We start from the raw sequence: 229538 nt of genomic DNA, 5'->3' as shown, positions 1-229538 counted from the left end.
TGACCGCCCGCAGCGGTTGCGGCCCGGGTGCCTCCCGGACCGTGAGCGACGGGTCGTCGTCCAGCAGGGTGCCGGTGCCCACCAGGACGGTGTCGGCCTCGGCGCGCAGGCGGTGCACGTCGCGGCGGGCGGCGGCCGAGGTGATCCAGCGCGAGGTGCCGTCGGCGGCGGCGGTGCGGCCGTCCAGCGTCGTGGCGACCTTCCACGTGACGAACGGCCGCCCGAGCGAGACCGCCGCGGACCAGGCGTGGTTCAGTGCCCGCGCCGCGTCGGCCCGGACCTCTCCGACGACGGTGACCCCGGCCGCGCGCAGGGCCTCTGCTCCCCCGGCGGCCTGGGGGTTGGGGTCGGGCTGGGCGAACACGACGCGCGACACGCCGGCGTCGCGCAGCGCGTCGGTGCACGGGCCGGTGCGGCCGGTGTGCGCGCAGGGTTCGAGGGTGACGACAGCGGTGGCGCCGCGCAGCGCAGCCGGGCCGTGGGCGTGCCGGGCGTTGGTCAACGCCACCGCCTCGGCGTGCGGCGTGCCGGCGCCCCGGTGGAATCCCTCGGCCAGGGTGGCGCCGTCGGCGTCGAGCAGCACGCACCCGACGCGCGGGTTGGGCCCGAGGTCGAGTCCCGGTGTCGCGGCGAGGGTCAGCGCGCGTTCCAGCGCGGCCTGCTCGGCCGGTGTCACCGTGGGACCCGCCGTGGCGGTGGTCATGTCCTGCCCCTGTCGTCCGGTCGCGGACTCCGGGGCTCGGCGGCGTCGTCACCCGCCGAGGTGCACGGGGGGTCGGAACGCCCCGGCGGGGCGTGGACGTCCACGCCCTCGGCGAGCGAACGGGTGCCGTCGCGTGCGTCTTCCCATCCGGACTTTGACCGTCGGTCCAGGAGTTCCACCTGGTCAACCGGTCACTGGCTGTGACCGGGTCGCGGACTGTTACCGCCGGTTCGGAGTTTCACCGACCCCAGAGCACGCGAGCTGTTGCTCGTTCACCTGCGAGACTACCGCACCCGACCGGCACGCCGGTGGGGCGTGGGTCACACCGGCGCTCAGTGCCGACGGGTGCCGATCAGTGCTGTTCAGCGCCGGCGGCGCTTCTCGCGCACCCGGACGCTGATCCGGATCGGCGAGCCCTCGAACCCGAATTCCTCGCGCAGCCGGCGCTCGATGAACCGGCGGTAGCCGGCCTCGATGAACCCCGTGGCGAAGATGACGAAGCGCGGCGGGCGCGTCGAGGCCTGCGTGGCGAACAGGATGCGCGGCTGCTTGCCGCCGCGCACCGGGTGCGGGTGGGCGGAGACCAGCTCGCCGAGGAACCCGTTCAGGCGCCCGGTGGGGATGCGCGTGTCCCAGGAGGCCAGCGACGTCTCCAGCGCCCGGACCAGCCGGTCGGTGTGCCAGCCGGTGCGTGCCGAGACGTTGATCCGGGGCGCCCAGGTGACCTGGACGAGCTCCTTGTCGATCTCGCGCTCGAGGAAGTGCCGGCGGTCGTCGTCCATCAGGTCCCACTTGTTGTAGGCGATGACGAGGGCCCGGCCGGCGTCGACGGTCTGGGAGATGACCCGCAGGTCCTGCTCGGTCAGCGGTGTCGAGGAGTCGACGAGCACGACGGCGATCTCGGCCTTCTCGATGGCGGCCTGCGTGCGCAGCGAGGCGTAGAAGTCCGCGCCCCGGGTCTGGTGCACCCGGCGGCGGATGCCGGCGGTGTCGACGAACCAGTACGGGATCCCCTTGATCTCCACGAGCTCGTCGACCGGGTCGCGGGTCGTCCCCGCCGTGGAGTCGACCACGACGCGCTCGGCGCCCGCCAGCTTGTTCAGCAGGGAGGACTTGCCGACGTTGGGACGTCCCACGAGCGCGACGCGACGCGGGCCCTCGGGCCGCAGCTCGCCGCGCGCCGACTCGTCCGGCAGCACCTCGAGCACGGCGTCGAGCATGTCGCCCAGGCCGCGCCCGTGCAGCGCAGAGACGGGCATCGGCTCGCCCAGGCCCAGCGCCCACAGCGCGGCGGCGTCCGCCTCGCCGGAGGGGCCGTCGACCTTGTTGGCGCACAGGATCACCGGCTTGCCCGAGCGGCGCAGCAGCTCGACGACGCGCTCGTCGGTGGCCGTGGCACCCACCTGGGCGTCCACGACGAACACGACGGCGTCGGCGAGGTCGATCGCGACCTCGGCCTGCTCGGCGACCTTGGACTCCATGCCCGCGACGTCGACCTCCCAGCCGCCGGTGTCGACGAGCGTGAAGTCGGTGCCCGACCACTCGGCCGCGTAGGTCACCCGGTCGCGGGTGACGCCGGGGGTGTCCTCGACGACGGCCTCGCGCCGTCCGAGGATGCGGTTGACGAGGGTCGACTTGCCGACGTTGGGCCGGCCGACGACCGCGAGCACCGGCAGCGGGGCCTCGGCCGGGGCGGCGTCGAGGTCCTCCCAACCGGTGTCGAGCAGCTCGCGGTCGGTCTCGTCGAGCTCGAACTCCTCGAGGCCGGCGCGCAGTGCGCGCTCGCGGGCCTCGTCGTCGGCGAACTCGGTGACGACGGGACCGAGGTCCTCGGCCGGGACCTCGGCGGTGTCGACAGGGTCGGCGGGCAGGGGCTCGGGACCGTCGGCGGGTGTGGTCATGCCTGCCATTGTCCCAGGCGATCGACGACGGAGAGGACCGCCGCGACGGTCTGGTCCAGATCCAGCTCGCTGGAGTCGACGGTCACCACGCCGTCCGCCGCGGTGAGGAACTGGCTGACGGTCGAGTCGTCCCGGTCCCGGCGCAGCACCTGGTCGCGGGTGGCGTCCACGGCGGCGGCGTCCGCCGCACCGTGCACCTCCAGCGACCGGCGGCGCAGGCGCGCCTCCTCGCTGGCGGTCAGCAGGACGCGGGCGTCGGCGTCGGGGGCGACGACCGTGGTGATGTCGCGGCCCTCGGCGACGATGCCACGGCCGCCGGAGAACCCGTCGGTGTTCTCGGTGTCGATGACGGCGCGCTGGCGGCGCTTCATCTCGGCGCGGACCTCGAGGTTGGTCGCGACCTGCGACACCGCCGAGGAGACTTCGGTGGTGCGGATCGCCGCGGCGACGTCGTCGCCGTCGAGCACCACGCCGGGCGCGGCGGGGTCGACGCCCATCTCCAGGGGCATCTCCCGCACGGACCGCGCGACCGCGTCGGCGTCGTCCAGGGCGACGTCGGTGCGCACGCACCACAGCGTGGCGGCCCGGTACATCGCACCGGTGTCGAGGTAGGCCAGGCCGAGACGGCCGGCGACGGCCTTCGAGACGCTGGACTTGCCGGACCCGGACGGGCCGTCGACGGCAATGGTGACCACAGGTTCTTCGCTCTCTGTCGGGGACGGGAGGGGACGTGGGGGGCCGACGGACTCAGAGGTCCACGGCGCGCATCAGCGTGCCGAGCTCGGTGCGGCCGAGCACGCGGGTGCGGCCGACCTTCAGGTCGCCGAGGGTGACGGGCCCGACGCGGGTGCGCACCAGTCGCGTGACCGGGAAGCCGATCGCGTCGAACATCCGCCGCACGATGCGGTTGCGGCCCTCGTGCAGGACCACCTCGATCATCGTCCGGCCGGGCACGGCGTCGACGACGTGGACCTTGTCCATGCGGGCGGGGCCGTCGTCGAGCTCGACGCCGGCCAGCAGCTCCTTGGCGTGGCGCGGGTAGAACTCGCCGCCCTCGACCGTCACCAGGTAGGTCTTCGGGATCTCGTAGCGCGGGTGCGACAGCCGGTTGCCGAGCTCGCCGTCGTTGGTCAGCAGCAGCAGGCCCTCGGAGTCGGCGTCCAGGCGTCCGACGTGGAACAGGCGCTCCGGGCGGTCCTGCACCAGCTCGGCGATCGTGGGACGACCCTCGGGATCGCTCATCGCCGAGAGCATCCCGAGCGGCTTGTTCACCGCGACGGTGATCTTCGAGTCGTCGAGCTGGACGCGCAGCCCGTCGACGTGGACGACGGCGGTGGCCGGGTCGACCCGCACGCCGAGCTCGACCACGACCTGGCCGTCGACCTCCACCCGGCCGTCGGCGATCAGCGCCTCGCAGGCGCGCCGCGAGCCGAGCCCGGCCTGGGCGAGCACCTTCTGCAGGCGCACGCCGTCGGGGACGTGGACGTCGACGGTCGGGGACGCGGGGGCCTGGCGGCGCGAGGAGCGGCGGCTCCCGCCGCGGCGTGAGGTGGGCATGGACCCCATTGTCGCAGGACCGCGGCGCGACGCCGACCTCAGTCGACGCCGAGGTCCTCCAGCCCGCCGAGCGCCTCCACGCCGGGCAGGTGCGGGGCCAGCGGCGGCAGCTCGTCCAGCGACGACCAGCCCATCCGGTCCAGGAACTCCCCGGTGGTGCCGAACAGCACCGCGCCCGTGGACGGGTCCTGGCCGACCTCGGCCACCAGGTTGCGGGCCAGCAGGGTGCGCACGACCCCGTCGACGTTGACCCCGCGCACGGCCGAGACCTGCCCGCGGGTGACGGGCTGGCGGTAGGCGACGACCGCGAGGGTCTCCAGGGCGGCCTGGCTGAGGCGGGACGACTGGCCCTCCAGCACGAAGCGGGCCACCACGTCGGTCAGGTCCCGGTGGGAGTAGAAGCGCCACCCCTCGGCGCCGCGCCGCAGCTCGAACCCGCGCGGCCGGGCGCCGTCGGCCCCCTGGTACTCCTGCGCCAGGTCGGTCAGCGCCGCGTGCACCTCGGCGGTGGGGCGTGCCACGGCCGCGGCGAACCGTTCGGCCGGGACGGGGGACTCGGCGACCATGAGGATCGCCTCCAGCGCGGCGGGCAGGCCGCCGGGCAGGTCGTCGACGTCGACCTGGTCGGGGCTGTCCCCCGACGCCGGTCCGGCGACGTCCTGCGGCGCCGGGACGCTCTGCGTCGACTCGGTCATGCGGCTCCCTCCTGGGCGCCGTCGAACTCCTCGACGTCGCCCACGTCGTCGTCGGTCCCGCCCGTCCAGCGCACGGTCAGCTCGCCGAGGGCCGCCGCCTGGTCGAAGGCGACCTGCCCGCTGCGGAACAGCTCCAGCAGCGCCAGGAACCGCGCGACGACCACGAGCCGCTCCGCACCGGCGGTCAGGGCGCGGAAGGTCGCGGCGTGCTCGCGGCGCAGTTGGTCGGCCACGATCAGCGCCTCCTCGCGCACGCTCACGGCGGCGCCGTGCAGGTGGCTCAGCCCCACCACGGGCGGCGGCTTCGGCTCCAGCGCGCGGGCGGCCAGCTCGGCCAGGCGCTCGCCGTCCAGGGTCCACACGAGCTCGGGGAGCATCGCGGTCAGGTGCTCCTCCAGCGGCACCGACCGCGGCACCCGCCGTCCGGCGTCGGCGAGCCGGTCGGCGAACACCGCCGAGATCTCCTTGTAGGCGCGGTACTGCAGCAGTCGCGCGAACAGCAGGTCGCGCGCCTCGAGGAGCTCGAGGTCGTCGGCGTCCTCCTCGGCCGTGCCGGGCAGCAGCCGCGCCGCCTTGAGGTCGAGCAGCGTGGCGGCCACGACGAGGAACTCGCTCGCCGCGCCCAGGTCCCACGAGGGGTGCTCCTCGCCGCGGTCGGCGGCCTCGAGCGCGGCGGACTCGGCGGCGCGCAGGTGTGCGACGAAGTCGTCGGTCACCTCTGCCAGGGCCACCTCGGTCAGGTCCAGCTCCCGGGCGTTGATCAGCGACAGCAGCAGGTCGAACGGTCCGTCGAAGTTGTCGAGGTGGACCTCGAACGCCCCGGCGCGGGCCCGCCCCGCCGCAGCCTCCGCCGGGGCCCGCTCAGGTGGCGCTGCCACGGGCGACGAGCTCACGCGCCAGCTGCCGGTAGGCCGCCGCACCCGCGTGCGACGGGGCGTGGGAGGTGATCGGCTCGGCCGCGACCGAGGCGTCGGGGAACTTGACGGTCCGGCCGATGACGGTGTGCAGCAGCGTGTCGCCGAAGGCCTCGTGGACGCGTTGGACCACCTCGCGCGAGTGCAGGGTGCGCGAGTCGTACATGGTCGCCAGGATGCCGTCCACGGCCAGGTCGGGGTTGAGCCGGTCGCGCACCTTGTCGATGGTCTCCACGAGCAGGGCGACGCCGCGCAGGGCGAAGAACTCGCACTCCAGCGGGATGAGGACGCCGTCCGCGGCGGTCAGCGCGTTGACGGTGAGCAGGCCGAGCGACGGCTGGCAGTCGATGAGCACGACGTCGTAGGTGTCCAGCGCCGGGCGCAAAGCGCGCGACAGCACGGACTCGCGGGCGACCTCGCCCACGAGCTGCACCTCGGCGGCCGAGAGGTCGATGTTCGCCGGGACGACGTCGAGCCCCGCGATCGCGGTGGGGCGCACCACGTCGTCGAGGGTGACGTCACGCTCCATGACGAGGTTGTAGACGCTCAGCTCGAGGTCGTGCGGGCTCACGCCGACGCCGACGGAGGCCGCGCCCTGCGGGTCGAAGTCGACCAGCAGCACCTTGCGGCCGTACTCGGCGAGGGTCGCCCCGAGGTTGATGGTCGTCGTGGTCTTGCCCACCCCGCCCTTCTGGTTGCACATCGCCACGATGCGCGCGGGTCCGTGGGAGGAACGCGGTGCGGGCGGGGGGAACTCGGGCAGCGGCCGTCCCACCACGTCCGTGGCCGGGCCGTCCTGGTTCGCCTCCGCGCCCGGGACCCCGGGCAAGGTGTTCTCGGCGGTCGCCGGCTGCGTCATCGTGTCACTCCCCCGGGTGCCTCGGTCACGCTGTCACGCTACACCGCGCCACCCGTCGCGACCGGTCGTCGCCTCGGCGCGCCGCCGCGTCAGGACAGGGCCCGGGGGTGCGCGGCGGCGTAGACCTCCCGCAGCGCCTCCGGGGTGACCATCGTGTAGATCTGCGTCGTGGTGACCGAGGCGTGGCCCAGCAGCTCCTGGACGACCCGCACGTCCGCTCCCCCGGCCAGCAGGTGGGTGGCGAAGGAGTGGCGCAGCGTGTGCGGCGAGACGTGCTCGGCCAGCCCGGCGCGGTCCGCCGCGCGCTGCAGCACGGCCCAGGCGCTCTGGCGCGAGAGCCGGTCGCCACGGGAGTTGAGGAACAGCGCCGGGGTGCTGCGCCCGTGGGCGCTCCCGGCCGTGGCCAGGACCGGCCGGGCCCGGACGAGGTAGGCGTCCACCGCGTCACGTGCGTAGGACCCGACGGGGACCACTCGCTCCTTGCCGCCCTTGCCGAACAACCGCACGACGGCCTCGGTGCCGACGTCGTCGACGTCGAGCCCGACCACCTCGCTGATGCGGCCCCCGGTGGAGTAGAGCAGCTCGAGCAGAGCGCGGTCGCGCAGGCCGGGCGCGCCCTCGACGGCGGACGCCGCGGCGAGGAGGCGGGCCACGGCGTCGACGCTCAGGGCGTGCGGCAGCCGGCGGGTCTGGGTGGGTGCGGTGACCTCGACCGTGGGGTCGTCGGGGGCGTCGCCCTCGGCCTGGGCGAACCGGTGCCAGCCCCGCAGGGCCGCCAGGGCACGGGCCGTCGAGGCGGGCGAGAGCGCCCGGCCGCCGTCGTCCCCCTCGCGCACCGCGTCCAGGTACGCCTCGACGTCGGGCTCGGTGACCTGTGCCAGGCCCGACCGGCCGAGACCGTCGAGGAAGGCGGCGTAGCGGGTCAGGTCCCGGCGGTAGGCCTGCACGGTGTTGCCTGACAGCCCCCGCTCGACCCGGAGGTGGGCGAGGTAGTCGCGCAGCGCCGAGTCCAGCGCGTCGGGCAGGTCGGCGGGGGCGACGGTCATCCGGCCATCATGCCGCCTCGGACGTCAGAAGGGCAGGAAGACGTCCACGGCGACGGCGACGAACAGCAGGGTGAGGTAGGTGATGGAGGCGTGGAAGACCTTCATCGCGCCGGGGCCCTTGCGGGCGCGACCCTGCGCCTTGCGCAGCATGGAGACCGTCAGCCACAGGAACCAGCCGCCCAGGCCGGCCGCCACCGCCGTGTAGACCCAGGTCATCCCGGCCAGCGGGACGAGCGCCAGGGAGCACGCGATCATCGCGATCGTGTGGCCCAGCATCTCGGCGGCCACGCGGCGGTCCGTGGCGACCACGGGCAGCATCGGCACGCCGGCGGTGGCGTAGTCCTTCTTGAACTTCACCGACAGCGGCCAGTAGTGCGGGGGCGTCCAGAAGAAGATGACGCCGAACAGGGCGAGCGCCGCCCAGCTCAGGCTCTCGGTCACGGCCGCCCAGCCGATGAAGACCGGCATGCAGCCGGCGATGCCGCCCCACACGATGTTCTGCGGGGTCCGGCGCTTGAGGATCATCGTGTAGCCCACGACGTAGATCGCGATCGCCCCGAACGTCAGCCACGCGGCCGGGACGTTGACCAGCCAGGCGAACCACACCAGCGCCACCACGCCGAGCGCCGTGGCGAAGACGAGCGCGTTGCGGGGCCGGATCTCCCCCGTGACGAGCGGACGCCGCTTGGTGCGGTTCATCATCTCGTCGATGTCGCGGTCGAGGTAGCAGTTGAAGGCGTTGGCCGAGCCCGCCGCGAGCGCCCCGCCGATCAGCGTGGCCACGACGAGCCAGAGGTCGGGCAGGCCGCCCTCGGCGAGGATCATCGTGGGCACCGTGGTCACGAGCAGCAGCTCGATGATGCGGGGCTTGGTCAGGGCCACGTACGCGCCCACGCGGTCGCGCCAGCCGGTCGAGCGCCGCGCGGCCGACCCGTGCACGGCAGCGCGTGTCGGGGTCGACGAGGAGTCCGTCGGTCGGCTGATGGTGCTCACGCGCGCAGGGTTCCGTTCGCGAAGGTGGTCCGGGCGGGTCCCATGCTACGCGCCGCCGGGGCGTCCGGTGCGCCCGCCGTGCCCGCCGTCACCTGTGAGATTCCTCCGCCCGCGGGGCGAGGCCCGTGCGTGACGCTCACATGGTGGGACATTCTGAGACGGTGAGCGCGGCCCGCGGCACCGCCCGCTAGTGTGGAGGAGCACAACGCAGGGCATCGGTGCCGTCGTGCGCACCGGATCGACCGCTGCGCACGGCGCCAGGACCTCGCCTCCCCCGAGAGAGCGGGACCGCCGCGCCCGGCACCGGTACAGCAGCAGAGCAACCCGGGGCAGCGCCTCGGGCAGGAAAGAGGCATTCGTGAACGCGTTCGATCCCGCACCGGCACCGCTCGAGTGGAACGACCTGGACGAGCGGGCGGTCAAGTCCATCAAGGCGCTCGCCGCCGACGCCGTGGAGAAGTGCGGCAGCGGTCACCCGGGCACGGCGATCTCCCTCGCCCCGGCCGCCTACCTGCTCTTCCAGAAGACGATGCGGCACGACCCCTCCGACCCGACCTGGGTCGGTCGCGACCGGTTCGTGCTCTCGGCCGGGCACTCGTCCCTGACGCTGTACCTGCAGCTCTTCCTGGCCGGCTACGGCATGGAGATGGACGACCTGGCCGCGCTGCGCACCTTCAACTCCCAGACGCCGGGCCACCCGGAGTACGGCCACACGCCCGGAGTCGAGATCACCACCGGCCCCCTCGGCCAGGGGCTGGCCTCCGCCGTCGGCATGGCCTACGCCTCGCGCCGCGAGCGGGCGCTGCTCGACCCCGACGCCGCGGCCGGCACCTCGCCGTTCGACCACCACGTGTACGTCATCGCCTCCGACGGCGACCTGCAGGAGGGCGTGACCTCCGAGGCCTCGTCGCTGGCCGGCACTCAGCAGCTCGGCAACCTCGTCGTGATCTGGGACGACAACAAGATCTCGATCGAGGACGACACCGAGATCGCCTTCACCGAGGACGTCCTGGCCCGGTACGAGGCCTACGGCTGGCACACCCAGCGGGTCGACTGGACCAACGGCGGCACGGGCTACGCCGAGGACACCGACGCGCTCGCCACCGCGCTGGACGCCGCGAAGAACGAGACGGGCAAGCCGTCGATCATCGCGCTGCGCACGATCATCGGCTGGCCGTCGCCGACCAAGCAGAACACCGGCGGCATCCACGGCTCGGCGCTCGGCGCCGACGAGGTCGCCGGGCTCAAGACGACCCTGGGTCTCGACCCCGAGGCCACGTTCACCATCGACGACGACGTCCTCAAGCACACGCGGTCGGTCGCCGAGCGCCACGGCTCCGAGCGCGACGCCTGGGACACCGCCTTCGAGGCGTGGAAGACCGCCAACCCGGACGGCGCCGCGCTGCTCGAGCGGCTCGGCGCGCGCGAGCTGCCCGCCGGCTGGACCGAGTCGCTGCCCGTCTTCGAGGCCTCCGAGAAGGGCGTCGCCACCCGCGCCGCCTCGGGCAAGGTGCTCTCGGCGCTGGCCGACGTGCTGCCCGAGCTGTGGGGCGGCTCGGCCGACCTCGCCGGGTCGAACAACACCACGATGGACGGCGAGCCGTCCTTCATCCCGTTCGAGCACGCCACGAAGAAGTTCCCGGGCAACCCGCAGGGCCGCACGCTGCACTTCGGCATCCGCGAGCACGCGATGGGCTCGATCCTCAACGGCATCGTGCTGCACGGCCTCACCCGCCCCTACGGCGGCACCTTCCTGCAGTTCTCGGACTACATGCGTGCCTCGGTGCGCCTGGCCGCGCTCATGGAGATCCCCACCACCTTCGTGTGGACCCACGACTCCATCGGTCTGGGCGAGGACGGCCCGACCCACCAGCCGGTCGAGCACCTCGCCGCGCTGCGCGCGATCCCCGGTCTCGACGTCGTCCGTCCGGCGGACGCCAACGAGACCGCATGGGCCTGGCGCGGCATCATCGAGAACACCTCGAACCCCGCCGGCCTGGTGCTGACCCGCCAGGGGGTGCCCACCTACCCCCGCGGCGAGGACGGCTTCGCGCCGGCCGAGGGCACCCTGCGGGGCGCCTACACCCTGCTCGACACGGAGGGCACCCCGGACGTCATCCTGGTCGGCACCGGTTCCGAGGTGCAGCTCGCCGTCGAGGCGCGCGAGCAGCTCGCGGCCGACGGCATCGCCGCCCGCGTGGTGTCCATGCCCAGCCGCGAGTGGTTCGACCGCCAGGACGCCGAGTACCGCGAGTCGGTGCTGCCCGCCGGGGTCAAGGCCCGCGTGTCGGTCGAGGCCGGCATCGCGCTGAGCTGGCGCGACGTCGTCGGCGACGCCGGCCGCTCGGTCTCGCTCGAGCACTACGGCGCCTCGGCCGACTACAAGACGCTGTACCGCGAGTTCGGCATCACCGCCGACGCCGTGGCCACGGCGGCCCGCGAGTCGCTCGCCACCGTCCGCGGCGAGTGACGTCCACGACGGCGGGGGTCGGCGCGCGCCGGCCCCCGCCGTCGTCCACGATGAGACCTGCGAACGCGCACCGACGAGGTAGGAGACCGACGTGACCGAGACGAACCGCCCCACCGCACAGCTGTCAGCCGCCGGTGTGTCCATCTGGCTCGACGACCTCTCCCGGGAGCGGCTCGACACCGGCAACCTCGCCGGTCTGGTGGACTCCCACGACGTGGTCGGCGTGACCACCAACCCCACGATCTTCGCCGGCGCCCTGGCCGGCGGCGACGCCTACGACTCCGCGCTGGCCGACCTCGCCGGCACCGACGTCGAGGCCGCCGTCGAGCGCATCACCACCGACGACGTGCGCGCCGCGGCCGACGTGCTGCGTGGCGTCCACGACCGCACGGACACCGTCGACGGCCGGGTCTCGATCGAGGTCGACCCGCGGCTGGCCCGCGACACCGAGGCGACGGTCGCCACCGCCCGGCGGCTGTGGAGCACCGTGGACCGCCCCAACGTCATGATCAAGATCCCCGCCACCGTCGAGGGTCTGCCGGCGATCACCGAGACCCTCGCCGCCGGGATCAGCGTCAACGTCACGCTCATCTTCTCCATCGAGCGCTACCGCGCCGTCATGGAGGCGTTCCTCGCCGGTCTCGAGCAGGCCCGTGCCAACGGTCACGACCTGTCCGTGATCGGGTCGGTCGCGTCGTTCTTCGTCTCGCGCGTCGACGCCGCCGTCGACCCCGCGCTGGCCGAGGTCGGCACCGACGAGGCGTCCGCGCTGCAGGGCACCGCCGCGATCGCCAACGCTCGCCTCGCCTACGCCGCCTACCAGGACGTCTTCGAGGCCGACGCGACGGGACGCTGGGCCGCGCTGCGCGAGGCCGGGGCGCACCCGCAGCGTCCGCTGTGGGCCTCGACCGGCGTGAAGAACCCCGACTACCCCGACACGCTCTACGTCACCGAGCTCGTCGCCCCCGGGGTCGTGAACACGATGCCGCAGGCCACGCTCGACGCGGTCGCCGACCACGGCGAGATCCCCGCCGACACCGTGACCGGCACCGCCGACAGCGCCGCGGCCACGATCGCCGCCATCGAGGCCCAGGGGATCTCGATGGCCGAGGTGACCGCGCAGCTCGAGGCCGAGGGCGTGAGCAAGTTCGAGAAGAGCTGGGACGAGCTGCTCACCACCACCAAGACCGGGCTCGACGCCGCGGGCGCCTGACCTGCCGCGCCCCCGCACCGCACCACCGCCCACGAGAGAGACGGGACACCGTGAGACCCGCCAAGATCACCGCTGAGCAGAATCCGCTGCGCGATCCGCTCGACCTGAGACTCCCCCGGATCGCCGGCCCGTGCGGCCTGGTGATCTTCGGGGTCACCGGCGACCTGTCGCGCAAGAAGCTCATGCCGGCCGTGTACGACCTGGCCAACCGCGGCCTGCTGCCGCCCGGGTTCGCGCTCACGGGCTTCGCCCGGCGCGACTGGGAGGACGAGGACTTCGCCCAGGTGGTGCACGACGCCGTCAAGGAGCACGCCCGCACGCCGTTCCGAGAGGCGACCTGGAAGCAGCTCGCCGAGGGCATCCGCTTCGTCCAGGGCAGCTTCGACGACCCGGACGCGTTCGAGGAGCTGCGCCGCACCGTCGAGACCCTCGACGCCGAGCGCGGCACCGGCGGCAACCACGCGTTCTACCTGTCGGTGCCGCCCAGCGCCTTCCCGCTCGTGTGCGAGCAGCTGTCCCGCTCCGGGCTGTCGGAGTCCGCCGAGGACGCGTGGCGCCGGGTGGTCATCGAGAAGCCGTTCGGCCACGACCTGACCTCGGCCCAGGAGCTGGACGCCGTCGTGTCCCAGGTCTTCGAGCCGGAGTCGGTGTTCCGGATCGACCACTACCTCGGCAAGGAGACGGTCCAGAACATCCTGGCCCTGCGGTTCGCCAACCAGCTCTTCGAGCCGCTGTGGAACTCCAACTACGTCGACCACGTGCAGATCACGATGGCCGAGGACATCGGCATCGGCGGCCGGGCCGGCTACTACGACGGCGTCGGTGCGGCGCGGGACGTCATCCAGAACCACCTGCTGCAGCTCCTGGCCCTCGTGGCCATGGAGGAGCCGGTGAACTTCGACGCCGACGCGCTGCGCGCCGAGAAGATCAAGGCCCTGTCCTCCGTCCGGCTGCCGCGGGACCTGTCCCGGCACACCGCCCGCGGGCAGTACGCCTCGGCCTGGCAGGGCGGGGAGAAGGTCCCCGGGTTCCTCGAGGAGGAGGGGTTCAACCCCGAGTCCACGACCGAGACCTACGCCGCCGTCCGGATGGACATCGACAACCGGCGCTGGGCCGGCGTGCCGTTCTACCTGCGCACCGGCAAGCGCCTCGGGCGCCGCGTCACCGAGGTGGCCGTGGTGTTCAAGAAGGCTCCGCACCTGCCCTTCGAGTCCTCCCTGACCTCCGACCTGGGCTCCAACGCGCTGGTCATCCGCGTCCAGCCCGACGAGGGCGTGACGCTCCGCTTCGGCGCCAAGGTGCCCGGCACGGCCATGGAGGTCCGCGACGTCACGATGGACTTCGGGTACGGGCACTCCTTCACGGAGTCCTCCCCCGAGGCCTACGAACGCCTCATCCTCGACGTGCTGCTGGGCGACCCGCCGCTGTTCCCGACCCGCGAGGAGGTCGAGCTCTCCTGGAAGATCCTCGACCCGGTGATCGCGCACTGGGCCGGCAAGGGCAAGCCGGACACCTACCCGGCCGGGTCCTGGGGACCGCAGTCGGCCGACGCCATGATGGCCCGCGACGGCCGCACCTGGCGTCGACCCTGACCCGCCGGCCGCACCAAGGAGTGAACTGATGATCATCGACATGCCGGACACCAGCACCAACGCGGTCGGCAAGCGGCTCGACAGCCTGCGCGACGAGGGCGGCGCCGTGGCGCTCGGACGCGTCCTGACCCTCGTCGTCGTGGCCGGCGAGGACGACATCGAGGCGGCCGTCGACGCGGCCAACGAGGCCAGCCACGAGCACCCGTGCCGCGTCGTCGTGGTGGCGCCGCTGGCCGGCGGGGCCACCGACGGCCGGGTCGACGCCGAGATCCGGGTCGGCGGCGACGCCGGCGCCTCGGAGGTCGTCGTCCTGCGCTGCTCCGACCCGCTGCGCGAGCACCCCGACACCCTCGTGATGCCGCTGCTGCTCCCCGACGCCCCGATCGTGGTGTGGTGGCCCGCGGGCGGACCCGACGACCCGACGGGGAACCCGCTGGGCGCCATGGCCCAACGTCGCATCACCGACACCACCCGGGCGCACGACCCGGTCGACATGCTCGGCCGGCTGGCGGAGGCGTTCACGGAGGGCGACACCGACCTGGCGTGGGCCCGGGTCACGCTGTGGCGCGGACTCATCGCCGCCGCCGTGGACCAGCCCCCGTACGAACCGGTCACGGCCGTGCGTGTCGAGGGCGAGCACCAGCACACCTCGCTCGACCTGCTCGCGTCCTGGCTCGGTGCCAAGCTGCGCTGCCCCGCGCGCGTGGTCCGCACCGAGGACGCGGACGCCATCACGCGGGTGGTCCTGGAGCGCAAGAGCGGCCCCATCGTCCTGGACCGCCCGGACGGACGGGTCGTCACCATCACGCAGCCGGGCAAGCCGGACCGACGCGTCTCGCTGCCGATCCGTGCGCTGTCCGAGGCCCTCATCGAGGAGCTGCGTCGTCTCGACCCGGACGAGGTCTACGGGCAGGTGTTGCGAGCGCTGGAGCGCGTCGAGACAGTGGAGTCGGCATCATGAGCACCCGTCTCGTCGTCGTCCACCCCGACGCCGCCGTCCTCGCCGAGGCCGCCGCGGCGCGGCTGCTCACGCGCCTGCTCGACGTGCAGTCCGTGCGCAGCCCCGCCCACGTCGTGCTGACGGGCGGCACGGTCGGCATCAGGACCCTCGCCGCAGCGGCCGCCAGCCCGCTGCGGTCGGCCGTCGACTGGTCCGGCGTCCACCTGTGGTGGGGGGACGAGCGGTTCCTGCCCGCCGGCGACCCCGACCGCAACGAGACGCAGGCGCGCGAGGCGCTCCTCGACGACCTCGTGGCGACCGGCGCCCTGCCCGAGGTGAACATCCACCGGATGCCGGCGCGCGGGGACGCCCCGTCCGAGGCGGCCACGCCCGAGGAGGCCGCGGCCGCGTACGCCGACGAGCTCGCGCAGCACTCCGAGGTCGGCACGACGCCGCACTTCGACGTGCTGCTGCTGGGCATGGGGCCCGACGGCCACGTGGCCTCCCTGTTCCCCGAGCACCACGCCCTCGAGGCGCCCGGGTACACGGTGGGCGTGCACGGCTCGCCCAAGCCGCCCCCGGAGCGGGTCTCGCTGACGTTCGCCGCGATCGGGCGGGCCGACGAGGTCTGGGTCGTGGCGGCCGGCGGCGAGAAGGCGGAGCAGGCCGCGGCCGCGCTGGCCGACGGCCCCGTGACGCAGGTGCCCGCCGTGCGTGCCGTGGGTCGTCACCGCACGCTGTGGCTGGTGGACGCCGCGGCGGCCTCCGCACGCGACTGACCGGGTCGCCGGCCGGGGCCGACCGACGACCCGCGAGGTTCGTCGGTCCCGGCCCCGGCCGCGGTCCCGGGGGGCGGGAGCGTTCTCAGCCGCGTGCCGGGGCGACACCCCGGCGACGCGCCTGCAGGGTGTCCAGAGCCTCCTGGAGCAGCGCGGCGCCGTCCTCGTCGGACCGACGCTCCTTCACGTACGCCAGGTGGGTCTTGTAGGGCTCGTTGCGCAGCGGGGCCGGCGGGTTCGCCGGGTCCTGCCCGGCGGGGAAGCCGCACCGGGGGCAGTCCCACTGCTCCGGGGGTTCGATCTCGTCGACCGCCGCGAAGCTCGGTCGTGTCTCGTGCCCGTTGAGGCACCAGTACGAGACCTGGTTCCGGGGCGCGGGCACGCCGCGCTCCTGCTCTCCCATCGGTCCTGCACCGACCCGCGAGCCGCGGATGGCGTGTCCGGCAGATGCCACGTGTCGTCCTCACCTTCGAGTCTGCGGGGTGTGTCCCCCGCGGACGATCCTCGTGCCCGGCGGTACCCCCGTACCACCGCCCGGCGCCGCTCCCCCGGCGGTTCGTGCCGTCAGCTCACGCGCGTGGCGACCCCGAGCAGGACCACGACGACCGACCACACGACGGCGATGCCGACGGTGATGCGGTTCAGGTTGCGCTCCGCGACGCCGGAGCTCCCCGCCGCGCTGGAGATCCCTCCGCCGAACATGTCGGACAGTCCCCCGCCCTTCCCCTTGTGCATGAGGATGAGCAGGATCAGGAAGGCGCTGGTGAGCACCAGCAGCACGTTCAGGAAGATCGTCAACGCTGCGAACATCGTGTCCTCGGCTCTCGGCCGCCTCACGGCGGGCTGTCGGTGCCGGGATTGCCCGGCGCGGTCAAGACTAGGTGACGAACGCCTCCCGTGGCGAACCCCGGTCTTGACCGGGGTTCGCCACGGGAGGCGCCGCTGACGCGGGGCGTCGGCCCCGCACCGGATCAGGAGACGTGCGACTGGTAGCGCGCGATCTTGGCGAACTCCTCGGCGTCGAGGCTCGCGCCGCCGACGAGGGCGCCGTCGACGTCCGTCTGCGCCATGATCTGCGCGACGTTCCCCGACTTCACCGAGCCGCCGTAGAGCACGCGCACGCCGACGGCGAGCTCGGCGTCGTACAGCTCGGCGAGGCGGCCGCGGATCGCCCCGCAGACCTCCTGGGCGTCCTCCGGGGTCGCGACCTTGCCGGTCCCGATCGCCCAGACGGGCTCGTAGGCGATGACGACGGTCTTCGCCTGCTCGGCCGGGACGCCCTCGAGGGCCGCGTCGACCTGCGCCAGGGTGTAGGACACCTGGTCGCCCGCCTCGCGCACGTCGAGGCCCTCGCCGACGCACAGCACCGGCGTGATCTGCTGGGCGAAGGCCGCCTTGACCTTCGCGTTGATCAGCGCGTCGTCCTCGCCGTGGTGCTCGCGGCGCTCGGAGTGGCCGACGGCGACGTAGGTGCACCCGAGGCGCGCGAGCATCGGGGCCGAGACGTCGCCGGTGTACGCGCCCTTCTCGTGCGGGGAGAGGTCCTGGGCGCCGTAGCGGATGTCGAGCTTGTCGGCGTCGACCAGGGTCTGCACCGACCGCAGGTCCGTGAACGGTGCGAGGACCGCCACCTCCACCGCGGAGTAGTCGTGCCCGGCGTCCTTGAGGGTCCAGGCGAGCTTCTGGACCGCGGCGATCGCCTCGGCGTGGTCCAGGTTCATCTTCCAGTTGCCCGCCATCAGCGGCGTGCGGTTCGTGGCCACAGTCGTGTCCTTCTGTCGTTCGGTGGGGTGGGTCAGTCGGCCAGCACGGTCAGGCCGGGCAGCTGCTTGCCCTCGAGCAGCTCGAGGCTCGCGCCGCCGCCCGTGGAGATGTGGCTGAAGCCCGCCTCGTCGAAGCCGAGCTTGCGCACGGCGGCCGCCGAGTCGCCGCCGCCGACGATCGAGAAGGCGCCGGCCGCGGTGGCGTCGACGATGCCCTGGGCCACGGCCCGGGTGCCACCGGCGAACGCCGCGAACTCGAAGACTCCCATGGGGCCGTTCCAGGCGATCGTGCGGGCGTCGGCGAGCTTGGCCGCGAACAGCGCGCCGGAGTCCGGGCCGATGTCCAGGCCCATCTTGCCGTCGGGGATCGCGTCGGCGGCGACCGTCTCGTGGGGGGCGTCGGCCGCGAAGGATTCGGCCGCCACGATGTCGGTGGGCAGCACGATCTCGACACCGTTGGCCTCGGCCTGCGCGAGGTACTCCTTGACCGTGTCGATCTGGTCCTCCTCCAGCAGCGAGGAGCCGACCGCGTGGCCCTTGGCCGCCAGGAAGGTGAACACCATCCCGCCGCCGATGAGGAGCCGGTCCGCCTTGGTCAGGAGGTTGGCGATGACGCCGAGCTTGTCGGACACCTTCGAGCCGCCGAGCACGACGGCGTAGGGGCGCTCCGGGTCGGTCGTGGCGCGGGACAGCGACTCCACCTCGGCGAGGACGAGCTCACCGGCACCGGCGGGCAGCCGCTCGGCGATGTCGTAGACGGACGCCTGCTTGCGGTGCACGACGCCGAAGCCGTCGGACACGAACGCGTCGCCCAGCTCGGCCAACTCACCGGCGAGCTCGGCCCGCTCGGCGTCGACCTTGGAGGTCTCGCGCGGGTCGAAGCGGACGTTCTCCAGCAGGGCCACCTGGCCGTCGGCCAGACCCGCGACGGCGGCGCGGGCGGACTCGCCGACGAGGTCCTGCGCGAGCGCGACGTCCTGGCCGAGGAGCTCGCCCAGGCGGGCGGCGACCGGGGCGAGGGAGAACGCCGGGTCGGGCGTGCCCTTGGGCCGGCCCAGGTGCGCCATCACCACGACGCGGGCGCCGGCGTCGACCAGACGCGTGAGCGTCGGGAGCGCGGCGCGGATGCGGCCGTCGTCGGTGATGGTCGTGCCGTCGAGCGGCACGTTGAAGTCGGAACGGACCAGGACGCGCCGGCCGCGCAGGTCGCCGAGCGAATCGATCGTCTTCATGAGCTCACCTCGTGAGAAGTTCTGGGGGTCGGACGGGTGGTGACACGACGACGTCCGCGGGTGCGCAGACCTGCTCGTCCTCGGGACGGGCGGGCCGCGCGCCCGCGGACGTCGTGGTCACCTCGGGGCGGTCGGGCTCGTCAGAGCTTCTCGCCGACGAGCTCGGTCAGCGAGACGAGCGAGTTGGAGTAGCCCCACTCGTTGTCGTACCAGGAGACGACCTTGACCTGGTTGCCGATCACCTTGGTGAGCTTGGCGTCGAAGATGCTCTGGTGCGGGTCCGTCACGATGTCCGAGGAGACGATGTCGTCCTCGACGTAGGACAGCACGCCCTTGAGCGGGCCCTCGGCGGCAGCCTTGACCGCGGCGTTGACCTCCTCGACCGAGACCTCCTTGGGGGACTCGAAGGTCAGGTCGGTCGCCGAACCGGTGATCGTGGGCACGCGCAGCGCGTAGCCGTCCAGCTTGCCCTTGAGCTCCGGCAGGACCAGGGCGACGGCCTTGGCGGCGCCGGTCGTGGTCGGCACGATGTTCTGGGCCGCGGCGCGGGCGCGACGCAGGTCCTTGTGCGGGCCGTCCTGGATGTTCTGGTCACCCGTGTAGGCGTGGATCGTGGTCATCAGACCACGCTCGATGCCGATCGCGTCGTTGAGGGCCTTGGCCAGCGGCGCGAGGCAGTTCGTGGTGCACGAGGCGTTGGAGATCACGTGGTGCGCGGCCGGGTCGTACTGGTCGCTGTTGACGCCCATGACGAAGGTCGCGTCCTCGTTCTTCGCCGGGGCGGAGATGATGACCTTCTTCGCGCCGGCGTCGATGTGCGCCTTGGCCTTGGTCGCGTCGGTGAAGAAGCCGGTGGACTCGATCACGATGTCCGCACCCAGCTCGCCCCAGGGGAGGTTGGCCGGGTCGCGCTCGGCGAGAGCGCGGATCTTGGCGCCGTCGACGATGATGTTGTCGTCGTCGAACTCGACGGTCTTGCCGAACCGGCCCAGCACGGTGTCGTACTTGAGCAGGTGGGCGAGCGTCTTGTTGTCGGTGAGGTCGTTGACGCCCACGACCTCGATGTCCGCACCGGACTCGACCAGAGCCCGGTAGTAGTTCCGTCCGATGCGGCCGAAGCCGTTGATACCGACGCGGATGGTCACGTTAGCCCTCCTCAGGGCGCGCCGGATCTGGACCGGCGCACACGGTAGATGCCAATCACTGGCGCGCACACAGCGCGCTGATGAGTTCGGCGCCACCCCGGGGGTCCCGCGACGAGCCGTCCCGGGAGCCGTAGTCCAGGGTCACACCGTCGTCACCTGACGGCTCCGAGCCTATACCCATCCGTTGCCCGACGCCGACCTCAGTGCACGGTGAGACAGGTGGGCCGACCACCGGCGAGGTCACAGGTCGAGCAGGTCGGCGCTCAGCCCGGCCTCCGTGTCGGGGATCCCGAGCTCCATGGCGCGCTTGTCCGCCGTGGACAGCAGCCGGCGGATACGGCCGGCGACCGCGTCCTTCGACAGCTGCGGCTCGGCGAGGCGCCCGAGCTCCTCCAACGAGGCCTGCTTGTGCGCGAGTCGCAGCTCGCCCGCCTCGCGCAGGTGGTCCGGCACCTCGTCCCCGAGGATCTCGAAGGCGCGCTCCACCCGGGCCCCGGCCGCGACGGCCGCGCGTGCCGAGCGTCGCAGGTTCGCGTCGTCGAAGTTGGCCAGCCGGTTCGCCGTGCCGCGGACCTCGCGGCGGGCGCGGCGGTCCTCCCAGGTCTGCCGGGTCGCCGTGGCGCCCATCCGGCGCAGCATCTCCCCGATGGCCTCACCGTCGCGCACGACGACGCGGTCGATCCCGCGGACCTCGCGCGACTTGGCCTGGACGCCCAGGCGCCGCGCGGCGCCCACCAGGGCGAGCGCGGACTCCGGGCCCGGACACGTGATCTCCAGGGCCATCGAGCGCCCCGGTTCGGTCAGCGAGCCGTGCGCGAGGAAGGCGCCCCGCCAGACGGCCTCGGCCTCGTCGGCGCCGCTCGAGACGACCTCGGGGGCCAGACCACGCACCGGCCGCCCACGACCGTCCAGCAGGCCCGTCTGACGGGCCAGCGACTCCCCGTCGCGCACCACGCGGACGACGAACCGGTCGTTCTTGCGCAGGCCGCCCGCCTTGACCACGATGAGCTCGCTCTGGTGCCCGTACAGGTCGGCGATCGCGCGGCGCAGCCGCGCCGCCACCGCGTCGCCGTCGAGCTCGGCCTCGATGACCACCCGCCCGGAGATGATGTGCAACCCTCCGGAGAAGCGCAGCATCGCCGACACCTCGGCCTTCCGGCACGACGTGCGCGTCACCTGGTATCGAGCCAGCTCGTCCTTCACCTCTGCCGTGAGCGCCATGGCGTCATCCTGCCACGCCCTCGAAGACATCGTGATAGGCCGCCGCCAGGCGCAACGGGTCGTGCCGCGGGGTGCCGTCACCCCGTCGGACCTGCCGCAACACCAGCCGGGCACCGAGCTCGGCGGCGGCGCGCTCCAGCGCGTCGCGGTCGTCCACCGTCGAGGGATCGGCGAGCACGGCGTCGACCCGCAGCCCCGGGGCGTGCTTGCGCAGCGCCTCGAGGTGCTGCGGCGCCGACAGCCCGTGGGTCTCGCCACGCTCGGCGCTGAGGTTCAGCGTCACGCAGCGTCGCGCCGCCGTCGAGTGCAGCGCCGCCGCCAGCTCCGGCACGAGCAGGTGCACCAGCACCGACGAGTACCAGGAGCCCGGGCCCATGACGACCCAGTCGGCCTCCTGCACCGCGCGGACCGCCTCCGGGCACGCCGGCGGGTCCGCCGGCACCAGCCGGAGCTGCTCGACCAGCCCGTCGGTGACGGCGACCTTGCTCTGCCCGACCACCGTGGAGCACCGGCCGTGCGAGGAGACGTCGGCCTCGACGACGAGCGGGACCGACGCCATGGGCAGCACCCGGCCGCGGGCGCCGAGCAGCCGGCCCACCCAGTCGAGCCCCGCCACGGTGTCCCCCAGGCGTTCCCAGAGCGAGACGATGAGCAGGTTGCCCATGGCGTGCCCGTCGAGCTCGCCGCCGGACGCGAACCGGTGCTGGAGCAGCCCGCTCCACGTGCGGCCCCAGTCGGAGTCGTCGCAGAGGGCGGCGAGCGCCATCCGCAGGTCGCCCGGCGGCACCACGCCCAGCTCCTCGCGCAACCGGCCCGAGGACCCGCCGTCGTCGGCCACCGTGACCACCGCCGTCAGCCGGTCGGAGAGCAGTCGCAGCGCTCCCAGCGTCGCGGACAGCCCGTGGCCGCCGCCGAGCGCCGTCACGGCGGGGCCGACGTCGGACGGTCCGTCCCGGTCGGACGACGGCGTCCGACCCCGTGTCGTCGCGGACAGGGTCTACTCCTTCCCGAGGTCACGTGCCGTGACCGTCACCCGCTGGCCGTCCTGGCGCAGCCGGTCGGCGATCTCGCCCGCGATGGCCACGGACCGGTGCTTGCCGCCGGTGCAGCCCACGGCGATCGTGACGTAGCGCTTCTCCTCCGCGAGGTAGCCGGCCAGCACCGGCTCGAGGGCCGCGACGTAGCGGTCGACGAACTCCCTCGCCCCGGGCCGGGCCAGCACGTACTGGCGCACGGCCTCGTCCTGGCCGGTCAGGTGCCGCAGCTCGGTGATCCAGTAGGGGTTCGCCAGGAACCGCACGTCGGCGACGTGGTCCGCGTCCAGCGGCAGCCCGTACTTGAATCCGAACGCCACGACGTTCACGCGCAGGGAGTCGGCAGCGCCCGCCGCGACCGCGTCCCGGACCTCCTTGGCGAGGTCGTGGACGGACATCTCGGAGGTGTCCAGCACGACGTCGGCGCGCTCGGCCAGCGAGGCGAGCATGCGCCGCTCGGCCTCGATGCCGTCCAGGATCCGCCCGTCGCCCTGCAGGGGGTGCGGCCGCCGCACGCTCTCGTAGCGGCGGACCAGGACGTCGTCGCGGGCGTCGAGGAACAGGATGCGGTGGGTGACGCCGCTGTCGTCGAGGTGCTGCAGCGCCTGCGCCAGCTCGCCGAAGTACTCCCGGCCACGCACGTCGACGACGACCGCCAGCCGCTCCACGGAGGACCCGGCCTTCGTCATCAGGTCGACCAGCGGCACGATCATCATCGGTGGCAGGTTGTCCACCACGAACCAGTCCAGGTCCTCCAGGACGCCGGCGGCACGGGTGCGCCCCGCTCCGGACATGCCCGTGATGATGAGCACCTCGGGGTCGGAACGGTCAGGGGCGGGGGTGGCGGCCTCGATCTCGGGGATGCCCTGCGGGACGGTGATGGGCGACGGTTCGCTCATGGACACAGCATGCCAGTCATGACGCGGCCCCGGCGCCCGGAGCCTCGGCCTCGGCCGGCGTGGCGGCGGAGGCGGTCGCGCCCGCCAGGGCGTCCACCACGGCCTGCGCGGTGGCCGGGCCCATGCCCTTGACCCGTGCGACCTCGTCCACGGTGGCGGCGCGCAGGCGCTTGACCGAGCCGAAGGCGTCCAGCAGCGCGCGCTGCCGGGCCGGCCCCAGGCCCGGCACCTCGTCGAGCACCGAGGACACCATGCCCTTGCTGCGCCGCTTGCGGTGCTGGGCGATCGCGAACCGGTGGGCCTCGTCGCGCACACGCTGCAGCAGGTAGAGCCCCTGGGAGGCCCGCTCGAGGATGACCGGGTAGTCGTCGTGGGGCACCCAGACCTCCTCCAGGCGCTTGGCCAGCCCGCACAGGGCGACGTCGGTCACGCCCAGCTCCTCCAGCGCGCGTGCCGCCGCGGCCACCTGCGGCGGGCCCCCGTCGACCACGACGAGGTTCGGCGGGTAGGCGAACCGCCGCCGCTCCTCCGGCTCGGTCTCGGCGCCCACGGGGCCCGAGCCGTCCACCTCGCCCGAGGCGTGCCGGTCGGAGAGGTAGCGCTTGAACCGGCGGGTGATGACCTCGTGCATCGCCGCGGTGTCGTCCGCCGCGCCGTCGCCGGCCGGGCCCCGGACGGAGAAGGTGCGGTACTCGCTCTTGCGCGGCAGGCCGTCCTCGAAGACGACCATGGAGGCCGACTGGTAGCTGCCCTGGGTGTGCGAGACGTCGTAGCACTCGATGCGCAGCGGCGCCTCGTCGAGCCCGAGGGCGTCCTGGAGCTCGGCGAGCGCCTGGCTGCGGGTGGTCAGGTCGCCGGCGCGGCGGGTCCGGTGCAGCGCCAGCGCCTGCTCGGCGTTCGTGCGGACCGTCTCGGCGAGCTCGCGCTTGTCCCCGCGCTGCGGGACCCGGACGTCCACCCTGGCGCCCCGCAGCCCGGACAGCCAGGTCGTCACCTCCGCCAGGTCCGGCGGCAGGACGGGCACGAGCACCTCGCGCGGCACGGCGTCCCGGGTGGCCGCCCGGGACTGCTCGGGCGCCAGCGTGGGGTCCTGGACCTCGTCGACCGCGCCGTAGACCTGCTGGAGCAGGTGCTCGACCAGCTCCGCGTCGGTGACGTCCTCGACCTTCTCCACGACCCAGCCGCGCTGGCCGCGGATCCGGCCCCCGCGGACGTGGAACACCTGGACCGCGGCCTCCAGCTCGTCGCCGACCAGCGCGAAGACGTCCGCGTCGGTGGCGTCCGAGAGGACGACGGCGTTCTTCTCGGTCACGCGACGCAGCGCCGCGAGGTCGTCGCGCAGCTGGGCGGCGCGCTCGTACTCCATCGCGGCCGCGGCGTCGGTCATCTCCTTCTCCAGCCGCCGGACGAACCGCCCGGTGTCACCGGCCATGAAGTCGCACAGGTCGCTCGCCAGGTCGCGGTGCTCCTCGGGGCTGACGCGGCCCACGCACGGCGCCGAGCACTTGTCGATGTACCCGAGCAGGCAGGGCCGGCCGGACTGCTGGGCCCGCCGGTACACGCCCGCGGAGCAGGTCCGCACGGGGAAGACGCGCAGCAGCAGGTCGAGGGTCTCCCGGATCGCCCAGGCGTGCCCGTACGGGCCGAAGTACCGCGTGCCGCGCCGCTTGGTCCCCCGCATCACCTGCGCCCGGGGGATCTCCTCCCCCATGGTCACGGCGAGGTAGGGGTAGGACTTGTCGTCGCGGTACTTGACGTTGAACCGCGGGTCGTACTCCTTGATCCACGAGTACTCGAGGGCGAGGGCCTCGACCTCGGTGCCGACGACGGTCCACTCGACCGAGGCCGCCGTCGTGACCATCCGCTGGGTGCGGTGGTGCAGGTTCGCGACGTCCTGGAAGTAGTTCGACAGCCGCTGGCGCAGGTTCTTCGCCTTGCCGACGTAGATCACGCGCCCGTGCGGGTCGCGGAACCGGTACACCCCGGGGGACGTCGGGATCTCGCCCGCGCGAGGGCGGTAGGTCGCTGGGTCGGCCATGCGCCCAGGGTAGGTCAGGCCACCGACGTGCCGGTCAGGCCGCCTCGTCGGCCACGTGCAGCGGCGCCGGCTCGACGAGCACGGGGAAGTTCACGCTGCGCGAGAGGAAGCACAGGGCGTGCGCCCGCTCGTGCAGCTCGGCCACGACCTCCTCGGTGGCCTGCTCCCCCGGCGCGACCAGGAGGCGCGGGTGCAGCGTGACGTCGCTGAACTGCCCCTCGCCCCGCGACTCGACGCGCATCGTGCCCGTCGCGGCGTCGCGGTAGGAGTGCACCACCAGGCCGCGCTCAGCGGCCAGGTGCAGGAACCACAGCATGTGGCACTGGGACAGGCTCGCCACGAACAGGTCCTCGGGGCTGTAGCGCTCCGGGTCCCCGCGGAACGACGGGTCGGCCGTGCCGGCCAGCACCGGACGGCCGGGCACGACGACGTCGTGGTCGCGGGTGTAGGCGGTGTACGACGTCGTCGCCCCGGCGGCGCTGCCGGGTTCGACGCCGGTGACGGGCCAGCGGACGGTCACGGAGTACTCGTGGTGGGCTCCCATGGCCACACCGTAGGACCTCAGGCGGCGTCGTGCTTGGTGGCCCGTGCCTTGGCCGTCTTGCGCCGCCGGGCGGGCGCGGCCGCCGCCGCGGGGGCCGCGACCTGCGGCTCGACCGGGACGTCGGCGTGCGGCGCCAGCGTCTCGGCGAGGAAGCGGCCGGTGTGGCTCTCGGGCACGGCCGCGACCTGCTCGGGGGTTCCCTGGGCCACGACGACCCCGCCGCCGGAACCGCCCTCGGGTCCCATGTCGATGATCCAGTCGGCGCTCTTGACCACGTCCAGGTTGTGCTCGATGACGAGCACGGTGTTGCCCTTGTCGACGAGGGACTGCAGCACCGACAGCAACCGGCGGATGTCCTCGAAGTGCAGGCCCGTGGTGGGTTCGTCGAGCACGTACACGGTGCGGCCCGTCGACCGCTTCTGCAGCTCGCTGGCGAGCTTGACGCGCTGCGCCTCGCCGCCGGACAGCGTGGGGGCCGGCTGTCCCAGACGCACGTAGCCGAGGCCGACCTCCACCAGCGTGGTCAGGTGCCGCGAGATCGCCGGGAACGCGGAGAAGAACTCGGCGGCCTCCTCGATCGGCATGTCGAGGACGTCGGCGACCGTCCGGCCCTTGAAGTGCACCTCGAGGGTCTCGCGGTTGTACCGCGCCCCGTGGCAGACCTCGCAGGGCACGTAGACGTCCGGCAGGAAGTTCATCTCGATCTTCAGCGTGCCGTCACCGGAGCAGGCCTCGCACCGTCCGCCCTTGACGTTGAAGGAGAACCGGCCGGGTCCGTACCCGCGGACCTTCGCCTCCTCGGTCTCGGCGAAGATCTTGCGGATCCGGTCCCACACGCCGGTGTAGGTGGCCGGGTTCGACCGCGGCGTCCGGCCGATCGGCCCCTGGTCGACGTGCACGACCTTGTCGAGGTGGTCGGTGCCGGTCACGCGCGTGTGCCGGCCGGCCACCTGGCGCGCGCCGTTGAGCTCGTTGGCGAGCACGGTGTGCAGGATCGAGTTGACCAGCGTGGACTTGCCCGAGCCCGACACCCCCGTGATGGCGGTGAACACACCGAGGGGGAACGACACGTCGATGTCGCGCAGGTTGTTCTCGCGGGCTCCGACGACGGTGAGCTCCCGCTGCGGGTCGACCCCGCGCCGGGTGGCCGGCAGCGCGATGCTGCGCCGCCCGGACAGGTAGGCGCCGGTCATCGACGCCTCGGTCTCGAGCAGGCCGGCGTAGTCGCCGGAGTGCACGACCTGCCCGCCGTGCTCGCCCGCACCCGGTCCGACGTCGACGATCCAGTCCGCGGACCGGATCGTGTCCTCGTCGTGCTCGACCACGATGAGGGTGTTGCCGAGGTCGCGCAGCCGGCTCAGGGTGTCGATGAGTCGACGGTTGTCCCGCTGGTGCAGACCGATGCTCGGCTCGTCCAGCACGTACAGCACACCGACCAGGCCGGACCCGATCTGGGTCGCCAGGCGGATACGCTGTGCCTCCCCGCCGGACAGCGTGCCCGCCGCCCGCTCGAGCGTGAGGTAGTGCAGGCCGACGTCCAGCAGGAAGCCGAGCCGCGCGTGGATCTCCTTGAGCACCTCGCCCGCGATCGCGCGCTCCCGCTCGCCCAGGTCCAGGGCGTCCAGGTACTCCTTGGCCTCGGCGATGGGCAGCCGGCACACGTCCCAGATCGACTTCGACCCGACCCGGACGGCCAGCACCTCGGGCTTGAGACGGGCACCCTGGCACACCGGGCACGGCACCTGGCGCATGAAGGCCTCGTAACGCTCCTTCGACCAGTCGGACTCGGTCTCGGAGTGCCGGCGCTCGATGAAGGTCACGGCCCCCTCGAAGCCGGTCGAGTACTGGCGCTCACGCCCCCACCGGTTGCGGTAGCGCACGTGCACCTTGTGGTTCCGGCCGTGCAGGACGGCGGTCCGCGCACGCTGCGGCAGCGCACGCCACGGCACGTCGAGGGAGAAGGTCATCTCGTCGGCGAGCGCCGTCAGGACCCGCTCGAAGTACTCCGACGACGTCTGCGCCCAGGGCACGATCGCGCCCTCGCGCAGCGTCTTCTCCGGGTCCGGCACGACGAGCTCGGGGTCGACCTCGAGGCGGAACCCGATGCCCGTGCACTCCGGGCAGGCGCCGTAGGGCGCGTTGAAGGAGAAGGTCCGGGGCTCGATCTCGTCCAGGCTGAGCGGGTGGTCGTTCGGGCAGGCGCGCTTCTCGGAGTACTTGCGGACCCGGTCGAGGTCGTCCACGTCGGCGTCCACGAGCTCGATCATCACGAGCCCGCCGGCCAGCCCGAGGGCGGTCTCGACCGAGTCGGTCAGCCGGCGCTGGACGCCGTCGCGGGCCACCAGCCGGTCGACGACGACCTCGATGTCGTGCTTGAGGTTCTTCTCCAGCGTCGGCGGCGTGCTGAGCTGGGCCACCTCGCCGTCGACCCGGGCGCGGGCGAAACCCTGGGTCTGCAGCTCGCCGAACAGCTCGGTGTACTCCCCCTTGCGCCCCCGGACCACGGGGGCGAGGACCTGGTAGCGGGTCCCCTCGGGCAGCTCGAGGATCTTGTCGACGATCTGCTGCGGCGTCTGGGCCTGGATCGGCTCGTCGCAGACGGGGCAGTGCTGCGTCCCCGCCCGGGCGAAGAGCAGCCGCAGGTAGTCGTACACCTCGGTGATCGTGCCGACCGTCGAGCGCGGGTTGCGGTTCGTCGACTTCTGGTCGATCGAGACCGCCGGGCTCAGTCCTTCGATGAAGTCGACGTCCGGCTTGTCCATCTGCCCCAGGAACTGCCGGGCGTAGGCCGAGAGCGACTCGACGTAGCGGCGCTGCCCCTCGGCGAAGATCGTGTCGAAGGCCAGCGAGGACTTCCCCGAGCCGCTCAGACCGGTGAACACGATGAGACGGTCGCGCGGCAGGTCGAGGTCGACGTTGCGCAGGTTGTGCTCGCGGGCACCGGAGACGACGAGGCGATTGCTCACCGCAGCATCCTACGGCCGACGGCTGACATTCGTACAGGTGTTCCATGTCACCGCAGGCCCCGGCGCCGTCGCGGACGCGGACGCGGACGCGGCTCAGTAGGCGCCGGAGGACGCGTTCACGACGAGCTGGACCACCACGACGGCGATGCCGAGGCCCCCCAGCACCGCACCGACCAGCCGGGGGTAGGCGCCCCGCGGGTCCCCGTCCGTCTCGGCGCGACGCCCCTGCCTCCAGGCCACCGACGCCGGCACCAGGACGAGCACGATCGTCAGCAGCGCACCCACGAGGTCGGCGGTCAGCGACCGCTCGTCGCCGACCGTCGACCCCGCGAGCACTCCCTCGAGCACGTACGACAGGACGAGGCCGAGCAGGAAGCCCACGAGGACGAGCGCGGCGGCGACCCACGCCCCGACGGTCCGGGAGCTGGTCGGCTGTCTGCTGTGGGTCACGGCACGGTCCCTTCGGCCTCGGCCGCCCCGACGGCAGCACCTGGACCGGATGCTAGGGCGTCGCGGACGACCGCGCCCGACGCCGCGCCGCCGTGCTTGGATGGCGTCATGGCCACCTTCGTCGTGACGTACACCTACTCCCCCGACGCCGAACGGCTCGACGCCGTCCGGCCCGAGCACCGCGCGTTCCTCGGCGCGCTGCACGAGGAGGGGTCGGTCGTCGTCTCCGGGCCCCTGCCGCCGACGGGGCAGGCTGCGGCGGGCGCCCTGATCGTGCTCGAGGCCGAGGACGAGACCGCGGCGCTGGCGCTGCTCGACGACGACCCGTTCCGCCGCGAGGAGCTCGTCGTCGAGGCGACCGTGCGCCGCTGGGTCCCCGTCATCGGGTCCCTCGCCGGCTGACCCCCGTCAGTCGCGGTCCACCGTCAGTCGCGGTCGGCGTCCTCGCGGTCGGCGACCGCCCGGCCGCGGCGGGTCCGCAGCAGGCTGGCCGCCGTCGCGATGCCCAGCGCACCGACGATGACGACCAGCGAGAGCCAGATGGGCACCTCCGGCGCCCACGGGACGGACTCCCCGCCGTTGACGAACGGCAGCGTGTTGGCGTGCAGCGCCTCCAGCACGAGCTTGACGCCGATGAAGCCGAGGATGACCGCGAGCGCGACCGGCAGGTAGACCAGCCGGTCCAGCAGCCCGCCGAGCAGGAAGTACAGCTGGCGCAGCCCCATCAGCGCGAACAGGTTCGTGGCGAACACGATGAAGGGGTCCTGGGTCAGGCCGAAGATGGCGGGGATGGAGTCGAAGGCGAACAGCAGGTCGGTGGTCCCGATGGCCACGAACACCACGAGCATCGGGGTCCAGACCCGCCGGCCGTCGACGACGGTGCGCACCCTGGCGCCGTCGTACCCGGGGCTCAGCGGCAGCACGCGGCGCAGCGCGCGGATCACGGCGTTCTCCCGGAACTCCTCGTCGTCGTCCCCGCCGACGGCGAGCTTGACGGCGGTGTACACCAGGAACGCGCCGAACAGGTAGAACAGCCACGTGAACTGCTCGAGCAGGGCTGCCCCGGCGAGGATGAACGCCCCGCGCAGGACCAGGGCGATGATGATGCCCACCATCAGCACCCGCTGCTGGTGCTCCCGCGGCACGGCGAACCGCGACATGATGAGCACGAACACGAAGAGGTTGTCGACGCTCAGGGAGTACTCGGTGACCCAACCGGCGTAGAACTCCCCCGCGGGCTGCGAGCCGCCGACGGCCCACACGACGAGCCCGTAGAGCGCGGCGAGGCCGACGTAGAACGCCACCCAGGTCGCGGACTCCCGCATCGAGGGCACGTGCGGCCGGCGGCCGACCACGACCAGGTCGGTGACGAGGACCGCGACTATCAGGGCGAGGGACGCGGCCTCGAACCAGACCGGGAGCTCGTGGGTCACGCGTCACCCGAGGACGACACGCCGACGCGTTCCTCCCGCCGGCTCTTCATCAGCGACGCCACGGTGGTGACCGCCAGGACCACCACGATGAACGACAGCGAGACGCTGGTGGGGATCTCGGGGACGACCTCGATGTGCTCCCCGCCGTTGACGAACGGCAGCTCGTTGGTGTGCAGCGCGTGGATCACGAGCTTGACGCCGATGAACCCGAGGATCGCCGCGAGCCCGTAGTTGAGGTACACGAGGCGGTCCAGCAGGCCGTCGACGAGGAAGTAGAGCTGGCGCAGACCGAGCAGCGAGAAGGCGTTGGCCGCGAAGACGAGGTAGGTCTCCTGGGTGAGCCCGAAGATGGCCGGGATCGAGTCGACGGCGAACAGCAGGTCGGCGCTGCCGATGGCGATCATGACGATGAGCATCGGCGTCACGTACCGCTTGCCGTCGACCTTCGTGAACATGTGGTGCTCGACGTAGTCGTCGGTCGTCGGCAGGATCCGGCGGGTCAGCCGCAGCACGGCGTTCTCGGTGTACTCCTCGTCGTGGTCGGTCCCGGCACGGGCCTGGGCGATCGCCGTCCAGATGAGGAACGCCCCGAAGAGGTAGAAGATCCAGGCGAAGTTCGCGATGAGCGCGGCGCCCGCCAGGATGAAGATCGTGCGCAGCACCAGGGCGATGGTGATGCCGATGAGCAGGACGCGCTGCTGGTGCTGGCGCGGGACGCGGAAGCTGGTCATGATCAGCACGAACACGAACAGGTTGTCCACGCTGAGCGACTTCTCGGTGATGTAGCCGGCGAAGTACTCGCCGCCGTAGGTGGGTCCCCACCCGGCGAGCACGACGAGGCCGAACACGAGCGCCACGGCGACGTAGGCGATCGACCACCAGGCCGACTCCTTCAGGGTCGGCGCGTGCGGCGTGCGCACGTGCCCGACGTAGTCGACGGCGAGCATCGCCAGGATGATCCCGACGGTGACGATCCAGACCCAGGGGGCGACATCCATGCGTGGTTCCTCCGGTACGCAGCACTGTGACCGAAGGTCTCTTCCGCCACGCACCGCCACGCGCACCCGCAGGTGGCGCGGGCTGGTGGTTGCGAGACCGGTGGCGCCGGGCCGACGTCCGCGCCGGCCGTGATGACGACGTCACCGCTCGGGAATACTCCCCTTCAACGAGGTGCCAGCATACGGCACGACGTCGGGACGACCACTCGGCCGTCCGCGGTCAGCCGGTGGCCTCGCGCATCTGCCGCAGCTCCTTCTTGAGCCCGCCGATCTCGTCCCGCAGGCGCGCCGCCACCTCGAACTGCAGCTCGGCCGCGGCCGTGTGCATCTGGTCGCTGAGCTCCTGGATGAGCTCCGCCAGCTCGGTCGCGGCGAGACCGGCGAGCCGGTTGCCGGACGTCGCGCCCTCCTTGGGCGCACCGGGCACCGGCGCACCCCCGCGGCCGCCGCGGTCCGGCGCCTTGCGGTAGCCGCCGGCGAGCAGCTCGGCGGTGTCGATGTCCTCCCGGGCGAGCATGTCGGTGACGTCGGCGATCTTCTTGCGCAGCGGCTGGGGGTCGATCCCGTGCTCGGCGTTGTAGGCGAGCTGCTTCTCCCGGCGCCGGTCGGTCTCGTCCAGCGCGAACTGCATCGCGGGGGTGACCTTGTCGGCGTACATGTGGACCTGACCGGTGACGTTGCGGGCCGCGCGACCGATCGTCTGGATCAGGGAGCGCTCGGAGCGCAGGAAGCCCTCCTTGTCCGCGTCGAGGATCGCGACCAACGACACCTCGGGCAGGTCGAGACCCTCGCGCAGCAGGTTGATGCCGACCAGCACGTCGTACTCCCCGAGCCGCAGCTCGCGCAGCAGCTCCACCCGGCGCAGCGTGTCCACCTCGGAGTGCAGGTAGCGCACCCGCACGTCCTTGCCGAGCAGGTAGTCGGTCAGGTCCTCGGCCATCTTCTTCGTCAGCGTCGTCACCAGGACGCGCTCGTTGCGGTCCACGCGGTCGCGGATCTCGCCGAGGAGGTCGTCGATCTGCCCGGTGGTCGGCTTGACGTGGACCTCCGGGTCGACCAGCCCCGTGGGACGGATGATCTGCTCGACCACGCCGTCGGACATGGACAGCTCGTAGTCGCCCGGGGTCGCGGAGAGGTACACGGTCTGACCGATCCGCTCGACGAACTCCTCCCAGCGCAGCGGCCGGTTGTCCGTCGCGCTGGGCAGCCGGAACCCGTGGTCGACCAGGGACCGCTTGCGCGACATGTCGCCCTCGAACATCGCGCCGATCTGCGGGACCGTCACGTGGGACTCGTCGATGACGAGCAGGAAGTCCTCGGGGAAGTAGTCGAGCAGGGTGTTGGGGGGCGAGCCCGCCTCGCGGCCGTCGATGTGCCGCGAGTAGTTCTCGATGCCGTTGCAGGTCCCGATGGAGCGCATCATCTCGATGTCGTACGTGGTGCGCATGCGCAGCCGCTGCGCCTCGAGCAGCTTGTTCTGCTTCTCCAGGTCGGCCAGCCGTGCCTCGAGCTCGGCCTCGATGCTCGACACCGCCCGCTCCATCCGCTCGGGGCCGGCGACGTAGTGGGTCGCGGGGAACAGGTAGATGCTCTGCTCGGTGCGCACGACCTCCCCCGTCAGGGGGTGCAGCGTCTGGATCGTCTCGATCTCGTCGCCGAACATCTCGATGCGTACCGCGAGCTCCTCGTACACCGGGATGATCTCGACCGTGTCGCCGCGGACCCGGAAGGTCCCGCGCGTGAACGACATGTCGTTGCGCGTGTACTGCATCTGGACGAACTGGCGCAGCAGGTCGTCGCGCTCGACGACGTCGCCGACGGAGAGGCGCACCATCCGGTCGACGTACTCCTGCGGGGTGCCCAGGCCGTAGATGCACGACACCGACGCCACCACGACCGTGTCGCGCCGCGTCAGCAGCGACGACGTCGCCGAGTGCCGCAGCCGCTCCACCTCGTCGTTGATCGAGGAGTCCTTCTCGATGTAGGTGTCCGTCTGCGCGATGTACGCCTCGGGCTGGTAGTAGTCGTAGTACGAGACGAAGTACTCGACGGCGTTGTGCGGCAGCAGCTCGCGGAACTCCGTGGCGAGCTGGGCGGCGAGGGTCTTGTTCGGCGCCATGATGAGCGTCGGGCGCTGCAGCTTCTCGATGAGCCAGGCCGTCGTGGCGCTCTTGCCGGTGCCGGTGGCGCCGAGCAGCACGGCGTCCTTCTCCCCCGCCTGGATGCGCTCGGCGAGCTCGGCGATGGCGGTGGGCTGGTCGCCGCTGGGCTGGTACTCCGAGACCACCTCGAACGGGGCCACGGTCCGCTGCAGGTCGGTCACGGGTCGCATGCCACCACGGTACGTCCCGCGACCGACATCGACGGGCCCCGCGGTCCCAGCGGGAGCGGTCAGTGCTCGGCGCCGGCGGCGATCCGCGGCTCGGACAGCTCGCCCCGCACCGCCGCCGTCGCCGTGAGCACCACCGCCCTCAGGCCGCGGGCCGAGGACGCCGCGTCGAGCTGCGCGGCGCGCGGGACGTGCACGAACCCGGAACGCACGGCGGGCCGGCCCGCCAGGGCGTGCTGCAGGGCGTAGAAGGTGGCGTTGCACACGTACGTGCCCGCCGTGTTGCTGACGGTCGCGGGCACGCCGTCGGACCGCACCGCGCTCCACGCGGCCTTGAGGGGCAAGGTCGAGAAGTAGGCGGCCGGGCCGTCGCCGACGACCGCCTCGTCGACCGGCTGCGCCCCGGCGTTGTCGGGGATGCGCGCGTCGGCGACGTTGACGGCGACGCGCTCGAGCCGCACCGACTCGGTCCCGCCCGCCAGGCCGGTGGCCACCACGACGTCCGGAGCGTGGCGTCGGACCAGCCGGAGCAGCTCGGCGGGCCCCGCGGCGAACGTCACCGGCAGCGGCGCGACGACGAGCTCGGCGCCGTCGCGCGCCGCACGCCAGTCGGCGGCCAGCGCCGTGGTGGCCTGCCACGACTCGTTGACCGTGTCACCGCCGAACGGTTCGAACCCCGTCACCAGCACCCGCACTAGCACACCTCCGATCCCGGGCACCCTACCGGCAGCCACCGGGACTCAGTGCTCGAGCTCCTCGGCGTCGAGCTCCTCGGCCACCTCCTGGCGGACCCGGGCCCACAGCTCGTCGACCTGGCGGCGCAGGTCGTCCGGCGTCCCCGTGCCGTCCAGCAGCACGTCCGCCAGCTCGCGGCGCTCGGCGTCGCTCGCCTGCGCCGCGACGCGGTCGCGGGCCTCGCCCTCGTCGAGCCCGCGCGTCGCCATCAGGCGGTCCACCCGCTGCTGCGCCGGGGCGTCGACCACGGCGAGCAGGTGGAAGTGGTCCGCCTGCCCCGTCTCGACCAGCAGGGGGATGTCGTGCACGACGACGGCCCGCGGGTCCGCCGCACCGGCGGCGGCCTCGCGCTCCGCGGCCAGCCGTCGGACCTCCGGGTGGACGATCTCCTCCAGGCGGCGGCGCGCGTCGTCGTCACCGAAGACCCGGCGTCCGAGCGCGGGCCGGTCGAGCGATCCGTCGTCGGACAGCACCCCCGGTCCGAAGGCGTCGACGACCTCGGTCAGACCGACGGACCCGGGCGCGACGGCGTCCCGGGCCAGCAGGTCGTGGTCGATGACGACCGCCCCGAGGTCCGCCAGCCGCTGCGCCGCGACGGACTTGCCGGCCGCGATCCCGCCCGTGAGCCCCATGCGAAACATGGGCACCATCCTGCCCGGCCCGTAGGCTTCCCGCCATGAGTGCGAGCGGACCCGGGCCCGGCCCGGCGCGACCGACCGGCGGACCCGGCGGCGGACCCATGCGGTCCTTCCTCCAGGACCGGTCGGTCACCGACCGGCGGCTGTCGCGGTCGACGCTGCGCCGCATCCTCGCGTTCGCGCGGCCCTACCGCCGCCACCTGGCCGGTCTGGTCGGCCTCCTGACCCTCAGCGCCGCCGCCGGCGCGGTCACACCGCTGCTGTTCCGCCGCATCATCGACGACGGGATCGCCGGCGGCGACCGCGAGCTCGTCGTCGGCCTCGCCGCGGCCGCGGTCGGGCTCGCCCTCGCCGGCGCCGGGCTCTCCCTCGCCGAGCGCTGGGTGGCCGCCCTGGTCGGCGAAGGTCTCATCGTCGACCTGCGCACCGCCGTCTTCGACCACGTCCAGCGCATGCCGCTGGCGTTCTTCGCCCGCGCCCGCACCGGCGCTCTCGTGCAGCGCCTCAACGGCGACGTCCTCGGGGCGCAGCAGGCGTTCACCGCGACCCTGCAGTCGGTCGTCTCGAACGGTCTGACGGTCGTGTTCACGCTCGCGGCCATGCTGGTGATGTCGTGGCAGCTCACGCTGCTCTCCCTGCTGCTGGTCCCCGCCTTCGTCCTGCCCGCCCGTTGGTTCGGACGCCGGCTGGCGGCGCTGACCCGGACCACCTACGACCTCAACGCCGACGTCGGACAGACGATGAACGAGCGGTTCAACGTCGCCGGTGCCCAGCTCGCCAAGGTCTTCGGCGCTCCGGACCGCGAGTCCGCGGCCTACGCCGACCAGGTCCGTCTGCTGCGCGACGTCGGGGTCCGCCGCGCGGTGTACGCCACGTGGTTCCGGGTGGGCCTGACGACGCTGGCCTCCGTCGCGATCGCCCTGACCTACGGTGTCGGCGGGCTGCAGGCCCTCACCGGGCAGATCACCGTCGGCACGCTCGTGGCGCTCACCGCCTACCTCGGGCGGCTGTACGCACCCCTGGCGGCCCTGTCGAACGTCCAGGTCGACGTCATGACCGCGCTGGTCAGCTTCGAGCGGGTCCTGGAGGTGCTCGACCTCCGGCCGGCGCTGACCGAGGCCCCGGACGCCGACGACCTGCGCGACGCGGTCCGCCGCGAGGGCGCCGGGATCGAGCTGGACCACGTGACGTTCCGCTACCCCCGGTCCGACGAGGTCTCGCTGGCCTCGCTGGAGTCCGTCGCCGCGGCCCGCAAGGACCCCGACCGGGACACCCTGCGCGACGTCTCCTTCGTCGTCCCCGCGGGCGCCATGGTCGCCCTCGTCGGGCCCTCCGGCGCCGGGAAGACGACGCTCTCCCACCTGGTCAGCCGGCTGTACGACCCGACGGCCGGGACCGTCCGGGTCGCCGGCACCGATCTGCGCCGGGCGTCCTTCGCCTCCCTGCGTGCCACGGTCGGCGTGGTCTCCCAGGACGCCCACCTGTTCCACGACACCGTGGCCGCCAACCTGCGGTACGCCCGGCCCGACGCCACGGACGACGATCTCGAGCAGGCGCTGCACGCCGCGCACCTGTGGCCCGTCGTGGCGCAGATGCCCGACGGCCTCGACACGGTCGTCGGCGACCGCGGCTACCGGCTGTCGGGCGGCGAGCGGCAACGGCTCGCGATCGCGCGCGTGCTGCTCAAGGGGCCCGACGTCATCGTGCTGGACGAGGCCACGGCGCACCTGGACTCGGAGTCGGAGGCCGCCGTCCAGGCGGCTCTCGACGTGGCGCTGCAGGGGCGCACGGCACTCGTGATCGCCCACCGCCTGTCGACGGTGCGCCACGCCGACCGGATCGTCGTGCTCGACGACGGACGCGTCGTCGAGCAGGGCACGCACCTCGACCTGCTCGCCGCCGGCGGGCACTACGCCGAGGTGTACCGGGCGCAGTTCGCGGACCACGAGCGGGCCTGACCGTCGCCTGGACAGCTGTGGGCATGAAATCTGCAGGGGGAAGGGTCTTCCCACTGCAGATTTCATGCCCACAACCTTCGTGCCCCGAACGCGACGACGGCCCGCCGCCCCGGACAGGGGCGACGGGCCGTCGATCAGGCCAGGCGGGTCCGAGGACCCACCGGGAGCCGGATCAGTTGCCGGTCAGCTTCTCGCGCAGAGCAGCCAGGGCCTCGTCGGACGCCAGCGTGCCGCCGGTGTCCTCCTGCGGGGCCGGGGCCGCCGAGGAGTAGGACGAGGACGCGGACGCGCCGCCGGTGCTGCTGGAGACGACGTCGCCGGCCGCGGCCTCGGCGTCGGCCGAGAGCGCCGCACGGACCTGCTCGCGGTGCGACTCCCAGCGCGAGTGCGCCTTGGCGTACTCGGCCTCCCAGGCCTCGCGCTGGGTCTCGAAGCCCTCGAGCCACTCGTTGGTCTCCGGGTCGAAGCCCTCCGGGTACTTGTACTCGCCGTTCTCGTCGTACTCGGCGGCCATGCCGTAGAGCGCCGGGTCGAAGTCCTCGGACTCCGGGTCCATGCCCTCGTTGGCCTGCTTGAGCGACAGCGAGATGCGGCGACGCTCGAGGTCGATGTCGATGACCTTGACGAAGACCTCGGCACCCACCTGGACGACCTGCTCGGGCAGCTCGACGTGGCGGACCGCCAGCTCGGAGATGTGCACCAGGCCCTCGATGCCGTCCTCGACGCGGACGAACGCACCGAACGGCACCAGCTTGGTGACCTTGCCCGGCACGACCTGGCCGATGGCGTGGGTGCGGGCGAAGGTCTGCCACGGGTCCTCCTGCGTCGCCTTCAGCGACAGGGAGACACGCTCGCGGTCGAAGTCGACGTCGAGCACCTCGACCGTGACCTCCTGGCCGACCTCGACGACCTCGGACGGGTGGTCGATGTGCTTCCAGGACAGCTCGGAGACGTGCACGAGGCCGTCGACCCCACCGAGGTCGACGAACGCACCGAAGTTGACGATCGAGGAGACGACACCCGGGCGCACCTGGCCCTTCTGCAGCGTCTGCAGGAAGGTGGAGCGAACCTCGGACTGCGTCTGCTCGAGCCAGGCGCGGCGGGACAGGACCACGTTGTTGCGGTTCTTGTCCAGCTCGATGATCTTGGCCTCGATCTCGCGGCCGACGTACGGCGCGAGGTCGCGGACGCGACGCATCTCGACGAGGGAGGCCGGCAGGAAGCCACGCAGGCCGATGTCGAGGATGAGACCACCCTTGACGACCTCGATGACGGTACCGGTGACGACGCCGTCGTCCTCCTTGATCTGCTCGATCGTGCCCCAGGCGCGCTCGTACTGGGCGCGCTTCTTGGACAGGATCAGACGGCCTTCCTTGTCCTCCTTCTGGAGGACGAGGGCCTCGACGGCGTCGCCGACGGCGACGACCTCGCCCGGGTCCACGTCGTGCTTGATGGACAGCTCACGAGACGGGATCACGCCCTCCGTCTTGTAGCCGATGTCGAGGAGGACCTCGTCGCGGTCGACCTTGACGATCGTGCCTTCGACGATGTCACCATCGTTGAAGTACTTGATGGTGGAGTCGACGGCGGCAAGGAAGTCCTCTTCGGTGCCGATGTCGTTGACGGCGACCTGCGGGGCGGACTTCGTGGTGGAGATGGTCATTGAGTGGTAGCTCCGATGCGGACAGGGCGTAGTACGGACATGGTCGTGGTGCAGACCCTCCCGGCGACGGCGACCCGATCACGACGTCCGGCGACGCACGTCCGACGGCGAGGCCGGATCATCGGGGATGACGCACGCGCACAGGCGCACTGCACCGCCCACAATCCTATCGGGGTGACCTGAGAGGGTCAACGCCGCTGCCCCGACCTTCACCCGAGAGCCTGGTCACCCGGTCACCCGGTCACCCGGTGCCCCGGAGCCGGTCCCGCTCACGCGAGCGCGCGGGCGACCTCCAGCATCTCGGCCGGCACCTGCTTGACCTTGCCCGCGATGTCCGTCAGCGGGACCAGGACCACGTCGTCGCCGCGCAGGGCCGTCATGACACCCGACTCCCCCGCCGAGACCGCGTCGATCGCCGCGACCCCGAGCCGGGACCCGAGGATCCGGTCGGCCGGCGTCGGCGTCCCGCCGCGCTGGACGTGGCCCAGGATCGTCACACGGGTGTCGAACCCGGTGCGGGAGGCGATCTCGGCGCCGAGGCGCTCGCTGATCGCGCCCGCCACGATCTCCCCGAACGGGCCGAGCTGCGTCTCGTACTGCATCGACGAGCCCTCCAGCGGCACCGCGCCCTCGGCGACCACGATGATGGAGAAGCTCGCGTGGGCCCGGTGGCGGTGCTGCAGGAAGCGGACGACCCGGTCGATGTCGAACGGCTCCTCCGGGGCGAGCACCAGCTCGGCGCCTCCGGCGATGCCGGCCGTCGTCGCGATCCACCCGGCGTGCCGGCCCATGACCTCGACGATCATCACCCGGTTGTGGCTCTCCGCCGTCGTGTGGATCCGGTCGACGGCCTCGGTGGCGATGTTGACGGCCGTGTCGAAACCGATGGAGCGGTCCGTGCCCCAGACGTCGTTGTCGATCGTCTTGGGCACGGCGACGATGCGGACGCCGGACTCGGCGACCTTGCTCGCCGCGTGGAGCGTGCCGTCGCCGCCGATGCAGATCAGCGCCTCGATCCGCTCCTCCTCGAGGGTGGCGCGCACGGCGTCCAGCCCCCCGTCGTCGGCGTGCGGGTGGTAGCGGGCGGTGCCGAGCAGCGTGCCGCCCGTCGGGAGCACGTTGCGGATGTGGGACCGGGTCAGGGGCATCACGTCGCCGTCGGCCAGCCCGCGCCACCCGTGGCGGAAACCGACGATGGTGTGCCCGTGCTCGCCTTCTCCCCGCTTGACCACGGCCCTGATCGCCGCGTTGAGCCCGGGGACGTCCCCGCCTCCGGTCAGCAGTCCTACGCGCACGGTGTTCTCCTCCGGTTCGCTGGGGACGGGCACCCCGAGGCTATCGGCTCCGTGTGTCGTCCAGGTGACAGGTGACAGGATGTGGGACGTGAGCGATCCATGGTTCGGATACCGCACCACCGACGACGACGGCACCGCCGCGCGGCGGTGGTGGGACGCGCACGCCGAGGAGTACCTCGACGACCACGGCGACTTCCTCGGCGACGCCGGCTTCCGCTGGGGGCCGGAGGGGCTGACCGAGGCCGAGGCCGGGCTCCTGGGGCCCCCGCAGGGCGCCCGGGTGCTGGAGGTCGGCGCGGGGGCCGCCCACTGCTCGCGCTGGCTCGCCGCCCGCGGCGCGGACGTCGTGGCGACCGACGTGGCCCCCGCGATGCTGGACGCCGCGGCGGAGATCTCCCGGCGGTCGGGCACGCCGGTGCCGCTGGTGGAGGCCGACGCCCGTGACCTGCCGTTCGCCGACGGCTCGTTCGACGTCGTCTTCACCTCGTTCGGCGCGATCCCCTTCGTCCCGGACGCCCACCGCGTGCACGCCGAGGCCGCGCGGGTGCTGCACGACGGCGGTCGCTGGGTCTTCTCCGTCACGCACCCGGTGCGCTGGGCCTTCCCCGACGACCCGACGCTCGCCGGGCTGACCGCCCACCGGTCCTACTTCGACCGCCGCCCCTCCGTCGAGGCCGAGGGCGGTCACGTGGTCTACGCCGAGTACCACCGCACCCTGGGCGACCACGTCCGCGACGTCGCGGCGGCCGGGCTGCGGCTGCGCGACGTCGTCGAGCCCGAGTGGCCGGCCTGGAACGCCCAGACGTGGGGCGGCTGGGGTCCCGAGCGCGGGCACTACCTGCCCGGCACCGCCGTCTTCGTCGCCACGAAGGACTGACGACCGGGCCGGTACCCGCGCCCGCGCCGGGCCGAGCCGCTCAGTGGGCTGCGTCGTGCCAGGTCTGACCGGCGCCCACCGAGACGTCCAGGGGCACGTCGAGCTCGACCGCGCCGCCCATCTGCCGGCGCAGCACGTCCTCCACGACCTCCCGCTCCCCCGCGGCGACCTCGACCACGAGCTCGTCGTGGACCTGCAGCAGCAGCCGCGAGCGCAGCTCCTTCTCGTCGAGCTCGCGCTGCACGCCCAGCATCGCCAGCTTGATGATGTCGGCGGCGCTGCCCTGGATCGGGGCGTTCAGCGCCATCCGCTCGGCCATCTGACGGCGCTGACGGTTGTCGCTGGTCAGGTCCGGCAGGTAGCGCCGGCGCCCGAGGAGGGTCGCCGTGTACCCGGTCGCGCGCGCCTCCTCGACGACCCCGGTCAGGTAGTCGCGCACGCCCCCGAACCGCGTGAAGTAGTCGTCCATGAGGGCCTGCGCCTCACCGGTGGGGATGGTGAGCTGCTGGGACAGCCCGAAGGCGCTGAGCCCGTAGGCGAGCCCGTAGCTCATCGCCTTGACCTTGGCGCGCATCTCGGGGGTCACCGCCGCCGGCTCGACGTCGAACACGCGCGACCCGACGTAGCGGTGCAGGTCCTCGCCGGAGCGGAACGCCTCGATGAGCCCGGCGTCGCCCGACAGGTGCGCCATGATCCGCATCTCGATCTGGCTGTAGTCCGCCGTGACGAGCTCGGCGTACCCCTCCCCGACCGTGAACGCGCGCCGGATGCGCCGACCGGCCTCGGTGCGGATCGGGATGTTCTGCAGGTTCGGGTCGGTCGAGCTGAGGCGTCCGGTGGCCGCGATCGTCTGCTGGAACGTGGTGCGGATCCGGCCGTCCGGGTGCACCGCCTTGAGGAGCCCCTCGACGGTCGTGCGCAGCTTGGCCGCGTCCCGGTGTGCCAGCAGGTGGGCCAGGAAGGGGTGCTCGGTCTTGACGAACAGGTCCTGCAGCGAGGCGGCGTCCGTCGTGTACCCGGTCTTGATCTTCTTCGTCTTCGGCATGCCGAGCTGGTCGAAGAGGACCTCCTGCAGCTGCTTCGGGCTGCCCAGGTTCACCTCGCGGCCGATGACGTCGTAGGCCTCGGCGGCCGAGGTCCCCACACGCTGGGCGAAGTGCTGCTCCAGCTCGGTGAGGAACGTCGTGTCGGCCGCGATGCCGGTGGCCTCCATGCGGGCCAGCACCCCGGACAGCGGGAGCTCGACGTCGTCGAGCAGCCCGCGCGCGCCCCGGTCCACGAGTCGCTCGCCGAGCGCCGCGGCCAGGTCCACCACGGCCACGGCACGGCCCGCCGCGTCGGCGCCGGGGGGCCCCGCCTCCAGCGCGAGGTCCAGCGCGCCCTGGGCGCCGCCGTCCTCGACGGTCAGCTCGCGTCCCAGGTGCCGGACCACGAGGTCGCCGAGGTCGTAGCCACGCTGGTCGGGGTAGCACAGGTACGCCGCGAGCTCGGTGTCCACCTGGACACCGACGAGGTCCGCCCCCCGCGCGGACAGCATGTGCCAGGCCGCCTTGGCCCCGTGCACGGCCTTCGGCGCCCGGGGGTCGGACAGCCAGTCGCGCAGGGCCCGCTCGTCGGCGTCGTCGACGTCGGCGAGGTCGACGACGACGGCGTCGGCCCGACCCCCGTCGCTCGCGGTGGCCAGGGCCACCTGCCACGCGTCGCCGGCACCCGGGCACCGCACCCCGGTGACGTCGACGCCCACGAGAGCGCCCGCCCGGGCGGTCAACCAGTCCGCGAGGGGGCCGTCGTGCCGGTCGACCTCGAGGGACGCCGTCGGCGCGACCGTGGCGTCGCCGCCGGCGGGGTCGACCGCCAGGAGGCGGTCGCGCAGCGCGCCGAACTCGAGGGTGTCGGCCACCCGGTGGACCGCCTCGCGGTCGAAGCCGGCCACCGCGAGGTCGTCGATCCCCAGCGGGAGGTCCACGTCGGTCAGCAGCGCGTTGAGCTCGCGGTTCAGCCGGACCTGCTCGACGTGCTCGCGCAGGGCCTCGCCCCGCTTGCCGCCGACCTCGTCGCGGCGCTCCAGCAGGGAGTCGAGGTCGCCGAACTGGGTGATCCACTTGGCCGCGACCCCGGGACCGACGCCGGGGATGCCCGGCAGGTTGTCGCTCGTCTCGCCGACGAGCGCCGCCAGGTCGGGGTAGCGCGCGGGCGGCACCTTGTACTTGGCCTCGACCGCCTCCGGCGTCATCCGCGTGAGCTCCGAGACGCCCTTCTTCGGGTACAGCACGGTGACGTCGTCGGTCACGAGCTGCAGGGCGTCGCGGTCGCCCGAGCAGACGAGCACCTCCAGGCCCGCCTCGGTCCCCCGCCGCGCCAGCGTCGCCAGGATGTCGTCCGCCTCGATGCCCGCGCGCTGCAGCACCGGCACGCGCAGGGACTCCAGCACCTCGTGGATCAGCGGCACCTGGCCGCGGAACACTTCGGGCGTGGCCTCGCGCTGCGCCTTGTACTCCGCGAACCGCTCCGTGCGGAAGGTCACGCGACCGGCGTCGAAGGCCACGGCCACGTGCGTCGGCTCCTCGTCGCGCAGCAGGTTGGTGAGCATCGAGGTGAAGCCGTACACGGCGTTGGTGACCTGCCCGCTGGTGGTGGCCAGGTTGTCCGGCAGGGCGTAGAAGGCCCGGTAGGCCATCGAGTGCCCGTCGACGAGCAGGAGGCGGGGGCGGCCGGCGGTTCGCGCTGAGGTCGTCACGGGTGCCAATCTATCTGCCATGTCTGACAGAGATTCCTTCCCCCAGGACGTGGACGCCTGGCGGGAGGCTGCCGCGGGGACCCTCCTGGAGCGCACCGGCATCGACCTGGTGGAGGTGAGTGCCGACGGGGCCCGGGCGAGCATGCCCGTGGCGGGCAACACCCAGCCCGCCGGCCTGCTGCACGGCGGCGCGACGGCGACGCTGGCCGAGACGCTCGGCTCGGTGGCCGCGCAGGTGCACGCCGGACCGGGACGGGCGGCGGTCGGCACCGAGCTCAGCGTCACCCACCATCGCGGCGTGCGCTCGGGGTCGGTGCACGGCGTGGCGACGGCGGTGCACCGGGGCAGGTCGACGGCCTGCTACGAGATCGAGGTCGTGGACGACGACGGACGTCGCGTCGCCAGCGCCCGGCTGACGTGCCTCGTGCTGGACACCTGAGTCAGGACACGTGCGAGGTCGGCTCCGCCGGGGAGCCGTCGGGCGTCTCGTGCTCGGCGGTGCGCTGCTCCTGGAACGCCCGCAGGTCGACCGGGCCCGTCGGCAGGCCCGCCTCCCGCGCCCGGCGGCGGCGCGCCACGAGGTCCTCGATCGCCGCGCGCGTCTGGTCCCGCCGACGGCGACCGCCGTCGCGCCGCCGGACCACGGTCGGGCCGCCGCCCGGCTCCTGGGCGAGCCAGCGCTCGAGCACGGAGACCGGGACCACCCGGTGGCCGGCCGCGGGCGCGAAGCCGACGCGCGCGAGGAAGCGCTGCATCTCGCGGGCGCCCGGCGCCGGGGCGCAGTAGACGGACTCCGCGCCGTGGACGACCGCCGTCCGCAGCGCGGCCGCGAGCAGGGCACGGCCGACGCCCTGGCGCCGTGCCTGGGGTGCGACGAGGATCGCGTCGACGTACAGGCTCGGCGTGGTCGAGTACAGCTGCGGCGCGAGCGGGCGCGCGAGGAGGAAGCCGACGACGCCGTGCTCCGAACGGGCGACGAGCACCTCGCCCCCGGCCGCGACGAAGACGCTCAGGTGCTCGCGGACGCGCGCCGGCTCGGCCGTCGCGCCGTTCGCCCCCTCGGGCCCGAGCGCGGCGGACATGTCCGCCACGGCCCACAGGTCGTCCTCGTCGGCGGTGCGGACCTCGACCGCTGCACGCATCGACGCTCCCTCCCGACAGCGGATCCCTCGTCCGAGAGATCACGGAAAGATAACAACTCCCCGGCGACGATAGTCGTCACCGGGGAGTTGCACAAACGTGGGTCAGGACGCGCCGACCTGGTCGATCACGGCGTCCGCGACCTCGCGCATGGTCAGACGACGGTCCATCGACGTCTTCTGGATCCAGCGGAACGACTCCGGCTCGCTGAGACCCATCTTCGTCATGAGCAGGCCCTTCGCCCGGTCGACGCGCTTGCGGGTCTCGAAGCGGTCCTGGAGGTCGGCGACCTCGGACTCCAGGGCGCCGATCTGCTGGTAGCGGGAGATGGCGATCTCCACCGCGGGCAGCAGGTCCGCCGGTGTGAACGGCTTCACGACGTAGGCCATCGCGCCGGCGTCGCGCGCCCGCTCGACGAGCTCGGTCTGGGAGAAGGCCGTGAGCAGCACGACCGGGGCGGCGTGGGCCTTGCCGATCCGCTCCGCCGCGGAGATGCCGTCCAGCTCGGGCATCTTGACGTCCATCACGACGACGTCCGGCTTGAGCTCGGTCGCGAGGTTCACGGCGGTCTCGCCGTCGCCGGCCTCACCGACGACGTCGAAGCCCGCCTCGCGGAGCGTCTCGACGACGTCCATGCGAATCAGGGCCTCGTCCTCGGCCACCACCGCCCGGCGGGCAGGCTTGCCCGCCGCAGGCGCCGGCTCCGGCGACTCGGCGGACTCCTGGTCGATCATCGGGGGCAGGTCGAGCGGCAGCTTCTCGTCGGTCACAGGAGACATCGTAATCCCCCGGACCGCAGGTCGTGCACCCCGGGCGCTCCGGGCGTGGTGTGACCGTGCGCACGCCTCGGCGGCGGCGAGACCGGATTGGGCGCCCGCACGACCGTGTGGTTCGATGGTGCGCAGCCTCAGCGCCCCGGTAGCCCAACCGGCAGAGGCGTTCGGCTCAAACCCGATCCAGTGTGGGTTCGAATCCCACCCGGGGCACCAGACGACGAGGGGCCCGGACCGCCGCAGCGGTCCGGGCCCCTCGTCGTCTCACCCGCCGGGGCGGGGAGGTGTCACTCGGCGATCGCGTGGGCGTCGGTGTGACTGCCCACCTTGTGCACGAGGATCGAGTTCGTCGTGCCGGGGACGCCCACCGGCGCACCCGAGACGATGACGACCCGGTCGCCGACCTCGGCGAGGCCGTTGGCCTGCAGCGTCTGGTCGACCTGACCGACCATCGCGTCGACCGAACCGACCTTCGGCACCTGGTAGCTGACGGTGCCCCAGGTCAGGGCCAGCACGTTGCGGACCGACTCCTCCGGGGTGAAGGCCAGCAGCGGGATGCCCGAGCGCAGGCGCGACATGCGCTTGGCCGAGTCGCCCGACTGGGTGAAGGTGACCAGGTACTTGGCCTCCAGCGAGTTGGCGATCTCCGCGGCGGCCCGCGTGATGATCCCCCCGCGGGTGTGCGGCGTCGAACCCAGCGGCGCGATGCGCTCGCGGCCGGCACCCTCGGTGGCCTCGATGATCGAGGCCATCGTCTCCACCGTGAGGATCGGGTAGTCGCCGACGGACGTCTCGCCGGAGAGCATGACCGCGTCGGCACCGTCGAGGACGGCGTTGGCGCAGTCCGAGGCCTCGGCACGGGTCGGGCGCGGGCTGGTGGTCATCGACTCCAGCACCTGGGTGGCCACGATCACCGGCTTGGCGTTGCGACGGGCCATCTCCACGATGCGCTTCTGCACCAGCGGGACCTGCTCGAGCGGCATCTCGACCGCGAGGTCGCCGCGGGCCACCATGAAGCCGTCGAACGCCGCGACGACCTCCTCGAGGTTGTCGACGGCCTGCGGCTTCTCGATCTTGGCGATGACCGGGACGACCCGGCCCTCCTCGTCCATGATCTTGCGGACGTCGTCGTAGTCGGCGGCGTTGCGCACGAAGGACAGCGCGATGAGGTCGGCGCCCATGCGCAGCGCCCAGCGCAGGTCGTCGGTGTCCTTCTCGCTCAGCGCGGGGACCGAGACGGCCACGCCGGGCAGGTTGAGGCCCTTGTTGTTGGAGACCGGACCCGGGACCTCGACGGTGGTGACGACGCGCGGCCCCTCGACGGCGGTGACCCGCACCCGGACCTTGCCGTCGTCGATCAGGATCGGGTCGCCGACGCGAGCGTCCTGCGGGAGGCCCTCGTGGGTCGTCGAGACGAGCTCGCGGGTCCCCACGACGTCCTCGGTCGTGATCGTGAGGGTGTCACCCTCGTTGAGGAAGTGCTTCTCGTCGCCGTCGAACCGCCCCAGGCGGATCTTCGGGCCCTGCAGGTCGACGAGGACGGCGACGTTGCGTCCCGCCTCCTTCGCCGCCGTGCGCACCCCGTGGTAGACGGTCTCGTGCTCCGACTGCTCCCCGTGGCTCCGGTTGATCCGGGCCACGTCCATACCTGCGTCGACCAGCTCCCGGAGCTTCTCCGGGGACGCCGTCGCGGGTCCGATGGTGCACACGATCTTCGCTCTGCGCATGTCTCCAGCCTCATCGTCGTACCGCCCCTGGACTTCCGGGGCGCGCTCGGACGCCACGGCGGCGCCCGGGTCCGTTGTCATCCTCTCAGGGCGACGGTGCGGGGGCCCACCGGGGCCGGCAGCTCCGTGGTCCCCTGCAGGTAGGCGTCGGCCGCGGCGGCCGCGGCGCGGCCCTCGGCGATCGCCCACACGATCAGCGACTGCCCGCGGCCGGCGTCGCCGGCCACGAACACGCCCGGCAGCGACGACGCGTAGTCGTCCTGCCGCTGCACCAGACCGCGCGAGGTCGTCTCGACGCCGGTCTGGTCCACCAGTTCCGTGATCTCCGGCCCGGTGAAGCCCATCGCGATGAGCACCAGGTCGGCCGGGATCTCGTGCTCCGTCCCCGCCTTGGGCACGCGCCGACCGTCCTCGAGGTACTCCGTCTCGGCGACCGTCAGGGCACGCACGGCGCCCTGCTCGTCGCTCAGGAACTCCACCGTCGAGGCGAGGAACGAGCGCTCCCCACCCTCCTCGTGCGAGCTCGAGACCTCGAACAGGATCGGGTCCGTGGGCCAGGGCTGGTGCGCCGGACGCTCCGTCGGCGGCTTCTTGCCGATCGCGAGCGTCGTCACGCTCGCGGCGCCCTGGCGCAGCGAGGTGCCGACGCAGTCCGACCCGGTGTCGCCACCGCCGATGACGATGACGTGCTTGCCCTCGGCCGTCGGCGCGCCCTCGACCGCGCCGCCGGCCACCGCCTTGTTCGACGGCGTGAGGAAGTCCATCGCGAACTCGACGCCGGCCAGGTCGCGGCCCGGGATCGACAGGTCGCGCGGGACCGTGGCCCCGGTGGCCACCACGACGGAGTCGAAGCGGCGGCGCAGCGCGTCCCACGTCACGTCCCGGCCGATCTCCACGCCGGCGCGGAACCGCGTGCCCTCGGCCTCCATCTGGGCCATCCGGCGGTCGATGTGGTGCTTCTCGAGCTTGAAGTCCGGGATGCCGTAGCGCAGCAGACCGCCGATGGCGTCGTCGCGCTCGTACACGACGACGGTGTGGCCCGCACGCGTGAGCTGCTGGGCGGCGGCGAGGCCGGCCGGACCGGACCCGACCACGGCGACGGTCTTGCCCGTCAGCCGCTGCGGGACCTGCGGGACGACCAGACCGCGCTCGAACGCCTCGTCGATGATCGAGACCTCGATGTTCTTGATCGTCACCGCGGGCTGGTTGATGCCCAGCACGCAGCTCGTCTCGCACGGCGCGGGGCACACCCGGCCGGTGAACTCGGGGAAGTTGTTCGTCGCGTGCAGCCGCTCGATCGCGTCGGCCCACTGGCCGGTGCGCACGAGGTCGTTCCACTCCGGGATGAGGTTGCCCAGCGGGCACCCCTGGTGGCAGAACGGGATGCCGCAGTCCATGCAGCGTCCGGCCTGCTCCTTGAGGAACGGCTGACCGTCCTCACGGATCGCGTACGTGTCCTTCCAGTCCCGCAGGCGGACCTCGACGGGCCTGCTCGGCGGGAGCTCGCGCTCCCGGACCTTGAGGAATCCACGGGGATCAGCCACGAGCCACCTCCATGATGCGCTCCCACAGCGTCGGGTCGAAGTCGTCGCCCTCGCCGAGCGGCGTGCCCGCCGACTCGGCCTCGGCCAGCGCGACGCGCACGTTGGCCCATCCGGGCGGGAGGACGCGCGAGAACCGGGCCCGCGTGCCCTCGTCGGCCAGCAGCTCGGCCGCCACCGGCGAACCGGTCTCGTCCAGGTGCCGCTGCAGCAGCGCGGACACCCGCTCCCAGTCCTCGTCCGAGAGCGCGCCGACGACGAGCTCGCCGGACGCCACGGCGGCGGCGTTCATCGCCGCGTCGCGCAGGTCGAGCACGTAGGCGATGCCGCCGGACATGCCGGCGCCGAAGTTGCGTCCGGTCGGACCCAGGACGAGGACCTCGCCGCCGGTCATGTACTCGCAGCCGTGGTCGCCCACGCCCTCGACGACGAGGGTCGCCCCCGAGTTGCGCACGCCGAAGCGCTCCCCCACGCGACCGCGCAGGAAGATCTCGCCCCGGGTGGCGCCGTAGCCGATGACGTTGCCGGCGATGACGTTCGCCGCGCCCTCGAGCACCGCGGCCTTGTCCGGACGGACGACCAGCCGGCCGCCGGAGAGGCCCTTGCCGACGTAGTCGTTCGCGTCCCCGTACAAGCGCAGCGTGACACCGTGCGGCACGAACGCGCCGAACGACTGCCCCGCGGACCCGGTGAGGGTCACGTCGACGGTGCCGTCGGGCAGGCCGTCGCCGCGGTACCGCTTGGTCACCTCGTGACCGAGCATGGTGCCGACCGTCCGGTTGACGTTGCGCACGGGCAGCTCGATCCGCACGGGCCGGCCGTCCTCGAGGGCGGGCCGGGCCTGGGCGATGAGCTGCTGGTCGAGCGCCTTGTCCAGGCCGTGGTCCTGGTCGTGCGTGCGGTGCAGCGACGACCCCTCCACGGGCTCGACCCGCTCCAGCACCGGGGCCAGGTTGAGGCCCTGGGCCTTCCAGTGGTCGACGACGCGGCGCGTGTCCAGGCGCTGGACCTGGCCCACGGCCTCCTCGACGGAGCGGAAGCCGAGCGCCGCCAGGTGCTCGCGCACCTCCTCGGCGATGTACTCGAAGAAGTTCACGACGAACTCCGGCTTGCCGGTGAACCGGCGGCGCAGCTCGGGGTTCTGCGTGGCCACGCCCACCGGGCAGGTGTCCAGGTGGCAGACCCGCATCATGATGCAGCCCGAGACGACCATCGGCGCGGTGGCGAAACCGAACTCCTCGGCACCGAGCAGCGCGGCCACGACGACGTCGCGCCCGGTCTTCATCTGCCCGTCGACCTGGACCGTGATGCGGTCGCGCAGGTTGTTGAGCACCAGGGTCTGCTGCGTCTCGGCCAGGCCGATCTCCCACGGCGTGCCCGCGTGCTTCAGCGAGGTCAGCGGGCTCGCGCCCGTGCCGCCGTCGTGCCCGGAGATGAGCACGACGTCCGCGTGCGCCTTGGACACGCCCGTGGCCACGGTGCCGACGCCGAACTCGGAGACGAGCTTGACGTGCACCCGGGCGCTCGGGTTCGCGTTCTTGGCGTCGTGGATGAGCTGCGCGAGGTCCTCGATCGAGTAGATGTCGTGGTGCGGCGGCGGCGAGATCAGCCCGACGCCCGGCGTCGAGTGACGCGTCTTGGCCACCCACGGGTAGACCTTGGGTCCGGGCAGCTGGCCGCCCTCGCCGGGCTTGGCGCCCTGGGCGAGCTTGAGCTGGATGTCGTCGGCCTGCGTGAGGTACTCGCTGGTGACGCCGAACCGGCCCGAGGCGATCTGCTTGACGCGCGAGCGGCGCTCGGGGTCGTAGAGACGCTCGGTGTCCTCGCCGCCCTCGCCGGAGTTCGACCGTCCGCCGAGCTGGTTCATCGCGATGGCGAGCGTCTCGTGCATCTCCTGGCTGATGGCCCCGTAGGACATCGCGCCGGTGTTGAAGCGCTTGACGATCTCGCTGACCGGCTCGACCTCGTCGATCGGCACGGGCTCGCGGTCGCCGGTGAACTCCAGCAGGCCGCGCAGCGTCATGAGCCGCTCGGACTGCTCGTCCACCCGCTGGGTGTACTGGCGGAAGATGTCCATGCGGCCCGAGCGCGTCGCGTGCTGCAGCCGGAACACGGTCTCCGGGTCGAAGAGGTGCTCCTCGCCGTCCCGGCGCCACTGGTACTCGCCACCGGTGGTCAGGCGCTCGTGCGGCGTGTGGTTGCCGGAGGCCGGGTAGGCCTCGGCGTGCCGCGCGGCGGTCTCGGCGGCGATCACGTCCAGGCCGATGCCGGCCAGGCGGCTCGTGGTGCCCGTGAAGTAGTCGTCGACCAGCTCGTGGGACAGACCGACGGCCTCGAAGACCTGGGCGCCCCGGTAGGACATGATCGTGGAGATGCCCATCTTGGACATCACCTTGAGCACGCCCTTGCCCAGCGCCGTGATGAGGTTCTTCACCGCGGCCTCGGGGGTGACCTGGAGGTACCCGCGCCGGGCGAGGTCCTCGACGGTCTCCATCGCCAGGTACGGGTTGACGGCCGCCGCGCCGTAGCCGATCAGCAGCGCGACGTGGTGGACCTCGCGCACGTCTCCGGCCTCGACCACCAGCGAGATCTGCGTGCGGGTGTGCCGGCGCAGCAGGTGGTGGTGCACGGCCGAGGTCAGCAGCAGCGACGGGATCGGGGCGCGCTCGGCGTCCGAGTCCCGGTCCGACAGCACGATGTGCGTCGCCCCGGCCTCGATCTCCGCGTCGACCTGGGCGAAGATCTCCTCCAGCCGGGCCTGCAGAGCACGTCCGCCGCCCGAGACGTCGTAGAGACCGCGCACGATGACGGCGCGGAACTCGCCCTCCAGCCGCTGGTCGCGCTCGATGCGCACGATCTTGGCCAGCTCGTCGTTGTCCAGCACCGGGAACGGCAGCTCGAGCTTGCGGGCGTGCTGCGGCGTCGCCTCCAGCAGGTTCGGCTCCGGGCCGATGGCGCTGCCGATCGAGGTGACCAGCTGCTCGCGGATCGAGTCCAGCGGCGGGTTGGTCACCTGGGCGAACATCTGGGTGAAGTAGTCGAACAGCAGCCGCGGCCGGTTCGACAGCACGGCCACCGGGGTGTCCGAGCCCATCGCGCCGAGCGGCTCCGCCGAGGTGTTGGCCATCGGCGTCAGGATGATCTTCAGCTCTTCGGAGGTGTAGCCGAACGCCCGCTGGCGCCGCTGCACCGACGCCGGCGAGTGGGCGACGTGCTCACGCTCCGGCAGCGAGTCCAGCGAGATCGAGTTCTGCTCGACCCACTCGCCGTACGGGCGCTGGGACGCGAGCTGGGACTTGACCTCGTCGTCCTCGACGATGCGCCCCTGCGCGGTGTCGACCAGGAACATCCGGCCGGGCTCGAGGCGGCCCTTGCGCACCACCGTGGCCGGGTCGAGGTCGAGCACGCCCGCCTCGGAGCCCAGCACGACGAGCCCGTCCTCGGTGACCCAGAACCGGCCCGGACGCAGACCGTTGCGGTCCAGGACGGCACCGATCAGCGTGCCGTCGGTGAAGGTCAGGCAGGCCGGGCCGTCCCACGGCTCGATGAGGTTCGCGTGGTACTGGTAGAAGGCGCGCCGCGCGGGGTCCATCTCGTCGTGGTTCTCCCACGCCTCGGGGACCATCATCAGCACCGAGTGCGGCAGCGAGCGGCCCGAGAGGTGGAGCAGCTCGAGGACCTCGTCGAAGCTCGCGGAGTCGCTGGACCCCGGGCTGCACACGGGCAGCAGGGGGCCCAGGTCGCCCAGCGCCTCGCTCGCCAGCTTGCCCTCGCGGGCCGCCATCCAGTTGCGGTTGCCGCGCACGGTGTTGATCTCGCCGTTGTGGGCGATGAGGCGGAACGGCTGGGCCAGGGGCCACGACGGGAACGTGTTCGTCGAGAACCGGGAGTGGACCAGCGCGATCTCCGAGGCGTACCGCGGGTCGGACAGGTCCGGGAAGAACGGCTCGAGCTGGGCCGTGGTCAGCATGCCCTTGTAGGTCAGCGTGCGGGCCGACAGCGAGGCGAGGAAGAGCTCCAGCTCGTTCTCCGCCCGCTTGCGCAGCCGGTAGGCGCGACGGTCGAGCTCGATGCCCGCCAGCTCGCGCTGCGGGTCGGCGACCACGACCTGGCGGAACGTCGGCATCGAGGCCCGGGCGGTCGGACCCACCAGGTCGACCGTCACCGGGACGTCGCGCCAGGCGAGGACGTCGAGCTTCTCCTCGGCGGCGATCGTCTCGAACCGCCGGGCGAGCTTGTCCGCGTCCTCGAGCTCCTGCGGCAGGAACGCCATGCCGATGGCGTACTGGCCCGCCGGCGGGAGCTCGGCGTCCACCACGTCGCGCAGGAAGGCGTCGGGGATCTGGGTCAGGATGCCCGCTCCGTCACCGCTGTCCTCCTCGGCACCCACCGCTCCGCGGTGGTCGAGGTTGAGCAGGGCGGTGAGGCCGGCGTCGACGATGTCGCGCCCGGGGGTCCCTCGCAGTGTCGCGACGAACGCGACGCCACAGGCGTCGTGCTCGCTCGCGGGGTCGTAGAGGCCCTGCGCCTCGGGTGGCGCGACCCAGTGCTGCGGCGTGGTCATCAACACCGTCCTCCTGTGCACCCGCACGCGGGCGCGTCTCTTCCATGGGTGGTGCGGGACGTCGTCGGCCCGTCGGGACTGTCGAGCGAGCCGGCCGGGGTGGTTCCCCCGCCGGCACCGCTCTAGGAGCGCGAGGCCGGGTCCTGGTCGGTCCCGGCCGACGACGCGTCCTGGTCGGTCGTGGCTCTCGTGTCGGTGACCTCCTCGCCGGGGCCGGAGTCGGCCGTCCCCGCGGGAGCGTCGTCGGTCTCGGTCTGTGCATCGGTGACCTGCCGCGTGTCGTCCGCACGACCCGGCAGTGCGACACCGTCCTCGCGACCGGGACGCAGCCGACCGATGACGACGAACGCGACGAGGGCACCCAGGCCGACGACGATCGACGTCCACACGTTCAGCCGCAGCCCGAGCACCATCTCAGCGGTGTCGATGCGGAGCATCTCGATCCACACCCTACCGAGGGTGTAGACCGCGACGTAGGCCCAGAATACCCTCCCATGACCGAGCCTGTACCGGCGATCGAGCCAGATCAGAAGGGCGGCAGCCGCGAGGTTCCACAGCATCTCGTACAGGAACGTGGGGTGGAACAGCGTGCCCTCGGCGTACTGCACGCCCGTGGCCGGGTCGATCGGCAGGTAGGCGGGGTCGATCGCCAGCCCCCACGGCAGGTCCGTCGGGGCGCCGAAGAGCTCCTGGTTGAACCAGTTGCCGAGCCGTCCGATGGCCTGGGCGACGAGCAGGCCCGGGGCCAGCGCGTCGGCGAAGCTGCTCAGGCGCACCCCCTGGCGGCGACAGCCGATCCAGGCGCCCACGGCTCCGAGCGCGACCGCTCCCCAGATGCCCAGTCCGCCCTGCCAGATGTACAGCGCCGAGACGGGGTCGCCGTTCTCGCCCCAGTAGGGGTCCGGCGTGGAGATCACGTGGTAGATCCGCCCGCCGACGATGCCGAAGGGGACGGCCCAGAACGCGATCTCGAGGACGTCGTCGGGGTCGCCGCCGCGGTCCTTCCAGCGGCGCATCGTCATCCAGACGGCGACGACGATGCCGGCGAGGATCGCCAGGGCGTAGGCGCGCAGCGGGACGGGACCGAGGTACCAGGTGTGCTCGGGCGGGCTGGGGATCAGCGTCACGAGACGGTCCGCGCTCATGCGTCACCCCCGGCGACGCCGGTGCGGGCGCGCGCGACGCCGGCGGCCAGCTCGCGCGTGACCTCGCCGAGCGCCTCGAGACGCTCCGGCCAGGGCTCCTCGCCCAGCAGCGTGCGCACGAACGCCGAGCCGACGATCACGCCGTCGGCGAAGCGGCCGACCTCGGCGGCCTGCTCCCCCGTCGAGACGCCGAGGCCGACGCACACGTGCGAGGCCCCGGCCGCCCGGGTGTCGGCGACGAGCTGCTCGGCGCGGTCGCCCACCGAGGCACGGGTGCCGGTGACGCCCATCGTCGAGGCGGCGTAGACGAAGCCGCGCGAGGCCTGCGCGGTCAGGCGCAGCCGCTCGGGCGTCGAGCTCGGCGCGACGAGGTAGACCTTGTCCAGCCCGTGCTCGTCGGCGGCGGCGTTCCAGTCGTCCGCCTCGTCCGGGATGAGGTCGGGCGTGATCATGCCCGCTCCGCCCGCGGCCGCGAGGTCCCGGGCGAAGGCGGCCACGCCGTAGCGCAGCACGGGGTTGTAGTACGACATGACCAGCGCCGGGACCTCGCCGCCGGACCGCTCGGCCACGGCCTCGACCACGCGCAGCACGTCGCGCACGCGCGCGCCGCCGGCCAGCGCCGCCTCGGCGGCCTGCTGGATGACGGGACCGTCCATGACCGGGTCCGAGTAGGGCACGCCGATCTCGACGACATCCACGCCGGCGTCGACCATCGTCGTCATGGCCTGCACCGACCGCTCCACGTCCGGGTAGCCCACGGGCAGGTAGCCCACGAGCGCGGGCCGGCCCTGCGCGCGCAGCGCGTCCAGGCGCGTCGCCGTCGGCGACGTCGTCACCGTCCGGGTCACTGGTCTCCCTCCGTCGCGGGCTCCTCGTGCAGCAGCCCGAACCAGCGTGCCGCCGTGGCCACGTCCTTGTCCCCGCGTCCGGAGAGGTTGACCAGGAGCACCTGGTCGCGCTGCCCGGCGTCGGCCAGCCGGCGGCCGACGCGCAGCACGCCCGCCAGGGCGTGCGCGGACTCGATGGCGGGGATGATGCCCTCGGTCCGGCACAGCAGCCGGAAGGCCTCCATCGCCTCCGCGTCCGTCACCGGCTCGTAGGTGGCGCGGCCGATGTCGTGCAGCCACGAGTGGGCCGGGCCCACGCTCGGGTAGTCCAGCCCCGCGGACACCGAGTGGCTGGGGCGGGTCTGGCCGTCGTCGTCCTGCAGCAGGTAGGACCGTGCCCCGTGCAGCACGCCGGGGGCGCCGCCGGAGAACCGCGCGGCGTGGCGGCCGGACTCGATGCCCTCGCCGCCGGCCTCGAAGCCGTACAGGTCGACGCCGTCGTCGTCGAGGAAGGCGTTGAAGATGCCGAGCGCGTTGGACCCGCCGCCGACGCACGCCGCGACGGCGTCCGGCAGGCGACCCACGCGCTCGAGCATCTGCTCGCGGGCCTCGGCGCCGATGATCCGGTGGAACTCGCGCACCATCTCGGGGAACGGGTGCGGGCCGGTGACGGTGCCGAGCAGGTAGTGCGTGGACTCGACGTTGGTGACCCAGTCGCGCAGCGCCTCGTTGATGGCGTCCTTGAGCGTCCGGGTCCCCAGGGTCACCGGGACGACGGTGGCCCCGAGCAGCTCCATGCGCGCCACGTTCAGCGCCTGGCGGCGGGTGTCCTCCTCGCCCATGTAGACGACGCACTCCAGGCCCATGAGGGCCGCGGCGGTCGCGGTGGCCACCCCGTGCTGGCCGGCGCCGGTCTCCGCGATGACGCGCGACTTGCCCATGCGCTTGACCAGCAGGGCCTGGCCCAGCACGTTGTTGATCTTGTGCGAGCCGGTGTGGTTCAGGTCCTCGCGCTTGAGGAAGATGCGCACCGCGTCGCCGCCGGCGTGCTCGGCGAACCGCGGCACCTCGGTCAGGGGCGAGGGGCGGCCCGTGTACTCCCGGTGCAGACGGCTCAGGTCGGCGGCGAACGCCGGGTCCTGCTGGGCCTTGCGGAACTCGGCCTCGAGCTCGTCGAGGGCGGCGATCAGCGCCTCGGGGACGTACCGGCCGCCGAACTGGCCGAAGTACGGCCCGTGGACGTCGGCGAGGCGGCCGGCGTCCTGGTCGGCCAGGGTCTCGGTCAGCGCGTCGCGCACGGGCTGGTGGGGCTGCTCGGGCACAGGCGCTCCTTCTTCACGAACGGGGACGGGTGGGATGTCGAGGGCCGGGCGGGCGCCGGTCAGGGCTGCACGGCCGGCCGGACCGACCAGAGCGAGGGGTGCTGACCGGCCGCGACCAGGTCGGCCACCGAGCGACGCGGCTCGCCGTCGGTCACGAGCGCCTCGCCGACCAGGACCGCGTGGGCCCCGGACCGCGCGTACTCCATCACGTCGTGCGGACCGCGGACGCCGGACTCGGCGACGCGGACGACGTCGTCGGGGATGAGGGGGGCGAGCTGGGCGAAGGTGTCGCGCCGCACCTCGAGGGTCTTCAGGTCGCGGGCGTTGATCCCCACCACGCGGGCGCCGGCGTCGAGCGCCCGGTGCACCTCGTCGGCGGTGTGCGCCTCCACCAGGGCCGTCATGCCCAGGGAGTGCACCCGCTCGACGAGCGAGGTCAGCACCGTCTGCTCCAGCGCGGCGACGATGAGCAGCACCAGGTCGGCGCCGTGCGCGCGCGCCTCCCAGACCTGGTAGGGGGTCACGACGAAGTCCTTGCGCAGCACGGGGACGTCGACGGTCGCGCGGACGGCGTCGAGGTCGGCCAGGCTGCCGCCGAAGCGACGCTGCTCGGTCAGCACCGAGATGACGCTGGCGCCGCCGGCGGCGTACTCCCCGGCGAGGGCGGCGGGATCGCTGATCGGGGCGAGGTCCCCCTTGGACGGACTGGACCGCTTGACCTCGGCGATCACCGCGACGCGGTCCTCGGACCGCAGCATGTCGCAGCACTCCAGGGCCCCGGGAACCCGCGCAGCACGCTGCTTGAGCTCCTCGAGCGAGGTCCGTGCCTGACGCTCGGCGAGGTCCTCCCGGACCCCGGCGACGATGTCCTCCAGGACTGTCATGCTCTCCCCTCCCCCGGACGTGTTCCTGCCATGGTAGGCCGGTCACGCAGCGGGACGGACCACCGACCGGTGGGCGAGACGCCCCGGCGGCATCCTGACGCCGCTCGCGACCGGCACGGACGGCACATCGTTATGTCTCCGTGACGCGGCGCGCGGGGCGCGTCCCTCCGCCGTCCGCCCGCCGTCCCCCCGTCACGACGACGGCGCCCCGACCCGTCGTGGGTCGGGGCGCCGTCGGGGGCGTGGGCAGCGGGCGTCAGTGCCCGGCCCGGTCCTGCCGCGCGGGCATGCCGGGCCGCGGCTGGCCATAGCCCATGTTGCGCATGACGAGGCCGACGACGCAGGAGACCACCACGACGGCGAGCCCGGCCCAGAAGAGCGCGAAGGGCACGCCCGGCAGGCAGCCGAGCGAGGCGAGGAGCGCACCCAGGATGACGCCGGTCATCGCGGTCCACGCCGCCAGCGTGTGGCCGTGGTTGGTGGGCGGGACCGCTTCCGGCAGGTACGTCGGCTCGGCGGTGCTGTGGTCGGTCATGGGTGCAGTAGGCCTTTCGTCACGAAGTTCAGGGCTCAGACTACCGGTCCGACGACGGATCGGTGCCGCGGGAGAGGGCGTCCCAGTCGGCCTGCGGGTCGGCCTCGTCCGCGCCGGCCGCGGCCTGCCCGGAACCGTCGACCGGGCCGTCGACCGGCCCGGCGGCCGGCACCCGCTCGTGCCGTCCGCCGGTGGCGCTCCACCTCCCGGCGCCGAGCGTGGCGAGGACGGCGACGACGACGATCGCGGCGCCGGTGACCAGGGCCAGCCACGGCCACGGCGTCAGGTCCACGGGGGCGGTCAGCTCGGTCACGCCGGCGGCGTCCGCGGCGGCGGCGACCGCCGGACCGGCCGGGTCGCGCAGCACGGCGACGGTGCCGGCCACGACGGCCAGCCCGGCGAGCCCGGCCACGACCAGGGCCAGCCGCCGGGCGACCCGGCCGGCGAGCGTCGTGGCCAGCGCGCACGCCAGGGTCACGAACGCCGCGGCGCTGACCACGGGGGCGGCCGACGTGCCCGCGACCTCGACCGCGACCTCCGGCTCCAGGGCCGTGGCCACCGTGGTGCGCAGCCAGACCGGTGCCGAGACGCCGAAGGTCGCCCCGCCCAGCGCGAGCAGCAGCACCACGGCGCGCGAGCGCGTGCGGATCACGACGCCCGCCCCGTGCCGAGGTCGGCGAACCGCGCCGCGAGCTGCACCGCACGGACGGCGGCGGCGGCCTTGTTCCGCGACTCGGCGTACTCCAGGGCCGGGACCGAGTCGGCCACGATGCCGCCGCCGGCCTGGACCGAGGCCCGACCCTCGCGCAGGAACGCCGTCCGGATGGCGATGGCCATGTCCATGTTGCCGCCGAAGTCGAGGTAGCCGCAGGTCCCGCCGTAGATGCCGCGCGAGGCGGGCTCCAGCTCGTCGATCAGGGCGATCGCCCGGGGCTTCGGGGCGCCGGAGAGCGTCCCGGCCGGGAACGTCGCCCGGAACGTCTCCAGCGCGGTGGCACCCGGACGCAGCCGGCCCACGACGGTCGAGCACAGGTGCATGATGTGGCTGAACCGGCGCGTGACCATGAACTCGACGACCTCGACGGTGGTGGGCTCGCACACCTTGACCAGGTCGTTGCGGGACAGGTCGACGAGCATGAGGTGCTCGGCCCGCTCCTTCGGGTCGGCGATGAGCTCCTCGGCCAGCGCCACGTCCTCCTCGACGGTCGCGCCGCGCGGCCGCGACCCGGCGATTGGGTACGTCGTGACGTGCCCGGCGTCGACCTTGACCAGGGTCTCGGGGCTGGAGCCCACGACGGCGAAGTCCCGCTCGCGGTGGTCGCGCAGTTGGAAGTAGTACATGTACGGGCTCGGGTTGATCGTCCGCAGCGCCCGGTAGACGTCCAGCGGCTCGGCCGGGCAGTCGAGGTCGAGCCGCTGCGAGAGCACGACCTGGAAGACCTCGCCCTCGCGGATCGCCTCCTTGCCGGCCCGGACCGCGTCCTCGAAGTCGTCGCGGGTCGAGCGGAACTCCAGCCCGGGCTCCGCGGCGGTCGGGTCGACGACGGTGCGCACCGGCGTGGTCGGCGCCGCGAGACCCGCGGCCAGCCGGTCCAGCCGGGCCACCGCGTCCGCGTGGGCCTCGTCGACCCGCTCGTCGGTGTCGTCGGCGTTGATCGCGTTCGCGATGAGCCACACCGACCCGGAGTGGTGGTCGAACGCGACGAGGTCGGTGGCCAGCGACAGCGCGACCTCGGGCACGTCCAGCTCGTCGGGAGCCTCGGCCGGCAGCGTCGGCTCCCAGTGCCGGACGACGTCCCAGCCCATCGCCCCGACGAAGCCGCCGGTCAGCGGGGGCAGCCCGTCGATCGGCTCGGTGCGCAACGCCTGCAGGGCGGCCTCGAGCACGTCGAGCACGTCGCCCTCGGCCGGGATGCCGGCAGGCACGTCGCCCCGCCAGACGGCGCGGCCGCCGTCGGACAGCAACGTCGCCCGGGAGTCCACGCCGACGAACGACCACCGCGCCCAGGCGCCGCCGGAGTCGGCCGACTCCAGCACGAAGGTGCCGGGGCGTCCCTGCGCGAGCGTGCGGTACAGCCCGACCGGGGTGACGTCGTCGGCCAGGACGCGGCGCACCACGGGGATGACCCGCCGGTCGCGCGCCAGCTCGCGGAAGGTGCCCAGTCCCGGCCACGTGGCGCCCCAGGTGAGCTCGTCGGCCGTCGGTGCGACGGCAGGAGCCTGGGCGGAGGTCGAGGCAGGAGTGGTCACCGGTTCTCCTCGGCGGTCTCGTCGGGGCGGCGGCCGACGACGGCGCTGAGCTCGCCGCCGGCCTCGAAGCAGGTGCGCGTGCCCGTGTGGCAGGCGGCGCCCACCTGGTCCACGCGCACGAGCAGGGCGTCGCCGTCGCAGTCGAGGGCGACGGACCGGACGTACTGGCGGTGTCCGGAGGTGTCCCCCTTGCGCCAGTACTCGCCGCGGGACCGGCTCCAGAACGTCACCCGTCCCGTCGTCAGCGTGCGGCCCAGGGCCTCGTCGTCCATCCAGCCGAGCATCAGCACCTCGCCGGAGTCGTGCTGCTGCACGATCGCGGCGACGAGGCCCTGCTCGTCACGCTTGAGGCGGGCGGCCACGGCCGGGTCGAGGGAGTTCTGGTTCTGCACGCCAGCATCCTTTCACGTCGCGGGCGCCGGACGGGGCCGCGTCTCAGCGGGTCTGGGCCACCCACGAGGCGTGCATGCGGGCGTACACGCCGCCGGCCGCCGCCAGCTCCTCGTGCGGCCCGACCTCGACGACGTGCCCGTCGTCGACGACCACGACGAGGTCGCTCGCCTCGGCGGTGGACAGCCGGTGGGCGATGGTGATCGTCGAGCGTCCGGAGGTGAGCGCGTCCAGCGCCCGCGCGATGCGCACCTCGGTGGCCGGGTCGACCGCCGAGGTCGCCTCGTCCAGCACGAGCAGGTCGGGGGCGGCCAGGTGGGCGCGCGCGACCGCGACGAGCTGCCGCTCGCCCGCGGACAGCGCCTCGCCGCGCTGGCCGACGTCGGTGTCCAGCCCGGCCGCCAGCCCCTCGACCCAGTCCGTCAGCCCGAGGGCCTCGAAGGCCGCGGCCACCCGGGCACGGACCTCGGGGTCGTCGGGCACGGCACCGGGCAGCCCGTAGGCGGCGTTGGTCAGCACCGTGCCGTCGAAGAGGAAGCCCTCCTGCGGCACCAGGACCACGCGCTCGCGCAGACGGGCCAGCGGGATCTGCCGCAGGTCGACGCCGTCGAGCTCCACACGACCCTCGGTGGGGTCCATGAGTCGCGTGACGAGCTTGGCGATCGTCGTCTTGCCCGACCCCGTCTGGCCGACGACGGCGACCTTGCGGCGGGCGGGCAGCTCGAGGTCGACGCCGTGCAGGACCTCCGGCCCCTCGGGGTAGGCGTAGCGCACCCCGCGCAGCGCGACGTGCGCGTCCCCGCGGGGGGACTCGACGCCGTCCTCGCCCGCGTCGACGACGTCCAGCGGCGTCTCGACGACCGCCAGCACGCGCCGCCATCCCGCCACGGCGTTCTGCAGCTCGTTGAGGATCTCCGTGGCCATCTGGACCGGACCGGTGAAGAGCTGGACCAGGAACAGGAACGCGACGAGCTGCCCGGCCGTGAGCCCTCCCCCGATGCCGAGGTAGGAGCCCACCACCACCACGACGGCCAGGACCAGGTTGGCCATGAACGTCCCGGAGGAGAACACGCTCGCCACCAGCAGCAGCGCACGGCCCTGGGTCCGCCGGGCCGCCTCGATCGCCGTGTCGATGCGCCGGCCGGTGCGGTCCTCGACGCCGTACGAACGCACGGTCTCGGCGCCCACGACGGCCTCCGAGACGGCACCGAGCATCGCGCCGACCTTCTCGCGCGAGCGCCCGAAGGCCCGGCCGACCGACCGCTGGGCGTAGCGCAGGACGATGAACAGCGGCACGAAGCACAGCCAGACCACGACGGTCAGGGCCGGCGAGTACACGGCCATGAGGACGGTGGCCACGGCGATCTGCAGGCTGGAGACCAGCAGCATGATCCCGCCCCACTGCACGAAGTGGGAGATCTGGTCGACGTCGGTCGTCACGCGCGAGACCAGGGCGCCGCGCCGTTCGGAGCCCTGGGACAGGGTGGACAGGTCGTGCACGTGGCGGAACGCCCGCACGCGCAGCGTGGCCAGACCGGCCTCGGTGGTGCGGAAGAGACGGACGTTGACGACGGCGGTGCACAGCCCGGCGACGACGATCGCCCCGGCGGCGAGCAGGGTCAGCGTCAGGACGCGCGAGGCGTCCGGGCCGCCGGCGGCGAGGATGCCGTCGTCGACCGTGCGCTGGACCGCCAGGGGCACCACGACCCGGCCGGCGGCCGCCAGGACGGCCAGCGCCAGCGTGATCCACAGCCCCTGGACGATCTGCGGCGAGATCTCCAGACCGCGTCGCAGGGTGGCGAGCACCCCCAGGTCGCTGGCGGACGCGATGCGCGAGTCGCTCATCGGACCTCCTCCGTCTCGGTCTCCCAGGGTTCGCGGGCGTCCTCGCCGGCGGCCCGCTCGTCGGCGAGCTCGCGCTCGCGGCGCGCCGTCTCGACCTCGTAGGCGGTGGCGAGCTCGCGGTAGCCCGGGTCGCGGGCGAGCAGCTCGTCGTGGGTGCCGACGTCGACGACGCGTCCGGCGTCGAGGTGCACGACGACGTCGGCCATCGTCACCGAGGACATCCGGTAGGCCACCATGACGACGGTGGTGGCGCGGCGGCCGTCGGCCGTGGTGGTCGCCAGCCCCGTGAGGATCTCCTGCTCGACGCGGGGGTCGACGGCGCTGGTGGCGTCGTCGAGGACGAGCAGCCGGGGACGCCGCACGAGCGCGCGGGCGATGGCCAGGCGTTGGCGCTGCCCGCCGGAGAGGTTCGCGCCGCGCTCGCCGAGACGGGCGTCCAGACCGTCGGGCAGGGCGCGCACGACGTCGTCGACGCGGGCCAGCGCGAGGGCCTCCCAGACGGCGGCGTCGATCTGGGGCGAGACGTCGTCCGCCAGGGTCACGTTGGCGCGCACGGTGTCCTCGAAGACGAAGGTCTGCTGCCCGACCAGGGACACCTGCGCCGGGATCTGTCCGTCGCCGAGACGCCGGACGTCGGTGCCGTCCAGGAGCACGGTGCCGCGCGTGGGGTCGCTGAGGCGGCTCAGCAGCGAGACCAGCGTGGTCTTGCCCGCGCCGGTGGCCCCGACCACGGCGACGGTCGTGCCGGACGGCACGTCCAGGTCGACGCCGTCGAGCAGGCGCGCGGTGCGCCCGGCGGCCGGCACGTCCACGCCGACGCCCTCGAGCCGGACGGCCAGCCCCGCCTCCCCGGGCGGCATCGGCTCGTCCCCGGGGACGAGCTCGCCGCGCGCGTCCAGGACACGGGTGATGCGCTCGTGGCCGACCAGGGCGCGCGGCAGCTCGCCGAGCACCCAGCCGAAGGCGCGCACCGGGACCGCCATCAGGGTGAGCAGGTACGCGGCCGTGACGACGTCGCCGACGTCGACCGCGCCGGCCGCGGCGCGGGCGGCGCCGACGCCGAGGACGAGCAGCGTGCCGAGGTTGGGCAGCAGCTCGATGACGGGGTCGAACACCGCGCGCACCTGCCCGACACGCACGTTGGCGGCGCGCAGGTCGTCGGTCGCGCGGCCGAACCGCTCCTCCTCGCGGTCCGCGGTGCCGAGGGACTTGACCAGCAGGGCGGCCTCGAAGGACTCGTGCGCGACGTCGGCGACCTCGGCGCGCAGCTGCTGCGCGCGGGTCGCGGCGGGCGCCATGTGCCGCTGGAAGACGAGGTTGGCCACGATGGCGGCGGGGATGACGAGCAGGGCCGACAGTGCGAGCCAGGGGTCGATGGCGAAGAGCATCACCGTGGCGACGCCGATCATCACCACGACGCCGAGGGCGAACGGCAGCGGGTTGAAGACGCCGGTGGCGGCCTCCACGTCGGCGCTGGCGTTGGACAGCAGCTGACCCGCCGGGTGCGAGCGATGCCAGGACATCGGCAGGCGCAGGTACTGGCGGGTGACGCCGCGGCGGTGCTGCGCTTGCAGCCCGACGTTGCCCCAGCCGGCCCAGATGCGCCGTCCGGCCACCGACAGCGCGAGCGTCAGGGCGACCAGGGCGAGCACTCCCCCGGCGAGCCAGATGTCCGCCCGGGCGGTCTCGTCACCCGACAGCGCGGGCACGACCACCGCGTCGGTCGCCCAGCCGACGGCTCGACTGACCGCCACGGTCGCGGCACCGAACACGGCCGAGGCCGCCACCGCGGCCCCGAACAGCCGCGGCTCGGCACGCAGGCCCCGCCACAGCAGCGCGGCGCTGCGGCGCAGGCGCGACCCGGTGAGGGTCGCCGGACGGGCAGTTTCGGGCACGGAAGGACCTCGCAGTCGTCTCGGGGATCGGACAGATCCTAGCGCGCCCCGGGCAACGGCCCGCGGCCCCCGTCGTCCGGCGCCTCGCCGACGGGCCGGTCCCGGTGGCTCAGCGCACCTCGACGCCGGCGGCGCGCATCGCGTCCTTGACCTCGCCGATGGTCAACGTGGAGAAGTGGAACACGCTGGCCGCCAGGACGGCGTCCGCCCCGGCGCGCGCCGCGGCGACGAAGTCCTCGGGGGTGCCCGCCCCGCCCGAGGCGACCAGCGGGACGTGGACGCGTTCGCGCACGGCGCGGAGCATCTCCAGGTCGAACCCGCCGGTGGTGCCGTCGGCGTCCATCGAGTTCAGCAGGATCTCGCCGGCACCGAGCCCGGCGGCGCGCTCCGCCCACTCCACGGCGTCGATGCCGGTCCCCCGGCGGCCGCCGTGCGTGGTGACCTCGTACCCCGAGGGCGTCGTGGTGTCCCCCGTGACGCGACGGGCGTCGACCGAGAGCGTGAGGACCTGGTTGCCGAACCGGTCGGCGATCTCCGCGATGAGCTCGGGACGCGCGATCGCCGCGGTGTTGACCCCGACCTTGTCGGCACCGGCCCGCAGCAGCCGGTCCACGTCGTCGGTCGAGCGCACGCCGCCGCCCACGGTGAGGGGCACGAAGACCTGCTCCGCCGTGCGGCGCACGACGTCGACCATCGTCTCCCGGCCGCCCGAGGAGGCCGAGACGTCGAGGAACGTCACCTCGTCGGCGCCCTCGTGGTCGTACCGGTCGGCGAGCTCGACCGGGTCGCCGGCGTCGCGCAGGTTGGCGAAGTTGACGCCCTTGACGACACGTCCGGCGTCGACGTCGAGGCACGGGATCACCCGAACGGCCACGGTCATGCGGTTCTCATCCTTCGGTCGTGCTGGGTGGCGGGTCCTGGTCGGCCGCCTCGTCGGAGTCCTGCTCGCCGCCCTCCGGCGCCGGGGCGTCCTGCGTGACCTGGAACCGGGCGTCGAGGATGTCGATGACGTAGACGAGGGTCTCGTCGGCCAGCTCGCTCCCGGTCCCACCGTAGCCCAGGTGCGGGGGCACCACGAGCATCACCTGGGACCCGACGGACTGCTCGAGCAGCCCCTGGTCCCACCCCTCGATCAGCCGGCCGATGCCGATCGTCGCCGACTGCGGGGCCACGCCGGGCTCCCAGCTGGTGTCGACGACACGCCCGTCGCTCCACCGCACGGCCACGTAGCGGGCCGTGACCACCTGGCCGACCTCCACCTGGGGGCCGCCGCCGCGGATCAGCGGCTGGACGACGAGCTGACCGGGCGGGTCGCCGTCGCCGACGAGCACCGTCGGGCTGCCGTCCGGGTCCCGGACCACGGTCGGCAGTCCCTCGACCGGTTCGACCACGTCACCCGTGGCCCGCGTGGGCAGCACGTCCACGACCAGCACGACGGGCACGTCGCCGTCCTGCTCGACGACCAGGACCCGCGCGCCCACCCGCTTGCCGCGCAGCGAGTCGTAGACGTTCTGGCCCAGCGAGTCGGCGTCGAACGTGTACCAGGCGGGTGCGTCGAGATAGGTCGAGGAGATGACGCTGCCGTCCCGGCCGTCCTCGGCGTACATGTGCAGCAGCACCTGCTGGCCGGGTTCGAGCGGGTCACCGGTCCCGGGCCACAGGGTGCGGGAGCCGGACTGCACGACCTGGTACGGCTGCGGGTACTGCAGCGCCGGCGGCTCGCCCTGGGGTCCGCTGACCTGGACCGGGGTCTGGGAGGGCACCTGGGTCGGTGCGACCCGCTCCCACACGGGCGTCGAGCACCCGGTCAGTGTCAGCAGCACCGCCAGGACGGCGACGAGCAGACGGGGACGGCGGGGTGGCACCGGCACAGTGTGCCACGACGGCCCCGGCGTCCCGGAAACGGTCCCGGGCACCCGGGGCCGGCGGACGTCACATGGACTCGATGAGCCGTTCGACGCGCTCGTCGACGTTGCGGAACGGGTCCTTGCACAGCACCGTGCGCTGGGCCTGGTCGTTGAGCTTCAGGTGCACCCAGTCGACCGTGTAGTCGCGCCGGGCGTCCTGGGCCGCCCGCACGAAGTCGCCGCGCAGCTTGGCACGCGTCGTCTGGGGCGGGATCGCCGTGGACTCGAACACCTCGAGGTCCGTCACGACCCGTTCCACCATCCCTCGCGCCGCGAGGAGGTTGTACAGGCCCTCGGTGCGCGAGATGTCGTGGTAGGCCAGGTCCAGGCGGGCGATGCGAGGGTCCTCCAGCGACAGGTCGTGCTTGGCCCGGTACCGCTCGATGATGCGCCACTTGATGACCCAGTCCAGCTCGCGGTCGACGAGGGACAGGTCGCCGGACTCCAGGGCGCGCAGGCCCCGCTCCCACAGGTCGAGCGTCTGCTTGACCTGCGGGGTCGGGTCCAGGTGGGCGTCGACGTGCTCGCGCACCCGCTGGTAGTACTCGCCCTGGACGTCGACCGCCGTCGCGGAGCGCCCGTTGGCGAGCTGGACGGCGTGCTTGCCGGAGGAGTCGTGGCTGATCTCCCGGATGGCCCGGATCGGGTTCTCCAGGGTCAGGTCACGGACGGGCACCCCCGCCTCGACCAGGCGCAGCACCAGGTCCGTGGCCCCGACCTTGAGCAGGGTCGTCGTCTCCGACATCGAGGAGTCGCCGACGATGACGTGCAGGCGCCGGTAGTGCTCGGCGTCGGCGTGCGGCTCGTCGCGGGTGTTGATGATCGGCCGCGAGCGCGTCGTGGCGCTGGAGACCGCCTCCCAGATGTGGTCGGCGCGCTGGGACAGGCAGTAGGTCGCCCCGCGGGGGGTGGCCAGCACCTTGCCCGCGCCGGTCAGCACCTGCCGGGTGATGAGGAACGGGACCAGGACGTCGCTGAGACGGGAGAAGTCGCCCTGCCGCCGCACGAGGTAGTTCTCGTGGCAGCCGTAGGAGTTGCCCGCCGAGTCCGTGTTGTTCTTGAACAGGTGGACCTTGCCGGGCAGGCCCTCGTGCTCCAGCCGCTGCTGCGCGTCCGCCACCAGACCCTCGAGGATGCGCTCGCCGCCGCGGTCGTAGGCCACGAGCTGGCGGACGTCGTCGCACTCGGCGGTCGCGTACTCGGGGTGCGAGCCGACGTCGAGGTAGAGCCGCGAGCCGTTGCGCAGGAAGACGTTCGAGGACCGGCCCCAGGCCACGACCTTGCGGAACAGGTAGCGCGCGACCTCGTCGGCGCTCAGCCCCCGCCCGTCGTCGGCCGCGCACGTCACGCCGTACTCGGTCTCCAGCCCGAAGATCCTCCGGTCCATCGCAGCCCCCTCAGTCGTCTCCGTGCAGCAGGCGCGCCAACGCGTCGCCCTGCCACCGGCGGAAGGCCCGCCGCGCGCGGCGGCGGTCCAGCACCGCCACCTCCAGCCCCGCGGCGGAGATCTCCCGCTCCTGCCCCTCACCGGCGACCGAGCCGTCGGTGTTCACCGCACCCAGCGTCCGCACCGCCAGCCGCAGCACGCCGGCCAGGTCCATGCCCGGCTCCCAGCCGTCACGCACCCGCGAGGTGAGCTGGTCCGCCTGCCCGCCCATCACGACGAACCCGTGCTCGTCGGCGACCGAGCCGTCGTAGGACAGCCGGTACAGCTGGTCGTCGTCCTGCGTGGCACCGACCTCGGCGACCACCAGCTCGACCTCGAGCGGCTTGGACTCGGTGGTGAACACCGTGCCCAGCGTCTGGGCGTAGGCGTTCGCGAGGCCCCGGGCCGTCACGTCGGTGCGGTCGTAGGAGTACCCGCGCAGGTCCGCGTACCGCACCCCCGCCACGCGGAGGTTCTCGAACTCGTTGTACTTTCCCACGGCGGCGAAGGCGATGCGGTCGTAGATCTCGGAGATCTTGTGCAGCGCGCGCGAGGGGTTCTCCGTCGCGAACGCGATCCCGTCGTCGTAGGCCAGCACGACGACGGAGCGCCCGCGGCCGATCCCCTTGCGCGCGAAGTCCGCCCGGTCCTTCATCAGCTGCTCGGGCGAGACGTAGAACGGCATGTTCACGCGCGTGCACCTCCCTCGCGCCGCTCGGCGACGATCTGTTCGACGACGTCCGCCAGGGCGTCGTCGGCCACCCGCCGGTAGCCGTCCGCGGTGACCGTGGCCACCACCGGCCAGATGCGCCGGACCGTGTCGGGCCCGCCGGTCGCGCTGTCGTCGTCCGCGGCGTCGTAGAGCGCCTCGACGGCGACCGCCACGGCGGCGTCGGCGTCGAGGCCGTGGCGCCACCGCTTCTTCAGCGACCCGCGGGCGAACACCGAGCCGGATCCCACCGAGTGGTGGTCGTGCTCCTCGTAGCGTCCGCCGGTGACGTCGTAGCTGAACAGGCGTCCGCCGGACCGGTCGAGGTCGAACCCGCCGAACAGGGGCACGACGGCCAGTCCCTGCAGGGCCAGGGGCAGGTTGCCGCGGATGATCGCGGCCAGCCGGTTGGCCTTGCCGTCCAGCGAGAGCTGGGAGCCCTCGATCTTCTCGTAGTGCTCGAGCTCGAGCTGGAACAGCCGCACGAGCTCCAGGGCGATGCCCGCCGAGCCCGCGATGCCGACCGCGGAGTAGTCGTCCGCGGCGAAGACCTTCTCGATCTCGCGGCTGGCGATGAGGTTGCCCATGGTCGCGCGTCGGTCGCCGGCCATGACCACGCCGCGGCCGCTCTCGTCGTCACCGAAGGTGAGCGCGACGATCGTGGTCGCGTGCGGGGCCAGCTCCGCGGCGGTGCCCGTCGTCCCCGCCGGCCGGTTGCCCGGCAGCAGGTCCGGGGCGTGCTCGCCCAGGAAGTCGACGAACGAGCTGGATCCCGGCCGCAGGAAGGCGTCCGGCAGCCGACCGGAGGACTCAGCGGATGGGGAGGTCACTCACTGCCCGCCCTTCTGCACGAACCCCCGGACGAACGACTCCGCGTTCGACTCCAGGACCTCGTCGATCTCCTCGAGCAGCGAGTCGACCTCCGCGTCGCGGTCGGCGGCCTGCGGAGCCGGAGCCGGCGCCTCCGCGTCGTCGTCGGGCGTGCGGTCGTCGTTCTGCGGGTTGATCCGTTCCTGACCGGCCATGGTCCGCCTCCTTCGCGTTCCCTGCGGGTGGTGGCAAGCCTATGTCGTCCTGGCCGTGGTGCGCGCAGGACTCACGCATCTCCTCGCAACCCCGTCAGCAGGGCCGTCGCGTCCGGGCTCGCGTCCAGCAGCCGGCCGATGTGCTGCGCGGTGCCGCGCAGCGGGTCCGGCATCGGCACCCGCTGCAGGGACGCGGCGCCGGCGACGTCGAAGATCACCGAGTCCCAGCTCGCCGCCGAGACCTCGTCGGCGTAGCGCTCCATCACCTCGCCGCGGAACCACGCCCGCGTGTCGGTCGGCGGGTGGTGCACCGCGCGGGCGACGTCCTCCTCGGTGGTGATCCGGTCGACGGCGTCGGAGGACAGCAGCCGGTGGTAGATCCCGCGCTCGGGTCGCACGTCCGACCACTGCAGGTCCAGCGCACCCAGGCGCGGGTGGTCCCAGTCCAGCCCGTCGCGCGTGCGCAGCCGCTCCAGCAGGCGCAGCTTGGCCACCCACTCGACGTCCCGGGCACAGCTCATCGGGTCGGCGCCCAGGCGGTCCAACACGCCGCGCCACCGCGTCACGACCGCGTCGGACTCCTCGTCCGAGCCCAGGGCCGCGAGCGCCCGTTCGACGAGGTCGACGCAGCGGCGCTGGATCTCCAGGGCGGTGGCCGTCGTGCCGTCGGCCAGGTCCAGCTCGGCGGTCAGGTCCAGGTCGCGCGAGACCCGCCGGACCGCCGGGACCGGGTCGGCCAGCCGCAGCCGCGACAGCTCGGCCCGGGCGGGGACCCCGACCGCGGCGAGGTCGTCGAGGTGCTCGAGCACCCACAGCACCAGCGACGTCGTGCCGAGCTTGAGGTAGGTGGCGACCTCGAGGTGGTTGGCGTCGCCGAGGATGAGGTGCAGGCGCCGCCAGCGCGTGCGGTCGGCGTGCGGCTCGTCGCGGGTGTTGACGATCGGGCGGCGCAGCGTGGTCTCCAGGCCGATCTCGGCCTCGATGTAGTCCGCCCGCTGGGAGAGCTGGAACCCCGGCTCGTCGCCCGTCTGCCCGAGGCCGACACGACCCGAGCCGGTGAAGACCTGCCGGGTGACCAGGAACGCGGTGACGAGCTCTGCCAGGGTGGCGAACGGCAGGTCGCGGTCGACCAGGTAGTTCTCGTGGGTGCCGTAGCTGGCGCCCTTGCCGTCCACGTTGTTCTTGTACAGGACGATCTCGGTGCCCGGCACCTGCGCGAGGTGCCGGCTCGCCGCCAGCATGACCCGCTCGCCGGCCACGTCCCACACCACGGCGTCACGGGGGTTCGTGACCTCCGGCGAGGAGTACTCGGGGTGGGCGTGGTCCACGTACAGGCGGGCCCCGTTGGTGAGGATGCAGTTGGCGGCGCTCGGGTCGTCGTAGTCCTCGGTCTCGGGACGCTCGAGCGACTCGGGCGTCGCGGGGACCTCGGCGGCGCCGGTGGGTGCGGCGCCCACCTGGGCGCTGGCCGGTCCGGACGGCGCGGGCTGGGACGGGTCGTCCGTGAGCAACGAGGGGTGCGCGGCGGCGCGGTCGAGGTGGAACCCGCGCGCGTCGGCCAGCGGGTCCTCGTCGTCGTAGTCCCATCGCGCCGGCGGGTGGCCGGGGCGTCCGTCCTGGACGAGCGCCCGGTAGGTGGTCACGACCTGGGAGCTCATCAGCATCGGGTTCGCCATCGGGCGGCCCGGGGACAGCACCCCGTACTCGGTCTCGATACCCATCACGCGTCGCACGGTCACACGCCCACCCTATGCGGCTCGCCGTCCGCGCCGCGCCGCTAGGATCGTCCGCATGGCGGACTGGTTCTCGACAGCCGTGCGTGGCCAGGACTGCGCCGAGGCAGCGCTCCGGGTCGACTGGGGGTCGACGCCGCTGGGGGACCCTGCCGGCTGGCCCCTCGGGCTGCGCAGCGCCGTCGAGCTGTGCTTCAGCACGCGGTTCGCCGTCCTGGTGACGTGGGGGCCCGAGCTGACGATGATCTACAACGACGGCTACCGCGACATGCTCGGCAGCGACCTGCACCCGCGCGCGATGGGCGCCGCGGCCCCCGTGCTCTGGGGCCAGATCTGGGACGACGTCGGCCCTCTGTTCGACGAGGTGATGCGCTCGGGCCTGCCCACGTGGGATGTCGACATGCCCCTGATGATGAACCGGTCCGGCTTCCTCGAGGAGACCCGGTTCACCTTCTCCTACAGTCCGCTGCGCGACGACGACGGCGTCGTCCGCGGCGTCATGGACATCGCCACGGAGACGACCGACCAGGTCGTCGACCGGCGTCGGATGTCCACGCTGAGCCGCCTCTCCACGGCGCTGCACGGCCATCGCAGCGACCCGTCGACGGTGGCTCGCGTGGCCACGGAGGTGCTCCTCGAGGCCGAGGACGTCACCGAGGTCGACGTCTCGTTCGACGTCCCGGTCGGCACCGTGGACCGCGGCGCCGCCGACGACCAGGTCGACGGCGCCGGGTCGCCGCAGCCGTCGCCGGGGGCGCAGCCGGTGTGGCACGGTCCCCTGCTCGTCGCCCCGCTGGCCCCGCACCCGGACCGTGCCGCGCTCGGGAGCATCACCCTGCGGGGCACCGACCGCCGTCCGCTGGACGAGACCCAGCGCGCCTTCCTCCTGCTCCTGGCCACCACGGTCTCGAACGCCGTCGCGGAGGCGGACGAGCACCGCCGCCGGGTGACGCACCTGCGCAGCGTGAGCGACACGCTGCAGCGCGCCATGGTGCCGGACACTCCCTCCTCGCCCCGCTGGCAGGTGCGCTACCGCCCCGCCGACGACAACCTGAGCGTGGGCGGGGACTGGTTCGACGTGATCGAGCTGTCCGGCGGACGGTTCGGTCTCGTGGTGGGCGACTGCGTCGGGCACGGCATCGGTGCCGCCGCGTCCATGGGGCGTCTCAGCAGCGCCGGACGCGCCGTGCTGCTCGCCGGGTCCGGCCCGGCGCACACCCTGTCGATGCTCGACGACTTCGCCCGCACCGTGCCCGGAGCGGAGAACGCGACGGTCTTCTGCGGGATCGTCGATCCGCAGGCCATGACCCTGACCTACTCCAGCGCCGGGCACCCGCCCGGTCTCCTGCTGGCCGCCGACGGTTCCACGACGTGGCTCGCCGAGGCCCGCAGCGTCCCCCTGACGCTCCCGCACCGCGGGCGGACCGAGCACGAGACGACGCTGACCCCCGGCGACCTCGTCCTGCTCTACACCGACGGGCTCGTCGAGCGTCGCGACACGCGGCTGCGCACCGGCCTGGAACGGCTCGCGACCGTGGCCGGGGCGGCGCGCGCCGAGACGTCGCTGGACGCCCTGCCCGAGCGGCTCATGGACGACATGCTGGCCGACGGCGCCCGGGACGACGTCGCGCTCGTGGTGTACCGCGCCGGCTGAGGGCCGCGGCCACACCGCACGTCCCCGGCTACAGGTACTGACCCGTGGAGTTCACGGTGTCGATCGTGCGCGGGGTGTTGTTCTCGCCCTTCTTCTGCACGATGGTGCGGATGAACACGATGCGCTCACCCTTCTTGCCGCTGATGCGCGCCCAGTCGTCGGGGTTGGTCGTGTTCGGCAGGTCCTCGTTCTCCTGGAACTCGTCGACGCAGGCCGACAGCAGGTGCTCCACCCGGATCCCCCGGTGGCCGGAGGCCAGGAAGTCCTTGATCGCCGACTTCTTGGCGCGGTCGACGACGTTCTCGATCATCGCCCCGGAGTTGAAGTCCTTGAAGTACAGGGTCTCCTTGTCACCGCTGGCGTAGGTGACCTCGAGGAACTGGTTGTCCTCGTCCTCGGCGTACATGCGCTCCACCACGGAGCGGATCATCGCCTCGACGGCCGCCTGCCGGTTGCCGCCGTGCTCGGCGAGGTCGTCGGCGTTGATGGGCAGGTCGGCCGTGAGGTACTTGCCGAAGATCTCCGTGGCGCCCTCGGCGTCCGGGCGCTCGATCTTGATCTTCACGTCGAGCCGGCCGGGACGCAGGATCGCCGGGTCGATCATGTCCTCGCGGTTGGAGGCGCCGATGACGATCACGTTGTCCAGCCGCTCGACGCCGTCGATCTCGGCGAGCAGCTGCGGCACGATCGTGGTCTCCACGTCCGAGGACAGGCCGGTCCCCCGGGTGCGGAACAGCGACTCCATCTCGTCGAAGAACACCACCACGGGCATGCCCTGGCCGGCCTTCTCCCGGGCCCGGGCGAAGATGAGCCGGATGTGCCGCTCGGTCTCGCCGACGTACTTGTTCAGCAGCTCGGGACCCTTGACGTTGAGGAAGAAGCTCTTCGCGTTCGGGTCGCCGCCGCGCTTCTCCGCGACCATCCGGGCCAGCGAGGAGGCGACCGCCTTGGCGATGAGCGTCTTGCCGCAGCCGGGCGGGCCGTAGAGCAGCACGCCCTTGGGCGGGCGCAGCCCGTGCTCGCGGAACAGGTCCGGGTGGGAGAACGGCAGCTCGACGGCGTCGCGGATCGCCTCGATCTGCGTGCCCAGACCGCCGATGTCCTCGTAGGCGATGTCGGGCACCTCCTCCAGGACGAGCTCCTCGACCTCGGACTTGGGCACGACCTCGAAGACGAACCCGCTGCGCACGTCGACGGTCAGCGCGTCCCCGACGCGCAGCCGGTCGGCCGCGACGGAGCCGGCGAGCCGGACGACGCGCTCCTCGTCGGCGCGCCCGACCACGAGCACGCGGTCCTCGTCGAGCACCTCCTTGACCGTGACCAGCTCGCCCGTGCGCTCGTAGCCACCCGCGCCGACGACGGTCATGGCCTCGTTGAGCTTGACCTCCTGCCCCGGGGCGAGGTCGGACAGCTGGAGCTGGGGACTGGCCTGGACGTGCATCTTGCGGCCCTGGGAGACCACGTCCACCGACCCGTCGCCGTGGTCGGACAGGAAGGTGGCGTACGTCCCGGGCGGCTTGGCCAGGTCGTCGATCTGCTTCTTCAGCTCGACGATCTGCTCCCGGGCGGCGCGCAACGCCTCGGCGAGCCGCTCGTTCTTCGCCGCGAGCAGCGCCAGCTGGGCGTCGCGTCCGGACGGCGTCGGCGCGTCCGAGTGGTCCGGGCGAACAGGGTGGTCGGTCATCACGTCCCCTCTCGTGCGGCCCGGGCGGCCTCCCCCCGTCCGAGGGGATTTCTCCCGAGAGACAGCACCCTACGGGTCAACGCCGACATCCTGTGGCTCATTTCACGCTGCGGCGCCCACGTTCACACGATGACGACCGAACTGTGACTCCGCCGCAATCTGGCCGGAACATCAGGCCTCCTGCTCGGGCTCCTGACCGACCTGACGGCGCACGCGACGGATCTTCTTGTCCGAGACCGCCTTCTCGCCGAGCTCCTCCTCGCTCCACCGGCCGGCGCCCCACTGCTCCTCGTCGCCCGGGCGCGAGCCCTTGGCCGGGCGCCGCTTGCGCAGCGGCGGGGTGACGCCGTCGGCCAGGCGGCGGGCGGTCAGCAGGAAGCCGGTGTGCCCGACCATGCGGTGCTGCGGCCGGACGGCCAGCCCCTCGAGGTGCCAGCCGCGCACCATCGACTCCCACGCGGACGGTTCGGCGAACCGGCCGTCGGCACGCAGCGTCTCGGCCGTCCGGGACAGCTGGGTCGCCGTCGCGACGTAGCAGACGAGCACCCCGCCGGGGATGAGCACCTGCGCGACGGCGTCGACGTTCTCCCACGGAGCGAGCATGTCCAGCACGACGCGGTCCACCGAACCGGGCTCGACGACGTCGGCGGCCCGGTCGGCCAGGTCGCCGGTGTGCAGGTGCCAGGCCGGGTGGGGGCCGCCGAAGAACGTCTCGACGTTGCCGCGCGCGATCGCGGCGAAGTCCTCGCGACGCTCGATCGAGTGCAGCTCGCCCGCGTCGCCGACGGCGCGCAGCAGGGACATGGTCAGCGCGCCGGAGCCGACACCGGCCTCCAGGACGCGGGCCCCGGGGAAGATGTCGGCCATCTGGACGATCTGGCCCGCGTCCTTGGGGTAGACGACGGCGGCACCGCGCGGCATGGACAGCACGAAGTCGCTCAGCAGCGGCCGCAGGGCGAGGTACTCGATCCCGGCGGTGTTGGTGACCACCCACCCCTCGGGGCGACCGATGAGGTCCTCGTGACGGAAGTAGCCCTTGTGCGTGTGGAAGGTGGCGTTCTCGGCGAGCGTGATCGTGTGCATCCGACCCTTGGGGTCGGTGAGCTGGACCTTGTCGCCGACGCGGAACGGACCGCGGCGGATGTCGGCACCGGTGGCGGAGGAGGAAGTCACGCCGATCGAGTCTACCGGCGGCCCGCCGGACGCACGGCCGCCGCGACCCGGGCGACGTCCAGCACCCCGGTGACCCGGCCACGGTCGGCCACCGGCAGCACGCGCGCGCCGCCGGCGACACGGGCCAGGTGGTCGAGCAGCTCGGGTCCGGACTCGTCGACGTCCACGGTCGACCCCGCGGGGAAGGGCACCAGGGCCGACTCGGCCGGCGTCGCGGCGGCCTGGTCCGCCGGCACGGCGGCCGCGGCCTGCGGGTCGACCCAGCCGGCCGGCTCGCCCCGGTGGTCGAGGACGACGACGGCGACCTCGCCGTGCCTGCGCGCCGCCCGGCCGGCGTCGGCCACCGTCGCCCCGGCCGGGACGACGACGGCGGAGGTCACCAGCGACCGCACGTCGAGGCGGTCGAGCTGCTCGCGCCGGCGCCCCACCCGCATGGCCTCGCTCGCCCCGGACCACAGGAACGCGCCGATCAGCGCGGCCCACATCACGGTGAAGAGGTCGGGGCTGCGTCCGGTCGCCAGGGGCCAGACCAGCGCCCACAGCACGACGGCCGCACCGACCGCCCGGCCGACCCAGCCGGCCGCCAGCGTGCCGCGCGTGCGCGAGCCCGTCGCGGCCCAGACGCCCGCCTCGAGGACCTGGCCGCCGTCGAGCGGGAGACCCGGCAGCAGGTTGAAGGCACCGACGAACGCGTTCGAGAACGCGCCGGCGTAGAGCAGCAGCGCGGGCACCGACGCCGAGGTCTGGGCGGAGAACAGCAGCCAGAAGCCGGCGGCGAGCGCCAGGTTCGTCAGCGGGCCGACGACGGCGATCAGCGCGCTGTCGCGCGGGTGCCGGACCGTTCCGGAGTAGGCGGTGTGTCCGCCCCACAGCGTCAGGGCGAGCTCGTCGACGCGTTGTCCGCGGGCGCGCGCCACCAGGGCGTGGGCCACCTCGTGGCAGAACACCGACGCGAACAGCAGCAGCACGAACGCGAAGGAGACGACCAGCACCCCCACCAGCTCCATGCGGGGGGCGAAAGCACGCACCGTCGGGGCGAACAGCGCGGTCAGGACGACGGCGGCGAGGAGCCACGACGGGGTCACCAGGACGGGGGCGCCGGCGACACGGCCGATGCGCCACCCGGAGGAGCGTTGAGTCACCGCTCCAGGCTATCCGGCCCGGCCGCCGGGACCCGCGCGTGGGTCGACGGCCGTGTGGGCGGCCCGCCGTAGGGTGGCCCGCATGACGACGACGGCCGACCCCGCCACCGGATCACCGGACCGCACCGCGTCGAGCCCCGACGCGGCGGGGACCCGACCGTCACGTCCCCCGGCGCTGTCGCCGTCGCGCGCCAACGACTTCATGCAGTGCCCGCTGCTGTTCCGCTTCCGGGCGGTCGACCGCCTGCCCGAGCCGCCGTCGTCCGCCGCCGCACGCGGCACGCTCGTGCACGCCGTCCTCGAACGGCTCTACGACGCCCCGCTGGGCGAACGCACTCCCGAGGCGGCGCGCGGCCTGCTGCCCGGCGAGTGGGAGCGTCTGGTGGAGGTCGAGCCCCGCTACGCCGAGCTGTTCACCGCCGGCGGGGACGCCGAGGGGCAGCCCCTGGAGACCTGGCTGGACGGCGCGGGCAAGCTGCTGGGCACGTACTTCACGCTGGAGGACCCGAACCGCCTGCAGCCCGAGGCCCGCGAGCTGGCCGTGGAGAGCCAGCTCGAGGACGGGCCGCTGCTGCGCGGCATCGTGGACCGGCTCGACGTGGCGCCCGACGGCGCGGTCCGGGTCGTCGACTACAAGTCCGGACGCTCGCCCCGGCCCGGGTTCGAGGCCTCGGCCCTGTTCCAGATGCGCTTCTACGGGCTCGTCGTCTGGCGCGAGCGCGGCGTGCTGCCGACGATGCTCCAGCTCGTCTACCTCGGCGACGGGCAGGTCCTGCGGGCCGAGCCCCGCGAGCGGGAGCTGGAGGTCACCGAGGCGAAGGTGCGCGGCCTGTGGGACGCCATCACCACGGCGGCGCGCCGGGGCGAGTTCGTCCCGAAGCAGAGCAAGCTGTGCGGATGGTGCGCCCACCAGGCGCTCTGTCCCGCGTTCGGCGGCACTCCCCCGCCGATCCCCGCCGACGCGCTGCGCCGACGTCTGGGCGTGGAGGTCTAGCGCGACGAGGCCGCGACCGGCCGCAGGTCGAGCACCTCGCCGGCGGCGAGGCGCCGCACCGTGGTCAGGTCGACGTCGGCCAGGCTCGCCGCCCGGCTCAGACCGGGACGCGACGGGACGGGCACGACGGCCTCCACCCCGAGGGTGCGGGCACCGGCGGCCAGCGCGGAGGCGATCCCGGTCGGCGAGTCCTCGATGGCCACGCAGTCCTCGACGGGCACGCCCAGCCGCTCGGCCGCCACCAGGTACGGCTCCGGGTGGGGCTTGCCGTGGGTGACCTGGTCACCGGTCACCAGGGTGCTGAACGCCCCGGGCACGTGCGCGGTCACGGCCTCGGCCAGCACCGTGTAGCTCATCGTCACCAGGGCGCAGGGCACCCCGGCGTCCCCGAGCGCGGCGAGCAGCTCCCGGGCGCCCGGGCGCCACGGCACGGAGTCGGCTACCTGCTCGCGGACCCGGGCCAGGAGGTGGTCGACGATCGCGTCGACGCTCAGGTCGACACCGGCGTCGCGCAGGATGCCCGCGGAGACGGTCAGGGGGTTGCCGACCAGCTCGAGCGCCTGCTCGTGCGACCAGCTGCCGCCGTGGGCGGCCACCAGCTCGTGCTCGGCACGGATCCAGTAGGGCTCGGTGTCGACGAGGGTGCCGTCCATGTCCCACAGGACGGCGGCGGGCAGCGCGGCGGGTTCGTCAGGACGCATCGCCACATCGTACGAGGGCCGCACCCGGCGGCCGGTGTCGGCGAGGACGGTTCCCGCCGGGCCTGTATAGGCTGACCAGATGACCACCGAGCAGCCGGTCGGCCGTCACGCCGCACGTCAGACCGTCATGATCGCGGCCTTCGAGGGGTGGAACGACGCGGGCAGCGCCGCGACGGACGCCCTCGAGCACCTCGCCGACGTGTGGGGAGCGTCACTGCACCGCGAGCTCGATCCGGAGGGGTATCACGACTTCCAGGTCAACCGACCGATGATCGGCTCCGGTCCGGAGGGCCGACGCATCATCGCCTGGCCCACCACGACCGTCTCGGTCGCGGAGCTGCCGGACCGCCGCGTCGTGCTCGTGCACGGCATCGAGCCGTCCTTCCGCTGGAAGTCGTTCTGCCGCGAGCTGCTGGACATCGCCGCCGAGCTGGACGTGCGCACCGTCGTGACCCTCGGCGCGCTGCTGGCCGACGTGCCGCACACCCGCCCGATCCCGCTGACCGCGACGACGGAGAGCCCCGGCCTGCAGGCCGTCCTGGACGTCGAGCCGAGCACGTACGAGGGACCGACCGGCATCGTCGGAGTGCTGCAGCACGAGGCCGCCGCACGCGAGTTCCAGGCCGTGTCGCTGTGGGCGGCGGTGCCGCACTACGTGGCCAACCCGCCCTCGCCCAAGGCGACCCTCGCCATCCTGACCCGGGTCGAGGACCTGGTGGGCACGTCCGTCGACATGGGGGACCTGCCCGAGGACGCCGAGGCGTGGCAGCAGGGAGTCGACGAGCTGGCCGGCGAGGACGCGGAGATCTCCGAGTACGTCGCCCAGCTCGAGGAGGCCAAGGACACCGCGGACCTGCCGGAGGCGTCCGGCGAGGCGATCGCGCAGGAGTTCGAGCGCTACCTGCGCCGCCGGGACCTCGGTCCGGGCCGCGGGGGCCACGGGACCCCCGGCGGCCCGGACAAGGGCTAGGGCTACAGCCGCACGCCGAGCAGGGCGTTGACGGCGCGGGCCACGACGCCGGGGGCACCCTCGGTGTCCTCGGCGGTGTCCCGTCCGGGCTCCAGGGCGCGGTCGGCCCAGGCGTCCACGGCCGCGAGCGCCCGCGGGGCGTCGAGGTCGTCGGCGAGCGCGGCGCGCAGCTCGGCCAGCGTGTCCTGCCAGGCCGGTCCCCCGTTGCCCGAGACGGCCTCCCGCCACCGCTCGAGGCGCGCCTGGGCGGTGGTGAGCAGGTCGTGGGTCCACTCCCACTCGGTGCGGTAGTGCTGCGACAGGATGCCGAGGCGCACCGCCATCGGGTCGACGCCGTCGCGGCGCAGCGCGGAGACGAGCACGAGGTTGCCCCGCGACTTGCTCATCTTGTGGCCCTCGTAGGCGATGAGGCCGGCGTGGGCGTGCGCGCCGGGCGCGGACCCGGCACCGGCGAGCATCCGCCCGTGCGAGACGGACATCTCGTGGTGCGGGAAGACGAGGTCCGAGCCGCCGCCCTGGACGTCGAAGGGCAGACCGATCCCGTCCCGGGCGATGACCGTGCACTCCACGTGCCACCCGGGGCGGCCGGTGCCGAGCGGGCCACCGTCCCAGGTGGGCTCGCCGGGGCGCTCGCGGCGCCACAGCAGCGGGTCCAGCGGGTTCTTCTTGCCCTCCCGGTCGGGGTCTCCCCCGCGCTCGGCGAACAGCTCGGCCATGGTGGCCTCGTCGAAGCCGGAGACCGCGCCGAAGTCGGGGTCGGCCGTCAGGTCGGCGTAGACGTCGCCCAGACAGGGGTCGTCGCCGCCGGCACCGGGTTCCATCGGGACCCGGTAGGCGGTGCCGTCGTCGAGCATCCGGGCGACCGCCTCGGCGATGGGACCGACGTACTCGGCCACACCCGTCCACGGGTCCGGCGGGACGACGCCGAGCGCCGTCATGTCCTCGCGGAACAGCGCCACCTGGTCCGCGGCGAGGTCGCGCCAGTCGACGCCGGTGGCGGCGGCGCGCTCGAGCAGCGGGTCGTCGACGTCGGTGACGTTCGAGGCGTACGTGACCTGCTTGCCGGCGTCGATCCAGGCGCGGTGCAGCAGGTCGAAGGCGACGTAGGTCGCGGCGTGCCCGAGGTGGGTCGCGTCGTAGGGCGTGATCCCGCAGACGTAGCTGCGCGCCGTCGGACCCGGAGCCGCCTCGACGAGGTGTCCGGTGGTCGTGTCGTGGATCCGCACCACGGGACGGTGACCGTCGGTGGGAGCAGGCAGCTCGGGGATCTGGGGGGTGGGCCAGGGTCGCACGGCCCCCAGAGTACCGGCGTCAGGCCGTGGTCCCGGCCGGATCGGCCTCCAGCACCCCCGTGAGAAGCAGCACGACGACGAGCGCCGCCAGGCCGTACCGGTAGTACACGAAGGGCTTGTAGGAGTAGGTCGAGACGATCTTCAGGAAGCCGATGAGCACGACGTAGCCGAGCGCGAAGGCCACGACGGTCGCGATCAGCGTGGGCCACCATCCCGCGGACCCGGGCGCCGGGTCGCCCCCGGCGGCCTTGGCGAGCTGGTAGAAGCCCGAGCCCAGCACGGCCGGGATCGCCAGGAGGAACGAGTAGTCGGCCGCGGCGCGCCGGGTGAAGCCCATCGCGAGACCGGCCGTGATCGTGCCGCCGGACCGGGACACGCCGGGGATGAGCGCCAGGGCCTGCGCGAGCCCGTACCCGATCGCGCGCTTCGGGGTCAGGTCCTCCACGGACCGGGTGCGCCGCCCGTACCGGTCGGCCAGGTCGAGCAGCACGCCGAAGATCACCAGCGTGGCGACGGTGATCCACAGGTTGCGCAGCGTCGTCTCGATCGCCTCGTCGAAGAGCACGCCCAGCACGACGATCGGCACCGAGCCCAGCGTGATGTACCAGGCCATGCGGGCGTCGGCGTCGTGGGCGCCGAACCGGTCGCGCCACGTGGTGCCGTGGTCGCCGCGCAACGAGGTCCACCACCCGACGCAGATGTCCCGGATCTTGCGGCGGTAGTAGAGCAGGACGGCGACCTCCGTGCCGATCTGGGTCACCGCGGTGAACAGCGCGCCGGGGTCGGCACCGCCGATCAGCTCGCCGACGATCCTCAGCTGTGCGCTCGAGGAGACCGGCAGGAACTCGGTGAAACCCTGGACCAGACCGAGGATGATCGCTTCCCACGCACTCACGAGCGGTCACACTACCCGTCCGGGAGCCCGTTCCCGGGCAGCGTCGCGGTCGGGCCCGGCGCGGTTCCCGGAACCGGACGACCGGCCCCGGTAGGGTCGCGGCCATGGAACGACGCCAGGTGGGGGGCTCGGGGCTGCACGTCTCGGCGCTGGGGCTGGGCACCATGTCGTGGGGCCGCGACACCGACGCGGACGACGCCGCGCAGATCCTGCGGGCCTTCCTCGACGGCGGCGGGTCGTTCGTCGACACCGCGGCCTCCTACGGGGACGGCGACGCCGAGCGGATGCTGGGTGCGCTCCTGGACGGCTCCGTCGCCCGCGACGACGTGGTGCTCGCCACCAAGGCCGGGGTGCGGCACGGGCCCCGGGGCACGCACCGGGACGCCTCGCGCGGCGGGCTGCTCGGCGAGCTGGACGCCTCCCTGCGACGGCTGGGCACCGACCACGTCGACCTGTTCCTCGTGGCCTGCCCCGACCCCGTCACGCCGCTGGAGGAGACCGTCTCGGCGCTGCGGCTGGCCGTGTCCTCCGGGCGGGCCCGCTACGTGGGGCTGTCGAACTTCCCGGCCTGGGCCTCGGCGCGCGCCGCGACGCTGCTGGAGGCCGGTGACGGGATCGGGCTCGCCGCCCTGGAGCTGGAGTACTCGCTGCTGCAGCGCGGGCTGGAGCGGGAGGTCGCCCCGGCGGCCTCGGCGCTCGGCCTCGGTCTGCTCGCCTGGTCCCCGCTGGGTCGTGGTGTGCTGACGGGCAAGTACCGGCGCAGCGTGCCGGCGGACTCGCGGGCCGCCTCGGACCGGCTGGCCGGGTTCGTCGAGACGTACGTCGAGGACGCCGGGGCGGCGGCGGTCGTGGAGGCCGTGGCCACGGCCGCGGACGGCCTGGGCCGGGCCCCGCTGGAGGTGGCGCTGGCCTGGCTGCTCGCCCGTGACGCGGTGGCCTCCGCCGTCGTCGGCGCCCGTACCCCGGCCCACCTGCGCGGGGCGACGGCGGCGCTGGACCTCGCGCTGCCCGCCGAGGTGCACGCGGCGCTCGACGACGTCTCCGGGCTGCCGCTGGGCTACCCCGAGCGGGCGTAGCCGCCCGTCTCAGCGCGCGCTGGCGTCGTCGTCCTCGTCGTAGTCGTCGTCCTCGTCGTCGTCATCGTCGTCGTCGAGGTAGAACGGCGTCACCTCGCTGTAGGCCTGGGCCAGGGCGTCCTCGTACACCTCGAAGGCGTCGGCGAGCACCTCGTAGGCGTCGTCCACGGCAGGGTCCTCGTCGCTCCGGCGGGACGACACCGCGTGGAAGTGCCCCTCGAGGGCGGCGACGAATCGGTCCAGCGCGGCACGCGGGTCAGCGGTCATGCTCCGACCGTAGCGCCCCGCACGGCAGAATGGGCACACGAGAACGACGGACGGCCTGATCGGGAGGCGACGGATGGCTTCGAGCTGGCGCACGCACGGGCAGTACGAGTACCGGGTGGTCACGATCGACCGGGGCACGTCCGTCCCGGACGCCCGGAGACAGCTCACCGAGGAGGCCGAGTACGGGCGCTGGGAGCTCGCCCGGACGCGTCTCTACATGGGCGGCGAACGCCGGGTGTGGTTGCGGCGCAAGATCATCAAGGCGACCTCCACGCTCTGAGATGGACGCCTTCCGCAAGTCCCGGCACGGCTCGCCGCCCGGGGTCTTCGCCACCGAGGCGGCGGGCCTGCGCTGGCTCGCCGTCGACGGCGGGCCGCGGGTGGCCGCGGTGCTGGACGTCGGCCCCGGGCACCTCGACCTGGAACGACTCGGGGCCGCCCGGCCGACCGCCTCCGCGGCCCGGTCGTTCGGCCGCGCGCTGGCCCGGCTGCACGACGCCGGAGCGCCCGCCTTCGGCGTCCTGCCCCCGGACGCCGGGCACGGCTGGTTCGGGCCGCTGGACGACCCGCTGGACATGCCGGCCGGCGCGTTCGAGGACTGGCCCTCCTTCTACGCCGAGGCACGGCTGCGGCCGGTCGTCGCCCAGGGCCGCGAGCGCGGGGTGCTCGACCGCCGGGACGCCGCGGCGATGGAGGCGGTGTGCGGGGCGCTGCCCGACCTCGCCGGTCCGCCGGACTCCCCCGCCCGGCTGCACGGCGACCTGTGGTCGGGCAACCTGCTGTGGACCGCTTCGGACGACGGCGGCACCGAGGCGGCGCTCATCGATCCCGCCGCCCACGGCGGCCACCGGGAGACGGACCTGGCGATGCTGACGCTGTTCGGTGCGCCGCACCTGGACGAGATCCTCGCCGGCTACGACGAGACCCACCCGCTCGCCGCCGGGTGGCAGCAGCGCGTCGAGCTGCACCAGCTCTACCCGCTGGCCGTGCACGCGGTGCTGTTCGGCGGCGGGTACGTCGACGGGACCCGGCGGTCGATGGCCGCGCTGGGCGGCTGAGACCGTGCCGGTCACCAGCGCCGGGCTGCTGTTCTACCGGCCGGGCACGGACGGGCCGACCGTGCTGCTGGCGCACATGGGCGGCCCGTTCTGGGCCCGGCGCGAGACCGGTGCCTGGACCGTGGTCAAGGGCGAGGTCGGCGACGGCGAGGACGCCCACGCCGCCGCCGTGCGCGAGGCCGGCGAGGAGCTGGGGCTGACGATCCCGGACCCCGTCGTGCCCGACGTCGACCTCGGGGAGATCCGGCAGCGCTCCGGCAAGCGGGTGCGGGCCTGGGGCCGCTGCTGGCCGGAGCCAGGACCGGACCTGTCGGCCGTGCGCAGCAACACGGTGCGGGTGGAGTGGCCACCCCGCTCCGGTCGCCACCTCGAGGTCCCCGAGATCGACCGCGCCGCCTGGTTCACACCCGACGAGGCTCGTCGCCTCCTGGTCCGCGGCCAGGACGCGCTGGTCGACCGGCTGGAGGCGGCGCTCAGCAGCTAGTGAGGAGCCGGTCCAGCACGCGGGTGCCGAACTTCAGGGCGTCGACCGGGACGCGCTCGTCGACGCCGTGGAACATGCCGGCGAAGTCCAGCTCGGCGGGCAGGCGCAGCGGCGCGAAGCCGTAGCCGGTGATGCCGAGCCGTGCGAGCGACTTGTTGTCGGTGCCGCCGGACAGCGTGTACGGCAGCACGGCCGAGCCCGGGTCCTCGGCGTGCAGGGAGTCCACCATCGCGTCGACCAGTCCCCCGCTGAACGGCACCTCGAGGGAGCGGTCGGCGTGCAGCCTCTCGATGCGCACGTGCGGTCCGGCCAGCTCGCGCAGCACCCCCATGGCCTCGGCCTCGTGGCCGGGCACGGTGCGCATGTCCAGGGCGGCGGTCGCCGTGCCCGGGATGACGTTCGCCTTGTACCCGGCGTCGAGCTGGGTCGGGTTGGTGGTGTGCCGCACGGTGGCGCCCACGAACTTCGCGGCGGGGCCGAGCGCGTCCACCAGGGCGTCGACCTGGTCCGGGTCGGCGCCGCCCTCGGGGTCGAAGGGCAGTCCGGTCAGGTCCGCCACGCCTCGCAGCAGCCGCTCGACGGTCGGGGTCAGGGTGTAGGGCCAGGCGTGCTTGCCGATCCGGGCGACGGCCGCCGCGAGCTCGGTCACGGCGTTCTCGTGGTTGACCTGCGAGCCGTGCCCGGCGCGGCCGTCGGCGACCAGGCGCAGCCAGGCCAGCCCCTTCTCGGCGGTCTGGACCAGGTAGGTGCGCCGGCCGTCGACGTCCACGGAGAAGCCGCCGACCTCGCTGATGGCCTCGGACGCGCCCTCGAACAGCTCGGGGTGGTTCTCGACCAGCCAGCGGGCACCGAGCACCCCGCCGGCCTCCTCGTCGGCGAACATGCCGATGACGACGTCGCGGGCGGGGCGGCGGCCCTCGCGCACCATCTGGCGCACGACCGACAGGATCATGGCGTCCATGTCCTTCATGTCGACGGCGCCGCGGCCCCACAGCAGGCCGTCGATCTCCTCGCCCGCGAACGGGTCGACCGACCAGTCGGCGGCCTGGGCGGGCACGACGTCGGTGTGCCCGTGCAGCACCAGCGCGTCCCGGGTCGGGTCGCTGCCCTCGAAGCGGGCCACCACCGACGTCCGTCCCGGGCGGGACTCGAACAGCTGCGGCTCGAGCCCGACGTCGGCCAGCAGCCCGGCGACGTACTCGGCGGCCTTGCGCTCGCCCGGGCCCTGGTTCTCGCCGTAGTTGGAGGTGTCGATGCGCAGGAGGTCCTGGCAGATCCCCACGACCTCGTCGGCGGCGGTGGGCTGGTGAGGGGCGGTACCGGGTGCGTTCACGAGGACACCGTACCCACCGCCAGCCGACCGTCCGGACGCAGCTCGACGTGGGCGTCGAGGCCGAGACGCTCCAGGAACGCCCGGTCGTGGCTGACCACCAGCAGCGCGCCCCGGTAGGACGACAGCGCCTCGACGAGGCGGTCGACGCTGGCCAGGTCCAGGTTGTTCGTCGGCTCGTCGAGCATCAGCAGCTGGGCGGGCGGCTCGGCGAGCAGCAACCGGGCCAGGTGCACCCGGAACAGCTCCCCGCCGGACAGCGTGGCCACCGGCCGGTCGACCTGGGCGCCGCGCACGAGGAAGCGGGCCAGCCGGCCGCGCAGGTCGCCCGGGGCGACGCCGGGTGCCCCGGCGCGGACGGCGTCCAGGACGGTGGCGCGGGGGTCCAGGACGTCGAGGCGCTGCGGCAGGTAGCCCACCCGGTCGGTGCACAGCCGGCCCGCGGGCGACGGCCCCGCGAGCAGCCGCTCCAGCAGCGTCGTCTTGCCGACGCCGTTCGGTCCGGTCAGGGCGACCCGCTCCGGCCCGGCGAGGACCACGTCGCGGCCGTCGGCCGAACCCAGCACGGCGATCCGCCGGGACGCGGGGACGTCGGGGTCCGGCAGGTCGACCGTGATGCGGTCGTCGTCCCGGACCGCGCTCCGGGCGGTCTCGACGGCGGCGCGCGCCGTGCTCTCCGCGGCCTCGGCCGCCCCGCGCCGCGCACCCTGCGACTTCTCCGCGCTGTTGCGCCGGTCGTTGATCGCCGCCTTGACGAACTTCGCGTTGGCCGCGTCCTTGCGCCCCTGGCGCTGGGAGTGCGCGACCCGTTCGGCGATCTTGATCCGTTCGCGGCGTTCGCGGCGCCAGGTCTGCTCGGCGTCGCGCACCGACCGCACCGCGGCCTCCTGCTGCACGGCGAGGTGCTGCTCGTACGCGCTGTACGGCCCGCCGAACGTCGTCAGCGACCCGGCCCGCAGCTCGGCGGTGGCGTCCACGAGCTCGAGCAGCGCGCGGTCGTGGGAGACCACCACCAGGGCGCCGCGCCAGGTGCGCACGAGCTCGGCGAGCCGTTCCCGCGCATCGGCGTCGAGGTTGTTGGTCGGCTCGTCCAGCAGCGCCACGTCCGGCCCGCGCAGCCGCAGCCCCGTGACGGCGGTCAGCACGGCCTCGCCGCCGGACAGCGTGCCGACGGTACGGTCCAGCGCGCCGCCGGTGTGCGGCAGGTCGACGGCCGCGAGCGCCGCCACCGCCCGCTCCTCGACGTCCCAGGCCTCGCCGACGGCGTCGAAGAGCTCGGGGCGCACGTCGCCGTCGGTGATGGCGCGCACGGCGTCGACGGCGGTACGGACGCCGAGCAGGTCGGCGACCGTGGCGCGGGTGTCGAGGGTGAGGCGCTGCGGCACGGAGCCGGCGGTGCCGGCCACGGAGACGCTGCCGCGGGTCGGCGTCAGCCCGCCGGCGATCAGCCGCAGCAGGGTGGACTTGCCGGTGCCGTTGTCGCCGACGAGGCCGGTGCGGCCGCGCGGGAACGTGCCGGTGACGGCGTCGAGCGCGGTCGCGCCGTCGGGCCAGGTGAAGGTGAGGTCCTGCAGGACCACGGCGGGGCTGGGGGCGGGTGCAGGCATGGGTGGCTCCCGGGGGACGTGGCGGTCCGCGCCGACGTCCCGTGCCCGCCGGGAGGTGCACCGGTCCGGGTGCGGGCGGGCAGGGGTCAGCGCGAGGTCGTCGGACCGTGCGCCGGGTCGGTCACCTGCTCGCCTTCCGTCCGTCCCCTCTCACACGCGGCCTGCCCGCGGGGACTCCCGAGCAGGGTGGCACGCCGTCGCGCCGTGCCGCCACGGTTTTTCGTCCCCGTCATCCGCGCACGGTCAGCCACTGCTCGAACGCCTCGCGGCTGGTGTACCGCGGGGTGTAGCCGAGCTCGGTGCGCAGCCGGGTGTTGTCGAGCACCGGGCGGTAGCGCAGGAACCCGACCCGTTCGGGGCCGTGCACGGTCAGGCGCAGCGCCCGGCCGACGCGCAGCGCCCCGGCGAGCAGCGGTGCGGGCAGGTCGAGGGTGCGCTTGCCGAGCCGGTCGGCGATGTCGGCGACGGTCATGCGTCCGTCGCCGCAGACGTTGAACGCCCCCGTCGCGGTCCCTGTGGCCCCGGCGACGATCGCGCCGGTGACGTCGCCGACCCAGGCGAACACGAACGGGCCCTCGGAGCCGCGCACGCGGACCAGCCGCGGCGCGTCCCACAGGGCGGTGATCTGGTTCGCCACGCCCGGGCCGAGGATCGTGCCGATCCGCAGGATCACCTGCTCGAGGTCGGGATGGTCGCGGCGGTGGTCGGCGAGCATCTCCTCCACGAGCCGCTTGTGCCGGGAGTAGGTGAACTCCTCGTTGCCGCGCACCGGGTCGGTCTCGCGCAGCGGCACCGGGTTGTCGGCGTGGTAGCCGTAGGCGGCGCCCGAGGACGAGATCACCACGCGCCGCACTCCCCCGGCGACGCACGCCTGCAGCACGTGGCGGGTGCCGTCGACGTCCACGCGCCGCTCGGTGTCCTCGTCCAGCGTGCCGGGGTTCACGATCGCGGCGAGGTGCACCACGGTGTCGACCCGGTGCTCGACGACCGCGTCCCGCACGGCGTCGGCGTCCGTGACGTCGAGCGTGACGGCGGTGACGCCGTCGGGCAGCGTCGCCGGTGCGCGCAGGTCCGCCGAGACGACGTGCGCGACGTCGTCCCGGTCCGCGAGCGCCGCGACGGTGTGCGACCCGAGGAACCCCGAGCCGCCCGTGACCAGCACGCGCCTCATGCCGACACCTCCTGCGTCTGGCGGGCGCGGGTGCGCCGCGCCCAGAGGGTCGCCAGCGTCAGGCCGGCGATGATGTCCCAGATGCCCCACCAGCCGGCCACGACCGCCATCCCGCCGATGCCGTCGAAGAACGTCATCACCAGGCCGAGCCCGAGGGCGGCGTTGCGGATGCCGACCTCGAACGTCACGGCCTTGCGCTCGCGGGTGTCCAGCCGTCCGGCGCGGGCGGCGGCGTAGCCGAGGGCCAGCGCGACGGCGTCGTGCAGGAACACGGCGACCAGCACCACGCCGACCCAGGCGACGAAGACGGCGAAGTTGCCGGCCAGGGCCGCCACGACGAAGCCGATCAGCGCCAGGATGCTCACGACGTGGACGGGGCGGTGGGCCTTCGCGGCGACGGCGGGCCAGCGGGTGCGCACCAGCAGGCCGAGCGCGAAGGGCACGCCGATGATGAGCACGATGTCGAGCATCATCTCCAGCGGGTCGAGGCTGACCTCGGCCAGGATCTCGCGGCCGGTGGGGTGCAGGCTGCCCCACAGCGCGATGTTCAGCGGCATCGCCACCAGGTACAACGCGTTGCCGACGGCCGTCAGGGACACCGACAGCGCCACGTTGCCGCCGGAGCGGTAGGTGAGGATCTGCGAGACGTTCCCCGGCGGGCAGCACGCGACGAGGATCATGCCCATCGCGATGGACGCCTGGACGCCGAGGACGAGCGTCAGCACGAACGTGACCGCGGGCAGCAGCACGATCTGGGCCACCAGGGCGAGCACCGCCGCGCGCGGCGCCCGGCGCAGCACGCGGAAGTCGGCCGGCGAGGTGTCCAGGGCGATGCCGAGCATGATCAGGGCCAGCACCACGCTGAGCGCGACCATCGACCCCGGCGAGAAGTTCACGACGACGTCGTCGATGTTCATCGCTCGCTCCGGTTCGTCGTCGGGGCGACGAGCTCGTCCGCGAGCCGGCGCACGGTACGGCGGTAGGCGTCCTTGTTGACGTAGTAGCTCATCCGCTCCAGGCCGAGGTAGCGGTAGCCCCCGGTCAGGTCGGGCCATCGCTCGCCGACCCGGCGCTGGAACGCCGCGACCCGGTCGCGGGCGGCGGCGTCGCCGTCGGCGCTGGCGGCGTCGGCGGCGAGGTACCGCGCGACGAGCTCGGCCTGCTCGGCACGGCCCTGCCAGCCGATCCCGGAGGCCTCGAGCATGCCGACGACGAAGAGCCCGTTGAACGACGGCGGGACGATGTTGCAGAACAGCTCGGGCGCGGTGCCGGAGCCGGGGCCGTCCCAGGAGAGGTGCTTGGGGTCGACGAACGGGTAGTCCAGCTTGTACCCGGTGGCGAGCAGCACGAGGTCGTACTCCCCGCTGGTGCCGTCCACGAAGTGCACGGTGCGGCCGGCGAACCGCTCGATGTCGCGGCGCACGCGCAGGTCGCCCTGACCGGCGTGCTGCAGCACGAGGGAGTTCACCACGGGGTGGGACTCGTAGATCTTGTGGTCGGGCGCCGGGAAGCCGAACCGCTGCGGGTCGCCGTTGAGCAGCGTCAGCACGCGGGAGTCGACGGCCTGCTTGATCCGTGCCGGCAGCGGGCGGCCCTGGTTGAGCGTGTCCGTGGGGCGACCGAGCAGGTACCGCGGCACGAACCAGTACCCGCGCCGCACCGACAGGTCGACGGACGCGGCCCGGTGCACGGCGTCGATGGCGACGTCGCAGCCCGAGTTGCCGCCGCCGACCACGAGGACCCGCTTGCCGGCGAACACGTCGGACCGCTTGTACTCGGACGAGTGCAGCAGCTCGCCGGTGAACTCGCCGGCGAAGGTCGGCACGTTCGGTTCGGCCAGGGTGCCGTTCGCGACGACGACGTGGCTGAAGCGCTCGCGGTGCGTGGCGCCGTCGGGCCCGGTGGAGCACACGTCCCAGCCGGCGCGGCCGGTCGGGTCGCCGTCGCCGGGCTCGACGGCGGTGACCCGGGTGCCGAACCGGTAGTGGCGGCGCAGGTCGAAGGCGTCGGCGTACTGGTGGAAGTAGCGCAGCAGCTCACGGTGGCTCGGGTAATCGACCTGCGTCGACATCGGCAGCTCGGTGAACTCGGTCGTCGTGCGCGAGGAGATCAGGTGGGCCGACTCGTAGACCGTCGAGCGCGGGTTGTCGATGTCCCACAGCCCTCCCACGTCGTCGTGGGCCTCGAAGCCGGTCAGCGGCACCCCGTGCCGGTCCAGGGCCCGGGCGGTGGCCAGGCCGGACGGTCCGGCTCCGATGACCGCGACTCGCCGTTGCAGCGTCATTGCGTCAGCACTCCTCCTGCTTTGCCGCGCCGTGGTGTGTCGCGACATCGCAGGAGTGTACGACCCGCGCGCGGGCGCCTTGCCCAGGAGGTGCTCAGGATTCGTTCAGGAAGCAGCGGAATCGTAAGGCCAGGGTTCGTTCGGCTCCCGCGGGTCGCCCGGCAGCAGCGCCCCGATCCAGTCGTCGCGCAGCTCGCCCCGCTGCACGCCGTGGCGCCGCATCGTGCCCTCGAACCGGAAGCCGAGCTTCCACGCGACCCGGCGCGAGGGCCAGTTGCCCACGAAGGCGAGCCACTGCAGGCGCTGCAGCCCCAGCCCCTCCGCGTCGAGCGCCCAGTCGGCGACCAGGCGACCCGCGGCCGTCGTCAGGCCGCGGCCCCGCGCATCCGGCGCGGTCCAGTACCCCAGCTCACCCGTCAGCGGTGTCCCGTCCGGGTGCCGCGCGGTGACGGTGACGCCCATCATGCCCAGCACCGGGCCGTCGGCCCGGCCGGGCGCGCGCACCGCCCAGGTGAAGTCCTTGTCCTGCGCCCAGCCCTGGGCCACGTATCCCCGCACGAATCCCTCGGCGTCCTCGCGCGAGTAGGGCGACGGCACGGTCGTCCAGGACGCGATCTGCTCATCGGTGCACACCGCGGCGATCCGGTCGACGTCGGCGTCCGTCGGGACGGAGAGCAGGACCTCGGGGCTGCGCAGGACGAAGGGCTCCATGGCGGGATCCTGCCACGGGCGACGGGCCAGGTCAGGCCCTTTCCGCGCCGTCCGCCCCGGGGGCGGTGCCGGCGCTGTCGTCGTCGGCCGGGTCCGGGGTGGCCAGCGCCCCGGACGGGACGGGGACGGGTCTGTCGCCGCGCAGGGTGGAGAACACGGTCCAGGCCACGGCCACGAGCGGGACGGCCACCACCGCACCCAGGAGACCGGCCAGCACGGTGCCCGCCAGCACGACCACGGCGACCACGACCGGGTGCAGGGACACCTGCTTGCCCATGATGAGCGGCTGCAGCACGTGCCCCTCGAGCTGGCCGATGGCGGCGATGCCGAGGGTGACGATGAGGGCGGTGATGAAGCCCTCCGCCGCGAGGGCGACGACGGCGGCGATGATCATCGCCAGCGGCGCGCCGATGAGCGGGATGAAGGCGCCGATGAACACCAGGACCGCCAGCGGCGCCGCGAGCGGCACGCCGAGGATCATCAGCAGCACGAAGGCCAGGATCCCGTCGATGAAGGCGATGATGACGGTGCCGCGGGCGAAGCCGGAGAAGGTGTACCACCCGGCCCCGGCGGCCTCCACCCAGCGGGTGCGGTGCGCGGAGGGCACCTGGTGCAGGAACCAGTGCCACATGCGGTCGCCCGAGTGCACGAAGAAGACGGTGAGGAAGATCGCGAGCGCCGCGACCATGAAGCCCTCGATGACGGACCCGGCGCTCTCGGCCGCCTGACCGACGAGGTTCTCGGCGTTGTCCGCGACCCACTGCTGACCGGAGTCCAGCCACTCCTGGAGCTGGCCCGCGCTGATCGACAGGCCGAAGAGCCCCGTCTCCAGGAAGTCGAGGATCTGCTGCACGCCGGTCTCGAACTGTCCGCCGAGCTCGGTCCACTGCCCGGCGACGGACGCCACGACGTAGGCCATCAGCCCGCCGAAGAGGACGACGCCGGTCAGCAGCGCGAGCGTCGTGGCCAGCGCGCGGGGCATCACCCGGTCGTACAGGTCCGCCAGCGGCCGGAAGACCGAGGTGAGCACCAGCGCCAGGAAGATCGCGAAGAAGACGAACTGCACCTGGGCGGTGGCGTACACGACCAGCGACACCGCCACGACCAGGGCGACCAGCCGCCACGACCACCCGGCCGCGCTGCGCAGCCACTGCGGGACGTTCTCCCTCGCCTCGGCCACGACGCTCCTTCCACCTGGGTCGTGACCAGTCTGCTGCGCCGTCGGGCTCAGTGCACGGAGAACCCGCCGTCGACGTGGATCGACTGGCCGGTCACGGGGGGCTCACGCCAGGAGCGAACCAACCGGCACCCGACCGGACCACGACGTCACCCCGAGAACGTCGAAGGCCCCCGGTCGTGGAACCGGGGGCCTTCGACGTCGCTGTCTCAAACGAGTGTCCGGAGGGGGACTTGAAACCCACTTCGACGTAGCCTTGACCAGCCGGAACAGTCGCTGACCTGCACGGAACCGGTAGCCGAAGCCCCTTATTGGGCTCTCAATGGTCTGCAACTGTTCCCGGCGGGAACACGTGCGTCGGAAAGCTCGCCGACGCACGTCCGGGACGAGGCAATACACTCGCGACTCAGCCCTCTTATCGGGCTCTTCGCAGTTGAGGGGGGTCACGGGGTGAGTCCGCCGGCGACGAGGAGCATGCGGAGGCGGTAGTTGTCGCGGTTGCGGAAGCCGCGGGCGATGCGGCGTGCGAGCTCGATGAGGCCGTTCACTGCTTCGGTGCCGCCGTTCGAGGAGCGGTCGGTGGTGAATTAGGCCAGGAACGCGGTGCGCCACTTGCGCAGGGTGCGGCCGAGGCGGGCGATCTCGGGGATCGGGCACGACGGCAGGGAGGCCAGGACGCGTTCGGCCAGACGTCGCCCTTGGGTCAGGTCCTTGAGGCGGTAGGCGGTGCGGATCTGCTGGGCGGCCTGCCAGGCGACGAGGACTTCGTCGTGGGCGTCGTCGGCAGCGATCGCACGGTTCAGTCTGTTGACCTGCCGTTCGGTGAGTCGTTCCGGGGCGGCGCGCAGGATGTTGCGGATCCCGTAGAGCGGGTCGCCGGCCCGGCCGCGGTGGCCGAGGGTGGCCTGCTGGACTCGGCGGCGGACCTCGTCGATGGCCTGGCCGGCGAGCTTGACCACGTGGAACGCGTCCAGCACCGCGACGGCGTCGTCGAGCTGGTCGTCGATCGCGTTCTTGTAGCCGTGGAACGGGTCGAGCGTCGCGATCTGGACCCGGTCACGGAAGTCCTTGCCGCGGGCGTCCAGCCAGGCCCGGTAGACGGTGCCGGAGCGGCCGGGCACCAGGTCCAGCAGCCGGGCGCGGGTGCGGCCCCGGTCGTCGCGGGTCAGGTCGACCATCCCGGTCAGCTCCTTGGGACCTCGCTGCCTCGGGCTGACGTGGTGCCACACGTGCTCGTCCACTCCCAGGGTGGTGACACCGTCGAACCGGGACTCGTCGCCGGCAGCATCGACGAGCACGGCAAGGACCGCGGTCCACACCGTCGCCCACGAGACGCCGAGCTGACGTGCCAGGCCCGCGACCGAGGCGTTCTCGGCCCGCAGCTGGGCGATCGCCCAGGCGATCGCCCGACCGGTCAGAACGGCCCGCGGTGCGGCGACCCCTGGGCTCTGCTCGGTGAACGAGACGACCTCACAGCCCGGGTCCGGGCAGACCCAGCGCCGCTTGCGCCACCGCAGCCGGACCGGGCGGCCGAACGCCGGGACATCGACCAGCTCGACCACCCGGCGCCCCTTGGAGGCGGCGACCACTCCGCACGCCGGGCAGCCCATCACCGCGGGCGCCGACTCGACCGCCACGACGAGCCCGTCGTCGTCACGGTCGACGTCGATCACGTGCAACGACTCGAGCCCCACCAGGAGATCGCAGCGCACGCAATACGGATCAGCAGATGCCGGATCAGGGCAGGACGACCGACAGGCCGTAGGCTCGGACACGTCGAGGCCTCTCTGGAACAGGATGCTTGGTCGCTCCCGATCCTGGAGGCCTCGACCCTTACCCAGCCATCACCACCGGCGCCCGGCGTGTCACCGAGGCACCCCCCTCATCCGCGAAGAGCCTCTTATCGACTGGTACCGCCGTTGACACCATCGTCTCCTGACGAAGCACGACAATCGGCTGGCCCGAATTGAACAATTATGCGATAGTGGGCCCCAAGTGTAGCCGCTACACGAGAAGCGCCAAATGCAGGCTTTCCGATAGTGTTAGGCGAACGAATAGCCTGACTGCCCTCATGATCCGAGGAGCAAGAACTAGCCAGAGAAACTCGCGACAGCGAGACCACAAGCCACTATGCCTGGAAACGCCACAAAAAGAGCGCTCACCTCGACCAGAGACAGTCTACGAATTTGCTTTTGGGCACTATTTTGCCCATTGGTGGCGCCCCCGAGCTGACCAAGTTGTACGTTAAGATCCCGGACGACGAGGTCGACTCTTGACTCGCGACTCAGCATCGACGAGGTGTTCGCACGCTGAACCGCCCACAGTCTGATGGCTCTTCCGCCAACGAGGACTACCTCCACTCGATCAGAGGCCACAAACTTGTCGACAGCCTCCCATGGAATGTTGTAGTCATAGATCAGGTTGCGCGAGTATAATTCCGTCGCCCTCGCTTCAATTCTCCCGCCGCCAAGGAGCACGTAAAACCACCAAGTCGCCCAAAACACGGCAGCAAAGATCCATCGATCTAGGCTTCCATCTAGCGCAATCACCAGGAATGTAAGCCCCCCGAAGAGCACCACAAAGAACCTACACCAGAAGCGCCCCGCACGCGAGATGCGATAGACTCTCCGTCGATCCGCCATTCAACATCCTTCTCTTTACATAATGAGTCAGGAGTGCGGCACGCTTACCCTCCGTAGGCCATAAAGGAATCTCGCACCGTAACTGCCGACATCCCCAAACCTGTAAGCCCAGTGGCTGCGTTGACGGCCCGCCATCGTCGCTCGCGACCACCTGCGTGGTGGCATGCGGACGAGCCTGACCCGCACCCGGCTGACTGTACGTCGAGACCACGTCCCCGCCCTGTGGCGCAACCTCAGCGTCACGGCCGGGATCGTACACCGAGTCGAGATCCTAAAATTTCGTTGGTTCGCTCCTCCTTTCCTGGCGGCACCAGGATTCTAGGACCATTCAGGCGAAACGATGCCGACTTCGACTCGATCCGAATTTGAGAATGCGTAGCCCAGCGAGACCACTCAGGGAACCGATCTCCGCCCGAAACATACAATGCGATCAGTTCACTGCATGGAATACTCAGTTCACTCCGCGGCCATCGCGATATGAACACACTGCCGCCACGTTGAACAACTCGCGTTGTACCGGCCACCGCAATCCAGATCATTGCTCGAACACACGAGAGCAAGAGTCCAACCATGAACACAAACAGTGCGGCAAGAACTGCTTCGCGCCCATCGCCAACGACGACGATGAATGCCGCGATACTGGTAGAAACCAAGAATCCAGCGAGAACCGGGCGGAACGCTACTCTCTTCTCGGAGCGAACGATCAGGGACACCCCGGCACTCCTAAACAAAGGACGAGATCACGACGGCTAGGGCGCCAGCCAGAATTGCTGCGACGCCTCCTACCTGCCAACAATCCACCACCCTAGAATGATGCACGCAAGGGAAAGGTAGCGCACAAGTTCGCGCCCGCGACGAGGGTTAATAGCCAAATGCGCAGCACCGAGGCCCTCCTCGTACTCCCGATCGTGCTTTACATCCGAAACATACAAGCTCCACCATGCCACTGAGCCTGCTCCTACAAGGAAGATACCCATTGGTGTCACCTAATTCGAACGGTCCTCCAGAACGCTTTCCGACCAGAAATTGCCGGGCCGCAACCGAAGCTTCTATAACAGGGCGCAGTACCCGATCACCGTCGTAGTGTAAGCCTCGCCGTCCTCGAACCGCACCGACGACGTCAACTGCCCCTTGGCCACCGTGTCGTAGGACCACTGCGCACGCAACACACCACTCGGACTGTCATCGCGCAACGCCGTCCGACGCCCCAGCCGGTCATAGGTGTACGCCACCGTCTGACCGCGCGCATCGGTAGACGTGACCACGTTACCCAGACTGCCATACCCGACTTCTGCCATGTTGATGGGGTCGGTCGTGGTGTAGGGCTGTGACCTGGGCGGATGCGTGGTGCTCGGCGTCGGAGGGGACACCACGGGGCACCATAGGCTGGTGGGATGGCTCATCCACGGGTGCTGAAGCGGGCGAACGGGACCCGTCAGGTGCAGATCTCGTGGGGCAAGGTCGGCGGCAAGCGGAAGATCGAGTACGTCGGTTCGGGGCGCACGGACGAGGAGGTCGAGCTGCTCCTGGTCGAGGCGCGTGAACGCATCAACGCCGGCCAGGGCGCTCTCGAGCTCGGGCTGAGCGAGGAGCGCCGGGCGGGTGAGCCGTTGGAGGAGGTCGGCTCGCAGATGCAGGTGCTGTGGGACGCGCTCGATACGGCGTTCCGGGCGCTCGGGTTCGACGAGGCCGCCGACGACGACGTGTTCCGTGACCTTGTCCTGGCGCGGATCATCGAGCCGACGTCCAAGCGGGCCGCGATCGAGCGGGTGCTGCCCGAGATCGGCGTGCCGCATGCCTCGCATCGGACCGTGGCCAGGCGCCTGCGCCTGTACTCCGCCGAGGGGTTCCGCGACTCGCTCGCCGCGGCGTGCGCGCGGGCCGCACGGTTGGGGCCGGCGAGCTTGGTCATGTTCGACGTCACGAACCTGTGGTTCGAGACCGGCACCGAGGACGAGTTCCGCATCCCGGGGTTCTCCAAGGAACGCAGGGTCGAGCCGCTGATCCAGATCGGGCTGTTGACCGACGGGGTCTGCCCCCGGTTTGGTTGACGATCGGGGTGAATCGCCCTGGGTCTGATGGAGGTGGTGTGTCCCGCGTTCGGTGGAGTCGGATTACTGGATTCTTGTGCCACCTGACCCTGTAGGAGGGGCCTCGTGGGACGTCGTGGGTACCCGCCGGAGTTCCGGCGCAAGGTGTTGGACCTGCTCGAGTCGGGCCGCAAGGTCGCGGACGTGGCACGCGATCTGGAGATCAGCGAGCAGACGATCTATGTCTGGCGGCGCCAGGACCGCATCGACAAGGGCCTCGAGCCGGGCCTGACCAGTACGGAGAAGGCCGAGTTGACCGCGGCCAGGAAGCGGATCGCCGAACTGGAGACCGAGCTGGCGATCCACCGGCGTGCGAGCGAGCTGCTGGGCAAGGTGGTGCCCCCAAAAGGCGGTTCGAGGCAATCGCGGTGATGGCCGGCGAGGGGCTGCCGGTCCAGCCCGCGGCGCGGGTGCTGCGCTGCTCGGAGTCCGGCTACTACGCCTCGCGGGTCCGGGCACCTTCGGCCCGCCACATGCGGCACGCCCTGCTGACCGAGACCATCCGCACCATCCACACCGCGTCTCGGGGCGTCTACGGCGCCCGGCGGGTGCATGCCGAGCTGACCAAGGGCCACGGCGTCCAGGTGTGGCACGGCACCGTGGAGATGCTCATGGCGCGTGCTGGCCTCAAGGGCGTCGGTGGGCGACCGAAGTGGCGTCGCGCCCGCCCGGACCTGATCTCGAGCGACCTCGTCGATCGGCAGTTCGCCCGCGATGGCGTGAACGAGCTGTGGGTCACCGACGCCCGCCGTGCACCCGACCCGGGAGGGCAAGGTGTACTGCACCGTCGTGCTCGACGTGTGCTCCCGGCGGGTAGTCGGGTGGTCGATCGATTCCTCGCCCACCGCGGCCCTGGTAACCAACGCACTCGGCATGGCCATCGAGAACCGCCGGCCACCGGCCGGGACGATCATCCACTCCGATCACGGAGTCCAGTTCGGATCCTGGGCCTTCACCACCCGGGCCAAGGAGTCCGGCCTGGTGCCCTCGATGGGATCAATCGGCGACTGCTACGACAACGCCGTCATCGAGAGCTTCTGGTCCCGCATGCAGGTCGAGCTCCTGGACCGACGTCGATGGCGCACCCGCCTGGAACTGGCGAACGCGATCTTCGAGTACCTCGAGATCTTCCACAACCGCCAACGTCGGCACTCCGCCCTCGGCTGGCTGACACCCGTAGAGTTCGAGAACACAGCAACGATCACCGTGGCCTAGATTCCAGCAACCCGACTCCACGGAAGCCGGGGCACACCACGAGCCTCCAACAAACCCAGGGCGATTCAGGACGGGCTCCGTTCACCGTCTGGTCATGTCATGGATCGTCCCGGTGCTGCAGCACCGTGGTCTCGGAGCCGACGAGCGTCGCCGGATCCGGCTTGGTCGAGCCAGGTCCACCTGCAAAGTCACCTGGCTGGGCGGGCGTCCTGGAACGCCCCCCTCAAGGGCGACGGCCCGCCTTGACCCCATCACGCCGTCGGGCCACGTCCCCTCAGGCCACACAGCCTGACGACGGCGTGGACCGATCGCGGTCATCGCCGGCACGGAAGGAAGCGGGGTCGGGGTCCTCGTCGTCATGCTCGCAGTGGTGCTGGACGGCGCGGATTTCTCGACAGGGCCTGCCGCCTCGTAGCCGTTGCCCACCAGCATTCGACTCAGCCGCCCTCGCGGATCCTGGTACCGCCCGTCGACAGGAACGAGTTCGTCAGGCTTCGTCGCCGCTCCCAGGCGCTGCAGATGGTCGCGGCGCATCGGGCTGCAGAAGTCTGCTCCTCAATGACCGTGCAGAGCACATGAGGGCGCCCCGAAGACCGCGTGCTCACCGATGCTGAAGCCGGCTGCGAGCATCAGCTCCAACGAGATCCGACCCTCGGGGCACCAGTCCCCCTCCGGACACCACTCCAACCAGCAGGAACGCCGCCCGCCGGGGTCACGGCGAAAACCCATGGGAACGCCCACGGGAACGAACAACGTGCCCCGCGGGAACACCTCGGGACATCTCCGACCCGGTGTGCGAACGGCCAAGCGGTCAGAACGTGTGTCCGCTGGGAGGGTCTCTTCGCAGGCCAGAACGTCGAAGGCCCCCGGTCGTGGAACCGGGGGCCTTCGACGTCGCTGTCTCAAACGAGTGTCCGGAGGGGGACTTGAAAGGCTCAACGCAGACGAGGGTGTAGCGGTAGTTGGCTGAGCTGGCCGGGGGATGGGTCGAGGTCCCCCAGGATGGAAGTTCTCACACTGCCCATCCGGAAGACCTCGACGTGCCTGACGCTACCTTCGATCCTCCTGATCTGACGCCCTTCGCGCGGCTGGACGAGCTCGGCCTCGTCGTGGTCGGACAGCGACTGGAGCCGGGCCGGGCGGTGCTGGAGTGCCGCGTCGTCGCGCGCGATGACGACGCGTTCTGCCGAGGGTGCGGCGCCGAGGGCACGCCGCGAGGGACCGTGATCCGGTGGCTGGCGCACGAGCCGTTCGGGTGGCGGCCGACGACTCTGCTGGTCCGGGTGCGTCGCTACCGCTGCGAGGGCTGCCGGCGGGTGTGGCGCCAGGACACCACGGCGGCTGCGGAGCCGCGGGCGAAGCTCTCGCGCGCAGCGGTGCGCTGGGCGCTGGTCGGCCTGGTCGTTCAGCACCTGACAGTGGCGCGGGTGGCCGAGGCTCTCGCGGTGGCGTGGCACACCGCGAACGACGGCGTACTCGCGGAGGGCCGACGGGTGCTGATCGACGATCTGACCCGGTTCGACGGCGTCACCACGATCGGGGTGGATGAACACGTGTGGCGGCACACCCGCCGCGGCGAGAAGTACGTGACCGTGGTGATCGACCTGACCCCGATCCGCGACGGCACCGGACCCGCCCGTCTGCTCGACATCGTCGAGGGCCGATCCAAGAGCGCGTTCAAGACCTGGCTCGCCGCCCGGCCGAAGACCTGGCGTAATGGCGTCGAGGTCGTCGCGATGGACGGGTTCACCGGCTTCAAGACCGCTGCTGCCGAGGAACTGCCCGACGCCGTCGCAGTCATGGACCCCTTCCACGTGGTCCGCCTCGCCGGCGACGCGCTGGACCGCTGCCGCCGCCGAGTCCAGCAAGACCTGCACGGCCACCGCGGCCGCGCGAAGGATCCGCTCTACCGTGCTCGACGGACTCTGCATACCGGCGCCGACCTGCTCACCGACAAGCAGGCCGCCAGGATCGAGGCGCTGTTCGCCGCCGAGGAGCACGTCGAGGTCGAGGCGACCTGGGGCATCTACCAGCGCATGATCACCGCCTACCGTCACCCCGACCGGGCACAGGGACGAGCACTGATGACAGCCGTGATCGACTCCCTGACTCGCGGCGTCCCGGCCGTTCTCACCGAGCTGATCACCCTCGGCCGCACCCTGACGAAGCGCGCCGCCGACGTGCTGGCGTTCTTCGACCTGCCCGGCACCAGCAACGGACCGACGGAGGCGATCAACGGCCGGCTCGAGCACCTGCGCGGCTCCGCCCTCGGCTTCCGCAACCTGACCCACTACATCGCCCGATCATTGCTCGAGGCTGGCGGCTTCAGGCCGCTGCTACACCCTCGTCTGCGTTGAGCCACTTGAAACCCGCCCCGATATCCCCTTGACCAGCAGGAACAGCCGCTGACCTGCATCGGCCCCGTGCTCACCGGCTTTCCGAAGGCTCTCAGTGGTACGCCACCGTTCCCGACGGGAACACCTCGCCGGCTCAGAACTTCGATAGCAACGGAACCCAGGCCGATTCACCCGAAGACTCACAGGCGGTTCAGGTGGGCGTGCCGCCTTCGTCCGGGCCTAGGTCGTAGCAGTACCAACCCGGTTCCGACGCAGCCGCGGAAACAGTGGGAGGCCCTGGTTGTCGAGCATGACGGCCCCCGCTTGGCGCCAGGTCAGGGCAACCGACACGGTCAGCGTCTCGAAGTTCGGGAGGTCGGCTACGTCGACACTCGCCGACCGCGATGCCGCCGGGCGACGAGTGCCTGGCTGACCCGCCTTCGATCCCGTGCCGACGGTGAACCCAGCTCTGCCAACAGACGTCGGCTGTTCTGAGATTGGGAACTCGTGCGCGCCAACCTCTTCGCGAGCGCCAAGACCTGCTTGACCGGCCAGCGGACGCCGGCGATGTCGACCCAGTACTGATCGACCGACTCGGGATAGTGCTGTTGCAGCCGACGTCATACGTCGTCAGCTGTCAGGTCAAATGACCTGCCGGCCCAGGTGAAAGACACGCGCTCGGTGCTCATCAGAACGGAGGCTCCTCGCCGGTCCGCTCGTCGCTGCCAGCGAAATCCTGCCAGGCCTCCGAGGGGTCGGTCGGGTCGTCCGCCGCCGCGCCCGAGCCACCGTCATCTGGGTCGGTGCCTGGGATCCAGCCGTCTGCCAAGGTCATCGTCTTGTTGTTCGGCTCGTACTCAGCCGGCAGCTTCTCGATGTCGACGACGACCGGCACCTGGGTCGACAGCCCGGAGAGGACGCACGAGCCTGTCGGAAGGATCGGCAGGGACTCAAACGACACGCGGTCCAGGTACGCTACAGCTCGCTCGATAGCCATAATGTCGAGGTTGTTGACCAGGCGGTGCAGGAAGTAGTTGTGCAGCTGGGAAATGATCGTCTCGGAAATGTCGTGCGGCCGCTGGCTCGCGATGGTCAAGAAGACGCCGAACTTCCGACCCTCCTTGATGATCTCCTCGAAGGTCTCCAGCCGGTAGTCCTTCCATGCCTCGCTCTCGCGGGACGACACATTCGACAGAATGTTGTGCGCCTCGTCGACGACGATGTTGAGATAACGCGAAGGATCGCCATCGCGCTTCTTCTCGTCGTAGAGCTGGCGGCAGATTAGGAGCGGGATGACCTTGCGCATCTCGACATTGACGTCGCGCAGCGAGATCACGGTCAGCGGCTTGTCCAACAGCGTGTCGTCCGAGACTTCGATCAGGCGCTTCACTCGCGGCATGCGCGACTCCAGCCGCTTGATAAGCGGGCCGAGGTGTTCGCGGTTCGCGTAGCCGTTGAAGATGTCGGAGTAGTACTGCAGCACGAGCTTGAACCGGATGCGGTCAACGCTCTGCAGGGCGCTCGGATCGATGCCAAGCTCGCCGATGCGGGTGTAGATCAGCTCTTGGAATTTGTAGTCGCACGACGGGTCATTGGCGTAGATGTTGGTGCCGTTGGCTTGACGGTAGTAGAAGCACTTGTTCTGCCCGTGGTATCCGAGGTTTGACTGGATGTCGCGAATGTAGTCGCCCAGGGCATCAGGTGCCTCCCCGCCCATGCAGCCTTCGACCTCCTCGAGGAACTTAACGACCAGGCCCTTGTCGAGCGATGGGTCGGAGCTGCGAATTGCGGCGTAGACGATGCCGGCGACTGCGGCGGCGAGATCATCGCCCGTCTCCAACCGAGACTCCCAGTAGTCGCGCTGGAGCGTGCGCTGCACGAACGGCGCTTGGGTCTTCTCCGTTGCGTCAAGGAGCACCGTCCAGATGACCGGGTCCTCCATCGCATCCTTACTCAGAGGAAGACGGTCGCCTGTGTCGGTCCGAGTCGAAAGCACGAACTCGGCCTTCAGGTCGTTATCGGTGAGTACCGAACTGCTCTGCTCTCCGGAAGCGGCACCAACCCGGTTGATGTACTCGCCGTTGAAGTCGATGACGAGTACTCGCGCCCGCTTGTTGAACGCTTCGGAGTCGCCGTAGGCCGCGAAGAGTTCGTGGTAGAGCTTGGTCAATGAGTAGGACTTGCCGCTGCCGGTGTTGCCGAAGATGCCGATGTGGCTGGCAAAAAGGCTGTTGACGCCAACCCGAACGTCCTGCCCCTTCTCCATCGCAAGGCGGCCGATCGTGAGCGCGCGGTCCTTGGGGTCGACGAAGCTATGGATGCGATCGAACTCGTGCTCGTCGAGCAAGAAGCACTCGTTGCCAACGAGCGGCAGCTCGCGTACACCGCGGCGAAACTGGCCGCCCGACATGAAGCCAATGAGACTGACAGTCAGGATTCGTTCGACTCGGTCTCGGGAACTGCGGTAGATGTCGTCGCCGCGCGCTTCAGCAACCTCTTCGCCATCCACCTTGCCGACCAGCTCGGCGAAGCCCTTGCTGATCTTGAGGAAGCCACCGACACCAACGTTGCGCAGCAGCCGACCTTGGTAGATCAGGTGCGCACCGTTCTTGGCCTTGTCAACGCGAATGCGAACCGTCCGGCCCTGGATGCCGACAACCTCGCCGACGCGAAAGACGGCATCGCGCGTAAGCAGCTCGTGGTCAATCATCGAGGTCGACCAGAGGCTCTTGCACTGAGACCTTTACTTCGACCGTCTGCCTGGGAGCCGACGAGGATGGCGCGACCTTCGCGAAGAACTCGGATGTGACGGTGGGCAGGTCGTAGCGCAGAGGCTCTTCGCCCTCCGCATCCGCGGTCGGCGCGATCAGCCAGATGTTGCTGTTGGTGATCGGATAGCCGTCGAAGGCTCGCTCGATCTCCGTGGCCGCGTGCGGGTCGTAGGCGAAGATGACGATCTGGAGCGTCGGGTTGGTGCGGGCGGCGCGTATCATGAGTTCCCGGATGTGCTCGTCGCGGCATGAGAAGCCGATGACGAAGAGAGCGCCATTCTCCTTCTCGAGCTCGTTCGAGAAGAGCCGAAGCAGGTCATAGTAGTTCTGGTTCAGCACGGTCTGCTGGAACTTCGCCTTCGTCGGATTGACGATGGCCAACTCGCTGTACGCGTCCAAGAACGGCGACAGCAAGGCGGCAGCGTCCGGGGGAACCGGGCCTTCGAGCAAGGTCTCCAAGGTCGTCTCGGCGGCAACCTCGGCCAAGATCGCGTCGACCTTGTCCAGTTCTTTGGCGACCGCGGCAACCTGTCGCAGACGGGTGTCGAGACCAATCTCGGGGCGGCTCGCCTCCTCCCCTGTGGCTGACCAGCCGACCGAGCCGTGGAGCTTGAGCAGGTTGAAGGCCGGAACCTCGGACAGGTTGTCGTACTGGAGGCTGCGCCGCGAGACGACCGAGCCAAAGTTCGACGTGCTGAAGCGCGGCTGCAGCCGTCCTGCGAAGCCATCGTTGAGGTGGACCTGGAGGCTCTCGGCGGCGATCTCCGTCGCCAGGTCGACGTTCGTCGTGAACAGGTTGACCTGCTTGTTGAGCAGCGAACTGCGGCGCTCCAGAAGCAGCCGGTTGATCGTCTGGAGGAACGCCTCGTACCGCTCCAAGAGTCGGGGCGCCTCAGTCCCGCTCCGGTTGAGCAGGTCATTGTTCTTTAGTACCACGCTGCGGAAGAAGCCCGAGTAGATGGAACCTCGGGCGAAGGCCTTCGCATCCTCCGCGGCGTCGGAGGAGTCCAGGCTCGTTAGCAGGTTCTCGATGTCGCCGAGCAAGCGGAACATGGGAGCCGAAGCGCCGGCCCCGAACAGGAATGAGAGATGGGCGTCCTGCACCAGATCGCGCAGACGCTCTGTCGTCAACTCCTTGGCGACGAGGGTCATGCGGACACTCCCCCGTCGACGGAGGCGCAGAGCTCTGCTTGCTCATCCAAGGTTTTGGCCTGCGCAGCCATCTTGGCTGCGCGCGCCATCAGAGCCACACCCCCGCCGTCACGAGCGCGGTCGTCTGCGTGGTCATGCCTGTGTCCTCCTGAGATGTGACAGAGAAAAGCCGAGAAGGATGACACAACACCTGCTTCCCCGCACAGATGACCCTACCGGGGGCGGCCGACGGTTCGGGGACGAACGGGCGGGCGGGGTGTCGCGCGTCAGACTTAGTGGTAGGGCTCGTTGCTTGCGGGCCTGACCTGTGAGGAGTCCCCACGACGCAATCGTGTGCACGCCCCGATCGTCACGCGGCCGTCGTCCCGGGTGTCCACTGGTGTCAGGTTCTCGGCGTTGGCCAGGGCGAGAACCCGCCCACGGCGGCAAGCACGACTGACGTATACGGCCGCGGTGGCACACCCTTGCATGGCCGGCGTCCGCCCGACCCGAAGAGGGTGACCAAGGAATCCGTCGAAGTTTGTCGCCGCACTCAGGCGCTGGTGATCGAGAGCGAGACCTTGGACATTTCGCGACGCACCCGGGTCACGAGAACCTGCTGCCGCAAGGACCACCCGGCTCATCCGCGAGGTTGACGATGACCGGACTGCTCGACGCTGCGGTGTGCCAGGTGCCGAGCATCTGCGCCAGGCATCCGCCTCGGGGCACGCGTCCCCCTCCGGGCACCACCCCCACCTGGGAGAACGCGGCCAGCGGGGGCGCCGTGGGAACACACACGGGAACAGGAAGCGCTCCCCGCGGGAACACCCACGGGAGCATCCCGAGCCTAGGAAGTGGCCGGATACGACAGAAGACCCCCTGGTTGTGGACCCAGGAGGCCTTCGTCGTCGCTGTCTCAACGAGTGTCCGGAGGGGGACTTGAACCCCCACGCCCTATAACGGGCACTAGCACCTCAAGCTAGCGCGTCTGCCATTCCGCCACCCGGACGAGTGGACCTTCCCGAGGCGTCTGCCTCGTTCCGGCGCGGTAAGAAAGATAGCACGGTGAGGGCCCTGACCTGCAAACCGCCCAGCCGTGGCGCAGGTCACGCCCCTGCCCTAGCGTGACGGAGGATGACGCTCCGGATCGAGGACTACGGCCTGATCGGCGACCTGCAGACGGTCGCCCTCGTGGGGCGCGACGGCTCGATCGACTGGCTCTGCCTGCCCGACATCGACTCCCCCGCCTGCCTCGCGGCCCTGCTCGGGGACGACTCGCACGGGTCGTGGCGCATCGCTCCCGCCGGCGCCGGGACGTGCACGCGGCGCCGCTACCGCGGCGAGACCCTGGTGCTGGAGACGGAGTGGGAGACGCCCGACGGCCACGTCCGGGTGACGGACCTCATGCCGCCGCGCGGTCGCACCCCCGACCTGGTCCGGATCGTCGAGGGGGTGAGCGGCCGCGTTCCGGTCGAGAGCACCCTGCGCCCCCGGTTCGACTACGGGGCCGTGGTCCCGTGGGTCACCGAGTCGCCGAGCATCCTGGGGACCGAGCGCAGCGGGACCGTCTGCGCGGTGGCGGGTCCCGACGCACTGAACCTCGCGGCGACCGTGCCCCACGCTGTGTCGGGCGAGACGATCAGCTCGCGCTTCGAGGTGGCGGCCGGCGACCGCGTCGCCTTCGTGCTCAGCTACCACCGCTCCTACGACCCGGTGCCCGAGCCGGTGGACGCCGAGGACGCGCTGGCCGACACCCTGGAGTTCTGGCAGGAGTGGGTCGGCAAGACTCGGTACGAGGGTCGCTGGGGCGACGCGGTGCGGCGATCGCTGATCACGCTCAAGTCGCTCACCTACGCCCCGACGGGGGCGATCGCCGCGGCGGCCACGACCTCGCTGCCCGAGCAGATCGGGGGCACCCGCAACTGGGACTACCGCTACTGCTGGCTGCGTGACGCTGCCTTCACCCTCCTCGCACTGCTGAGCACGGGGCACCGGGACGAGGCCAAGGCCTGGCGGGAGTGGCTGCTGCGCTCCGTCGCCGGAGACCCGGCCGACCTGCGGATCATGTACGGCCTCGACGGCCGCCGTCGCCTCCCCGAGGCGACGCTGGACTGGCTGCCCGGGTACGAAGGCAGCACCCCGGTGCGCGTCGGCAACGGCGTCGCCGACCAGCTCCAGCTGGACGTGTGGGGCGAGTCCCTGGTGGGCCTCAGCCTGACCCGGTCGAACGGCATCGCCGAGGACGACGACACGTGGCGGTTGCAGAGGTCCCTGCTGGACCACCTGGAGGGCCACTGGGACGACGTCGACAACGGCCTGTGGGAGGTGCGCGGGCCCCAGCGCCCGTTCGTGCACTCCCGGGTGATGGCCTGGGCGGGCGTCTCCGCGATGATCCGCGGCGTCGAGCGCTACGGCTTGGACGGACCGATCGACCGGTGGCGGATGCTGCGCGAGTCGATCCGCACCGACGTGCTGACCCACGGTTACGACGCCGAGCGCAACACCTTCACCCAGTTCTACGGGTCGCGCGGACTCGACGCCTCCCTGCTGCTCATCCCCCGGGTGGGCTTCCTACCGTGGTCGGACCACCGGGTGGTCGGCACGGTCGACGCCGTCCAGCGCGAGCTCAGCCGGGACGGCCTGCTCCTGCGCTACCGCCAGGACGCCGACGACGTCGACGGCCTGGAGGGCAGCGAGGGCACGTTCCTGATCTGCAGCTTCTGGCTCGTCGACGCCCTGCACGCGATCGGCCGCGACGCCGAGTCGCACGCGCTGTTCGACCGCCTGCTCGGCCTGCGCAACGACCTCGGGCTGCTGTCGGAGGAGTATGACGTCACCTCCGGGCGTCAGCTCGGCAACGTCCCCCAGGCGTTCAGCCACCTGGGCGTCGTGAACTCCGCGCGCATCCTGTCCGGCATCCGTGGCGCCGGCACCGACATGACGGGCATGCCCGAGCACCCCACCGCCTGAGGAGAACACCGTGAGAGCGCTGACCGTCGTCCCCGGACGCGCCGGGTCGCTGGACGTCACCGAGGTCGCCGACCGCACCGCCGGCGCGGACGAGCTCCTCGTCGACGGCGTCGCCGTCGGCGTCTGCGGCACCGACCACGAGATCGTGCGGGGCGAGCACGGGGCGCCGCCGCCCGGTCACGAGCGCCTCGTGCTCGGCCACGAGTCGCTCGGCCGGGTCCGCGAGGCTCCGGCCGGCTGCGGGTTCGAGCCCGGCGACCTCGTCGTCGGCGTCGTGCGCCGACCCGACCCCGTCCCGTGCGGCGCCTGCGCCCACGGCGAGTGGGACATGTGCCGCAACGGGCTCTTCACCGAGCACGGGATCAAGGAGGTCGACGGCTTCGCCGCCGAGCAGTGGACCGTCGCCGCCGACCACGCCGTCCGTCTCGACCCGTCGCTGGGCGACCTCGGCGTGCTGCTGGAGCCGACGAGCATCGTGACCAAGGCGTGGGACCAGGTCGACCGGATCGGCGGGCGCGCGTGGTTCGACCCGCAGCGCGTGCTCGTCACCGGTGCCGGACCGATCGGTCTGCTCGCCGCCCTCGTCGGGGTCCAGCGCGGACTGGACGTGCACGTCCTGGACCAGGTCTCCGACGGCCCCAAGCCCGACCTGGTGCGGGCGCTGGGTGCCACCTACCACCAGCAGGACCTGCCGACGGTCGCCGACCGGATCGAGCCCGACGTCATCGTCGAGTGCACCGGCGCGCCCTCCGTCGTCGTGGACACGTTCACCTCGACGAGGCCGTACGGCATCACCGTCCTGACCGGGGTGTCGTCGGCCGGTCGGCACGTCCCCGTGGACGCCGGCGCCGCCAACCGCTCGGTCGTGCTGGAGAACGACGTCATCGTGGGCTCGGTGAACGCCAACCTGGCCCACTACCGCGCCGGCGCCGAGGTGCTCGCCCGCGCGGACCGCGAGTGGTTGGCGGGCCTCGTCACCCGTCGCGTGCCGCTGGACCGGGCGACCGAGGCGTTCGAGCCGCACCAGGACGACGTCAAGGTCGTGCTCGACCTCGGCCGACCCCGCGGCTAGCGTCGCGTCATGCCGACCGAACGCGAGATGGTCCGTCAGTTCCACGCCGCCTTCGAGGTCCCGGTGAACGACGGCGCCCCGGACCTCGACCTGCCCGACGACCGGCTGCGGCTGCGGTACCGGCTGGTGGCCGAGGAGTTCGCCGAGCTGACCGGGGCGATCCTCGGTGCGGAAGCCCGCGCCGTCGTCGAAGCCGCCGTGGAGCGCGTCGTCGAGGGTTCGACGACGAAGGCCGACGCCGTGGCCACCGCCGACGCCACGGGCGACCTGCGCTACGTGCTGCACGGGCTCGAGCTCGAGTGCGGCATCCCCGAGTCCGTGTTCGCCGAGATCCACGCCTCCAACCTGGCCAAGCTCGGCCCGGACGGGACGGCCGTGCGCCGCGCCGACGGCAAGGTCCTCAAGCCCGCCGGGTGGCGGCCGCCCGACGTGGCGGGCGTGCTGGACGCGGCAGGTTTCCGCCGCGTCGGCGGCGACGTGTAGCGTTCGTCCGGTCCCGGACCAAACGGTCATCCGGGGTCACACCGGACGAAGGAGCACACGCGCCATGATGGGTGGGCACCACGCCGCCTCGGGAGCGGCCGCCTGGGTGGCGGTCACCGCCACGACCCCGATCGCGTTCGGCTGGTACCCGGTCTCCGACGTGGGCGTGATGACCGGAGCCCTCGTCTGCGCGGGTGCCGCGCTGCTGCCCGACGCCGACCACCACAACGGCACGATCTCCCACTCCCTGCCGCCGCTGTCGGAGGCGATGACCAAGGCCGTCTCGACCGTCGCCGGCGGGCACCGCAACGCCACCCACTCGATCCTCGGCATCGCCGTCTTCACGCTCGTCGCCTGGGCGATGAGCTTCCTGACGATCAGCACCGAGACGTTCGGCCAGGTGCTGATCGGACCGGGCGTCATGGCGGTCGTGCTCATCGCCTTCGCCGTCCGGGCCCTGAAGCTGACCGGGCAGCGACGGTGGTGGACCTGGACCCTGTCGGTCTCCCTGGCGGCGTTCGTCGCGGTGTTCGCGCCCGAGGAGTGGTACTGGATGCCGTTCTGCGTCGGGCTGGGCTGCGCGGTGCACATCCTCGGCGACATGCTGACCACCCGCGGTGTGCCGCTGCTCTGGCCGATCCGCTTCCGGTCGCCCCGCTGGGTGCGGCGGCACCGCTGGCTGCCGTTCGACGACATGTGGAGCCCGCGCGGCAACATCTCGGTGCCGCTGCTCGGCGACGCCGGGTCGTGGCGCGAGTGGCTCGTCATGACTCCCGTCAGCCTCTACGCCCTCGTCGGCGTCGCCTGGGCGGTCCTGGACCAGATGGGTTTCGACACCGTGGGCGCCTGGGACGACGCGACGGCTCTCGTCGCGACCGCCGCCGGGTCGCTCGGCTGAACCCTCAGCCCGGGACCGCTCCGCGCGGGTCGTCCGGGACGCGCCCGGCGAGCAACGCGTCGACGTAGCGCCGGTCGGCGTCGAGCCTTTCCTGCGGGCGCCACGACGGCGTCCCGTGACCGGGGACGACGACGGCCGCCCGGGCCACGAACGGCGCCAGCCGTTCCAGCCCCTCCCGGTAGCCGGCCAGGTCCGTGGCACCGGAGATCTCGTCCCACGGCAGGGGCGGCTCGACGTCGGAGAGCATGTCACCGGCCACCAGCACCCCGGCCTCGGGCAGCCACAGCGCGGTGTGCCCCGGCGCGTGCGCGTCGTGCACGACCAGCTCGGTCGCCGGCAGCTCGCCGTGGGGATCGGGCACGGCATCGCCCTCGACCGGACGGACGGCCGCGAAGAGCGCCCGCACGTCCGGGGCGCGGTGCTCGGGCGTCAGGGCGGCGTCCAGGGCGCCGCGGTGCTGCCGCACGGCGCGGGCCGCCCGCACCGAGGCCCACCGCGGCACGTCGCCGAACCGGGGATGCCACAGCAGGTGGTCGTGGTGGGCGTGCGTCGACAGCCCGGCGGCGACCCCCACCGCCCGCGCGTCGAGCTCGTCGGCGATCGAGGCGAGCTCGTCGTCGTCCCACGCCGGGTCCACGAGCAGGGCGGGTCGACGACCCCCGCGCCGACCGGGCCCGAGCGCCAGCACGGACGTCGTCGCGTCGCGCCGGCTGGAACGGACCAGCACGTCGTCGGCCACGGGGTGGAAGGCCATGGCGGCACGCTAGCGCGAAAAAGCCGTGCGCCCGCGGCGTCGGGCGGGCCAGACTGGCACCGCACGCGAGACCACGGACCCGCGACGTGCGCGGGCCGGCACGGAAGGAGGCCGAGCGATGACCCTGACCCATCGGACCGTTCGAGCCGTCACCACCCGAAGGACCCTTCCGTGCCCCAGAAACTCTCCCTGACCCTGACCACCTCCGACGACGACGGTCCCGGACCCGACCAGCGCTGGTCGACCTGGACGACGGTCACCAAGGGCCAGCGCGGCCCGATGCCACGACCCGACTGGGTCGTCACGGCCGCCGCTGCCCTGGACACCGAGCTCGGCGTGCTCAAGACCGGCAAGGAGGCCGACGTCTTCCTCGTCGAGCGCGCCGTGCCCGACGACCCCGCGCAGAGCTCGCTCCTGGCGGCCAAGCGCTACCGCTCGCCCGATCACCGGCAGTTCCACCGCGACAGCACCTATACCGACGGACGCCGGGTGCGCCGTACGCGCGACCAGCGTGCGGTCGAGGACCGCCGCTCCGCCTGGGGACGGGCCGTGCGCGCCACCCAGTGGGCCGACGCCGAGTTCACGACCCTGGGCACCCTGTGGGACGCCGGCGCACCGGTGCCCTACCCGGTGCAGGTCGACGGCACCGAGCTGCTCATGGAGTTCGTCGGCAGCGTCGACGACGACGGCGTCGCCGTGGCCGCCCCGCGGCTGGACCGCAGCCGGCCGGACGCGGCGGAGCTGTCCGACTGGTTCGACCAGCTCTACGCCGCGATGAGCGTGCTGGCACGGCTCGGCTGGGCGCACGGCGACCTGTCGCCGTACAACGTGCTCGTCGACGACGGCCGGCTGGTCGTCATCGACCTGCCCCAGGTCGTCGACCTGGTCGCGAACCCCGCCGGCCCGGAGCTGCTGCACCGCGACTGCCGCACCGTGTGCCGGTGGTTCGCCGCTCGCGGCCTGGAGATCGACGCCGACGAGGTCTTCGCCGACCTGCTGGCCCAGGCCTGGTGACAGCACTGGCGCCGGTGCGCGAGAGAGCGCACCGGCGCCAGGACCGACAGACCGGCGGCCGACCTGAGCCGGGCACCCCGTGCCCGGACCAGCCCGGCTCCCGGACTACCGCAGCGGCGTGGTGTCGCGGCTGCCGATGTGCTCGGGCCGCGGCGCGGGCGCGCTGTACGGCTCGGTGAGCGCGTTCTCGACGCTGTTGAACACCAGGAAGATGTTCGACCGCGGGAACGGCGTGATGTTGTTGCCGGACCCGTGCATGATGTTCGCGTCGAACCAGAGCGCCGAGCCGGCCGCACCGGTGAACTGGTCGATGCCGTACCTCCAGGCGAGCTCGGTGATGGCGTCCTCCGACGGCACGCCGATCTTCTGCTCCTTGAGGGAGTCCTGGTGGTAGTTCTCCGGGGTCTCGCCCACGCACGGCACGTACGTGCGGTGCGAGCCCGGCATGACCATCAGGCCGCCGTTGTACGGGTAGTTGGGCGTCAGCGCGATCGAGCAGCTCACGGCACGCGGGGCCGGCATGCCGTCCTCGGCGTGCCAGGTCTCGAAGTCCGAGTGCCAGTAGAAGCCGGCGCCCTTGTAGCCGGGCATGTAGTTGACGCGCGTCTGGTGCAGGTACACCTCCGAGCCGAGCAGCTGGCGGGCGCGGTCCAGCAGCCGCGGGTCCCGGGCGAGCGCGTCGATCCGCTCGCTGAGCTTCGTCACCTCGAAGATCGACCGGACCTCGCCGGAGCTCTTCTCGGTCACGACGCGCGGGTCGCCCTGCAGCGACTCGTCCGAGGACAGCCGGCTCAGCTCCGCGCTGTAGCGGGTCACCTCGTCGGGGGTGATGAAGTCCTCGAGGACGGTGAAGCCCCGCTGCGCGTGCGCGTCGAGGGCGTCGGCGTCGAACGGGCCGTCCTCGGCCGTGCCCCACACCGTGGGGTGCTCGCGCTCGATGAACTCGCCGGGCTGGGCCAGACGGCTCGGGTAGAGGTCGGTCGTGGTCTCGACCGTGGCGGTCATGGGTCTCCCTTCTCCCGGATCGTCCCGGGATCGTGGCGTCTCATGCACGCGGCGTGCCCGCCCCGTCGGACCCGACGGCGCGAGCACGCGCACCCTCCAGTCAGTACGTGACCCGACCGGGGATGTCAAAGCCCGACACGGCTCGTGTGTGGCGGGGACCCGGCCTACCGTGAACAGATGGGCACGGACTTCGAGGACTACGACCACGAGGCGCTGCGCACGTACTTCGTCGAGCAGGGTCTGGCGCTCGGCTCCGGCGACCTCGAGGCGGTGGCCGACCGGTTCGACGCTGCCGCGGTGCTGGTCCTCGCCGAGGAGACCGTGGCGCTGCAGAGCCCCGAGCAGGTCCACGACCTGCTGCGCGAGCACGCCAACGCCCCCGACCCGGGCGACGCCGTCGCCCTCGTGCCGGAGGTGACCGACAGCGCCGAGCTGGGCTGGGCGCTGCTGTGGGTCGAGGTGCGCTGGAGCCTGCGGGACGAGCTCGCCGCGGAGAGGGCCAGCCGGCACGTGCGCTATCTGCTGCGACGCGCCCGCGGCACCTTCGAGGTCTGCGTCGTCGTGCCGCTGCCCTGACGCCGCCCGTCTCGTCGGCACCGCCGTCAGTCGTCGGCCAGCACCCGGCGCAGCACCCACCGCGGCAGCCGCCCGCTCGTCGCGGCCGTCTCGCCGACGCGGTCGAACCCCGCCGACTCGAACAGCGGCACGGTGCCGACGTACGCCGCGCCGACGGGGACGCGGCGGCCCGGCTCGGGCTCGACCGGGAATCCCTCGATCACCCGGCCGCCGTGTGCCCGGGCGTGCTCGACCGCGCCGTGCAGCAGCGCCCGGGCGACCCCGCGGCGCCGGTAGCCGGGGCGCACGACGAAGCACATCACGACCCAGGTCGTCTCCGCCGTCTCCGGGTCGCTCCGCGGCAGCACGCGGGACCGCTGCAGGGAGGGCGCCGCCGACCGCGGGGCGAGACCGACCCAGCCCACGACCTCCTCCGCGCCGTCCTCGTCGAGGTAGGCCAGCAGTCCCGGGCGCGGGTCGTGCGCGCAGAGCTCGCGCAGGTGCGCGCCGCCACCACCCGACGGCAGCCCGCGGGGGCGGCGCCAGGCCAGGCACCAGCACGCCCGCTCGTGCCCGCGCGGGTTGAGGATCGTGGTGACGTCGTCGAACCTGTCGGCCGTGGCCGGCTCGATCCGGTAGCCCATGGCCCCACGGTAGTCCGGCACGGTCAGCGGAAGTCCCGCGACCGGGTCGCCACCGGCAGGCGCAGCGGGGCGAGGTGCTCGGCGAGCAGGTTGACCGCGCCGTCGGCCCGCTCCACCTGACCGCGCACGACGAGTGCCGGGGCACCGCGCGCCACGGTCCGGAAGCGCCGCCACAGCCCGGGGGTGCAGATGACGTTGAGCAGGCCGGTCTCGTCCTCCAGGGACAGGAAGGTGACGCCCCCGGCGGTGCCCGGCCGCTGCCGGTGGGTGACCACCCCGCCGACGGCGATGCGGCGGCCGGGCTCCGTCGTCGTCGCGGCGGCCACGGTCACCACGCCCTGGCGCTCCAGCCCGTCGCGCAGGTGCTCCAGCGGGGAGGTGGAGTCCGGGGTGATGCCGGTGGCCCAGGTGTCGGCGACGTCGATCTCGAGCGGGTCCATGTCCGGCAGCGGCGGCGCAGACACCCCGACGCTGACGCCCGCGAGCGTCTCCGGCCCCTCCTGCCCGAGCGCACCGGCGGCCCACAGCCCCTCGCGCCGGGTCACACCGAGCGAGGCCAGCGCCCCGGCGGTGGCCAGGGCCTCCAGGCGGGCGGTGGACAGCTCGACGCGGCGCACGAGGTCGCGCAGGTCGGCGAACTCGCCGTGGGCGTCGCGCTCGGCGACCATCCGCTCGGCGACGTCGGTGCCGAGCCCGCGCACGGCGGAGAGCCCGAGCCGGACGGCCAGCGCGTCGTCGACGTCGAGCGGCACTCCCCCGCTGCCGACCATGCCCTCGGCGACGGGGTCGGCCGGACCGGCCACAGCGTCGGCCGGACCGGCGACGGACCCGTCCGGCTGCGCCTCGACCCCCGCGAGCGCCGCCGAGGCGTTGACGTCCGGGCGCAGCACCCGCACCCCGTGCCGGCGGGCGTCGGCGACGAGGGACGCCGGGGAGTAGAACCCCATCGGCTGCGCGGCGAGCAGGCCGGCGTAGAAGGCCTCGGGGGCGTGCACCTTGAGCCACGAGCTGGCGTAGACGAGGAACGCGAAGGAGTAGGCGTGCGACTCGGGGAAGCCGAAGTCGGCGAACGCCTTGAGCTTGTCGTAGATCTCCTCCTGCACGTCGTCCGGGATCCCGCGCTCGGTCATCCCGGCGAACAGGCGCCCCCGCAGCGCCTCCATGCGTTCCACGGAGCGCTTGGAGCCCATGGCCCGGCGCAGCCGGTCGGACTCGGCGGGCGTGAACCCGGCGACGTCGATCGCCATCTGCATGAGCTGCTCCTGGAACAGCGGTACGCCGAGGGTGCGCCGCAGGGACGGCTCCAGCAGCGGGTGCAGGTAGGTGACCTCCTCGCGGCCCCGGGAGCGCTCGATGTACGGGTGCACGGACCGCCCCTGGATCGGGCCGGGGCGGATGAGGGCGACCTCGACGACGATGTCGTAGAACGTCCGGGGCTGCAGCCGCGGCAGGGTGGCCATCTGGGCGCGGGACTCGACCTGGAACACCCCGACGGTGTCGGCGGCGCACAGCAGGTCGTACACGCGCGGGTCCTCGGCCGGCAGCGTGTGCAGCGCGAGCCGCTCGCCGGTGGCCTCGTGCACCGAGGCGAACGCGTACCGGATCGCGGTGAGCATGCCCAGACCCAGCAGGTCGAACTTCACCAGCCCGGCGTCGGCGCAGTCCTCCTTGTCCCACTGCAGCACGGTGCGCCCCTCCATCCGGGCCCACTCGACCGGGCAGACCTCGATGACGGGCCGGTCGCACATCACCATGCCCCCGGAGTGGATGCCGAGGTGCCGGGGCAGGCGGAGGAACCGTTCGGCGAGGTCGAGCACGGGGTCGGGGATCTGCCCCTCCTGCTCGGCCGACGGCGGCGGCTGCGCGGGCACGACGTCGTGCGGGTCGTCGGACCGCCGCAGGCCGCCGTCGACGGCGAGCGGGTCGACCACGGGGGCGTCCGGTCGCGCCGGGGCGCCGTGCTGCCAGCGGGCGGCGACCTCGGCCCGGCGCCGGTCGCGACCGGTGACCGGCGCGCCGTCGGACGCCCGCGCGGCACCCGCCGTCCGGTCCGCCGCGGGGCTGGTCGGGTCGGGGCCGCGCAGCGACCCCCAGCGCTCGATGGACTTGCTCCAGGCGTCCTGCTGACCGACGTCGTACCCGAGCGCGCGGGCGGCGTCGCGCACCGCCGAGCGCGGCCGGTAGGAGATGACGTTGGCGACCTGGGCGGCGTGCGTGCGCCCGAACCGGGCGTAGACGTGCTGGATGACCTCCTCGCGGCGGCCCGACTCGATGTCGACGTCGATGTCGGGCGGCCCGTCCCGCTCCGGCGCCAGGAACCGCTCGAACAGCAGGCCGTGGTGCACGGCGTCGACGGCGGTGATCCCCAGCGCGTAGCAGACCGCCGAGTTGGCGGCGCTCCCCCGGCCCTGGCACAGGATGCCCTCCCGGCGGCAGAACTCGACCAGGTCGTAGACGACGAGGAAGTACCCCGGGAAGTTCAGGTCGGTGATGACGCGCAGCTCGTGGTCGATCTGCGCCCACGCGCCGGGCTCCCGCTCGGCCTCCCGCGGCCCGTACCGGTCCTCGGCGCCCCGGAGGACGAGCTCGTGCAGCCAGCTCGCCTCGTCGTGGCCGGCGGGCACCGGGTAGGGCGGCAGCTGCGGCGCCACCAGGTGCAGGTCGAACGCGCACTCGGCGGCCAGGTCGGCGGCCGTCGGCACGGCCTGCGGGTGCCGGTGGTGCAGCCGGGCCATCTCGGCGCCCGAGCGCAGGTGCGCCGTCGGGGCGCCGGGCAGCCAGCCGTCCTGGTCGTCCAGGGAGGAGCGGGCGCGCACGGCCGCGAGCGCCCCGGCCAGGTCGGCGTCGCGCGGGCGGGCGTAGTGGGCGGCGGTGGTGGCGACCAGGGGCAGCCCCGCGTCCTGCGACAGCGCGGCGAGCGCTGCGTGCAGGTCGGCGTCGCGGGGGTCGCCGGTGGCGGTGATCTCCACGGCGACGTTGTCCCGGCCGAAGACGGCGGTGAGCCGGTCGAGCTCGCGGCGCGCGCCGTCGAGCCCCTGGGCCTCGAGCGCGCGCCGGACGGCGCCCTTGCGGCACCCGGTGAGCACCAGCCACTGGCCGTCGGCCTCGGCGCCCAGCCGGTCGAGGTCGTAGCGGGCCTTGCCCTTGACCCCGGCCTCGAGGTGGGCGGTGGCGATCGCGCGCGACAGGTTCCGGTAGCCGTCCGGCCCGCGGGCCAGCACGAGCAGGTGCGTGGCCCGCGGGTCGGGGACGCCGGTGGGATCGTCGAGGACCGGCGCGGCGCCCGGCACCGGGACGGGCAGGTGCAGCTCGGCGCCGAACACCGTGGGCAGCCCGACGGCGCGGGCGGCCTCGGCGAACCGGACCACGCCGTACAGCCCGTCGTGGTCGGTCAGGGCCAGGGCCTCGAGCCCGAGCCGGTCGGCCTCGGCGGCGAGCTCGGCGGGGTGGCTGGCGCCGTCGAGGAAGCTGAAGGCCGAGTGGGCGTGCAGCTCGGCGTACCGGGGTGCCGGGTGGGGCTCAGTCATACAGCGCCTCCACCTGCCACCGGCCGCCGACCTGGGCGAGCAGCAGCCCGCGGCCGTCGTCGAGCACCGCCTGCAGGTGCACCCGCCGGGTGCCGCCGTCGGGCGCCCACCAGCGTTCGGCGAGCGGCCACGGCCCGGCCCAGCCGACGACCCGCGCGTCCCCCGAGATACCGGCCGGTCGCCGAGAAACCGGATCGTCGCCGCGACCGACCGGTTTCTCGGTCGACGAGCCGGTATCTCGGGGGACGAGGAGACGGGCGGGCACGCCGCTCATCGTCAGCCGGGCATCGACGACGACGTCGGCCCCGGCGGTGTCGAGCACCCGGACGGCCGCGGGCTCGGGCAGCAGGGTCGCAGGGGCCGGGCTGGGCAGCGCCCCGGGCCAGGGGCGGTCCGGGGGCCGGTCGACGACGGCCTCCTCGCCGTAGGGCACGAGCCGGACGCGGTGGCGCGGGTGGCGCCCGCCGGCCCGCCGGACGGTGAGCACGCCGTCGCCGCCGAGCAGCCCCTGCACCCGGTCCAGCACCTGGCGGGCGCGTTCGTCCTGCCCGGCGTCGGCGCCCCACAGGCTCGGCTGGTGCGTCCCGGCGGGGGCGACGTCCTCGGCGGCGAGCGCGAGGTGGACCACGGGGGCGACCTCGGGCGAGTCCTCGGTGCCGGTGCGCCGGCGGGCGGCGTCGGTCAGCCACCCCTCGAGCTGCCAGCGCACCCGGTCGGTGATCCGGGCGGCGGACAGCCCGCCGGCGACGGTGTCGGTGCGCCAGAGTCGCTCGAGCTCGCCCTCGGTGGTCCGGGCGGTGATGCGCAGCCGCCCGCAGGCCACGCCGTGGGCCACGAGCAGTACGTGCAGCTCCTCGGCGAGACGGCGGGCGGCGAACGCGGCGACGTCGACGCGGTCGGCGGGCGGGTCGAGCGCGGTGTCCACGACCAGGTCGGCCTCGATGCGCCGGCGCGCGGGCGGGCGTTCGTCCTCGCCGCGGGCCAGCCGGTGCGCCCAGGTGCCGAGCTCGCCGAACCGGGCGGACACGCTCGCCGCGGGCAGGGCGGCCAGGTCGCCGAGGGTGTGCAGGCCGAGCCGCCACCACAGGCCGACGGCGTCGCGCACGGCGGCCACGACACCCGGGTCGCACACGGCGTGCACGAGCTCGCCCACCGGCCGTCCGGCGAGGGCCGACGGCGACCCGTCGGGCGGGACGACGGCGTCCTCCCGGGCGGCGAGGACCGCGGCGAGCAGACCGTCGGCGACCCCGACCTGGCACTCGTGGCCGGTGCCGGCGACGGCGGTCACGAGCGCCTCGGCCAGGGCCCGATCGGAGCCGTGGTAGCGCGCGGCGCCGTCGGCGGGCAGGAGCAGCAGGCCGGGGCGGGCGATCTCGAGGCCGGCCACGACGGTCTCCGCGGCGGCCGCCACGGGTTCGAAGGTGCGGGCGTCCCGGTCGTCGTCGGCCTCCAGCAGCACCAGGTCGGGGCAGGCCTCCTGGGCCTGGCGGCGCCGCATGCCGCGTCGCACCCCGGCGGTGCGGGCGACGGCGGAGGTCGCCACGACGCTGCGTCCGGCCCGGGTCCCGCCGCCCGAGGGCGCGCCGAGGACGGCGGCGGGCACGTGCGCGTCCAGCCCGGCGGCGGCCAGGGCGGCCACCACCGGCCAGTCCGGGACCCAGAGCACCGCGGTGCGGGTGACGCCTGCGCTGCCCGTGCTCATGCGACCCTCAGGTGCCGGGCCTGGGGCGAGTCGTCCGTGGCGGCGGACGTCGGCCCGGCAGGGGCTGCGACGTCGGGCCGGGCCGCCGCGGGCGCGAGGACGGGCTCCTCGCCGCCGAGCGGCACCTCGACGTCGATCTCCACCGGACGGGCCGCGGCCCCGCGCCCGGTGCGCAGCACGCGCAGGGTGCGGCGGCGCAGCCAGCCGGCACCGGCGTCCACGCCGGTCCAGGCCCCGCCGCGGGCGTCGAGGGTGACGTGGGCCCCCGCCCAGCGGCCGGTCGCGACCAGGACGGCGTCACGCTGCCGGGCCCGGGCGGCCAGGCGGCGCCGGTCGGCGTCGGTCAGCGCCGCCTGCGGCCCGACCACGACGACGTCCATGCCGTCCAGCAGCGCGGCCAGCACCGCGGGGGCGTCCGGGCCGGGGGCGGGGACGACGACGGTGCGCGCCAGGTCGATCCCGGCGTCGGCGGCGGCCAGCAGCCCGACGGCGGGCGCCCCGACCAGGACGGTCCAGGCGCCGTCGCGCGAGGGGGCGGCGAGCAGCCCGAGCAGCAGGCTGGTCGACCCCTGGACCGCCAGGACGCCGCCGGTCGGCAGCACGCCGCCGGGCAGCAGCGCTGCGAGGTCGGGATGCACGGCCCGGCCGGCGCGGACCGGCACCCGGGGAGCCGCGCCGAGGGCGGACGCCCTCGCCTCGTAGGGGATCTCGCCGAGCGGGCCGTCGTCGTCCGGGCGCTCCTCGTCCGGGCGTTCCTCGACCGAGCGCTCGTCGACCGGGGCCGCCCGCCGCGGCGCCGTCGTCCCGTGCTCGGCGGCACGCAGGGCGGCCAGCGCCCGGGAGTGCCGTGCGGCACGGTCGGTGCGGGGCGGGGCCTCGGGGACGACGGTCACGACGACTCCTCCCCCAGGTCGGACACGCCGGTGGGCGACCGACGCCTGTTCGAACGTTTGTTCGAACATGTCTCTAGTACACGTGCCGCAGACCCGGGTGTCAACCGGGCCGACGAGGTGCTGGCACACTGGACCGGGCGCGCGGGAGACCCCCGCCCACCGACCGTCACCGTCGACGAGAGGACCCTCGATGACCCCCACCACCGACCGCGTCGCGATCGTCACCGGCGCCGCCCGCGGCATCGGCGCCGCCACCGCCGCCCGCCTGGCCGCCGACGGCCACGCCGTGGCGCTGCTCGACCTGCGCGAGGAGGCCGCCGCCGAGACCGCCGCCGCCCTGGCGGCCGACGGCCACCGCGCGATCGGCGTCGGCGTGGACGTCGCCGACGAGCAGTCCGTGACCGACGCCGTCGAGCGCGTGGTCGCCGAGCTCGGCGCCCCGACGGTGCTCGTCAACAACGCCGGGATCCTGCGCGACAACCTGCTGTTCAAGATGTCGACCGACGACTGGGACGCCGTGCTCGGGGTCCACCTGCGCGGGGCGTTCCTCATGACCCGGGCCGTGCAGCAGCACATGGTCTCCGCCCGGTGGGGCCGCATCGTCAACCTGTCCAGCACCTCGGCCCTGGGCCACCGCGGCCAGGTCAACTACTCCGCCGCCAAGGCCGGCATGCAGGGCTTCACCAAGAGCCTCGCCATCGAGCTCGGCAAGTTCGGGGTCACGGCCAACGCCGTGGCGCCCGGGGTCGTCGCGACCGACATGATCGCCGAGACCGCCGAGCGGGTCGGCGTCCCGCTGGAGGACTTCCTGGCCGGCATCGCCCAGGACGTGCCGGCCGGCCGCGTCGGCCGGCCCGAGGACATCGCCGCCGCGGTGGCGTTCTTCTGCTCCACCGAGGCCTCGTTCACCAACGGCCAGGTGCTCTACGTCGCCGGAGGACCGCAAGACTGAGGCGTACGCACCGCCACGGGTGCCGTTGCCACCCGTGGCGGTGCGTACCAGGGTGGGGGGATGGACTTCACACGGCCGACCCCACCGGACCCCTACTCCCTGCTCCCCGTCCCGGCGACGTTCGAGCTGACGAGCGCCGACATCACCGCGGGCGACCCGATGCCGGCGGACCACGCGGCCGACGGCGGCAACACCTCGCCGGCGCTGGCCTGGTCGGGCTTCCCCGCCGAGACCCGGTCGTTCGTCGTGAGCTGCTTCGACCCCGACGCGCCGACGCCGTCCGGCTACTGGCACTGGCACGTGCTCGACGTCCCGGCCCCGGTCACGTCGCTGCCGCGCGGCGCGGGGGCGGCCGACGGCAGCGGGCTGCCCGCCGGAGCCTTCCAGCTCCTCTCGGACGGCGGTCAGGTCGGCTTCGAGGGGGCGGGCCCGCCCCCGGGCGACCACGCCCACCGCTACGTCTTCGCCGTGCACGCCCTGGACGTCGACTCGCTCGGGCTGACCACGGAGAACACCAACGTGCACGCGGCGTTCAACGTCTACTTCCACGTCATCGCCCGCGCGACGCTGACCGGGACCTACCGCCGATGAGCGACGCGTCTGGGACGGGCCTGCCGTCGCTGGGCGACCTGGACTGGGTGCCCGCGCTCGAGCGTCCGGACCTGCTGGCCGACCCGGTCGCCGAGGCGCTGCGCGCCTGGGCGGAGGCGGACGAGCGGGTCGCCGGCCAGGTGGCGGTCGCCGAGATCGACCCCGACCACGCGGACACGGCCACGCTCAACGAGGTGCACGGGCTGCCGCCGGAGGCGTCGGCGAACTGCGTCGTGGTAGCCGGACGGCGCGGCGACGTCGAGCGGGTCGCGGCCTGCGTGGTGCCCGCCTCGACGTTCGCGGACGTCAACACCCGGGTGCGCAAGCTGCTCGACGCCCGCAAGGCGTCGTTCCTGCCGATGGACCGCGCCACCGAGGAGTCGGGGATGGCCTACGGCGGGATCACGCCGATCGGCGTGCCGTCGAGCTGGCGGGTCCTGGTGGACAGCCGCTTCGACGACGGCGCGGCGCCGGCGCTCCTGGGCAGCGGCCTGCGGGTGTCCAAGCTGCTCATGCCCGGCGACCTGCTGTGCAGCGCCCCGGGCGTGGAGGTCGTGGCGGACCTGGGCGTGGTGCGGGGGTGACCGGCTCGCGGCCGGTCAGCACTCCGAGCGGCCGCGGCGCCAGTAGCCCATGAAGGCCACGGACTTGCGGTCGACGCCCTTGGTGCGCACGAGGTAGCGACGCAGCGTCTTGATGACGCCGGCCTCCCCGGCCAGCCAGGCGTAGAGCACGGTGTCCTGCACGAGCGGGCGCCCCTCGGCGTCCGTCGGGACCTCCCAGAGGAGGTCGGTGTCGACGTCGACGTCGACGAGCTCGGCGTCCAGGTCGACACCCGTGGCCGTCGTCGCGGGGCCGCCGTCGGCCGACGGCCGGACGCCCATGGCGAGCATGCGGTCGGCGGCGTCCTGCACCGCCGGGACCAGGACGTCCCCGTGCTCGGCACCGTCGCGCGGCAGCCAGGTGACCCGCACGCCCGCCGGCGCGGCGAGCGTCCAGCGGTCCTCCGCGTGCGGCACCTCGAGGAAGACCTCACCGACGGCGTCGGCGGGCAGGGACTCGCAGATCGAGGCGATGGCCGGGACGGCCGTCTCGTCGCCGGCGAGCAGCAGCGCGTGGCTGGACGGCGGTGGCGCGAAGTCGCGCCCGCCGTGCGGACCGCCGTCGTAGGCCGCGTTCGGCCCGAGGATCACGAGCGGGGAACCGGGCCGGGCGCCGTTCGCCCAGCGGGACGCCGGGCCGGTGTCGCCGTGCAGGACGATGTCGACGTCCACCTCGCGCTGCGCGGGACGGACGGCGCGCACGGTGTAGGTCCGCAGGGGGTTGCGGCGCTCGTCGGGCAGCTCGCGCCAGGAGGTGAACCAGTCCGGGTTCTGCCGGTCCAGGTACTCCCAGCCGCCGCACGGGGCCGGGAGCAGGAACTTGATGCGCTGGTCGCGACCGTTGTCGGCGAACTCGTGCAGGTCCTCGCCGGTGAAGGTGATCCGCACGAAGGACGGGCACAGGCGCGTGACCCGCAGGACCTCGACGTCGAACATGCGCCAGGGGCGGGGTGCGACGGCGGTCTCGGTCCGAGTGTCGGTCACGGCTTCAGTCACGTAGGTCAGCCTAACCTCACATCACCCGTGCGAGGCAATGGTGATCCGCGCCACACACCGGCCGCCATGGCGGGCTCAGACCGCGCCCTGACCGCCGCCGGCCCGCCGGGCGCTCGCCTGCTGCTGGGCGAACCGGCGCAGGACGACGAGCACCGGATCCGTGAGGAGGGTGCCGACCACGACCTGGCGGGCCGCGTCGGCGGGAGCGTCGGGCACCGTGGCGAGGTCCGCGCGGGCCACCAGCTCGGCGGCGTCGGCGAGGACGGCCAGATGCTCGTCACCCACCGGCACCCCGGCCCGCTCGGCGTCGCGCAGCAGGGCCGCCAGACGGCCGGCCAGGGCGGCGTCGTCGTACCACCCCCGCGCCGCGACGAGAGCGTCCACGCGCCGACGGACGGCGTCGTCGACCTCGCCGTCGGACCGCGCCTCATCGGCGACCAGGGCGTGCTGCGCCGCGCCGAGCAGGTCGTGGCGGGACCGCGGCGGGTCGTCCAGGGCGGACAGGACGTCGCGGACGGCGGCCAGCGACAGCCCGGCCGACTCCGTCATCGCGCGGACCAGCCGGACCCGGTCGACGTGCTCGTCGCCGTAGGTGGCCTGCGTGCGCGACGTCGGCTCACCCGGCGGCAGCAGCCCCTCGCGCAGGTAGTACTTGATCGTGGCCACCGGCACCCCGGTGCGGTCGGCCAGCGCGGAGATCCGCATCCGTTCCCTCCCGTTCTTGACATTGGAGAGTAGCACTCTCCAATAATGGATAGCCCTACTATCCATTTCGGGAGAAGCCATGGTCACCCTGACGACGCACGACCACGACGGCGAGCTCGCCGTCTTCCTCATCGGCGCACGGATCGAGCGACCGTGGCGTCCCGACGGGTGGTGGCCCGCCCTCGCGGCGATGCGGCCGATGCTCACCGAGCTCGCCCGCGACCCCGGCTCCGGGTTCCTGGGCGCCACGACGCTGGTCGGCGCCCGCGGGCCGACGTCCGTGCAGTACTGGCGCAGCGTCGAGGACATCTACGCCTACGCCGGCGACGACGCCCGCCGGCACCGGCCGGCGTGGGTCGAGTTCTACCGCCGGGCGCGCCGCGTGCCCGGCGCGGTCACCGTGTGGCACGAGACGTTCCGTGTCCCGGCGGGCGGCCACGAGAGCCTCTACGCCGGCCAGCCGGCGCTCTTCGGCCTCGCCGCCGCGACCGGAGCGGTCCCGGCCGCCCGCCGTGGCCGGACCGCGCGGGAGCGGCTGCACAGCACCGGGGCGCAGGACGGCTCCTGAACGGTCAGCGCGTGCGGGTCGCCCAGAAGGCGACCGCCGAGGCCGCCGCCACGTTGAGCGAGTCCACCGCCCCGGCCATGGGGATGCGGACCACGCGGTCGGCGGCGGCCACGGCGCCGCGGGAGAGCCCGTCGCCCTCGGTCCCGAGCACCAGGGCCAGGCGATCGGGCGCCTCGTCCGCCAGCTCGTCGAGCGTGACGGCGTCGTCGCTCAGCGCCAGCGCGGCGACCGTGAACCCCAGGTCCTGCAGCTCGCCCACACCGGCCGGCCAGGCCGGCAGCCGCGTCCACGGCACCTGGAACACCGTGCCCATCGAGACCCGCACCGACCGCCGGTACAGGGGGTCGGCGCAGCGCGGGGTGACCAGCACGGCATCCACGCCCAGGCCCGCGGCGGAGCGGAAGATCGCCCCGACGTTCGTGTGGTCGACGATGTCCTCCAGGACGGCGACCCGCCGCGCTCCGCCACCGGCCCCGCGGCGGGACAGCAGCTCGCCGACGTCGGCCAGCGCTGGGCGGTGCATCGCCGCGAGCGCCCCGCGGTGCAGGTGGAACCCGGTGATCTCGCGCAGGACGACCTCGTCCGCGACGAAGACCGGCACGTCCGGGTGGGCGGCGAGCACGTCGGCCATCGAGTCGAGCCACTTGTCGGCCATGAGGAAGGACCGCGGCCGGTGCCCGGCGGCCAGCGCCCGGCGGATGACGTTCGACGACTCGGCCATGAACAGGCCCTCGACGGGCTCGCGGGCCGTGCGCAGCTTGACGTCGGTCAGGTCGGTGTAGTCCCGCAGCCGCGGGTCGGCCGGATCGGTCACGGGCACCACGGCGGCGGCGAGCTCGGCAGGCAGGTTCACCCGGCGATTCTCTCAGCCCTCGCCCCGGCGCCCGGACGCCACGGGGGGTCAGCCCCCGGAGAACCACCGCAGCGTCAGCTCGCGCCAGGTCTGGGTCCCCACACCCCCGGGTGCGGCGTCGAACACGTGCCCCGCCGCCGGCAGCTCGACGAGCTCGTGCTCCACGTCGTGGCGGGCCAGCACGCCCGCCAGGTCCTGCGCGCCGGCCGGCGGGACGAGGTGGTCCGCGGCACCGAGCACCATCAGCGTCGGGGGCGCCCCGTCCCGGACGTGCTCGGCCGGCCACACGGCGGCGTAGCGCTCGGGCACCTCGCCGGGGGCTCCACCGGTGTACCGCTCGGCCATCGACCGGGCGGCGTCCCCGACGACCGGGTCGTCGTTGTCGTGGAACGCGACCGGGTCCGCCACGGGGTACAGCGTGCTCACCGCGGCGACGCGCGGCAGCTCGCCGGAGCAGGCGGGCTCCAGCTCCCCGGCCTCGGCGCGGTAGGCCACGTCGAGGGCGACGTTCCCGCCGGCGGAGTCGCCGACGAGGTGGACCTCGGCCGGGTCGCCCCCGTGCTCGGCGGCGTGCTCACCCGCCCAGACCAGGGCGCAGGCGACCTGCGGCTCCACGACGTCCCACCGGTGGTCCTCGTCGTCCGACAGGGGGTAGTCGACGCTGATCGCCAGAAAACCCTGATCGGCGAACCAGGCGGCGTGCGAGGCAGTGGTCGGCTGCAGCCGGTCCTCGGAGGTCCACCCGCCGCCGTGCACGAGGACCACGACGGGTGCCGGCGCCCCGTCCTGTCCCGTGCGGGGCAGCCAGACGGACAGCTCCTGCGGCTCCCCGTCGAGCTGCGCGTACTCGGCGTCGAGGTCGGCCGAGACGTCGCCCCGGACGAGGGTGAACAGCTCACCGATCCGCACGGCGACGCCGTGGTCCTGGGCGACGAGCAGCTGCTGGGTGACGACGGTGAAGGAGCAGACGGCCGTCGTGGCCCCGGCGACGAGCGCGATCACACGTGGCACGGACGGCCGGCGCAGCAGCGCGACGGTGCCGAGGACGAGCACGACGATGCCGGCCGCCACGAGCCAGACCGCCCAGGGCGAGACGGCGACGCCGGTGTGCCCGAGCCAGGGCACCTGCGGTACGAGGGCGCCGACCGAGAGCACGGCGAGCGGCAGGGCCACGGCGAGCAGCACGCCGACGAGGACGCTGCGCCGCGGCCGGGCGCCGGGATCCGGGCGAGCCGCGGATGCCGGCTCGGCGGCCGGCCGGGTGTCGGGTGCGGTCACGCGCACCACTGTGGCACGCCGTGCGGTGCTCACGCACCGGACCCGGCCGGGTCCTCGGTCATCGGCGCGGCGAACTGGCTCGCGTAGAGCCGGGCGTAGGCACCGTCGGCAGCGAGCAGCCCGTCGTGGTCGCCCTGCTCGACGATCCGCCCGTGCTCCATCACCACGATGAGGTCGGCCTCACGGATCGTGGAGAGCCGGTGGGCGATGACGAACGAGGTCCGCCCCGACCGCAGCGCGTTCATCGCCTCCTGCACCAGCACCTCGGTCCGGGTGTCCACCGAGCTCGTCGCCTCGTCCAGGACGAGGATGTCGGGGTCGGCGAGGAACGCCCGCGCGATCGTCAGCAGCTGCTTCTCGCCGGCGGAGAGCGACGCGCCGCCGTCGTCGAGGACGGTGTCGTACCCGTCGGGCAGCGTCCGCACGAACGGGTCGACGGAGGTGGCCCGGGCGGCCGCCAGGAACTCCTCCTCCGACACCTCGCGTCCGTCGCGCACCCCGTAGCGGATGTTCTCGGCGATGGTGCCGCCGAACAGCCAGGCGTCCTGCAGCACCATCCCGACGCGGGACCGCAGCCCGTCGCGCGTCATCGCGCGGGTGTCGACGCCGTCGAGCAGGATCCGGCCCCCGTCGATCTCGTAGAACCGCATGAGCAGGTTGACCAGCGTGGTCTTGCCGGCACCGGTCGGCCCGACGATCGCGATCGTCTGGCCGGGCTCGGCCACCAGGTCGAGGTGCTCGATGAGCTCCTCGTCGGGGGTGTAGGAGAACGACACGTCGTCGAACTCGACCCGGCCGCGCACGCGCTCCGGGTCGCGGGCCGGGACCGGGTCGGGATCCTGCTCGGGGGCGTCGAGCAGCGTGAAGACGCGCTCGGCCGAGGCGACGCCCGACTGCAGCAGGTTCATCATCGAGGCGATCTGGCTCAGCGGCTGGGTGAACTGGCGCGAGTACTGGATGAAGGCCTGCACGTCGCCGATGGAGAGCTGGCCGGAGGCGACCCGCAGCCCACCGATGACGGCCACCAGCACGTAGTTGAGGTTCGCGAGGAAGCCCATGGTCGGCTGGATCGTGCCCGAGATGAACTGCGAGCGCCGGGTGGCGTCGTGGACGGCCTCGTTCTCCCGGGCGAAGGTCGCGGCCGCGTCGGCCTGACGGCCGTACACCTTGACCAGGGCGTGGCCGGTGAACATCTCCTCGACGTGCGCGTTGAGCCGCCCGGTGGCGGCCCACTGCTCGATGAACTGCGGCTGCGACCGCTTGGCGATCGCCATGGTCAGCAGGATCGACAGCGGCACCGTGACGAGGGCGACCAGGGCCAGCACCCACGAGATCCAGAACATCATCGACAGCACGCCCACGACGGTCAGCAGCGCGGTGACGAGCTGGGCCAGCGTCTGCGTGGTCGTCTGGGCGACGTTGTCGATGTCGTTGGTGACCCGGGAGAGGATGTCGCCCTTGGCCTGCCGGTCGACATAGCTCAGCGGGATGCGGTGCAGCTTCGCCTCGACGTCGTCGCGCAGCCGGCGCACCGTGTTCTGCACCGCCACCGTCATCAGGCGCGACTGCCACCAGCCGAACACGAACGCCCCGACGTAGACCGCGACGACCGTGGCGAGGATCTGCGCGAGCCGCTCGACGTCGATCCCCTCGCCCGGCACGACGCCGCTCATCGCCGCGATCATGTCGGCCTGGTTCTCGTCGCCGGCGGCCCGGAGCGCCGCGACCGCCTCCGCGGTGGTGGTGCCCGGCGGCATCGTGCTGCCGAGGAGCCGGCCGACCACCCCGGTGAAGATGACGTCCGTCGCGTCGCCGAGGATCTTGGGGCCCAGCACCGTGAGCACGACCGAGACCGTCCCGCACGCGAGCAGCACGGCCACCCGCACCCGTTCGGGGCGCATGACGCCGGCGAACCGCCGCAGCGACCCGCCGAAGTCCAGCGGCTTGGCGGTGGGCACGCCCGCCGCGGCGCGCGGCCCGTGGCCGCCGGCCGGGGGTCCGGGCGGCGGCCGGTGGGAGGTCTGCTGGCTCATGCCGCCTCCTCCCTCGACATCTGGGAGGTGACGATCTCGGCGTACGTGGCGTTCTCGGCGAGCAGCTCGGCGTGGGTGCCCCGCCCGACGACCCGGCCGTGGTCGAGCACCAGGATCTGGTCGGCGTCGCGGATGGTGGCGACCCGCTGGGCGACGACGAGCACCGTCGCGCGGGCGGTGCGCGGGCGCAGCGCGGCCCGGAGCCGGGCGTCGGTCGCGTAGTCCAGGGCGGAGAACGAGTCGTCGAAGAGGTAGACGAGCGGACGGCGGATCACGGCCCGGGCGATCGCCAGGCGCTGGCGCTGACCGCCGGAGAACGTCGTGCCGCCCTGGGCCACCGACGCCTCCAGGCCGTCGGGCAGGGCCTCGACGAAGCCGCGGGCCTGGGCCACCTCGAGCGCGTCCCACATCTCCGCCTCGGTGGCGTCGGCCTTGCCGTACCGCAGGTTGTCGGCGATCGTCCCGGAGAACAGGTAGGCCTGCTGCGGCACGAGCCCCAGCACGGACCCCAGGTCGGCCGTGGACAGGTCCCGCACGTCGACGCCGTCGATCGTGACCCGCCCGGCGGTGACGTCGTACAGCCGGGGCACGAGGTTCAGCAGCGTCGTCTTGCCGGACCCGGTCGAGCCGATGATCGCGGTGGTCCGTCCCGGCTCCGCGACGAGGTCGACGTCCTGCAGCACCGGGTCGTCGGCCCCCGGGTAGCCGAACCGCACCCCCTCGAACGCGACGCGCCCCCGCGGCCCGGCGCCGTCGGACAGCTGCGCGAGACCGACCGGTGCGGCGGGCTCGACGACGGAGGTCTCGGTGGCCAGCACCTCGCCGATGCGGCCCGCGGCGACGGAGGCCCGCGGCACCATCATCACCATCATCGTCGACATCATCACCGCCATGAGGATGAACATGATGTAGCTGAGGAAGGCGATGAGGGACCCGACCTGCAGCGACCCGTCGGCGACCTCTCCGGCGCCGAACCAGAGCACCGCCACCTGCGACAGGTTCATGATGAGCATGACCACCGGGAAGGCCAGCGCCATCAGCTTGCCGGCGCCGAGCGAGACGTCGTACAGCCGCGTGTTCGCCGCGGCGAAACGTTCCGCCTCGGCACGCTCACGCACGAAGGCCCGCACCACGCGCAGGCCGGTGATCTGCTCGCGCAGGACGCCGTTGATCGCGTCGATGCGCGTCTGCATCGCCCGGAAGTAGGGCACCATCCGCCACAGCAGCACGCCGAGCACACCGCCGAGCACCGGGACCACGACGAGCAGGAGCAGCGACAGGCTGCCGTCCTCGCGCAGCGCCATGACGACGCCGCCGACCATCATGATCGGCGCCACGACCATGATGGTGAAGGTCATCAGCACCATCATCATGACCTGCTGGACGTCGTTGGTCGTCCGGGTGATCAGCGACGGCGCCCCGAACTGCCCGAGCTCGCGGGCCGAGAAACCCTGGACCGCGTCGAACAGGTCGCGCCGCAGGTCACGGCCGAACGCCGTCGCCGCCCGCGCCCCGAGGCCGATCGCCCCGATCGCGCAGACCACCTGTCCCAGCGAGACGAGGAGCATCACTCCCCCGACCTCGAGGATGTAGCCGGTGTCCCCCTGGACGACGCCCTGGTCGACGATGTCGGCGTTGAGCGACGGCAGGTACAGCGTCGCCAGGGTCTGCGCGAGCTGCAGCACCAGCAGCACGACGACGGCACCGAGGTAGGGGCGCAGGTAGCGCCGGACGAGCGTGACGAGCATCAGGACTCCTGGGTCCGGGTCGGCGGTGCTCCCTCAGCGTGGACGGCGCGAGCCCCGCCGTCCACCGCAGGACGACGGGGCTCGGGCGGGACCACGGCGAGGTCGGCGCCGTCAGGTCACTGCTGGGGCGGGGCCGGCGGCTCGTCGTCGCCGACCGTCCGCGGCCGCGGCGACGGGGGCGCCGTCGGCGGCTGCTCGCCGGCGGGACGCTGCCCGCGCTCGACCGACGGGTCGAACGGCGACCCGGAACGGGTGCCGGAGCTCGTGGCGTCGGCCGTGGCCGCCTCGGCCTGGCGGCGCGCCTCGGCGAGCGCCTCGCCCGGGTCCTGCAGCCCCGACTGCCCCAGCGCGGAGGACAGCGCCGCTCCGGCGCCGCCGTCGTCCTCGTCGTCGCCGGGCTCGGTGGGGATGCCCGGGGTGCCCGGCGTCCCGCCGAAGCCCTTGGCGATGGAGCCCAGGGCGGCGGTGAACTCGGTCGGCACGACCCACAGCTTGGACGAGCTGCCGTTGGCGATCTCGGGGAGCATCTGCAGGTACTGGTAGGCCAGCAGCTTCGGGTCGGGGTTGCCCTGGTGGATCGCCTCGAAGACCTGGAGGATGGCCCGCGCCTCACCCTCGGCCTGCAGGATCGCCGACTGCGCGTCACCCTCGGCCCGCAGGATCTGGGACTGCTTCTCACCCTCGGCCGTGAGGATCTGCGACTGCTTGACACCCTCGGCGGTGAGGATGGCGGCGCGGCGGTCGCGCTCGGCGCGCATCTGCTGCTCCATCGCGCCCTGCACGGAGGCCGGCGGCTCGATGGACTTCAGCTCGACACGGTTGACGCGGACGCCCCAGCGGCCCGTCGCCTCGTCGAGGACCCCGCGGAGCTGGCCGTTGATCTGGTCACGGCTGGTCAGCGTCTGCTCGAGGTCCATGGACCCGACGACGTTGCGCAGCGTGGTGACGGTGAGCTGCTCGATACCGGTGATGTAGTTCGAGATCTCGTAGACCGCGGACTTGGGCTCGGTGACCTGGAAGTAGATGACGGTGTCGATCTCGACCACGAGGTTGTCCGAGGTGATCACCGGCTGCGGCGGGAACGAGACGACCTGCTCGCGCAGGTCGACGCCGGCCCGCACCTTGTCGATGAACGGCACCAGCCAGTGCAGGCCGGGGTCGAAGGTCTTCTGGTAGCGGCCGAGGCGCTCGATGATCAGCGCGGTGGCCTGGGGCACGACGCGGACCATCTTGAACAGCGCCGTGATCACGAAGATCACGAACGCGAGCAGGACGACCCAGCCGATGATGGTGGCGAGTTCCACGAAGCACTCTTTCCGTTGTGGGTGGTGCGGGGAGGATCAGACGAGCCGACCGCCGTCGTCGGTGGTCGGTGAGCTCGGGGAGGACGCGGGTGTCACGACCGCGGTCGCGCCGTCGATGGCGACGACCCGGACCTCCACGCCCTCGGGGATCCGGTCGCTGCTGTCGGGGACGCCGTCGTCGGGCAGGCGGGCCGACCACACCTCACCGGAGAGCTTGACCCGGCCGCCGGTCTCGGTGACCTCGGCGAGCACGATCGCGAGCCGTCCGACCTGGGCCGCGGCGTTGGTCTCGACCAGGTCGGTGCGCTGGCGCAGGTTCTGCAGCAGCCAGGGACGCAGCACCGCCAGGAGCAGCACCGCCACGACGCACGCCACGATGATCTGGAGCCACACGGGTCCACCTCCCGCCGCCGTGAGGCCACCGGCGACCGCGCCGCCCGCGAGCATGATGAACACCAGGTCGAGGGAGATCATCTCGACGATCGCCAGGACGAACGCCCCGGCGATCCACCACAACCAGCCGTCCATCACGCCTCCGACCTCGCCGTCTGCTTTGCTCCGAATTTACCAAAGCCGAGGCCGCGACGTGCAGGGGGTCACCGGGTGTGTCGCCGGCGGTCGCCTCAGCGGCCGGCGGGGCGTGCGGCGCGCGCCAGCCAGCGCCCGCCCCCGTGCGCGACCAGCAGGTCCATGCCGAACGCCTTCGACAGGTTCTCGGCGGTGAGGACCTCCTCGATGGGTCCGGACGCCTGCACGTGGCCGTCGCCGAGCAGCAGCAGGTGGGTGAACCCCGGGGGGATCTCCTCCACGTGGTGGGTGACCACGACCAGGACCGGCGAGGCCGGGTCCCCGGCCAGCTCGGCCAGCGCCCCGACGAGCTCCTCGCGACCGGCCAGGTCCAGGCCGGCGGCGGGCTCGTCGAGCAGCAGCACCTCGGGGTCGGTCATCAGCGCGCGGGCGATCTGGACCCGCTTGCGCTCCCCCTCGGACAGGGTGCCGTAGTGGCGGTCGATCAGGTCGCCGACGTCGAAGGCGGCGAGCAGGTCCTGCGCCTGCTTCTCGTCGAGCTCCTCGTACTCCTCGCGCCAGCGACCGGTGACGCCGTACGCCGCCGTCAGGACGACGTCGCGCACCGTCTCCCCCGCCGGGATCTTGTCGGCCAGAGCCGCCGAGGAGAACCCGATCCGCGGACGCAGCTCGAACACGTCGGTCTTCCCGAGCTGCTCTCCCAGCAGCGTCGCAGTGCCCGCGGTCGGGTGCGACCGGGCGGCGAGGATCTGCAGCAGGGTGGTCTTGCCGGCGCCGTTGGGCCCGAGCACGATCCACCGCTCCCCCTCGGAGACGGTCCAGTCGATGGTGTCGACGATGGTCGAGGTGCCGCGTCGGACGGTGACGCCCTGCAGGTCGAGTACCGCGCTCATGGTGCCCGACCCTACCGGAGCCTGCCTCGCCGTCGGACCGCCGACCGCGACGTGTCACGGCGGGCGCCGCCGTCTATCGTGCATGGGGTGGAAGCGAGCAACCTCCTGCCCCGCAGCGTCGTCCTGGCGCTGTGGCTCCAGGCCGTCGGCGCCTCGCACGGCGTGGCCGTGCGGTCGGTGACCGACGACGACGAGCCGCACACCGTCGTCGGGCTGCCCGGGTCCGCGGACACGTCCGGCACCCTGGCCGACCTCGTCGCCGCGTTCTCGACGGGTCCGCGCGAGGTGTGCGCCCTGCTGCCCGCCCCGGGCGACCCGTCCGGGGTGCCCGCACCCGCCGCCCACGACGCCGTCGAGGCCGGCGAGTGCGTGCTCGTCTCGACCGCCGAGGGGTCCTGGGCCGCGGTGCCGCACGTGACCGCCTTCGGCAGCGCGCTCGAACCGGGTCACCTGGTGTCCTGGGAGATCATCGCCGTGCCCCCGTGGTCGACCCTGGTGGCCGGCACCGTGGGCTCGCTCGCCGACGCCGAGCGCGAGCTGCGCAGCAGCCTGATCGTCGCCACCGACGCCCTGGACTCCCTCGACGTGGCGCGCTGGCGCGACGACGCGGCCGACGCCATCGAGCGGCTGCGCTCCTCGACGACGGCCGGCTGGCCCGTCCCCGAGCTCGAGGGGCGGCGTGCCCGCGTGCTCCAGCTCGCCTGGCGCCTGCTGCAGATCGTCGACCTGGCCACCGCGGACGACGGCGGCGCGGTGAACCTCTGGCAGGCCGACCAGCGCTCCACCGCGCTGCGCGAGGTCGACCGCACGGCCCGGCGGGCGCTGGGCGCGGCGACCTACGCCGCGGTGCGGTAGCCGCCCGACGGGCGCTCAGCCCGCGGTGCCCGTCGACACGCTGTCGTAGACGATCCAGACGAAGACGACGATCGACACGGGCAGCGCGATGCGCCCCAGCGTCTCGACGAACGCGAGCTGTCGCCCCAGCATCCCGCACCGGGCGACCGCCTCGCGCTGGACCGCGTAGGACCAGCGCACCGACCGGTAGCCCGCCGAGAGGTAGGCCAGGTCGATCAGCCGCCGCCCCCGGGAGACGGCCTCCGTCCCGGCCACCCAGGCTCCCTGCGCCAGCGGTGCGGCGACCGCGAGCGCTGTCAGGTTGACGATGATCCGCAGCGCCACTCCCGCCGCGAAGACGACCAGCGGGGACAGGATCAGACCGATCAGCGCCGCCGGGTCGGCCAGCTGGGTCGGGTCGGTCAGCCAGCTCATCGCCCCGTTCGTGAGGTCACCGCTCACCCACGCCACCGCGAGGCCGATCACCACCAGGGGCCACACCGCCCGGCGCAGCGCGCGCAGCACCAGCAGCGTCGCCGCGTCCACCGTGCCCGCGCGCAGGAACGCCGCCGGACGGACCTGCTCCTCGGGGCTCAGCCCACGGACCCGCACGTCGTCCCACAGCCCCTGCCGCCGTCGGCGGCCCTGCCGGCTCACGCGCCGAGCACGCCGCGGTACACGTCCATCGTGCGCTCGGCGATGGCGGACCACGCGAAGTGCTCCTCCGCACGACGACGGCCCGCCGCGCCCCAGGCGGCCGCCCGGACGGGGTCCCCGGCCAGGTCCGTCAGCGCGGCGGCCAGGTCGGCCTCGAAACGGTCGGGGTCGAGCGGCGTCCCGGTGCCGTCGTCGGACTGCTCGATCGGGACCAGCGTGCCCGTCACGCCGTCGTCGACGACCTCGGGGATACCTCCGGTCGCGGAGCCCACCACGGGCAGCCCGACCGCCATCGCCTCGAGGTTGACGATGCCCAGCGGCTCGTAGACCGAGGGGCACACGAACACCGTCGAGGCGGCCAGCACGGCGCACAGCTCAGGACGGGGCAGCATCTCCTCGATCCACACCACGCCGGCCTCGGCCCCGCCGCCGCGGGCCGCGCGCAGGTCGTCGACCAGCCCGCGCACCTCGGCCATGATCTCGTCGGTGTCCGGGGCGCCCGCGCAGAGGATCACCTGCACCTCGGGCGGCAGCTGGGCGGCCGCCCGCAGGAAGTGCGGCAGCCCCTTCTGGCGGGTGATGCGCCCGACGAACACCACGGCCGGCCGGTCGGTGTCGATGCCGCGCTCCGCGGCGACGCGGGCCACGGAGTCCTCGTGCGGACGGACCCAGCCGTCCAGGTCGATCCCGTTGTGCACGACGTGGACGCGGTCCGGGTCGAGCTCGGGGTAGCAGCGCAGGATGTCGGCGCGCATGCCGGCCGAGACGGCGACGATCCCCGCGGCCCCGAGGTAGGCGGTGCGCTCGGCCCAGCTCGAGACCGCGTACCCGCCGCCGAGCTGCTCGGCCTTCCAGGGCCGCAGCGGCTCCAGGGAGTGCGCGGTCACCACGTGCGGGACGTCGTGCAGCAGGCCGCCCAGGTGGCCCGCCATGTTCGCGTACCAGGTGTGGGAGTGCACGACGTCGGCACCGGCGACGTCCTCGGCCATCGCCAGGTCCACCCCGAGCGTGCGCAGGGAGGCGTTGGCGCCGGTGAGCGTGCCGGGCACGTCGTAGCCGGTCACGTCCTCGGCGTCGGGGCGCGGACCGTCGAAGCAGCGTACGCGCACGTCGGCGTGGGCGCGCAGGACGCGGGAGAGCTCGGCCACGTGCACCCCGGCTCCGCCGTAGACGTGCGGCGGGTACTCGCGGGTCAGCAGGTCGATGACGGGTCGGGTGCTCACACCCTCAACATATCGTCGCCCGCCGCGTCGTGCGGCATGCGCGCCCGCGAGGTCCTAGGGTCGACCCATGGCATCGTCACACCCCCGGGTCCTGGCCATCGTCCTCGCCGGCGGCGAGGGCAAGCGACTGATGCCGTTGACGGCACAGCGGGCGAAACCCGCCGTGCCGTTCGGGGGGATCTACCGGCTCGTCGACTTCGCCCTGTCGAACATCATCAACTCCCACTACCTGCACGTCATCGTGCTGACGCAGTACAAGTCGCACTCGCTGGACCGGCACATCTCCAAGACGTGGCGCATGTCGGCCCTGCTGGGCAACTACGTCTCCTCGGTGCCCGCCCAGCAGCGGGTCGGCAAGCACTGGTACCTCGGCTCGGCCGACGCCATCCACCAGTCCCTCAACATCATCGAGGACGAACGCCCCGACATCGTCGTCGTCGTGGGCGCCGACCACGTGTACCGCATGGACTTCTCGCAGATGGTCGACGCGCACATCGAGTCCGGCGCCCGGGCCACCGTGTCCGCGATCCGCCAGCCCATCGCCCTGGCGGACCAGTTCGGCGTCATCGACGTCGACCCGCAGGACCCCACGCGCATCCGCGAGTTCCTCGAGAAGCCCGTCAACCCCGTCGGCCTGCCCGACTCCCCCACCGAGGTGCTCGCCTCGATGGGCAACTACGTCTTCGACACCGACGCCCTGGTCGAGGCCGTGACCAAGGACGCGGCCAACCCGGACTCCCGTCACGACATGGGGGGCGACATCATCCCCGCGTTCGTCGACGAGGGGACGGCCGGCGTGTACGACATGATCCGCAACGAGGTGCCCGGCGCGACGGACCGCGACCGCTACTACTGGCGCGACGTCGGGACCATCGACGCCTACTTCGACGCCAACAAGGACCTCATCGCCGTCCAGCCGGTCTTCAACCTCTACAACGAGGACTGGCCGCTGTACACGGGGTACACGGGGCTGCCGCCGGCGAAGTTCGTGCACGCCGGCCCGGGCCGGCTCGGCCACGCGGCCGACTCGATCGTCTCACCTGGTGTCCTCGTCTCCGGCGCGACGGTCGCAGGGTCCATCCTGTCCCCGGGCGTGCACCTGCACTCCTGGGCGACGCTGACCGACTCGGTCGTGATGGACGGCGTCCAGGTGCACCGGCACGCCCAGGTCCACCGCGCCATCCTCGACAAGAACGTGGTGGTGGACGAGCGGGCACGGATCGGCGTCGACCACGAGGAGGACCGCGCCCGCGGGTTCACCGTCACCGACTCGGGGATCACCGTCGTCCCGAAGGGTTCCCACGTTGCCTGACCGCGCCCCCGACACGCCCCTGCCCGACCCGTCCGACGCACCGCACCGCCGCCTGGTCGTCACCGACGTCGACTCGACGTTCCTGACGCAGGAGGTCATCGAGCTCATCGCCGAGCACGCCGGCACCCGCGAGCAGGTCGCCGAGGTCACCGAGCGCGCGATGCGCGGCGAGCTCGACTTCGCCGACTCGCTGCGCGAGCGCGTGGCCACCCTGGCCGGTGTCCCCGTGAGCGCCCTGGCCGCCGTCCGCGACGCCGTCGTGCTCACGCCGGGCGCCGCGGAGCTGGTCGCCGAGGTGCAGCGGCGCGGATGGGAGTTCGGGCTCGTCTCGGGCGGGTTCGCCGAGATCCTCGAGCCGCTGGCGGACTCGCTGGGCATCACCCGGTGGCGCGCCAACCGGCTCGAGGCGGTCGACGGCGTGCTGACGGGCCGCACGACGGGCCCGGTCGTGGACCGCGCCCTGAAGGAGTCGACGCTGCGCGAGTGGGCCGCCGACCTGGGCCTGTCGATGGCCGACACCGTGGCCGTGGGCGACGGCGCCAACGACCTGGACATGATCGGTGCCGCGGGCATTGGGGTCGCCTTCGCGGCCAAGCCGGCCGTGCGGGAGCAGGCGCCCTACTGCCTCGACGGTCCCCGGCTGGACGCGGTGCTGGAGATCGTGGACGAGGTCGACGCCGGGCGTCGGCCCGTCGCGGACGCCCGGCCCTCCTGACGCGGCGCGGGGCCGCCCGACGCGGCGCCACGGGGCCCGGACCGGCTCAGGACGGCCGGCCGACCCGCAGCAGGGTCGCGGACTTCTTGCCCCACTGCGACCAGGGCAGGTCCTCGGCGTGCAGCACCGAGTAGGTCGCCGTCGGCACGCCGACGCGCACCTGCGCGAGCGCGGCGTCGTCGGAGTCCCGGTCGGCCAGGTAGGCGGCCGTGGCCGCCATCGTGGGCTCGTGACCGACGACGAGCACCGTCGTCGCGTCGCTGCCGGCCCCGCGCACGAGCTCGAGCACGTCGCGGATGCTGGCCGCGTACAGCTCGTCGCGCACGTCCACGGTGATCGCGTCGCGGCCCGCGAGGTGCGCGGCGGCCAGGTCCCAGGTCTGGCGGGTGCGCAGCGACGACGAGACGAGCGCGAGGTCGGGGACGAGGTGGGCCGCCGTGAGCGCCATCCCGACCCGACCGGCCTGCTTGCGCCCCTTGAGCGCGAGCGGCCGGTCGGCGTCCGGGAGCGGGTCGCGGGCCGGTTCGGCCTTGGCGTGCCGCAGCAGCACGAGACGGCGCCCCTGACGCGGGACGTCCGGCGAGTGCGTCGACGACACGTTCATCGGCTCGGGATCACTGCCCCATCGCGTGCAGGCCACCGTCGACGTGCACGATCTCGCCGGTCGTGGCCGGGAACCAGTCGGACAGCAGCGCGACGACGGCGCGGGCGGCCGGCTCGGCGGTCGTCTGGTCCCAGCCGAGCGGGGCGCGCTGCGGCCAGGCGTCCTCCATCGTCTCGAAGCCCGGGATGGACTTCGCGGCGGTGGTGCGGATCGGTCCGGCGGACACGAGGTTCGCGCGGATGCCCTCGGGGCCCAGGTCGCGGGCGACGTAGCGGTTCGCGGACTCCAGGCCGGCCTTGGCCACGCCCATCCAGTCGTAGACCGGCCAGGCGAACTGGGCGTCGAAGGTCAGGCCCACGTAGGAGCCGCCGTCGGTCATCAGCGGCTGCGCCGCCGTGATGAGCGACTTGTAGGAGAACGTCGAGATCTGCATCGCGGTGGCGACGTCGTCCCACTCGGCGGTGAGGAAGTTGCCGCCCATGACGCTCTGGGGGGCGAAACCGATCGAGTGCACGACGCCGTCGATGCGGTCGGTGTGCTCCCCGACGCGCTCCGCGAGCGCCCCGAGGTCCTCGGCGCTGGTGACGTCCAGCTCGACGACGGGGGCGGTGACGGGCAGGCGCTTGGCGAAGGCCTGCGTGAGCTTCATCTGGCGCCCGAAGGACGTCAGGACGACCTCGGCGCCCTCTTCCTGGGCGAGGCGTGCGGCGTGGAAGGCGATGGAGCTGTCCGTGAGGACGCCCGTGATGAGCAGCTTCTTGCCGTCGAGCAGAGCCATGGTGACCTTTCGGTGAAGTTCTTTCCGGAGCGTACTGGGAGTCGGGGCCCGAGGGACAGTCAGTGCCCCATGCCGAGCCCGCCGTCGACGGGCACGACGGCGCCGGAGACGTAGGCGGCGGCGTCGGAGGCGAGGAACTCGACCACGCCGGCCACCTCGGCCGGGTCGGCGAACCGCCCGGCGGGGATCGAGGACTTGTACTTCTTCTGGGTGTCCTCGGGCAGCGCGGCAGTCATGTCGGTCTCCACGAAGCCGGGCGCGACGACGTTCGCGGTGATCCCGCGCCCGCCGAGCTCGCGCGTGATCGACCGGGCCATGCCCACCAGGGCGGCCTTGGTCGAGGAGTAGTTGACCTGGCCCGGGCCGCCGTAGAGCCCGACGACGGAGCCGATGAGGACGATGCGGCCGGACCGGGCGCGGATCATGCCCTTCGAGGCGCGCCGCACGCAGCGGAACGTCCCGGTGAGGTTGACGTCGACGACCTGGTCGAACTCCTCGTCGCTCATCCGCATCAGGAGCTGGTCGCGGGTGACGCCGGCGTTGGCCACGAGCACCGTCGGTGCGCCGAGCTGCTGCTCGAGTTCGGTGAACGCCGCGTCGACGGCCGCACTGTCGGTGACGTCGGCGACGAACCCGTGCACCCCCTCGGGCAGGTCTCCCCCGCGGTAGATCGTCGCGACGGTGTCGCCGGCGGCGACGAAACGCTCCGCGATCGCCCGCCCGATGCCGCGCGCGGCCCCGGTCACGACCACGGTGCGGCCACCGGTTGCTGCCTGCTCTGCCACGGGATGCTCCTCTCGACGACGGGCCGGGCCCGGACGTACGACGTACGCCGCTGCGACGGTACCTGGTCGGACGTGGTGCGCCGCGCTGACGCCGTGGCACATGTCGCGCGTCCGCGTTGTGGGAAACCTCCAAAGACCGGACCATCGCCGAGCCGCCGTAGACTGACGAGGTGAGTACGTCCAGCCCGTCCGAGGTGCACTCGATCACGGCCGTCCCGACGAACCTGTCGGACGACCAGCACCGACGCATGCGGGCGTACCTCATCCAGATGGGCCTGCGCGTGGTCCTCATCCTGACGGCGGTGCTGCTCGTCGACGGCTGGCTGCTGTGGGCCTGCATCGCCGGCGCCGTCATCCTGCCGTACACGGCCGTGCTGTTCGCCAACGCGGGCCGCGACCGCAGCGCGCGCGACGTCGAGTCGCTGCCGCCGGAGATGCCGCGCGAGCTGCCGACGACGCCCGCGGCGCCACCGGACGACGTGCGCATCGTGGAGCACACCGACGACACCGACGACTCCGACCGGAAGGACCACTGATGGACGTGCTCGGCCTGGGGGCCGACCCCGTCGCCGACGACGCCCTGGTCTGCTCGGCCAAGGGGTGCCGTGACGAGGCGCGCTGGGGCCTGCTGTGGAACAACCCCAAGCTGCACACGCCGGAGCGGCGCAAGGTGTGGCTCGCCTGCTCCGACCACCGTGACCACCTCGAGCGGTTCCTCGGCGCCCGAGGCTTCTGGAAGCAGACCGTCGGCGTCGACGAGCTGGAGCGTGCGTGAGGCGGACCCGCCGGCAGTGGGTCACGCTCGGTCTGGCCGCCGTGCTGCTTGCCGCCCTGTGCGTCCTGGCGGCCCTGTGGCAGTGGCACCGCTACACCGACCGGCAGGCGCAGATCGACCTCGTCGAGGCCAACTACACCGCTGACCCGGAGCCCCTGGCGACGTTCGTGGGCGGACCGGACGAGGAGCTGGCGCCGCGGGACGTGTGGCGCCCCGCCGTCGTCACCGGCGAGTACGACCCCGCCGGCACGGTGCTGCTGCGCAACCGCCCCGTCGGCGGCACGCCCGGCTTCCACCTCCTGGTGCCGCTGCGCACGGAGCTCGGGGGCGAGGAGGTCGTCCTCGTCGTCGACCGGGGGTTCGTCCCGCTCGGCGCCGACGCCGGCGAGCCGGCGTTCGTGCCCGACCCGCCCGACGGCGAGGTGACCGTGACCATGACGCTGCGGGCCGACGAGCCGGCGTCCGACCGGGGCGCGCCGTCGGGCACGGTCGTGCGGATCAACACCGAGCAGGTGCTGGCCCAGGGTGCCGCCGACGGCGCGGCGACGACGGCGGCGGCGACGGTCGGGGCCTACGGCCAGATGCGCAGCGAGGACCCGGCGGCGGCCGAGACGCCCGTGGCGCTCCCCCGCCCCGACACCGACCCCGGATCGCACCTGAGCTACACGTTCCAGTGGGCGATCTTCGCGCTCGGGGCCGTCGGCGGCTACGTGCTGCTGTGGCGCCGCGAGACCCGGGCGGCCACGGTCACGGCCGGCGAGCTGCTGGCCGCCGACGACCCCGAGGGCACCTCACGACCGCGGCGACCGCGCCGTCGGCACGTCGACGAGGACTACGAGGACGCCGTCCTGGACGCCGCCCACCAGGCCCCCGCGAGATCGACGTACCCGGACTGAGACCGACGGACGGTGCGTCGGTCCCGGGACGGACGGGTCGATCTCGCGACCGGCGTCACGCCAGGGAGACGAGCTCGGCGTAGTCGTCCGACCACAGGTCCTCGTCGCCGTCCGGCAGCAGGAGCACCCGCTCCGGGTTCAGCGCGTCGACCGCGCCGTCGTCGTGGGTGACCATGATGACGGCACCCTCGTAGGTGTTCAGCGCCCCGAGGATCTCCCGGCGCGAGGCCGGGTCCAGGTTGTTCGTCGGCTCGTCGAGCAGCAGCACGTTCGCGCTCGAGACGACCAGCGTGGCCAGCGCCAGGCGGGTCTTCTCCCCGCCGGAGAGGACGTGCGCCGGCTTGTCGGCGTCGTCGCCGCTGAACAGGAACGACCCCAGCGTGGTGCGCACCTGGGTGTCGGTCAGGTCGGGGGCGGCGTGCCGCAGGTTCTCCACGACGGTGGCGTCCATGTCGAGCATGTCGTGCTCCTGGGCGTAGTAGCCCATCTTCAGCCCGTGGCCCGGCAGGATCTCGCCCGTGTCCGGTGTCTCCACACCGGCGAGCATCCGCAGCATCGTCGTCTTGCCCGCACCGTTGAGCCCGAGGATGACGACCCGTGACCCCCGGTCGATCGCCAGGTCGACGCCCGTGAAGACCTCCAGCGAGCCGTAGCTCTTGGACAGCTCCCGTGCCATCAGTGGCGTCTTGCCGCAGGGCGACGGCTTCGGGAACCGCAGCGCGGCCACCTTGTCCGTCTGCCGCTCGCCCTCGGTGCCGGCGAGCATCCGCTCGGCCCGCTTGAGCATGTTCTGCGCGGCGGTCGCCTTGGTCGCCTTGGCGCGCATCTTGTTCGCCTGGGCGATGAGCGTCTCGGCCTTCTTCTCGGCGTTGGCGCGTTCGCGCCGACGACGGCGCTCGTCCTGCTCGCGCTGCTCCAGGTACTTGTCCCAGCCCAGGTTGTACTGGTCGAGCTCGCCGCGGTTGGCGTCGAGGTGGAAGACCTTGTTCACGCAGGCGCGCAGCAGCTCGACGTCGTGGGAGATCACGATGAACCCCCCGGAGTAGGACCGCAGGTACTCGCGCAGCCACACGATGGAGTCGGCGTCGAGGTGGTTGGTGGGCTCGTCGAGCAGCAACGTGTCCACCCCGGAGAACAGGATCCTCGCCAGCTCGACGCGGCGGCGCTGGCCGCCGGAGAGCGTGTGCAGCGGCTGAGCGAGGATCCGGTCGTCGAGCGCCAGGTTGCTCGTGATGCGGTGCGCCTCGGACTCGGCCGAGTACCCGCCCGCCGCGAGGAAGCGCGTCTCCAGCTTCGGGTACCGCTCCAGCGCCGCGGCCTGGACCTGCGGGTCCTCGCTGGCCATCTCCTTCTCGGCCTGGCGCATCCTCGTCACGATGACGTCGAGGCCGCGGGCGCTGAGCACCCGGTCCATCGCCACGACGTCGAGGTCACCGGTGCGCGGGTCCTGCGGCAGGTAGCCGATCTCGTTCCCGCGCGTGATCGTCCCGCCCGCCGGCAGCGTCTCGCCCGCCAAGGTCTTGGTGAGCGTGGTCTTGCCGGCGCCGTTGCGACCGACCAGGCCGACACGGTCGCCCGGGGCCACGCGGAACGTGGCCTCGTGCAGCAGGGTGCGCGCGCCGAAGCGCAGCTCGACGCCGTGGGCCGTGATCAAGGCAGGGGTGTCCTTCGAAAGAGTGCGGGGTCGCGCGCCAGTCTACGGCCCGGCGCCCGCTCCGGCAGCGACCCATGTCACGTCACCGGACCCCGTGGTCGGCCGACGTCGTCACGGTGCGACGTCTAAGGTAAGACCATGGATGATCAGGGCAGGCTCTTCCCTGGCAAGCAGTTCATCTCCACGGTGCTGGACGCGCTGCGGACCAAGTCGACGATGAGCGGCGGGCTGGCACACATCTACCTCATGCGTGCCGCGATGGCCGGTGCACTCATCGGGATCATGTACATCACCTACTACACGGTGATCGCGACGTTCGCCGGGATCGGGGACGGCGACCTGGCCGGCCTCGGCAGCATGGTCGGCGCGCTCGTGTTCGGCTTCGCGCTCGTGTTCATCTACTTCAGCAAGTCCGAGCTGCTGACGTCGAACATGATGATCGTGTCGGTCGGTCGGTACTACAAGAAGATCTCCGCCTGGCGCGGGCTGCACGTCCTGCTCCTGTGCTACCTGGGCAACATCCTCGGCGGCCTCGCCGTCGCGCTGGCCGTGCTCGGCTCCACGCTCGGCGACGGCGCGGTGGGCGAGCAGATGCAGCACTCCGTGGACCACAAGCTCGGCTACCTCACCGAGGGTCTGGCGGGATGGTCGGACCTGTTCGTCCGTGCGGTGCTGTGCAACTTCATGATCAACCTCGGCATGCTGCTCGTCTACAACGGCTTCGTGAAGAACGACGGCACCAAGGCGCTCATGATGATCATGAGCGTGTTCGTCTTCGCGTTCGTCGGCTTCGAGCACTCCGTGGCGAACACCGCGCTGTTCCTCATGGTCGGTCTCCACGACGGCATCGACGTCGGACTCGCGCTCGGCAACCTCGCCGTCGTGCTGGCGGGGAACTTCATCGGCGGCGGGCTGCTCATCGGCTACTACTACTCGTTCGCCAACGACGACCGGCGATACCTGCGCAAGCAGGGCGCCCGCACCGGGACCGAGGCGGACACCGAGGTCTGACGCCCCCTCGGGCCGCGGCGGTCAGTAGGCGTCCGGGGTCGCCACCGCCTCCCAGTGCCAGGGCTCCGGGAGGCGGCCGGTCGGTCCGGCCCAGTCCGGGTGGGTCCAGCCGTACTGCTCGGCGTGCTCCGCCAGCCACGCGAACCGCGCGCCGTCGAACCCTTCAGGTCCCACGCTGAGGTCGACGGCGGTGCCCAGACCGTGGTTCGAGCATCCGGGCGGCGCCGCCAGCGGGTTCGGGTTCTCGGGACGGTAGACCTCGCGCTGCTCGTCCATGCTCCGGTACGCGGAGTTCACGACGAGGTGCGCCCCGAACTGCGCGAGGTAGGCCTCGTCGAGCGCGACGAGGCCGTCGAGGAGGTCGGCCCGCACCGAGTGCTGCGGTGCCCACGGGATCGGCGCGAGGTCGTCGGCGGGTATCCGGCCGCCCTCGGGGAACCAGACCTGGTCGGGGAACGGGCAGACGACGTCGTCCTGGGCCGACATCAGCCTCGCGGTCGCCGTGCCGACGGCGTCCTGACGCGCCCGGAGCACGGGGGCGACCTCCTCGAGGTCGGCGAGCGGCATCTGGGCGAGGCGGTCCGGGTCGGCGAGGGCGACCGTGTCGTCGACGGCTCCCAGCGCGTCACGGACCGCTGCCCGGGTCGCCTCACCGGCGTCCTGCCCCGACTCGGCGAGCGCGTCGGCCGCATCCAGCACGCGTTCGGCACGGCGGCGCACGGGGGCCGCCTCCTCGCGGGCGGTCGTCGCCCGGTCGGTCGCGTGCTCCCGACGGGACGCCTGCACGGCCTCGATCGCGTCCTCGAGGCCGGCGGCCGCCGCCCGGGCGTCGCCCGGCAACCGGTGCAGCACAGGGGTGGCCTCGAGCACCGACCCCGCGCTGTCGAGGGCCGCGGCGAGCCGCTCCCGGACGGCGTCGTCGGCCACCTTGTCCGCGGACGTGCCCAGCTCCCGCTGCGCGGTGGTGACCTCGGCGGTCAGCTCGACGGCCTCGGCCTCGACGATCCGGCCGAGGACGAGACCGCCCGCCACGAGAAGACCGAGGACCGTCAGCGGGGCGACCACCGAGGCGGCACGGCGGCCCCGCACCGCGGCGGCGGTGGGCGCGTGCCGCAGCGTCTGGCCGGTCCCACCCCGGCGGGGCGTCACGGCGGCGACGAGCGTCCCGGCCAGGGCCGCCCCCAGCGCGTACCAGGCCAGGTCCTGCACCGCGAAGGTCGTGCCGACGACGAACCGGGCCGTGGGCCACCGGTCGAGGAGCGCGGGGGCGAGCGGGGTGAGGTGGGACGCCTCGATCACCGCGCAGACCGCGAGCGCCACCGAGGCCGCGACCGCCGGGGGCGTCCGGGGAGCCAGCAGCACCACGAGCCAGACGACCAGCACCGCGGAGAGCGCGTCGCCGAGCGGGCCGCCGACCGCCTCGGGGAGGACGGTGCGCCCGGCCAGGCCGACCACGATCGTCGTGGCGGCGAGGGCGGCCGAGATCGCTCGGGAGACCCGGGGGGGCGTGGGCCGTCACCGTGGCGCAGGACGACGGGTCGCGACGTCCGCCCGGAGCGGCGGCGCATCGGTGCAGGTCACGGGCAGGACTCTACGGCATCGGACGACCGGGCGACGGCCGTGCTGGACGCCCGCACCACCAGCGCGGGCGCGATGAGCGACCGGTGGACCGACCGCTCCGCACCCTCGACCAGCCGCGCGACGACGGTCTCCACGGCCAGGCGCCCCACCTCCGGCAGCGGCGGGCGGACGGCGGTCAACGGCGGGTCGGCCAGCTCGGCCACCTGGTCGTCGTAGGCCACGATCGCCAGGTCGTCCGGCACCACGACACCGGCCTCGGCGCAGTACTGGGCGAGGTTCACGGCGGCCGGGTCGCCCTGGACCACCACCGCCGTCGTCCCGGACGCGACGACGTCGTCGAGGACGCCGGCCAGGACCTCGGCCCGGCCGGGCGCCCCGAACCCGTCCGTCGGACCGGTGAGCTGCTGCGCGGGATCGACGTCGAGCGACCGCAGGGCGTCGGACCACCCGTGGTGCAGCAGGTCCGACGTCGTCGACGCGGCCAGCGTGAGCAGCCCGATGCTCCGGTGGCCCTGGGCGTGCAGGTGCCACACCGCGGTCGCCGCGCCCGCCACGTGGTCCGCCGCCACCCACTCCAGGCGGGCGAGCGGCATCGGGCCGGGCGGCTGCCGCTCGGCCAGCACCACGGGCAGCGGCAGGCGGTCCAGCCGGCGGAGCAGCTCGGCCCCGGCGGCACCGCGGACGTCGGGAGCCACGACGAGACCGTCGATGCCCGGCGTCTCGGCCAGACGCCGGACCTGGTGCCGCTCCTCGTCCGGGTCGTAGGCGGTCGTGCGGATGACGAGGCGGACCCCCGCCGCCGCGGCGGCCGCCCGGGCCCCGGCCACCAGGGGCGGGAAGTAGTAGTCGAGCTGCGGCACGACCAGCCCGACGGTGAAGCGTGACCGCCCGTCCGGCGTCCCCCGCTCGGACGCCGGGACGAAGGGGTCCGGGAGCGTGGCGCCCCCGTGGACGCGGTCGAGCAGCCCGCGCGTCGCGAGCGCGTTGAGGTCGCGCCGGACGGTCATGGCCGACACACCGAGCTCGGCGGCGAGGTCGTTCACCCGGACGGTGCCGTCGGTCCGCAACCGGCGCAGGACGTGCTCCCGGCGCCGCGCGCCGAGCTGGGCGGGCGGCGCACCGGGCTGGGACGGGCCGGTCGGCATGGGTTCCCCGTTCACTCGCTGTTCGAGTCTGTTCGTTCCTGGGCGATCTGCTGGTCGTCCCAGCATGCCCGGTCCGAGACTCGGACGACGACACCACGCACGAGGGAGAGCGATGAGCCCGACGACCACCACGCAGCCGACGACGACGTCCGGCCGCCACGACCTGGACTACGAGCCCTGGCGGTTCTGGTCCGAGGCCGACGCCGCGCAGCGAGACCGGCAGCAGGCTCTCCAGGCGGAGCTCGCGGGGCGCGGCGTCCGGTGCGGCGAGCGCTGCTTCGTCTCCGCGCTGGCGTCGGTCACCACCGACGTCCTGGAGCTCGGCGACCGCACCTACGTCGCCGCCGGCGCCGTGCTCTCCGGCGACGTCCGGGCCGGCCGCGACTGCTCGGTCAACCCGTACACCGTGGTGCGTGGCGAGGTCCGGATCGGCGACGCCGTCCGGATCGGTGCACACACCTCCCTGCTCGGCTTCAACCACACGATGGACGACCCGGACACCGAGATCCACCGCCAGCCGCTGCGGGTGCAGGGCATCACGATCGGCGACGACGTCTGGATCGGCTCCCACGTGGTGGTGCTGGACGGCGTCCGCGTCGGCGACAAGGCCGTGCTGGCGGCCGGGGCCGTGGTGACCAAGGACGTCCCGCCGGGCGCCGTCGTCGGGGGGAACCCCGCGCGCGTCCTCAAGTGGCGCACGGCACCGCCCACGCCGGAGGCCGCGCCGCGCGACGACCTCGCGGCCGCCGTGGCGCGGTTCGCGGACGCCGCCCGCGCGCAGGCCCGTGCGGTGCTGGACCGGTGCTGGGACCCCGCGACGGGACTCTTCCTCGACGCTCCGGGCGTCTCGGCGACGGTCCGCGCGCAGTGCGACGCCGTCGAGGTGGCCGACCTCCTGCTCGACGGGCCACCCCCGCAGCTCCCCGCCACCGAACAGGTGGACCGCCTGCGGTCGTGGCAGGACGCCGGCACCGGGATGGTGGGCGAGCTGGGTCCCGACGGCGTCCCGCGCCGCCCCGGGACCGGCCTGTTCGACCCGGAGGCCGCCTACCACGTGCTCAGCGTCGGGTACGCCCTGGAGCTGCTCGGCTCGCGCTTCGCGCACCCGGTCGCCGTCGTGTCCGACGCGTCGCTGGAGGACGTCCTGCACGGGCTGCGGGAGCAGGACCGGCTCGCCGACCCCTGGGCGACGGGTCACTGGGTCGACGTGCTCGGCACGGCGCTGCACCGCAACCGGGAGCTCGGCGTCGACACGCCGCCGGGCGCCACCGAGGCCCTGCTCGGCCGACTGCTGTCACAGGCCGACCCGCGGACCGGCATGTGGGGCCGGCCCGGCCCGGACGGCGACCTGCTGCTGACGGTGAACGGCTACTACCGCACCACGCGCGGCACCTTCGCCCAGCACGGCGTGCCCGTCCCGTACCCGGAGCGCGTCGTCGACACCGTCCTGGCGCACGTGCGCGACGCGCGTTACTTCCATCCCGGACGGCAGAACGCCTGCAACGTCCTCGACGTGGCCCACCCGCTGTGGCTCACGCGCGCCACGGGCCACCGGTCGGACGAGGTCGTCGACGTCGCCCGGACGCTCCTGGGCCAGGCGCTCGGCCGCTGGGAGCCGGACCAGGGCTTCGCCTTCCGGGCGTCGGACGCCTCGACGGCGTCGCTGCCGCAGGCACGGCCGGGTCTGCAGGGCACGGAGATGTGGCTGGCCATCGTGTGGCTCCTGGCCGACCTGGCCGGCGTCTCCGACGCGCTGGGCTACCGTCCGCGGGGCGTGCACCGTCCCGAGCCGGCCGCCACGCTTCGCGACCGGGACTGACCGGGGCGCCCGCCCCCGGGAACGACGCGGGCCGGGTGCACCCGATCGGTGCACCCGGCCCGCGTCGTCGGACGGCTCTCAGACGTTGAAGCCGAGCATGCGCAGCTGCTCGCGACCGTCGTCCGTGATCTTCTCCGGGCCCCACGGCGGCATCCAGACCCAGTTGATCCGGTGCCCGGTGACGATGCCCTCCAGTGCCTGGGCGGACTGGTCCTCGATGACGTCGGTCAGCGGGCAGGCCGCGGACGTGAGCGTCATGTCGATGGTGGCGTGGTTGTTCTGGTCCACCTCGACGCCGTAGACGAGGCCGAGGTCGACGACGTTGATGCCGAGCTCGGGGTCGATGACGTCGCGCAGCGCCTCCTCGACGTCGGCCGCGGTGGTCGCGCCCGGCGCCGCCGGCGCCTGCTCGGGGGCGGTGTCGGTCGGGTTGTCAGTCATCCGATCCTCCGGGTCGGTCGGCCAGCGCGCCGCTGCGCGCCAGCGAGTCCTTCAACGCTGCCCAGCCGAGCAGCGCGCACTTGATGCGGGCGGGGTACTGCGAGACGCCGGTGAAGGCCGTGCCGTCGCCCAGGGCGTCCAGCACCTCCTCGTCGTCGAGCCCCTTGCCCCGCGAGCCCATCAGGGCGTGGAAGGCGGCGTCCAGCCGCTCGACCTCCCTCAGGTCCTGGCCGGTGACCAGCTCGGTCATCACTGAGGCCGACGCCTGCGAGATCGAGCAGCCCTGTCCCTCCCAGGACACGCGCTCGAGCGTGGCGCCGTCGTCGGTGCTCCGCACGTCCACGCGCAGGGTGACCTCGTCCCCGCAGGTGGTGTTGACCTGGTGGGACTCCCCCGCCAGATGACCGCTGGGGACGTCGACCAGGCCGTGTCCGTGCGGATGCTTGGCGTGGTCCAGGATGACCTGCTGGTACAGGTTCTGCAGCGAGCTCATGCCGGCTTCCTCACTCCTCACCGAAGAACGCGCGGACCCCCGCGAGGGCCTCGCGGAACGCGACGATATCCTCGACACCTGTGTACACCGAGGCCGAGGCACGCGCCGTGGCGGCCAGGCCGAAGCGGCGGTGCAGGGGCTGCGCGCAGTGGTGCCCCACCCGGATGGCGATGCCCTGGTCGTCCAGCACCTGGTTGACGTCGTGGGCGTGCACGCCGTCCACGACGAAGGACACCACGGCGATCCGGTCCGTCGGGTCCGTCGGACCGAGGACGCGGACACCCGGGATCTCGGTGATCCGCAGCAGCTCGGCCGCGAGCTCGCGCTCGTGCGCCGCGACCCGGTCCATGCCGAGCTCGTCGAGCCACTGCGCGGCCACGCCCATGCCGACGGCCTGGGCCACCATCTGGGTGCCGGCCTCGAAGCGCTGGGGCGGAGGCATGTACGTCGTGTCGGTCATCGTCACGACCTCGACCATCGACCCGCCGGTGGTCACCGGCGGCATCGCCTCGAGCAGCTCGCGCCGGCCGTAGAGCGCGCCGACGCCCGTGGGGCCGAGCATCTTGTGGGCGCTGAACGCCGCGAGGTCGACGCCCAGCTCGTGCAGGTCGACCGGCAGGTGCGGCACCGACTGGCACGCGTCCAGCACGGTGAGCGCCCCGACGCGACGCGCCGCAGCGACGATCTCGGCCACCGGCGCCACCGCGCCGGTCACGTTGGACACGTGCCCGAAGGCCACGACCCGGGTGCGGTCGGTGATCACCGCGTCGACGTCCGAGACGTCGAGCCGGCCGTCGTCGGTCACGCCGAACCAGCGCAGCGTGGCACCGGTGCGGGCGCACAGCTCCTGCCACGGCACGAGGTTGGCGTGGTGCTCCGCCTCGGTGACGACGATCTCGTCGCCCGGGGCGAGCCGGAACCGCTCGGCCGCATCTCCCCCGCGCCCGGCCGTCGCGTTCGACAGCGCGTAGGTGACGAGGTTGATCGCCGCGGTCGCCCCCGACGTCCACACGATCTCGTCGACGTCGGCGCCCACGAACGACGCGACGGCGGCCCGCGCGTCCTCGAAGGCCTCGGTGGCCTCCTCGGCGAGATGGTGGGCCCCGCGGTGCACGGCGGCGTTGCGCTGCTCGTAGAAGTCGACCTCGGCCTCGAGCACGACGTTCGGCTTCTGCGAGGTCGCAGCCGAGTCGAGGTAGACCAGCGGCTTGCCGCCCCGCACCGTGCGCCCGAGCAGCGGGAAGTCGGCCCGCACGGCGGCGAGCTCGCGCGAGCCCATCGGCTGGTGCGGGCGCACGGTGTCGGTGGCGGTCATGGCGTCCTCCGTCAGGCCGAGGCCGACGCGCCCGCGGGCAGGAAGCGGTCGTAACCCTCTTCCTCGAGACGCTCGGCGAGCTCGGGCCCGCCCTCCTCGGCGATCTTGCCGTCGACGAAGACGTGGACGTAGTCCGGCTTGATGTAGCGCAGGATGCGCGTGTAGTGCGTGATGAGCAGCACGCCGACGTCCGTGGACTCCTTGGCGCGGTTCACGCCCTCGGACACGACGCGCAGGGCGTCGACGTCGAGACCCGAGTCGGTCTCGTCGAGGATCGCGAAGCCGGGCTTGAAGAGCTCCATCTGCAGGATCTCGTGGCGCTTCTTCTCACCGCCGGAGAAGCCCTCGTTGACCGAGCGCTCGGCGAAGGAGGAGTCGATGCGCAGGTTCTCCATCGCGCCGCGGACCTCCTTGGCCCAGTGGCGCAGCGACGGCGCGTCGCCGTCGATGGCGGTCTTGGCGGTGCGCAGGAAGTTCGCCACCGAGACGCCGGGCACCTCGACGGGGTACTGCATCGCCAGGAACAGGCCGGCACGGGCGCGCTCGTCGACGCTCATGGCGAGGACGTCCTCGCCGTCGAGCGTCACGGTGCCCGAGGTGACCTCGTACTTGGGGTGCCCGGCCAGGGCGGAGGCGAGCGTGGACTTGCCGGAGCCGTTCGGGCCCATGATGGCGTGCGTCTCGCCGGAGTTGATGGTCAGGTCGACGCCGCGCAGGATCGGCTTGGCGCCTTCCTTGGTGTCGACGCTGACGTGCAGGTCGCGGATCTCCAGGGTGGACATCAGGTGGTTCTCCAGGTCTGTTCTCGAAAAGGCGGGGTCAGGACGCGGCGGCGAGCGGTGCGTCGATGTCGACGAGCACCTTGTCGCCGTCCACCGTCACCGGGTAGACGGGTACGGGCCGGGTCGCGGGCAGCTGCAGGGGCCGGCCGGTGCGCAGGTCGAACTGCGAACCGTGCAACCAGCACTCCACGCGGCAGCCCTCGACCTCGCCGTCGGACAGCGACACCGCCCCGTGGGAGCAGACGTCGCTGATGGCGTGGAACTCGCCGTCCTCGTCCCGCACGACCGCGACGGCCACGGAGGCGCCGTCGGCGGACGTGAGCTCGACGAGCAGCGTCTCCTCGGGGCCGAGGTCGTCGGTCGCGCAGGCGATCTGTGCGGTCACGACGGGCTCACTGCGCCGGAGCGCCGGTGATGACGCTCATCGACTTCTCCAGCTCGGCCTCGATGGAGGCGAGCAGGCGCTCCTCGACGGACTCGACGCCGATCTCGTCGATCAGCTCGGCGAAGAAGCCGCGCACCACGAGACGGCGGGCGTCGATCTCGGGGATGCCGCGCGCCATGAGGTAGAAGAGCTGCTCGTCGTCGAACCGGCCGGTGGCCGAGGCGTGCCCCGCCCCCGCGATCTCTCCGGTCTCGATCTCGAGGTTCGGCACCGAGTCGGCGCGGGCGCCGTCGGTGAGCACCAGGTTGCGGTTGAGCTCGTAGGTGTCGGTGCCCTCGGCGTCGGCCTGGATGAGCACGTCACCCACCCACACCGTGTGCGCGGAGGCGCCCTGGAGCGCTCCCTTGTAGGTCACGCGCGACTTGCACTGCGGGACCGCGTGGTCCACGAAGAGCCGGTGCTCCTGGTGCTGGTCGGCGTCGGCGAAGTACAGCCCGACCATCTCGACCTCGCCGCCCTCGGCGGTGAAGGTCGCGTCGGGGGTCACCCGCACGACGTCGCCGCCGAAGGTCACCACGACGTGCTTGAGCTTGGCGTCGCGGCCGATGCTCGCGCGGTGCGAGGAGGCGTGCACGGCGCCGTCGGCCCAGTCCTGGACGGAGACGACGGTCAGGTGGGCGCCGTCCTCGACGAGGATCTCGACGGTCTGGTTCAGCAGCGCGTCGCCACGGTGGTCGATGACCACGACGGCCTCGGAGTGCCGCTCGGCGCGCACCAGCAGGTGCGAGGCCGTGGCGTCCTTCGAGGTGCCGTCGATGCGCACCGACGTCGCACCGGTGGCGACCGCCTCGGCCGGGACCGTCACGACGGTGGCCTCGCGCACGGCGTTCCAGGCGGTGACGGCGGCCCGGTCGCCCGGCTTGCCGGCACGGCCCAGACGCTCGTCGTCGCGGCCCACGGTCTCGACGACGACCTCGGGGGCCGCGTCGACGGTGACGGCGACGCCGTCACCCGTGAGGTCGTCCGCGAACAGCGGCTGCAGGCGCGCCACCGGCGAGAAGCGCCACTCCTCCTCGCGGCCCGACGGCACGGGGATGTCCGCCAGGTCGAAGGAGGTCTTGCGCTCGGCGCGCGAACCGGCCGGCACGGTGCCGTGCGTGTGGGCGCCGTCGGCGGTCGCGCGGGAGTGATCGGTAGTGAGAGTCATTTCAGCCGACGGACCCTTCCATCTGCAGCTCGATGAGGCGGTTGAGCTCGAGGGCGTACTCCATGGGCAGCTCGCGCGCGATGGGCTCGACGAACCCGCGCACGATCATGGCCATGGCCTCGGTCTCCTCCATGCCTCGGGACATGAGGTAGAACAGCTGGTCCTCGCTCACCTTGGACACCGTCGCCTCGTGCCCCATGGACACGTCGTCCTCGCGGACGTCGACGTACGGGTAGGTGTCGGACCGGGAGATCTGGTCGACGAGCAGCGCGTCGCACAGGACGTTCGACGCGGACGCCTCGGCGCCCTCGAGCACCTGCACCAGACCGCGGTAGGAGGTGCGGCCGCCGCCACGGGCCACCGACTTCGAGACGATCGAGCTCGAGGTGTGCGGGGCGGCGTGCACCATCTTGGCGCCGGCGTCCTGGTGCTGACCCTCGCCGGCGAAGGCGATGGACAGCGTCTCGCCGCGGGCGCGCTCGCCCAGCAGGTAGATCGCCGGGTACTTCATGGTGACCTTGGAGCCGATGTTGCCGTCGACCCACTCCATGGTGGCGCCGGCCTCGGCCGTGGCGCGCTTGGTCACCAGGTTGTAGACGTTGTTCGACCAGTTCTGGATGGTCGTGTACCGCACGCGGGCGTTCTTCTTGACGACGATCTCCACGACGGCACTGTGCAGCGAGTCGGTGGAGTAGATCGGCGCCGTGCAGCCCTCGACGTAGTGCACGTAGGAGCCCTCGTCGGCGATGATCAGCGTCCGCTCGAACTGGCCCATGTTCTCGGTGTTGATCCGGAAGTAGGCCTGCAGCGGGATGTCGACGTGCACGCCCGGCGGCACGTAGATGAACGAGCCGCCCGACCACACCGCGGAGTTCAGCGCGGAGAACTTGTTGTCGCCGGCCGGGATGACCGTGCCGAAGTACTCCTCGAACAGCTCGGGGTGCTCGCGCAGACCGGTGTCGGTGTCGACGAAGATGACGCCCTGGGCCTCCAGGTCCTCGCGGATCTGGTGGTAGACGACCTCGGACTCGTACTGCGCCGCGACGCCGGCCACGAGGCGCTGCTTCTCCGCCTCGGGGATGCCGAGCTTGTCGTACGTCGCCTTGATGTCGTCGGGCAGGTCCTCCCAGCTGGTGGCCTGCTTCTCGGTGGAGCGCACGAAGTACTTGATGCGGTCGAAGTCGATGCCGGTCAGGTCGGCACCCCAGCTCGGCATCGGCTTCTTGTCGAACAGGCGCAGCGCCTTGAGCCGACGCTTGCGCATCCACTCCGGCTCGTCCTTCATGTCCGAGATGTTGCGCACGACGGCCTCGCTCAGCCCGCGCTCGGCGGTCTGGCCGGCGGAGTCCTCGTCGTGCCAGCCGTACTCGTAGGCACCGATCGAGGCGATGATCTCCTCGTCGGTGCGCTGCTCCTGCGCCGCCTGGGCGGCGGCCTGGGTGGGGACGCTCATCGTGTTCCTTCCTGCGTACCGCGGGAGCGGCCGGCGGGGGTGGGGGGAGCAAGCGGGACGTTGGTCACGCAGGCGTGCGCGCCGCCTGCGAGGGTGGCCAACCGTTGGACGTGCGTACCGAGCAGCCGGGCGAAGGCGTCGGCCTCCGCCTCGCACAGCTCGGGGAAGTCCTCCGCCGCGTGCTGGACCGGGCAGTGGCCCTGGCACAGCTGGACGGTGGGGATCTGGGGCCCGGCCACGGGCCGTACCGAGGCGGCGTAGCCGTCGGCGGCGAGCAGGTCCGCCAGCTGGGCGGCCCGCTCGTGCGGGTCGGCGCCGGTCAGGCGCGGGGCGTAGCGGCGGACGACGGCGTCGTTGCGCTCGGCGGCGAACTCCGCCACCGCCGCGTCCCCGGCCGTGCGGCGCAGGTAGCGCATCGCCTGCGTCGCGAGCTCGACGTCCTCGCCCCCGAGCTCGGCCTGCCCCGCCGTGCTGACCACGTAGCGCCGCGCGGGGCGGCCACGACGTGCCTGGCGGGCCGCCGGAGCGGTCTCGTGCACCGCGATCGTGCCGTCCTGCTCGAGGCAGGCCAGATGCCGGCGCACGGCCGCCGAGGTCAGCCGGAGCGTGCGGGCCAGGTCACCGGCGGTGACGGGGCCCTCGGTGGCGACCAGCTCGAGGACCCGGCGGCGCGTGCCGTCGGTGTCCGCCCCGGCGTGGGTCACGTGGGTCACGGTGCCGACGGGTGTCGGGTTCGTCGTCACGTGCTCACCTCCCGGGGTCCGTCCGGGGCGTCCTGCAGCCCGGATGCGACGTCGATATAAAGAACATCCTTGTTGCGAAATTGCGAATGTCAAGCAAGGCATGCCTCACCACACCCGCGTGACCGGCAGCGTCACGCGGGCGGCGGGACCGACGTCACAGAGGTTTCACCGACGGTTCACGTCGCAGGGCCTCGGGAGGATCACTCGTCGACGATCTCGCCCTCGATGACGTCCGGGCGGGAGCCACCGGAGCCACCGGTGCCGCCCTGCTGCCCCAGCGAGCGCAGCTTGAGGCCCAGCGCGACCAGGGCGACCCCGATCACGACGGCGAACGCCCCGACCACGAAGGCCATCGCGGTGATCGCCGTCCCCGGGTTGGCGAAGCAGACCAGCGCCAGCGCCACGAAGAGCAGTCCCGAGAGCAGGCTGAGCACCCACGACGCACCTCCGCGGCCCCGCACGGCGAACGCCCCGACGATCTGCAGCAGACCGAAGATCATCGCCCAGATGCCGATCAGCACCACTGCGATCGTCAGGAACACCTCGGGCAGGAACAGCAGCGCCGCGCCGAAAGCCATCGCGACGACACCGATGCCCAGGTTCGCCGAGCCGGCCTGCGTCCCGCGGCGCCGCAGCCCGTCCACGAGGGAGACGATGCCGTCCACCAGCACGAAGGCGCCGAAGACCTGCACGAGCAGACCGGGCACGTCACGCGGCAGGAACATCGCCAGCAGCCCGAAGGCCACGGCGAGCACGCCGCGGACCACGGGCCAGTACCAGATGCGGCGTGCGAGCTGCGCCAGATCGGCGGGCTGGGCGAAGGTGTAGAAGCTCATCGTCTCTCCTGCGTTCCGTCGACTCGTAGAATCCTCGGGTGCCCACCACCGATGCGCCATCCGGCGCCGCCGTCGTCGCGCGCGGCCTGCGCAAGACGTACGGCGGCCGTGACGTCGTCGACGGGCTCGATCTGCAGGCTACCGCCGGAGCGGTGACCGCGGTGCTCGGGCCCAACGGCGCCGGCAAGACCACCACCGTCGAGTGCTGCGAAGGTCTGCGGACCCCCGACGGCGGCACGGTGCGCGTGCTCGGCCTCGACCCGGTGGCCGACGCCGTGCGCCTGCGGCCTCGCGTGGGCGTCATGCTGCAGGACGGCGGGCTGCCCACCGGCGTGCGGGCCGGGGAGATGCTACGGCACGTGGCGGCGATGTACGCCGCACCGCGCGACCTCGGCGAGCTCTCCGCCCGGCTGGGCCTCGACGCCTTCGCCCGGACCACGGTGCGCCGTCTCTCCGGCGGGCAGCGTCAGCGGCTCGCCCTGGCGGCCGCCGTCGTCGGGCGTCCCGAGGTCGTGTTCCTCGACGAACCCAGCGCCGGCCTGGACCCGCAGTCGCGGCACGCCGTGTGGGACCTGGTGCGCGAGCTGCGCGCCGAGGGCGTCGCCGTCGTGCTGACCACGCACCTGATGGCCGAGGCCGAGGACCTCGCCGACCGGGTCCACGTCGTCGACCACGGGCGCGTCATCGCCTCCGGCAGCGTGCCCGAGCTCGTCGCGAGCGGTCCCGGCACCTCCCCCACGATCCGGCTGGACGCGCGGCCCGGCCTGGACGTCGACGCCCTGCAGGAGCACCTCGGCGCGCTCGACGGCGGCACCTGGACGGTCGCCGAGCCGTCCCCCGGGGAGTACACCGTGGCAGGCAGGACCGGACCCGCCACGCTCGCGGCGCTCACCGCCTGGCTCGCCGACCACGACGTCCTGGCCCGTCGGATCGCCGTCGGCCGGCGCACCCTCGAAGACGTCTTCCTCGACCTGACGGGACGGCACCTGCGATGAGCACCGCGAACCCGACGGCGGCCCACCCCGGCGCGGCCTCACCCGCCCGCCGCGTGGCGGCGCAGGCCTCGTTCGAGACCCGCGCGATCCTGCGCAACGGCGAACAGCTCCTCGTGACGATCGTCGTCCCGGTGCTGCTGCTCGTCGGCCTGGTGCGCACCTCGCTGGTCGAGCTCGACACCGCCGGCGCGACGCGCATCGACTTCGTCACCCCCGGCGTGCTCGCCCTGGCCTGCGTCACCACGGCCTTCACCTCGCAGTCCATCGCTACCGCCTTCGACCGCCGCAACGGCGTGCTGCGGCTGCTCGCCACCACTCCCCTGGGCCGCGGCGGGCTGCTGGCGGGCAAGATCCTCGGTGTGCTCGCCGTGGAGGTGGTGCAGGTCGTCGTCATCGGCGGCGTGGCTCTCGCGCTCGGGTGGCAGCCGGTCCTCGCGGGACTGCTGCCCGCCGCCGGGCTCCTGCTGCTCGGCACCGCCGCGTTCACCGCACTGGCCCTGCTGCTGGCGGGCACGCTGCGCGCCGAGGGGGTCCTCGCCGTGGCCAACCTCGTGCTCGTGCTCCTCGTCGTCGGCGGCGGGCTCATCGTGCCGCCGTCCGAGCTGCCCGGGGCGCTCGCCCACCTGGCGGCGTTCCTGCCGTCCGGCGCGCTCGGCGAGGGCCTGCGCGGCGCGCTGCTCGGGACGGGTGTGCCGGCGCTCAGCGTCGTGGTCCTCGTGGCCTGGACGGCGGCCTTCGGGGCCGGCGCCGGGCGGCTCTTCCGCTGGCACTGACCGATCTCACACCCGCCGACCCCCGCGGGCGCGGGAACGGTCCGCAGCACCGGCTACCGTGGTGACGTGAGTTCGACCGCGCCCGCCGAGGCCTCCCGCACCCCCGCACGCCGTGACCGGCTCGCCCGTCTGCGTGGCGCGACCCGGGGCGTGCTCGTCGCCAACGTGGTCGCCCAGATCGGCATCATCGTCACCGGCGGTGCCGTGCGGCTCACCGGCTCCGGGCTCGGCTGCTCGACGTGGCCGCAGTGCGAACCGGGCAGCTTCACCCCCGTCTTCCACGCCGAGGCCGGCATCCACCCCTACGTGGAGTTCGGCAACCGCCTGCTGACGTTCGTGCTGGCCGCGATCGCCATCGCGGTGCTGGTGCTCGTGGTGACGGACCGCCGGCGCACGCGCGCCTACCGCGCGCTCGGCGTCGTCCCGCTGGCCGGCGTCGCCGCCCAGGCGATCATCGGCGGCGTGGTGGTGCTGCTCGACCTGCACCCGGCCTGGGTGTCGCTGCACTTCGTCGTCTCGGCCGCGCTGGTCTGGCTCTCGGCGTACCTGCTGCACCGGCACGGCGAGGGCGACGGGACCCCGACGCCGGTCGCGTCGCGCGGGGCGACGGTCGCGGGCCGCGCCCTCGGCCTGCTGGTGGTCCCCGTCGTCGTGCTGGGCGTCGTGGTGACCGCCGCCGGACCGCACTCCGGCGACGCGGAGGTCGGCTACCGCCTCGCGGTGGACCCGCTGCTGATGACTCGCGCGCACTCGGCCTCGGTGTGGCTGTTCACGGGCGTCCTGGTGCTGCTGCTGGTCCTGCTGCACCGGACGCCGACGAGCGCCGACGACCGGCTCGTGCAGCGGGCGCGTCGGGGCGCCCGGGTCCTGCTCGTGGTCACCCTGGCCCAGGGAGCGATCGGGTACGCCCAGTACTTCACCGGGCTTCCCGAGCTGCTGGTCGGCCTGCACATGCTCGGGGCCGGGCTGCTCACCTGGGCGACCGCGAGCGCCGTCCTGCGGCTCCGCGCCCGGGCCTGACCGCGGCCCGACCCGCACGCACCTCCCCGCGCCACCCCACCGCGCCGCCCCGCCGCTGTGGGCGTGAAATCTGCAGTTCTCCTCGACGGAGGGCTGCAGATTTCACGCCCACAGCGGTGGACGCCGGGGGACACCGGTGGGTGAGGCGAGCCGACGCCCGGGCTCAGTCGGGCAGCACGCCCCGGCGGTACGGCCACTCCACGTCGACGGGTCGCAGCGACGCCCACCCGCCGGCGCGGCTCGCGGCCGCGGCCAGGATCCCGACCACCGCCGAGGGGTTGTGCAGGTCGCCGGCGAGCGCCCGCGCGACGGCGTCGTCCAGCGGGACCCAGGCGGTGACGATCTCCGCCTCCTCGCCGTGACGCTCGTGGCGGTCCTCCGGAGCCACCTCACGCACGTCCCGGGCGAGGAACACCCGCACCGACTCGTTGCTCGCCCCGGGCGTCGTGGCGTAGTCGACGAGGACGTCCCAGCGGTCGGCGACGAGGTCCGCCTCCTCCGCCAGCTCGCGAGCGGCCGCCTCCACGGCCGGCTCCGCCGGGACGTCCAGGAGTCCGGCCGGGACCTCCCACATCATCGTGCGCACCGGGTGCCGGTACTGGCGCAGCAGCAGGACGCGGTCGTCGGCGTCGAGCACGACGATCGCGACGGCGCCGGGGTGGTCCAGGTACTCCCGCGTCACGACCCCGGCGTCACCGAGATCGACGTCGTCCCGGACGACGTCGAAGATGCGCCCGGCGTGCAGAGCGGAGCGCCCGACCACGGGCCGCGGCGCGACCTGGTCCACCCCCGTGCCGGGGCCGGCGGTCCCGCGGTCGCTCACGCGGTCGCGCCCTGGCGGACCAGCGCCGCGGCGACGAGACCCGAGAACAGGGGGTGCGAGCCCGTGGGACGGGACTTGAACTCCGGGTGCGCCTGGGTGCTCACGTAGTACGGGTGGACGTCGGCGGGCAGCTCGACGAACTCGACGAGGTCGCCGTCCGGCGAGGTGCCGCTGATCCGCAGGCCGGCCTCCTCGAGGCGGTCGCGGTAGAGGTTGTTCACCTCGTAGCGGTGGCGGTGACGCTCGGAGACGTCCGTGGCGCCGTAGGTCTTGGCGACCACGGAGCCCTCGGCGAGGGTGGCGGGGTAGGCACCGAGGCGCATCGTGCCGCCCAGGTCGCCGTCGCCGCCGACGATCGCGAGCTGCTCGGCCATCGTGGCGATCACGGGGTCCGAGGAGTCCGGGTCGAACTCGGTCGACGAGGCCTGCGCCAGGCCGAGGACGTTGCGCGCGTACTCGATGACCATCGACTGCAGGCCGAGGCAGATGCCGAGGGTGGGCACGAGGTTCTCCCGCGCCCAGCGCAGCGCGCCGACCTTGCCGTCGATGCCGCGCACGCCGAAGCCGCCCGGCACGAGGATGGCGTCCACGCCGGACAGCGCCTCCTGCGCGCCGGCGGGCGTGCTGCAGTCGTCGGCCGCGACCCACCGGATCGCGACCCGGGTGTCGTTGTCGAATCCGCCGGCGCGCAGCGCCTCGGTGACCGACAGGTAGGCGTCCGGCAGGTCGATGTACTTGCCCACCAGGGCGATCTCGACGTTGTGCTCCGGCTCGTGGACCCGCTCCAGGACACGGTTCCAGCCGCCCCACTCGACGTCGTGGAACGGCAGGTCGAGCCGTCGCACCACGTAGGCGTCCAGGCCCTCGGAGTGCACCACCCGCGGGATGTCGTAGATGCTCGGGGCGTCCGCCGCGTTGACGACCGCCTCGTTCTCGACGTCGCACATCATCGCGATCTTGTGCTTGATGGACGTCGGCACCGTGCGGTCCGAGCGCAGCACGATGGCGTCGGGCTGGATACCGATCGACCGCAGGGCGGCGACCGAGTGCTGGGTCGGCTTGGTCTTGAGCTCGCCCGACGGCCCGATGTAGGGCACGAGCGAGACGTGCAGGAAGAAGCAGTCGTCGCGGCCGAGCTCGTGACGGACCTGGCGGGCGGCCTCGAGGAACGGCTGGGACTCGATGTCGCCGACGGTGCCGCCGATCTCGGTGATGATCACGTCGACGTCGGGGCCGGCCTGGTCGCGCATCCGCGCCTTGATCTCGTCCGTGATGTGCGGGATGACCTGCACGGTGTCGCCGAGGTACTCCCCGCGACGCTCCTTGGCGATGACGCGGGAGTAGACCTGGCCGGTGGTGACGTTCGACGAGGCCGGCAGCTCGACGTCGAGGAAGCGCTCGTAGTGGCCGATGTCCAGGTCGGTCTCGGCGCCGTCCTCGGTGACGAACACCTCGCCGTGCTGGAACGGGTTCATGGTGCCCGGGTCGACGTTGAGGTAGGGGTCGAGCTTCTGCATCGTGACCCGCAGCCCGCGGGACCGGAGCAGACGGCCGAGGGAGGAGGCGGTCAGCCCCTTGCCGAGCGACGAGGCGACACCGCCCGTCACGAAGATGTGGCGCGTCGGGTGCGTGGCACCGGCGCGGCTCGAGGAACGGGACGAGGTTCGGTTCACGGTGTCAGCCACGGAACTCCATGCTAACCGACCTCCGCCCTCCCGGCGTGCGGGACACCCCCGCGCGCACCGTGCCGTGCAGCACAGCGGCGAGGATCACCGCCGGCGCAGCAGGCGCCCGCCGACGCCCGCGGCGCGCGAGCGCACGGCCGGGTCGGTGGCCGCGGCGACCACCAGGACGACGGCGGCGGCGAGCAGCCCCGCGAGCAGCCCCCAGCCGACGTCGGCCGCGATCCACCCGGCGTCGAGGGCGGCGTCGTCGCCCGCGCCCCGGTCGGCCACCGGGAGGGCCCAGCGGCCCGCCAACGCCCCGACCGCGGCCGCGGCCACCGTCACGGCGCCCGTGCGCAGCACGCCGTCCAGGGCGGGTGCGCCGACCCGACGCCGCACCGCGAGCAGCAGGGCGGCACCGGCCACGGTCATGCCGACCGTCGTGGCGCCGCCGAGCCAGGCCAGCACGGCCGTCTCGACGTCCACTCCCCCGGCGAACACCGGGACCGCGAGTCCCACCCCGACGGCGACGACGGCCCAGCCCGCCGCCGTGGAGATCCACGCGGCCCGAGCGGCGCCGACCGCGTACAGCAGCCGGGACAGCTGCAGGATCAGCGCGTACCCGAGCAGTCCCGGCGCCATCCAGGCCAACGCGGCCGCGAGGCCGTCGGCGTCACCGTCGGCGACGCCCGCGAAGACGTTCTCGACCAGGGGCGCGGCCGCGACGAGCGCGGCGGCGCCGGCCGCCGAGACGACGACGAGGACCCGCGTGGTCGACGACACCAGCCGCGCGAGCTCGTCGCCGCGTCCCTCCGACGCCAGCGCGGAGAAGCGGGGGAAGGCGCTCGTGGCGATGGGGAACGCCAGGACGGCGTACGGCAGGAAGTAGACGTTCTGCGCGTACAGGAAGATCGTCCACGTCCCGTCGCCGCCGGCCTCGTTCGCGGACGCCATCGTGGCCAGCAGCGCGAGCTGCTGCGCCACCAGGGCTCCGATGCCGGCCGAGGCGAGCCGGGCCGCGCGCCGACCCTCGCCGTCCGGGAAGCGCAACGTGGGCCGGATCCGCAGCCCCGTGCGGGCCACGGGCACCACCAGCGGCAGGGCGAGGAACGCCACGCCCGCCGTCATGCCCCAGGCCAGCCAGCCGAGCGCCTGGGACGTCAGCTCGGCGACGTCCTGCTGGTTGCCGTCGGCCAGGGTGCCGAACCGGGCGTAGACGCCGATGACCACGAGGCTGGACACCAGCGGCGCGAAGGCGGGCCAGAAGAAGCGGTGGTGCGCCTGCAGGATCCCGCCGAGGACCACCGCGAGCCCGTACAGCGGCACCTGCACGGCGAAGACGCGCAGGAAGTCGGCCGCCACGGCCACGTTGACGGGGTCGTGCAGGCGGAGCACGTGCTCGGCGAGCGGGTCGGCCAGCAGCGCCATCAGGCCCGCGACCGGGACCAGCACGACGACGGTCCACCCGAGCAGCGCCGAGGCGGTGCGCGAGGCGTTGGGCCGGTCGCCGCGCACGAGGAAGCCCGACAGCAGCGGCACGACCGCACCGGTCAGGGCGCCGCCGGCCGCGATCTCGAAGAGGACGTTCGGCAGCAGGTTGGCGGCGTTCAGGGGGGCGTCGACGCCGTCGGTCCCCACGAACCGGGCCTGGGCCAGCCACCGCCCGAACCCGACGACGCGGCTCGCCAGGGTGACGACGGTGATGAGCACCGCCGCCCCGGCGACCGTGGCCCCGACCCGGCGACCGCCCGGTGCGCTCACCCCGCCGTGCCTCCGGAGTCGGGGGCGCCGGCGGCCGGCTCGGCGGGACGTCGGCCGAGCCGGTCGACACGACGCAGCCAGGGGGTGCGGTCGATGACGGCGGAGAAGCTGACCCGCTCCGAGGCGAGCGTCAGCCCGACCACGGTCGCCAGGGCCGTCACGCGGACCGGGCGGGAGGCCGCGCACGCCCACTGCGTGCCGACGAAGGCGCCCAGCGCGTTGGCTCCACCGTCGCCCAGCATGTCGCGCTCGGCCAGGTCGGCCGGGGCCGAGGCCGCCACGACCCCGAGCAGCGCCCCGGTCGACCCCGGCTCCCGAGCGGCGAGCACCGGGGCGGTGAGCGCTGCGGAGGCCTTGAGGGCACGGCCCGGACGCAGGTCGAGCAAGTTGACCAGGTTGGCCGTCCCGGCGATGAGCGCGCCGTTGACGACGACGTCGGCCACGTGCCCGACCGCGCTCCGCCGGCGCGGCGTACCGACCCCGGCGACGACGAGGGCCGTCGTCCCGATCCCGAGGACCTTGAGCCCGCCCGTCGTGAGCTCGCCGCGCGCCAGCGCCCCGAGGTGCCCGCGCAGTCCCTTGGTGCGCGTCGCGGCGTCCTCGGCGAGGTCGTCGACGACGCCGAAGGCCCCGGCCGCGCCGGTGGCGATCACCAGTGCCGCCCGGGTCCGCGGCGCAGCACCGCAGGCCGTGGCTCCCGCGACCAGCCCGGCGGCCGCGGCCGGGCCCTCGAGCATCGAGACCGGCTCGTCGCGGTGGTTGGTCCGCGTCCACCGGTCGGGCCCGCCGGGGGGCGCCGCGTTCAGGGCACGGCGCACGACGGCGGTCGTGGCCGCGGCGACCAGCCCGGCCGCCAGGACCCGCGCCGCGCGCATCAGGAGTCCTGGGTGCTGTCGGCGTCGGCGGACGCGTCGGCGGACGAGTCGTCCGGCGCGGCGGCGCCGTCGGCGGAGTCCTCGGTCGCGTCGGTCGGGCCGTCGACCGTCCCCTCGGCGTCGTCCTCGGTGGGCGGGGTCCGCACCACCGGCGGGATGACCTGCGCACCCTCCTCGAAGCCGTAGTGCCCCACCTGGTCGTCGTCCTGCGCGGCGATCGCCAGCGGCACGTTCATCCGCATGACCTCCTGCTCGATGCCGCTGACCGTGCTGGTGGAGGCGGTGACGTCCTCGACGGCGCGCAGCTCGGTGAGCAGGTCGCCGTCGGTCGCCGTGGGGCCGGCCACCACGACCGTCCCGGCCACGGCCTGCACGGCGGTGACGGTGCTCGCGACGTCGACGTCCTCGCCGACCTCGGGCGTCTCGGACGTGGAGGCCCCGTTCTCCTCCGGGAGCCCTGCGGTCAGCAGCAGCACGGCGTCGGCCGGTGCCGACGGCGCGAACCGGGAGTCGACCAGGCCGACCTGCGCGAGGAGCTGGTAGAGCTCGACGGCCCGGTCGCTGCGCGTGCCGGGGACCTGATCGTCGCCCTCGGTCAGCGCGACGCCCAGCACCGTGCCGAGCACCTGCGGGGTCGTCGCGTCCTCGGGCACCATGTCCTCGAGCTGACCGCGCTGCCCGTCGGCGACGGTGTCACGGAGCACCGAGTCGTCCACGGTGCTCCAGGCGTCGGTCATCGAGGACTGGGCCACCACGCGCGCGCCCGCCGCCTCGAGCTGGTTGACGACGTCGAGCTCCAGGGTCTCGGCGATACCGTCGAGGTCGACGACGGCGACGCTCAGGTCCTCGAGGGACCCGTCGACGAGCTCGGCGCCCGCCGCCAGCGCGTAGGCCTGCTGGTCGGCGAGCTCCGCCTCGGTCTGCCCGAGGCTGTCGCGCAGCGCGGTGCGCTCGGTCCGCAGGGCCTCCACCTGGTCGGTCAGCTGGTCGCCGATGGCGTTCTGCAGCGGACCGGCGCCGAGGATGATGCCGACCGCGAGCGCCAGGAAGACGCTGATCAGCGAGACGAGGTGGTAACGGAAGTCGATCACGGGGTCGGGGTGCTCCTAGGTCAGGTGGGTCGCGGGCCGGGTCAGCCGCCGAAGAGGCTGCCGATCCACGACACGAGGTCGTCGATCTGGGCTCCGACGAGCCCGAAGGCGGTCTGCCCGGCCGCCGTCGACCACAGGGCGGCGAGGACCGCCGCGACGCCGGCCAGCGACAGCAGCGTGAGCTGCAGGTTGGAGATCCGGGTGCGGTACAGCCGGGAGACGCCCTTGGCGTCGACGAGCTTGCCGCCGATGCGCAGCCGGGTCAGGAAGGTGCTTGCCATGCCGGCGCGGCCCTTGTCGAGGAACTCCACGAGCGTGGCGTGCGTCCCGACGGCGACGATCAGCTCGGCACCCTTGTCGTCGGCGAGCAGCATCGCGATGTCCTCGCTGGTCCCGGTGGCCGGGAACACCACGGGGTCCACCCCCAGGGCGCGTACGCGCTCCAGGCCGGGGGCGTTGCCGTCCCGGTAGGCGTGCACCACGATCTCGGCGCCGCACGACAGCGCCTGGTCCGAGACCGAGTCCATGTCGCCCACGATCATGTCCGGCTGGTACCCGGCGTCGAGGATCGCGTCCGCGCCGCCGTCGACACCGACCAGCACCGGCCGGTTCTCGGCGATGTAGGACCGCAGCATCGCCAGGTCCTCGCGGTAGTGGTAACCGCGCACGACGATGAGGACGTGCCGGCCCTCGACCGTGGTGCGCACGTCCGGCACGCCCACGCCGTCCAGCAGCAGGTCGCGCTCGCGGCGCAGGTAGGACAGCGTGTTCTCGGCGAACCGCTCGATCTCGTCCGACAGGCCCTCGCGGGCTTCCGCGAGGTCGCGGGCGACGGTCTCTGGCGTCTGGCGGGTCCCGGACGCGAAGGCCTGGCCGTCCACGCGGACCTCGCCGCCCTCGACGCTCACGCGGGCGCCGTCGCGCACGGTCATGATCTCCGGGCCGATGTCGTCGACCAGGACGATGCCGGCCTGCAGCAGGATGTCGGGACCGGCGTTCGGGTAGCGGCCGGTCGTCGAGGCGGCCGCGTTCAGCACGGCGGACGGTCCGGCGGCGACCAGCGCCTCGGCCGCCACCCGGTCGATGTCGGCGTGGTCGATCACGGCCACGTCGCCCGGGCGGAGCCGCTTGGTGAGGTCCTTCGTCCGCGCGCCGACACGCGCCGTCCCACCGCCGTCGGCGGCGTCGTCGCTGGTGTCGGGGCTGCGGTCGGCCCGGCGCAGGATCATTCTCATCGCCGCCTATCGTCCCACGGCCGAGGACTCGAGAAGTTCGAGGGCGTGCTGCCGCGCCGTCGCCGAGTCGTCCTGGCCGGACAGCATCCGGGCCAGCTCACGGACCCGCTCGTCCTCCGCGACCTCGTGGACGCCGGTCACGGTGGTGACGTCGTCGCCCTCGGTGGCCTTCGTCACCACCAGGTGGGTGTCGGCGAAGGCCGCCACCTGCGCCAGGTGGGTGACGACCACCACCTGGGTGCTGCGCGCCAGCCGGGCGAGCCGTCGCCCGACCTCGACCGCCGCTCGTCCCCCGACGCCGGCGTCGACCTCGTCGAAGACGAACGTCGGCAGCACGGTGTCCTCGCCGGCGGTGGCCAGGGCGACCTCGACCGCGAGCATGACGCGGGACAGCTCACCGCCGGACGCGCCCTTGCCGAGCGGGCGGGCCGGAGCGCCGGGGTGCGGTTCGAGCAGGAACACCACCTGGTCCGCCCCCGACGGCCCGGGGTCGGCCTCGCCGACGTCGACCTGCAGGCGGGCCCCCGACATGGCCAGCCCGGCCAGCTCGGTCGTGACGACCTCGGCGAGCCGGTCGGAGGCGGTACGTCGCCCGGCCGTGACCCGGGCCGCGAGGTCGACGAGCCGGGCGTCCAGCTCGGTCACCCGGTCGCGCATCGCGGTGACCCGCTCGTCGCCGTCGTCCAGGTCCAGCAGCCGCAGCCCGGCGTCGGACGCCCATTGCAGGACGTCGTCGATCGTCTCGCCGTAGCTGCGGGTGAGCGCGCCGAGCTCGGCCAGACGCTGGTGCGCGGTCTCCAGCGCGGCCGGGTCGGCCTGCAGGTCGGCGACGTAGCCGGACAGCTCGGTCGCCACGTCGGTGATGACGTAGGCGGCCTCGGCGAGGCGACCGGCCTGCTCGGCCAGCGCGGGGTCGGACTCGGCGACGGCGTCCAGGGAACGCTTGGCCTGCTCCAGGGCGTGCACCGCCGAGCCCTCGGTCTCCATGTCGAGGCCGACGACGGCGTCGTGCGCCTGCTGCGCCGCCTGCCGCAGCGCCTCGGCGTTGCCGAGGCGGGCGGTCAGCGCCGTCAGCTCGGCATCCTCCCCGGGCTGGGGGTCGACGCGTTCGACCTCGGCCAGCCCGAGGCGCAGCAGCTCGGCCTCGCGTGCCCGCTCGGCGGCGCGCGAGGTCAGGTCGTCGATCTCCGCCTGCAGCCCGGCCCGCTCGCTCCAGGCCGCCCGGTAGGCGGCGAGCACCTCGGCGTGCTCCGTCCCGGCGAACCGGTCGAGGGCCTCGCGCTGCTTGGCGGGCGTGCGCAGCCGCAGCTGGTCGGACTGCCCGTGCACGGTGACGAGCTCGTCGGCGACCTCCGCGAGGACGCCCTGCGGCACCCCCCGTCCGCCGAGATGGGCCCGCGACCGTCCGGAGGCGACCGTGCGCAGCACGACGACCGTGCCGTCGTCGTCCACGCTGCCCCCGGCGTCGTCGACGCGACCGACGACCTCCGGGTGACGGGCCAGGTCGAGGCGTCCCTCGACGACGGCGCGCGAGGCACCCGGCCGGATGCTGCCGGGATCGGCCTTGCCGCCCATGAGCAGCCCCAGGCCCGTGAGCACCATGGTCTTGCCCGCTCCGGTCTCACCGGTGATCACGGTCAGGCCGGCGGACAGCGGGACCCGCGCCGAGCGGATCACCCCGAGGTCCTCGATCGCGATCTCCTCGAGCACCCTCACACCTCCTTCTGGACCGGGGTCGGGCCCGGGGCGGAGTCCTCGGACGGACCCGGTTCCGTGGGCACGGACCGCCGTGCCGCACCGTCGGCGGCCTGCCGCCAGCCGACGACGGGCAGGTTGAACTTGGACACGAGCCGGTCGGTGAACGGCGCCGGCATCAGCCGAGCGAACCGCAGCGGCACGGCGCCGCTGCGGACGTGCACGCGGGAGCCGGGCGGCAGGTCGATGCTGCGGCGCCCGTCGCAGGTCAGCACCCCGGGGATCGGGCTGCGCTCCAGCACCTCCACGACGTACTCCGAGCGCGGGCTGATGACCAGGGGCCGCGAGAACAGCGCGTGCGCCGACAGCGGGACGAGCAGCACGGCGTCGACGTCCGGCCACATCACCGGTCCGCCGGCGCTGAAGGCGTGCGCCGTCGACCCCGTCGCGGTCGAGACGAGGACGCCGTCGCACCCGAAGGAGCTCAGCGGCCGGCCGTCCACGGCGATGCCGACCTCGAGCATGCGCTCGCGGTCGCCCTTCTCGATGGTGGCCTCGTTGAGCGCCCAGCCGGTCACCGGCTCGTCCTCCCCGGGACGGTGGACGACGACGTCCACCACCCGGCGCTCCTCGACAACGTAGTCGTGGGCCGCCAGCCGGCGCACGGCGTCGTGCAGGTTCTCCCGCTCGGACTCGGCCAGGAACCCGACGTGCCCCAGGTTCACGCCCAGCAGGGGCACCTCGGTCCCGTGCGTCAGCTCGGCCGCGCGCAGGATCGTGCCGTCACCGCCGAGGACCATGACGACCTCGGACTCGGCGACGCCCTCGCGCAGGCGCACCGAGGAGATCCGGTCGCCGAAGGTCTCGGCGAGGTCGTCGTCGTGCAGCGTGACCTCGAACCCTGCGGACTCGAGCTCGGAGACCGCCTCGGACATCGCGGCCACGGCACGGGGCCGCCCGCCGTGGGTCACGATCAGGACGCGGCGCGTCATCTCTCACCTCCGGTGCCGGGCCCGCCCAGGGCGAGGACCGGCGGCAGCTGACCGTCCGGCAGCCAGGCGGCCGCACGGTCGGCGACGGACCGAACGGCGTCGCCGTCGGCGGGGACGGCCGCCGGCGTACGCCGCAGCCAGACGAAGTACTCACGGTTCCCGCTGGGTCCGGGCAGCGGGCTGGGCACGAGCGCGCGGGCCGCGAGGCCGAGCGGCGCCGCCGTGACGACCACGTCCGTGACGGACCGCGCGTGCAGGGCCGCGTCCCGGACCACGCCGCCGCTGCCGAGCCGGTCGCGCCCGACCTCGAACTGCGGCTTGACCAGCAGCAGGACGTCGGCACCGGTGGGCACCGAGGTCGCGACGGGGCCCAGGACGAGGCGCAGCGAGATGAAGGACAGGTCGCCGACGACGACGTCGGGAGGCCGAGGCAGGTCCGCGGGCCCGAGGTCACGGACGTTGAAGCCCTCGACGACCGTGACGCGGTCGTCGGCGCGCAACGTGTCCACGAGCTGGTCGTGCCCGACGTCGACGGCGACGACGCCGGCAGCACCGCGGCGCAGCAGCACGTCGGTGAAGCCGCCGGTGGAGGCGCCCAGGTCGAGGCAGTGCGCACCCGGCAGACGGTCGGTCACCGCGCGCCCGACCGCGTCCGCGGCGAGCGCGTCGAGGGCGCCGGCGAGCTTCGCGCCGGCGCGCGAGGCGTACCCGGGGTCGTCCGGGTCGGGGGCGACGGTGAGCGGGGCGTCCTGCGCGACGGCGGCGGAGGACTTCGTGACGACCTCGTCGCCGACCCGGACCCGGCCGGCCGCGACGAAGGCGGACGCCTGCCGACGAGACCGGGCCAGTCCGCGCCGCACGAGCTCTGAGTCGGCACGGTTCGGCATCAGTCCCCCGCTCCGTCCGTCCCGGGGTGGTCGGGGTCGTCCAGCCGTGCCCGCAGGTGCTGGTGCACGGCCTCGAACCGCGACGGGTGCTCTCCGGTCGGCAGGTCCTCGAGCCCGTCCAGCGGGGTCAGAGAGGTGGAGCGGCCGGCCGGCTGCTCGCCGACGTCGGCTGCGTCGTCCGACATAGCACTCCCCTCGATCGATCCTGGTCAACGCTACCTGGTCGGTGCGGCGGAACCGCGCCGACGCACAGAGGTCGGCCTCAGGCGGTCAGCTCCGGCACGCTGTCCGCCGCCACGGGCCCACCGGCGTCCGCCACGTCCCACGCGGCGGCGCAGGCGGCGCGGACCACGTCGAGGCCCGCCGGGCCGTGCCGGTCGAGCTCGAGCCGTCCGTCGACGACGCGCGCAGCCCGGTCGGCGCACCGCCACCAGCCGTCGGCCAGGACGGGCGTCTCGTGCGCGACGAGGAGGGAGCGCAGGTCCGCGCCCACGAAGTGCGGGCGCAGGCCCGGCTCGGCCAGCACGGCGTCGCGCGCGGAGGACACCCCCGTCAGGACGTGCAGCCCGGCGTATCCCGCCGCCCGGGCCCCGGCGAGGTCGGTGTCGAGCCGGTCGCCGATGACCAGCGGACGCGACGCGCCCGCCCGTTCCACGGCCATGCGGTACATCGTGGGCGACGGCTTGCCGGCGCTGTCGGGCTCGATCCCCGTCGCCGCCGACACGGCGGCGACGAGCGCGCCGTTGCCCGGGGCGAACCCTCGGGCGGTCGGCAGGGACATGTCCCGGTTGCTCGCCACGTGCCAGGCGCCGCCGGCCACGGCGTACGCCGCCTCGGCCAGGTCGCTCCAGCCGAGCTCGGGGGCGAACCCCTGGGCGACGGCCTCCGGGGCGTCCTCGGCGCTGCCGACGACCTCGAGGCCGGCCTCGCGCACCGCCGTGACCAGGCCGCGGCCGCCCACGACGAGCACCCGGGCGCCGGGCTCGAGCCGGGTGCGCAACAGGGTGGCGCACGCCTGCGCGGCCGTCATGACCTCGCCGGCCTCCGTCGGGATGTCCAGACTGCTGAGCTGCCCGGCCACCTCCTCGGGCTCGCGCGAGGCGTTGTTCGTCACGAACAGCAGGTCGAGGCCGCTCGCCCGCGCCGACGCCAGGCTCGGCGCCGCGTGGTCGATGGGCAGGTGCCCCTGGTAGGCGACACCGTCCAGGTCGACCAGGGCGAGGTCGTAGGCCTCGGCCAGCGGCGTCTCGCTCGCGGCGAGCCCGGCGCTCACGCGTCGGCCTCCGCCTCGTTCCCCTCGTCCGCCGACTCGTCGTAGGCGTCGAAGACGACGACGTCGTCGGCCGGCATCTCGCCGCCGCCGACGGCGCGCTGCAGGGCCTCCGGGTCGATGCCGGCGAGGACCGTCGCTGCTTCGTCCGTGCGGCCGGCGGACTCGAGGGCGACGGCGCGGGCCTGCAGCACGCGCAGCCCCAGGTCGCCCTTCCGTTCGGCGGCCGGGATCCGGTCGAGCACCACGAGTGCGGCGTCGTGCTCACCGAGGTCGGAGCGAGCTCCGCTGACGACGATCGCCAGCTCGGTGCGCGTCTCGGCGTCCAGGGTGCGCGCCTCCTCGGAGGCCGCCAGCGCGATGGCACGCTCCGGGCGGCCCAGCCCGCGTTCGGCGTCGGCCATGAGCGGCAGGTGCTCCGAGGAACCGTTGAGCCGTCGCACGGTGCGCAGCTCGCGCAGGGCCTCGGCGAACCGACCGGTCCGGTAGGCGGCGATGCCGGCTGCCTCGCGCACGACGTCGACGCGTCCGGCGCGCCGGACGGCGGCCTGTGCGTGGGCGTAGGCCGCCTCGGGGTCGGCGTCGAGCAGGCGTCCGGCCATGACGAGGTGTGCACCGACCCGCTCGGCGTTCTCCTTGCTCAGGCCGCGCAGCCGTTCCCGCGCATCCTTGTGCAGGTCCCGCATGTGCACGTCCTCGGGCAGCTCCGGGTCGCGCGGGCCACGGTCGGACGAGGCCGACCGGTCGCCGTGCGGCGCACCCCGGTTGCCACGATGCTGGTCGTCCGCGCGGTCACGGTGCCCGCCGTGCGGGTGGTTCCCCTCCCGCCGACGCGGGTCCCCGGTCCGTCGCTGCTGACCCTCTCGGGTCGGACGACCGTCCCGGCGAGACTGCCCGTCACGGCGAGGCTGCCCCTCTCGACGGGGACGCCCGTCGCGCGAGGGCTGGCCCGGACGTCCGGCACCCCGGGATCCTCCACGTGCTGGCCCTCGGCGCGGCTCTCGCCCGTCGCCGGAATCGGCCGTCCCGCGCGGCGTGTCGTTCACTGTGGTCCTCTCATGACTGGGCAACGCCCGATTCTCCCACGGTCGCGGCCGGCCGTGCGAACCGACCGTTCCCCGATGCGCGTGCAGAGAGCAGTCAGGCCCCCAACCCGTGAGGGGTTGGGGGCCTGCTGTGAAGGGTGTCCGGCGGCGTCCTACTCTCCCACCCCGTCTCCAGGGCAGTACCATCGGCGCTGAAGGGCTGAGCTTCCGGGTTCGGTATGGGACCGGGCGTTTCCCCTTCGCTGTGACCGCCGTAACAGTATCGAGTTGTCGGGTCCCCACCGGGTTTCCCCGGGGTGCCACGCAGGGTGGCGGGGGGGTGGGGGTGGTGCCCGTTTCTCGGGAACCGCACAGTGGACGCGGAGCAAGCAGTGTAGGTGTGTTGAAGTTGTCGGCTGATTAGTACCGGTCAGCTGCGACAGTCGTTGGTCCTGTCTTCCACTTCCGGCCTATCTACCCAGTGGTCTAGCTGGGTGCCTTCACAGGTCTAGCCTGTTGGAAACCTCATCTTGAAGCAGGCTTCCCGCTTAGATGCTTTCAGCGGTTATCCCTCCCGAACGTAGCGAACCAGCGGTGCTCCTGGCGGAACAACTGGCATACCAGAGGTTCGTCCGTCCCGGTCCTCTCGTACTAGGGACAGCCCTTCTCAAGTTTCCTGCGCGCGCAGCGGATAGGGACCGAACTGTCTCACGACGTTCTAAACCCAGCTCGCGTGCCGCTTTAATGGGCGAACAGCCCAACCCTTGGGACCTACTCCAGCCCCAGGATGCGACGAGCCGACATCGAGGTGCCAAACCATCCCGTCGATATGGACTCTTGGGGAAGATCAGCCTGTTATCCCCGGGGTACCTTTTATCCGTTGAGCGACGGCGCTTCCACGAGCCACCGCCGGATCACTAGTTCCGACTTTCGTCCCTGCTCGACCTGTCGGTCTCACAGTCAAGCTCCCTTGTGCACTTGCACTCGACACCTGATTGCCAACCAGGCTGAGGGAACCTTTGAGCGCCTCCGTTACTTTTTGGGAGGCAACCGCCCCAGTTAAACTACCCACCAGGCACTGTCCCTGGTCCGGATCACGGACCGAGGTTAGATGGTCGATGCGGTCAGAGTGGTATTTCAACGGCGACTCCACCGGCGCTGGCGCGCCGGTTTCATAGTCTCCCACCTATCCTACACAAACCGCACCGAACACCAATACCAAGCTGTAGTAAAGGTCCCGGGGTCTTTCCGTCCTGCTGCGCGTAACGAGCATCTTTACTCGTAGTGCAATTTCGCCGAGTTCGTGGTCGAGACAGCGGAGAAGTCGTTACGCCATTCGTGCAGGTCGGAACTTACCCGACAAGGAATTTCGCTACCTTAGGATGGTTATAGTTACCACCGCCGTTTACTGGGGCTTAAATTCTGGGCTTCGCCGAAGCTGACCCGTCCTCTTAACCTTCCAGCACCGGGCAGGCGTCAGTCCGTATACATCGTCTTGCGACTTCGCACGGACCTGTGTTTTTAGTAAACAGTCGCTTCTCCCTGGTCTCTGCGGCCCTCACCGCTTCCCCCAGCAAGTGGGTTCACGGATCAGGCCCCCCTTCTCCCGAAGTTACGGGGGCATTTTGCCGAGTTCCTTAACCACGATTCTCTCGATCGCCTTAGTATTCTCTACCTGACCACCTGAGTCGGTTTGGGGTACGGGCGGCTAGAACCTCGCGTCGAGGCTTTTCTTGGCAGCTGAGGATCACCCGTTTCCCGCATACGCGGTCACCGTCGACTCTCACCCTTGGTGTCTCGCGGATTTGCCTACGAGACGGGCTACGGCCTTGGACGTGGTCAACCATCGCCACGCCGGGCTACCTTCCTGCGTCACCCCTGTTAACACGCTTACCTAGTACCGGTTCGGGTCCCACGCCTAGACACCGGTGACGTCCCGAAGGACGTCGGTGGTGGTTCGGGGTGGTTAGCATCACCGGATTCGGTATGGGCGGTTCTTCGCCGGTAGGAGAATATCAACTCCTTGTCCATCGACTACGCCTGTCGGCCTCGCCTTAGGTCCCGACTTACCCAGGGCGGATTAACCTGGCCCTGGAACCCTTGGTCATTCGGCGGACGGGTTTCTCACCCGTCTTTCGCTACTCATGCCTGCATTCTCACTCGTGTGGTCTCCACCGCTGGATCACTCCGCGGCTTCACCGCCCACACGACGCTCCCCTACCCGCCCACACACCTGAACAGCGATCAAGTCGCTGCTGGGCTTGTGTGAGCGCCACGGCTTCGGCGGTGTACTTGAGCCCCGCTACATTGTCGGCGCGGAATCACTTGACCAGTGAGCTATTACGCACTCTTTCAAGGGTGGCTGCTTCTAAGCCAACCTCCTGGTTGTCTGGGCAACTCCACATCCTTTCCCACTGAGCACACGCTTAGGGGCCTTAGCCGGTGGTCTGGGCTGTTTCCCTCTCGACTACGAAGCTTATCCCCCGCAGTCTCACTGCCACGCTCTGGCTTGCCGGCATTCGGAGTTTGGTTGACGTCAGTAACCTGGTAGGGCCCATCGGCCATCCAGTAGCTCTACCTCCGGCAAGGAACGCGTGACGCTGCACCTAAATGCATTTCGGGGAGAACCAGCTATCACGAAGTTTGATTGGCCTTTCACCCCTAACCACAGGTCATCCCCTCAGTTTTCAACCTAAGTGGGTTCGGTCCTCCACGCCGTCTTACCGGCGCTTCAACCTGCCCATGGCTAGATCACTTCGCTTCGGGTCTAGACCCGGCGACTCAATCGCCCTGTTCGGACTCGCTTTCGCTACGGCTTCCCCACACGGGTTAACCTCGCCACCGAGCACTAACTCGCAGGCTCATTCTTCAAAAGGCACGCCGTCACCCCCACCAAGGAGGCTCCGACGGCTTGTAGGCACACGGTTTCAGGTACTATTTCACTCCCCTCCCGGGGTACTTTTCACCGTTCCCTCACGGTACTGATCCGCTATCGGTCACTAGGTAGTATTTAGGCTTAGCAAGTGGTCTTACCAGATTCACACGAGATTTCACGGGCCCCGTGCTACTTGGGATCCCCTCCACCAGGCCGCGCGATTTCGTCTACGGGACTCACACCCTCTACGGTCCGCCTTTCAATGCGGTTCGACTATCACACGACTTTCTTACTGGCCGGAGTCCTGTCAGAGACTCCTAGAAGGTCCCACAACCCCGCACACGCAACGCCTGACAGCTTGACACGCATACGGTTTGGCCTCATCCGCTTTCGCTCGCCACTACTCACGGAATATCTCTTCCTGCCGGTACTGAGATGTTTCACTTCCCGGCGTTCCCTCCAGGCGCCCTATACATTCAGGCGTCGGTGACCGCACATGACTGCGGCCGGGTTCCCCCATTCGGACACCCTCGGATCACAGCTCGTTTGCCAGCTCCCCGAGGCTTATCGCAGGCTACAACGTCCTTCTTCGGCTCCTAGTGCCAAGGCATCCACCATGTGCCCTTCAAAACTTCGACACACTACAAAATTGCTACAGAAATCCAAGAAAACACACCCCGCACCGTCAACGACGATGGGGATGTACTTGAACATCTGGGATGCTCGCGTCCACTGTGCAGTTCTCAAGCAACGGACGAACCCGCCGGCCCACGATGCGCACCTACCCCCACACCCACCAGCAGCTCGCGCCACCAGCAACAGCATGAAGACGGTCTGCGACCGACCGACGACCCGTATCCATCAAAGACCCCGACCAACAACGTGGCCGGCTGCCTCAGGACCCAACAGTGTGCTCTACCGACCCCCCACCAGCAGCCCGGACGTTCCGACCGCGAACCGGCACCCCCCAAGGAGGCACCGCACGCGGTGTACTGATCCGACCCACCCGCAGGCGGCCGTACGGTCAATGTTCCACCCAGAGCAACCACCAGACGCACGTTCGGCGCCTACAGCGGCTGTACATGACCCCCTGCGACCCGACCGACCCCCCAGGGGCCGACCGGCAGAAGGTATGTGCTCCTTAGAAAGGAGGTGATCCAGCCGCACCTTCCGGTACGGCTACCTTGTTACGACTTAGTCCCAATCGCCAGTCCCACCTTCGACCACTCCCCCCGGAAAACCGGTTGGGCCGTGAGCTTCGGGTGTTACCAACTTTCGTGACTTGACGGGCGGTGTGTACAAGGCCCGGGAACGTATTCACCGCAGCGTTGCTGATCTGCGATTACTAGCGACTCCGACTTCATGGGGTCGAGTTGCAGACCCCAATCCGAACTGAGACCGGCTTTTTGGGATTCGCTCCACCTTACGGTATCGCAGCCCTCTGTACCGGCCATTGTAGCATGCGTGAAGCCCAAGACATAAGGGGCATGATGATTTGACGTCATCCCCGCCTTCCTCCGAGTTGACCCCGGCAGTCTCCCATGAGTCCCCGGCATAACCCGCTGGCAACATAGGACAAGGGTTGCGCTCGTTGCGGGACTTAACCCAACATCTCACGACACGAGCTGACGACAACCATGCACCACCTGTGCACCGACCTTGCGGAACCACCATCTCTGGCAGCGTCCGGTGCATGTCAAGCCTTGGTAAGGTTCTTCGCGTTGCATCGAATTAATCCGCATGCTCCGCCGCTTGTGCGGGCCCCCGTCAATTCCTTTGAGTTTTAGCCTTGCGGCCGTACTCCCCAGGCGGGGCACTTAATGCGTTAGCTGCGGCACGGAACTCGTGGAATGAGTCCCACACCTAGTGCCCAACGTTTACGGCATGGACTACCAGGGTATCTAATCCTGTTCGCTCCCCATGCTTTCGCTCCTCAGCGTCAGTTGCGGCCCAGAGACCTGCCTTCGCCATCGGTGTTCCTCCTGATATCTGCGCATTCCACCGCTACACCAGGAATTCCAGTCTCCCCTACCGCACTCTAGTCTGCCCGTACCCGATGCACGCCCCAGGTTGAGCCTGAGGTTTTCACACCAGACGCGACAAACCGCCTACGAGCTCTTTACGCCCAATAATTCCGGACAACGCTTGCGCCCTACGTATTACCGCGGCTGCTGGCACGTAGTTAGCCGGCGCTTCTTCTGCAGGTACCGTCCACCCGAAGGCCTTCTTCCCTGCTGAAAGAGGTTTACAACCCGAAGGCCGTCATCCCTCACGCGGCGTCGCTGCATCAGGCTTTCGCCCATTGTGCAATATTCCCCACTGCTGCCTCCCGTAGGAGTCTGGGCCGTGTCTCAGTCCCAGTGTGGCCGGTCGCCCTCTCAGGCCGGCTACCCGTCGAAGCCTTGGTAGGCCATCACCCCACCAACAAGCTGATAGGCCGCGAGCCCATCCCCCACCGAAAAACTTTCCAACACCCACCATGCGGCAGGCGCTCATATCCGGTATTAGACCCCGTTTCCAAGGCTTATCCCGAAGTGGAGGGCAGGTTGCTCACGTGTTACTCACCCGTTCGCCACTGATCCACCCAGCAAGCTGGGCTTCACCGTTCGACTTGCATGTGTTAAGCACGCCGCCAGCGTTCGTCCTGAGCCAGGATCAAACTCTCCGTAAAAGAGAGAAAACACCACCAACCACCACGGGCCGGCGATGCCATATCGATACTGGCCAGACCAAACAAACTAGCAAAACTAGCTGTCCAATCTAGTCCAAAGGAACCAATGAAGGTTCAAAATTTGGCATTGACTATCAAGCACACTGTTGAGTTCTCAAACAACCGACACACACCATCCAAGACCGGAACCTCTGTCCCGACCCCGTCCGGGGCAACCCTTCAACCTTACCCGAACCGATCCGCCCTGTCAAACCGTGGATCCGAGATCCAACCGACTGGGTGACCCGTCTCAAGCTGACCGGGCACATAACTGTACCTGATCCGAGAGGTCTGTGGGAAGTCCGCTCAGCGAGACCGGCCACCGTTTCCCTGACCTACCGGGCTGATGTCCGTCGCTCCCTGCCGGGCGAACGACGAGAACATTACACACCCTCTGACCCACACACCAAATGCGCAGGTCAGAGGGCATGTCGTCACTCCACGACGGCGACCGCGAGGGTCTTCTTGCCGCGGCGCAGCACGGCGTAGCGACCGTGCAGCAGGTGCTCGTCGCGCAGCACGTCCTCGTCGCCGCCGACCTTGACGTTGTTGACGTAGGCGCCGCCGTCGGCGATCGCCCGTCGGCCGGCCGCCTTGGACGGCACCAACCCGCTCTCGACGAGCGCGTCGAGCACGCTGACACCCGGTCGGACCGTGGCGCGAGGCAGCTCGGCGGTGGCGGCACCCAGGGTGCCGGCGTCCAGCTCGGTCAGCTCACCGCGGCCGAACAGCGCCTGGCTGGCGGCGATGACCGCGTCGGTGGCCTCCTGTCCGTGCACGAGCGTCGTCACGTCGGTGGCGAGCGTCTTCTGGGCCACGCGGGCGAAGGGCCGCTCGGCGACCTCACGCTCGAGCTCCTCGATCTCCTCCCGCGTGCGGAAGGTGAAGATCTTCAGGAACCGCACGACGTCGGCATCGGCCTGGTTCAGCCAGAACTGGTAGAAGGCGTACGGGCTCATGAGCTCCGGGTCGAGCCAGACGGCGCCGCCCTCGGTCTTGCCGAACTTCGTGCCGTCGGCCTTGGTGATCAGCGGCGTCGTCATCGCGTGCACCGCCGCGCCCTCGGTGCGGCGGATGAGCTCGACGCCCGAGAGCAGGTTCCCCCACTGGTCGTTGCCGCCGGTCTGCAGGGTGCAGTCGTACCGGCGGAACAGCTCGCGGAAGTCGATGCCCTGCAGGATCTGGTAGCTGAACTCCGTGAACGACAGGCCCTCGTCGCTGCGCAGACGCCGCGCGACGGTGTCCTTGGCGAGCATCGTGCCGAGCCGGTAGTGCTTGCCGACGTCCCGGAGGAAGTCGATCGCCGACAGCCCGGACGTCCAGTCGAGGTTGTTCACGACGCGGGCGGGGTTGTCCCCCGTCAGGTCGAGGAACCGGGACACCTGGGCGCGGATCTTCTCGGTCCACTCCGCGACGGTCTCCTTGGTGTTGAGGACCCGCTCTCCGGACTCGCGCGGATCCCCGATCATGCCGGTGGCGCCGCCGACCAGTGCGATCGCGCGGTGTCCGGCCAGCTGCAGGTGCCGCAGCAGGATCAGCTGGACCAGGTGGCCGTGGTGCAGGCTCGGAGCCGTCGGGTCGAACCCGCAGTAGTAGGTGACCGGCCCCTTCGAGAGTGCGTCGCGCAGCGCGGCCTCGTCGGTGGACTGCGCCACCAGGCCTCGCCAGTGCAGCTCGTCGAGAACGTCGGTCACCGTGGTGCTCCTTCGGGTCAGCAGACGCGGCCCGGGCGGGCCGCCCTCCTAGTGTGCCCGACGCCGCCGGCTTCGTTGCCCCGTGCCGCCAGAAAGATTACTCTGCATGCTTCTTCCTGCCCCCGTCGTCGAGGACCACGATGATCGAGCATTTCACGTACGGACTCCTGACCCCCGCACTGTCGTTCGTGCTCTCGTGCCTCGGGTGCGCCGCAGGGCTGTCCTGCACCGCCCGAGCGCGCCTCTACACCGGCCGGGCGCGGCGGTGGTGGCTCTGGATGGGCGCCGTCGCCATCGGGGGCACCGGCATCTGGGTCATGCACTTCGTGGCCATGCTCGGGTTCTCGGTCGAGGGCGCCGAGATCCGCTACGACATCCCGCTGACCGTGGCGAGCGCCGTGCTCGCGATCGGCGTCGTCGCGATCGGCCTGTTCATGGTGGACCGCAGCGGTGGACGGACGGGAGCCGTCGTCGTCGGCGGGACGGTCGCCGGCCTCGGGGTGTCGAGCATGCACTACCTCGGCATGCGCGCCATGCACACGGACGTGGCGATCGACTACGACCCGTGGCTCGTGACGCTCTCCGTCGCGATCGGCGTCGTGGCGGCATCGGCGGGCCTCTGGCTCGCGTTCATCGTCCGGACCACCGCCGCCGGGGCGGCAGCAGCCGTCGTGATGGGTGTCGCCGTCTCCGGGATGCACTACACCGGGATGGCCGCGATGAACGTCGAAGGGCACGCCGACCACGGCATGAGCGCTCCGGACGGACTCACGACCGGCGAGCTCCTCGTCCCGCTGATCATCTTCCTCACGCTGTCGACGCTTGCCCTCGTCGTCACGGTCGTCCTCGCCCGGAGCCCCGGCGAGATCACGGCCGACCGCGCCTTCGACGAGTGGCGGAACGAGCTGCGCCGCTCGACCGACGACGTCGACTCCCGGTAGCCCGGAAGCGACGATCAGCGCACCCGGCCGGCCACCGGACGGTAGGAGGAGACGGTGGGCTCGTCGACGAGCCAGGAGCGCCAGCCGAACCGGGCGGGGTCGGCTCCCTCTCCCCCGACGCCGACGCGGGGTCCCGTCGCGATCGTGCGGGGCAGCGGGTCCACCGGGAGCTGGACGGCCACCGCACCGGACGGCTCGGTGACGTCGCACGAGTCGTCCTGCAGGTCGAGCGAGAGCGCCACGGCGAGCCGGGCGGGCCCGCGGGCGATCTGCCGCTCCGAGTCGCAGCGGCCGGCGGCCTCGCGCCGCTCTCGTGCCACCACTCGGCCCTCCACGACCTCGCCGGCACGCAGCAGCACGGCACCCGCGTCGCCGACCGACCCGCAGACGATGTTGACGCAGTGGTGCAGGCCCAGGTGCCGGTAGACGTAGAGCCTGCCCGGACGGCCGAACATCGAGCGGTTGCGGGCGGTCGGGCCGCGGAACGCGTGGGAGGCGGGGTCGTCGGCACCGCCGTACGCCTCGACCTCGGTGATGCGCAGGGTGACGTCACCGTCGGGACGTCGCCGCACGAGGTACGCACCGAGCAGGTCACGGGCCACGTCGTGCACGCTGCGCGCGTACCAGGACGTGCCGGGCACCTGCCACGGGACCGCGGCGGCCTGTTCGTGGGTCGTCTCGCTCATCACGCCTCCTCCGCCCGGTCCGGGCCGCGCAACCGTCCGACACCGTCCAGCCAGACGTCGGCCCGCTCGCGCGTCTGCTCCGCAGCGTAATGCTCGGCCTCGTCGGCCATCCAGCGCAACCAGTGCTCCCGGGCCTCCTCGCCGTCCCGCGCCAGTCCCCGGCGCAGACGCTCGTCGTCGTCGGCGGCGACCCAGATGCGCAGGGCGGCCCACGGGTCGGCGCTGCGGGCGGCTGCTCCGCACCCCTCGACGACCAGGAACGGCGCCGGCTCGACGGGGTGCGTCTCCGCCCAGGCGCCCGCCGGCCAGTCGTAGCGGCGGTACTCCCCCGCCCCTCCGCGGGCCAGCGGTTCCAGGACCCGTCGGGCGAGCCGCCGGGCACCGCCGTCCGGGCCGTCCTCCCAGCCCTCGTACAGGTCGTCCAGGTGCACGACCTGGCAGCACAGCTCGACCGCGAGCTGGGTGGCGAGCGAGGTCTTGCCGGACCCGGCCGGTCCGTCGACGCACACGAGCCGGGTGCGTCGCCACGACGGCGACGCACCCGGCCCGGGCAGCCGCGCGGAGGCGGCGTGGACGCGGTGCACGACGACGTCGAGCACCTGCGGGGGGACGGTCACTCAGCCCTCGGCCCAGAAGCGGAACTCGGTGGCCCGCTCCTTCGCCGCCTCGAGCTGCTCGGCCACGCGCACCGGTGCGGTCCCGCCGACGGCGTCCCGGGACGCCACCGACCCGGGCACGGAGAGCACCTCGCGCACGCCCGGGGTCAGGTGCTCCGAGATCTCCGCGAGGTCGTCGTCCGACAGGTCCCACAGCTCGATGCCGCGCTCCTCGCACACGCGCACGCAGGACCCGGCGACCTCGTGGGCGACCCGGAAGGGCACGCCCTCGCGCACCAGCCACTCGGCGACGTCCGTGGCCAGGGAGAACCCCTGCGGCGCCAGCTCGGCCATGCGTGCGGTGTCGAAGGTCAGCGTGCGCACCATGCCGGCGAAGGCCGGCAGGAGGACCGTCAGGGTGCCGACCTGGTCGAAGACCGGCTCCTTGTCCTCCTGCAGGTCGCGGTTGTACGCCAGCGGCAGGCCCTTGAGCGTGGTGAGAAGACCCGTCAGGTCACCGACGAGCCGGCCGGACTTCCCCCGCGCCAGCTCGGCGATGTCCGGGTTCTTCTTCTGCGGCATGATGCTCGACCCGGTCGACCAGGCGTCGTCCAGGCGGACGAACCCGAACTCCTTGGTGTTCCACAGGATGATCTCCTCGGAGATCCTCGACAGGTCGATGCCGATCATCGCCGCCACGAACGCGAACTCGGCCACGACGTCGCGCGCCGCGGTGCCGTCGATCGAGTTCTCCACGGGACCGTCGAACCCGAGCCCGGCGGCGACGGCGGCCGGGTCGAGGCCGAGGGACGAGCCCGCGAGCGCCCCGGACCCGTACGGCGAGCGCGCGGCCCGCACGTCCCAGTCGATGAGCCGGTCGACGTCGCGCAGGAGCGGCCAGGCGTGCGCCAGCAGGTGGTGCGCCAGCAGCACGGGCTGGGCGTGCTGCAGGTGGGTGCGTCCCGGCATGACGGCCTCGCCGGCGGCCTCGGCCTGCGTGATGAGCTCGTCGACGACCGTGACGAGCTGCTCGGCGATGACGCGGGCGTGGTCGCGCAGGTACATGCGCACCTGCGTCGCGATCTGGTCGTTGCGCGAACGACCCGCCCGCAGCTTGCCGCCGAGGTCGTCGCCGGCCCGCTGCAGCAGGCCGCGCTCGAGGGCCGTGTGCACGTCCTCGTCCTCGGGGGCGGCCACGAACACCCCTGAGGCGACGTCCTCGGACAGCCGGTCCAGCGCCTCGTGCATGGCGGTCAGCTCGTCGTCGGTCAGCAGACGCGCGGCGTGCAGCACCTCGGCGTGGGCGCGCGAGCCGCGGATGTCGTACTGCGCCAGCGCCCAGTCGAAGTCCGTCGACTTGCTCAGCCGTGCCAGCTCGGGGGCGGGCCCCCCGGCGAACCGGCCGCCCCACAGGGCGACCGGTCCGTCGCTCGACACGCCGTCGGGCAGGGTCTCGTCGCTCATCGTCAGAGGGTCCCCACGCCGAAGTCCGGGCCGTTGCCGAACCGCTCGTCACGGGCGGCGGCCTGCTTGGCGGCCAGGCCGTAGATCTCGATGAACCCCTTGGCGTGCGACTGGTCGAAGGCGTCGCCCTCGTCGTAGGTCGCGAGGTTGAAGTCGTACAGCGAGGCCTCCGAGCGACGGCCCGTGACCGTGGCGCGGCCCCCGTGCAGCACGAGGCGGATGTCGCCAGAGACGTACTTCTGGGTGTCGGCGACGAACGTGTCGAGGCTCTTCTTCAGCGGCGAGAACCACATGCCGTCGTAGACGAGCTCGCCCCAGCGCTGCTCGACGCCCTTCTTGAAGCGCGCCTGCTCCCGCTCGAGCGTGACGTTCTCGAGCTCCTGGTGGGCGGCGATGAGCGCCATCGCGCCCGGCGCCTCGTACACCTCGCGCGACTTGATGCCCACGAGCCGGTCCTCGACGATGTCGATCCGACCCACGCCCTGGGCGCCGGCGCGGCGGTTCATCTCCTCGATGGCCTGCAGCGGCGTGACCGCGACGCCGTCGAGGGCCACCGGGACGCCCTGCTCGAAGGTGATGACGACCTCGTCGGCGACCGGCGGGAACGTCGGGTCGTCGGTGTAGGAGTAGACGTCCTTGGTGGGCTCGTTCCAGATGTCCTCGAGGAAGCCCGTCTCAACGGCGCGGCCCCAGACGTTCTGGTCGATGGAGAACGGGTTGTTCTTCGTCGTCGCGATCGGCAGGTCGTGCTTCTCGGCGTAGTCGATCGCCTTCTCGCGGGTCAGCGCGAGGTCCCGGACCGGGGCGATCGAGGTCAGCTCCGGGGCGAGCGAGGTGGTGGCCACCTCGAACCGGACCTGGTCGTTGCCCTTGCCGGTGCAGCCGTGCGCGACGGTCTTGGCGCCGAACTGGCGCGCGGCGCGGACCATGTGCTTGACGATGACGGGGCGCGAGATCGCCGAGACGAGCGGGTACCGGTCGAGGTAGAGGCCGTTGGCCTGCAGGGCCGGCATGCAGTACTCGGTGGCGAACTCGTCGCGGGCGTCGGCCACGTAGGCCTCGACGGCGCCGCAGTCGAGAGCGCGCTGCCGGATGACGTTGAGGTCCTCGCCTCCCTGGCCGACGTCGACGGCGACGGCGACGACCTCGGCCCCGGTGGCCTCGGCGATCCAGCCGATGGCCACGGAGGTGTCCAGGCCGCCGGAGTAGGCGAGCACGACGCGATCAGTCATGAGGGTCTTCTTCCTTGCGTTGCGGTCGATGTCGAGTCTGGCAGGCTTTCGCGGGCTCAGGCGTCCTGGGGCGCGGTGAGCTCGAGGAACCGGTGGGCGAGATCGTCGCCCCCGGCCGGGTCCCGGGCGATCACGAGGATCGTGTCGTCCCCGGCGATGCAGCCGAGGACCCCGGGGAAGACGGAGTGGTCGATGGCCGAGGCGAGGTAGTTCGCCGCCCCGGGCGGGGTGCGCAGCACCACCTGGTTGCCCGACGCCTCGGCGGAGACGAGCAGGTCGGCGCAGAGCCGGGCCAGCCGGGCGGCCAGGTAGCCGCCGTCGTACCCGTCCACGCCGGCGGCGCGCACGGTGCGGTCACCGCCCTCGCCGGGGACGGCGTAGACGAGGGCGCCGGAGGCGCTGCGCACCTTCTCGGCCCGCAGCTCGATGAGGTCGCGGGACAGCGTGCCCTGCGTGACGGACAGGCCCTCGGCGGCGAGCTCGCGGGCGAGCTCGGCCTGGGAGTGGATCGCGGTGCGGTGCAGGATCTCGGTGATACGGGCCTGGCGGGCCGCCTTGGTGGCGGGGGCGTGACCGGACGGCGTGGTCATCGCTGCTCCAGCAGGAACGTCAGGACGGCCTTCTGGGCGTGCCGGCGGTTCTCCGCCTCGTCCCACACGGCCGACCGCGGCCCGTCGATGACCTCCGCGGCCACCTCCTTGCCCCGGTAGGCCGGCAGGCAGTGCAGGAAGATCGCGTCGGACCGCGCGCGGTCCATGAGCTCCGGCGTCACCTGGTACGGCGAGAGGTCCTGGACGCGCTGCGCCGCGGACTCCTCGTCGCCCATCGAGACCCACGTGTCGGTCACCACGACGTCCGCGTCGGCGACCGCCGCGGCCGGGTCGGTCGTCACCGTGACCGAGCCACCCGTGGTGGCCGCGATCTCCTCGGCGCGGCGCACGACGTCGGCGTCCGGCTGGTAGCCCTCGGGCCCGCCGACCAGCACGTGCAACCCGGCCGTCGCGCCGCCGATCAGGTACGAGGCGCCCATGTTGTTCGCCGCGTCGCCGACGTAGGCCAGCCGCTGCCCGGGCAGGGCGTCGAGACCGCCGCGGTGCTGGGCGACGGTGAGCAGGTCGGCCAGGATCTGGCACGGGTGGAACTGGTCGGTCAGCGCGTTGACCACGGGGACGGCGGAGACGGCGGCCATCTCGTCGAGGCGCTCCTGGCCGAAGGTGCGCCACACGATCGCCGAGACCTGCCGGTCCAGCACGCGCGTGACGTCCGCGACGGACTCGCGCACGCCCACCTGGGCGAGCCTGCCGTCGACCACCATCGGGAAGCCGCCGAGCTCGGCGATCCCGGCCGAGAACGAGGCCTGCGTGCGCAGCGTGGGCTTGTCGAACAGCAGCGCGACGCTCTGCGGACCGGCCAGCGGGGTGCGCGCGAACGGCTCGGCCCGCAGCTCGAGCGCCAGACCGAGCACCTCGCGCTGCTCGGCGGGCGTGAGGTCGTCGTCGCGCAGGAAGTGGCGGGGCATCTCAGCCTTCTTTCGGGGTCTCGGGCACGGTGACCTCGGCGAAGAACCGTGCGGCGTCCAGGGCCTGGTCCGTGGTGAGGATCAGCGGCGGGGCGAGGCGGACGGCGTCGGGGGCGACGGGGTTGACGATGAACCCGGCCTCCAGCGCCGCAGCCGCCACCTGGGCCGCCACCGGACGGGTGAGCCGGACCGCCAGCAGCAGCCCTCGGCCCCGCACCTCGGCGACCAGGGGGTTGCCCGCGGCGGTGATCGCCCGGCGCAGGGTCTCGCCGACCTGACGCACCTGGGCCAGCAGCCGGTCCCGCTCGATGACGCCGATCGTCGCCAGCGCCGCGGCGGCCGCCACCGGGTTGCCGCCGAACGTCGTCCCGTGCTGGCCGCGGCCCAGCAGCGTCGCCGCACGCTCGCCGTAGGCGACGACGGCGCCGACCGGGAAGCCGCCGCCCAGGCCCTTGGCGAGGGTGACGACGTCGGGCACGATGCCGCCGCCGATCTCCGGCTGCTGGTAGGCGAACCACGACCCGGTGCGTCCCACGCCGGTCTGCACCTCGTCGAGGACGAGCAGCGCGTCGGCGTCGTGCGTCAGCCGGCGGGCCAGCACCAGGTAGCCGGCGGGCAGCTCGCGCACCCCGGCCTCGCCCTGGACGGGTTCGACGACCAGCGCCGCGACCTCGCCGCGTTCGGCCACGGCGGCCGGCGAGAAGGCCTCCTCCAGCGCGGCCGTGTCCCCGAACGGGACGTGCTCGACCCCGCCGGGGAGCGGCTCGAACGGCTCGCGGTAGGCGGGCTTGTGGGTCAGGGCGAGCGCGCCGACGGTCCGGCCGTGGAAGCCGCCCTCGAGCGCGAGGATCCGGGTGCGGCCCGTGCGCCGCGCCATCTTGAATGCGGCCTCGTTGGCCTCGGTCCCGGAGTTGGCGAAGAACACCTTCGACCCCGACGGCGCCTCGGCGAGCGCCAGCAGCCGCTCGGCGAGCGTGATCTGCGTGGGCGTGCCGAAGAAGTTCGACACGTGCCCGAGCGTGCCGAGCTGGGCGCTGACGGCCGCCGTCAGCGTGGGGTGGGCGTGCCCCAGGGAGTTGACGGCGATCCCGGCCAGCAGGTCGAGGTAGCGCGTGCCCTCGGCGTCCCAGACGTAGGCGCCCTCGCCGCGCACGAGGATGCGCTGCGGCGGGCCGAAGGTGTCCATCACGGCGCCGGTGTAGGCGTCCTGCCACTCGGCGGTGGTCAGCTCGCGACGGGTGGCCATCTCGTTCATGCCGCCTCCCCCGTCGGGTCGGGGACGACCATCGTGCCGTTGCCGCGCGTGGTGAAGACCTCCAGCAGCACCGAGTGCGGCTGGCGTCCGTCGATGACCGACGCCTTGGGCACGCCGCCCTGCACGGCGCGCAGGCAGGCCTCCATCTTGGGCACCATGCCGGCGCTCAGCGTCGGCAGGAGCTGGTGCAGGTCGCCGGCGGTGATCTCCTCGACGAGCGAGCCGCGGTCCGGCCAGTCGGTGTACAGACCCTCGACGTCGGTCAGCACGATGAGCTTCTTCGCGCCCAGCGCGACCGCGAGCGCCGAGGCCGCGGTGTCGGCGTTGACGTTGAGCACCTGGGTGGGGTCGTCGACGTCGGGGGCGACGGTGGACACCACCGGGATCCGCCCGGCGTCGAGCAGGTCCTGCACGGCACCGGGGTTCACCCGCACGACGTCACCGACGAGACCCACGTCGACCGGGGACCCGTCGACCATGGCGTGCCGGCGCACCGCGCCGAACAGGCCGGCGTCCTCCCCGGACAGGCCGACGGCGCGCGGGGCGTGGGCGTTGAGCAGGCCGACGAGGTCGCGCTGGACCTGGCCGGTCAGCACCATGCGCACGACGTCCATCGCCTCGGGCGTCGTGACGCGCAGACCGCCGCGGAACTCGGAGTGGATGCCGACGCGGTCGAGCATCGTGGAGATCTGCGGGCCGCCGCCGTGCACGACGACGGGGTGCAGGCCGACCTGGCGCAGGAAGACCATGTCCTGGGCGAAGGCCGCCTTGAGCTCGTCGTCGACCATGGCGTTGCCGCCGTACTTGACCACGACGAGCGCGCCGGCGAACTCCTGCAGCCAGGGCAGCGCCTCGATCAGCACCTCGGCCTTCTGGTCGGGGCGCAGGTCGGTGCGGGTGTCGAAGGTGAACGCGTCGTCGGGGGTCGCGGGGTTCGTGTCGCTCATGAGGAGTACGCGCTGTTCTCGTGGACGTAGTCGTGGGTCAGGTCGTTGGTCCAGACCGTGGCGCTCGCCGGACCGGCGTGCAGGTCGATCTCGACCTGGACCTCGCGGTCGGCGGCGAGGTCGACGAGCTCGCGGGGCTCGCCGACGCCCTGGGCGCGGCACACCTGGACGCCGTTGACGGAGACGTCGAGGGCCAGCGGGTCGTACGGGGCGACGTCCTCGGGCACGGTGCCGACGGCCGCGACGATCCGGCCCCAGTTGGGGTCGTTGCCGAAGATCGCCGTCTTGAACAGGTTGGAGCGGGTGACCGCGCGCGCGACCGCGACCGCGGCGTCCTCCGTGCTCGCGTTCACCACCGTGACGGCGACGTCGTGGCCGGCCCCCTCGGCGTCGGCGACGAGCTGACGCGACAGGTCGGCGCACACCTCCGTGAGCGCCGCGGTCAGCTCGTCCTCGTCGACCTCGACGCCGGACGCGCCGGAGGCGAGCAGGATCACGGTGTCGTTGGTGGACTGGCACCCGTCGGAGTCGACCCGGTCGAAGGTCCGGCCGGTTGCCGCGCGCAGGGCGGCCCGGGCGGTCTCCGGGTCCACGACGGCGTCGGTCGTGACGACGCTGAGCATGGTGGCCATCGCGGGGGCGAGCATCCCGGCGCCCTTGGCCATGCCGCCGACGCTCCAGCCGTCACGCTCGGCCACGGCGGTCTTGGCGACGGTGTCGGTGGTCATGATGGCGTGCGCGGCGTCCGCGCCGCCGTCGGCGGCCAGCGACCCGGCGGCGGAGTCGATCCCGCCGAGCAGGGCGGGCATGTCCAGCCGGACGCCGATGAGACCGGTCGAGCAGACGAGCACGTCCCCGGCCCCGACCTCGTCCTGCGGCGCGGTGGCCGCGGCGGACAGCACCGCCGCGACGTGCTCGGCGGTGCGGTGGGTGTCGGCGAAGCCCTCCGGACCCGTGCAGGCGTTGGCACCGCCGGAGTTCAGCACGACGGCGCGGGCGGCGCCGTCCGAGACGGCCTGCCGGGTCCACACCACGGGCGCGGCCTGCACCCGGTTGCCGGTGAGCACGGCGGCGGCCGTGCGCAGCGGACCGTCGTTGACGACGAGGGCGACGTCGCGCCCGCCGGAGGACTTCAGCCCGCCGGCGACGCCGGCGGCGCGGAAACCCTGGGGGGTGGTGACGGTCACGGGGCGACTCCTTCGGTGACGAGGCCGGCGGTCTCGGGCAGGCCGAGCGCGATGTTCATCGCCTGCACCGCCTGCCCGGCGGTGCCCTTGACGAGGTTGTCGATCGCCGTGACGGTGACGACGCGGCCGGCAGCGGCGTCGAGGGCGACCTGGACGAGGGCCGAGTTGCTGCCGAGCGTGGCCGCGGTGGAGGGCCACTGGCCGGCGGGCAGGAGCTCGACGAACGGTTCGTCGGCGTAGGCGGCCTCCCAGACGGCCCGCACGGCGTCGGCGTCCGCGACCCGCCCGGGGGCGATCCGCGCGGTCGCGGTGGCCAGGATGCCGCGCGACATCGGCACGAGCGTCGGGGTGAAGCTGATCGACACCTCCGACGCGCCGGCCGTGCGCAGGTTCTGCGTGATCTCGGGGATGTGGCGGTGCGTGCCGGCGACGGCGTACGGGGACGCGGCCCCGAGCCCCTCGGCGGCGAGCAGGTGCGGCTTGAGCGCCTTGCCGGCCCCCGAGAACCCGTTCGCCAGCACGGCCACGAGGTCGGTCGGGTCGAGCAGCCCGGCGGCCACCCCGGGCTGCAGGCCGAGGGTCACCGCGGTGACGTTGCACCCCGGCACGGCGATGCGGCGGGCACCGACGAGCAGGTCCCGCTGGGTCCCGGTATCGCCGTCGGAGGAGTCGAGGACGAGCTCGGGCAGCCCGTAGGGCCAGGTGCCGGCGTGCTCGGAGCCGTAGAAGGCCTGCCAGTCCGCGGCCGAGGCGAGGCGGTGGTCCGCCCCGAGGTCGAGGACGAGCACGTCGTCGGGCAGCTGGGCCGCGATCTCGCCCGAGGCGCCGTGCGGCAGACCGAGGACGACGACGTCGTGCCCGGCGAGCGCCTCGGCCGCGGTGGGCTCGAGCACGCGGTCCGCCAGCGAGCGCAGGTGCGGCTGCAGCGCGCCGAGGCGGCTGCCGGCGTTGGAGTGCGCGGTGAGCGTCCCGATCTCGAGGTGCGGGTGCTGCACGGCGAGACGGAGGAACTCCCCGCCGGCGTACCCGGAGGCACCGGCGACGGCGACGCGCAGCGGCTTCTGCGAGGGGTGCGTGCTGGCCATGGCGCCACTATACATATCTATGCACCCTGCGCTGAACTTATTCGGCTAGGTGTCCACGGACCGGAACATCACGTGCAGCCCCACGTCGCCGTGGGCCGGGCTGCGGAACGCGCCCGGCACGATCCCCACCGTCCGCCACCCCAGGGAGTGCCACAACCGCACGGCGGCGGTGTTGGTCTCGACGACCGCGTTGAACTGGATGCCGCGGTAGCCCTCGGCACGGTGCCAGGCGATCACGTGCTCGGCCAGCGCACGGGCGACGCCGCGCCCCCGCGCGGCCGGCGCGACCATGAACGCCGCGGTGCCGACGTGGTCGCCGTGGCCGGGCTTGTTCGGGCCCATGCGGGCCGTCCCCAGCACCACGCCGCCGGCCTCCGCGAGCACCGTGCGGGCGGGTGGCGCGGCGAGCCACAGGTCGCGCGCCTCGTCGCTCGTCAGGTCCGTGGGATAGGTGTACGTCTCCCCCTCGCGCACGACCGGTTCGACGATCCGCCACAGGGCGGGCCAGTCGTCCGGGCGGGCCGTCCGGATCGTCAGGGGCGGCGCACCGGGCGAGGGGTCGGTGATCACGGCCCCATCGTGGCACGCACCGACGACGTGAGCGCCGTGCACCGCGCGCCACCCTGCTCCGCGCCGACGCCGCCGCGCTCCCCCCTGGCCAGCGGCTGCGCCGACCTGTCACCTGCGTCACGGCACTGCACCTCCCGCCGGACCCGACGCCCGTCCTGCGCGAGTGGGCGCGCGTGCTGCGCCCCGGCGGGCGCGCGGTCACGGCCACGTTCCGGATCGCGGACCGCCCGGCGGGATCCCGCGGCTTCCCCACGTTCCACACGCGGACGGCCTCGCCGGCCGCGCTCTCCCGGACCGTCGCGCCCGCGGGCCTGCGCGTGACGCGGCACCGCACCTGGGACCACGACGGCGGCGACTCGCTGCTCCTGGCCGAGCTCGAGCCGGTCCCCCGCACCGCCTGACGTCGTAGGCTCGAGCCATGCGCGCAGTGGTGGCCCGCGCCGCGGGTGGTCCCGAGGTCCTGGAGTACACCGAACGTCCCGACCCCACGCCCGGTCCGGACGACCTGCTCGTGCGGGTCGCCGCCGCCGGCGTCAACTTCATCGACACCTACCGGCGGTCGGGCGCCTACCCGATGGAGTTCCCGCACGTCGTGGGCGTCGAGGGTGCCGGCACGGTCGAGGCGGTCGGCGACCACGTCGTCGGGTTCGCCGTCGGCGACCGCGTCGCGTGGCACGCCGCACCCGGCTCGTACGCCGAGCTGGCCCGCGTCCCGGCCGCGGGCGCCGTGCACGTCCCGGCCGAGCTGGACCTCACGACGGCGGCCGCCCTGCCCCTGCAGGGGATGACGGCGCACTACCTGGTCGCCTCCACCTTCGAGGTGGGGCCGGGGCACGACGTGCTGCTCACTGCCGGCGCCGGCGGTGTCGGGCTGCTGGCGACCCAGCTCGCCGTCGCCCGCGGCGGTCGCGTCCTGACGACCGTCTCCTCCCCCGAGAAGGCCGCCCTGTCGTCCGCCGCCGGGGCCGCGCACACCGTCGACTACGCCGCGATGGCGGACCTGACCGCCGAGCTGCCCGCCGTCGTACGCCGCCTGACCGACGGCGAGGGGGTGCACGTCGTCTACGACGGCGTCGGAGCGGCGACCTTCGACGCCTCCCTCGCCGCGCTGCGCCCCCGCGGCACGCTGGCGCTGTTCGGCGCCGCCTCGGGCCCCGTGCCGCCGGTCGACCCGCAACGCCTCAACGCGGCCGGATCCGTCTACCTGACCCGGCCCTCGCTCGTGCACTACACGGCCGGCCGGTCCGAGCTGGAGTGGCGGGCCGCCGAGGTGTTCGACGCCGCGGTGGCCGAGGACCTGGACGTGCGGATCGGCGCGACGTACCCGCTGGCCGACGCCGCGCAGTCGCACCGTGCCCTGGAAGGACGCCGCACGACCGGCAAGGTGCTGCTCATCCCCTGAACCCCGGCGCCGGGGCGCGTAGCGTGGCGGCCATGACCTCCACCACCCCCGAGCGACCCGTGCGCGTCGCCGTCCAGCTCCAGCCCCAGCACGCCGACTACGGCCAGATCCGCGACGCCGTGCTGCGCGCCGAGGACCTGGGCGTCGACGTGGTCTTCAACTGGGACCACTTCTACCCCCTGTCCGGCGATCCCGACGGCAAGCACTTCGAGTGCTGGACCATGCTCGGTGCCTGGGCCGAGCAGACCGAGCGCGTCGAGATCGGCGCCCTGGTCACCGGCAACGGCTACCGCAACCCCGACCTGCTGGCCGACATGGCCCGCACGGTCGACCACGTCTCCGGCGGTCGGCTGATCCTCGGGATGGGGGCCGGCTGGTTCGAGAAGGACTACCGGGAGTTCGGCTACGAGTTCGGCACGGCCGGCTCGCGCATCGCCGGCCTGGCCGAGGCGATGCCGCGCCTCCGCCACCGGCTGGCCGTCGGCAACCCCGCGCCCACCCGCGAGATCCCGATCCTCATCGGTGGCGGCGGGGAGAAGAAGACCCTGCGGATCGTGGCCGAGCACGCGGACGTGTGGCACTCCTTCGGCGACGTCGACACGCTGCGCCGCAAGTCGGCGATCCTGGACGAGCACGGCGCCGCCGTCGGCCGGGACACCGCCCGGCTGGTCGAGCGCTCCGTCGGGGTCCACGGGGCGCCCGACGCGACCGGTCCCGACCTGGTCGCGGCCGGAGCAACCCTGCTGACGATCGGCGTCGGCGGCCCGGACTACGACCTCAGCACCGTCGCGGACTGGGTCGCCTGGCGCGACGCCCAGGGCTGAGCGGTCAGCGCTCCGTGAGGGTCTGACGCAGCGGGTCGTCGTCGCCGGCCGGCAGCACCCGCAGCCGGCGCGGCACGGCGGCCGTCGCCTCGGCGGCGACCGCCCGCAACGACTCCGGGGTGTCGTCGGAGACGCGCACGAACCAGCCCGAGCAGTCGTCGAGCTCGCCGCGGGCGAAGGCGACCGCGACGTCCACGGTGCGCTCCACGGGCGTCCACTCCGTGCGCCCCTCGTGGGTCCGCATCCCGGCGGTCATGTCCGTGGCCACCACGCCCGGCGCGAGCTCGAGCGTCCGCAGCCCCTGGTCGTGGCCCGTGGCGTGCAGCTGCTGGCCGAGGCGCATCAGCGCGGTCTTGGACAGGTTGTAGGCGCTGGAGTAGGTCATGTCGTGCGAACCCGCCCCGCTGTTGAGGTCGATCACCCGGCCGCCCCCGCGGGCGAGCATCGCCGGCACGACGTTCCGCACGAGGAGGAACGGGCCGCGCAGGTTGGTGGCCATGACCGACCACCACTCCTCCGCGTCCGCCTCCCACACGGGGACCTCGGCGTCGATGCGCCCGGCGTTGTTGACCAGCAGGTCGATCGGGCCGAGCTCGTCCCCGGCACGGCCCACCGCGGCGGAGACGGCCCGCGGGTCCGTCACGTCGCACGGCAGGACGACCGCCGTCCGGCCCGCGGCCCGGACGAGCCCGGCGACCTCGGCCAGCCGGTCGGCGTCGCGGGCCAGCAGCGCCAGGTCGAGACCGGCCTCGGCCAGACCCAGCGCGACGGCCCGGCCGATGCCGCGCGTCGCCCCGGTGACCAGCGCGGTCCGCGCCGCGGGGACCTGGTGCGGCTCAGCCACGGAGGACCGCCCCGACGCGCTCGGCGGTGGCGCGCACGACGCCGTCACGGACGGCGCGCACGTCGTCGGCGGTCAGCGTCCGGTCCGCGGCGCGCAGCCGGACGGAGTAGGCCAGCGACTTCTTTCCCGCGCCGACCTGCTCGCCGGTGAAGAGGTCGAAGAGCTCCACACGCTCGAGCAGGTCCCCGGCACCCGCCACGACCGCGGCCTCGACCTCGGCGGCCGGGACCCCGGCGTCGACGACGAGGGCGAAGTCCTCCTTGGCCGCGGGGAAGGCCGACACCGGCGCGGCCGTGCGGGGCGCCGTGTCCGCCGCCGCGACCAGCGCCGACAGGTCGAGCTCGAACGCGGCCGTGCGACGCGGCAGGCCGAGCTCCTCCAGGACCTTGGGGTGCAGCTCGCCGGCGTGACCCACGGTCCGCAGCGATCCGTCACCGTCGGCGACGGCGAACCGGGCGCACCGCCCGGGGTGCCACGGCATGTGCTCGGGGTCGTTCGCGACCACGACCTCCACGCCCACGAGGTCGGTCACCGTCCGGGCCGCCTCGACGGCGTCGGCCCAGTCGACGGGACGGCCCTCGCCCCACCAGCCGGCCGGCGCGCGGTTCCCCGCCAGGACACCGGCGACCCGGCGGGGCTGGTCCGGCGTGGCGGCGGCCAGCGCGTCGAGCTGGTCCGCCGAGGGCCGCACGCCCACCGGCAGCTGCGGGGCCGCCGGGGCGTCGACGGCCGGGCGGGTCACCTGGCCGACCTCGAAGACGGCGACGTCGTCGATCCCGCGCGAGACGTTGCGTCGCGCGGTCTCGAGCAGGCTGACCAGCAGGTTGGTCCGCATCAGGGGACGGTCGTCCGCCAGCGGGTTCGCCAGCCGCAGCGCCCGACGACGCGGGTCGTCGGCGGGCAGCCCGAGGGCGTCGAGGTCCTGCGGGCCGACGAACGGGTACGACAGCACCTCGACCAGGCCGGCGTCCGCGAGCGCGCGGGCGACCGACCGTCGCACACGCTGCTCGGGCGTCAGGCCCCGGCCGCCGGGGGCCGCCGGGAGCTCGGAGGCGATCTGGTCGTAGCCGGCGATGCGCACGACCTCCTCGACCAGGGCGGCCGGCTCGGTGAGGTCCGGGCGCCAGGTCGGCGGGGTGACGGTCAGCGTCTCCTCGCCGGTCACCGTGCAGCCGATCTGCTCGAGGATGCCCACGACCTGCGCCCGCGAGTAGGACACGCCCGAGGTGCGCGCGGGCAGGGCGACGTCCATCTCGATCGGCGTGGGCGACGTGGTGGTGTCCAGGTCGCTCACCGCCGGGTCCGCGGTCCCGCCGCCGAGCTCGACGAGCAGGTCGACGACGCGCTGCGCGGCCACGGGCGCCAGCAGCGGGTCGACGCCGCGCTCGAAGCGCTTGGCCGCCTCGGAGGGCAGCTTGTGCCGGCGTGCCGTGCGGGCGACGGTGACCTGGTCGAAGTGCGCGGCCTCGACGAGGACGTCGGTCGTCGCGTCGGACACCTCCGAGGAGGCCCCGCCCATGACGCCGGCCAGGCCCAGCACGCGTGCTCCCCGGGCGCCGTCGGGCGAGTCGGTGATGAGCAGGTCCTCGGCGTGCAGGGCGCGGTCGACGTCGTCGAGCGTGGTCAGCCGCTCCCCCGGCGTGGCCCGGCGGACCACGATCGGTGCGGCGACCTGCGCCAGGTCGTAGGCGTGCAGCGGCTGGCCGAGGTCGAGCATCACGTAGTTCGTGACGTCCACCGCCAGGGAGATCGACCGCATGCCCGAGCCCTCGAGCCGGCGCTTCATCCAGGGCGGGGTGGGCGCGGCCGGGTCGATGCCGCGCACGACGCGCGTGACGAACCGGTCGCAGCCGACCTGCCCGTCGATCGGGGCGGCGTCGTCGACCTCGACGGCGAAGCCGTCGTCCGTGGCGGCCGGCGGTGCCGTCGGCAGCGCGTCCGGCCGGCCGCGGTCGGTGAACGCGGCACCCGTGGAGTGGGCGTACTCGCGCGCCACGCCCCGGTAGCTGAACGCGTAGCCGCGGTCCGGGGTGACGTTGATCTCGAGCACCTCGTCCCCGAGGCCGAGCAGCGCGACCGCGTCCTGGCCGGGGGTGAGGTCCGCGGCGTCGAAGCCGGCCTCCGTCAGCACCAGGATGCCGGCGTGGTCCTCGCCCAGACCGAGCTCCTTGGTCGAGCAGATCATGCCGTCCGAGACGTGCCCGTAGGTCTTGCGCGAGGCGATCGCGAACCCGCCCGGCAGCACCGTGCCGGGCAGCGAGACCACCACCAGGTCCCCGACGCCGAAGTTGTGCGCGCCGCACACGACGCCCCGCGCTCCCCCGGCGGGCACGTCGGCGTCGTCGACGCCCGCGATCTGCGCCGCGTTGTGCTCGCCGCCGACGTCGACCAGGCACCAGTTGATCGTCTTGCCGTTCTTCTGCTCCTCGGGCGTCAGCTCGAGGACGCGACCCACCACGAGCGGCCCGGTGACCGCGGCGGGGTGGATCTCCTCCTCCTCCAGGCCGACCCGGACGAGGTCGGCGGCGAGCTGCTCGGCGCTCAGGTCCGCCGGCAGCTCGACGTGGTCGGCGAGCCAGTCAGCAACGATGCGGGGCATCAGATCTCCGTCCCGAACTGCGTGGAGAAGCGCACGTCGCCCTCCACGATGTCGTGCATGTCAGCGATCGAGTGGCGGAGCATCAGCGTGCGCTCGATCCCCATGCCGAACGCGAACCCGGAGTACTCCTCGGGGTCGACGCCGGCGGCCCGCAGCACGTTGGGGTGCACCATGCCGCAGCCGCCCCACTCGATCCAGCCGGCCCCACCCTTCTTCTGCGGGAACCACAGGTCCATCTCGGCGCTGGGTTCGGTGAACGGGAAGAAGCTCGGCCGCAGGCGGGTCTTGGCCTCCGGCCCGAACATCGCCCGGGCGAAGGCGTCCAGCGTGCCGACGAGGTTGGCCATCGTCAGTCCCTTGTCGACGGCGAGACCCTCGACCTGGTGGAACACCGGGGTGTGTGTGGCGTCCAGGGCGTCGGTGCGGAACACCTTGCCCGGGCAGGCGATGTAGAGCGGCACGCCGCGCGCCAGCAGGGAGCGCGCCTGCACCGGCGAGGTGTGCGTGCGCAGCACCAGGTTCGGCGCCGCGGACGGATCCTCGCCGGCGTCCGTGCCGTCGGTGCCCGGTCCGTCGGTGCCCGCGACGTAGAAGGTGTCCTGCATCTGCCGGGCCGGGTGGTCGGGCCCGAAGTTGAGGGCGTCGAAGTTGAACCACTCGGCCTCGACCTCGGGACCGTCCGCGATCTCCCACCCCATCCCGACGAAGAAGTCGGCGGCGCGCTCCTGGACGAGCTCGATCGGGTGCCGGGCACCGACCGGGGCCCGGTGCGTCGGGAGAGTGACGTCCACGGTCTCCTCGACCAGCACGCGGGCGTCCCGCTCGGCCTCGAGCTCGGTCTGGCGGGCGGCCAGCGCCTGGTTGATCCGTCCGCGCCGGGGGCCGACGTTCTTGCCCGCGGCGGCCTTGTCGGGGCCGGGCAGGCCGCCGATGGCACGGTTCGCCAGGGCCAGCGGGCTCTTGTCGCCGGTGTGCCGGGTACGGACGGTCTTCAGCTCGTCGAGCCGGGTCGCTGCGGCGACGTCGGCCAGCGCGGCGTCCACCGCCGCGTCCAGGGCGGCGACGTCCAGCGGGTCGGGCAGCGGTTCGGGCGCAGTCATGCGTGCCTTCCTGCGTGGTGGGAGAGCGGCACCGCACAGTCTATGGTCACCCGAGGGGCAGCACCGCGACGTCCTCGTGGGCCGGACCGCCCGAGCGACCCGCCCCGAGGCGCGAGGCGACCACGTGCACGGTGCGGACCGGCCAGGTCGGACCCCGGTAGACCGCCAGCGCGCGGGCCCAGCGGGCGAACGGCGTCGCCGGGTCCGTCTCGCGCGGGGCGCCTCGGCCGCGACCGTGCCGGTCCCTGCCTCGCCGCGCGGCCGAGACCCTCGCCACGGTCAGGTGCGGGCGGCCGCCGGCCCGGTCGGCACCTGCGATCCCCACGGCGTCCGCCGCGCGGGCCACCTCGTGCGACAGCGCCCGCAGCCGGTCCACCTCACCGCCGACGCCGACCCACAGCGTGCGACCCCCGAACGTGCCGCTGCCGACCAGCGCCGTCTCGAACGGCGCAGCGCGTGCCACCACCGTGGCGAGCTCGTCGACGTAGTCCTCCACGGCGCCGTCGGGGACCTCCCCGTGGAAGGCGAGCGTCACGTGCCGCTGCGCGGACGGGACCCAGCGCAGCCCGCTGCCCGGTGCGGACGCCGACGGTCCTCCGACCCCGCCCAGCGCCAGGTCGAGGTGCTCGAGCACCTCCCGGGGCGGGTACACCGCCGTGAACAGTCGCACCCGCCGATGGTACGGCGGCCCTCCGTGCCCGGGCGTCCGTGTCGAGGCGGCGGGAGGCGGTAGCGGGAGGCGGCGGCGTGGGTCGGGAACGGCCCGGCGAAAAAGATCGATCCGTCTGCATCCGATCCGCGCCCCGACGCCGAACACCCGGGTGTCATGGCCCCGAAGGAGAGGAAAGACCCATGAAGCGCATCGCGATCGCCGGCGTGTCCGCGGCCCTCGCCGCCCTGGCCACGGTGGGAGCCGCCGGTTCGGCCTCCGCCGCCGCCCCGGTCGGAGCGGGAGACGGCGGCAAGCCCACCGGCATCGAGTGCCAGCAGTTCGGCATCGGCGTGCTCCAGGACACCGGAGTCCTGAGCGGCGTGGCCGCGAACGGGCTGGAGTGGCCGATCGGGAGCGGCGACTACCTGCCCTTCAGCACCGTGCTCCAGATCCACCGCACCGACCCCGGTACCGCGAACGTGGTGCTGAAGGCCTATGCGGACGTGCTGCTGCCCGGCGCGGACGTCGACGGCGCCATCGACGCCGCCTGCCCGGCCTGACCCCGGGCCATCGACCGGCCGAGGGCCCCGCGTGTTCGTCCCACGCGGGGCCCTCGGTCATGTCCGGGGTCGGACGCCTCAGCGGTGGGCGCGTCCCGAGGCGTAGAGGCAGACCGTCGCGGCCGTCGCCAGGTTGAGGGACTCGGCCCGCCCGCGGATCGGGACGCGGACGACGGCGTCGGCCAGCGCGCGGTCCGGCGCCGGCAGGCCCCACGCCTCGTTGCCGAAGACCCAGGCCGTGCCGCGCGCCAGGTCCGGCGCGTCCGCGGCGTCGCTGCCGGCGACGTCGAGCAGGTCGTCGAGGTCGTGGCGGCCGGTCCCGTCGGCGGCGAGCACGGTGCAGCCCGCGGCGCGGGCCGCGTCGACGGTCTGCGCCAGCGTCACCCCCGTCACGACCGGCAGGTGGAAGAGGGACCCCGCGGTGGAGCGGACGACCTTCGGGTTGTGGACGTCGACGCTGTCGCCGGCCAGCACCACCAGGTCCGCCCCGGCGGCGTCGGCGGCGCGGATCACGGTGCCGGCGTTGCCCGGGTCCCGCACCGAGGCCAGCACGGCCACGAGCAGGGCGCGGTCCGGCGACCCGGCCGCGGCGAGCGCGGGCTCCAGCTCGGGAGCCCGGACGCGGACGACGGCGAGCACGCCCTGGGCGTCGGCGCTCATGGCGTCGAGCACCTCGGGGGTCCCGACGTGGACGTACAGGTCGGCGTGCTGCGCCGCGTCGAGGATCTCGGGATAGCGGCGGGCCGCGTCCGCGGTGAGGTAGAGGTCGCGCACGTCCTGCGGGGCGTGCCGCACGACCTCCCGGACGCCCTGCGGGCCCTCGACGAGGAACTGGCCGTGCTTGGAACGCGCAGAACGCCCGGACAGCGCCCTGACCTGCTTGACGCGACCTGCTCGCGGGTTGGCGAGCGTCACGTCGGGGATGCGGGGCATCGGCAGGCGGGCTGTCCGGGCGTCCTGGGTGACCGAGCGGGTGCTCAGGCGGCCTTCGGCGCGTTGACGTCCTGGGGCAGGGCGTCCTTGGCGACCTGGACCAGCGCGTTGAACGCGGCGGTGTCGTTGACCGCGAGCTCGGCGAGCATGCGACGGTCGACCTCGACGCCCGCGGCCTTGAGGCCCTGGACGAACCGGTTGTAGGTCAGACCCTGCTGGCGGGCCGCAGCGTTGATGCGCTGGATCCACAGCTTGCGGAAGTCGCCCTTCTTGGCCTTCCGGTCACGGTACGAGTAGACGAAGGAGTGGGTGACCTGCTCCTTGGCCTTGCGGTACAGACGGGAACGCTGGCCGCGGTAGCCGCTGGCGCGCTCGAGGGTCGTACGGCGCTTCTTGTGGGCGTTGACCGCCCGCTTCACGCGTGCCACGTGATGCTCCTTGCAGTTCGGGTCGACAAGCGATCTCGGCGGCCGGGGCCGCCGACAGGATCACTTACCGAGCATCTTCTTGATTCGCTGGACGTCGGCCTTGGCCACCGGCTCGTCGGAGGCCAGCCGGCGGGTGCGCTTGGTCGGCTTGTGCTCGAACAGGTGGCGACGGTTCGCCTGCTCGCGCATGAGCTTGCCCTTGCCGGTCGTCCGGAAGCGCTTCTTGGCGCCGGAGTGCGTCTTGTTCTTCGGCATGACTGCCGTCTCTCCTCGTGTCGGTCACCCGCCCGGAGGCGGGGACGTGGTGCTGACCGGGGCCGGTAGGGCCGGCCCGGTGCCAGTTGGTTCGTGCGGCGATCAGCCCTGGCGCGGACCGGGCTTCGGACCCGGCTTGGGTCCGGACGCACCGGCGCCGGACTCGGAGACCGTCGGCTCCGGGGCCTGCTCCGAGGCCACCTCCGGTGCCTCTTCCGGCTCGGGCTGGCCCTCCGCGGCGCGCCGCTCGGCCTTGACCTCCGACTTGGTCTTGCGCTGGGCGTTGACCTCGGCGGACCGCTTGCGCTGCTCGCTCTTGGCCTCGGACTTCTTCTTGACCGGTCCGAGGACCATGGTCATGTTGCGCCCGTCCTGCTTCGGCATCGACTCGACGAAGCCGAGCTCGGCGACGTCGTCCGCGAGCCGCTGCAGCAGGCGCACGCCGGCCTCCGGGCGGGACTGCTCACGACCACGGAACATGATCATGACCTTGACCTTGTCGCCGGCCGCGAGGAACCGCTCGACGTGCCCCTTCTTGGTGGCGTAGTCGTGCGGGTCGATCTTGAGGCGGAAGCGGATCTCCTTCAGGAGAGTGTTCGCCTGCTTGCGCCGCGCCTCGCGCGCCTTCATGTCCGACTCGTACTTGTACTTGCCGAAGTCCATGAGCTTGGCGACGGGAGGACGGGCTGCCGGGGCGACCTCGACGAGGTCGAGGTCCGCGTCCTGGGCAAGCTTCAGGGCGACTCCCGTGGCGACCACGCCGACCTGTTCCCCGCCCGGGCCGATGAGCCGGACCTCGGGGACGCGGATCCGGTCGTTGATGCGAGGCTCGCTGATGGTGATGCTCCTAGGTGCTCGTCGTGACGACCGTCAGGTACGGGAAAGGCCCCCGACCCGAGGAGCAGGTGGAGGCCATCGATACCGTCCGTCCGTGGCGTGCGCCGACGAACGACCGTGGTGGGACGACGTCGCGCCGTCCGACCGGACCCGGCCCCTGTCGGCGAATGCCTGTCGGTGCTCGGGTGGGATGATCTCCACTTGCATGCACCCGGCCACTGGGCAGCCGGGTCGGTCGACCACTGACTGTAGCACGGAACCCCCCGCGCCCGGCGAGCACCCGACGTGTCGGCTCGGTCACGCCGCCGCTCTCGCGAAGACTGGAATCATTCCAGAGAAGCACCTAGGGTGGTTGCCATGAGCACCACACCGGCCGACACGTCGACGGAGCGCCGCCTGCTGCGCGACGCCGGTCTGCGCGTGACCGGTGTGCGCCTCGCCGTCCTGCGCGCGCTCGGCGAGCACCAGCACTCGACGGCCGACACCGTGGTGCGGGCCGTGCGCGCCGAGCTCGGCTCCGCCTCGGTGCAGGCGGTCTACGACTCCCTGCACACCCTGACCGACGCCGACCTGCTGCGCCGCGTGGAGCCCGCCGGGCACCCCGCACGCTACGAGCGACGGGTCGGCGACAACCACCACCACGTGGTCTGCCGCGGGTGCGGCGCCGTCGCCGACGTCGACTGCGCCGTCGGGCCGGCTCCCTGCCTCGTGCCCGGCGACGCCCACGGCTTCTCCGTCGACCTCGCCGAGGTGACGTTCTGGGGCATGTGCCCCGCGTGCACCGACGCCTCCTGAAAGATCCCCCGAGAAAGGACGTCCCCCATGACGACCCCCCACACGACGACGCAGACCGGCAGCCCGGTCGCGAGCGACCAGTACTCGCTCACCGTCGGCGCCGACGGCCCCACCGTGCTGCACGACCGCTACCTGGTCGAGAAGCTCGCGTCCTTCAACCGCGAGCGCGTCCCCGAGCGCAACCCGCACGCCAAGGGCGGCGGCGCGTTCGGCGAGTTCGTGGTCACCGAGGACGTCTCGCAGTACACCTCCGCCGCCGTGTTCCAGCCGGGTGCGACCTCCGAGACCCTGCTGCGGTTCTCGTCCGTGGCCGGCGAGCAGGGCTCCCCCGACACCTGGCGCGACGTGCGCGGGTTCGCGCTGCGTTTCTACACGGAAGAGGGCAACCTCGACGTCGTCGGCAACAACACGCCGGTGTTCTTCCTGCGCGACGCGATGAAGTTCCCGGACTTCATCCACTCCCAGAAGCGTCTCGGCGCCTCCGGGCTGCGGGACGCGGACATGCAGTGGGACTTCTGGACCCTGTCGCCCGAGTCCGCCCACCAGGTGACCTACCTCATGGGCGACCGCGGGCTGTCGCGGTCGTGGCGGCACCTCAACGGCTACGGCTCGCACACCTACCAGTGGATCAACGCCGAGGGCGAGCGCTTCTGGGTGCAGTACCACTTCATCGCGAAGCAGGGCGTCGAGATGATGAGCAACGCCGACGCCGAGCGCATCGCCGGCGAGGACGCGGACTACTACCGCCGCGACCTGTACGAGGCGATCGAGCGCGGCGAGCACCCCTCGTGGGACGTCAAGGTCCAGGTCATGCCGTACGAGGACGCCAAGACGTACCGCTTCAACCCGTTCGACATGACGAAGGTCTGGCCGCACGCGGACTACCCGCTCATCAAGGTCGGCACGTTCACCCTGAACCGCAACCCGCGCAACTTCTTCGCGGAGATCGAGCAGGCCGCGTTCTCCCCGGGCAACCAGGTGCCCGGCACCGACATCTCGCCCGACAAGATGCTCATGGCGCGCGTGTTCTCGTACAACGACGCGCACCGCCACCGCATCGGTGCGAACTTCAACCAGCTGCCGGTGAACCAGCCGCACGCCTCCGAGGTGCACACCTACATGCACCAGGGGCCGATGCAGTACCACTTCAACGGTCCCGAGCACCCGGTCTACACGCCGAACTCGTTCGGCGGCCCGGCCGCGGACCCGGCGCGCGCCTCCGAGGGCAGCTGGGAGACCGACGGCGAGCTCATGCGCTCGGCCTACACCCTGCATGCCGAGGACGACGACTTCGGCCAGGCCGGCACCCTGTACCGCGAGGTCTTCGACGACGCGGCCAAGGCGCGCTTCCTCGAGACGCTGACCGGCCAGGGCAAGGCCATCACGATCGACGAGATCCGTGAGCGGTTCTTCCAGTACTGGACGAACGTGGACGCCGAGCTCGGGGCGAAGCTGCGCTCCGAGGTCGCCGCGTGACGCTCACGCGCTGACGTCCCGGGGGCGCCGTCGGCGCCGGATCTCGCCGGCGTCGCCCCCGCACCGAGGCCGGACCCGCACGCGCGGGTCCGGCCTCGGTCGTCCGGGCGCCGGGAGGTGCCAAGATGGACCCCATGAACGCCAGCACCGACCCCCTCGACGCGACCGGGGCCACGCGCGACATCGCCGACGTGGCCGCCGTCGAGGTCATCACCACCTCCGCGGTCCACCTCATGAGCGCCGCGGCGGTCAAGTGCGGCCTCGCCGCCGAGGACGACGCCCCCGAGCACCTCGACCTCGACGAGGCCCGCAAGCTCATCACCGCCCTGGCCGCGCTCGTCACGGCCAGCGCCCCCGACATCGGGAACCAGCACGCCCGCTCGCTGCGCGACGGCCTGCGCTCCCTGCAGCTCGCCTTCCGCGAGGCCTCCGTCGTCCCGGACGCCCCCGGCGAGGGGCCCGGGGAGGCCTTCACGGGCTCCGTCGTCTGACATGACCTCCCCCACGCCGTCCTGGGAGGCCGCGGGGCCGGTGCACCGGCCCGAGGACCCCGCACCGGGACGTCGCGCGCCCCGCCGTCCCGGCCGCGGGGCGCGCGTCACCGCCGTGGTCCTCGGGATCGCCCTCATCGTGACCCTCGCGACCGCGGGCTACCTGTGGCAGACCACGACGGCCTGGGAGGACCACGCCGCCGAGTGGGAGTCCGAGGCCCAGCGGTACGCCGACGAGGTCGCGGCGCTGCAGGTCGAGCTCGACGGCGTCACGGCCGAGCTCGTCGCGGCCCGCGAGCAGCTCGACACGGCCACGGAGCGGATCACCGAGCTGGCCGACGAGAAGGCCCAGCTCGGCGACGAGAACGTCGCCAGCCAGCAGTACCTCGACTACCAGCGCCGGGTCAGCGAGGCCGCGGGGGTCGTGGCCACGGCGCTCGAGCAGTGCACCCAGGCCCAGTTCCAGCTCATCGGCTACCTGGAGAACCGGGAGGCCTACGACCCGGCCGACCTCGACCGGTTCGGCGACGACGTGCAGGCGCTGTGCAACGAGGCCGGCGAGGCCAACGAGCAGCTGCAGCAGGAGCTGGCCCAGTGAGGGCGCCGGTGCGGGGCGCCCTGGCGGCGGCGGGCGTCGCCGTCGTCGCGGCGTGCGGCACGCTGCCGGACATGCCCCCGTCGGTGCCGGCCGACATCGTCCCGAGCGTGGCGGCACCGTCGCTCGACGCGGCCGAGTCCGGACGGCTCTCCCCCGACGGCTTCGACGCCGTGCAGCGCATGGCGGTGCGGATCCGCAACGTGGGCTGCGAGGGGCTGTCCACCGGGTCCGGGTTCGCCCTCGACGCCACGACGCTGATCACCAACCGGCACGTCGTGGCGGACTCGGAGTCGTTGCAGGTCAACACCTACGACGGCCGCGACATCGACGTCTCGGCGGCGAGCACCGCGACGCTCGCCGACCTCGCCGTGGTCCGCACCGAGGACGAGCTGCCGTCCTCCCCCGAGCTCGCCGAGGCGGACCCCGAGCCGGGTGCCCGGGTGAGCGTCGTCGGCTACCCGTCGGGCGGCAGGCTGACCGTGACCGCGGGCGAGGTGATCGGCACCACGACCGACCCGCTCAACGAGAACCTCGGCGAGGTGCTCGTCACCGACGCCCCCGTCGAGCCCGGGTCCTCCGGCTCCGCGGCCCTGGACGAGTCCGGCCGGGTCATCGGCGTGGTGTACGCCAAGACGACCGACGGACGCTCCCTGGTGGTGCCGCAGTCGACGCTGCGCGAGATGCTCGACGACACCAGCGCGTTCACGCCGCTACCGGCCTGCTGAGGCCGACGCCGCGGCCTCAGCGGGCGGCGGCGATCCGCAGCTCGAGGGAGTCCACCCGCTCGGCGACGACCTTGGCCGCGGCGAGACGGGCGTTGACCTGGCCCAGCACGGTGTCGAGACCGGCCCGGTCCAGGCCCGGGTTCAGCTCCAGCCGGACGGCCACCTCCGCCGACCGACCCGGGACCGCCGTCGCGCGGACGACGTGCTGCACCGGGGCGGCCGCGTCGGCGATGGCCCGGGACACCTCCGCGTCCACCTCGAGGCCGTCGTCGGTCGGGACCAGCGCGGGACGCCACTCGACGCCCTGGGCGAGCGCCCAGACCGCCGGTCGCGGGATCTGGACGGTGACCGGACCCGACGGGTCCAGCACCAGCAGGGACCACTTCTCGTTCACCGCCGACAGCGCGGCGCGCACCGCCTCGGCCGGGACCGGTCGGGCGTCGGGGCGCCAGGCCTGCATCGCCGCCACGGAGGAGAAGACCGGCAGGGCCCGGCGGCCGTCGGGCGACTCGAGCGCCACGACGCCGGCCGAGGCCTCCTTGTCCACCGTGAGCTCCTCGCCGTCGTGCTGCACGGTGGCCTCGGACTCGACCTCCGCCAGCACCGGGACGAGCACGCGGGTCTCGGCCAGCCGGGCCACGACGTCGCGCAGCGGGACCGTGCCGGCGCGCCAGCCGTCGAGCCGGCGGACCAGCTCGACGTCCGCGGAGCCGTCGTCGCCGGAGAACTGGCTCGTGGGCTGGATCGACCTCATGGCCGGCCCGCCACGTCGAGCGCCTGCGGCAGCGTGAAGGCACCGGCGTACAGCGCCTTGCCGACGACGGCGCCCTCGACGCCGTCACCGGTCAGGGTGCGCAGCGCGGCGAGGTCGTCGAGGGAGGAGATGCCGCCCGAGGCGACCACCTTGGCCGGGGTGCGCGAGGCGACCTCGCGCAGCAGGTCGACGTTCGGACCGCGCAGCGTGCCGTCCTTGGTGACGTCGGTGACGACGTAGCGTGCGCAGCCGGCCGCGTCGAGGCGCTCGAGGACCTCCCACAGGTCACCGCCCTCGCGGGTCCAGCCCCGCGCGGCCAGCGTCGTGCCGCGCACGTCGAGGCCGACGGCCACGGCGTCACCGTGCTCGGCGATCACCCGCGCGGTCCACTCGGGGTCCTCCAGCGCGGCGGTGCCGATGTTGACGCGCCGCGCACCGGTCGCGAGCGCCCGCTCGAGCGAGGCGTCGTCCCGGATGCCGCCGGACAGCTCGACCTGGACGTCGACCTCCCCCACGACGCGGGCCAGCAGGTCGGCGTTCGAGCCCCGCCCGAAGGCGGCGTCGAGGTCGACGAGGTGGATCCACTCGGCGCCGCCGGTCTGCCAGTCGAGCGCGGCGGACAGCGGGTCGCCGTACGAGGTCTCGGAGCCGGCCTCGCCCTGGACGAGGCGGACGGCCTGGCCGTCGGCGACGTCGACGGCGGGCAGCAGCACGAGGCGTTCGGTCATGCGGGGGTTCTCCAGTCGTGGTGGGAGAGGGCGGTCAGAGCGAGCGCACCCAGTTCTCGAGCAGGGTCGCGCCGGCGTCGCCGGACTTCTCGGGGTGGAACTGCGTGGCGGACAGGGGGCCGTCCTCGACGGCGGCGACGAACCGCGCCGCCGACCCGGCCGGGCCGTGGGAGGACCAGGTGACGCGCGGCGGGGTGAAGCGCGGGTCGGCGCCGTCGTCGTGGCCCTGGGTGAAGGACTGCGCCGCGTAGGAGTGGACGAAGTAGAAGCGCTCGTCCTCCACCCCGCGGAACAGGGTCGAGCCCGCGGCGGCCTCCACCCGCGACCACCCCATGTGGGGCACCACCGGGGCGTCCAGGCGGTCGACGACGCCGCGCCACTCCCCCAGCCCCTCGGCCCGCACGCCGTGCTCGACCCCGGCGTCGAACATGACCTGCATGCCGACGCAGATGCCCAGCACCGGGCGTCCGCCGGCGAGCCGCCGGTCCACCACCTGGTCGCCGCGCACCTCGCGCAGTCCGGCCATGCACGCGGCGAAGGCGCCGACACCCGGGACGACGAGCCCGTCGGCCTCGCCGGCCGCGTGCCGGTCGGCCGTCAGCTCGACGTCCGCGCCGACGCGCTCCAGGGCGCGCACCGCGGAGCGCACGTTGCCGAACCCGTAGTCGAGCACGACGACGCTCGGGCGGTGGGTGCTGCGGGCGGCGGGGGCCGGGCGCGCGTTCAGCTCGGCCGCCGCCCCGTCGTCGGGCAGCAGCCCGGAGCTCTCGGAGGACTCCATCACTTCTTCTTCCGGACCTTGCGGGACACGGCGGAGAGCATGCGGACGGCCTTGAGCCGGCCGATGCCGTCGGAGGAGACCACGCCGGGCAGCTCGTCGAGGCTCAGGTGGCCGGTGAGCAGGTCCTCCAGCGCCTCCGGTGCACCGCCGAGCACGAGACCGGGCGGCAGCTCGCCGTCGTCGGCGCCGTCGGCGTACCGGTGGCAGGTCAGCTGCTCGCCGTCGCGCGTCACCAGCACGAGCGGCACGCCCTTGACGACCTGCGAGATGCGGGCCGCCGCCGTGCGCGGCGCGTCGCCGGTGCGGTCGCGCAGGACGGCCAGGGACCCCACGGGGGTGGGCACCGCGTCGACCTCGATCTGCGCCAGCACGCAGGCCGCCGCCAGCGCCTCGGCGTCGGCGACCTGGGTGATGAGCACCGCGATCTCGGGCTCGTCGGAGCCGGTCAGGCCGGACAGGTCGTCCGGGATCTCCAGGTCGTCCGGCAGCTCGGGCTCGGACCGGCCGGGCTGGTCGGGTTCGGGGTAGTCGGGCACCTACAGCGCTCCCTTGGTCGACGGGATGCCCTCGACCCGCGGGTCGAGGGCGACGGCGGCCCGCAGCGCGCGGGCCAGGGCCTTGAACTGGGCCTCGACGACGTGGTGCGGGTCCCGGCCGGCCAGGACGCGCACGTGGAGGCAGATGTCGGCGTGGTGGGCGATCGACTCGAGCACGTGCCGGGTCAGCGAACCCGTGAAGTGACCGCCGATGAGGTGGTACTCCTGCCCCGCCGGCTCGCCGGAGTGCACCAGGTAGGGGCGCCCGGAGACGTCGACCACGGCCTGGGCGAGCGCCTCGTCCAGCGGGACCAGGGCGTCGCCGAACCGGGCGATGCCCCTCTTGTCGCCCAGCGCCTGCTTGAGCGCCTCGCCCAGCACGATCGCGGTGTCCTCGACCGTGTGGTGCGCGTCGATCTCGGTGTCGCCGGTGGCCCGCACGGTCAGGTCGATCAGCGAGTGCTTGCCCAGCGCGGTGAGCATGTGGTCGTAGAAAGGCACCGTGGTGGAGATGTCGGTGCGCCCGGTCCCGTCGAGGTCCAGCTCGACGACGACGGTGGACTCGCTCGTGGCGCGCTCGATGCGCGCGGTGCGGCCTGTCATCCCTGCTCCTGTTCGGCGATCACGTCGGTCAGCGCGTCCTGGAACGCCTGGGTCTCCTCGCGGGTGCCGACCGAGACGCGCAACCAGCCGTCCGGGCCGGTCTCACGGATCAGCACGCCACGGTCCAGCAGGCCCTGCCAGACGGCGTGCCGGTCGGCGAAGGTCCCGAAGAGCACGAAGTTGGCGTCGCTCTCGGCCACCTGCACCGGACCCGCGGCGCTGCGCTGCCGACGCAACCATGCCACGAGGGCGTCACGCTCCGCACGCAGGTCCGCGACCTGAGCCAGCAGGGCGTCGCGGTGGGCGAGCGCGGCCCGCGCGGTCGCCTGGGAGACGGCCGACAGGTGGTACGGCAGCCGCACCACGCGCAGGGCGTCGACGAGCGCCGTCGACGCCGCGAGGTAGCCGAGCCGCAGGCCTGCCGCGGCGAACGCCTTGGACATCGTGCGGGTCACCGCCAGGTGCGGGTACGCCTCCAGCAGCTCCAGGGCCGACGGCGTGCCCGCGCGCCGGAACTCGGCGTACGCCTCGTCGACCACGACGACGGCGGGGACCCGTGCCGCGGCGTCCAGGACCGCCTCGAGGGTCTCGCGCGGCAGCGCGGTCCCCGTCGGGTTGTTGGGGCTGGCCAGCAGGATCACCGACGGCTGCTCGGCCTCGACCAGCGCGGCCGCGGCGTCCGGGTCGATGGTGAAGTCCTCGGCCCGGCGGCCCGTGACCCAGCGGGTGTGGGTGTCCCGGGCGTACTCCGGGTACATGGAGTAGGTCGGGGCGAAGGACAGCGCCGTGCGCCCGGGGCCGCCGAACGCCTGCAGCAGGTGCAGCATGACCTCGTTCGACCCGTTCGCCGCCCAGATCTGCTCCGGCGCCACGCGCACGCCCGACTCCACGGCCAGGTAGTCGGCGAGGTCCTGGCGCAGCGCGGGGAAGTCGCGGTCCGGGTAGCGGTTGAGCGATCGCGCGGCGTCGGCGACGCCGGCGGCGATGCTCGCCACGACCTGCTCCGAGGGCGGGTACGGGTTCTCGTTGACGTTCAGCAGCACGGGCACCTCGAGCTGCGGGGCGCCGTAGGGCACCTCGTCGGCGAGCTCGGGGCGCAGCGGCAGGACCGGTGCATCGGGGGTGGACACCGCACCAGTCTACGAACTGTCAGGCGACCACGACGTCGCCCCCGGACACCTCGACGGAGATCTCGCCCAGCGGCTCGGGCGCGGGCCCCGACTGCACGGCGGCGTCGGTGAGCGAGAACACCGAGCGGTGGCAGGGGCACTCGAGCACGCCGTCGCCCGGCGTGACGGTGCAGCCCTGGTGGGTGCACACGGCGCTGAAGACGTGCACCTCACCCTCCGCCGGCTGCGTGACCAGGACCGGGACGCCCCCGACCTCGGCGCTCACCGCGCCGCCGACCGGCACGTCGGCCAGCGCCACGATCGCCTCCCCCGCACCGGTCGAGGCGACGTCGTCCACGGACTCCGCCGGGTCCGTGCCCTCGCTGCAGGCCACGAGGACACCGCCGACGGCCGCGGTGCCGGCGACGGCGCCCGCGCCGCGCAGCAGCTGGCGGCGCGAGCAGCAGGACGGGGTGGACGAGGTCATGGCGACTCCTGGGGTCGGGGTGACGAACCTCACGGTCCGGTGGCAGCATGACCATCATGGACGCACCCACCGGACCGGGGCCAGCGACGCGCGGCACGCCGAGCGTCGCCTGGGTGTGGCGTTCCCTCGCGGCCGTGAGCGTGGCCGTCTCCGCCGTGGTGCACCTGGTGCTGTGGAGCGACGGGTACCGGGACCTGGACGTCGTCGGCCCGCTGTTCCTGCTCAACGCCGTCGGAGGCTTCGCGCTCGCCGTGCTGCTCGTCGTCTGGCGGCACTGGCTCCCCTTGGTGGGCGGCATCGCGTTCGGCGCGCTCACGCTGCTGGCGTTCGTGGCCTCGGGCACCGTGGGCTTCTTCGACGTGTCCGGTCCGCTGATGTTCGGCCGCAACGAGACGATCGCGGCCGTCGCCGAGGTGCTGGCGGTGGTCGCCTCGACCGTGGCGCTGCTGCGCGAGCCGTCCCGCTGACCGCTGTGGACGGGCGCCTCGCGGTGTCGCCGTCGCCCCCTACGATCGCAGGGTGACCTCCTCCGACGACCCGTACGCCGGCCTCGAGCCGGTCTGGACCGACGCCGACGTGCCGCCGGACGACGACGTCCCGCCGCCCGAGGACGAGCTCGACCCTCCCGCGGACGCGCACCTGGCGCGCCCGGCCGCCGTCCCGGCACCCGCGGCGGCCGCGGCCGGGGCACCGGGAACCGGCGCGGGTGACCGGGCCGAGGCCGCCCGGCGCGCGAAGCTCGCGATGCTGCGGGGCCTGATGGACACCGCCGGCAGCGGCGACGGATCGAGCACGCTGCGCGAGGAGGCCGCCACGGCCCTGCGCGCGCTGGTCGGGCGCGACGACGCCGAGCTGCGCGAGGACCAGTGGAGCGCCATCGAGGCGCTCGTCGCCTTCCACCGCCGGGCGCTGGTCGTCCAGCGCACCGGCTGGGGCAAGTCGGCGGTCTACTTCGTCGCCACCCGGCTGCTGCGCGCCCGCGGCGCCGGGCCGACCGTCATCGTCTCGCCGCTGCTGGCGCTCATGCGTGACCAGATCGCCGCCGCCGAGCGGGCAGGCATCCACGCGGTGACGATCAACTCCTCGAACGTCACCGAGTGGGACGCGATCCACGCCCAGATCGCCGCGGGCGAGGTGGACGTGCTGCTGTGCTCCCCCGAGCGGCTCAACAACCCGGCGTTCCGCGACGAGGTGCTGCCGCGCCTGGCTGCGGACGCCGGCCTGGTGGTCGTCGACGAGGCGCACTGCATCTCCGACTGGGGGCACGACTTCCGGCCCGACTACCGGCGTATCCGCACGCTCCTGGCCGACCTGCCGCCGGGCATCCCGGTACTGGCGACCACCGCGACCGCCAACGAGCGCGTCACGCGCGACGTGGCCGAGCAGATGGCCGTCCACGGCGAGGGGGTCACCGCCGTCGACGGCGCCCTGGCGACCAGCGACGACGTCCTCGTGCTCCGCGGTGGCCTGGACCGGGAGTCGCTGCACCTGGCGGTCCTGGAGCTCGGGGACCAGCCGACCCGCGTGGCCTGGCTCGTCGAGGCGCTGCAGGAGATCGACGGGTCCGGGATCGTGTACTGCCTGACGGTCTCGGCCGCGGAGGAGGTCGCCGCCCAGCTCCGGGCCGCGGGTCTGGCCGTGGCGGCGTACACGGGGCGCACCGACCCGACGCAGCGCGCCCAGCTCGAGGAGGACCTCAAGGCCAACGAGGTCAAGGCGCTGGTGGCGACGTCGGCGCTCGGCATGGGCTTCGACAAGCCGGACCTGGCCTTCGTCGTGCACGTCGGCGCCCCGTCGTCGCCGATCGCCTACTACCAGCAGGTCGGCCGCGCCGGTCGCGGTGTCGACGACGCCGTCGTGGTGCTGCTGCCCGGCCACGAGGACAAGGCCATCTGGGACTGGTTCGGCGCGCAGGCCTTCCCCGCCGAGGCGCAGGTCCGCGCGACGCTGTCCGCCCTGAGCGACGCCGGCGCGGCGATGTCGACCGCCGCGCTGGAGACCCACGTCGACCTCAAGCGGTCGCGGCTGGAGACGATGCTCAAGGTGCTCGACGTCGACGGGGCCGTGCGCCGCGTCCAGGGCGGCTGGGTCGCCACCGGCGTCGAGTGGGTCTACGACGCCGGTCGCTACGCCCGCGTGGCCGAGACCCGCCGCACGGAGCAGCAGGCGATGCTCGACTTCATCGCCACGCCGGGCTGCCGCATGCGGTTCCTGCGCGAGCAGCTCGACGACCCGGAGCTGCCGGACGGCTGGACGTGCGGACGCTGCGACCGCTGCGGCGGGGTGACGCTGCCCCCGCCGCCCTCGGCCGACACCGTCGCCGAGGCACGGTCCGAGATGGACCGGCCCGGGGTCGCGGTCGAGCCCCGCAAGATGTGGCCGTCGGGCCTGGCCACGCTGGGGCTGGACCTGAAGGGCAAGATCGGCGACGCCGAACGCGCCGAGCCCGGACGGGCCGTGGCGCGCTTCGACGGACTGGGCTGGTCGAACCCGGTGCGCGAGCTGTTCGCCCCCACCACCGCCGACGGCGAGACCCCGGTCCCGCTGCGCGGCGCGGCGGCACGCGTGCTGGACGACTGGGACGCGTTGCGCGCCGAGGCCGCGGAGGAGGGGGCGGACCGGCCGCTGCTCGTCGAGGGCGTCGTCGCCGTGCGGTCGGTGACCCGACCGCAGCTGACCTACCACCTGGCCCACGGCCTGGCCGCGTATCTCGGCGTGCCGCTCATCGGCGCCGTCGGCCCCGCCCCGGGGGCCGAGGAGCCCGGCCGGCACGACGTCAACTCGGCCATGCGCCTGGCGGGGGTGGCCCGCCGCCTCCGGCTCGAGCTGAACGAGGCGGCCCTGGCGGGCCTGCCGGGGCGCCGTGTGCTCCTCGTCGACGACTGGACCGAGTCCGGGTGGACCCTGACGGTCGCCGCACGGCTGCTGCGCCAGGCGGGCGCGGAGGCGGTGCACCCGTTCGTGCTCGGCGTGCGCTGAGCGACCGGCCCGCCTACTCCCCCAGCAGACCGCGCACGTCGTCGGCGTCGAGACCGCCGGCGAACCGGCCCGTCGCGTCGTCGACGACGGCGTCGAAGAGTGCCGCCTTGCGGGCCGCCAGGGCCATGACCTTCTCCTCGACGGTGTCGGCGGCGACCAGCCGGGTGACCTGCACCGGTCGCGTCTGGCCGATCCGGTGCGTGCGGTCGATCGCCTGCGCCTCCACCGCCGGGTTCCACCACGGGTCCAGCAGGTAGACGTGGTCGGCCTCGGTGAGGTTGAGCCCGAACCCGCCGGCCTTGAGGCTGATGAGGAACACGGGGGTCGCCCCGTCCGTGAAGCCGGCGATCGCCCCGGCCCGGTCGCGGGTGGCGCCGTCGAGGAACGCCGTCGGCAGTCCCGCCTCCTCGCAGCGCGCCTCGACCCGGCGCAGGAACGAGGGGAACTGGGAGAAGACCAGGGCCCGGTGCCCCTCGGCGGCCATCTCGACGAGCTGGTCGACCACGAGGTCGAGCTTGGCCGACGTGACCCCGGTGTAGGCGTCGTCGACGAGGGCGGCGTCCAGGGCCAGCCGCCGCAGCGTCGTCAGCGAACGGAAGATCGCCGCCTTGTTGGCCTCGAAGTCGGTGAGCAGGCCGAGGAGGCGCTGCCGCTCGCGCTGCAGGTGGGTGTCGTAGACCTTGCGGTGGTCGGCCGTGAGCGGCACCCGCAGCACCTGCTCGGTCCGCGCCGGCAGCTCCGGGGCGACCTGCTCCTTGGTGCGCCGCAGCATGAGGGTGCGCAGCCGCCGCTGCAGCCGTGACAGCGCACGGTTCCCGGCGGCGACGACCTGCGGGTCGTCGTCGCGGCCCGCCGCCTCGACCGGACGGACCACCTCGGCCCGGAACCGGTGCGAGGACGGGTACAGCCCCGGGGCGACGACGGCGAGCATCGCCCAGAGCTCGGTGAGGTTGTTCTCCAGCGGGGTGCCCGTGACGGCCAGCTTGAAGGGCGCGCGCAGGCGCCGTGCCGTCTGGTGGGCGCGGGTGCGGGGGTTCTTGGCGAACTGGGCCTCGTCGAGGACGAGACCCGCCCACGGCAGGTCCTGGAAGGCGGCGAAGTCCAGCCGGAACACGGCGTAGGAGACCACGACGACGTCGGCGCCGGCGCAGAGCTCGCCCAGCGGCCGGCCGCGCTTCGCCGTCGTGGTGGGCACCGTGACGACCCGCAGGTCGGGAGTGAACCGGCTCGCCTCGTCGACCCAGTTGCCGACGACGGAGGCGGGAGCGACCACGACGACGGGCCGCAGCGGCGCGTCCTCGGTCGCGGCCCGGGCGCGGGCGCCCGCGACGAACGCGAGCACCTCGAGGGTCTTGCCCAGCCCCATGTCGTCGGCGAGGATCCCGCCCAGGCCGTGGCGGTGCAGGAAGGTCAGCCACTCGTACGCCTGGTGCTGGTAGGGACGCAGCTCGGACCGCAGCCCCGGCGGTGGCGGGACCGGGGCGACGGTCCGCTCCCCGGCCGCGAGGGCGCGTAGGTCGGCGACCGTGCGCCGCCACTCCTGCGAGACGTCGACGGTGTCGGCCAGGTCCTCCAGGTCGCCCCAGAGCTCGGCGTCGTACCGGCTGACGCGCAGGGTGCGCGAGCCGTCGTCGAGGGCGGAGGCCTCGTCGATGAGGTGGCGCAGGCGCCGCAACGAGGTGTGGTTCAGGCGCAGCCACGAGCCGTCGGTGAGCAGCAGCCGCTGCTGGCCGCGGGCCAGGGCGGTGAACAGCCGGGTGAAGGGGATCTCCCGACCGGCGACCGTGACCGAGATGCCGAGGTCGAGCCAGTCGGCGTCGCCGGACGGTGCCCCGTCGACCACGACGCGGGGCGGGGCGTCCAGGTGCCGGTAGTCGGGCAGGTCGGGCGCCTCGACGACGACGCCGGCGCCGGCGAGGGCGGGCAGCACCTCGCCGGCGAGGTCGAGGGCCTCCAGACCGGTGAAGGACTGCCGGTCGACGGGGTCGAAGCGCTCGAAGCCGGGCAGCGCCCGTACGGCCGCGACCGCCTTGGAGCGCAGCTCGTCCTCCGCCGCGGGGTCACGGGCCGGGTCGTGGGCGGACCCCTCCCAGGGCACCTCCCGCGCCTCGCCCGGCGACGGCCGGGGGTACCGCCACGACCACCGCAGCAGCGCCCGCTGCGGGGACGCGAACTCGGCGCGCGCCACCGGCACCGGGCGCGCGGGCTCGGGCAGCCGGACGCTGCCGTCCGACACGACCGGCACGGCACGGCGCAGCCCGGGCAGGTGCTCCGCGAGGAGCTCGTCGACGTCGGCGGCCGGCACGTCGACGGGACCGCCGGCCACGAGCCGCCGCGCGCCGTCGGACAGCCGGCGGGAGCTGGGTCCCAGGCGCAGCACGGTGCCCCCGCGCCGTGCCTCGACCGTGAACAGGCCGGTCGTGCCGACGGCGCCCTGCCGGTCGGGAGCCTCGACGTCCGTGTCGTCCATGCGCACCACGGGATCGAGCCGGACACCGTCCTGGGTCTGCGCGGCCACGAGGCGCACCGAGGCCGACCCGGCGAGCAGCACCTCGTCGCGGCTCCCCTGACCCACGAACGGGATCTGGAGCGCGGCCGCCTCGGCGAGGAGGGGCCAGAGCCCACGCCCCGCCGTGGCCAGCGGTCGCCACACCTCGCGGACCCGGGAGGACCCGTCGCTCGTCGCGGCGCCGAGGTCGGCGAACCAGCGCCGCACCGCCGGGGCGGGGGTGGCGCGGACGTCGGCGAACGCGTACAGCCCGCGGGCCAGGGCGTCCCAGCTCGCCTCCGGGGCGGTCCGCCACCCGCCGTGGCGCGCCGGTACGACGGGTCGGACCGAGAGCTCGGGCGGCTCGTCGCCGAAGGCGCCGTCCACCCGGAAGCGCAGGCCGACGGGCAGGACCGTCCCGTCGCCCGCGCCGGACCCCGGGTCGGGGGCCGTGACGGCGGCGAGACGGCCGCGCCACCCGGACGGCGCCGGCGGCCCGTCCGGGCCGTCGACGCCGTCCCGGCCCACGTGCAGCAGCGCGGCGGCGACGTGCTTGCAGTCCGCACCGACCGGACAGCTGCACGTCGAGGAACCGAACGCGTACCGGCCGTCGGCGTCGAGGCCGAAGCGCACCCGGCACCCGTACGGCCGGGTCTCGCTGCCCGCGACCCGGGCGGACAGGACACGCTCGTCCTCGTCCCAGCTCCAGGCGACGACCATGCCGCCCCGCTCGTACCCCTGCGCCCGCCGGAACGTCGCCGTCCCGACGAGGGCGCCGATCTCCAGCGGATCGAGGCGTGGCGGGGCGGCGGGCATGGCGTCCATGCTGTCACGCTTTCCCGACAGCAGCGGTCGGGGCAGGCACGTGCTTGGCACACTATTCTTCAGCGTACGACGTCGCGCCCGAACCCGGCCCGGCGCCCGGACGGGCACCGGGCCGGCAGCGCTCAGAACCGCCCGCGGACCGCCTCGCCGTGCGCGGGCAGGTCCTCGTCGTCGGCGACCGCGACGATCCGGTCGGCCACCTCCGCGAGGGCCTCGCGGCTGTACTCGACGACCTGGACGGACTTGAGGAAGGCGTGCACGCCCAGCCCGCTGGCGAAGTGCGCCGTGCCGCCCGTGGGCAGCACGTGGTTCGACCCGGCCAGGTAGTCCCCCAGCGACACCGGGGCGAAGGGCCCGACGAAGATCGCGCCGGCGGACCGCACCCGCTCGGCCCGTGCGGCGGCGTCGACCGTCTGGATCTCCAGGTGCTCGGCGCCGTAGGCGTCCACCACCGCGAGACCCTGCTCGAGGTCGTCGACGAGCACCACGGCGGACTGCGGTCCCGACAGCGCGGTGGTCACCCGCTCGGTGTGCTTCGTGGCCTCGGTGAGGTCGACCAGCTTGGACTCCACCGCCCCGGCCAGCTCCGGCGACGGGGTGACCAGCACCGCGGCGGCCATCGGGTCGTGCTCGGCCTGGCTGATCAGGTCGAGCGCGACGTGACCGGCGTCGGCGGTGTCGTCCGCCAGCACGGCGATCTCCGTCGGCCCGGCCTCGGCGTCGATGCCCACGACGCCGCGCACGAGGCGCTTCGCCGCGGCGACGTAGACGTTGCCGGGGCCGGTGACGACGTCCACCGGCTCGCACAGCTGCTCGCCGTCGACCGGGTCGGAGCCGACCGCGCCGTAGGCGAACATCGCGACCGCCTGGGCGCCGCCGACGGCGTAGACCTCGTCCACGCCGAGCAGCTCGCAGGCGGCCAGGATCGTCGGGTGCGGCAGCCCGCCGGCGTCCCGCTGCGGCGGGGAGGCGACGGCGAGACCGGGCACGCCCGCCTCCTGGGCGGCGACGACGTTCATGATCACCGACGAGGGGTAGACCGCGAGCCCGCCCGGCGCGTACAGGCCGACGCGCTGGACCGGGACCCAGCGCTGGCGCACCTCCGCGCCGTCGGCCAGCACCGTGGTGTGCTCGCGCGGGACCTGGTCGGCGTGCACCGCCCGCACCCGGCGCACGGACTCCTCCAGCCCGGCCCGGATCGCCGGGTCCAGCTCGGCCAGCGCGGTGCGCAGCGCCTCGGCCGGGACCCGCAGATGCTCCGGGCGCACCCCGTCGAAACGCTCGGCCAGGTCGCGCAGCGCGGCAGCACCGCGGGACCGGACGTCGGCGAGGACCGGGGCGACGGCGTCGGTCGCCTGCTCCACGCCGACCTCGGGGCGCGGGAGCACCCCGATCAGGTCACGGCGGGACAGGGAACGACCCCGAAGATCGATGCGTCGAATCACCCCACCAGTCTAGGTCCGGCGGGACGCAGCACGTCCTGGCGTCCCGGACAATGGGCGCATGGACACCCCGATCGAGGTCCCGATCCGTGACGACGTCATCCGGCTGGGACAGTTCCTCAAGCTGGCCGGCCTGGCCGAGTCGGGCACGCACGCCCGCGACCTGGTCGCGGACGGCGACGTGAGCGTCGACGGCGAGGTGGAGACGCGCCGCGGCCGTCAGCTCGCCCGGGGGACGCGGGTCACCGTGGCCGGCCCGGAGGGGGACGAGACCGTCGTCGTGGCCTGACCCTCGACCTCGACCTGAGGGTCAGACCCGACCTCGACCCGGACCTGAGGGTCGAGGTCGGAACGGCGTCAGGACGCCATGTAGGCGGAGGACATGGTCCGGTCGACGTGCAGGTGCAGCACGATCCGGTCCGGGTCGTACTGGACCTGGCGGTACCGCTGGGCGTAGCGGCGGACGGCCTCGGCCACCGCGTCCGGGTCCTCGACGGCTTCCAGCGTGCCCTCCAGCGTCAGCCAGCGGCCGCCGTCGACCTGGCACAGCGCGGCCCGCGGCGGCTCGCCGTCCGGGCCGGGGCGCCGGGCGTTCCGCGCCTTGACCGATCCGCGTCGCGCCGTGATGCGAGCGATGCCGAGGTCGGGGTCCCACGTGAAGGCGACCGGCACGACGTGCGGGGTCCCGTTCGCGCGCAGGGTCGTCAGGGTGGCCAGGTGCCGCTCGGTGACGAACACGAGCTGTTCGGGGTTGAGTCGCTTCACCCGCACACCCTACGGGCCGAACCCGAAGGTCATCACGGCCGGCAGGACGCCGTCGTGCAGGCCGCGCAGCACGGGCAGCTCGTGCGGGACGACCGGCTCGGGCAGCGCGACCAGGGGGAACCAGCGCAGGTCCGCCGTCCGGGCCGGCTCGCGGACCTGCAGCTCGCCGGTCCAGCGGTCGGCCGCGAAGAAGAAGTCGACGCGCTGCTCGAGCGCGGGGCCGCCGGGGACGCCCCGGTGCTGCGCCGTCAGCGGTACCACGTCCGACGGCGCGACGGTGACGCCGAGCTCCTCGGCCGCCTCGCGCACCGCCGCGGCCACCGCGGACTCCCCCGGCTCGACGTGCCCGGCCGCGCCGGCCGCCCAGTACCCGTCCATGAACCCCGTGCCCCGGCGCAGCTGCAGGAGCACCTGGCCTTCCCGGCGCAGCAGCAGGTACGCCGCCGGGACCACCCGGAACCGGTGGTCGGCGCTGCCGTCGTCCCCGGTGCCGGTCACGACAGGCAGCTCGGGCCGAGGAGCGCCTTGAGGTCGCCGAACAGGGCGGGCGACCTCTCGACCCGCAGCCCGTCGCCGGCCTGCACCAGGGTCTTCTTGCCCGGCTCGGCGACGGCGACGTGCACGGCCGAGGACCCCGGGTGGGTCGACAGCACCTCGCGCAGGCGCAGCATCACCGGTTCGACGCACCGGGTGTGCGGCACGGTGACGTGCACCGGGGCGTCCGCCACCGCCGAGGTGTCGGGCAGGGAGACCTCCTGCGCCTGCAGCTGCATCTGGTCGTCCCGGCGCCGCACGCGGCCACGGATCGTGACGACCTGGTCCTCGGCCAGCACCGTGGAGTAGGCCAGGTACGTCTCGCCGAAGAACATCACCTCGACGCCGCCCTCGAGGTCCTCGATCGTCACCGCGGCCCACGGGTTGCCGTTCTTGCTGATCTTGCGCTGCACCGACGTCAGCAGGCCGGCGACGGTGACCGAGGACCCGTCGGCCCGGGTCTCGTCGGCCATGAGCAGCGCGATCGAGGTGTCGGCGGCGCGGGCCAGGACGTGCTCCAGCCCGGACAGCGGGTGGTCCGAGACGTACAGGCCGAGCATCTCCCGCTCGAAGGACAACCGCTGCTTCTTGTCCCAGTCGGGCAGGTCCGGCACGTCGACGGCGAACGACACGGCGTCGTCCGCGGCGCCGTCCGCACCGAAGTCGGCGAAAAGGTCGAACTGCCCCTCCGCCTCCTTGCGCTTGACCGAGATCACCGAGTCCACGGCCTGCTCGTGCACGACGAGCAGGGCCCGCCGCGGGTGGCCCAGGGAGTCGAAGGCTCCGGCCTTGATCAGCGACTCGATGGTGCGCTTGTTGCACACCACGGCGGGCACCTTGTCCAGGAAGTCGGTGAACGAGGTGAAGGCCCCGTGCTCCTCGCGGGCCGCGACGATGGCGTCCACCACGTTGGCGCCGACGTTGCGCACCGCCGTCAGGCCGAAGCGGATGTCCTCGCCGACGGCGGTGAACTTGGCCGCGGAGTCGTTGACGTCCGGCGGCAGCACCGTGATGCGCATGCGACGGCACTCGTTGAGGTAGAGCGCCATCTTGTCCTTGTCGTCCCGCACCGACTGCAGGAGACCCGCCATGTACTCGGTCGGGTAGTTCGCCTTGAGGAAGGCGGTCCAGTAGGCGACCAGGCCGTAGCCGGCCGAGTGCGCCTTGTTGAAGGCGTACCCGGCGAAGGGCACCAGCACGTCCCACACCGCCTGGATCGCGGCGTCCGAGTAGCCGCGCTCCTTGCAGCCGGCCTCGAAGTTCACGAACTCCTTGGCGAGCACCTCGGGCTTCTTCTTGCCCATGGCGCGGCGCAGCAGGTCGGCCTGGCCCAGCGAGTACCCGGCGAGCACCTGCGCGGCACGCTGGACCTGCTCCTGGTAGACGATGAGGCCGTAGGTCTCGTCGAGCACCTCCGACAACGGCTCCGCGAGCTCGGGGTGGATCGGCTCGATCTTCTGCATGCCGTTCTTGCGCAGCGCGTAGTTGACGTGCGAGTTCATGCCCATCGGACCGGGTCGGTACAGGGCGATGACGGCGGAGAGGTCGTCGAACTTGTCGGGCCGCATCTGGCGCAGCAGCGAGCGCATGGGCCCGCCGTCGAGCTGGAACACGCCGAGGGTCTCGCCGCGGGCGAGCAGGTCGTAGGACGCCTTGTCGTCCAGCGCCACCGTCTCGATCTGCACGGGGTCCTTGCCGTTGGCCTCGATGATCTCCAGGGCGTCCTCGAGGATCGTGAGGTTGCGCAGCCCGAGGAAGTCCATCTTGATCAGGCCGAGGCCCTCGCAGGTCGGGTAGTCGAACTGCGTGATGACCGCGCCGTCCTGCGGGCGCCGCATGATGGGGATGACGTCGATCAGCGGGTCGCTGGACATGATGACGCCGGCCGCGTGCACGCCCCACTGCCGCTTCAGCCCCTCGATGCCGCGCGCGGTCTCGACGACGCGCTGGGCCTCGGGGTCCGTGTCGTGCAGCTGGCGGAACTCGCCGGCCTCGGAGTACCGGTCGTGGTCCGGGTCGAAGATGCCGGACAGCGGGATGTCCTTGCCCATGACGGGCGGCGGCATCGCCTTGGTGAGCTTCTCCCCCATCGCGAACGGGAACCCGAGCACCCGCGAGGCGTCCTTGAGCGCCTGCTTGGCCTTGATGGACCCGTAGGTGGCGATCATGGCCACGCGGTCGTCGCCGTACTTGTCGGAGACGTAGCGGATGACCTCGGAGCGCCGGCGCTCGTCGAAGTCCACGTCGACGTCGGGCATGCTCACGCGCTCGGGGTTGAGGAAGCGCTCGAAGATCAGGCCGTGCTCGATCGGGTCGAGCTCCGTGATGCCCATGACGTAGGCGACCATCGACCCGGCGGCCGAGCCACGGCCCGGGCCGACGCGGATGCCCTGCTCCTTGGCCCAGTTGATGAAGTCGGCCACCACGAGGAAGTACCCGGGGAAGCCCATCTGGACGATGACCTCGGTCTCGTACTTCGCCTGGGCGCGCACGGCGTCCGGGATCCCCTGCGGGTACCGGGCGTGCATGCCCTTCTCGACCTCCTTGACGAACCAGGAGACCTCGTCCTCGCCGGCCGGGACCGGGAAGTTGGGCATGTAGTTCGCCCCGGTGTCGAAGGAGACCTCGCACCGTTCGGCGATGAGCAGGGTGTTGTCGATCGCCTCGGGCATCTCGGCGAAGAGCCGGCGCATCTCGGCGCCGGACTTGACGTAGAAGTTGTCGCCGCTGAACGCGAACCGGCTGCCGCCCTGGTCGTAGGTGGGCTCGTCCAGGGTCGAGCCCGAGTTGACCGCCAGCAGCACCTCGTGGGCGTGGGAGTCCTCGCGCTTGGTGTAGTGCAGGTCGTTGGTGGCCACCAGCGGGGCACCGATGTGCTTCGCGAGCTCGAGGAGCTGTTTCGAGGTCCGGGACTCGATCTCGATCCCGTGGTCCATCAGCTCCACGAAGTAGTTCTCGTGGCCGAAGATGTCCTGGTACTCGCCGGCGGCCCGGACCGCCTCGTCCCACTGGCCGAGCCGCAGCCGGGTCTGGATCTCCCCCGAGGGGCAGCCCGTGGTGGCCATCAGCCCGTCGGAGTACGTCTCCAGCAGCTCGCGGTCCATGCGGGGCCACTTGCCCATCTGGCCGTCCAGCGAGGCCAGCGAGGACGCCCGGAAGAGGTTGTGCATCCCGGTGTTGTTCCGCGACCACAGGGTCATGTGGGTGTAGGCACCGCCGGCGGAGACGTCGTCGCGCTTCTGGTGCTGCTCGCCCCACTGGACCTTCGTGCGGTCGTGACGGCTGGTGCCCGGCGTGACGTACGCCTCGACGCCGATGATCGGCTTGACGTCGTACTTCCGGGCCGTGCTCCAGAAGTCGAAGGCGCCGAACAGGTAGCCGTGGTCCGTGATCGCGACGGCCTTCTGGCCGAGCCGCGCCACCTCGGAGAAGAGGTCGTCCATCCGCGCGGCGCCGTCGAGCATGGAGTACTCGGTGTGCACGTGCAGATGGACGAAGTCGTCGGTCTTCGAGGTGGCGGCGTCCGGCATGCCCCGAGTCTAGGCGCGGCCCCCGACGTCCCCGTCCTGCCCCGCCGTGACGAGGTTCACCGGCTCACAGGTAGGCGTCGCGCAGCGTCCGCAGGGCGTCGGCCAGGTCCTGCGGGTACTCGGACTCCACCATGACGTCCCGGCCCGTGACGGGGTGGGTGAACCCCAGGCGCATCGCGTGCAGCCACTGCCGCTGCAGCCCCGTGCGGGCGGCGAGCGTGGGGTCGGCCCCGTAGGTCAGGTCGCCGACGAGCGGGTGGCGCAGCGCGGCGAAGTGCACCCGGATCTGGTGGGTGCGGCCCGTCTCCAGGTGCACCTCGACCAGGGACGCGGCCGGCAGCATCTCGAGCACCTCGTAGTGGGTCACCGAGGGCTTGCCGTCGGCGACCACGGCGAACTTGTAGTCGTGGTGCGGGTGCCGACCGATCGGCGCGTCGATCGTGCCCGTCGTCGGCTCCGGGTGGCCCTGGGCGAGCGCGTGGTAGACCTTGTCGACCGTGCGCTCCTTGAAGGCGCGCTTGAGCCCCGTGTAGGCGGCCTCGGACTTGGCCACCGCCATCAGGCCGGAGGTGCCGACGTCGAGGCGGTGCACGATCCCCTGCCGCTCGGCGGCGCCGGAGGTGGCGATGCGGTAGCCGGCGGCGGCCAGCGCGCCGACCACGGTCGGGCCGGTCCACCCCGGCGACGGGTGCGCGGCCACCCCGACCGGCTTGTCCACGACCACGACGTCGTCGTCGTCGTAGGCGATCGACATGCCCTCCACCGGCTCGGCGACGACCTCCACGGCCTCGGCCGGGGCGTCCGGGACGTCCACCTCGAGCAGCGTGTCGGGCACCAGCCGGTCGGACTTGCTCACGGTGCGCCCGTCCGCGCGCACCGCGCCGGACGCGGCGAGCTCGGCCGCCTGGCTGCGGGAGAACCCGAGCATGCGGCCCAGGGCGACGTCCACCCGTTCGCCGGCCAGGCCGTCGGGCACGGGCAGCGTACGCAGCGCCATCAGTCCTCGTCCTCCGTGTCGTCGGAGGTCTGGCGCGTGCCGTCGAGCCCGACGCCCCGGAAGGACAGCAGGATGATCAGCCCCGCGGCGACGACGATGGCGATGTCCGCGACGTTGCCGACGAAGAAGTCGGCGTAGGCGATCATGTCGACCACTTCGCCGCGGGCGAAGCCCGGCTGCCGGAAGATCCGGTCGACGAGGTTGCCCAGCGCGCCGCCCAGGAGCAGGCCCAGCGCGACGGCCCAGCCGAGCGACCCGATGCGACGCATCGCGCGCAGGATCACCACGACGACCACCACGACGACGATCGTCAGGACCCAGGTGTAGCCGTTCGCCATGAACGACAGCGCGGCGCCCGGGTTGAACACCAGGGTCAGCCCCAGCAGGTCGCCGAGCAGCGCGATCCGTTCGCCCTCGGTCAGCGCGGCCAGCGCCCACCACTTCGTCAGCTGGTCGGTGACCAGCACGACGGCGGCGAGGCTCAGCGCGCCGACGCCGAGCCGACGGCGACGGGCGGCCGCCGCGGCGTCGTGCGTGGCGACGGCGTCGTCGGCGTCCTGGGGCGCCGAGGACGCGGTCTCGTGGGGAGGGTCGGGGACCGGGTCGGACCCGGCGGGCGTCGTGGACATCGCGCCAGAGTCTACGGCGCTACCGACGCTCCTCGCGTGCCTTCGCCTCGACCGACAGGGTGGCCCGCGGGAAGGCCTGCAGCCGTGCCTTGCCGATCGGCGCCCCGGTGACCTCGCAGGTGGCGTAGGCGCCGTTGCGGATGCGGTCCAGCGCGTGGGTCGTCTGGTCCAGCAGGTCGCGCAGGTTGTTCACGAGCGTGAGCTCCTGCTCGCGCTCGAGCGCGCTGGAACCGTAGTCGGCCTGGTCGTCACCGGCGCCGTCGCCGGAGTTGCGCAGGAGGTCGGACAGCTCGGCGTCGGCAGCGGCCAGCTCGGCGGTGAAGCGTTCCTTGTCCTCCAGGAGCAGCAGCGCGAGCTCGGAGACCTCCTGGAGGGTCCACGGCTCCTCGCCGTCACGCACGGGGAACTCCTTGACGTCACGCGTCAGGTTCGGGAACTCCTCGCGGATCGTCGCCCGCTGGGAGGTGGAGAGCTTGGACATTCGGCGCCCTTCCGTTCTTCGAGGTCACCGCAGAGTAAACGCACGGATCGACCCGCACAACAGCACGCGCCGACCGGGCGTGTCTGCTGGTGCGGGCCGATCCGTGCGCCGCGTGCTCCGGGTGGTGCGTCAGACGTCCTGCGAACGACCCGCCGCGGCGTTCTGACGCTGCGGCGGCAGGGCCGAGCCGCGGGCGTCCAGGTCGCCGAGCAGGTTCTGCAGGAAGCTCTTCAGGCGGGTGCGGTAGTCCCGCTCGAACAGGCGCAGCTCGTCGATCTTGCGCTCGAGCAGCGACCGCTCCTGCTCCAGCTGCGACAGCGTGCGGTGGCTGGTCTCCTCGGCCTCGCGGACGATGCGGGAGCCCTCGGCCTTCGCCTCGGCGATGAGCCGGTCGCCCTCCTCCTGGCCGGAGCGGACGTAGTCGTCGTGCAGCTTCTGGGCGAGCTGCAGCATGCCCGTGGCGGACTCGGGCTCGGCGCCCTGCTTGCCGGCGGCCGCCTCGGCCAGGGCCGGCGCAGGAGCGGGCGCGGCGGCCGGAGCCGGGGCCTCGGGCTTCTCGGCCGACTGCGCCGCGGCCTCGTTGCGGCTGAGCTCCGCGACCCGGCTCTCGGCCGCGGACAGCTTCGACCGCAGGTCGTCGTTCTCCTCCTGCACCGCCGTCAGAGTCCGGACGACCTCGTCCAGGAAGTCGTCGACCTCTTCGACGTCGTAGCCCTCGCGGAACTTCGTCGCCGAGAACTTCTTGTTGAGGATGTCCTCTGCCGTCAGCAGTGCCATCGTGTCACCTCGTTGCCGTAGCGCGATCCATGCACGGACCCGGAGCGTCCGTGGGTGCCCACGGTAGCCCACGGGCGCCGACGCGGCCCTCCGAGGACGCCGAGCACACGACGTCTTCACAGGTGGCGGGGCGGTCGGCGCCCGCCCCCGGGCCACCGCTCCTCCCGTGCGGGCGAGGCGCCCGGCGGCGCCCCGGGCGGCTCAGAGGCTCGCGGCCAGACCGTTCGCGACCTGCATGAGGATCGACGTCGCCAGGAACAGGACGAGGAAGGCGAGGTCCAGGCGCACGCTGCCGAGGGTCAGCGGCGGGATGATCCGGCGCAGCGCGCGCAGCGGCGGGTCTGTGACGGTGTACACACCCTCGGCGATCACGAGGACGACGCCGCGCGGACGCCAGTCACGGGCGAAGAACTGCACCCAGTCGAAGACCAGCCGGACGATGAGGCACAGCAGGAACAGCAGCAGGACGAAGCCGACGAGGCTGAAGATCACGCTCACGAGGGCAACCTACCCGACGCACGACGCGCAGCCCGAGGGGCGTGCCCGGGCCGCGCGTCGTGGTCGTGGTTTCAGCTCTGGTTGTAGAAGGCTCCCGCACGTGCCTCGGTCGGCCGCGGGGCAACCTGCTCCTCGCCCGCGATCTCGACGTGCTCAGGCGAGAGCAGGAAGACCTTGTTCGTGACCCGCTCGATGGAGCCCCGCAGGCCGAAGATCAGTCCCGCCGAGAAGTCGACGAGCCGCTTGGCGTCGGAGTCGTCCATGTCCGACAGGTTCATGATGACCGGCGTCCCGCCGCGGAAGGCCTCGCCGATCAGCCGCGCGTCGTTGTACGACCGCGGGTGGATGGTGGTGATGCGACGCAGGTCGCCGCCGACGAGGGCGTCGGCCGGCACCCCGTCACGGTGCAGCGGCGTGACCTCGGCCTGGTAGTCGTCGTCACGCACCGGCTCCAGCTCCTCGTCGTAGTCGTCGAGGTACTCCCCGTCGGGGCGCTGGTCGTCGGCCAGCCCCAGGTACAGCATCGTCTTGCGAAGCGCTCCGCCCATCGCCCTGCTCCGTTTCGTCGGTACGTCAGTGACTTGACGGTATCCAGCACGACGCGCTAGGCGGATCGCGACACGCCGACGTCACGACAGGACGACGACACCCGCCTGGCGTCCCGCGACCTCGCCGGCGGCCGTGGCCCGACGGTGCGAGAACAGGTCCGCGTCGGTCATCGTGCAGCGATCGACCCGTGTGGCGGCGACGCCCCGCGCGGCGAGCCGGGCCGTCACCCCGGCAGGCAGGTCCAGCCCGGCGGTGCCGCGCGCCGTGGTCGACCAGCTCTCGGGCACGACGGCGGTGACCTCGTCACGCAGGTCCTCCGGCACCTCGTAGCACGCCCCGCACACCGCCGGCCCGACGGCGGCGCGCAGCCGGTCCACCTCGGCGCCGCGCGCCAGCAGGCGGTCGACGACCCGGTCCACGACGCCGGCGACGAGTCCCCGGCGTCCGGCGTGGGCGACGCCGACCACCCGGGCCACGGGGTCGGCGAGCAGCACCGGGACGCAGTCCGCGACGAGCACGCCGAGCCCCAGTCCCGGTTCCGCGGTGACCAGGCCGTCCGCGGTACCGGCGCTCATCGGGGGCGCACCGGACCACTCGGCACGCTCGGCCGGTCCGAGATCGAGGACGTCCGCGCCGTGCACCTGCGTGGCGAAGGCCACGGGGGCCCCGACCCACTCGGCCAGGAGGTCGCGGTTGCGCTGGACGCGCGCGCTGTCGTCACCCGTGGTGTCGGCCAGGTCGAGGGACGACCACGGCGCCGGCGAGACGCCGCCGTGCCGCGTGGTGAACCCCGCCACCACACCCTCGCCCAGGTCTGCCCGCAGCAGACCCGCGCCGAAGTCCTCGGGCAACATGGCCTCCTGGGCCCAGGGGACGGGTGAGGTCACTTGAGGAAGTCGGGGACGTCGAGGTCCTCGGCGGGCCGGGACTGGTCGACCATCCGGGGCACGTCCACCGGACGCTCGACCGTCACGCCCTCGCCGTTGCCCTCCTCGACGACACCGAGCTGCGCCGGGCGCGGGCTGCCGCCCACCGGCTCCAGGCTCGCCGGCACGTCGTCCGGGTCCGCCGGGATCGGCCGCGGACGGGCGTGCGCGGGCTCGGCGGCGGGCACCGGGGCGGTCGCCGGGGAGACGCCCTGACCACCGGCCGGCGACGCCGGGCTCGTCGCGGAGGCCGGGGCCGGACGCCCGGCCGCACCGTCGTCGACGGCCGGCCGGCCGGCCGCGGAGCTGCCGGTGACCTGCCCGAGCGCCCGGGAGTCCTCGCGCGGCTTGGGCAGTCCCCCGTCGAAGCCGGCGGCGATGACCGTGACCCGGACCTCGTCGCCGAGCGCGTCGTCGATGACCGTGCCGAAGATGATGTTCGCCTCGGGGTGGGCCGCCTCCTGCACCAGGCGTGCCGCCTCGTGCACCTCGAACAGGCCGAGGTCGCTGCCGCCCTGGATCGACAGCAGCACGCCGTGCGCGCCGTCGATGGAGGCCTCCAGCAGCGGCGAGGAGATCGCGAGCTCGGCGGCCTGGACGGCGCGGTCCTCC

The 229538-nt window shown here is 72.8% G+C and carries 204 protein-coding genes, 2 tRNA genes, 3 rRNA genes, 2 pseudogenes and 1 riboswitch (2 of these 212 only partly in view); of the genes and pseudogenes, 54 read left to right on the top strand and 157 right to left on the bottom strand.

From position 1 onward, the window contains the following. From ribD to PO879_RS07775, 9 genes are all read right to left on the bottom strand, one after another. Positions 1-703 carry the 5' portion of a bifunctional diaminohydroxyphosphoribosylaminopyrimidine deaminase/5-amino-6-(5-phosphoribosylamino)uracil reductase RibD gene (ribD, locus tag PO879_RS07815; protein WP_278237341.1) on the bottom strand. It extends 410 nt beyond the left edge of the window, so only the first 703 of its 1113 coding nucleotides appear in the window; its start codon is at positions 701-703; its stop codon lies off the left edge, out of view. 129 nt (positions 704-832) lie between these two features. Beyond that, positions 833-963: riboswitch (FMN riboswitch) on the bottom strand. Between the two features lie 102 nt (positions 964-1065). Next, entirely contained in the window at positions 1066-2604 is a 1539-nt protein-coding gene (gene der, locus PO879_RS07810; protein WP_278237340.1) for a ribosome biogenesis GTPase Der, read from the bottom strand. Further along, positions 2601-3299: a (d)CMP kinase gene (cmk, locus tag PO879_RS07805; protein ID WP_278237339.1), complete on the bottom strand. Its 699-nt coding sequence runs from the start codon at positions 3297-3299 to the stop codon at positions 2601-2603. The genes der and cmk overlap by 4 nt, the downstream gene beginning before the upstream one ends. 52 nt (positions 3300-3351) lie before the next feature. Then, positions 3352-4161, bottom strand: a complete 810-nt coding sequence (locus PO879_RS07800) for a pseudouridine synthase (protein ID WP_278237338.1) — start codon at positions 4159-4161, stop codon at positions 3352-3354. A gap of 38 nt (positions 4162-4199) precedes the next feature. Next, positions 4200-4856 carry an SMC-Scp complex subunit ScpB gene (gene scpB / locus PO879_RS07795; RefSeq protein WP_278237337.1) on the bottom strand — a complete coding sequence of 219 codons (657 nt, stop codon included), beginning with the start codon at positions 4854-4856 and terminating at the stop codon, positions 4200-4202. Beyond that, on the bottom strand, positions 4853-5734 hold the full coding sequence (locus PO879_RS07790) for a ScpA family protein (RefSeq protein WP_278237336.1): 882 nt from the start codon (positions 5732-5734) through the stop codon (positions 4853-4855). Before PO879_RS07790 ends, scpB begins: the two co-directional genes overlap by 4 nt. Then, the gene (locus tag PO879_RS07785; RefSeq protein ID WP_278237335.1) at positions 5718-6629 is read right to left on the bottom strand and encodes an AAA family ATPase; all 912 of its coding nucleotides are present in this window, start codon (positions 6627-6629) and stop codon (positions 5718-5720) included. Before PO879_RS07785 ends, PO879_RS07790 begins: the two co-directional genes overlap by 17 nt. A gap of 89 nt (positions 6630-6718) precedes the next feature. Next, positions 6719-7675, bottom strand: a complete 957-nt coding sequence (gene xerD, locus PO879_RS07780; protein WP_278237334.1) for a site-specific tyrosine recombinase XerD — start codon at positions 7673-7675, stop codon at positions 6719-6721. 24 nt (positions 7676-7699) lie between these two features. Next, positions 7700-8614: a heme o synthase gene (locus tag PO879_RS07775; RefSeq protein ID WP_278237487.1), complete on the bottom strand. Its 915-nt coding sequence runs from the start codon at positions 8612-8614 to the stop codon at positions 7700-7702. A gap of 412 nt (positions 8615-9026) precedes the next feature. Here PO879_RS07775 and tkt point away from each other — a divergent pair, with 412 nt between their 5' ends. From tkt to pgl, 5 genes are all read left to right on the top strand, one after another. Further along, positions 9027-11138 carry a transketolase gene (gene tkt / locus PO879_RS07770; RefSeq protein WP_278237333.1) on the top strand — a complete coding sequence of 704 codons (2112 nt, stop codon included), beginning with the start codon at positions 9027-9029 and terminating at the stop codon, positions 11136-11138. A gap of 91 nt (positions 11139-11229) precedes the next feature. Then, positions 11230-12351, top strand: a complete 1122-nt coding sequence (tal, locus tag PO879_RS07765) for a transaldolase (protein WP_278237332.1) — start codon at positions 11230-11232, stop codon at positions 12349-12351. Between the two features lie 50 nt (positions 12352-12401). Next, on the top strand, positions 12402-13943 hold the full coding sequence (gene zwf, locus PO879_RS07760; protein ID WP_278237331.1) for a glucose-6-phosphate dehydrogenase: 1542 nt from the start codon (positions 12402-12404) through the stop codon (positions 13941-13943). 28 nt (positions 13944-13971) lie between these two features. Further along, on the top strand, positions 13972-14904 hold the full coding sequence (gene opcA / locus PO879_RS07755) for a glucose-6-phosphate dehydrogenase assembly protein OpcA (RefSeq protein ID WP_278237330.1): 933 nt from the start codon (positions 13972-13974) through the stop codon (positions 14902-14904). Then, the gene (gene pgl, locus PO879_RS07750; protein ID WP_278237329.1) at positions 14901-15662 is read left to right on the top strand and encodes a 6-phosphogluconolactonase; all 762 of its coding nucleotides are present in this window, start codon (positions 14901-14903) and stop codon (positions 15660-15662) included. The genes opcA and pgl overlap by 4 nt, the downstream gene beginning before the upstream one ends. A gap of 85 nt (positions 15663-15747) precedes the next feature. Here pgl and PO879_RS07745 read toward each other — a convergent pair whose 3' ends face one another. From PO879_RS07745 to PO879_RS07690, 12 genes are all read right to left on the bottom strand, one after another. Further along, a complete protein-coding gene (locus PO879_RS07745; protein ID WP_278237328.1) occupies positions 15748-16116 on the bottom strand; it encodes an RNA polymerase-binding protein RbpA in 369 nt (122 codons plus the stop codon). Between the two features lie 110 nt (positions 16117-16226). Next, positions 16227-16472, bottom strand: coding sequence for a preprotein translocase subunit SecG (secG, locus tag PO879_RS07740; RefSeq protein WP_278237327.1), 246 nt, complete (start codon positions 16470-16472; stop codon positions 16227-16229). A 161-nt stretch (positions 16473-16633) separates the two neighbouring features. After that, the gene (tpiA, locus tag PO879_RS07735) at positions 16634-17401 is read right to left on the bottom strand and encodes a triose-phosphate isomerase (protein WP_278237486.1); all 768 of its coding nucleotides are present in this window, start codon (positions 17399-17401) and stop codon (positions 16634-16636) included. A gap of 56 nt (positions 17402-17457) precedes the next feature. Further along, positions 17458-18657: a phosphoglycerate kinase gene (locus PO879_RS07730; RefSeq protein ID WP_278237326.1), complete on the bottom strand. Its 1200-nt coding sequence runs from the start codon at positions 18655-18657 to the stop codon at positions 17458-17460. Positions 18658-18797: 140 nt separating this feature from the next. Beyond that, positions 18798-19802 (bottom strand): type I glyceraldehyde-3-phosphate dehydrogenase, encoded by a 1005-nt coding sequence (gene gap / locus PO879_RS07725; RefSeq protein ID WP_278237325.1) that lies wholly within the window; start codon positions 19800-19802, stop codon positions 18798-18800. Between the two features lie 240 nt (positions 19803-20042). Further along, positions 20043-21023, bottom strand: coding sequence for a DNA-binding protein WhiA (gene whiA, locus PO879_RS07720; RefSeq protein WP_278237324.1), 981 nt, complete (start codon positions 21021-21023; stop codon positions 20043-20045). 4 nt (positions 21024-21027) lie between these two features. Beyond that, on the bottom strand, positions 21028-21948 hold the full coding sequence (gene yvcK / locus PO879_RS07715; RefSeq protein WP_278237323.1) for a uridine diphosphate-N-acetylglucosamine-binding protein YvcK: 921 nt from the start codon (positions 21946-21948) through the stop codon (positions 21028-21030). Positions 21949-22020: 72 nt separating this feature from the next. After that, positions 22021-22956, bottom strand: coding sequence for an RNase adapter RapZ (gene rapZ, locus PO879_RS07710; protein WP_278237322.1), 936 nt, complete (start codon positions 22954-22956; stop codon positions 22021-22023). Positions 22957-22972: 16 nt separating this feature from the next. Then, on the bottom strand, positions 22973-24994 hold the full coding sequence (gene uvrC, locus PO879_RS07705) for an excinuclease ABC subunit UvrC (RefSeq protein WP_278237321.1): 2022 nt from the start codon (positions 24992-24994) through the stop codon (positions 22973-22975). Between the two features lie 34 nt (positions 24995-25028). Continuing rightward, entirely contained in the window at positions 25029-25538 is a 510-nt protein-coding gene (locus PO879_RS07700) for an OsmC family protein (RefSeq protein WP_278237320.1), read from the bottom strand. 17 nt (positions 25539-25555) lie between these two features. Then, the gene (uvrA, locus tag PO879_RS07695) at positions 25556-28504 is read right to left on the bottom strand and encodes an excinuclease ABC subunit UvrA (RefSeq protein ID WP_278237319.1); all 2949 of its coding nucleotides are present in this window, start codon (positions 28502-28504) and stop codon (positions 25556-25558) included. A gap of 93 nt (positions 28505-28597) precedes the next feature. Further along, entirely contained in the window at positions 28598-28954 is a 357-nt protein-coding gene (locus PO879_RS07690; RefSeq protein ID WP_278237318.1) for a hypothetical protein, read from the bottom strand. A gap of 108 nt (positions 28955-29062) precedes the next feature. On the opposite strand from PO879_RS07690, the gene PO879_RS07685 reads away from it, so the two are divergent. After that, on the top strand, positions 29063-29356 hold the full coding sequence (locus tag PO879_RS07685) for a YciI family protein (RefSeq protein WP_278237317.1): 294 nt from the start codon (positions 29063-29065) through the stop codon (positions 29354-29356). Positions 29357-29379: 23 nt separating this feature from the next. Here PO879_RS07685 and PO879_RS07680 read toward each other — a convergent pair whose 3' ends face one another. The 5 genes from PO879_RS07680 to coaE all read right to left on the bottom strand — a co-directional run bounded on the left by PO879_RS07680 (position 29380) and on the right by coaE (position 35090). Then, complete coding sequence (locus PO879_RS07680; RefSeq protein ID WP_278237316.1) at positions 29380-30387, bottom strand: TerC family protein; 1008 nt, start codon at positions 30385-30387, stop codon at positions 29380-29382. Further along, on the bottom strand, positions 30384-31385 hold the full coding sequence (locus PO879_RS07675; protein ID WP_278237315.1) for a TerC family protein: 1002 nt from the start codon (positions 31383-31385) through the stop codon (positions 30384-30386). The genes PO879_RS07680 and PO879_RS07675 overlap by 4 nt, the downstream gene beginning before the upstream one ends. 220 nt (positions 31386-31605) lie before the next feature. Then, positions 31606-33717, bottom strand: a complete 2112-nt coding sequence (uvrB, locus tag PO879_RS07670) for an excinuclease ABC subunit UvrB (protein ID WP_278237314.1) — start codon at positions 33715-33717, stop codon at positions 31606-31608. Positions 33718-33776: 59 nt separating this feature from the next. Further along, a complete protein-coding gene (locus PO879_RS07665) occupies positions 33777-34397 on the bottom strand; it encodes a pyroglutamyl-peptidase I (protein WP_278237313.1) in 621 nt (206 codons plus the stop codon). Between the two features lie 57 nt (positions 34398-34454). Next, complete coding sequence (gene coaE, locus PO879_RS07660) at positions 34455-35090, bottom strand: dephospho-CoA kinase (RefSeq protein WP_278237312.1); 636 nt, start codon at positions 35088-35090, stop codon at positions 34455-34457. 35 nt (positions 35091-35125) lie between these two features. On the opposite strand from coaE, the gene PO879_RS07655 reads away from it, so the two are divergent. Then, complete coding sequence (locus PO879_RS07655) at positions 35126-37045, top strand: ABC transporter ATP-binding protein (protein WP_278237311.1); 1920 nt, start codon at positions 35126-35128, stop codon at positions 37043-37045. Positions 37046-37217: 172 nt separating this feature from the next. On the opposite strand, the gene rpsA is transcribed toward PO879_RS07655, so the two are convergent. Both rpsA and PO879_RS07645 read right to left on the bottom strand, forming a co-directional pair. Next, on the bottom strand, positions 37218-38708 hold the full coding sequence (gene rpsA / locus PO879_RS07650) for a 30S ribosomal protein S1 (protein WP_278237310.1): 1491 nt from the start codon (positions 38706-38708) through the stop codon (positions 37218-37220). A gap of 269 nt (positions 38709-38977) precedes the next feature. After that, positions 38978-40003 (bottom strand): ATP-dependent 6-phosphofructokinase, encoded by a 1026-nt coding sequence (locus PO879_RS07645; RefSeq protein ID WP_278237485.1) that lies wholly within the window; start codon positions 40001-40003, stop codon positions 38978-38980. A gap of 79 nt (positions 40004-40082) precedes the next feature. On the opposite strand from PO879_RS07645, the gene PO879_RS07640 reads away from it, so the two are divergent. Then, on the top strand, positions 40083-40880 hold the full coding sequence (locus tag PO879_RS07640; protein WP_278237309.1) for a class I SAM-dependent methyltransferase: 798 nt from the start codon (positions 40083-40085) through the stop codon (positions 40878-40880). Positions 40881-40920: 40 nt separating this feature from the next. Here PO879_RS07640 and polA read toward each other — a convergent pair whose 3' ends face one another. Beyond that, on the bottom strand, positions 40921-43638 hold the full coding sequence (gene polA / locus PO879_RS07635) for a DNA polymerase I (RefSeq protein WP_278237308.1): 2718 nt from the start codon (positions 43636-43638) through the stop codon (positions 40921-40923). Between polA and PO879_RS07630 the strand changes: the two genes are divergently transcribed. Further along, a complete protein-coding gene (locus PO879_RS07630) occupies positions 43637-44056 on the top strand; it encodes a hotdog fold thioesterase (RefSeq protein WP_278237307.1) in 420 nt (139 codons plus the stop codon). The two genes, polA and PO879_RS07630, sit on opposite strands and share 2 nt — an antisense overlap. A 1-nt stretch (position 44057) precedes the next feature. On the opposite strand, the gene PO879_RS07625 is transcribed toward PO879_RS07630, so the two are convergent. Together PO879_RS07625 and PO879_RS07620 are read right to left on the bottom strand one after the other, a co-directional pair. Further along, positions 44058-44759, bottom strand: coding sequence for a GNAT family N-acetyltransferase (locus PO879_RS07625; protein ID WP_278237306.1), 702 nt, complete (start codon positions 44757-44759; stop codon positions 44058-44060). A 102-nt stretch (positions 44760-44861) separates the two neighbouring features. Beyond that, entirely contained in the window at positions 44862-45491 is a 630-nt protein-coding gene (locus PO879_RS07620) for a response regulator (protein WP_278237484.1), read from the bottom strand. Between the two features lie 178 nt (positions 45492-45669). Here PO879_RS07620 and PO879_RS07615 point away from each other — a divergent pair. Beyond that, positions 45670-45746, top strand: a tRNA-Leu gene (locus PO879_RS07615). Between the two features lie 71 nt (positions 45747-45817). Here the strand turns inward: PO879_RS07615 and pyk are convergent. The 20 genes from pyk to dop form a co-directional block, all read right to left on the bottom strand. Beyond that, positions 45818-47257: a pyruvate kinase gene (gene pyk, locus PO879_RS07610; protein WP_278237305.1), complete on the bottom strand. Its 1440-nt coding sequence runs from the start codon at positions 47255-47257 to the stop codon at positions 45818-45820. A gap of 77 nt (positions 47258-47334) precedes the next feature. After that, the gene (locus tag PO879_RS07605; RefSeq protein WP_278237304.1) at positions 47335-48801 is read right to left on the bottom strand and encodes a glutamate synthase subunit beta; all 1467 of its coding nucleotides are present in this window, start codon (positions 48799-48801) and stop codon (positions 47335-47337) included. Next, positions 48794-53362 carry a glutamate synthase large subunit gene (gene gltB / locus PO879_RS07600; protein WP_278237303.1) on the bottom strand — a complete coding sequence of 1523 codons (4569 nt, stop codon included), beginning with the start codon at positions 53360-53362 and terminating at the stop codon, positions 48794-48796. The genes PO879_RS07605 and gltB overlap by 8 nt, the downstream gene beginning before the upstream one ends. Before the next feature lie 122 nt (positions 53363-53484). Next, complete coding sequence (gene lgt, locus PO879_RS07595) at positions 53485-54507, bottom strand: prolipoprotein diacylglyceryl transferase (protein WP_278237302.1); 1023 nt, start codon at positions 54505-54507, stop codon at positions 53485-53487. Continuing rightward, complete coding sequence (gene trpA / locus PO879_RS07590; protein WP_278237301.1) at positions 54504-55355, bottom strand: tryptophan synthase subunit alpha; 852 nt, start codon at positions 55353-55355, stop codon at positions 54504-54506. The genes lgt and trpA overlap by 4 nt, the downstream gene beginning before the upstream one ends. After that, on the bottom strand, positions 55352-56608 hold the full coding sequence (gene trpB / locus PO879_RS07585) for a tryptophan synthase subunit beta (protein WP_278237483.1): 1257 nt from the start codon (positions 56606-56608) through the stop codon (positions 55352-55354). The genes trpA and trpB overlap by 4 nt, the downstream gene beginning before the upstream one ends. Before the next feature lie 107 nt (positions 56609-56715). Continuing rightward, positions 56716-57540 (bottom strand): indole-3-glycerol phosphate synthase TrpC, encoded by an 825-nt coding sequence (trpC, locus tag PO879_RS07580; RefSeq protein WP_278237300.1) that lies wholly within the window; start codon positions 57538-57540, stop codon positions 56716-56718. Positions 57541-57796: 256 nt separating this feature from the next. Beyond that, positions 57797-58075 (bottom strand): HGxxPAAW family protein, encoded by a 279-nt coding sequence (locus tag PO879_RS07575; RefSeq protein ID WP_278237299.1) that lies wholly within the window; start codon positions 58073-58075, stop codon positions 57797-57799. Between the two features lie 40 nt (positions 58076-58115). Continuing rightward, on the bottom strand, positions 58116-58727 hold the full coding sequence (locus PO879_RS07570; RefSeq protein WP_278237298.1) for a Trp biosynthesis-associated membrane protein: 612 nt from the start codon (positions 58725-58727) through the stop codon (positions 58116-58118). Beyond that, the gene (locus tag PO879_RS07565; protein WP_278237297.1) at positions 58724-60325 is read right to left on the bottom strand and encodes an anthranilate synthase component I; all 1602 of its coding nucleotides are present in this window, start codon (positions 60323-60325) and stop codon (positions 58724-58726) included. The genes PO879_RS07570 and PO879_RS07565 overlap by 4 nt, the downstream gene beginning before the upstream one ends. Further along, the gene (gene hisI / locus PO879_RS07560) at positions 60322-60717 is read right to left on the bottom strand and encodes a phosphoribosyl-AMP cyclohydrolase (protein ID WP_278237296.1); all 396 of its coding nucleotides are present in this window, start codon (positions 60715-60717) and stop codon (positions 60322-60324) included. The genes PO879_RS07565 and hisI overlap by 4 nt, the downstream gene beginning before the upstream one ends. A 43-nt stretch (positions 60718-60760) precedes the next feature. Next, positions 60761-62560: an ABC transporter ATP-binding protein gene (locus tag PO879_RS07555; protein ID WP_278237295.1), complete on the bottom strand. Its 1800-nt coding sequence runs from the start codon at positions 62558-62560 to the stop codon at positions 60761-60763. After that, complete coding sequence (locus PO879_RS07550; protein WP_278237294.1) at positions 62557-64455, bottom strand: ABC transporter ATP-binding protein; 1899 nt, start codon at positions 64453-64455, stop codon at positions 62557-62559. The genes PO879_RS07555 and PO879_RS07550 overlap by 4 nt, the downstream gene beginning before the upstream one ends. 109 nt (positions 64456-64564) lie before the next feature. Next, entirely contained in the window at positions 64565-65335 is a 771-nt protein-coding gene (gene hisF / locus PO879_RS07545; protein WP_278237293.1) for an imidazole glycerol phosphate synthase subunit HisF, read from the bottom strand. A gap of 7 nt (positions 65336-65342) precedes the next feature. Beyond that, a complete protein-coding gene (locus PO879_RS07540) occupies positions 65343-66320 on the bottom strand; it encodes an FKBP-type peptidyl-prolyl cis-trans isomerase (protein WP_278237292.1) in 978 nt (325 codons plus the stop codon). Between the two features lie 67 nt (positions 66321-66387). Then, a complete protein-coding gene (gene pafA / locus PO879_RS07535; RefSeq protein ID WP_278237291.1) occupies positions 66388-67749 on the bottom strand; it encodes a Pup--protein ligase in 1362 nt (453 codons plus the stop codon). A 10-nt stretch (positions 67750-67759) separates the two neighbouring features. Next, positions 67760-68479: a proteasome subunit alpha gene (gene prcA / locus PO879_RS07530; RefSeq protein ID WP_278237290.1), complete on the bottom strand. Its 720-nt coding sequence runs from the start codon at positions 68477-68479 to the stop codon at positions 67760-67762. Further along, the gene (gene prcB, locus PO879_RS07525) at positions 68476-69327 is read right to left on the bottom strand and encodes a proteasome subunit beta (protein WP_278237289.1); all 852 of its coding nucleotides are present in this window, start codon (positions 69325-69327) and stop codon (positions 68476-68478) included. The genes prcA and prcB overlap by 4 nt, the downstream gene beginning before the upstream one ends. Continuing rightward, the gene (locus PO879_RS07520) at positions 69328-69522 is read right to left on the bottom strand and encodes a ubiquitin-like protein Pup (protein WP_278237288.1); all 195 of its coding nucleotides are present in this window, start codon (positions 69520-69522) and stop codon (positions 69328-69330) included. 71 nt (positions 69523-69593) lie between these two features. Continuing rightward, on the bottom strand, positions 69594-71243 hold the full coding sequence (dop, locus tag PO879_RS07515) for a depupylase/deamidase Dop (protein ID WP_278237482.1): 1650 nt from the start codon (positions 71241-71243) through the stop codon (positions 69594-69596). A 70-nt stretch (positions 71244-71313) separates the two neighbouring features. Here dop and PO879_RS07510 point away from each other — a divergent pair, with 70 nt between their 5' ends. Beyond that, positions 71314-72909: a PP2C family protein-serine/threonine phosphatase gene (locus PO879_RS07510; RefSeq protein WP_278237287.1), complete on the top strand. Its 1596-nt coding sequence runs from the start codon at positions 71314-71316 to the stop codon at positions 72907-72909. A gap of 28 nt (positions 72910-72937) precedes the next feature. Here the strand turns inward: PO879_RS07510 and arc are convergent, their stop codons facing one another. The 3 genes from arc to PO879_RS07495 all read right to left on the bottom strand — a co-directional run bounded on the left by arc (position 72938) and on the right by PO879_RS07495 (position 76908). Next, complete coding sequence (arc, locus tag PO879_RS07505) at positions 72938-74593, bottom strand: proteasome ATPase (protein WP_278237286.1); 1656 nt, start codon at positions 74591-74593, stop codon at positions 72938-72940. Between the two features lie 171 nt (positions 74594-74764). After that, positions 74765-75766, bottom strand: a complete 1002-nt coding sequence (locus PO879_RS07500; RefSeq protein WP_278237285.1) for a tRNA (adenine-N1)-methyltransferase — start codon at positions 75764-75766, stop codon at positions 74765-74767. Positions 75767-75777: 11 nt separating this feature from the next. Then, complete coding sequence (locus PO879_RS07495) at positions 75778-76908, bottom strand: site-2 protease family protein (RefSeq protein ID WP_278237284.1); 1131 nt, start codon at positions 76906-76908, stop codon at positions 75778-75780. An 82-nt stretch (positions 76909-76990) separates the two neighbouring features. Between PO879_RS07495 and PO879_RS07490 the strand changes: the two genes are divergently transcribed. Next, complete coding sequence (locus tag PO879_RS07490; protein WP_278237283.1) at positions 76991-77902, top strand: PD-(D/E)XK nuclease family protein; 912 nt, start codon at positions 76991-76993, stop codon at positions 77900-77902. Here the strand turns inward: PO879_RS07490 and PO879_RS07485 are convergent. Beyond that, entirely contained in the window at positions 77899-78603 is a 705-nt protein-coding gene (locus PO879_RS07485; protein ID WP_278237282.1) for an HAD family phosphatase, read from the bottom strand. The genes PO879_RS07490 and PO879_RS07485 overlap by 4 nt on opposite strands. Positions 78604-78682: 79 nt before the next feature. On the opposite strand from PO879_RS07485, the gene PO879_RS07480 reads away from it, so the two are divergent. Then, positions 78683-79573 carry a PAC2 family protein gene (locus tag PO879_RS07480; protein WP_278237281.1) on the top strand — a complete coding sequence of 297 codons (891 nt, stop codon included), beginning with the start codon at positions 78683-78685 and terminating at the stop codon, positions 79571-79573. Positions 79574-79575: 2 nt separating this feature from the next. On the opposite strand, the gene mshC is transcribed toward PO879_RS07480, so the two are convergent. Together mshC and uppP are read right to left on the bottom strand one after the other, a co-directional pair. Then, on the bottom strand, positions 79576-80865 hold the full coding sequence (gene mshC / locus PO879_RS07475) for a cysteine--1-D-myo-inosityl 2-amino-2-deoxy-alpha-D-glucopyranoside ligase (protein WP_278237280.1): 1290 nt from the start codon (positions 80863-80865) through the stop codon (positions 79576-79578). A gap of 19 nt (positions 80866-80884) precedes the next feature. Continuing rightward, on the bottom strand, positions 80885-81760 hold the full coding sequence (gene uppP / locus PO879_RS07470) for an undecaprenyl-diphosphatase UppP (RefSeq protein ID WP_278237279.1): 876 nt from the start codon (positions 81758-81760) through the stop codon (positions 80885-80887). Positions 81761-81864: 104 nt separating this feature from the next. On the opposite strand from uppP, the gene PO879_RS07465 reads away from it, so the two are divergent. Continuing rightward, positions 81865-82836: an aldo/keto reductase gene (locus PO879_RS07465; protein ID WP_278237278.1), complete on the top strand. Its 972-nt coding sequence runs from the start codon at positions 81865-81867 to the stop codon at positions 82834-82836. Between the two features lie 9 nt (positions 82837-82845). Here the strand turns inward: PO879_RS07465 and PO879_RS07460 are convergent, their stop codons facing one another. Continuing rightward, the gene (locus PO879_RS07460; RefSeq protein ID WP_278237277.1) at positions 82846-83103 is read right to left on the bottom strand and encodes a primosomal protein; all 258 of its coding nucleotides are present in this window, start codon (positions 83101-83103) and stop codon (positions 82846-82848) included. Between the two features lie 73 nt (positions 83104-83176). Here PO879_RS07460 and PO879_RS07455 point away from each other — a divergent pair, with 73 nt between their 5' ends. Genes PO879_RS07455 through PO879_RS07445 form a run of 3 tightly spaced genes read left to right on the top strand, consistent with a single transcriptional unit; the run spans position 83177 to position 84645 of the window. After that, positions 83177-83383, top strand: a complete 207-nt coding sequence (locus PO879_RS07455; RefSeq protein WP_278237276.1) for a DUF5703 family protein — start codon at positions 83177-83179, stop codon at positions 83381-83383. 1 nt (position 83384) lies between these two features. After that, positions 83385-84161 carry a fructosamine kinase family protein gene (locus PO879_RS07450; protein ID WP_278237275.1) on the top strand — a complete coding sequence of 259 codons (777 nt, stop codon included), beginning with the start codon at positions 83385-83387 and terminating at the stop codon, positions 84159-84161. A 4-nt stretch (positions 84162-84165) separates the two neighbouring features. Then, on the top strand, positions 84166-84645 hold the full coding sequence (locus PO879_RS07445; protein ID WP_278237274.1) for an NUDIX domain-containing protein: 480 nt from the start codon (positions 84166-84168) through the stop codon (positions 84643-84645). Here the strand turns inward: PO879_RS07445 and PO879_RS07440 are convergent. From PO879_RS07440 to PO879_RS07400, 9 genes and pseudogenes are all read right to left on the bottom strand, one after another. Beyond that, entirely contained in the window at positions 84635-85978 is a 1344-nt protein-coding gene (locus PO879_RS07440) for a M20/M25/M40 family metallo-hydrolase (RefSeq protein WP_278237273.1), read from the bottom strand. The genes PO879_RS07445 and PO879_RS07440 overlap by 11 nt on opposite strands. Further along, entirely contained in the window at positions 85975-87582 is a 1608-nt protein-coding gene (locus tag PO879_RS07435; protein ID WP_278237272.1) for an ATP-binding cassette domain-containing protein, read from the bottom strand. Before PO879_RS07435 ends, PO879_RS07440 begins: the two co-directional genes overlap by 4 nt. Before the next feature lie 229 nt (positions 87583-87811). Next, positions 87812-88753: an SDR family oxidoreductase gene (locus PO879_RS07430; protein WP_278237271.1), complete on the bottom strand. Its 942-nt coding sequence runs from the start codon at positions 88751-88753 to the stop codon at positions 87812-87814. Beyond that, positions 88750-89670: a bile acid:sodium symporter family protein gene (locus tag PO879_RS07425; RefSeq protein WP_278237270.1), complete on the bottom strand. Its 921-nt coding sequence runs from the start codon at positions 89668-89670 to the stop codon at positions 88750-88752. Before PO879_RS07425 ends, PO879_RS07430 begins: the two co-directional genes overlap by 4 nt. Then, positions 89667-91037, bottom strand: a complete 1371-nt coding sequence (locus tag PO879_RS07420) for an NAD(P)/FAD-dependent oxidoreductase (protein ID WP_278237269.1) — start codon at positions 91035-91037, stop codon at positions 89667-89669. Before PO879_RS07420 ends, PO879_RS07425 begins: the two co-directional genes overlap by 4 nt. Positions 91038-91142: 105 nt before the next feature. Beyond that, the gene (locus PO879_RS07415; protein ID WP_278237268.1) at positions 91143-91748 is read right to left on the bottom strand and encodes a GNAT family protein; all 606 of its coding nucleotides are present in this window, start codon (positions 91746-91748) and stop codon (positions 91143-91145) included. Positions 91749-91779: 31 nt separating this feature from the next. Then, the gene (locus PO879_RS07410; RefSeq protein WP_278237267.1) at positions 91780-92928 is read right to left on the bottom strand and encodes an AI-2E family transporter; all 1149 of its coding nucleotides are present in this window, start codon (positions 92926-92928) and stop codon (positions 91780-91782) included. A 440-nt stretch (positions 92929-93368) separates the two neighbouring features. Continuing rightward, a pseudogene (locus tag PO879_RS07405) lies at positions 93369-94637 on the bottom strand (ISL3 family transposase). Between the two features lie 1979 nt (positions 94638-96616). After that, positions 96617-96970 carry an RHS repeat domain-containing protein gene (locus PO879_RS07400; RefSeq protein WP_278237266.1) on the bottom strand — a complete coding sequence of 118 codons (354 nt, stop codon included), beginning with the start codon at positions 96968-96970 and terminating at the stop codon, positions 96617-96619. Between PO879_RS07400 and PO879_RS07395 the strand changes: the two genes are divergently transcribed. From PO879_RS07395 to PO879_RS07385, 3 genes and pseudogenes are all read left to right on the top strand, one after another. Then, a complete protein-coding gene (locus tag PO879_RS07395) occupies positions 96962-97618 on the top strand; it encodes a hypothetical protein (RefSeq protein ID WP_278237265.1) in 657 nt (218 codons plus the stop codon). The two genes, PO879_RS07400 and PO879_RS07395, sit on opposite strands and share 9 nt — an antisense overlap. A gap of 105 nt (positions 97619-97723) precedes the next feature. Further along, positions 97724-98872 (top strand): annotated as a pseudogene (locus tag PO879_RS07390) (IS3 family transposase). A gap of 1040 nt (positions 98873-99912) precedes the next feature. After that, on the top strand, positions 99913-101229 hold the full coding sequence (locus tag PO879_RS07385; RefSeq protein WP_278237481.1) for an ISL3 family transposase: 1317 nt from the start codon (positions 99913-99915) through the stop codon (positions 101227-101229). A gap of 667 nt (positions 101230-101896) precedes the next feature. Here PO879_RS07385 and PO879_RS07380 read toward each other — a convergent pair. The 3 genes from PO879_RS07380 to PO879_RS07370 form a co-directional block, all read right to left on the bottom strand. Further along, positions 101897-103918, bottom strand: coding sequence for an ATP-binding protein (locus tag PO879_RS07380; RefSeq protein ID WP_278237264.1), 2022 nt, complete (start codon positions 103916-103918; stop codon positions 101897-101899). Further along, positions 103911-105131, bottom strand: a complete 1221-nt coding sequence (locus tag PO879_RS07375) for an SIR2 family protein (RefSeq protein ID WP_278237263.1) — start codon at positions 105129-105131, stop codon at positions 103911-103913. The genes PO879_RS07380 and PO879_RS07375 overlap by 8 nt, the downstream gene beginning before the upstream one ends. Positions 105132-106034: 903 nt before the next feature. Further along, positions 106035-106119 (bottom strand) — tRNA-Leu (locus tag PO879_RS07370). A 125-nt stretch (positions 106120-106244) separates the two neighbouring features. On the opposite strand from PO879_RS07370, the gene PO879_RS07365 reads away from it, so the two are divergent. From PO879_RS07365 to PO879_RS07350, 4 genes are all read left to right on the top strand, one after another. Continuing rightward, positions 106245-108080 (top strand): glycoside hydrolase family 15 protein, encoded by a 1836-nt coding sequence (locus tag PO879_RS07365; protein ID WP_278237262.1) that lies wholly within the window; start codon positions 106245-106247, stop codon positions 108078-108080. A 10-nt stretch (positions 108081-108090) separates the two neighbouring features. After that, positions 108091-109152, top strand: coding sequence for a glucose 1-dehydrogenase (locus PO879_RS07360; protein ID WP_278237261.1), 1062 nt, complete (start codon positions 108091-108093; stop codon positions 109150-109152). Positions 109153-109161: 9 nt separating this feature from the next. After that, on the top strand, positions 109162-109635 hold the full coding sequence (locus PO879_RS07355) for a phosphoribosyl-ATP diphosphatase (protein ID WP_278237260.1): 474 nt from the start codon (positions 109162-109164) through the stop codon (positions 109633-109635). 64 nt (positions 109636-109699) lie between these two features. Continuing rightward, positions 109700-110533, top strand: a complete 834-nt coding sequence (locus PO879_RS07350; protein ID WP_278237259.1) for a metal-dependent hydrolase — start codon at positions 109700-109702, stop codon at positions 110531-110533. Positions 110534-110537: 4 nt separating this feature from the next. Here PO879_RS07350 and PO879_RS07345 read toward each other — a convergent pair whose 3' ends face one another. After that, positions 110538-111287 (bottom strand): MBL fold metallo-hydrolase, encoded by a 750-nt coding sequence (locus PO879_RS07345; RefSeq protein WP_278237258.1) that lies wholly within the window; start codon positions 111285-111287, stop codon positions 110538-110540. 171 nt (positions 111288-111458) lie between these two features. On the opposite strand from PO879_RS07345, the gene PO879_RS07340 reads away from it, so the two are divergent. After that, entirely contained in the window at positions 111459-112301 is an 843-nt protein-coding gene (locus PO879_RS07340; RefSeq protein WP_278237257.1) for an RIO1 family regulatory kinase/ATPase, read from the top strand. A gap of 105 nt (positions 112302-112406) precedes the next feature. On the opposite strand, the gene thpD is transcribed toward PO879_RS07340, so the two are convergent. Beyond that, the gene (gene thpD, locus PO879_RS07335; RefSeq protein WP_278237256.1) at positions 112407-113306 is read right to left on the bottom strand and encodes an ectoine hydroxylase; all 900 of its coding nucleotides are present in this window, start codon (positions 113304-113306) and stop codon (positions 112407-112409) included. A 177-nt stretch (positions 113307-113483) separates the two neighbouring features. Between thpD and PO879_RS07330 the strand changes: the two genes are divergently transcribed. After that, positions 113484-113882 (top strand): hypothetical protein, encoded by a 399-nt coding sequence (locus tag PO879_RS07330; protein ID WP_278237255.1) that lies wholly within the window; start codon positions 113484-113486, stop codon positions 113880-113882. A gap of 26 nt (positions 113883-113908) precedes the next feature. Here the strand turns inward: PO879_RS07330 and PO879_RS07325 are convergent, their stop codons facing one another. The 4 genes from PO879_RS07325 to PO879_RS07310 are packed head-to-tail and all read right to left on the bottom strand — an operon-like array spanning position 113909 to position 120627. Beyond that, positions 113909-114505: a GNAT family N-acetyltransferase gene (locus PO879_RS07325; protein ID WP_278237254.1), complete on the bottom strand. Its 597-nt coding sequence runs from the start codon at positions 114503-114505 to the stop codon at positions 113909-113911. A gap of 23 nt (positions 114506-114528) precedes the next feature. Beyond that, entirely contained in the window at positions 114529-118032 is a 3504-nt protein-coding gene (locus PO879_RS07320; RefSeq protein ID WP_278237253.1) for an error-prone DNA polymerase, read from the bottom strand. Then, positions 118025-119734: a DNA polymerase Y family protein gene (locus PO879_RS07315; RefSeq protein ID WP_278237252.1), complete on the bottom strand. Its 1710-nt coding sequence runs from the start codon at positions 119732-119734 to the stop codon at positions 118025-118027. The genes PO879_RS07320 and PO879_RS07315 overlap by 8 nt, the downstream gene beginning before the upstream one ends. Further along, the gene (locus tag PO879_RS07310; protein ID WP_278237251.1) at positions 119731-120627 is read right to left on the bottom strand and encodes a hypothetical protein; all 897 of its coding nucleotides are present in this window, start codon (positions 120625-120627) and stop codon (positions 119731-119733) included. The genes PO879_RS07315 and PO879_RS07310 overlap by 4 nt, the downstream gene beginning before the upstream one ends. Positions 120628-120817: 190 nt before the next feature. Between PO879_RS07310 and fabG (PO879_RS07305) the strand changes: the two genes are divergently transcribed. From fabG (PO879_RS07305) to PO879_RS07295, 3 genes are read left to right on the top strand one after another with little or no spacing between them, the layout of a single operon-like run. Continuing rightward, positions 120818-121579 carry a 3-oxoacyl-ACP reductase FabG gene (gene fabG, locus PO879_RS07305; protein WP_278237250.1) on the top strand — a complete coding sequence of 254 codons (762 nt, stop codon included), beginning with the start codon at positions 120818-120820 and terminating at the stop codon, positions 121577-121579. A 60-nt stretch (positions 121580-121639) separates the two neighbouring features. Then, a complete protein-coding gene (locus tag PO879_RS07300; protein WP_278237249.1) occupies positions 121640-122170 on the top strand; it encodes a YbhB/YbcL family Raf kinase inhibitor-like protein in 531 nt (176 codons plus the stop codon). Then, entirely contained in the window at positions 122167-122754 is a 588-nt protein-coding gene (locus tag PO879_RS07295) for a YbaK/EbsC family protein (protein WP_278237248.1), read from the top strand. Before PO879_RS07300 ends, PO879_RS07295 begins: the two co-directional genes overlap by 4 nt. Before the next feature lie 15 nt (positions 122755-122769). Here PO879_RS07295 and PO879_RS07290 read toward each other — a convergent pair whose 3' ends face one another. Continuing rightward, positions 122770-123708 (bottom strand): siderophore-interacting protein, encoded by a 939-nt coding sequence (locus PO879_RS07290; RefSeq protein ID WP_278237480.1) that lies wholly within the window; start codon positions 123706-123708, stop codon positions 122770-122772. Positions 123709-123843: 135 nt separating this feature from the next. Continuing rightward, positions 123844-124473, bottom strand: a complete 630-nt coding sequence (locus PO879_RS07285; protein WP_278237247.1) for a MerR family transcriptional regulator — start codon at positions 124471-124473, stop codon at positions 123844-123846. Positions 124474-124552: 79 nt separating this feature from the next. Here PO879_RS07285 and PO879_RS07280 point away from each other — a divergent pair, with 79 nt between their 5' ends. After that, entirely contained in the window at positions 124553-125041 is a 489-nt protein-coding gene (locus tag PO879_RS07280) for a DUF4188 domain-containing protein (RefSeq protein WP_278237246.1), read from the top strand. A 4-nt stretch (positions 125042-125045) separates the two neighbouring features. Here the strand turns inward: PO879_RS07280 and PO879_RS07275 are convergent, their stop codons facing one another. From PO879_RS07275 to PO879_RS07245, 7 genes are all read right to left on the bottom strand, one after another. After that, a complete protein-coding gene (locus PO879_RS07275) occupies positions 125046-125894 on the bottom strand; it encodes an RNA methyltransferase (protein WP_278237245.1) in 849 nt (282 codons plus the stop codon). A 48-nt stretch (positions 125895-125942) separates the two neighbouring features. Next, on the bottom strand, positions 125943-127172 hold the full coding sequence (locus tag PO879_RS07270) for an alpha/beta hydrolase (RefSeq protein WP_278237244.1): 1230 nt from the start codon (positions 127170-127172) through the stop codon (positions 125943-125945). A 29-nt stretch (positions 127173-127201) separates the two neighbouring features. Beyond that, positions 127202-129205: an ABC transporter ATP-binding protein gene (locus tag PO879_RS07265; RefSeq protein ID WP_278237243.1), complete on the bottom strand. Its 2004-nt coding sequence runs from the start codon at positions 129203-129205 to the stop codon at positions 127202-127204. Continuing rightward, on the bottom strand, positions 129202-130953 hold the full coding sequence (locus PO879_RS07260) for an ABC transporter ATP-binding protein (RefSeq protein WP_278237242.1): 1752 nt from the start codon (positions 130951-130953) through the stop codon (positions 129202-129204). Before PO879_RS07260 ends, PO879_RS07265 begins: the two co-directional genes overlap by 4 nt. A gap of 116 nt (positions 130954-131069) precedes the next feature. Next, positions 131070-132257 carry an SPFH domain-containing protein gene (locus PO879_RS07255; RefSeq protein WP_278237241.1) on the bottom strand — a complete coding sequence of 396 codons (1188 nt, stop codon included), beginning with the start codon at positions 132255-132257 and terminating at the stop codon, positions 131070-131072. Positions 132258-132293: 36 nt separating this feature from the next. Next, complete coding sequence (locus PO879_RS07250; RefSeq protein ID WP_278237240.1) at positions 132294-132785, bottom strand: NfeD family protein; 492 nt, start codon at positions 132783-132785, stop codon at positions 132294-132296. Positions 132786-132880: 95 nt separating this feature from the next. Next, complete coding sequence (locus PO879_RS07245; RefSeq protein WP_278237239.1) at positions 132881-133678, bottom strand: ABC transporter ATP-binding protein; 798 nt, start codon at positions 133676-133678, stop codon at positions 132881-132883. An 87-nt stretch (positions 133679-133765) separates the two neighbouring features. Between PO879_RS07245 and PO879_RS07240 the strand changes: the two genes are divergently transcribed. Continuing rightward, on the top strand, positions 133766-134533 hold the full coding sequence (locus PO879_RS07240; protein ID WP_278237238.1) for a hypothetical protein: 768 nt from the start codon (positions 133766-133768) through the stop codon (positions 134531-134533). A 15-nt stretch (positions 134534-134548) separates the two neighbouring features. Here the strand turns inward: PO879_RS07240 and PO879_RS07235 are convergent, their stop codons facing one another. Both PO879_RS07235 and glgA read right to left on the bottom strand, forming a co-directional pair. After that, the gene (locus PO879_RS07235) at positions 134549-135169 is read right to left on the bottom strand and encodes a hypothetical protein (protein WP_278237237.1); all 621 of its coding nucleotides are present in this window, start codon (positions 135167-135169) and stop codon (positions 134549-134551) included. Further along, the gene (gene glgA / locus PO879_RS07230) at positions 135166-136392 is read right to left on the bottom strand and encodes a glycogen synthase (protein WP_278237236.1); all 1227 of its coding nucleotides are present in this window, start codon (positions 136390-136392) and stop codon (positions 135166-135168) included. Before glgA ends, PO879_RS07235 begins: the two co-directional genes overlap by 4 nt. A gap of 67 nt (positions 136393-136459) precedes the next feature. On the opposite strand from glgA, the gene glgC reads away from it, so the two are divergent. Both glgC and serB read left to right on the top strand, forming a co-directional pair. After that, positions 136460-137704 (top strand): glucose-1-phosphate adenylyltransferase, encoded by a 1245-nt coding sequence (glgC, locus tag PO879_RS07225; protein WP_278237235.1) that lies wholly within the window; start codon positions 136460-136462, stop codon positions 137702-137704. After that, positions 137697-138419 (top strand): phosphoserine phosphatase SerB, encoded by a 723-nt coding sequence (gene serB / locus PO879_RS07220; protein WP_278237234.1) that lies wholly within the window; start codon positions 137697-137699, stop codon positions 138417-138419. The genes glgC and serB overlap by 8 nt, the downstream gene beginning before the upstream one ends. Before the next feature lie 46 nt (positions 138420-138465). Here serB and PO879_RS07215 read toward each other — a convergent pair whose 3' ends face one another. Genes PO879_RS07215 through fabG (PO879_RS07205) form a run of 3 tightly spaced genes read right to left on the bottom strand, consistent with a single transcriptional unit; the run spans position 138466 to position 140586 of the window. Next, the gene (locus tag PO879_RS07215; RefSeq protein WP_278237233.1) at positions 138466-139023 is read right to left on the bottom strand and encodes a histidine phosphatase family protein; all 558 of its coding nucleotides are present in this window, start codon (positions 139021-139023) and stop codon (positions 138466-138468) included. 10 nt (positions 139024-139033) lie between these two features. After that, entirely contained in the window at positions 139034-139801 is a 768-nt protein-coding gene (gene fabI, locus PO879_RS07210; RefSeq protein ID WP_278237232.1) for an enoyl-ACP reductase FabI, read from the bottom strand. A 59-nt stretch (positions 139802-139860) separates the two neighbouring features. Further along, a complete protein-coding gene (fabG, locus tag PO879_RS07205) occupies positions 139861-140586 on the bottom strand; it encodes a 3-oxoacyl-ACP reductase FabG (protein WP_278237231.1) in 726 nt (241 codons plus the stop codon). A 170-nt stretch (positions 140587-140756) separates the two neighbouring features. Here fabG (PO879_RS07205) and PO879_RS07200 point away from each other — a divergent pair, with 170 nt between their 5' ends. From PO879_RS07200 to PO879_RS07190, 3 genes are read left to right on the top strand one after another with little or no spacing between them, the layout of a single operon-like run. Further along, a complete protein-coding gene (locus PO879_RS07200) occupies positions 140757-141122 on the top strand; it encodes a DUF3099 domain-containing protein (RefSeq protein WP_278237230.1) in 366 nt (121 codons plus the stop codon). Beyond that, complete coding sequence (locus tag PO879_RS07195; protein ID WP_278237229.1) at positions 141122-141361, top strand: hypothetical protein; 240 nt, start codon at positions 141122-141124, stop codon at positions 141359-141361. The genes PO879_RS07200 and PO879_RS07195 overlap by 1 nt, the downstream gene beginning before the upstream one ends. Beyond that, entirely contained in the window at positions 141358-142257 is a 900-nt protein-coding gene (locus tag PO879_RS07190; RefSeq protein ID WP_278237228.1) for an SURF1 family protein, read from the top strand. Before PO879_RS07195 ends, PO879_RS07190 begins: the two co-directional genes overlap by 4 nt. Positions 142258-142312: 55 nt before the next feature. On the opposite strand, the gene PO879_RS07185 is transcribed toward PO879_RS07190, so the two are convergent. Beyond that, complete coding sequence (locus PO879_RS07185) at positions 142313-143911, bottom strand: ABC-F family ATP-binding cassette domain-containing protein (RefSeq protein ID WP_278237227.1); 1599 nt, start codon at positions 143909-143911, stop codon at positions 142313-142315. 138 nt (positions 143912-144049) lie between these two features. On the opposite strand from PO879_RS07185, the gene PO879_RS07180 reads away from it, so the two are divergent. Continuing rightward, positions 144050-144922: a formate/nitrite transporter family protein gene (locus tag PO879_RS07180; protein ID WP_278237226.1), complete on the top strand. Its 873-nt coding sequence runs from the start codon at positions 144050-144052 to the stop codon at positions 144920-144922. Positions 144923-144943: 21 nt separating this feature from the next. Here PO879_RS07180 and PO879_RS07175 read toward each other — a convergent pair whose 3' ends face one another. Both PO879_RS07175 and PO879_RS07170 read right to left on the bottom strand, forming a co-directional pair. Further along, positions 144944-146377, bottom strand: a complete 1434-nt coding sequence (locus PO879_RS07175) for a DUF2809 domain-containing protein (RefSeq protein ID WP_278237225.1) — start codon at positions 146375-146377, stop codon at positions 144944-144946. 122 nt (positions 146378-146499) lie between these two features. Then, a complete protein-coding gene (locus tag PO879_RS07170; protein WP_278237224.1) occupies positions 146500-147648 on the bottom strand; it encodes a LacI family DNA-binding transcriptional regulator in 1149 nt (382 codons plus the stop codon). Positions 147649-147760: 112 nt separating this feature from the next. Between PO879_RS07170 and PO879_RS07165 the strand changes: the two genes are divergently transcribed. Further along, complete coding sequence (locus tag PO879_RS07165) at positions 147761-149467, top strand: acyltransferase (RefSeq protein WP_278237223.1); 1707 nt, start codon at positions 147761-147763, stop codon at positions 149465-149467. A gap of 78 nt (positions 149468-149545) precedes the next feature. On the opposite strand, the gene PO879_RS07160 is transcribed toward PO879_RS07165, so the two are convergent. The 9 genes from PO879_RS07160 to PO879_RS07120 form a co-directional block, all read right to left on the bottom strand. Next, on the bottom strand, positions 149546-149908 hold the full coding sequence (locus PO879_RS07160; RefSeq protein ID WP_278237222.1) for a metal-sulfur cluster assembly factor: 363 nt from the start codon (positions 149906-149908) through the stop codon (positions 149546-149548). Beyond that, on the bottom strand, positions 149901-150401 hold the full coding sequence (gene sufU / locus PO879_RS07155) for a Fe-S cluster assembly sulfur transfer protein SufU (RefSeq protein ID WP_278237221.1): 501 nt from the start codon (positions 150399-150401) through the stop codon (positions 149901-149903). The genes PO879_RS07160 and sufU overlap by 8 nt, the downstream gene beginning before the upstream one ends. A gap of 10 nt (positions 150402-150411) precedes the next feature. Beyond that, entirely contained in the window at positions 150412-151716 is a 1305-nt protein-coding gene (locus PO879_RS07150; protein ID WP_278237220.1) for a cysteine desulfurase, read from the bottom strand. A gap of 11 nt (positions 151717-151727) precedes the next feature. Then, entirely contained in the window at positions 151728-152498 is a 771-nt protein-coding gene (gene sufC, locus PO879_RS07145) for a Fe-S cluster assembly ATPase SufC (RefSeq protein WP_278237219.1), read from the bottom strand. Between the two features lie 37 nt (positions 152499-152535). Next, a complete protein-coding gene (locus tag PO879_RS07140) occupies positions 152536-152883 on the bottom strand; it encodes a non-heme iron oxygenase ferredoxin subunit (protein WP_278237218.1) in 348 nt (115 codons plus the stop codon). A 7-nt stretch (positions 152884-152890) separates the two neighbouring features. Then, positions 152891-154090, bottom strand: coding sequence for a Fe-S cluster assembly protein SufD (gene sufD / locus PO879_RS07135; protein WP_278237217.1), 1200 nt, complete (start codon positions 154088-154090; stop codon positions 152891-152893). 1 nt (position 154091) lies between these two features. Then, entirely contained in the window at positions 154092-155543 is a 1452-nt protein-coding gene (sufB, locus tag PO879_RS07130) for a Fe-S cluster assembly protein SufB (RefSeq protein ID WP_278237216.1), read from the bottom strand. Further along, positions 155540-156286: a helix-turn-helix domain-containing protein gene (locus PO879_RS07125; protein ID WP_278237215.1), complete on the bottom strand. Its 747-nt coding sequence runs from the start codon at positions 156284-156286 to the stop codon at positions 155540-155542. Before PO879_RS07125 ends, sufB begins: the two co-directional genes overlap by 4 nt. 200 nt (positions 156287-156486) lie before the next feature. Continuing rightward, positions 156487-157122, bottom strand: a complete 636-nt coding sequence (locus PO879_RS07120; RefSeq protein WP_278237214.1) for a DUF308 domain-containing protein — start codon at positions 157120-157122, stop codon at positions 156487-156489. A gap of 38 nt (positions 157123-157160) precedes the next feature. On the opposite strand from PO879_RS07120, the gene PO879_RS07115 reads away from it, so the two are divergent. From PO879_RS07115 to PO879_RS07105, 3 genes are all read left to right on the top strand, one after another. Continuing rightward, a complete protein-coding gene (locus PO879_RS07115; protein WP_278237213.1) occupies positions 157161-158117 on the top strand; it encodes an ABC transporter ATP-binding protein in 957 nt (318 codons plus the stop codon). Beyond that, positions 158114-158890, top strand: a complete 777-nt coding sequence (locus PO879_RS07110; protein WP_278237212.1) for an ABC transporter permease — start codon at positions 158114-158116, stop codon at positions 158888-158890. The genes PO879_RS07115 and PO879_RS07110 overlap by 4 nt, the downstream gene beginning before the upstream one ends. Positions 158891-158956: 66 nt before the next feature. After that, on the top strand, positions 158957-159910 hold the full coding sequence (locus tag PO879_RS07105; RefSeq protein ID WP_278237211.1) for a COX15/CtaA family protein: 954 nt from the start codon (positions 158957-158959) through the stop codon (positions 159908-159910). A gap of 163 nt (positions 159911-160073) precedes the next feature. Here the strand turns inward: PO879_RS07105 and PO879_RS07100 are convergent, their stop codons facing one another. The 16 genes from PO879_RS07100 to tyrS all read right to left on the bottom strand — a co-directional run bounded on the left by PO879_RS07100 (position 160074) and on the right by tyrS (position 180507). After that, entirely contained in the window at positions 160074-160733 is a 660-nt protein-coding gene (locus tag PO879_RS07100) for an NUDIX hydrolase (protein ID WP_278237210.1), read from the bottom strand. Continuing rightward, entirely contained in the window at positions 160730-162406 is a 1677-nt protein-coding gene (locus tag PO879_RS07095; protein ID WP_278237479.1) for a CTP synthase, read from the bottom strand. Before PO879_RS07095 ends, PO879_RS07100 begins: the two co-directional genes overlap by 4 nt. 96 nt (positions 162407-162502) lie before the next feature. Next, positions 162503-164158, bottom strand: coding sequence for a lipid II flippase MurJ (locus tag PO879_RS07090; protein WP_278237209.1), 1656 nt, complete (start codon positions 164156-164158; stop codon positions 162503-162505). Further along, the gene (locus PO879_RS07085) at positions 164155-165033 is read right to left on the bottom strand and encodes a hypothetical protein (protein WP_278237208.1); all 879 of its coding nucleotides are present in this window, start codon (positions 165031-165033) and stop codon (positions 164155-164157) included. The genes PO879_RS07090 and PO879_RS07085 overlap by 4 nt, the downstream gene beginning before the upstream one ends. Continuing rightward, positions 165033-166124 carry a copper transporter gene (locus tag PO879_RS07080; protein ID WP_278237207.1) on the bottom strand — a complete coding sequence of 364 codons (1092 nt, stop codon included), beginning with the start codon at positions 166122-166124 and terminating at the stop codon, positions 165033-165035. The genes PO879_RS07085 and PO879_RS07080 overlap by 1 nt, the downstream gene beginning before the upstream one ends. 41 nt (positions 166125-166165) lie before the next feature. Continuing rightward, positions 166166-167359 (bottom strand): putative cytokinetic ring protein SteA, encoded by a 1194-nt coding sequence (gene steA, locus PO879_RS07075; RefSeq protein ID WP_278237206.1) that lies wholly within the window; start codon positions 167357-167359, stop codon positions 166166-166168. Positions 167360-167365: 6 nt separating this feature from the next. Beyond that, positions 167366-169069, bottom strand: a complete 1704-nt coding sequence (gene recN / locus PO879_RS07070; protein WP_278237478.1) for a DNA repair protein RecN — start codon at positions 169067-169069, stop codon at positions 167366-167368. Positions 169070-169071: 2 nt separating this feature from the next. Then, positions 169072-170046 carry an NAD kinase gene (locus PO879_RS07065; protein WP_278237205.1) on the bottom strand — a complete coding sequence of 325 codons (975 nt, stop codon included), beginning with the start codon at positions 170044-170046 and terminating at the stop codon, positions 169072-169074. Beyond that, complete coding sequence (locus tag PO879_RS07060; protein ID WP_278237204.1) at positions 170043-170933, bottom strand: TlyA family RNA methyltransferase; 891 nt, start codon at positions 170931-170933, stop codon at positions 170043-170045. Before PO879_RS07060 ends, PO879_RS07065 begins: the two co-directional genes overlap by 4 nt. Then, positions 170933-171118 carry a hypothetical protein gene (locus PO879_RS07055; RefSeq protein WP_278237203.1) on the bottom strand — a complete coding sequence of 62 codons (186 nt, stop codon included), beginning with the start codon at positions 171116-171118 and terminating at the stop codon, positions 170933-170935. Before PO879_RS07055 ends, PO879_RS07060 begins: the two co-directional genes overlap by 1 nt. Positions 171119-171195: 77 nt before the next feature. Beyond that, positions 171196-172206: an HAD-IIA family hydrolase gene (locus PO879_RS07050; protein ID WP_278237202.1), complete on the bottom strand. Its 1011-nt coding sequence runs from the start codon at positions 172204-172206 to the stop codon at positions 171196-171198. Beyond that, entirely contained in the window at positions 172203-172889 is a 687-nt protein-coding gene (locus PO879_RS07045; RefSeq protein ID WP_278237201.1) for a hypothetical protein, read from the bottom strand. Before PO879_RS07045 ends, PO879_RS07050 begins: the two co-directional genes overlap by 4 nt. Before the next feature lie 499 nt (positions 172890-173388). After that, positions 173389-173505 (bottom strand): 5S ribosomal RNA (gene rrf, locus PO879_RS07040). Between the two features lie 123 nt (positions 173506-173628). After that, positions 173629-176741 (bottom strand): 23S ribosomal RNA (locus PO879_RS07035). A gap of 507 nt (positions 176742-177248) precedes the next feature. Further along, a 16S ribosomal RNA gene (locus PO879_RS07030) occupies positions 177249-178774 on the bottom strand. Together the 16S, 23S and 5S rRNA genes form the textbook arrangement of a ribosomal RNA operon. A 473-nt stretch (positions 178775-179247) precedes the next feature. Then, on the bottom strand, positions 179248-180507 hold the full coding sequence (tyrS, locus tag PO879_RS07025) for a tyrosine--tRNA ligase (RefSeq protein WP_278237200.1): 1260 nt from the start codon (positions 180505-180507) through the stop codon (positions 179248-179250). Positions 180508-180647: 140 nt separating this feature from the next. On the opposite strand from tyrS, the gene PO879_RS07020 reads away from it, so the two are divergent. After that, complete coding sequence (locus PO879_RS07020; protein ID WP_278237199.1) at positions 180648-181448, top strand: MHYT domain-containing protein; 801 nt, start codon at positions 180648-180650, stop codon at positions 181446-181448. 14 nt (positions 181449-181462) lie between these two features. On the opposite strand, the gene PO879_RS07015 is transcribed toward PO879_RS07020, so the two are convergent. From PO879_RS07015 to PO879_RS06965, 11 genes are read right to left on the bottom strand one after another with little or no spacing between them, the layout of a single operon-like run. After that, positions 181463-182134: a DNA-3-methyladenine glycosylase gene (locus PO879_RS07015; protein WP_278237198.1), complete on the bottom strand. Its 672-nt coding sequence runs from the start codon at positions 182132-182134 to the stop codon at positions 181463-181465. Further along, a complete protein-coding gene (locus PO879_RS07010; RefSeq protein WP_278237197.1) occupies positions 182134-182751 on the bottom strand; it encodes an AAA family ATPase in 618 nt (205 codons plus the stop codon). The genes PO879_RS07015 and PO879_RS07010 overlap by 1 nt, the downstream gene beginning before the upstream one ends. After that, the gene (gene argH / locus PO879_RS07005) at positions 182752-184194 is read right to left on the bottom strand and encodes an argininosuccinate lyase (protein ID WP_278237196.1); all 1443 of its coding nucleotides are present in this window, start codon (positions 184192-184194) and stop codon (positions 182752-182754) included. A 2-nt stretch (positions 184195-184196) separates the two neighbouring features. After that, a complete protein-coding gene (locus tag PO879_RS07000) occupies positions 184197-185426 on the bottom strand; it encodes an argininosuccinate synthase (protein WP_278237195.1) in 1230 nt (409 codons plus the stop codon). A gap of 56 nt (positions 185427-185482) precedes the next feature. Beyond that, positions 185483-186016, bottom strand: coding sequence for an arginine repressor (locus PO879_RS06995; protein WP_278237194.1), 534 nt, complete (start codon positions 186014-186016; stop codon positions 185483-185485). Then, positions 186013-186945 (bottom strand): ornithine carbamoyltransferase, encoded by a 933-nt coding sequence (argF, locus tag PO879_RS06990; protein WP_278237193.1) that lies wholly within the window; start codon positions 186943-186945, stop codon positions 186013-186015. The genes PO879_RS06995 and argF overlap by 4 nt, the downstream gene beginning before the upstream one ends. A 1-nt stretch (position 186946) precedes the next feature. Continuing rightward, positions 186947-188191: an acetylornithine transaminase gene (locus tag PO879_RS06985; RefSeq protein WP_278237477.1), complete on the bottom strand. Its 1245-nt coding sequence runs from the start codon at positions 188189-188191 to the stop codon at positions 186947-186949. Positions 188192-188196: 5 nt separating this feature from the next. Next, entirely contained in the window at positions 188197-189147 is a 951-nt protein-coding gene (argB, locus tag PO879_RS06980; RefSeq protein ID WP_278237192.1) for an acetylglutamate kinase, read from the bottom strand. Then, positions 189144-190334, bottom strand: a complete 1191-nt coding sequence (gene argJ / locus PO879_RS06975) for a bifunctional glutamate N-acetyltransferase/amino-acid acetyltransferase ArgJ (RefSeq protein WP_278237191.1) — start codon at positions 190332-190334, stop codon at positions 189144-189146. The genes argB and argJ overlap by 4 nt, the downstream gene beginning before the upstream one ends. Then, positions 190331-191419 carry an N-acetyl-gamma-glutamyl-phosphate reductase gene (gene argC / locus PO879_RS06970; RefSeq protein ID WP_278237190.1) on the bottom strand — a complete coding sequence of 363 codons (1089 nt, stop codon included), beginning with the start codon at positions 191417-191419 and terminating at the stop codon, positions 190331-190333. The genes argJ and argC overlap by 4 nt, the downstream gene beginning before the upstream one ends. A 45-nt stretch (positions 191420-191464) precedes the next feature. Further along, on the bottom strand, positions 191465-191989 hold the full coding sequence (locus tag PO879_RS06965; protein ID WP_278237189.1) for a GNAT family N-acetyltransferase: 525 nt from the start codon (positions 191987-191989) through the stop codon (positions 191465-191467). Between the two features lie 53 nt (positions 191990-192042). Here PO879_RS06965 and PO879_RS06960 point away from each other — a divergent pair, with 53 nt between their 5' ends. The 3 genes from PO879_RS06960 to PO879_RS06950 are packed head-to-tail and all read left to right on the top strand — an operon-like array spanning position 192043 to position 194215. Beyond that, positions 192043-192390: a methyltransferase domain-containing protein gene (locus tag PO879_RS06960; RefSeq protein WP_278237476.1), complete on the top strand. Its 348-nt coding sequence runs from the start codon at positions 192043-192045 to the stop codon at positions 192388-192390. 17 nt (positions 192391-192407) lie between these two features. Further along, positions 192408-193391, top strand: a complete 984-nt coding sequence (locus PO879_RS06955) for a quinone oxidoreductase (RefSeq protein ID WP_278237188.1) — start codon at positions 192408-192410, stop codon at positions 193389-193391. A gap of 32 nt (positions 193392-193423) precedes the next feature. Further along, entirely contained in the window at positions 193424-194215 is a 792-nt protein-coding gene (locus PO879_RS06950) for an LLM class F420-dependent oxidoreductase (RefSeq protein WP_278237187.1), read from the top strand. A 4-nt stretch (positions 194216-194219) separates the two neighbouring features. Here PO879_RS06950 and PO879_RS06945 read toward each other — a convergent pair whose 3' ends face one another. From PO879_RS06945 to thpR, 4 genes are read right to left on the bottom strand one after another with little or no spacing between them, the layout of a single operon-like run. After that, complete coding sequence (locus PO879_RS06945; RefSeq protein WP_278237186.1) at positions 194220-195059, bottom strand: SDR family oxidoreductase; 840 nt, start codon at positions 195057-195059, stop codon at positions 194220-194222. Continuing rightward, the gene (gene pheT / locus PO879_RS06940; RefSeq protein ID WP_278237185.1) at positions 195052-197658 is read right to left on the bottom strand and encodes a phenylalanine--tRNA ligase subunit beta; all 2607 of its coding nucleotides are present in this window, start codon (positions 197656-197658) and stop codon (positions 195052-195054) included. The genes PO879_RS06945 and pheT overlap by 8 nt, the downstream gene beginning before the upstream one ends. After that, a complete protein-coding gene (gene pheS / locus PO879_RS06935; protein ID WP_278237184.1) occupies positions 197658-198758 on the bottom strand; it encodes a phenylalanine--tRNA ligase subunit alpha in 1101 nt (366 codons plus the stop codon). Before pheS ends, pheT begins: the two co-directional genes overlap by 1 nt. Before the next feature lie 46 nt (positions 198759-198804). Beyond that, positions 198805-199428, bottom strand: coding sequence for an RNA 2',3'-cyclic phosphodiesterase (gene thpR, locus PO879_RS06930; protein WP_278237183.1), 624 nt, complete (start codon positions 199426-199428; stop codon positions 198805-198807). 182 nt (positions 199429-199610) lie between these two features. On the opposite strand from thpR, the gene PO879_RS06925 reads away from it, so the two are divergent. Further along, complete coding sequence (locus PO879_RS06925; RefSeq protein ID WP_278237182.1) at positions 199611-199970, top strand: hypothetical protein; 360 nt, start codon at positions 199611-199613, stop codon at positions 199968-199970. A 78-nt stretch (positions 199971-200048) separates the two neighbouring features. Here PO879_RS06925 and PO879_RS06920 read toward each other — a convergent pair whose 3' ends face one another. The 4 genes from PO879_RS06920 to infC form a co-directional block, all read right to left on the bottom strand. Then, positions 200049-200903, bottom strand: coding sequence for an RNA methyltransferase (locus PO879_RS06920; protein ID WP_278237181.1), 855 nt, complete (start codon positions 200901-200903; stop codon positions 200049-200051). A 44-nt stretch (positions 200904-200947) separates the two neighbouring features. Beyond that, positions 200948-201331, bottom strand: coding sequence for a 50S ribosomal protein L20 (gene rplT, locus PO879_RS06915; protein ID WP_278237180.1), 384 nt, complete (start codon positions 201329-201331; stop codon positions 200948-200950). 60 nt (positions 201332-201391) lie between these two features. Beyond that, on the bottom strand, positions 201392-201586 hold the full coding sequence (gene rpmI / locus PO879_RS06910) for a 50S ribosomal protein L35 (RefSeq protein WP_278237179.1): 195 nt from the start codon (positions 201584-201586) through the stop codon (positions 201392-201394). A gap of 102 nt (positions 201587-201688) precedes the next feature. Beyond that, on the bottom strand, positions 201689-202372 hold the full coding sequence (gene infC, locus PO879_RS06905) for a translation initiation factor IF-3 (RefSeq protein ID WP_347568624.1): 684 nt from the start codon (positions 202370-202372) through the stop codon (positions 201689-201691). Positions 202373-202780: 408 nt separating this feature from the next. Between infC and PO879_RS06900 the strand changes: the two genes are divergently transcribed. The 5 genes from PO879_RS06900 to PO879_RS06880 all read left to right on the top strand — a co-directional run bounded on the left by PO879_RS06900 (position 202781) and on the right by PO879_RS06880 (position 206508). Further along, a complete protein-coding gene (locus PO879_RS06900; RefSeq protein WP_278237178.1) occupies positions 202781-203218 on the top strand; it encodes a Fur family transcriptional regulator in 438 nt (145 codons plus the stop codon). A 27-nt stretch (positions 203219-203245) separates the two neighbouring features. Beyond that, positions 203246-204694, top strand: coding sequence for a catalase (locus PO879_RS06895; protein ID WP_278237177.1), 1449 nt, complete (start codon positions 203246-203248; stop codon positions 204692-204694). Positions 204695-204828: 134 nt separating this feature from the next. Beyond that, the gene (locus PO879_RS06890) at positions 204829-205185 is read left to right on the top strand and encodes a DUF1844 domain-containing protein (protein ID WP_278237176.1); all 357 of its coding nucleotides are present in this window, start codon (positions 204829-204831) and stop codon (positions 205183-205185) included. Position 205186: 1 nt separating this feature from the next. Then, positions 205187-205783, top strand: a complete 597-nt coding sequence (locus PO879_RS06885) for a hypothetical protein (protein ID WP_278237175.1) — start codon at positions 205187-205189, stop codon at positions 205781-205783. Continuing rightward, entirely contained in the window at positions 205780-206508 is a 729-nt protein-coding gene (locus PO879_RS06880) for a serine protease (protein ID WP_278237174.1), read from the top strand. Before PO879_RS06885 ends, PO879_RS06880 begins: the two co-directional genes overlap by 4 nt. 16 nt (positions 206509-206524) lie before the next feature. Here the strand turns inward: PO879_RS06880 and PO879_RS06875 are convergent, their stop codons facing one another. Genes PO879_RS06875 through PO879_RS06845 form a run of 7 tightly spaced genes read right to left on the bottom strand, consistent with a single transcriptional unit; the run spans position 206525 to position 211506 of the window. Further along, positions 206525-207262: an SseB family protein gene (locus tag PO879_RS06875; RefSeq protein WP_278237173.1), complete on the bottom strand. Its 738-nt coding sequence runs from the start codon at positions 207260-207262 to the stop codon at positions 206525-206527. Next, positions 207259-207990 carry a bifunctional 1-(5-phosphoribosyl)-5-((5-phosphoribosylamino)methylideneamino)imidazole-4-carboxamide isomerase/phosphoribosylanthranilate isomerase PriA gene (priA, locus tag PO879_RS06870; protein WP_278237172.1) on the bottom strand — a complete coding sequence of 244 codons (732 nt, stop codon included), beginning with the start codon at positions 207988-207990 and terminating at the stop codon, positions 207259-207261. Before priA ends, PO879_RS06875 begins: the two co-directional genes overlap by 4 nt. A gap of 34 nt (positions 207991-208024) precedes the next feature. After that, positions 208025-208771: an imidazole glycerol phosphate synthase subunit HisH gene (gene hisH, locus PO879_RS06865; RefSeq protein WP_278237171.1), complete on the bottom strand. Its 747-nt coding sequence runs from the start codon at positions 208769-208771 to the stop codon at positions 208025-208027. Then, positions 208771-209307, bottom strand: a complete 537-nt coding sequence (locus PO879_RS06860; protein WP_278237170.1) for a hypothetical protein — start codon at positions 209305-209307, stop codon at positions 208771-208773. The genes hisH and PO879_RS06860 overlap by 1 nt, the downstream gene beginning before the upstream one ends. Then, on the bottom strand, positions 209308-209910 hold the full coding sequence (gene hisB / locus PO879_RS06855; protein ID WP_278237169.1) for an imidazoleglycerol-phosphate dehydratase HisB: 603 nt from the start codon (positions 209908-209910) through the stop codon (positions 209308-209310). Continuing rightward, on the bottom strand, positions 209907-211040 hold the full coding sequence (locus PO879_RS06850; protein WP_278237168.1) for a histidinol-phosphate transaminase: 1134 nt from the start codon (positions 211038-211040) through the stop codon (positions 209907-209909). The genes hisB and PO879_RS06850 overlap by 4 nt, the downstream gene beginning before the upstream one ends. A 19-nt stretch (positions 211041-211059) precedes the next feature. Continuing rightward, a complete protein-coding gene (locus tag PO879_RS06845; RefSeq protein WP_278237167.1) occupies positions 211060-211506 on the bottom strand; it encodes a Rieske (2Fe-2S) protein in 447 nt (148 codons plus the stop codon). Between the two features lie 56 nt (positions 211507-211562). On the opposite strand from PO879_RS06845, the gene PO879_RS06840 reads away from it, so the two are divergent. Further along, a complete protein-coding gene (locus PO879_RS06840) occupies positions 211563-211973 on the top strand; it encodes a hypothetical protein (protein ID WP_278237166.1) in 411 nt (136 codons plus the stop codon). A 277-nt stretch (positions 211974-212250) separates the two neighbouring features. Next, on the top strand, positions 212251-214485 hold the full coding sequence (locus PO879_RS06835) for a RecQ family ATP-dependent DNA helicase (protein ID WP_278237475.1): 2235 nt from the start codon (positions 212251-212253) through the stop codon (positions 214483-214485). Positions 214486-214498: 13 nt separating this feature from the next. Here the strand turns inward: PO879_RS06835 and PO879_RS06830 are convergent, their stop codons facing one another. Together PO879_RS06830 and hisD are read right to left on the bottom strand one after the other, a co-directional pair. Beyond that, a complete protein-coding gene (locus PO879_RS06830) occupies positions 214499-217798 on the bottom strand; it encodes a DEAD/DEAH box helicase (protein ID WP_278237165.1) in 3300 nt (1099 codons plus the stop codon). Between the two features lie 122 nt (positions 217799-217920). Then, positions 217921-219243: a histidinol dehydrogenase gene (gene hisD, locus PO879_RS06825; protein ID WP_278237164.1), complete on the bottom strand. Its 1323-nt coding sequence runs from the start codon at positions 219241-219243 to the stop codon at positions 217921-217923. 58 nt (positions 219244-219301) lie between these two features. On the opposite strand from hisD, the gene PO879_RS06820 reads away from it, so the two are divergent. After that, complete coding sequence (locus PO879_RS06820; RefSeq protein ID WP_278237163.1) at positions 219302-219529, top strand: RNA-binding S4 domain-containing protein; 228 nt, start codon at positions 219302-219304, stop codon at positions 219527-219529. A 68-nt stretch (positions 219530-219597) separates the two neighbouring features. On the opposite strand, the gene PO879_RS06815 is transcribed toward PO879_RS06820, so the two are convergent. The 11 genes from PO879_RS06815 to ftsZ form a co-directional block, all read right to left on the bottom strand. Then, on the bottom strand, positions 219598-220005 hold the full coding sequence (locus tag PO879_RS06815) for a TIGR03618 family F420-dependent PPOX class oxidoreductase (protein ID WP_278237162.1): 408 nt from the start codon (positions 220003-220005) through the stop codon (positions 219598-219600). A gap of 9 nt (positions 220006-220014) precedes the next feature. Continuing rightward, on the bottom strand, positions 220015-220503 hold the full coding sequence (locus PO879_RS06810; protein ID WP_278237161.1) for an NUDIX domain-containing protein: 489 nt from the start codon (positions 220501-220503) through the stop codon (positions 220015-220017). Continuing rightward, positions 220500-224069 (bottom strand): DNA polymerase III subunit alpha, encoded by a 3570-nt coding sequence (gene dnaE, locus PO879_RS06805; protein ID WP_278237160.1) that lies wholly within the window; start codon positions 224067-224069, stop codon positions 220500-220502. The genes PO879_RS06810 and dnaE overlap by 4 nt, the downstream gene beginning before the upstream one ends. Before the next feature lie 64 nt (positions 224070-224133). Further along, complete coding sequence (locus PO879_RS06800; RefSeq protein WP_278237159.1) at positions 224134-225066, bottom strand: RluA family pseudouridine synthase; 933 nt, start codon at positions 225064-225066, stop codon at positions 224134-224136. Next, positions 225066-225695 carry a signal peptidase II gene (lspA, locus tag PO879_RS06795; RefSeq protein WP_278237158.1) on the bottom strand — a complete coding sequence of 210 codons (630 nt, stop codon included), beginning with the start codon at positions 225693-225695 and terminating at the stop codon, positions 225066-225068. Before lspA ends, PO879_RS06800 begins: the two co-directional genes overlap by 1 nt. A 19-nt stretch (positions 225696-225714) precedes the next feature. Continuing rightward, on the bottom strand, positions 225715-226176 hold the full coding sequence (locus tag PO879_RS06790; RefSeq protein WP_278237157.1) for a TraR/DksA C4-type zinc finger protein: 462 nt from the start codon (positions 226174-226176) through the stop codon (positions 225715-225717). Between the two features lie 129 nt (positions 226177-226305). Next, the gene (locus PO879_RS06785; protein WP_278237156.1) at positions 226306-226953 is read right to left on the bottom strand and encodes a DivIVA domain-containing protein; all 648 of its coding nucleotides are present in this window, start codon (positions 226951-226953) and stop codon (positions 226306-226308) included. A gap of 201 nt (positions 226954-227154) precedes the next feature. Continuing rightward, entirely contained in the window at positions 227155-227451 is a 297-nt protein-coding gene (locus PO879_RS06780) for a YggT family protein (RefSeq protein ID WP_278237155.1), read from the bottom strand. A 71-nt stretch (positions 227452-227522) separates the two neighbouring features. Next, positions 227523-227999, bottom strand: coding sequence for a cell division protein SepF (gene sepF / locus PO879_RS06775; protein ID WP_278237154.1), 477 nt, complete (start codon positions 227997-227999; stop codon positions 227523-227525). Positions 228000-228080: 81 nt separating this feature from the next. Next, the gene (gene pgeF / locus PO879_RS06770; RefSeq protein WP_278237153.1) at positions 228081-228887 is read right to left on the bottom strand and encodes a peptidoglycan editing factor PgeF; all 807 of its coding nucleotides are present in this window, start codon (positions 228885-228887) and stop codon (positions 228081-228083) included. Next, positions 228884-229538: the 3' end of a cell division protein FtsZ gene (ftsZ, locus tag PO879_RS06765; RefSeq protein WP_278237152.1), read on the bottom strand. It continues 689 nt past the right edge of the window; 655 of the gene's 1344 nt are visible here — the last part of the coding sequence; the start codon falls outside the window, past its right edge — the gene reads right to left on this strand; it ends in the stop codon at positions 228884-228886. The genes pgeF and ftsZ overlap by 4 nt, the downstream gene beginning before the upstream one ends.

Origin of the sequence: Isoptericola sp. AK164 (assembly GCF_029643425.1) — a bacterium.
Taxonomy (GTDB): Bacteria; Actinomycetota; Actinomycetes; order Actinomycetales; family Cellulomonadaceae; genus Isoptericola; species Isoptericola haloaureus.
The sequence above is the reverse complement of the archived record's forward strand: the minus strand, read 5'-3'. Positions and strand labels throughout refer to the sequence as shown.

Excerpts from the sequence above, each read along its gene's own strand:
- der (WP_278237340.1), bottom strand. The coding sequence starts at position 2,604 with ATGACCACACCCGCCGACGGTCCCGAGCCCCTGCCCGCCGACCCTGTC.
- PO879_RS07800 (WP_278237338.1), bottom strand. The coding sequence starts at position 4,161 with ATGCCCACCTCACGCCGCGGCGGGAGCCGCCGCTCCTCGCGCCGCCAG.
- scpB (WP_278237337.1), bottom strand. The coding sequence starts at position 4,856 with ATGACCGAGTCGACGCAGAGCGTCCCGGCGCCGCAGGACGTCGCCGGA.
- PO879_RS07785 (WP_278237335.1), bottom strand. The coding sequence starts at position 6,629 with ATGACGCAGCCGGCGACCGCCGAGAACACCTTGCCCGGGGTCCCGGGC.
- xerD (WP_278237334.1), bottom strand. The coding sequence starts at position 7,675 with ATGACCGTCGCCCCCGCCGACCTGCCCGACGCGCTGGACTCGGCGCTG.
- opcA (WP_278237330.1), top strand. The coding sequence starts at position 13,972 with ATGATCATCGACATGCCGGACACCAGCACCAACGCGGTCGGCAAGCGG.
- pgl (WP_278237329.1), top strand. The coding sequence starts at position 14,901 with ATGAGCACCCGTCTCGTCGTCGTCCACCCCGACGCCGCCGTCCTCGCC.
- secG (WP_278237327.1), bottom strand. The coding sequence starts at position 16,472 with ATGTTCGCAGCGTTGACGATCTTCCTGAACGTGCTGCTGGTGCTCACC.
- tpiA (WP_278237486.1), bottom strand. The coding sequence starts at position 17,401 with ATGGCGGGCAACTGGAAGATGAACCTGGACCACGCCGAGGCGATCGCC.
- PO879_RS07730 (WP_278237326.1), bottom strand. The coding sequence starts at position 18,657 with ATGAAGACGATCGATTCGCTCGGCGACCTGCGCGGCCGGCGCGTCCTG.
- whiA (WP_278237324.1), bottom strand. The coding sequence starts at position 21,023 with ATGGCGCTCACGGCAGAGGTGAAGGACGAGCTGGCTCGATACCAGGTG.
- rapZ (WP_278237322.1), bottom strand. The coding sequence starts at position 22,956 with ATGAGCGAACCGTCGCCCATCACCGTCCCGCAGGGCATCCCCGAGATC.
- uvrC (WP_278237321.1), bottom strand. The coding sequence starts at position 24,994 with ATGGCCGACCCAGCGACCTACCGCCCTCGCGCGGGCGAGATCCCGACG.
- PO879_RS07700 (WP_278237320.1), bottom strand. The coding sequence starts at position 25,538 with ATGGGAGCCCACCACGAGTACTCCGTGACCGTCCGCTGGCCCGTCACC.
- PO879_RS07685 (WP_278237317.1), top strand. The coding sequence starts at position 29,063 with ATGGCCACCTTCGTCGTGACGTACACCTACTCCCCCGACGCCGAACGG.
- PO879_RS07675 (WP_278237315.1), bottom strand. The coding sequence starts at position 31,385 with ATGGATGTCGCCCCCTGGGTCTGGATCGTCACCGTCGGGATCATCCTG.
- uvrB (WP_278237314.1), bottom strand. The coding sequence starts at position 33,717 with ATGCGACCCGTGACCGACCTGCAGCGGACCGTGGCCCCGTTCGAGGTG.
- coaE (WP_278237312.1), bottom strand. The coding sequence starts at position 35,090 with ATGTTTCGCATGGGGCTCACGGGCGGGATCGCGGCCGGCAAGTCCGTC.
- PO879_RS07655 (WP_278237311.1), top strand. The coding sequence starts at position 35,126 with ATGAGTGCGAGCGGACCCGGGCCCGGCCCGGCGCGACCGACCGGCGGA.
- rpsA (WP_278237310.1), bottom strand. The coding sequence starts at position 38,708 with ATGACCATCTCCACCACGAAGTCCGCCCCGCAGGTCGCCGTCAACGAC.
- PO879_RS07640 (WP_278237309.1), top strand. The coding sequence starts at position 40,083 with ATGTGGGACGTGAGCGATCCATGGTTCGGATACCGCACCACCGACGAC.
- PO879_RS07630 (WP_278237307.1), top strand. The coding sequence starts at position 43,637 with ATGTCTGACAGAGATTCCTTCCCCCAGGACGTGGACGCCTGGCGGGAG.
- polA (WP_278237308.1), bottom strand. The coding sequence starts at position 43,638 with ATGGCAGATAGATTGGCACCCGTGACGACCTCAGCGCGAACCGCCGGC.
- PO879_RS07625 (WP_278237306.1), bottom strand. The coding sequence starts at position 44,759 with ATGCGTGCAGCGGTCGAGGTCCGCACCGCCGACGAGGACGACCTGTGG.
- PO879_RS07620 (WP_278237484.1), bottom strand. The coding sequence starts at position 45,491 with ATGATCGACCAGGAGTCCGCCGAGTCGCCGGAGCCGGCGCCTGCGGCG.
- pyk (WP_278237305.1), bottom strand. The coding sequence starts at position 47,257 with ATGCGCAGAGCGAAGATCGTGTGCACCATCGGACCCGCGACGGCGTCC.
- gltB (WP_278237303.1), bottom strand. The coding sequence starts at position 53,362 with ATGACCACGCCGCAGCACTGGGTCGCGCCACCCGAGGCGCAGGGCCTC.
- lgt (WP_278237302.1), bottom strand. The coding sequence starts at position 54,507 with ATGAGCGCGGACCGTCTCGTGACGCTGATCCCCAGCCCGCCCGAGCAC.
- trpC (WP_278237300.1), bottom strand. The coding sequence starts at position 57,540 with ATGACAGTCCTGGAGGACATCGTCGCCGGGGTCCGGGAGGACCTCGCC.
- PO879_RS07575 (WP_278237299.1), bottom strand. The coding sequence starts at position 58,075 with ATGACCGACCACAGCACCGCCGAGCCGACGTACCTGCCGGAAGCGGTC.
- PO879_RS07555 (WP_278237295.1), bottom strand. The coding sequence starts at position 62,560 with ATGAGCGACTCGCGCATCGCGTCCGCCAGCGACCTGGGGGTGCTCGCC.
- hisF (WP_278237293.1), bottom strand. The coding sequence starts at position 65,335 with ATGACCGTGGCCGTTCGGGTGATCCCGTGCCTCGACGTCGACGCCGGA.
- pafA (WP_278237291.1), bottom strand. The coding sequence starts at position 67,749 with ATGGACCGGAGGATCTTCGGGCTGGAGACCGAGTACGGCGTGACGTGC.
- PO879_RS07520 (WP_278237288.1), bottom strand. The coding sequence starts at position 69,522 with ATGGCCGGTCAGGAACGGATCAACCCGCAGAACGACGACCGCACGCCC.
- dop (WP_278237482.1), bottom strand. The coding sequence starts at position 71,243 with ATGGGTATCGAGACCGAGTACGGGGTGCTGTCCCCGGGCCGCCCGATG.
- PO879_RS07510 (WP_278237287.1), top strand. The coding sequence starts at position 71,314 with ATGGCGGACTGGTTCTCGACAGCCGTGCGTGGCCAGGACTGCGCCGAG.
- arc (WP_278237286.1), bottom strand. The coding sequence starts at position 74,593 with ATGACCGACCACCCTGTTCGCCCGGACCACTCGGACGCGCCGACGCCG.
- PO879_RS07490 (WP_278237283.1), top strand. The coding sequence starts at position 76,991 with ATGACGACGACGGCCGACCCCGCCACCGGATCACCGGACCGCACCGCG.
- PO879_RS07485 (WP_278237282.1), bottom strand. The coding sequence starts at position 78,603 with ATGCGTCCTGACGAACCCGCCGCGCTGCCCGCCGCCGTCCTGTGGGAC.
- PO879_RS07480 (WP_278237281.1), top strand. The coding sequence starts at position 78,683 with ATGACCACCGAGCAGCCGGTCGGCCGTCACGCCGCACGTCAGACCGTC.
- PO879_RS07465 (WP_278237278.1), top strand. The coding sequence starts at position 81,865 with ATGGAACGACGCCAGGTGGGGGGCTCGGGGCTGCACGTCTCGGCGCTG.
- PO879_RS07460 (WP_278237277.1), bottom strand. The coding sequence starts at position 83,103 with ATGACCGCTGACCCGCGTGCCGCGCTGGACCGATTCGTCGCCGCCCTC.
- PO879_RS07455 (WP_278237276.1), top strand. The coding sequence starts at position 83,177 with ATGGCTTCGAGCTGGCGCACGCACGGGCAGTACGAGTACCGGGTGGTC.
- PO879_RS07450 (WP_278237275.1), top strand. The coding sequence starts at position 83,385 with ATGGACGCCTTCCGCAAGTCCCGGCACGGCTCGCCGCCCGGGGTCTTC.
- PO879_RS07435 (WP_278237272.1), bottom strand. The coding sequence starts at position 87,582 with ATGCCTGCACCCGCCCCCAGCCCCGCCGTGGTCCTGCAGGACCTCACC.
- PO879_RS07430 (WP_278237271.1), bottom strand. The coding sequence starts at position 88,753 with ATGAGGCGCGTGCTGGTCACGGGCGGCTCGGGGTTCCTCGGGTCGCAC.
- PO879_RS07425 (WP_278237270.1), bottom strand. The coding sequence starts at position 89,670 with ATGAACATCGACGACGTCGTCGTGAACTTCTCGCCGGGGTCGATGGTC.
- PO879_RS07420 (WP_278237269.1), bottom strand. The coding sequence starts at position 91,037 with ATGACGCTGCAACGGCGAGTCGCGGTCATCGGAGCCGGACCGTCCGGC.
- PO879_RS07415 (WP_278237268.1), bottom strand. The coding sequence starts at position 91,748 with ATGGAGCCCTTCGTCCTGCGCAGCCCCGAGGTCCTGCTCTCCGTCCCG.
- PO879_RS07395 (WP_278237265.1), top strand. The coding sequence starts at position 96,962 with ATGGCTCATCCACGGGTGCTGAAGCGGGCGAACGGGACCCGTCAGGTG.
- PO879_RS07400 (WP_278237266.1), bottom strand. The coding sequence starts at position 96,970 with ATGAGCCATCCCACCAGCCTATGGTGCCCCGTGGTGTCCCCTCCGACG.
- PO879_RS07380 (WP_278237264.1), bottom strand. The coding sequence starts at position 103,918 with ATGATTGACCACGAGCTGCTTACGCGCGATGCCGTCTTTCGCGTCGGC.
- PO879_RS07375 (WP_278237263.1), bottom strand. The coding sequence starts at position 105,131 with ATGACCCTCGTCGCCAAGGAGTTGACGACAGAGCGTCTGCGCGATCTG.
- PO879_RS07365 (WP_278237262.1), top strand. The coding sequence starts at position 106,245 with ATGACGCTCCGGATCGAGGACTACGGCCTGATCGGCGACCTGCAGACG.
- PO879_RS07355 (WP_278237260.1), top strand. The coding sequence starts at position 109,162 with ATGCCGACCGAACGCGAGATGGTCCGTCAGTTCCACGCCGCCTTCGAG.
- PO879_RS07350 (WP_278237259.1), top strand. The coding sequence starts at position 109,700 with ATGATGGGTGGGCACCACGCCGCCTCGGGAGCGGCCGCCTGGGTGGCG.
- PO879_RS07345 (WP_278237258.1), bottom strand. The coding sequence starts at position 111,287 with ATGGCCTTCCACCCCGTGGCCGACGACGTGCTGGTCCGTTCCAGCCGG.
- thpD (WP_278237256.1), bottom strand. The coding sequence starts at position 113,306 with ATGACCGCCACGGTCGAGACCACGACCGACCTCTACCCGAGCCGTCTG.
- PO879_RS07330 (WP_278237255.1), top strand. The coding sequence starts at position 113,484 with ATGGGCACGGACTTCGAGGACTACGACCACGAGGCGCTGCGCACGTAC.
- PO879_RS07325 (WP_278237254.1), bottom strand. The coding sequence starts at position 114,505 with ATGGGCTACCGGATCGAGCCGGCCACGGCCGACAGGTTCGACGACGTC.
- PO879_RS07320 (WP_278237253.1), bottom strand. The coding sequence starts at position 118,032 with ATGACTGAGCCCCACCCGGCACCCCGGTACGCCGAGCTGCACGCCCAC.
- PO879_RS07315 (WP_278237252.1), bottom strand. The coding sequence starts at position 119,734 with ATGAGCACGGGCAGCGCAGGCGTCACCCGCACCGCGGTGCTCTGGGTC.
- fabG (WP_278237250.1), top strand. The coding sequence starts at position 120,818 with ATGACCCCCACCACCGACCGCGTCGCGATCGTCACCGGCGCCGCCCGC.
- PO879_RS07300 (WP_278237249.1), top strand. The coding sequence starts at position 121,640 with ATGGACTTCACACGGCCGACCCCACCGGACCCCTACTCCCTGCTCCCC.
- PO879_RS07295 (WP_278237248.1), top strand. The coding sequence starts at position 122,167 with ATGAGCGACGCGTCTGGGACGGGCCTGCCGTCGCTGGGCGACCTGGAC.
- PO879_RS07290 (WP_278237480.1), bottom strand. The coding sequence starts at position 123,708 with ATGTTCGACGTCGAGGTCCTGCGGGTCACGCGCCTGTGCCCGTCCTTC.
- PO879_RS07285 (WP_278237247.1), bottom strand. The coding sequence starts at position 124,473 with ATGCGGATCTCCGCGCTGGCCGACCGCACCGGGGTGCCGGTGGCCACG.
- PO879_RS07280 (WP_278237246.1), top strand. The coding sequence starts at position 124,553 with ATGGTCACCCTGACGACGCACGACCACGACGGCGAGCTCGCCGTCTTC.
- PO879_RS07265 (WP_278237243.1), bottom strand. The coding sequence starts at position 129,205 with ATGAGCCAGCAGACCTCCCACCGGCCGCCGCCCGGACCCCCGGCCGGC.
- PO879_RS07260 (WP_278237242.1), bottom strand. The coding sequence starts at position 130,953 with ATGCTCGTCACGCTCGTCCGGCGCTACCTGCGCCCCTACCTCGGTGCC.
- PO879_RS07250 (WP_278237240.1), bottom strand. The coding sequence starts at position 132,785 with ATGGACGGCTGGTTGTGGTGGATCGCCGGGGCGTTCGTCCTGGCGATC.
- PO879_RS07245 (WP_278237239.1), bottom strand. The coding sequence starts at position 133,678 with ATGAGCGCGGTACTCGACCTGCAGGGCGTCACCGTCCGACGCGGCACC.
- glgC (WP_278237235.1), top strand. The coding sequence starts at position 136,460 with ATGGCATCGTCACACCCCCGGGTCCTGGCCATCGTCCTCGCCGGCGGC.
- PO879_RS07215 (WP_278237233.1), bottom strand. The coding sequence starts at position 139,023 with ATGAACGTGTCGTCGACGCACTCGCCGGACGTCCCGCGTCAGGGGCGC.
- fabI (WP_278237232.1), bottom strand. The coding sequence starts at position 139,801 with ATGGCTCTGCTCGACGGCAAGAAGCTGCTCATCACGGGCGTCCTCACG.
- PO879_RS07195 (WP_278237229.1), top strand. The coding sequence starts at position 141,122 with ATGGACGTGCTCGGCCTGGGGGCCGACCCCGTCGCCGACGACGCCCTG.
- PO879_RS07180 (WP_278237226.1), top strand. The coding sequence starts at position 144,050 with ATGGATGATCAGGGCAGGCTCTTCCCTGGCAAGCAGTTCATCTCCACG.
- PO879_RS07170 (WP_278237224.1), bottom strand. The coding sequence starts at position 147,648 with ATGCCGACCGGCCCGTCCCAGCCCGGTGCGCCGCCCGCCCAGCTCGGC.
- PO879_RS07165 (WP_278237223.1), top strand. The coding sequence starts at position 147,761 with ATGAGCCCGACGACCACCACGCAGCCGACGACGACGTCCGGCCGCCAC.
- PO879_RS07160 (WP_278237222.1), bottom strand. The coding sequence starts at position 149,908 with ATGACTGACAACCCGACCGACACCGCCCCCGAGCAGGCGCCGGCGGCG.
- sufU (WP_278237221.1), bottom strand. The coding sequence starts at position 150,401 with ATGAGCTCGCTGCAGAACCTGTACCAGCAGGTCATCCTGGACCACGCC.
- PO879_RS07150 (WP_278237220.1), bottom strand. The coding sequence starts at position 151,716 with ATGACCGCCACCGACACCGTGCGCCCGCACCAGCCGATGGGCTCGCGC.
- sufC (WP_278237219.1), bottom strand. The coding sequence starts at position 152,498 with ATGTCCACCCTGGAGATCCGCGACCTGCACGTCAGCGTCGACACCAAG.
- sufD (WP_278237217.1), bottom strand. The coding sequence starts at position 154,090 with ATGACTCTCACTACCGATCACTCCCGCGCGACCGCCGACGGCGCCCAC.
- sufB (WP_278237216.1), bottom strand. The coding sequence starts at position 155,543 with ATGAGCGTCCCCACCCAGGCCGCCGCCCAGGCGGCGCAGGAGCAGCGC.
- PO879_RS07120 (WP_278237214.1), bottom strand. The coding sequence starts at position 157,122 with ATGAGCTTCTACACCTTCGCCCAGCCCGCCGATCTGGCGCAGCTCGCA.
- PO879_RS07110 (WP_278237212.1), top strand. The coding sequence starts at position 158,114 with ATGAGCACCGCGAACCCGACGGCGGCCCACCCCGGCGCGGCCTCACCC.
- PO879_RS07085 (WP_278237208.1), bottom strand. The coding sequence starts at position 165,033 with ATGCGCGCGGCGCGGGTCCTGGCGGCCGGGCTGGTCGCCGCGGCCACG.
- steA (WP_278237206.1), bottom strand. The coding sequence starts at position 167,359 with ATGAGAATGATCCTGCGCCGGGCCGACCGCAGCCCCGACACCAGCGAC.
- PO879_RS07065 (WP_278237205.1), bottom strand. The coding sequence starts at position 170,046 with ATGACGCGCCGCGTCCTGATCGTGACCCACGGCGGGCGGCCCCGTGCC.
- PO879_RS07060 (WP_278237204.1), bottom strand. The coding sequence starts at position 170,933 with ATGCCGAACCGTGCCGACTCAGAGCTCGTGCGGCGCGGACTGGCCCGG.
- PO879_RS07055 (WP_278237203.1), bottom strand. The coding sequence starts at position 171,118 with ATGTCGGACGACGCAGCCGACGTCGGCGAGCAGCCGGCCGGCCGCTCC.
- PO879_RS07045 (WP_278237201.1), bottom strand. The coding sequence starts at position 172,889 with ATGCGGGACCTGCACAAGGATGCGCGGGAACGGCTGCGCGGCCTGAGC.
- PO879_RS07020 (WP_278237199.1), top strand. The coding sequence starts at position 180,648 with ATGATCGAGCATTTCACGTACGGACTCCTGACCCCCGCACTGTCGTTC.
- PO879_RS07015 (WP_278237198.1), bottom strand. The coding sequence starts at position 182,134 with ATGAGCGAGACGACCCACGAACAGGCCGCCGCGGTCCCGTGGCAGGTG.
- argH (WP_278237196.1), bottom strand. The coding sequence starts at position 184,194 with ATGAGCGACGAGACCCTGCCCGACGGCGTGTCGAGCGACGGACCGGTC.
- PO879_RS07000 (WP_278237195.1), bottom strand. The coding sequence starts at position 185,426 with ATGACTGATCGCGTCGTGCTCGCCTACTCCGGCGGCCTGGACACCTCC.
- PO879_RS06995 (WP_278237194.1), bottom strand. The coding sequence starts at position 186,016 with ATGACCACGCCGTCCGGTCACGCCCCCGCCACCAAGGCGGCCCGCCAG.
- argF (WP_278237193.1), bottom strand. The coding sequence starts at position 186,945 with ATGCCCCGCCACTTCCTGCGCGACGACGACCTCACGCCCGCCGAGCAG.
- PO879_RS06985 (WP_278237477.1), bottom strand. The coding sequence starts at position 188,191 with ATGGCCACCCGTCGCGAGCTGACCACCGCCGAGTGGCAGGACGCCTAC.
- argB (WP_278237192.1), bottom strand. The coding sequence starts at position 189,147 with ATGAGCGACACGAACCCCGCGACCCCCGACGACGCGTTCACCTTCGAC.
- argC (WP_278237190.1), bottom strand. The coding sequence starts at position 191,419 with ATGGCCAGCACGCACCCCTCGCAGAAGCCGCTGCGCGTCGCCGTCGCC.
- PO879_RS06955 (WP_278237188.1), top strand. The coding sequence starts at position 192,408 with ATGCGCGCAGTGGTGGCCCGCGCCGCGGGTGGTCCCGAGGTCCTGGAG.
- PO879_RS06950 (WP_278237187.1), top strand. The coding sequence starts at position 193,424 with ATGACCTCCACCACCCCCGAGCGACCCGTGCGCGTCGCCGTCCAGCTC.
- pheT (WP_278237185.1), bottom strand. The coding sequence starts at position 197,658 with ATGCCCCGCATCGTTGCTGACTGGCTCGCCGACCACGTCGAGCTGCCG.
- pheS (WP_278237184.1), bottom strand. The coding sequence starts at position 198,758 with ATGACTGCGCCCGAACCGCTGCCCGACCCGCTGGACGTCGCCGCCCTG.
- PO879_RS06925 (WP_278237182.1), top strand. The coding sequence starts at position 199,611 with ATGAAGCGCATCGCGATCGCCGGCGTGTCCGCGGCCCTCGCCGCCCTG.
- PO879_RS06920 (WP_278237181.1), bottom strand. The coding sequence starts at position 200,903 with ATGCCCCGCATCCCCGACGTGACGCTCGCCAACCCGCGAGCAGGTCGC.
- rpmI (WP_278237179.1), bottom strand. The coding sequence starts at position 201,586 with ATGCCGAAGAACAAGACGCACTCCGGCGCCAAGAAGCGCTTCCGGACG.
- PO879_RS06900 (WP_278237178.1), top strand. The coding sequence starts at position 202,781 with ATGAGCACCACACCGGCCGACACGTCGACGGAGCGCCGCCTGCTGCGC.
- PO879_RS06895 (WP_278237177.1), top strand. The coding sequence starts at position 203,246 with ATGACGACCCCCCACACGACGACGCAGACCGGCAGCCCGGTCGCGAGC.
- PO879_RS06890 (WP_278237176.1), top strand. The coding sequence starts at position 204,829 with ATGAACGCCAGCACCGACCCCCTCGACGCGACCGGGGCCACGCGCGAC.
- PO879_RS06885 (WP_278237175.1), top strand. The coding sequence starts at position 205,187 with ATGACCTCCCCCACGCCGTCCTGGGAGGCCGCGGGGCCGGTGCACCGG.
- PO879_RS06875 (WP_278237173.1), bottom strand. The coding sequence starts at position 207,262 with ATGAGGTCGATCCAGCCCACGAGCCAGTTCTCCGGCGACGACGGCTCC.
- priA (WP_278237172.1), bottom strand. The coding sequence starts at position 207,990 with ATGACCGAACGCCTCGTGCTGCTGCCCGCCGTCGACGTCGCCGACGGC.
- hisH (WP_278237171.1), bottom strand. The coding sequence starts at position 208,771 with ATGGAGTCCTCCGAGAGCTCCGGGCTGCTGCCCGACGACGGGGCGGCG.
- hisB (WP_278237169.1), bottom strand. The coding sequence starts at position 209,910 with ATGACAGGCCGCACCGCGCGCATCGAGCGCGCCACGAGCGAGTCCACC.
- PO879_RS06845 (WP_278237167.1), bottom strand. The coding sequence starts at position 211,506 with ATGACCTCGTCCACCCCGTCCTGCTGCTCGCGCCGCCAGCTGCTGCGC.
- PO879_RS06840 (WP_278237166.1), top strand. The coding sequence starts at position 211,563 with ATGGACGCACCCACCGGACCGGGGCCAGCGACGCGCGGCACGCCGAGC.
- PO879_RS06835 (WP_278237475.1), top strand. The coding sequence starts at position 212,251 with ATGCTGCGGGGCCTGATGGACACCGCCGGCAGCGGCGACGGATCGAGC.
- PO879_RS06830 (WP_278237165.1), bottom strand. The coding sequence starts at position 217,798 with ATGGACGCCATGCCCGCCGCCCCGCCACGCCTCGATCCGCTGGAGATC.
- PO879_RS06820 (WP_278237163.1), top strand. The coding sequence starts at position 219,302 with ATGGACACCCCGATCGAGGTCCCGATCCGTGACGACGTCATCCGGCTG.
- dnaE (WP_278237160.1), bottom strand. The coding sequence starts at position 224,069 with ATGCCGGACGCCGCCACCTCGAAGACCGACGACTTCGTCCATCTGCAC.
- PO879_RS06800 (WP_278237159.1), bottom strand. The coding sequence starts at position 225,066 with ATGGCGCTGCGTACGCTGCCCGTGCCCGACGGCCTGGCCGGCGAACGG.
- lspA (WP_278237158.1), bottom strand. The coding sequence starts at position 225,695 with ATGTCCACGACGCCCGCCGGGTCCGACCCGGTCCCCGACCCTCCCCAC.
- PO879_RS06790 (WP_278237157.1), bottom strand. The coding sequence starts at position 226,176 with ATGTCCAAGCTCTCCACCTCCCAGCGGGCGACGATCCGCGAGGAGTTC.
- PO879_RS06785 (WP_278237156.1), bottom strand. The coding sequence starts at position 226,953 with ATGGCACTGCTGACGGCAGAGGACATCCTCAACAAGAAGTTCTCGGCG.
- sepF (WP_278237154.1), bottom strand. The coding sequence starts at position 227,999 with ATGGGCGGAGCGCTTCGCAAGACGATGCTGTACCTGGGGCTGGCCGAC.